Annotated in this window: 208 protein-coding genes, 7 tRNA genes and 4 pseudogenes (1 of these 219 running past the window's edge); 80 read left to right on the top strand and 139 right to left on the bottom strand. The window is 72.4% G+C overall.

Annotation, left to right across the window (positions count from 1 at the left end; all coding sequences use genetic code 11):
* The 4 genes from ACSU6M_RS06065 to ACSU6M_RS06080 all read right to left on the bottom strand — a co-directional run.
* Positions 1-409 carry the beginning of a carbohydrate ABC transporter permease gene (locus tag ACSU6M_RS06065; protein WP_437067709.1) on the bottom strand. Its footprint begins 548 nt before the window's first position, so only the first 409 of its 957 coding nucleotides appear in the window; it begins with the start codon at positions 407-409; its stop codon lies off the left edge, out of view.
* A 14-nt stretch (positions 410-423) separates the two neighbouring features.
* The gene (locus tag ACSU6M_RS06070; RefSeq protein WP_437067710.1) at positions 424-1,710 is read right to left on the bottom strand and encodes an ABC transporter substrate-binding protein; all 1,287 of its coding nucleotides are present in this window, start codon (positions 1,708-1,710) and stop codon (positions 424-426) included.
* A gap of 333 nt (positions 1,711-2,043) precedes the next feature.
* Positions 2,044-2,115: transfer RNA gene (locus ACSU6M_RS06075), tRNA-Val, on the bottom strand.
* 75 nt (positions 2,116-2,190) lie between these two features.
* Complete coding sequence (locus ACSU6M_RS06080; RefSeq protein WP_437067712.1) at positions 2,191-2,646, bottom strand: TIGR02611 family protein; 456 nt, start codon at positions 2,644-2,646, stop codon at positions 2,191-2,193.
* A gap of 191 nt (positions 2,647-2,837) precedes the next feature.
* Between ACSU6M_RS06080 and ACSU6M_RS06085 the strand changes: the two genes are divergently transcribed.
* Positions 2,838-3,251 carry an SsgA family sporulation/cell division regulator gene (locus tag ACSU6M_RS06085; RefSeq protein WP_004002642.1) on the top strand — a complete coding sequence of 138 codons (414 nt, stop codon included), beginning with the start codon at positions 2,838-2,840 and terminating at the stop codon, positions 3,249-3,251.
* Between the two features lie 265 nt (positions 3,252-3,516).
* Positions 3,517-4,074, top strand: a complete 558-nt coding sequence (locus tag ACSU6M_RS06090; RefSeq protein ID WP_437067713.1) for a CGNR zinc finger domain-containing protein — start codon at positions 3,517-3,519, stop codon at positions 4,072-4,074.
* A gap of 47 nt (positions 4,075-4,121) precedes the next feature.
* Here ACSU6M_RS06090 and ACSU6M_RS06095 read toward each other — a convergent pair whose 3' ends face one another.
* Positions 4,122-4,274, bottom strand: coding sequence for a hypothetical protein (locus ACSU6M_RS06095; protein ID WP_437067715.1), 153 nt, complete (start codon positions 4,272-4,274; stop codon positions 4,122-4,124).
* A gap of 117 nt (positions 4,275-4,391) precedes the next feature.
* Positions 4,392-4,805: a hypothetical protein gene (locus tag ACSU6M_RS06100; protein ID WP_437067716.1), complete on the bottom strand. Its 414-nt coding sequence runs from the start codon at positions 4,803-4,805 to the stop codon at positions 4,392-4,394.
* Positions 4,806-5,635: 830 nt separating this feature from the next.
* On the opposite strand from ACSU6M_RS06100, the gene ACSU6M_RS06105 reads away from it, so the two are divergent.
* Positions 5,636-6,142 carry a DsbA family protein gene (locus tag ACSU6M_RS06105; protein ID WP_437067717.1) on the top strand — a complete coding sequence of 169 codons (507 nt, stop codon included), beginning with the start codon at positions 5,636-5,638 and terminating at the stop codon, positions 6,140-6,142.
* Between the two features lie 12 nt (positions 6,143-6,154).
* On the opposite strand, the gene ACSU6M_RS06110 is transcribed toward ACSU6M_RS06105, so the two are convergent.
* From ACSU6M_RS06110 to ACSU6M_RS06120, 3 genes are all read right to left on the bottom strand, one after another.
* Entirely contained in the window at positions 6,155-6,979 is an 825-nt protein-coding gene (locus tag ACSU6M_RS06110) for a GNAT family N-acetyltransferase (RefSeq protein WP_437067718.1), read from the bottom strand.
* Positions 6,980-7,066: 87 nt separating this feature from the next.
* Positions 7,067-7,888, bottom strand: a complete 822-nt coding sequence (locus ACSU6M_RS06115; protein ID WP_437067720.1) for an aminotransferase class IV — start codon at positions 7,886-7,888, stop codon at positions 7,067-7,069.
* The gene (locus ACSU6M_RS06120) at positions 7,885-8,931 is read right to left on the bottom strand and encodes a chorismate-binding protein (protein ID WP_437067722.1); all 1,047 of its coding nucleotides are present in this window, start codon (positions 8,929-8,931) and stop codon (positions 7,885-7,887) included. Before ACSU6M_RS06120 ends, ACSU6M_RS06115 begins: the two co-directional genes overlap by 4 nt.
* Before the next feature lie 180 nt (positions 8,932-9,111).
* Here ACSU6M_RS06120 and ACSU6M_RS06125 point away from each other — a divergent pair.
* The 5 genes from ACSU6M_RS06125 (at position 9,112) to ACSU6M_RS06145 (ending at position 9,590) form a co-directional block, all read left to right on the top strand.
* A tRNA-Gly gene (locus tag ACSU6M_RS06125) sits at positions 9,112-9,184 on the top strand.
* 37 nt (positions 9,185-9,221) lie between these two features.
* Positions 9,222-9,295 (top strand) — tRNA-Cys (locus ACSU6M_RS06130).
* A gap of 1 nt (position 9,296) precedes the next feature.
* Positions 9,297-9,368: transfer RNA gene (locus ACSU6M_RS06135), tRNA-Val, on the top strand.
* A 44-nt stretch (positions 9,369-9,412) separates the two neighbouring features.
* Positions 9,413-9,484 (top strand) — tRNA-Val (locus ACSU6M_RS06140).
* Positions 9,485-9,518: 34 nt separating this feature from the next.
* Positions 9,519-9,590, top strand: a tRNA-Val gene (locus tag ACSU6M_RS06145).
* A gap of 53 nt (positions 9,591-9,643) precedes the next feature.
* On the opposite strand, the gene ACSU6M_RS06150 is transcribed toward ACSU6M_RS06145, so the two are convergent.
* The 3 genes from ACSU6M_RS06150 to ACSU6M_RS06160 form a co-directional block, all read right to left on the bottom strand.
* Positions 9,644-9,922 (bottom strand): zf-TFIIB domain-containing protein, encoded by a 279-nt coding sequence (locus ACSU6M_RS06150; RefSeq protein WP_437067723.1) that lies wholly within the window; start codon positions 9,920-9,922, stop codon positions 9,644-9,646.
* 7 nt (positions 9,923-9,929) lie between these two features.
* The gene (locus ACSU6M_RS06155) at positions 9,930-10,958 is read right to left on the bottom strand and encodes a phosphotransferase family protein (RefSeq protein WP_437067725.1); all 1,029 of its coding nucleotides are present in this window, start codon (positions 10,956-10,958) and stop codon (positions 9,930-9,932) included.
* A gap of 248 nt (positions 10,959-11,206) precedes the next feature.
* Complete coding sequence (locus tag ACSU6M_RS06160) at positions 11,207-11,407, bottom strand: hypothetical protein (RefSeq protein ID WP_437067726.1); 201 nt, start codon at positions 11,405-11,407, stop codon at positions 11,207-11,209.
* 589 nt (positions 11,408-11,996) lie between these two features.
* On the opposite strand from ACSU6M_RS06160, the gene ACSU6M_RS06165 reads away from it, so the two are divergent.
* Positions 11,997-13,424, top strand: a complete 1,428-nt coding sequence (locus ACSU6M_RS06165) for a protein kinase domain-containing protein (protein ID WP_437075020.1) — start codon at positions 11,997-11,999, stop codon at positions 13,422-13,424.
* Positions 13,425-13,427: 3 nt separating this feature from the next.
* Here ACSU6M_RS06165 and ACSU6M_RS06170 read toward each other — a convergent pair whose 3' ends face one another.
* The 9 genes from ACSU6M_RS06170 to ACSU6M_RS06210 form a co-directional block, all read right to left on the bottom strand.
* Positions 13,428-14,246 carry a TrmH family RNA methyltransferase gene (locus ACSU6M_RS06170; protein ID WP_437067727.1) on the bottom strand — a complete coding sequence of 273 codons (819 nt, stop codon included), beginning with the start codon at positions 14,244-14,246 and terminating at the stop codon, positions 13,428-13,430.
* Between the two features lie 54 nt (positions 14,247-14,300).
* Complete coding sequence (gene cobA / locus ACSU6M_RS06175) at positions 14,301-15,533, bottom strand: uroporphyrinogen-III C-methyltransferase (protein ID WP_437067729.1); 1,233 nt, start codon at positions 15,531-15,533, stop codon at positions 14,301-14,303.
* Between the two features lie 165 nt (positions 15,534-15,698).
* Positions 15,699-20,309, bottom strand: a complete 4,611-nt coding sequence (gene cobT, locus ACSU6M_RS06180) for a nicotinate-nucleotide--dimethylbenzimidazole phosphoribosyltransferase (protein WP_437067730.1) — start codon at positions 20,307-20,309, stop codon at positions 15,699-15,701.
* A 347-nt stretch (positions 20,310-20,656) separates the two neighbouring features.
* The gene (gene cbiE, locus ACSU6M_RS06185; protein WP_437067731.1) at positions 20,657-21,883 is read right to left on the bottom strand and encodes a precorrin-6y C5,15-methyltransferase (decarboxylating) subunit CbiE; all 1,227 of its coding nucleotides are present in this window, start codon (positions 21,881-21,883) and stop codon (positions 20,657-20,659) included.
* 110 nt (positions 21,884-21,993) lie between these two features.
* Positions 21,994-22,632, bottom strand: coding sequence for a GNAT family N-acetyltransferase (locus ACSU6M_RS06190; protein ID WP_437067733.1), 639 nt, complete (start codon positions 22,630-22,632; stop codon positions 21,994-21,996).
* A 172-nt stretch (positions 22,633-22,804) separates the two neighbouring features.
* On the bottom strand, positions 22,805-23,635 hold the full coding sequence (locus ACSU6M_RS06195; RefSeq protein WP_437067734.1) for a MetQ/NlpA family ABC transporter substrate-binding protein: 831 nt from the start codon (positions 23,633-23,635) through the stop codon (positions 22,805-22,807).
* A gap of 80 nt (positions 23,636-23,715) precedes the next feature.
* Positions 23,716-24,444 (bottom strand): methionine ABC transporter permease, encoded by a 729-nt coding sequence (locus ACSU6M_RS06200; protein ID WP_437067736.1) that lies wholly within the window; start codon positions 24,442-24,444, stop codon positions 23,716-23,718.
* Positions 24,441-25,475, bottom strand: a complete 1,035-nt coding sequence (locus ACSU6M_RS06205) for a methionine ABC transporter ATP-binding protein (protein WP_437067737.1) — start codon at positions 25,473-25,475, stop codon at positions 24,441-24,443. The genes ACSU6M_RS06200 and ACSU6M_RS06205 overlap by 4 nt, the downstream gene beginning before the upstream one ends.
* A 387-nt stretch (positions 25,476-25,862) precedes the next feature.
* Positions 25,863-26,519, bottom strand: coding sequence for an HAD-IA family hydrolase (locus tag ACSU6M_RS06210; protein ID WP_437067739.1), 657 nt, complete (start codon positions 26,517-26,519; stop codon positions 25,863-25,865).
* A 105-nt stretch (positions 26,520-26,624) separates the two neighbouring features.
* On the opposite strand from ACSU6M_RS06210, the gene ACSU6M_RS06215 reads away from it, so the two are divergent.
* Entirely contained in the window at positions 26,625-26,984 is a 360-nt protein-coding gene (locus tag ACSU6M_RS06215; protein ID WP_437067740.1) for a hypothetical protein, read from the top strand.
* A 1-nt stretch (position 26,985) separates the two neighbouring features.
* Positions 26,986-27,414, top strand: a complete 429-nt coding sequence (locus ACSU6M_RS06220; RefSeq protein WP_437067741.1) for a hypothetical protein — start codon at positions 26,986-26,988, stop codon at positions 27,412-27,414.
* Here the strand turns inward: ACSU6M_RS06220 and ACSU6M_RS06225 are convergent.
* From ACSU6M_RS06225 to ACSU6M_RS06235, 3 genes are all read right to left on the bottom strand, one after another.
* Positions 27,404-27,901, bottom strand: coding sequence for a GNAT family N-acetyltransferase (locus tag ACSU6M_RS06225; protein WP_437067742.1), 498 nt, complete (start codon positions 27,899-27,901; stop codon positions 27,404-27,406). The genes ACSU6M_RS06220 and ACSU6M_RS06225 overlap by 11 nt on opposite strands.
* Positions 27,902-27,944: 43 nt before the next feature.
* Positions 27,945-28,451 (bottom strand): sigma-70 family RNA polymerase sigma factor, encoded by a 507-nt coding sequence (locus tag ACSU6M_RS06230; protein ID WP_437067743.1) that lies wholly within the window; start codon positions 28,449-28,451, stop codon positions 27,945-27,947.
* Positions 28,452-28,554: 103 nt separating this feature from the next.
* Positions 28,555-29,721 (bottom strand): glycerophosphodiester phosphodiesterase, encoded by a 1,167-nt coding sequence (locus tag ACSU6M_RS06235; RefSeq protein ID WP_437067744.1) that lies wholly within the window; start codon positions 29,719-29,721, stop codon positions 28,555-28,557.
* Between the two features lie 313 nt (positions 29,722-30,034).
* Between ACSU6M_RS06235 and ACSU6M_RS06240 the strand changes: the two genes are divergently transcribed.
* On the top strand, positions 30,035-30,706 hold the full coding sequence (locus ACSU6M_RS06240; RefSeq protein WP_437067746.1) for a lysophospholipid acyltransferase family protein: 672 nt from the start codon (positions 30,035-30,037) through the stop codon (positions 30,704-30,706).
* Between the two features lie 109 nt (positions 30,707-30,815).
* Here ACSU6M_RS06240 and ACSU6M_RS06245 read toward each other — a convergent pair whose 3' ends face one another.
* The 4 genes from ACSU6M_RS06245 to argH form a co-directional block, all read right to left on the bottom strand.
* Entirely contained in the window at positions 30,816-32,339 is a 1,524-nt protein-coding gene (locus ACSU6M_RS06245; protein WP_437067747.1) for an MFS transporter, read from the bottom strand.
* Positions 32,336-32,887 (bottom strand): TetR/AcrR family transcriptional regulator, encoded by a 552-nt coding sequence (locus tag ACSU6M_RS06250; RefSeq protein ID WP_437067748.1) that lies wholly within the window; start codon positions 32,885-32,887, stop codon positions 32,336-32,338. The genes ACSU6M_RS06245 and ACSU6M_RS06250 overlap by 4 nt, the downstream gene beginning before the upstream one ends.
* A gap of 82 nt (positions 32,888-32,969) precedes the next feature.
* Entirely contained in the window at positions 32,970-33,941 is a 972-nt protein-coding gene (locus ACSU6M_RS06255; RefSeq protein ID WP_437067750.1) for an aldo/keto reductase, read from the bottom strand.
* A 168-nt stretch (positions 33,942-34,109) separates the two neighbouring features.
* Entirely contained in the window at positions 34,110-35,537 is a 1,428-nt protein-coding gene (argH, locus tag ACSU6M_RS06260) for an argininosuccinate lyase (RefSeq protein ID WP_437067751.1), read from the bottom strand.
* A gap of 120 nt (positions 35,538-35,657) precedes the next feature.
* Between argH and ACSU6M_RS06265 the strand changes: the two genes are divergently transcribed.
* The 4 genes and pseudogenes from ACSU6M_RS06265 (at position 35,658) to ACSU6M_RS06280 (ending at position 38,902) form a co-directional block, all read left to right on the top strand.
* Positions 35,658-36,242, top strand: coding sequence for a pyridoxamine 5'-phosphate oxidase family protein (locus tag ACSU6M_RS06265; RefSeq protein WP_437067752.1), 585 nt, complete (start codon positions 35,658-35,660; stop codon positions 36,240-36,242).
* Positions 36,243-36,320: 78 nt separating this feature from the next.
* Positions 36,321-37,703, top strand: coding sequence for a ferredoxin reductase family protein (locus ACSU6M_RS06270; RefSeq protein WP_437067753.1), 1,383 nt, complete (start codon positions 36,321-36,323; stop codon positions 37,701-37,703).
* 25 nt (positions 37,704-37,728) lie between these two features.
* Positions 37,729-38,148 (top strand): annotated as a pseudogene (locus ACSU6M_RS06275) (FMN-binding protein); the annotation flags it as partial.
* 28 nt (positions 38,149-38,176) lie between these two features.
* Positions 38,177-38,902: an FAD:protein FMN transferase gene (locus tag ACSU6M_RS06280; protein ID WP_437075022.1), complete on the top strand. Its 726-nt coding sequence runs from the start codon at positions 38,177-38,179 to the stop codon at positions 38,900-38,902.
* A gap of 106 nt (positions 38,903-39,008) precedes the next feature.
* Here ACSU6M_RS06280 and ACSU6M_RS06285 read toward each other — a convergent pair whose 3' ends face one another.
* Genes ACSU6M_RS06285 through argC form a run of 5 tightly spaced genes read right to left on the bottom strand, consistent with a single transcriptional unit; the run spans position 39,009 to position 43,827 of the window.
* Positions 39,009-39,548, bottom strand: coding sequence for an arginine repressor (locus ACSU6M_RS06285; RefSeq protein ID WP_437067754.1), 540 nt, complete (start codon positions 39,546-39,548; stop codon positions 39,009-39,011).
* 7 nt (positions 39,549-39,555) lie between these two features.
* Positions 39,556-40,752, bottom strand: coding sequence for an acetylornithine transaminase (locus ACSU6M_RS06290; RefSeq protein WP_437067756.1), 1,197 nt, complete (start codon positions 40,750-40,752; stop codon positions 39,556-39,558).
* Positions 40,749-41,654: an acetylglutamate kinase gene (gene argB, locus ACSU6M_RS06295; RefSeq protein WP_437067758.1), complete on the bottom strand. Its 906-nt coding sequence runs from the start codon at positions 41,652-41,654 to the stop codon at positions 40,749-40,751. Before argB ends, ACSU6M_RS06290 begins: the two co-directional genes overlap by 4 nt.
* Complete coding sequence (gene argJ, locus ACSU6M_RS06300) at positions 41,651-42,802, bottom strand: bifunctional glutamate N-acetyltransferase/amino-acid acetyltransferase ArgJ (RefSeq protein WP_437067760.1); 1,152 nt, start codon at positions 42,800-42,802, stop codon at positions 41,651-41,653. Before argJ ends, argB begins: the two co-directional genes overlap by 4 nt.
* The gene (gene argC, locus ACSU6M_RS06305) at positions 42,799-43,827 is read right to left on the bottom strand and encodes an N-acetyl-gamma-glutamyl-phosphate reductase (protein WP_437067761.1); all 1,029 of its coding nucleotides are present in this window, start codon (positions 43,825-43,827) and stop codon (positions 42,799-42,801) included. Before argC ends, argJ begins: the two co-directional genes overlap by 4 nt.
* A gap of 58 nt (positions 43,828-43,885) precedes the next feature.
* Between argC and ACSU6M_RS06310 the strand changes: the two genes are divergently transcribed.
* Entirely contained in the window at positions 43,886-44,227 is a 342-nt protein-coding gene (locus ACSU6M_RS06310; protein WP_437067763.1) for a hypothetical protein, read from the top strand.
* 82 nt (positions 44,228-44,309) lie between these two features.
* Here ACSU6M_RS06310 and ACSU6M_RS06315 read toward each other — a convergent pair whose 3' ends face one another.
* Entirely contained in the window at positions 44,310-46,823 is a 2,514-nt protein-coding gene (locus ACSU6M_RS06315; protein WP_437067764.1) for an alpha-L-arabinofuranosidase C-terminal domain-containing protein, read from the bottom strand.
* A gap of 151 nt (positions 46,824-46,974) precedes the next feature.
* Here ACSU6M_RS06315 and ACSU6M_RS06320 point away from each other — a divergent pair, with 151 nt between their 5' ends.
* Positions 46,975-47,430 carry a DUF6314 family protein gene (locus tag ACSU6M_RS06320; RefSeq protein WP_437067766.1) on the top strand — a complete coding sequence of 152 codons (456 nt, stop codon included), beginning with the start codon at positions 46,975-46,977 and terminating at the stop codon, positions 47,428-47,430.
* A gap of 216 nt (positions 47,431-47,646) precedes the next feature.
* Here ACSU6M_RS06320 and ACSU6M_RS06325 read toward each other — a convergent pair whose 3' ends face one another.
* The 3 genes from ACSU6M_RS06325 to ACSU6M_RS06335 form a co-directional block, all read right to left on the bottom strand.
* On the bottom strand, positions 47,647-48,228 hold the full coding sequence (locus ACSU6M_RS06325; protein ID WP_437067768.1) for a histidine phosphatase family protein: 582 nt from the start codon (positions 48,226-48,228) through the stop codon (positions 47,647-47,649).
* 73 nt (positions 48,229-48,301) lie between these two features.
* Positions 48,302-48,742: a GNAT family N-acetyltransferase gene (locus ACSU6M_RS06330; RefSeq protein WP_437067769.1), complete on the bottom strand. Its 441-nt coding sequence runs from the start codon at positions 48,740-48,742 to the stop codon at positions 48,302-48,304.
* Positions 48,743-49,272: 530 nt separating this feature from the next.
* The gene (locus ACSU6M_RS06335; RefSeq protein ID WP_437067771.1) at positions 49,273-50,916 is read right to left on the bottom strand and encodes a PLP-dependent aminotransferase family protein; all 1,644 of its coding nucleotides are present in this window, start codon (positions 50,914-50,916) and stop codon (positions 49,273-49,275) included.
* On the opposite strand from ACSU6M_RS06335, the gene ACSU6M_RS06340 reads away from it, so the two are divergent.
* Both ACSU6M_RS06340 and ACSU6M_RS06345 read left to right on the top strand, forming a co-directional pair.
* Positions 50,831-51,637, top strand: coding sequence for a DMT family transporter (locus ACSU6M_RS06340; protein ID WP_437075024.1), 807 nt, complete (start codon positions 50,831-50,833; stop codon positions 51,635-51,637). The two genes, ACSU6M_RS06335 and ACSU6M_RS06340, sit on opposite strands and share 86 nt — an antisense overlap.
* A 90-nt stretch (positions 51,638-51,727) precedes the next feature.
* Positions 51,728-51,928 carry a DUF1918 domain-containing protein gene (locus tag ACSU6M_RS06345; protein WP_437067772.1) on the top strand — a complete coding sequence of 67 codons (201 nt, stop codon included), beginning with the start codon at positions 51,728-51,730 and terminating at the stop codon, positions 51,926-51,928.
* A 25-nt stretch (positions 51,929-51,953) separates the two neighbouring features.
* Here the strand turns inward: ACSU6M_RS06345 and ACSU6M_RS06350 are convergent, their stop codons facing one another.
* On the bottom strand, positions 51,954-53,252 hold the full coding sequence (locus ACSU6M_RS06350; protein ID WP_437067774.1) for a glycoside hydrolase family 10 protein: 1,299 nt from the start codon (positions 53,250-53,252) through the stop codon (positions 51,954-51,956).
* 169 nt (positions 53,253-53,421) lie between these two features.
* On the opposite strand from ACSU6M_RS06350, the gene ACSU6M_RS06355 reads away from it, so the two are divergent.
* Positions 53,422-54,282 carry a 3-hydroxybutyryl-CoA dehydrogenase gene (locus ACSU6M_RS06355; RefSeq protein WP_437067776.1) on the top strand — a complete coding sequence of 287 codons (861 nt, stop codon included), beginning with the start codon at positions 53,422-53,424 and terminating at the stop codon, positions 54,280-54,282.
* A 183-nt stretch (positions 54,283-54,465) separates the two neighbouring features.
* The gene (locus tag ACSU6M_RS06360; RefSeq protein ID WP_437067778.1) at positions 54,466-54,723 is read left to right on the top strand and encodes a hypothetical protein; all 258 of its coding nucleotides are present in this window, start codon (positions 54,466-54,468) and stop codon (positions 54,721-54,723) included.
* On the opposite strand, the gene ACSU6M_RS06365 is transcribed toward ACSU6M_RS06360, so the two are convergent.
* From ACSU6M_RS06365 to infC, 10 genes are all read right to left on the bottom strand, one after another.
* The gene (locus ACSU6M_RS06365) at positions 54,720-55,277 is read right to left on the bottom strand and encodes an NUDIX hydrolase (protein ID WP_437067780.1); all 558 of its coding nucleotides are present in this window, start codon (positions 55,275-55,277) and stop codon (positions 54,720-54,722) included. The two genes, ACSU6M_RS06360 and ACSU6M_RS06365, sit on opposite strands and share 4 nt — an antisense overlap.
* Before the next feature lie 119 nt (positions 55,278-55,396).
* A complete protein-coding gene (locus ACSU6M_RS06370) occupies positions 55,397-56,737 on the bottom strand; it encodes a transcriptional regulator (RefSeq protein ID WP_437067782.1) in 1,341 nt (446 codons plus the stop codon).
* A gap of 255 nt (positions 56,738-56,992) precedes the next feature.
* Complete coding sequence (locus ACSU6M_RS06375; RefSeq protein WP_437067783.1) at positions 56,993-58,054, bottom strand: PP2C family protein-serine/threonine phosphatase; 1,062 nt, start codon at positions 58,052-58,054, stop codon at positions 56,993-56,995.
* Positions 58,055-58,265: 211 nt separating this feature from the next.
* A complete protein-coding gene (pheT, locus tag ACSU6M_RS06380) occupies positions 58,266-60,779 on the bottom strand; it encodes a phenylalanine--tRNA ligase subunit beta (protein ID WP_437067785.1) in 2,514 nt (837 codons plus the stop codon).
* Positions 60,779-61,900 carry a phenylalanine--tRNA ligase subunit alpha gene (gene pheS, locus ACSU6M_RS06385; protein WP_437067787.1) on the bottom strand — a complete coding sequence of 374 codons (1,122 nt, stop codon included), beginning with the start codon at positions 61,898-61,900 and terminating at the stop codon, positions 60,779-60,781. The genes pheT and pheS overlap by 1 nt, the downstream gene beginning before the upstream one ends.
* A gap of 135 nt (positions 61,901-62,035) precedes the next feature.
* Positions 62,036-63,238, bottom strand: a complete 1,203-nt coding sequence (locus ACSU6M_RS06390; RefSeq protein ID WP_437067788.1) for an ATP-binding protein — start codon at positions 63,236-63,238, stop codon at positions 62,036-62,038.
* A gap of 88 nt (positions 63,239-63,326) precedes the next feature.
* On the bottom strand, positions 63,327-64,175 hold the full coding sequence (locus ACSU6M_RS06395; protein ID WP_437067790.1) for a TrmH family RNA methyltransferase: 849 nt from the start codon (positions 64,173-64,175) through the stop codon (positions 63,327-63,329).
* Between the two features lie 93 nt (positions 64,176-64,268).
* Complete coding sequence (rplT, locus tag ACSU6M_RS06400; RefSeq protein WP_019325184.1) at positions 64,269-64,652, bottom strand: 50S ribosomal protein L20; 384 nt, start codon at positions 64,650-64,652, stop codon at positions 64,269-64,271.
* A 98-nt stretch (positions 64,653-64,750) separates the two neighbouring features.
* Positions 64,751-64,945 carry a 50S ribosomal protein L35 gene (gene rpmI, locus ACSU6M_RS06405; protein WP_004933563.1) on the bottom strand — a complete coding sequence of 65 codons (195 nt, stop codon included), beginning with the start codon at positions 64,943-64,945 and terminating at the stop codon, positions 64,751-64,753.
* Between the two features lie 134 nt (positions 64,946-65,079).
* Positions 65,080-65,733, bottom strand: a complete 654-nt coding sequence (infC, locus tag ACSU6M_RS06410) for a translation initiation factor IF-3 (RefSeq protein ID WP_437075025.1) — start codon at positions 65,731-65,733, stop codon at positions 65,080-65,082.
* A 362-nt stretch (positions 65,734-66,095) separates the two neighbouring features.
* On the opposite strand from infC, the gene ACSU6M_RS06415 reads away from it, so the two are divergent.
* The gene (locus tag ACSU6M_RS06415) at positions 66,096-66,452 is read left to right on the top strand and encodes a DUF1844 domain-containing protein (protein WP_437067792.1); all 357 of its coding nucleotides are present in this window, start codon (positions 66,096-66,098) and stop codon (positions 66,450-66,452) included.
* Positions 66,453-66,468: 16 nt separating this feature from the next.
* Here the strand turns inward: ACSU6M_RS06415 and ACSU6M_RS06420 are convergent, their stop codons facing one another.
* The 3 genes from ACSU6M_RS06420 to ACSU6M_RS06430 all read right to left on the bottom strand — a co-directional run bounded on the left by ACSU6M_RS06420 (position 66,469) and on the right by ACSU6M_RS06430 (position 69,812).
* Positions 66,469-67,197 (bottom strand): SseB family protein, encoded by a 729-nt coding sequence (locus ACSU6M_RS06420; protein WP_437067793.1) that lies wholly within the window; start codon positions 67,195-67,197, stop codon positions 66,469-66,471.
* A gap of 105 nt (positions 67,198-67,302) precedes the next feature.
* Complete coding sequence (gene mycP, locus ACSU6M_RS06425; RefSeq protein ID WP_437067795.1) at positions 67,303-68,472, bottom strand: type VII secretion-associated serine protease mycosin; 1,170 nt, start codon at positions 68,470-68,472, stop codon at positions 67,303-67,305.
* Complete coding sequence (locus ACSU6M_RS06430) at positions 68,469-69,812, bottom strand: hypothetical protein (protein WP_437067796.1); 1,344 nt, start codon at positions 69,810-69,812, stop codon at positions 68,469-68,471. The genes mycP and ACSU6M_RS06430 overlap by 4 nt, the downstream gene beginning before the upstream one ends.
* Before the next feature lie 193 nt (positions 69,813-70,005).
* Between ACSU6M_RS06430 and ACSU6M_RS06435 the strand changes: the two genes are divergently transcribed.
* On the top strand, positions 70,006-71,208 hold the full coding sequence (locus ACSU6M_RS06435; protein WP_437067798.1) for an amino acid deaminase/aldolase: 1,203 nt from the start codon (positions 70,006-70,008) through the stop codon (positions 71,206-71,208).
* 55 nt (positions 71,209-71,263) lie between these two features.
* On the opposite strand, the gene ACSU6M_RS06440 is transcribed toward ACSU6M_RS06435, so the two are convergent.
* The 4 genes from ACSU6M_RS06440 to ACSU6M_RS06455 all read right to left on the bottom strand — a co-directional run bounded on the left by ACSU6M_RS06440 (position 71,264) and on the right by ACSU6M_RS06455 (position 75,913).
* A complete protein-coding gene (locus tag ACSU6M_RS06440; protein WP_437075027.1) occupies positions 71,264-72,181 on the bottom strand; it encodes a DUF2510 domain-containing protein in 918 nt (305 codons plus the stop codon).
* Positions 72,182-72,362: 181 nt separating this feature from the next.
* Positions 72,363-73,145 (bottom strand): 3-oxoacyl-ACP reductase, encoded by a 783-nt coding sequence (locus ACSU6M_RS06445; RefSeq protein ID WP_437067799.1) that lies wholly within the window; start codon positions 73,143-73,145, stop codon positions 72,363-72,365.
* On the bottom strand, positions 73,142-74,509 hold the full coding sequence (locus ACSU6M_RS06450; protein ID WP_437067800.1) for an aldehyde dehydrogenase family protein: 1,368 nt from the start codon (positions 74,507-74,509) through the stop codon (positions 73,142-73,144). Before ACSU6M_RS06450 ends, ACSU6M_RS06445 begins: the two co-directional genes overlap by 4 nt.
* Before the next feature lie 45 nt (positions 74,510-74,554).
* Positions 74,555-75,913, bottom strand: coding sequence for a glutamine synthetase family protein (locus tag ACSU6M_RS06455; RefSeq protein ID WP_437067802.1), 1,359 nt, complete (start codon positions 75,911-75,913; stop codon positions 74,555-74,557).
* 93 nt (positions 75,914-76,006) lie between these two features.
* Here ACSU6M_RS06455 and ACSU6M_RS06460 point away from each other — a divergent pair, with 93 nt between their 5' ends.
* Entirely contained in the window at positions 76,007-76,747 is a 741-nt protein-coding gene (locus ACSU6M_RS06460) for a FadR/GntR family transcriptional regulator (RefSeq protein ID WP_437067803.1), read from the top strand.
* 151 nt (positions 76,748-76,898) lie between these two features.
* On the opposite strand, the gene ACSU6M_RS06465 is transcribed toward ACSU6M_RS06460, so the two are convergent.
* Both ACSU6M_RS06465 and ACSU6M_RS06470 read right to left on the bottom strand, forming a co-directional pair.
* A complete protein-coding gene (locus tag ACSU6M_RS06465; protein WP_437067805.1) occupies positions 76,899-77,858 on the bottom strand; it encodes an aminoglycoside phosphotransferase family protein in 960 nt (319 codons plus the stop codon).
* A 62-nt stretch (positions 77,859-77,920) separates the two neighbouring features.
* Positions 77,921-78,856: a LysR family transcriptional regulator gene (locus tag ACSU6M_RS06470; protein ID WP_437067806.1), complete on the bottom strand. Its 936-nt coding sequence runs from the start codon at positions 78,854-78,856 to the stop codon at positions 77,921-77,923.
* A gap of 70 nt (positions 78,857-78,926) precedes the next feature.
* On the opposite strand from ACSU6M_RS06470, the gene ACSU6M_RS06475 reads away from it, so the two are divergent.
* Positions 78,927-80,102 (top strand): TDT family transporter, encoded by a 1,176-nt coding sequence (locus ACSU6M_RS06475; protein WP_437067807.1) that lies wholly within the window; start codon positions 78,927-78,929, stop codon positions 80,100-80,102.
* Here ACSU6M_RS06475 and ACSU6M_RS06480 read toward each other — a convergent pair.
* From ACSU6M_RS06480 to ACSU6M_RS06495, 4 genes are all read right to left on the bottom strand, one after another.
* Positions 80,029-80,748: a helical backbone metal receptor gene (locus tag ACSU6M_RS06480; RefSeq protein ID WP_437067808.1), complete on the bottom strand. Its 720-nt coding sequence runs from the start codon at positions 80,746-80,748 to the stop codon at positions 80,029-80,031. The two genes, ACSU6M_RS06475 and ACSU6M_RS06480, sit on opposite strands and share 74 nt — an antisense overlap.
* Positions 80,748-81,311, bottom strand: a complete 564-nt coding sequence (locus ACSU6M_RS06485; RefSeq protein ID WP_437067809.1) for a helix-turn-helix domain-containing protein — start codon at positions 81,309-81,311, stop codon at positions 80,748-80,750. Before ACSU6M_RS06485 ends, ACSU6M_RS06480 begins: the two co-directional genes overlap by 1 nt.
* A gap of 408 nt (positions 81,312-81,719) precedes the next feature.
* A complete protein-coding gene (locus ACSU6M_RS06490) occupies positions 81,720-83,528 on the bottom strand; it encodes an ABC transporter permease/substrate binding protein (RefSeq protein ID WP_437067811.1) in 1,809 nt (602 codons plus the stop codon).
* Positions 83,521-84,579 (bottom strand): quaternary amine ABC transporter ATP-binding protein, encoded by a 1,059-nt coding sequence (locus ACSU6M_RS06495; RefSeq protein WP_437067812.1) that lies wholly within the window; start codon positions 84,577-84,579, stop codon positions 83,521-83,523. The genes ACSU6M_RS06490 and ACSU6M_RS06495 overlap by 8 nt, the downstream gene beginning before the upstream one ends.
* Positions 84,580-84,802: 223 nt before the next feature.
* On the opposite strand from ACSU6M_RS06495, the gene ACSU6M_RS06500 reads away from it, so the two are divergent.
* Together ACSU6M_RS06500 and ACSU6M_RS06505 are read left to right on the top strand one after the other, a co-directional pair.
* A complete protein-coding gene (locus ACSU6M_RS06500; RefSeq protein WP_437075028.1) occupies positions 84,803-85,732 on the top strand; it encodes a 5'-3' exonuclease in 930 nt (309 codons plus the stop codon).
* A gap of 98 nt (positions 85,733-85,830) precedes the next feature.
* Entirely contained in the window at positions 85,831-86,679 is an 849-nt protein-coding gene (locus tag ACSU6M_RS06505; RefSeq protein WP_437067814.1) for a siderophore-interacting protein, read from the top strand.
* Positions 86,680-86,815: 136 nt separating this feature from the next.
* On the opposite strand, the gene ACSU6M_RS06510 is transcribed toward ACSU6M_RS06505, so the two are convergent.
* Complete coding sequence (locus ACSU6M_RS06510; RefSeq protein ID WP_437067816.1) at positions 86,816-87,400, bottom strand: GNAT family N-acetyltransferase; 585 nt, start codon at positions 87,398-87,400, stop codon at positions 86,816-86,818.
* Positions 87,401-87,508: 108 nt separating this feature from the next.
* Here ACSU6M_RS06510 and ACSU6M_RS06515 point away from each other — a divergent pair, with 108 nt between their 5' ends.
* A complete protein-coding gene (locus ACSU6M_RS06515; RefSeq protein WP_437067817.1) occupies positions 87,509-88,459 on the top strand; it encodes an RluA family pseudouridine synthase in 951 nt (316 codons plus the stop codon).
* Here ACSU6M_RS06515 and ACSU6M_RS06520 read toward each other — a convergent pair.
* The 16 genes and pseudogenes from ACSU6M_RS06520 to ACSU6M_RS06595 all read right to left on the bottom strand — a co-directional run bounded on the left by ACSU6M_RS06520 (position 88,453) and on the right by ACSU6M_RS06595 (position 105,161).
* Positions 88,453-89,931: a cytochrome P450 gene (locus ACSU6M_RS06520; RefSeq protein WP_437067818.1), complete on the bottom strand. Its 1,479-nt coding sequence runs from the start codon at positions 89,929-89,931 to the stop codon at positions 88,453-88,455. The two genes, ACSU6M_RS06515 and ACSU6M_RS06520, sit on opposite strands and share 7 nt — an antisense overlap.
* A gap of 73 nt (positions 89,932-90,004) precedes the next feature.
* A complete protein-coding gene (locus ACSU6M_RS06525; RefSeq protein WP_437067820.1) occupies positions 90,005-90,625 on the bottom strand; it encodes a GTP-binding protein in 621 nt (206 codons plus the stop codon).
* A complete protein-coding gene (locus tag ACSU6M_RS06530) occupies positions 90,606-91,001 on the bottom strand; it encodes a DUF742 domain-containing protein (protein ID WP_437067821.1) in 396 nt (131 codons plus the stop codon). The genes ACSU6M_RS06525 and ACSU6M_RS06530 overlap by 20 nt, the downstream gene beginning before the upstream one ends.
* Positions 90,998-91,405, bottom strand: a complete 408-nt coding sequence (locus ACSU6M_RS06535) for a roadblock/LC7 domain-containing protein (protein ID WP_437067822.1) — start codon at positions 91,403-91,405, stop codon at positions 90,998-91,000. The genes ACSU6M_RS06530 and ACSU6M_RS06535 overlap by 4 nt, the downstream gene beginning before the upstream one ends.
* Entirely contained in the window at positions 91,402-93,045 is a 1,644-nt protein-coding gene (locus ACSU6M_RS06540) for a sensor histidine kinase (protein ID WP_437067823.1), read from the bottom strand. The genes ACSU6M_RS06535 and ACSU6M_RS06540 overlap by 4 nt, the downstream gene beginning before the upstream one ends.
* Positions 93,046-93,371: 326 nt before the next feature.
* Positions 93,372-96,179, bottom strand: coding sequence for a DEAD/DEAH box helicase (locus tag ACSU6M_RS06545; protein ID WP_437067824.1), 2,808 nt, complete (start codon positions 96,177-96,179; stop codon positions 93,372-93,374).
* A 199-nt stretch (positions 96,180-96,378) separates the two neighbouring features.
* Positions 96,379-97,326, bottom strand: a complete 948-nt coding sequence (gene tatC, locus ACSU6M_RS06550) for a twin-arginine translocase subunit TatC (protein WP_437067826.1) — start codon at positions 97,324-97,326, stop codon at positions 96,379-96,381.
* A 47-nt stretch (positions 97,327-97,373) separates the two neighbouring features.
* Positions 97,374-97,664 (bottom strand): Sec-independent protein translocase subunit TatA, encoded by a 291-nt coding sequence (tatA, locus tag ACSU6M_RS06555; protein WP_437067827.1) that lies wholly within the window; start codon positions 97,662-97,664, stop codon positions 97,374-97,376.
* Positions 97,665-97,946: 282 nt separating this feature from the next.
* Positions 97,947-98,141, bottom strand: coding sequence for a hypothetical protein (locus ACSU6M_RS06560; RefSeq protein WP_437067829.1), 195 nt, complete (start codon positions 98,139-98,141; stop codon positions 97,947-97,949).
* 23 nt (positions 98,142-98,164) lie between these two features.
* On the bottom strand, positions 98,165-98,455 hold the full coding sequence (locus tag ACSU6M_RS06565; RefSeq protein ID WP_437067831.1) for a hypothetical protein: 291 nt from the start codon (positions 98,453-98,455) through the stop codon (positions 98,165-98,167).
* A gap of 334 nt (positions 98,456-98,789) precedes the next feature.
* Positions 98,790-99,777, bottom strand: a pseudogene (locus ACSU6M_RS06570) (helix-turn-helix transcriptional regulator); the annotation flags it as partial.
* Positions 99,778-99,795: 18 nt separating this feature from the next.
* Positions 99,796-100,749 (bottom strand): helix-turn-helix transcriptional regulator, encoded by a 954-nt coding sequence (locus ACSU6M_RS06575; protein ID WP_437067833.1) that lies wholly within the window; start codon positions 100,747-100,749, stop codon positions 99,796-99,798.
* A 188-nt stretch (positions 100,750-100,937) separates the two neighbouring features.
* Positions 100,938-101,309: an FKBP-type peptidyl-prolyl cis-trans isomerase gene (locus tag ACSU6M_RS06580; RefSeq protein ID WP_437067835.1), complete on the bottom strand. Its 372-nt coding sequence runs from the start codon at positions 101,307-101,309 to the stop codon at positions 100,938-100,940.
* 88 nt (positions 101,310-101,397) lie between these two features.
* Complete coding sequence (locus ACSU6M_RS06585) at positions 101,398-102,402, bottom strand: FKBP-type peptidyl-prolyl cis-trans isomerase (protein ID WP_437067836.1); 1,005 nt, start codon at positions 102,400-102,402, stop codon at positions 101,398-101,400.
* Positions 102,403-102,530: 128 nt separating this feature from the next.
* Entirely contained in the window at positions 102,531-103,892 is a 1,362-nt protein-coding gene (pafA, locus tag ACSU6M_RS06590) for a Pup--protein ligase (RefSeq protein ID WP_437067837.1), read from the bottom strand.
* Between the two features lie 9 nt (positions 103,893-103,901).
* Entirely contained in the window at positions 103,902-105,161 is a 1,260-nt protein-coding gene (locus tag ACSU6M_RS06595; RefSeq protein ID WP_437067838.1) for an MFS transporter, read from the bottom strand.
* Between the two features lie 109 nt (positions 105,162-105,270).
* On the opposite strand from ACSU6M_RS06595, the gene ACSU6M_RS06600 reads away from it, so the two are divergent.
* Positions 105,271-106,287, top strand: coding sequence for a LacI family DNA-binding transcriptional regulator (locus ACSU6M_RS06600; RefSeq protein WP_437067840.1), 1,017 nt, complete (start codon positions 105,271-105,273; stop codon positions 106,285-106,287).
* Between the two features lie 59 nt (positions 106,288-106,346).
* Here ACSU6M_RS06600 and prcA read toward each other — a convergent pair whose 3' ends face one another.
* From prcA to arc, 6 genes and pseudogenes are all read right to left on the bottom strand, one after another.
* Entirely contained in the window at positions 106,347-107,099 is a 753-nt protein-coding gene (prcA, locus tag ACSU6M_RS06605; RefSeq protein ID WP_437067842.1) for a proteasome subunit alpha, read from the bottom strand.
* 59 nt (positions 107,100-107,158) lie between these two features.
* The gene (gene prcB, locus ACSU6M_RS06610; protein WP_437067844.1) at positions 107,159-108,004 is read right to left on the bottom strand and encodes a proteasome subunit beta; all 846 of its coding nucleotides are present in this window, start codon (positions 108,002-108,004) and stop codon (positions 107,159-107,161) included.
* Positions 107,956-108,156 (bottom strand): annotated as a pseudogene (locus ACSU6M_RS06615) (endonuclease domain-containing protein); the annotation flags it as partial. The gene prcB and the pseudogene ACSU6M_RS06615, both read right to left, overlap by 49 nt.
* Before the next feature lie 163 nt (positions 108,157-108,319).
* Positions 108,320-108,538: a ubiquitin-like protein Pup gene (locus ACSU6M_RS06620; protein ID WP_062154959.1), complete on the bottom strand. Its 219-nt coding sequence runs from the start codon at positions 108,536-108,538 to the stop codon at positions 108,320-108,322.
* Positions 108,539-108,737: 199 nt separating this feature from the next.
* Entirely contained in the window at positions 108,738-110,249 is a 1,512-nt protein-coding gene (gene dop, locus ACSU6M_RS06625) for a depupylase/deamidase Dop (protein WP_437067846.1), read from the bottom strand.
* 234 nt (positions 110,250-110,483) lie between these two features.
* Positions 110,484-112,250 (bottom strand): proteasome ATPase, encoded by a 1,767-nt coding sequence (gene arc / locus ACSU6M_RS06630; protein ID WP_437067848.1) that lies wholly within the window; start codon positions 112,248-112,250, stop codon positions 110,484-110,486.
* Positions 112,251-112,495: 245 nt separating this feature from the next.
* Here arc and ACSU6M_RS06635 point away from each other — a divergent pair, with 245 nt between their 5' ends.
* Entirely contained in the window at positions 112,496-112,801 is a 306-nt protein-coding gene (locus ACSU6M_RS06635; protein WP_437067850.1) for a ferredoxin, read from the top strand.
* Between the two features lie 57 nt (positions 112,802-112,858).
* On the opposite strand, the gene ACSU6M_RS06640 is transcribed toward ACSU6M_RS06635, so the two are convergent.
* From ACSU6M_RS06640 to ACSU6M_RS06650, 3 genes are all read right to left on the bottom strand, one after another.
* A complete protein-coding gene (locus ACSU6M_RS06640) occupies positions 112,859-113,434 on the bottom strand; it encodes a hypothetical protein (RefSeq protein ID WP_437067852.1) in 576 nt (191 codons plus the stop codon).
* Positions 113,435-113,649: 215 nt separating this feature from the next.
* Complete coding sequence (locus ACSU6M_RS06645) at positions 113,650-114,552, bottom strand: tRNA (adenine-N1)-methyltransferase (RefSeq protein ID WP_437067854.1); 903 nt, start codon at positions 114,550-114,552, stop codon at positions 113,650-113,652.
* Between the two features lie 38 nt (positions 114,553-114,590).
* Entirely contained in the window at positions 114,591-116,147 is a 1,557-nt protein-coding gene (locus ACSU6M_RS06650; protein WP_437067855.1) for a site-2 protease family protein, read from the bottom strand.
* A gap of 245 nt (positions 116,148-116,392) precedes the next feature.
* Between ACSU6M_RS06650 and ACSU6M_RS06655 the strand changes: the two genes are divergently transcribed.
* Positions 116,393-117,337 carry a RecB family exonuclease gene (locus ACSU6M_RS06655; RefSeq protein WP_437067857.1) on the top strand — a complete coding sequence of 315 codons (945 nt, stop codon included), beginning with the start codon at positions 116,393-116,395 and terminating at the stop codon, positions 117,335-117,337.
* Between the two features lie 14 nt (positions 117,338-117,351).
* Positions 117,352-118,026, top strand: coding sequence for a response regulator transcription factor (locus tag ACSU6M_RS06660; protein WP_356689794.1), 675 nt, complete (start codon positions 117,352-117,354; stop codon positions 118,024-118,026).
* A gap of 71 nt (positions 118,027-118,097) precedes the next feature.
* Here the strand turns inward: ACSU6M_RS06660 and ACSU6M_RS06665 are convergent, their stop codons facing one another.
* The 4 genes from ACSU6M_RS06665 to metH form a co-directional block, all read right to left on the bottom strand.
* Complete coding sequence (locus ACSU6M_RS06665) at positions 118,098-119,684, bottom strand: ABC transporter substrate-binding protein (protein WP_437067859.1); 1,587 nt, start codon at positions 119,682-119,684, stop codon at positions 118,098-118,100.
* A 74-nt stretch (positions 119,685-119,758) separates the two neighbouring features.
* The gene (locus tag ACSU6M_RS06670; RefSeq protein ID WP_437067861.1) at positions 119,759-121,363 is read right to left on the bottom strand and encodes an ABC transporter substrate-binding protein; all 1,605 of its coding nucleotides are present in this window, start codon (positions 121,361-121,363) and stop codon (positions 119,759-119,761) included.
* Between the two features lie 451 nt (positions 121,364-121,814).
* A complete protein-coding gene (locus ACSU6M_RS06675; protein WP_437067863.1) occupies positions 121,815-122,510 on the bottom strand; it encodes an HAD family hydrolase in 696 nt (231 codons plus the stop codon).
* Between the two features lie 201 nt (positions 122,511-122,711).
* Positions 122,712-126,224, bottom strand: a complete 3,513-nt coding sequence (gene metH, locus ACSU6M_RS06680; RefSeq protein ID WP_437067865.1) for a methionine synthase — start codon at positions 126,222-126,224, stop codon at positions 122,712-122,714.
* A 368-nt stretch (positions 126,225-126,592) separates the two neighbouring features.
* Between metH and ACSU6M_RS06685 the strand changes: the two genes are divergently transcribed.
* The 4 genes from ACSU6M_RS06685 (at position 126,593) to ACSU6M_RS06700 (ending at position 131,883) form a co-directional block, all read left to right on the top strand.
* Positions 126,593-127,357, top strand: coding sequence for an IclR family transcriptional regulator (locus ACSU6M_RS06685; protein WP_437067866.1), 765 nt, complete (start codon positions 126,593-126,595; stop codon positions 127,355-127,357).
* Between the two features lie 474 nt (positions 127,358-127,831).
* A complete protein-coding gene (locus tag ACSU6M_RS06690) occupies positions 127,832-128,626 on the top strand; it encodes an MIP/aquaporin family protein (RefSeq protein WP_437067868.1) in 795 nt (264 codons plus the stop codon).
* Between the two features lie 96 nt (positions 128,627-128,722).
* On the top strand, positions 128,723-130,258 hold the full coding sequence (glpK, locus tag ACSU6M_RS06695; RefSeq protein WP_437067869.1) for a glycerol kinase GlpK: 1,536 nt from the start codon (positions 128,723-128,725) through the stop codon (positions 130,256-130,258).
* A gap of 8 nt (positions 130,259-130,266) precedes the next feature.
* Complete coding sequence (locus ACSU6M_RS06700; protein ID WP_437067871.1) at positions 130,267-131,883, top strand: FAD-dependent oxidoreductase; 1,617 nt, start codon at positions 130,267-130,269, stop codon at positions 131,881-131,883.
* Positions 131,884-131,957: 74 nt separating this feature from the next.
* On the opposite strand, the gene ACSU6M_RS06705 is transcribed toward ACSU6M_RS06700, so the two are convergent.
* On the bottom strand, positions 131,958-132,842 hold the full coding sequence (locus ACSU6M_RS06705) for a TIGR03620 family F420-dependent LLM class oxidoreductase (protein ID WP_437067872.1): 885 nt from the start codon (positions 132,840-132,842) through the stop codon (positions 131,958-131,960).
* A 73-nt stretch (positions 132,843-132,915) separates the two neighbouring features.
* Positions 132,916-133,248 (bottom strand): ArsR/SmtB family transcription factor, encoded by a 333-nt coding sequence (locus ACSU6M_RS06710; RefSeq protein WP_437067874.1) that lies wholly within the window; start codon positions 133,246-133,248, stop codon positions 132,916-132,918.
* A 193-nt stretch (positions 133,249-133,441) separates the two neighbouring features.
* Here ACSU6M_RS06710 and ACSU6M_RS06715 point away from each other — a divergent pair, with 193 nt between their 5' ends.
* The gene (locus tag ACSU6M_RS06715) at positions 133,442-134,404 is read left to right on the top strand and encodes a PAC2 family protein (RefSeq protein WP_437067875.1); all 963 of its coding nucleotides are present in this window, start codon (positions 133,442-133,444) and stop codon (positions 134,402-134,404) included.
* Positions 134,405-134,485: 81 nt separating this feature from the next.
* Here the strand turns inward: ACSU6M_RS06715 and ACSU6M_RS06720 are convergent, their stop codons facing one another.
* The 5 genes from ACSU6M_RS06720 to ACSU6M_RS06740 form a co-directional block, all read right to left on the bottom strand.
* Positions 134,486-135,436 (bottom strand): SMP-30/gluconolactonase/LRE family protein, encoded by a 951-nt coding sequence (locus ACSU6M_RS06720; protein ID WP_437067876.1) that lies wholly within the window; start codon positions 135,434-135,436, stop codon positions 134,486-134,488.
* A 187-nt stretch (positions 135,437-135,623) separates the two neighbouring features.
* Complete coding sequence (mshC, locus tag ACSU6M_RS06725; protein WP_437067878.1) at positions 135,624-136,853, bottom strand: cysteine--1-D-myo-inosityl 2-amino-2-deoxy-alpha-D-glucopyranoside ligase; 1,230 nt, start codon at positions 136,851-136,853, stop codon at positions 135,624-135,626.
* A 92-nt stretch (positions 136,854-136,945) separates the two neighbouring features.
* A complete protein-coding gene (locus ACSU6M_RS06730) occupies positions 136,946-137,764 on the bottom strand; it encodes an SCO1664 family protein (RefSeq protein WP_437067879.1) in 819 nt (272 codons plus the stop codon).
* Positions 137,728-138,318, bottom strand: a complete 591-nt coding sequence (locus ACSU6M_RS06735) for a DUF3090 domain-containing protein (protein WP_437067881.1) — start codon at positions 138,316-138,318, stop codon at positions 137,728-137,730. The genes ACSU6M_RS06730 and ACSU6M_RS06735 overlap by 37 nt, the downstream gene beginning before the upstream one ends.
* 71 nt (positions 138,319-138,389) lie before the next feature.
* Positions 138,390-139,076: a histidine phosphatase family protein gene (locus tag ACSU6M_RS06740; RefSeq protein WP_437067883.1), complete on the bottom strand. Its 687-nt coding sequence runs from the start codon at positions 139,074-139,076 to the stop codon at positions 138,390-138,392.
* A gap of 62 nt (positions 139,077-139,138) precedes the next feature.
* Here ACSU6M_RS06740 and ACSU6M_RS06745 point away from each other — a divergent pair, with 62 nt between their 5' ends.
* Entirely contained in the window at positions 139,139-140,134 is a 996-nt protein-coding gene (locus ACSU6M_RS06745; protein ID WP_437075030.1) for a magnesium and cobalt transport protein CorA, read from the top strand.
* 10 nt (positions 140,135-140,144) lie between these two features.
* Here the strand turns inward: ACSU6M_RS06745 and ACSU6M_RS06750 are convergent, their stop codons facing one another.
* Both ACSU6M_RS06750 and ACSU6M_RS06755 read right to left on the bottom strand, forming a co-directional pair.
* The gene (locus tag ACSU6M_RS06750) at positions 140,145-140,933 is read right to left on the bottom strand and encodes a ferritin-like domain-containing protein (RefSeq protein ID WP_437067884.1); all 789 of its coding nucleotides are present in this window, start codon (positions 140,931-140,933) and stop codon (positions 140,145-140,147) included.
* A 256-nt stretch (positions 140,934-141,189) separates the two neighbouring features.
* Entirely contained in the window at positions 141,190-142,245 is a 1,056-nt protein-coding gene (locus ACSU6M_RS06755) for an LLM class F420-dependent oxidoreductase (protein ID WP_437067885.1), read from the bottom strand.
* A gap of 168 nt (positions 142,246-142,413) precedes the next feature.
* On the opposite strand from ACSU6M_RS06755, the gene ACSU6M_RS06760 reads away from it, so the two are divergent.
* Together ACSU6M_RS06760 and ACSU6M_RS06765 are read left to right on the top strand one after the other, a co-directional pair.
* Complete coding sequence (locus ACSU6M_RS06760; protein WP_437067886.1) at positions 142,414-143,400, top strand: aldo/keto reductase; 987 nt, start codon at positions 142,414-142,416, stop codon at positions 143,398-143,400.
* The gene (locus tag ACSU6M_RS06765) at positions 143,397-145,781 is read left to right on the top strand and encodes a helix-hairpin-helix domain-containing protein (RefSeq protein WP_437067888.1); all 2,385 of its coding nucleotides are present in this window, start codon (positions 143,397-143,399) and stop codon (positions 145,779-145,781) included. Before ACSU6M_RS06760 ends, ACSU6M_RS06765 begins: the two co-directional genes overlap by 4 nt.
* Positions 145,782-145,845: 64 nt before the next feature.
* On the opposite strand, the gene ACSU6M_RS06770 is transcribed toward ACSU6M_RS06765, so the two are convergent.
* Entirely contained in the window at positions 145,846-146,604 is a 759-nt protein-coding gene (locus tag ACSU6M_RS06770; protein ID WP_437067889.1) for a hypothetical protein, read from the bottom strand.
* A gap of 47 nt (positions 146,605-146,651) precedes the next feature.
* On the opposite strand from ACSU6M_RS06770, the gene ACSU6M_RS06775 reads away from it, so the two are divergent.
* Positions 146,652-146,840, top strand: a complete 189-nt coding sequence (locus tag ACSU6M_RS06775; RefSeq protein ID WP_437067891.1) for a DUF5703 family protein — start codon at positions 146,652-146,654, stop codon at positions 146,838-146,840.
* 74 nt (positions 146,841-146,914) lie between these two features.
* Here the strand turns inward: ACSU6M_RS06775 and ACSU6M_RS06780 are convergent, their stop codons facing one another.
* The 3 genes from ACSU6M_RS06780 to ACSU6M_RS06790 all read right to left on the bottom strand — a co-directional run bounded on the left by ACSU6M_RS06780 (position 146,915) and on the right by ACSU6M_RS06790 (position 149,573).
* Entirely contained in the window at positions 146,915-147,724 is an 810-nt protein-coding gene (locus tag ACSU6M_RS06780) for a chaplin family protein (protein WP_437067893.1), read from the bottom strand.
* Positions 147,725-147,853: 129 nt separating this feature from the next.
* Positions 147,854-148,087 carry a chaplin ChpH gene (chpH, locus tag ACSU6M_RS06785; RefSeq protein WP_437067894.1) on the bottom strand — a complete coding sequence of 78 codons (234 nt, stop codon included), beginning with the start codon at positions 148,085-148,087 and terminating at the stop codon, positions 147,854-147,856.
* 154 nt (positions 148,088-148,241) lie between these two features.
* Positions 148,242-149,573 (bottom strand): M20/M25/M40 family metallo-hydrolase, encoded by a 1,332-nt coding sequence (locus tag ACSU6M_RS06790; protein WP_437075032.1) that lies wholly within the window; start codon positions 149,571-149,573, stop codon positions 148,242-148,244.
* A gap of 202 nt (positions 149,574-149,775) precedes the next feature.
* Between ACSU6M_RS06790 and ACSU6M_RS06795 the strand changes: the two genes are divergently transcribed.
* A tRNA-Leu gene (locus ACSU6M_RS06795) sits at positions 149,776-149,863 on the top strand.
* A gap of 52 nt (positions 149,864-149,915) precedes the next feature.
* Complete coding sequence (locus tag ACSU6M_RS06800) at positions 149,916-150,290, top strand: YchJ family protein (RefSeq protein WP_437067896.1); 375 nt, start codon at positions 149,916-149,918, stop codon at positions 150,288-150,290.
* A gap of 25 nt (positions 150,291-150,315) precedes the next feature.
* Here ACSU6M_RS06800 and ACSU6M_RS06805 read toward each other — a convergent pair whose 3' ends face one another.
* Complete coding sequence (locus tag ACSU6M_RS06805) at positions 150,316-151,017, bottom strand: FadR/GntR family transcriptional regulator (protein ID WP_437067898.1); 702 nt, start codon at positions 151,015-151,017, stop codon at positions 150,316-150,318.
* A gap of 149 nt (positions 151,018-151,166) precedes the next feature.
* On the opposite strand from ACSU6M_RS06805, the gene ACSU6M_RS06810 reads away from it, so the two are divergent.
* Both ACSU6M_RS06810 and ACSU6M_RS06815 read left to right on the top strand, forming a co-directional pair.
* A complete protein-coding gene (locus tag ACSU6M_RS06810) occupies positions 151,167-151,685 on the top strand; it encodes a gluconokinase (protein ID WP_437067900.1) in 519 nt (172 codons plus the stop codon).
* Positions 151,686-151,778: 93 nt separating this feature from the next.
* Positions 151,779-153,176: a GntP family permease gene (locus ACSU6M_RS06815; protein WP_437067902.1), complete on the top strand. Its 1,398-nt coding sequence runs from the start codon at positions 151,779-151,781 to the stop codon at positions 153,174-153,176.
* A gap of 77 nt (positions 153,177-153,253) precedes the next feature.
* Here the strand turns inward: ACSU6M_RS06815 and ACSU6M_RS06820 are convergent, their stop codons facing one another.
* The 4 genes from ACSU6M_RS06820 to ACSU6M_RS06835 form a co-directional block, all read right to left on the bottom strand.
* Entirely contained in the window at positions 153,254-153,877 is a 624-nt protein-coding gene (locus ACSU6M_RS06820) for a cytochrome b/b6 domain-containing protein (RefSeq protein WP_437067904.1), read from the bottom strand.
* On the bottom strand, positions 153,861-154,595 hold the full coding sequence (locus tag ACSU6M_RS06825) for a molybdopterin-dependent oxidoreductase (RefSeq protein WP_437067905.1): 735 nt from the start codon (positions 154,593-154,595) through the stop codon (positions 153,861-153,863). The genes ACSU6M_RS06820 and ACSU6M_RS06825 overlap by 17 nt, the downstream gene beginning before the upstream one ends.
* 154 nt (positions 154,596-154,749) lie before the next feature.
* On the bottom strand, positions 154,750-156,312 hold the full coding sequence (locus ACSU6M_RS06830; RefSeq protein WP_437067906.1) for an APC family permease: 1,563 nt from the start codon (positions 156,310-156,312) through the stop codon (positions 154,750-154,752).
* A 97-nt stretch (positions 156,313-156,409) separates the two neighbouring features.
* Positions 156,410-157,360: a hypothetical protein gene (locus tag ACSU6M_RS06835; protein ID WP_437067907.1), complete on the bottom strand. Its 951-nt coding sequence runs from the start codon at positions 157,358-157,360 to the stop codon at positions 156,410-156,412.
* Between the two features lie 404 nt (positions 157,361-157,764).
* On the opposite strand from ACSU6M_RS06835, the gene ACSU6M_RS06840 reads away from it, so the two are divergent.
* The 7 genes from ACSU6M_RS06840 to ACSU6M_RS06870 all read left to right on the top strand — a co-directional run bounded on the left by ACSU6M_RS06840 (position 157,765) and on the right by ACSU6M_RS06870 (position 162,891).
* The gene (locus tag ACSU6M_RS06840) at positions 157,765-158,658 is read left to right on the top strand and encodes a DMT family transporter (RefSeq protein WP_437067908.1); all 894 of its coding nucleotides are present in this window, start codon (positions 157,765-157,767) and stop codon (positions 158,656-158,658) included.
* Between the two features lie 85 nt (positions 158,659-158,743).
* Entirely contained in the window at positions 158,744-159,247 is a 504-nt protein-coding gene (locus tag ACSU6M_RS06845; RefSeq protein ID WP_437067909.1) for an NUDIX hydrolase, read from the top strand.
* 10 nt (positions 159,248-159,257) lie between these two features.
* Positions 159,258-159,650, top strand: coding sequence for a YidH family protein (locus tag ACSU6M_RS06850; protein ID WP_437067910.1), 393 nt, complete (start codon positions 159,258-159,260; stop codon positions 159,648-159,650).
* Positions 159,647-159,970, top strand: a complete 324-nt coding sequence (locus ACSU6M_RS06855; RefSeq protein WP_437067911.1) for a DUF202 domain-containing protein — start codon at positions 159,647-159,649, stop codon at positions 159,968-159,970. Before ACSU6M_RS06850 ends, ACSU6M_RS06855 begins: the two co-directional genes overlap by 4 nt.
* 192 nt (positions 159,971-160,162) lie before the next feature.
* Positions 160,163-160,459 carry a hypothetical protein gene (locus ACSU6M_RS06860; RefSeq protein WP_437067913.1) on the top strand — a complete coding sequence of 99 codons (297 nt, stop codon included), beginning with the start codon at positions 160,163-160,165 and terminating at the stop codon, positions 160,457-160,459.
* A gap of 188 nt (positions 160,460-160,647) precedes the next feature.
* Complete coding sequence (locus tag ACSU6M_RS06865) at positions 160,648-161,670, top strand: phosphotransferase family protein (RefSeq protein WP_437067914.1); 1,023 nt, start codon at positions 160,648-160,650, stop codon at positions 161,668-161,670.
* Between the two features lie 6 nt (positions 161,671-161,676).
* On the top strand, positions 161,677-162,891 hold the full coding sequence (locus tag ACSU6M_RS06870; protein ID WP_437067915.1) for an acyl-CoA dehydrogenase: 1,215 nt from the start codon (positions 161,677-161,679) through the stop codon (positions 162,889-162,891).
* A 101-nt stretch (positions 162,892-162,992) separates the two neighbouring features.
* Here ACSU6M_RS06870 and ACSU6M_RS06875 read toward each other — a convergent pair whose 3' ends face one another.
* Positions 162,993-163,586: a TetR/AcrR family transcriptional regulator gene (locus tag ACSU6M_RS06875; protein WP_437067916.1), complete on the bottom strand. Its 594-nt coding sequence runs from the start codon at positions 163,584-163,586 to the stop codon at positions 162,993-162,995.
* 86 nt (positions 163,587-163,672) lie between these two features.
* Positions 163,673-164,437, bottom strand: a complete 765-nt coding sequence (locus ACSU6M_RS06880; RefSeq protein WP_437067917.1) for an SDR family oxidoreductase — start codon at positions 164,435-164,437, stop codon at positions 163,673-163,675.
* A 311-nt stretch (positions 164,438-164,748) separates the two neighbouring features.
* Here ACSU6M_RS06880 and ACSU6M_RS06885 point away from each other — a divergent pair, with 311 nt between their 5' ends.
* Complete coding sequence (locus tag ACSU6M_RS06885; protein WP_437067919.1) at positions 164,749-165,996, top strand: exo-beta-N-acetylmuramidase NamZ family protein; 1,248 nt, start codon at positions 164,749-164,751, stop codon at positions 165,994-165,996.
* A gap of 79 nt (positions 165,997-166,075) precedes the next feature.
* A complete protein-coding gene (locus ACSU6M_RS06890; protein WP_437067920.1) occupies positions 166,076-167,347 on the top strand; it encodes a serine-threonine protein kinase in 1,272 nt (423 codons plus the stop codon).
* 17 nt (positions 167,348-167,364) lie between these two features.
* Here the strand turns inward: ACSU6M_RS06890 and ACSU6M_RS06895 are convergent, their stop codons facing one another.
* A complete protein-coding gene (locus ACSU6M_RS06895; protein WP_437067922.1) occupies positions 167,365-170,151 on the bottom strand; it encodes a penicillin acylase family protein in 2,787 nt (928 codons plus the stop codon).
* A 258-nt stretch (positions 170,152-170,409) separates the two neighbouring features.
* Here ACSU6M_RS06895 and ACSU6M_RS06900 point away from each other — a divergent pair, with 258 nt between their 5' ends.
* Positions 170,410-171,015 (top strand): hypothetical protein, encoded by a 606-nt coding sequence (locus ACSU6M_RS06900; RefSeq protein WP_437067923.1) that lies wholly within the window; start codon positions 170,410-170,412, stop codon positions 171,013-171,015.
* 189 nt (positions 171,016-171,204) lie between these two features.
* Here the strand turns inward: ACSU6M_RS06900 and ACSU6M_RS06905 are convergent, their stop codons facing one another.
* Together ACSU6M_RS06905 and soxR are read right to left on the bottom strand one after the other, a co-directional pair.
* Positions 171,205-171,957, bottom strand: coding sequence for a hypothetical protein (locus tag ACSU6M_RS06905; protein WP_437067924.1), 753 nt, complete (start codon positions 171,955-171,957; stop codon positions 171,205-171,207).
* 291 nt (positions 171,958-172,248) lie between these two features.
* Positions 172,249-172,794: a redox-sensitive transcriptional activator SoxR gene (gene soxR, locus ACSU6M_RS06910; RefSeq protein WP_437067925.1), complete on the bottom strand. Its 546-nt coding sequence runs from the start codon at positions 172,792-172,794 to the stop codon at positions 172,249-172,251.
* A 122-nt stretch (positions 172,795-172,916) separates the two neighbouring features.
* Between soxR and ACSU6M_RS06915 the strand changes: the two genes are divergently transcribed.
* Positions 172,917-173,378 (top strand): MaoC family dehydratase, encoded by a 462-nt coding sequence (locus tag ACSU6M_RS06915; RefSeq protein ID WP_437067926.1) that lies wholly within the window; start codon positions 172,917-172,919, stop codon positions 173,376-173,378.
* Positions 173,379-173,448: 70 nt separating this feature from the next.
* Here ACSU6M_RS06915 and ACSU6M_RS06920 read toward each other — a convergent pair whose 3' ends face one another.
* The 3 genes from ACSU6M_RS06920 to ACSU6M_RS06930 all read right to left on the bottom strand — a co-directional run bounded on the left by ACSU6M_RS06920 (position 173,449) and on the right by ACSU6M_RS06930 (position 175,626).
* Positions 173,449-174,075 (bottom strand): TetR/AcrR family transcriptional regulator, encoded by a 627-nt coding sequence (locus ACSU6M_RS06920; protein WP_437067927.1) that lies wholly within the window; start codon positions 174,073-174,075, stop codon positions 173,449-173,451.
* Positions 174,076-174,169: 94 nt separating this feature from the next.
* Positions 174,170-174,415: a YiaA/YiaB family inner membrane protein gene (locus ACSU6M_RS06925; RefSeq protein ID WP_437067928.1), complete on the bottom strand. Its 246-nt coding sequence runs from the start codon at positions 174,413-174,415 to the stop codon at positions 174,170-174,172.
* A gap of 59 nt (positions 174,416-174,474) precedes the next feature.
* Entirely contained in the window at positions 174,475-175,626 is a 1,152-nt protein-coding gene (locus ACSU6M_RS06930) for an acyl-CoA dehydrogenase family protein (RefSeq protein WP_437067929.1), read from the bottom strand.
* Between the two features lie 115 nt (positions 175,627-175,741).
* Here ACSU6M_RS06930 and ACSU6M_RS06935 point away from each other — a divergent pair, with 115 nt between their 5' ends.
* From ACSU6M_RS06935 to ACSU6M_RS06945, 3 genes are read left to right on the top strand one after another with little or no spacing between them, the layout of a single operon-like run.
* Entirely contained in the window at positions 175,742-176,377 is a 636-nt protein-coding gene (locus ACSU6M_RS06935) for a TetR/AcrR family transcriptional regulator (RefSeq protein ID WP_437067931.1), read from the top strand.
* Positions 176,378-176,420: 43 nt separating this feature from the next.
* Positions 176,421-177,131 carry an ArsR/SmtB family transcription factor gene (locus tag ACSU6M_RS06940; RefSeq protein ID WP_437067933.1) on the top strand — a complete coding sequence of 237 codons (711 nt, stop codon included), beginning with the start codon at positions 176,421-176,423 and terminating at the stop codon, positions 177,129-177,131.
* On the top strand, positions 177,128-178,051 hold the full coding sequence (locus ACSU6M_RS06945) for a DMT family transporter (RefSeq protein WP_437067934.1): 924 nt from the start codon (positions 177,128-177,130) through the stop codon (positions 178,049-178,051). Before ACSU6M_RS06940 ends, ACSU6M_RS06945 begins: the two co-directional genes overlap by 4 nt.
* 41 nt (positions 178,052-178,092) lie before the next feature.
* On the opposite strand, the gene ACSU6M_RS06950 is transcribed toward ACSU6M_RS06945, so the two are convergent.
* The 9 genes from ACSU6M_RS06950 to ACSU6M_RS06990 form a co-directional block, all read right to left on the bottom strand.
* Entirely contained in the window at positions 178,093-179,175 is a 1,083-nt protein-coding gene (locus tag ACSU6M_RS06950; RefSeq protein ID WP_437067935.1) for a Zn-dependent alcohol dehydrogenase, read from the bottom strand.
* A gap of 14 nt (positions 179,176-179,189) precedes the next feature.
* Positions 179,190-180,578 (bottom strand): aldehyde dehydrogenase family protein, encoded by a 1,389-nt coding sequence (locus ACSU6M_RS06955; protein WP_437067937.1) that lies wholly within the window; start codon positions 180,576-180,578, stop codon positions 179,190-179,192.
* A gap of 299 nt (positions 180,579-180,877) precedes the next feature.
* A complete protein-coding gene (locus ACSU6M_RS06960) occupies positions 180,878-181,330 on the bottom strand; it encodes a DUF3574 domain-containing protein (RefSeq protein ID WP_437067938.1) in 453 nt (150 codons plus the stop codon).
* A gap of 106 nt (positions 181,331-181,436) precedes the next feature.
* A complete protein-coding gene (locus tag ACSU6M_RS06965) occupies positions 181,437-182,771 on the bottom strand; it encodes an ABC transporter ATP-binding protein (RefSeq protein ID WP_437067940.1) in 1,335 nt (444 codons plus the stop codon).
* Between the two features lie 402 nt (positions 182,772-183,173).
* Positions 183,174-184,388, bottom strand: coding sequence for an MFS transporter (locus ACSU6M_RS06970; protein WP_437075033.1), 1,215 nt, complete (start codon positions 184,386-184,388; stop codon positions 183,174-183,176).
* 21 nt (positions 184,389-184,409) lie between these two features.
* Positions 184,410-185,840: a CitMHS family transporter gene (locus ACSU6M_RS06975; protein WP_437067941.1), complete on the bottom strand. Its 1,431-nt coding sequence runs from the start codon at positions 185,838-185,840 to the stop codon at positions 184,410-184,412.
* Positions 185,841-185,980: 140 nt separating this feature from the next.
* Positions 185,981-188,209, bottom strand: a complete 2,229-nt coding sequence (locus ACSU6M_RS06980) for a molybdopterin oxidoreductase family protein (RefSeq protein WP_437067942.1) — start codon at positions 188,207-188,209, stop codon at positions 185,981-185,983.
* Positions 188,210-188,327: 118 nt separating this feature from the next.
* On the bottom strand, positions 188,328-188,948 hold the full coding sequence (locus ACSU6M_RS06985; protein ID WP_437067944.1) for a TetR family transcriptional regulator: 621 nt from the start codon (positions 188,946-188,948) through the stop codon (positions 188,328-188,330).
* Positions 188,945-189,550 (bottom strand): hypothetical protein, encoded by a 606-nt coding sequence (locus tag ACSU6M_RS06990; RefSeq protein ID WP_437067946.1) that lies wholly within the window; start codon positions 189,548-189,550, stop codon positions 188,945-188,947. Before ACSU6M_RS06990 ends, ACSU6M_RS06985 begins: the two co-directional genes overlap by 4 nt.
* 264 nt (positions 189,551-189,814) lie before the next feature.
* Here ACSU6M_RS06990 and hmgA point away from each other — a divergent pair, with 264 nt between their 5' ends.
* Genes hmgA through ACSU6M_RS07005 form a run of 3 tightly spaced genes read left to right on the top strand, consistent with a single transcriptional unit; the run spans position 189,815 to position 193,078 of the window.
* Entirely contained in the window at positions 189,815-191,128 is a 1,314-nt protein-coding gene (gene hmgA / locus ACSU6M_RS06995; protein ID WP_437067947.1) for a homogentisate 1,2-dioxygenase, read from the top strand.
* A 49-nt stretch (positions 191,129-191,177) separates the two neighbouring features.
* On the top strand, positions 191,178-191,927 hold the full coding sequence (locus ACSU6M_RS07000; RefSeq protein WP_437067948.1) for a GntR family transcriptional regulator: 750 nt from the start codon (positions 191,178-191,180) through the stop codon (positions 191,925-191,927).
* Positions 191,928-191,938: 11 nt separating this feature from the next.
* A complete protein-coding gene (locus tag ACSU6M_RS07005) occupies positions 191,939-193,078 on the top strand; it encodes a type ISP restriction/modification enzyme (protein WP_437067950.1) in 1,140 nt (379 codons plus the stop codon).
* Positions 193,079-193,136: 58 nt separating this feature from the next.
* Here the strand turns inward: ACSU6M_RS07005 and ACSU6M_RS07010 are convergent, their stop codons facing one another.
* Complete coding sequence (locus tag ACSU6M_RS07010; RefSeq protein ID WP_437067951.1) at positions 193,137-193,850, bottom strand: TetR/AcrR family transcriptional regulator; 714 nt, start codon at positions 193,848-193,850, stop codon at positions 193,137-193,139.
* Between the two features lie 63 nt (positions 193,851-193,913).
* Between ACSU6M_RS07010 and ACSU6M_RS07015 the strand changes: the two genes are divergently transcribed.
* The 3 genes from ACSU6M_RS07015 to ACSU6M_RS07025 are packed head-to-tail and all read left to right on the top strand — an operon-like array spanning position 193,914 to position 196,963.
* The gene (locus ACSU6M_RS07015) at positions 193,914-194,936 is read left to right on the top strand and encodes an ATP-binding cassette domain-containing protein (protein ID WP_437067953.1); all 1,023 of its coding nucleotides are present in this window, start codon (positions 193,914-193,916) and stop codon (positions 194,934-194,936) included.
* Positions 194,933-195,715, top strand: coding sequence for an ABC transporter permease (locus tag ACSU6M_RS07020; RefSeq protein WP_437067954.1), 783 nt, complete (start codon positions 194,933-194,935; stop codon positions 195,713-195,715). Before ACSU6M_RS07015 ends, ACSU6M_RS07020 begins: the two co-directional genes overlap by 4 nt.
* 21 nt (positions 195,716-195,736) lie before the next feature.
* A complete protein-coding gene (locus ACSU6M_RS07025) occupies positions 195,737-196,963 on the top strand; it encodes a CaiB/BaiF CoA transferase family protein (RefSeq protein WP_437067955.1) in 1,227 nt (408 codons plus the stop codon).
* Positions 196,964-197,047: 84 nt separating this feature from the next.
* Here the strand turns inward: ACSU6M_RS07025 and ACSU6M_RS07030 are convergent, their stop codons facing one another.
* The 3 genes from ACSU6M_RS07030 to ACSU6M_RS07040 all read right to left on the bottom strand — a co-directional run bounded on the left by ACSU6M_RS07030 (position 197,048) and on the right by ACSU6M_RS07040 (position 198,800).
* Complete coding sequence (locus ACSU6M_RS07030; RefSeq protein ID WP_437067956.1) at positions 197,048-197,314, bottom strand: hypothetical protein; 267 nt, start codon at positions 197,312-197,314, stop codon at positions 197,048-197,050.
* A gap of 128 nt (positions 197,315-197,442) precedes the next feature.
* Positions 197,443-198,261: an anti-sigma factor gene (locus ACSU6M_RS07035; RefSeq protein WP_437067958.1), complete on the bottom strand. Its 819-nt coding sequence runs from the start codon at positions 198,259-198,261 to the stop codon at positions 197,443-197,445.
* Positions 198,258-198,800 (bottom strand): sigma-70 family RNA polymerase sigma factor, encoded by a 543-nt coding sequence (locus tag ACSU6M_RS07040; protein ID WP_437067959.1) that lies wholly within the window; start codon positions 198,798-198,800, stop codon positions 198,258-198,260. Before ACSU6M_RS07040 ends, ACSU6M_RS07035 begins: the two co-directional genes overlap by 4 nt.
* A gap of 219 nt (positions 198,801-199,019) precedes the next feature.
* On the opposite strand from ACSU6M_RS07040, the gene ACSU6M_RS07045 reads away from it, so the two are divergent.
* The 4 genes from ACSU6M_RS07045 to ACSU6M_RS07060 all read left to right on the top strand — a co-directional run bounded on the left by ACSU6M_RS07045 (position 199,020) and on the right by ACSU6M_RS07060 (position 205,210).
* Complete coding sequence (locus tag ACSU6M_RS07045; RefSeq protein ID WP_437067961.1) at positions 199,020-200,552, top strand: DUF4331 domain-containing protein; 1,533 nt, start codon at positions 199,020-199,022, stop codon at positions 200,550-200,552.
* A 126-nt stretch (positions 200,553-200,678) separates the two neighbouring features.
* On the top strand, positions 200,679-201,908 hold the full coding sequence (locus ACSU6M_RS07050) for a tetratricopeptide repeat protein (RefSeq protein ID WP_437067963.1): 1,230 nt from the start codon (positions 200,679-200,681) through the stop codon (positions 201,906-201,908).
* The gene (locus ACSU6M_RS07055) at positions 201,905-203,539 is read left to right on the top strand and encodes a nickel transporter (RefSeq protein WP_437067964.1); all 1,635 of its coding nucleotides are present in this window, start codon (positions 201,905-201,907) and stop codon (positions 203,537-203,539) included. Before ACSU6M_RS07050 ends, ACSU6M_RS07055 begins: the two co-directional genes overlap by 4 nt.
* Positions 203,540-203,614: 75 nt before the next feature.
* Positions 203,615-205,210 (top strand): protein kinase domain-containing protein, encoded by a 1,596-nt coding sequence (locus ACSU6M_RS07060; RefSeq protein ID WP_437067966.1) that lies wholly within the window; start codon positions 203,615-203,617, stop codon positions 205,208-205,210.
* Positions 205,211-205,301: 91 nt separating this feature from the next.
* Here the strand turns inward: ACSU6M_RS07060 and ACSU6M_RS07065 are convergent, their stop codons facing one another.
* Positions 205,302-206,105, bottom strand: a complete 804-nt coding sequence (locus ACSU6M_RS07065) for an SGNH/GDSL hydrolase family protein (RefSeq protein WP_437067967.1) — start codon at positions 206,103-206,105, stop codon at positions 205,302-205,304.
* A gap of 280 nt (positions 206,106-206,385) precedes the next feature.
* Between ACSU6M_RS07065 and ACSU6M_RS07070 the strand changes: the two genes are divergently transcribed.
* The 4 genes from ACSU6M_RS07070 (at position 206,386) to ACSU6M_RS07085 (ending at position 210,197) form a co-directional block, all read left to right on the top strand.
* A complete protein-coding gene (locus ACSU6M_RS07070) occupies positions 206,386-207,594 on the top strand; it encodes a S8 family peptidase (protein ID WP_437067968.1) in 1,209 nt (402 codons plus the stop codon).
* Positions 207,595-207,764: 170 nt separating this feature from the next.
* Complete coding sequence (locus tag ACSU6M_RS07075; RefSeq protein WP_437067969.1) at positions 207,765-208,223, top strand: hypothetical protein; 459 nt, start codon at positions 207,765-207,767, stop codon at positions 208,221-208,223.
* Positions 208,224-208,333: 110 nt separating this feature from the next.
* On the top strand, positions 208,334-209,428 hold the full coding sequence (locus ACSU6M_RS07080) for a DUF5925 domain-containing protein (protein ID WP_437067971.1): 1,095 nt from the start codon (positions 208,334-208,336) through the stop codon (positions 209,426-209,428).
* Positions 209,429-209,444: 16 nt separating this feature from the next.
* Positions 209,445-210,197, top strand: a complete 753-nt coding sequence (locus tag ACSU6M_RS07085; protein WP_437067972.1) for a DUF72 domain-containing protein — start codon at positions 209,445-209,447, stop codon at positions 210,195-210,197.
* Positions 210,198-210,262: 65 nt separating this feature from the next.
* Here ACSU6M_RS07085 and ACSU6M_RS07090 read toward each other — a convergent pair whose 3' ends face one another.
* Positions 210,263-210,634 carry a GntR family transcriptional regulator gene (locus tag ACSU6M_RS07090; RefSeq protein WP_437067974.1) on the bottom strand — a complete coding sequence of 124 codons (372 nt, stop codon included), beginning with the start codon at positions 210,632-210,634 and terminating at the stop codon, positions 210,263-210,265.
* Positions 210,635-210,706: 72 nt separating this feature from the next.
* Between ACSU6M_RS07090 and ACSU6M_RS07095 the strand changes: the two genes are divergently transcribed.
* Entirely contained in the window at positions 210,707-211,636 is a 930-nt protein-coding gene (locus ACSU6M_RS07095) for an N-acetyltransferase family protein (RefSeq protein ID WP_437067975.1), read from the top strand.
* On the top strand, positions 211,617-212,120 hold the full coding sequence (locus ACSU6M_RS07100) for a DUF402 domain-containing protein (protein WP_437067977.1): 504 nt from the start codon (positions 211,617-211,619) through the stop codon (positions 212,118-212,120). Before ACSU6M_RS07095 ends, ACSU6M_RS07100 begins: the two co-directional genes overlap by 20 nt.
* A gap of 85 nt (positions 212,121-212,205) precedes the next feature.
* Here the strand turns inward: ACSU6M_RS07100 and ACSU6M_RS07105 are convergent, their stop codons facing one another.
* Entirely contained in the window at positions 212,206-212,820 is a 615-nt protein-coding gene (locus tag ACSU6M_RS07105; RefSeq protein ID WP_437067978.1) for a class I SAM-dependent methyltransferase, read from the bottom strand.
* 142 nt (positions 212,821-212,962) lie between these two features.
* On the opposite strand from ACSU6M_RS07105, the gene ACSU6M_RS07110 reads away from it, so the two are divergent.
* Positions 212,963-213,100 carry a hypothetical protein gene (locus ACSU6M_RS07110; protein WP_437067980.1) on the top strand — a complete coding sequence of 46 codons (138 nt, stop codon included), beginning with the start codon at positions 212,963-212,965 and terminating at the stop codon, positions 213,098-213,100.
* Positions 213,101-213,107: 7 nt separating this feature from the next.
* On the opposite strand, the gene ACSU6M_RS07115 is transcribed toward ACSU6M_RS07110, so the two are convergent.
* On the bottom strand, positions 213,108-213,557 hold the full coding sequence (locus tag ACSU6M_RS07115; protein WP_437067981.1) for a GNAT family N-acetyltransferase: 450 nt from the start codon (positions 213,555-213,557) through the stop codon (positions 213,108-213,110).
* A 143-nt stretch (positions 213,558-213,700) separates the two neighbouring features.
* On the opposite strand from ACSU6M_RS07115, the pseudogene ACSU6M_RS07120 reads away from it, so the two are divergent.
* Positions 213,701-214,689 (top strand): annotated as a pseudogene (locus ACSU6M_RS07120) (lytic polysaccharide monooxygenase).
* Between the two features lie 76 nt (positions 214,690-214,765).
* Here ACSU6M_RS07120 and ACSU6M_RS07125 read toward each other — a convergent pair.
* Positions 214,766-215,626, bottom strand: a complete 861-nt coding sequence (locus ACSU6M_RS07125) for an esterase/lipase family protein (RefSeq protein WP_437067983.1) — start codon at positions 215,624-215,626, stop codon at positions 214,766-214,768.
* Between the two features lie 181 nt (positions 215,627-215,807).
* Positions 215,808-216,254, bottom strand: a complete 447-nt coding sequence (locus ACSU6M_RS07130; protein ID WP_437067985.1) for a MarR family winged helix-turn-helix transcriptional regulator — start codon at positions 216,252-216,254, stop codon at positions 215,808-215,810.
* A gap of 86 nt (positions 216,255-216,340) precedes the next feature.
* Between ACSU6M_RS07130 and ACSU6M_RS07135 the strand changes: the two genes are divergently transcribed.
* Positions 216,341-216,715, top strand: coding sequence for a cupin domain-containing protein (locus ACSU6M_RS07135; protein WP_437067986.1), 375 nt, complete (start codon positions 216,341-216,343; stop codon positions 216,713-216,715).
* Between the two features lie 26 nt (positions 216,716-216,741).
* Here the strand turns inward: ACSU6M_RS07135 and ACSU6M_RS07140 are convergent, their stop codons facing one another.
* Together ACSU6M_RS07140 and ACSU6M_RS07145 are read right to left on the bottom strand one after the other, a co-directional pair.
* Positions 216,742-217,716, bottom strand: coding sequence for a DNA polymerase Y family protein (locus ACSU6M_RS07140; RefSeq protein ID WP_437067988.1), 975 nt, complete (start codon positions 217,714-217,716; stop codon positions 216,742-216,744).
* Positions 217,713-221,144, bottom strand: coding sequence for a DNA polymerase III subunit alpha (locus ACSU6M_RS07145; RefSeq protein ID WP_437067990.1), 3,432 nt, complete (start codon positions 221,142-221,144; stop codon positions 217,713-217,715). The genes ACSU6M_RS07140 and ACSU6M_RS07145 overlap by 4 nt, the downstream gene beginning before the upstream one ends.
* A 133-nt stretch (positions 221,145-221,277) precedes the next feature.
* On the opposite strand from ACSU6M_RS07145, the gene ACSU6M_RS07150 reads away from it, so the two are divergent.
* Complete coding sequence (locus ACSU6M_RS07150) at positions 221,278-222,303, top strand: DUF3533 domain-containing protein (protein WP_437067992.1); 1,026 nt, start codon at positions 221,278-221,280, stop codon at positions 222,301-222,303.
* A gap of 395 nt (positions 222,304-222,698) precedes the next feature.
* Here ACSU6M_RS07150 and ACSU6M_RS07155 read toward each other — a convergent pair whose 3' ends face one another.
* Positions 222,699-223,781 (bottom strand): S1 family peptidase, encoded by a 1,083-nt coding sequence (locus ACSU6M_RS07155; protein ID WP_437067993.1) that lies wholly within the window; start codon positions 223,779-223,781, stop codon positions 222,699-222,701.
* Positions 223,782-223,919 lie beyond the last annotated feature (138 nt).

Consider the following 223,919-nt stretch of genomic DNA (forward strand, 5'->3'; position numbering starts at 1 on the left):
CGCCGATCAGCGAGGGCATGTAGAACGCGGCCCGGTACAGGCCCTGGCCGCGCCGCTTCTGCGCGAGCAGCAGCGCCACGCCGAGCGCGAGCAGCAGCTTCAGCGGCGTGGCCACGACGACGTACTTCAGGGTGACCTCGACCGACTTCTGCCAGCGCGGGTCCTGGAACATCGTCGTGAAGTTGTCCAGCCCCACCCACTTCGGTGGCGTGAACAGGTTGTAGCTGGTGAACGCGTAGTACAGCGACGCGATCATCGGCCCCGCCGTGAGCAGCAGGAATCCCGCGATCCACGGCGACATGAAGAGATAGCCGGCGAGGTTCTCGCGGCGCCGCCCGCGCCGCCCCGCGGCGGGAGCGGCGGGCCGCTTCCCGGCCGGGCGCGCGGGCGCTTCCTTGACGAGCGTCATGGTGGTACGTCCCCTCAGCCCGCGAACGCGGCCTTGGCCTCGCTGAACAGCGCCTTGGCGGCGTCGGACGGCTTGGTCTTGCCCTGGGCGACCTCACCGCCGAGCCGCAGGAACGCCGCCTCGATGACGTCGGCCCCGGACGGGTGCGGGGTGATCTTCCCGAGCACGCCGGCGGCGGCGACCTCCTCCTCGTACGCCCGCACGCCCTTGTTGGTCTCGTCGGCGGGCGTGAACGCCTCGTACTGCTCGGTGGTGGCGAGGATGCCGCGGTCGTAGCCCATGATCTTGCCGACCTCGGGGTCATGGACCATGAAGTCGATGAACTGGGCGACCTCCTTGGGGTGCTCGGTCCCGGAGAAGGCGCTGAGCATCAGCGAGCCGAGGTACTGGCCGGTCTCCTTGCCGTCGGTGGTGGGGATCGGCGCGAGTCCGTAGTCCGACTCGCCCTCGCCCTCGTAGCGGATGGAGAAGTTGTCCCAGGTGAACTCGGACGCGGCGAGACCCGCCGAGAGCGCGGACTTGGGCTTGACCTGCTCGACCTTCTTCGGGTCGGCGACGAGCCCGGACCTGACGCGCTTGTAGCCGTCCTCCCACCACTGCGTCAGATCGTCCTCGGTGAAGCCGAGATCGGATTCGGTGAAGAATGCCTTGCCGTTCTGACGCAGATACAGGTCGTAGAGGTACATGATGCTGAAGTAGCCGGTGTCACCGGCGATCTTCAGCTTGTCCTGGATGGTCTGGAGCGCGGCGAAGTACTCGTCCCAGGTCCAGCCGAACTCCGGCTTCACGCCCGCTTTCTGAAAGGCCCTGCGGTCGATGACGAGGGCCATGGTGTTGGCACCGACGGGGATACCGATCTGCTTGCCGTCGACCTGACCGTTCGCCAGAACGCCGTTGCGGAAGTTCTCCAGCTTCAGATGACCCGCGTCCGCCTGGGACTTGAGGTCCATGAGAACGCCGCGCTTGTCGTACTTGCGCAGGAAGCCGACCGCATTCTGGAAAACGTCCGGCGGATTTCCACCGGATGCCTGGGTCTGGAACTTCTCCCAGAACGCCTCGTAGTCGGTGAATTCAGGCTTGATCTTGATCTTCGGGAACTTCTTCTCGAAGAGGGCGATCGTCTTCTTGATGGCGATGGTGCGCGGCTCGCCGCCCCACCACGCGTAACGGAGCGTCACCGTCCCGTCGGCGGAGGCGCCGCCACCGCCCCCGCATCCGGTCGTCGCGGCCAGCCCCAGGGCCGCCGCGGAAGCGCCGGCCACCTTCAGGATCGTGCGCCTCTCCATGTTGCCCGTGCCCACAGCGAACCCCTCCCCGCAGCATCGTCGCCGCTCATGAATCGTTTCAAGTAAGCGCTTGCCGGGACAAGTTACGAAGGGGCTCGGGGTGCGTCAATGATTCGGACAGGAATTTCTTGCGGCGGACCCCGGCGACCGGGAGGCCCCCTGACCGCTCCCGGGCGGCCACGTCCGGACAACACCGCAGGTGAGCGCATCACGTCCGACCGACCGAACACGAGATGGAGCCTCGCACGCGAAAAGCCCCCGGCCGAAACTGACCACCACCCACCCCCGCCGGACCGCACACGACAACGGCCCGCCTGCTTCATCAGCAGACGGGCCGTGGCCTCCGGGTGGGCGATACTGGGTTCGAACCAGTGACCTCTTCGGTGTGAACGAAGCGCTCTCCCACTGAGCTAATCGCCCGGGCGCAGGAAGAACATTACCCCATGTCAGGGGGTGCCTGTGACCACCCCCGGACCGCCCCGCGCCCGCCCGTGATCACTGGTTCTCGATCTCCCAGGGCATCACCAGGCCGAACTTCCACAGGTAGAAGCCCGCCAGGCCGGCCACGATCACCAGGCCCACGCTCGTGAGGATGATGTTGCGCCGCCGCACCTTCGGATCGAGGGCACGCTGGGCCGCCTCGGTCACCTTGCGCTTGGTCCAGCGCAGCACCAGCTGCGCCCACACGAACTCGGTCGCCCAGATCGCCATGCCGCCGAAGATCACGACCCAGCCGGGGCCCGGCAGCGGCAGCATGATGATGCCGGCCACCACGACCGCGAGGCCCACCACGAAGACGCCCACCTGCCAGCTCAGGTGCAGCACCCGCCGTGCCTTGATGAATTCCGGGGCCCTCGACCCGAGCCCCTGCTCGGCCTGCGCCCCGTCCGCCTTGGTTCCGTCAGTCGCCATGGCCACTGCCTCGCCCGGCTCGTCACTCCCCGTATTCATACAGCCAAACCCTACCGGACCGAATCCGGTCACTGTAATGGCGGTACCCCGCCAAGCCCCTCTCGGCCGGAAGAGTTACGTAAAGACATGCAAAACACGCAGAGGGGTTTACAACGGCACCGTAGGTGGCATGTCGATTTCGCCGACGTGCGAATCCCCGAGCGCACACTGAGCGAAAGGCCCTGGCGCTTATGAACACCACGGTCAGCTGCGAGCTGCACCTGCGCCTCGTTGTGTCGAGCGAGTCCTCCCTGCCTGTCCCCGCAGGCCTGCGGTACGACACGGCCGACCCCTACGCCGTGCACGCCACCTTCCACACCGGAGCCGAGGAGACCGTCGAGTGGGTGTTCGCCCGCGACCTCCTCGCCGAGGGCCTGCACCGGCCCACGGGAACCGGCGACGTCCGAGTCTGGCCGTCGCGCAGCCACGGTCAGGGCGTCGTGTGCATCGCCCTGAGCTCCCCGGAGGGCGAGGCCCTGCTCGAAGCCCCGGCGCGGGCCCTGGAGTCCTTCCTGAAGCGGACGGACGCCGCCGTGCCGCCCGGCACGGAGCACCGGCACTTCGACCTCGATCAGGAGCTCTCGCACATCCTGGCGGAGAGCTAACCGCGCCCCTCACAGACCGCCCGGCGCCGTCCACTCGGGGAGACGGCTCGGGCCAGGACAACCGCATACGGCACACACCGGCGTCACCACCGCGGTCCACCGCGGCGGCGACGCCGGTCGTCGTCATGGGGAACGCTCACGCTCCGGCACGCGTTGTACGGGCACCACGGGCGGCCACGAGCCCCTTTCGATGCGGCCGGGAGCCACTACCATCGGCCAGCATCGGCGGGCGCCCGCCCGACACCCAGGCCAGGGAGAGCGAAACGTGCTGATCACCCACGACACCCGGTGCGCCCTCGACACTGTGGTTGATCTGGTGAACACCGCACCGGAGGACGAAACGCCCGAGGGGCTGCCCGATGTGGCGACGCTCGAAGAGTTCGTGCGAAACCACAAAGTCAGTGACATCGGGACACTCTCCGAGTTCGACCTCGCGGCGGTGCGGAAGATCCGCGGCCGCTTCGCGGCGGTCTTCGCGTCGCCCGACGCCCGCACGGCCGCGGGCCTGATCAACGAACTCATCGCCGCCGCCGGCACCACCCCCCGTCTCACGGACCACGACGGCTACGACTGGCATGTCCACTACTTCGCCCCCGGCGCCTCCCTGGCCGACCACCTGGCCGCCGACTGCGGCATGGCCCTGGCGTTCTTCGTGGTCGCCGGCGAGCAGGAGCGCCTGCGCCGCTGCGAGGCCCCGGACTGCCGCCGCGCCTTCGTCGACCTCTCCCGCAACCGCTCCCGCCGCTACTGCGACAGCCGCACCTGCGGCAACCGCCTCCACGTCGCCGCGTACCGGGCCCGCCGCAAGGAGGCCGCGGGCTGATGCCGACGTGGTCCCCGGCGGGTGGCGCCGGGGAGCACGGGTACGGCTCACAGCAGCAGCAGGTCGTGCAGCGCCGCGATGAGCAGCAGACTCCCGATCACCGCAAGGAAGATCATCAGCGGTGGCTGGGATAGGGCGAAGAGGCAACCACGCGGCTCGTCCTGAGGCGGCGCGGTCTCGCTCTGTGTCGTGTCCAGCATCTCGCGGCGATGATGACGCAATCACCCCACCGGTCTACTTCAACACGCCCGAGCCAAGAGGTACTTAGCCGAAACCCGTGACACCCGCGGGCCCTGTCCGCTATAGCGTGGCTGCGGTCATATGCCGTGCTTCTTCAGGATCGCCTCGATATCACTGAAGTCGTCCGCGTCACCCCGCCCTCCGGACCGCGGCCCCGAGGCGGGCGGACGAGCCCCGAGCGAAGGCGCGGACGCCGCCGGCGCGACGGCCTCCCGGCGCTCCTTGCGTGTGCCGCCCCGACGCCGCTCCACCGCCCGCGTCGTCGCGAACAGCGCCCACGCCGCACCCAGCACGCCGAAGCCGGCCCACGCCGTCGGGCTGAACGCGGTGTCCGCGAGCCAGTCGACCAAGCCGGTCATCACCAGTCCCAGCGGTACCAGCGCGTACGCCGCGATGCGGGCTGCCGCCAGGAAGCGCCGGCGGTACGCGGTGACCGCGGCGATGCCGAGGCCGGCCGCGGCGACGGCGGAACACACGGTCTCGGCAATCATCCGGTCCTCCAGGCTCGGTCGACGGATCGTCCCCTCCATCGTGCACCTGCCGCCCCCGCCCAGGCCATGTCCCGACGAGGAGATCAGGGGTATCTCCGGGTCAGCGGTCCACCCCGCGGGTTCCGCCGTACGCGACTGCGGGTGGTACGTGGCTGGTCGCGCAGTTCCCCGCGCCCCTGACTACGTACACCTGCCCAGCGCCAGGAAGGACCGCCCACCCCCACCCGCAACGACAAGCCACACGCACCGTGGGCCCAACGGCGAGGAGCCGCCACAGCCGCGGGCCGATCAGCCGCCCACGACGAGAAGCTGCCACGCCCGTGGCCCGGTCAGCCGCCGACGGCGACGAGGCACCACCCACCGCGAGCGCAGGCCACCCGCCGACGGCGAGAAGCTGCCACAGCCGGTGGGCCCGGTAGCCGCCAACGGCGACGAGGCACCACCCACCACGGGCGCCGGCCAGCCGCCCACGGCGAGAAGCGGCCACAGCCGGTGGGCCCGGTCTGCCGCCGACGGCCACGAGGCACCACCCACCGCGGGCGGCAGTCAGCCGCCAACGGCGAGACGGCACCACGCACCGTGGGCCCGGCCAGCCGCCGACGGCGGGAAGGGGACGTGCCGGGGGGTGTCCGCCCGCAGCGGCCGGCGTCCGTCGGGCAGTCACCCTAAGTCCCAAGAGCACCGCCGGACCGAGGACGGACACCCCCCGGCGCGGCCCCGACCCACAACCCACCGCCATGCGCTACACAAGCCCCCACCGAACGCCGGCAGGCCGCCGCAGGCATCCAGCCGGGTTGGGCCCCCCACGGCCGAACTGGAAGACTGACCACATGAGCGACACCTCACCCCCCGTTCTCGACGTCTGGTGCGAACTGCAGTGCCCGGACTGCCGCACCGCCCTGGAGGACCTCCACGCCCTGCGCGCCCGTTACGGCGACCGCCTGGAGATCCGCCTGCGCCACTTCCCGCTGGAGAAGCACAAGCACTCCTTCGCCGCCGCCCAGGCCGCCGAGGAGGCCACCGAGCAGGGCCAGGGATGGCCGTACGTCGAGGCGGTCCTGGCCCGCGTGGAGGAACTGGACGCCGAGGGAGAGGCACTCCTCATCGACGTGGCCCGCGGACTCGGCCTGGACGCCGAGGAGTTCGACACCGCGTTGATCGACGGCCGGCACATCCTGATCGTCGACGCCGACCAGGCCGAGGGCAAGGCGATCGGCGTGACCGGCACGCCGACCTACGTCATCGACGGTCAGCGCCTGGACGGAGGCAAGAGCCAGGAAGGTCTGCGCGAGCGCATCGAGGAGATCGTGGACCGCCTGCTGGCGGCCGAGAGCTGAGCCGCCGCCCCCTCACAGCAACGGTTTGTACATCGCGTACCCCACCGGCCGGTACCCCAGCGACTCGTACAACCGCTCCGCCGGCGTGTTCCCCGCGAAGACGTTGAGACCGATGGTGCGCCTGCCCGCCGCCACGGCCTGCGCCTCGGCGAGCAGCATCAGGGCACGGCCGTGCCCGCGCCCCCGAAAGCGCTCGTCGGTCTCGACGTCGTAGACGTACGCCCGCTCCGCATCGAGCGCCAGCCACAGCGTGCCGACCGCGACGCCCTCGTGCTCCAGCACGCTGAGCAGGACGTCGGGCGTGTCCAGCCCCCGCGGCAGCAGCGCCGCGTGGTCGCGCCGCGCCTTCTGCCACGCCTCGTCCTCCGGAACGCCCCGGTCGATCCAGTTGCGGGCGTAGTCGGCCATCCCCTGCTCGTTCCAGGGCCCGAACTCCGCCTCGGTCATCGGCCGGGCCCTGCTGCCCTCGGGCAGGGCGGGAGCGACGGCGCCGAGCCGCTTCTCCAGGCCGCGGTTGCGCTGGACGTACCCGAGGTTCGTCACGAGGCGCAGCGCCGCTCCCGCGTCCGCGGGCACGTTGATCTCGATGCGGGCGCAGCCCCAGCCGCGGGCCACCTCCTCGGCGGCCAGCGCGGCCACCGTGCCCCGGCCGCGTCTGCGGTCCGGTTCCTCGATGCGCAGGTCACGGATCTGGGCGACGGACGGCCCGAACACGGGATGGGTGGCCAGGTGTATCGCGCCCACGGGGCGGCTGTTCACGCACACGTTGAAGTGGCGCGACAACGCCCCGTCGGCGGCACGCTGAAGCGGCTCGGTAGGCCGCAGGGTCGTGGTCATCACCGGTGTTCTACCCGGCTACGGCCGTAACGGCAGCCCTATTTCACCGTGGACGACGGCACTTCAGGGACGCCCCGCCCCGCCGCCTCACGGGTCGAGGTCGTCCCCCGCCCGCTCGTCGAAGACCCGCATCGCCTTCGCGGTCACCGGCCCGGGCGCCCCCGCCAGTTCCCGCCCGTCGACCCGCCGCACGGCCTGGACGTCCCGCAGGGTCGAGGTCAGGAAGACCTCCTCGGCCCGCTCCAGCACATCGAGGGGCAGGTCGGTCTCCTGGGCCCCGGTCCACTCCACCACCAGCTCGCGGGTGATCCCGGCGAGACAGCCGGAGGCGACCGGCGGCGTGTGGATCTCGCCGTCGAGGACGACGAAGACGTTGGACCCGGTGCCCTCGCAGAGCTGCCCCACGGTGTTGGCGAACAGCGCCTCGGAGGCGCCCTGCTCGTGCGCCCGGGCGAGGGCGACGACGTTCTCGGCGTAGGAGGTGGTCTTCAGACCGGTGAGCGCACCGCGCTCGTTGCGGGTCCAGGGGACGGTGATCACGGCGGTGGCGTCGGGCCGCCGCGTGGTCTCGCCGAGGGCCACGACGAGCGTCGGACCGTGCTCCCCGCGGTCGGAGCCGAGGGGCCCGTGGCCGCCGGTGTAGGTGATCCGCAGCCGGCCGAGCGGCATCGGATTGGCCTCGATGACCGCGGCGCAGGCGCGGCGCACCTCATCGAGGTCGGGGTCGGGCAGGCCGAGGCCGCGGGCGGAGCGGGTCAGCCGGCGCAGATGGCGGGTGAGCGCGAAGGGCCGGCCGTCCACCGCCTTCACGGTCTCGAAGACGCCGTCGCCGACGGTCAGCCCGTGGTCGAAGACGGACACCCGTGCGGACTCGATGTCCCGCAGCTCCCCGTCGAGCCAGATCTTCACTGCTGCAGCCCCTCTCCAGCGACCTCGTACGTCCCCGACGCTACCCCGAGCAGCCGGGACGCCTTGAGTTCGGTCTCCCGCCACTCCCCCTCGGGGTCCGACCCCCAGGTGATCCCGGCGCCGGTGCCGAAGCGCAGGGCGCCCGCCTCCCGGTCGATCCAGAAGGTACGGATGCCGACGGCGAGCTCCCCCGTGCCGCGGTCGGCGTCCACCCAGCCGATGCCGCCGCAGTAGGGGCCGCGGGGCGCGGTCTCCAGGCCCTCCAGGATCCGCAGGGCGCTGGACTTCGGCGCGCCGGTGACCGAGCCGGGCGGAAACGCGGCCCGAAGCAGCTCGGGCCAGCCCGCGCCCTCCCGCAGCTCGCCGCGGACCGTCGACACGAGGTGGACGAGCCCCGGATGCTTCTCGACGACGCACAGGTCGGGGACGGTGACACTCCCCGTCTCGCACACGCGCCCGATGTCGTTGCGGACGAGGTCCACGATCATGACGTTCTCGGCGTAGTCCTTCTCCAGGAGGTCCGCCTCCGTCCGCCCGGTGCCCTTGATCGGACCGGATTCGACGATCCGTCCGTCGCGGCGCAGGAAGAGCTCGGGGGACGCGGTGGCTATCTCGACGCCGTGCCCCGGCAGCCGGATCGTTCCCGCGTACGGCGCCGGGTTGCCGCGGGCCAGCAGCGCGGTCAGGGCGTCCACGTCGGCGCCGGGGGCGACGGGCGCGGACAGGACGCGGCAGAGGTTCGCCTGGTAGACCTCCCCGGCCGCGATGTGCTCGCGTATGCGGCGTACGCCCGCGGTGTAGGCGGCGTGGTCCAGCGAGGACGTCCAGTCGTCGGGGGCGGGTCCGCGCCAGGCTCCCGGCACCGGGGAGGGCACGGGTTCGCGGCGTACGTCGGCGAAGCGGGCGCAGGTCAGGCCGCCCTCGTAGTCGGCGCAGACGGCCCAGAAGCCGGTGGAGTCCAGTGCCTCGGGGTCGGCGGTGACATCGAGGAGGCCGGTGGCGACGCGGTCGCCGAAGCGGGCCAGGGGAGCGAGGTCGAGCACGCTGTCGAGTCTAGGGCGGGTGTCCTGCCGGGTGGCCCCGGTGTGACCTGCGCGGCGGCCCCTCGGGGGCGGTCGGGCGGGTGCAGCGCAGCACGCTGCGCAAACGCGTTTTTGTCCTGGCCCGGGAATCCGCTAAAGTTCAACACGTCGCCGGGACGCGGAAGCGGACCGAAACGACAAGCGGACGTAGCTCAGTTGGTAGAGCGCAACCTTGCCAAGGTTGAGGTCGCGAGTTCGAGCCTCGTCGTCCGCTCGAAGGAAGAGGGGGTTTCCCGATCCCCTACACTCCTGGTGGAGTGGCCGAGAGGCGAGGCAACGGCCTGCAAAGCCGTCTACACGGGTTCAAATCCCGTCTCCACCTCCAAGGACGATTAGCTCAGCGGGAGAGCGCTTCCCTGACACGGAAGAGGTCACTGGTTCAATCCCAGTATCGTCCACTGGGCCTTCTTCAAGGCCCTATGATCTTCTCGAAGATCATCCCGCGCGATTAGCTCAGCGGGAGAGCGCTTCCCTGACACGGAAGAGGTCACTGGTTCAATCCCAGTATCGCGCACGCAACGCCCCTGACCTGCTGGTCAGGATCCCGAGGACGATTAGCTCAGCGGGAGAGCGCTTCCCTGACACGGAAGAGGTCACTGGTTCAATCCCAGTATCGTCCACACACCGAAGCCCCTGGTCGCGAGACCGGGGGCTTCGTCGTGGTCGGTGCGGCTCAGCTGGAGAAGAGCATGCGGCCGAAGCTCTTGTGCCGGTGGTGACCGCCGTGGTGACCGCCGTGCGGGGCGCCCCAGGCGGGGGCCGGCGCGGGGTAGGGCTGCGGGGCGGCGGGCGGAGCCGGCGGGGCGGGCTGCGCCCACTGGGCCTCCAGGCGGGTCAGCGCCTCAAGCTCTCCGTAGTCGAGGAAGATCCCCCGGCAGTTGGAGCACTGCTCGATCTGGACGCCGTTGCGGTTGTAGGTGTGCATCGGCGCATGGCACTTCGGACACTGCATGGTCGGCTCAACTCCTCGCCGTTCGGTCCTGCTGCGTACGTCCCAGGACGTCGACTGTCTCCAGCACAGACTCTGTGCCGTGACGGCCGGTTGCACACTGCTTCGCGAAACCCGTCGTCAACTGCGGTGATACGGAACACATGCGCCGGCAGGCGTCGATCAGCGTCTCCTCCACCTCGTCGAGGTCACGGCCCGCCGCGACGGCCTTGGCGATCGCGAGGGCCGCGGTCTGCACGGTCAGGGCGCGGGCGGGCACGTCCAGGGCGGGCCAGGGGTCGCCGTCCGGCGGCACGGCCGGGCCGCCCGCCTCCCGGTAGGCGGTGAGGAAGCGGGTCCACTCCTCGGGCGGGAGCAGACCGCAGGCGTACCAGGCGGCGGGGCGGGCCAGGTCCCAGGCGGGGACGCCGGTGCCGAGGTCGTCGACGTCGATCAGGCGCCAGGGGCCGTCGGGGGCCGGGTGGCGCACCAGCTGGCCCAGGTGGAGGTCGCCGTGGCACAGGGTCGCCCGGTCCGGCATCGGGCCCTCGGCCCGCGCCCAGGCGGGCAGGTCGGCCCAGGCGCGCAGGACGGGCGCGGCGGCCGGGTGGTCCGGGGCGCCGGTGCGCAGCCTGGTCACGGCGCGGGCGGCCTTGGCCGGGCCGCGCATGGGCGGCAGGGCGGGGGGCGCCGGACTGCGGTGCAGCGCGGCGAGGAGAGCCGCCGCGGCCTCCCAGGGCGCGGCGTCCGGGTCGTCGGGGTCCACGGGGGTGCCGTAGGGCCAGAAGGTCACCAGGCGCCCGTGCAGCGGGACCGGGGCCGGGGTGAGCGGCGGCAGGAGCAGCCGGGGCAGGGCGGCGGCCGTGGCGAGGCGCGGGGCGAGGTCGGCGGGGGTGGTGCCGGGGGCGTGGGCCTTGGCGACCGTCGCGGCATGGCGTACGACGGTGGCGTCCGGGCGGTCGGCGAGGGTGACGCTCGCCGGGCAGGCGCAGCTCTCCGCGCGCGCGTGGGCGGCGCCACGGGCCTGCGCGGCGAGTTCGGACAACAGGTGTGCGGTCACGTCTCCCCCAGGTCGCTGATGGCGTGAGGGTACGCGAGCGCGCGCGGGTGGCCTCCGTCGTCCGTCCCGGCCGGATCTCCTCCGGTACGGCCGGAGGGCGGGAGGAGCCGGACGGTGTGCGGGAAGAGCAATGCCGGCGCAGCTCCCCAGCTGCGCCGGCATTTTTGCCGTCCGCCGCACCCCCGTCCCCACGGGGTTATGGGTGGATGTCCCCGCCCGGACCGCTCTTCCGGGCCTGGGGTCGCCGCTCAGCGCCCCAGCATCACACCCACGGACGACGCCTGTGTGGTCACTGTCTCCCAGCCGTCGAAGACGACGAGGAGCAGGACCGCCAGGGGAAGGGCCATGGCCGTGGCCACCAGCGGATGGCGGCGCCCGGTACGGCGGGGTGCGGCGTACGCCTTGGATCCCTGCCTGCGGAGCGCTGTCCGCGGAGCCGTGTGGGCCATGGTCCCTCTCCTGACCGTGCTCGGTTGTCGTTGGCAGCGGCGGGCGTCTGACCTCGGGGGACGAGTGCTGCACCCGCCGCTTGACCTCAAATCTAGGCGCGTGGCGGACTGCGGGCGTCATGCCCTCGTACCGATTGCCCGGCCTCCCGGAGGATGAGCTTCCCACCGGGATGTACTCCTCTGGTTGCAGACGTGGGCGCAGGTCTCGGGGTGTTCCCGGAAGGGGTGCCCGGTCTGTCCCGGGTTCTCCCGGCCGAGGGTGAGTTCGATCACTTCCGGCCCCCCTCGTCGTCCCGCCCGGTCCGCCCCGCCGCCCGGCCCGTCCGGCGGCACCTCCGCGCTGCGCTACGGGTCCCCGGTCCGCCCGGGCGTTCCCGCGCGGGCGCCCTTCGCTGCTCCAATCCCCTTCGGGTGACCGGGCGTTGGGATCATGGGCGGTTCGCGGCCGTGCGGTGCGTGGACGAGCTGACCGTTCTTCAAGTGTCCTGCGGGGCAACGGCAACGGATCCGACGGAGAGGGCGCGGCCTCTGCGCGGACACGGCCGTGGAAACGTAAGCTGTGCCACGTCACACGGACCGGGCAGCGGGGATGAACATGGCGATGATGCGCCTGAGGCGCGAGGACCCGCGCGTCGTCGGCTCGTTCAAGCTGCACCGGCGGCTCGGCGCGGGCGGTATGGGTGTGGTGTACCTGGGCTCCGACAAGAAGGGGCAGCGGGTCGCCCTGAAGGTGATCCGGCCCGATCTGGCGGAGGACCAGGAGTTCCGGTCGCGGTTCGCGCGCGAGGTGTCCGCGGCGCGGCGGATCAGGGGCGGGTGCACGGCCCGGCTGGTGGCGGCCGATCTGGAGGCCGAGCGGCCGTGGTTCGCCACGCAGTACGTGCCCGGCCCCTCGCTGCACGACAAGGTCGCCGAGGAGGGCGCGCTGAGCGCGGCGGACGTCGCCGCCGTCGGGGCGGCCCTGTCGGAGGGGCTGGTCGCGGTCCACGAGGCGGGTGTGGTGCACCGGGACCTGAAGCCGTCCAACATCCTGCTGTCCCCCAAGGGACCGCGGATCATCGACTTCGGCATCGCCTGGGCCACCGGCGCCTCCACGCTCACCCATGTCGGCACCGCCGTCGGCTCCCCCGGCTTCCTCGCGCCGGAGCAGGTGCGCGGGGCGGCGGTCACTCCGGCGACCGACGTGTTCTCGCTGGGCGCCACGCTCGCCTACGCCTGCACCGGTGACTCCCCCTTCGGGCAGGGCAGTTCGGAGGTGATGCTGTACCGGGTGGTGCACGAGGAGCCCCAGCTGCACGGCGTCCCCGACGCGCTCGCCCCGCTGGTGCGGGCCTGTCTGGCGAAGGACCCCGAGGAACGGCCCAGCACGCTCGACCTGTCGCTGCGGCTGAAGGAGATCGCGGCCCGCGAGGCGCAGGCCGCGCTCGACGGACGGCCGCCCGCCCCCCGCACGGCCTCGGCGGACCGGCCGACCGGGAGGCTCGCGGACAGCTATCCGGAGCAGCAGCGCGCCCCGCAGCGCCGCCCACGACCGCAGGGCACGCCCGCCCCCCGTCCCGCCAGGGGTGCCGCCGCCCCGGCGCGCGGGGCGACCGGCTCGCGGGGCGGGGGCGCCTCACGGGGCGGTACCGCGCCTCGGCCCGGTCAGGCACGGCCCACCCCCACGCCCCGGAGCACGCCCGCCGGCCGCAGCTCCACCCGCGGTGGCAGCGGCAGCCGTCCGGCGCCGCGCGGAGGCCGTCCGGCGCCCCGGACCACGGGCACCAAGCTGCGTCCCGCCAATCCGCGGCTGCTGCGGCAGCGGCTGTTCGTGTTCGTCGTCGTCACGCTGCTCGTGGCCCTGTGCATCGCCCTGGTGCAGGGCTGCCAGAGCTCGGCCCGCGGGATCGGCGAGGGCGGCGGCAGCGGTCCGCGGGAGCGGCAGGAGCAGGTGCGGCCGTCGTACTCGCCGCTGGACCCGGGCACCCCCATGGCACAGCGGTTCGAGGCGACGTTCGAGATGACCGAGCCCGAGTAGGCCCTACGCTCCCGGCCGGCCGGTGGCCACCGCGTAGAAGGCGACCGCGGCCGCCGCGCCGACGTTGAGCGAGTCGACGCCGTGGGACATGGGGATGCGCACCCATTCGTCGGCCGCGACCAGTGCCTGGGTGGACAGGCCGTCGCCCTCGGCGCCGAGCATCAGGGCGACTCGGTCCATGCGGTGCGGGGCGGCCTCGTCGAGGCTCCTGGCCTTCTCGTCGGGGGTGAGCGCGAGGAGCGTGAACCCGGCCTCGCGCACCGACTCCAGGTCCTTGGGCCAGGTGTCGAGACGGGCGTACGGCACGGAGAAGACCGCGCCCATGGAGACCTTCACGCTGCGGCGGTACAGCGGGTCGGCGCAGTCCGGGGAGAGCAGCACCGCGTCCATGCCGAGGGCGGCCGCCGAGCGGAAGATCGCGCCGATGTTGGTGTGGTCGTTGACCGACTCCATCACCACCACGCGGCGCGCGGTGCCCAGGAGTTCGGTCGCCGACGGGAGCGGCTTGCGCTGCATGGAGGCGAGCGCGCCGCGGTGCACGTGGTAGCCGGTGACCCGCTCGGCGAGCTCCGGGCTCACCGCGTACACGGGGGCCGGGAGCTCGTCGATGACGTCGCGCATGACGTCGACCCACTTCGCCGACAGCAGCATCGAGCGCATCTCGTACCCGGCGTCCTTGGCCCGGCGGATGACCTTCTCGCCCTCGGCGATGAACAGTCCCTCGGCGGGTTCGCGTCTGCGCCGCAGTTCGACGTCGGTCAGGCCCGTGTAGTCGCGCAGGCGGGGGTCGTCGGGGTCGTCAACGGTGATGAGATCGGCCACAGGGTGATACTGCCTTGTCGTACGAGCGCTGCCAACGGGTTGGGTTACCTCGGGTTACGCCGAGGTCGCCGGGCCGACCTTGACGACCTCGCCGATGACGATGACCGCCGGGGGCTTGACGTCCTCGGCCGTGACGGTCTCGGCGACGGTCGCGAGGGTGGCGTCCACCCGGCGCTGAGCGGCCGTGGTCCCCTCCTGGACGAGGGCGACCGGGGTGTCCGGGGACTTGCCGTGGGCGACCAGGGTCTCGGCGATCTTGCCGATCTTGTCGACGCCCATGAGGATCACCAGGGTGCCGGTGAGCCTGGCCAGGGACGGCCAGTCGACCAGGGAGCGCTCGTCGTCGGGGGCGACATGGCCGCTGACGACCGTGAACTCGTGGGCCACGCCCCGGTGCGTGACCGGGATGCCCGCCGCGCCCGGCACGGAGATCGAGCTGGAGATGCCCGGGACGACCGTGCAGGGGATGCCGGCCTCGGCGAGGGCGTGCAGCTCCTCCATGCCGCGGCCGAAGACATAGGGGTCGCCGCCCTTCAGCCGTACGACGGACTTGCCCTGCTTGGCGTGCTCGATCAGGGCGTTGTTGATGGCCTCCTGGGCCATGAAGCGGCCGTAGGGGATCTTCGCCGCGTCGATGACCTCGACGTGCGGCGGGAGTTCGGCGAGCAGGTCGCGCGGGCCGAGGCGGTCGGCGATGACGACGTCGGCCTCGGCGAGGAGGCGGCGGCCGCGCACGGTGATCAGGTCGGGGTCGCCGGGGCCACCGCCGACCAGGGCGACGCCGGGGGTGCGGGTGCGGTGGTGCGGGGCGACCAGGGTGCCGTCGCGCAGGCCCTCGACGACCGCGTCGCGGATGGCGGCGGTGTGGCGGGGGTCGCGGGACTTGGTGTCGGTCGTCAGGATCGCGACCGTGACGCCCTCGCTGTGGCCGGTGGCCGGGGTCCAGGCGGTCGCCGCCTCGGCGTCGTCGGAGCGCACGCACCACACGCGGTGCCGCTCGGCCTCGGCGGAGGCGCGGACGTTCGCCTCGGGGTCGCTGGTGGCGATCAGCGCGTACCAGGCGTCGGCGAGGTCGCCCTCCTCGTAGCGGCGCCGGTGCCAGGTGATCTCGCCCGCGTCCGCCATCGCCTCGACCGAGGGGGTCGCCTGCGGGGACACCAGGTGGACGGCCGCGCCCGCCGCGATCAGTGCGGGCAGGCGGCGCTGGGCGACCTGGCCGCCGCCGAGGACGACGACCTTGCGGCCGGTGAGGCGGAGACCTACCGGGTAGGCGGGGTTTTCGGCCATGAGGGACGGCTCCTCGTGCGGGCGGTGCGGTGGGCGCTACGGCGTCGGAGCGGCCCTGACGTGCGGATTTTATGGGGTGGGCGGGGCAGGCGGCAGGGGCGGTCCGTTGGGTGAACACCGGGGCGGCGAAGCCCCGGCCCATGGACCGCCCCGGCTGCGGGACGCCTACTTCTCAGTTACGCCCGCCGAGTCGAACGTCGCCACCTCGTGCATCGCGCGGGCCGTGCTCTGGACCAGCGGGAGGGCGAGGAGGGCGCCCGTGCCCTCGCCGAGGCGCAGGTCCAGGTCGACCAGCGGGCGCAGGCCCAGCTTGTTGAGGGCGGCCACATGGCCCGGCTCCGCGCTGCGGTGACCTGCGATGCAGGCCGCGAGGACCTCGGGGGCGATCGCGCGGGCCACCAGGGCGGCGGCCCCGGCGCTCACGCCGTCCAGGATGACCGGCGTCCGCAGGGAGGCGGCGCCCAGCATGAAGCCGACCAGCGCCGCGTGCTCGAAGCCGCCGATCGCGGCCAGGACGCCGACCGGGTCGGCCGGGTCGGGCCGGTGCAGCTCGATGGCCCGGCGGACGACCTCGGTCTTGCGGGCCAGCGTCTCGTCGTTGATGCCGGTGCCGCGGCCGGTCACCTCGGCCGGGTCGGTGTCGGTGTAGACGGAGATCAGGGCCGCGGACGCGGTGGTGTTGGCGATGCCCATCTCACCGGTGAGCAGCGCCTTGTTGCCGGCCGCCACCAGGTCGCGGGCGGTCTCGATGCCGACCTCGATGGCCTGCTTGGCCTCCTCGCGGGTCATCGCGGGACCGGTGGTCATGTCGGACGTACCGGCCCTGACCTTGCGGGGCAGCAGCCCCGGCGTGGCGGGCAGGTCACCGGCCACACCGACGTCGATGACACAGACCTCCGCGCCGACCTGGTTGGCGAAGGCGTTGCAGACCGCTCCCCCGCCGAGGAAGTTGGCCACCATCTGGGCGGTGACCTCCTGCGGCCAGGGGGTGACGCCCTGGGCGTGCACCCCGTGGTCGCCGGCGAAGATCGCGACGGCCGCGGGCTCCGGGATCGGCGGCGGACACTTGCGGGACAGGCCCGACAGCTGCGCGGAGATGATCTCCAGCATGCCGAGCGCGCCGGCCGGCTTGGTCATCCGCTTCTGCCGCTCCCACGCCTCGCCGAGCGCCTTGGCGTCCAGCGGGCGGATCTGGGCGACGGTCTCGGCGAGCAGGTCGTGCGGCTCCTCGCCGGGCAGCGCGCGACGGCCGTACGTCTCCTCGTGCACGACCCACGACAGCGGGCGGCGCTTGGACCAGCCGGCCTGCATCAGCTCGGGCTCGTCCGGGAACTCGTCGACGTACCCGACGCACAGGTAGGCGATGACCTCCAGGTGCTCGGGCAGGCCGAGGGCGCGGACCATCTCCCGCTCGTCGAAGAAACTGACCCAGCCGACGCCGAGGCCCTCCGCGCGGGCGGCGAGCCACAGGTTCTCCACCGCGAGCGCGGCGGAGTACGGCGCCATCTGCGGCTGGGTGTGCCGGCCGAGGGTGTGGCGGCCGCCGCGGGTCGGGTCGGCGGTGACGACGATGTTCACCGGGGTGTCGAGGATGGCCTCGATCTTCAGTTCCTTGAACTGCTTGGCCCGGCCCTTGGGCAGCGACTTGGCGTACGCGTCACGCTGCCGCATCGCCAGTTCGTGCATCGCCCGGCGCGTGTCGGCGGACCGGATGACCACGAAGTCCCAGGGCTGGGAGTGGCCGACGGACGGGGCGTGGTGGGCCGCCTCCAGCACCCGGAGCAGCACCTCGTGCGGGATGGGGTCGCTGCGGAAGCCGTTGCGGATGTCCCGGCGCTCCCGCATGACCTTCAGTACGGCCGCGCGCTCGGCCTCGTCGTAGGCGGGCGCGGCCGGACCGGTGGACCGGCGCGCCTCCGCCCCTGCGGCGGTGTCCTGCCCGGCCTCCCGCTCCTCCGGCTCGGCGCCCCGCGTCTCCAGGTCGTCCGCGTTCTGGGCGACCGCGGCGTCGCCGTCCGCGTCGCGCTGCGCGGGGACGGCGATCGGGTGCGGCGGGGTGGGGGCGAGGTGCGGGGCGGTCGGCACGGTGCCGCCCTCGACCGGCACGAACTCGCCGAGCGGCTGCTCGGGCGCCCCGTCCGCCGGCAGGGCGCCGGGGAGGGGGGTGCCGGGGGCGGAGGCCGAAGGGGCTTCGCCGGGGACCGTGGTCCGGGCGGCTTCGGCAGGGATGGCGGCGGCCGGAGCCTGGGCGGCCTCGGCGGAGGGTTCGGGGGCGGCCGGGGGCTCGGGCGCGGGGTGCGCGTCGGCCGGGGCCGGGGCCTGCGCGGGGGCCGGTACGTCGACGGGGGCCGCCTGCGCGACGGCGGTCGGAGGCGTCACCTCGGCCGCCGGGGCGGGGTGGGCGGCGGGTGCGCCGGACTCCGCGGGGGTGCCGGGGTGCGCTGCGGGCTCGCCGGCCGGCTGTCCGGGGGCGGGCTGGGCCATGGCGGTCGGCTCCGGCTGGGGGATCGACTGGGGGCCCGCGGGGGCGGCGAGCGCGTCCGGTACGGGGGCGGCGGGCGCCGGGGTGGTGTGCTCGGGGGTGGGTGCCGGGGCGGGTGCCGGGGCAGGGGCCTGCAGGGCGTCGGCCGGGGCGGCCTCGGCGGGGTGCGCCGGGGCCGGCTCGGTCGGGGCGATCGGCGCGGTCGGCTCGGTGCCGTCCGGGATCTGGGCCGCGGGTTCCACGGTGTGGGCGGCGGCCTGCGGCGGTACGGGCAGGGGGGTGCCGTCGGCGTCCACGGGCACGGCGGGCTGCGCAGCGGCCTCGGCCGGGGCGGCGGGGGTCGGGTGCGCCTCGGGGCTCGGGGCCTGGTGCTCGGTGGTGACAGCGGCGGGGACCGGCTCGGTCGCGGGCTGCGGGGTGGTGGGGGGTGTGGTCACGGGGGTGGCTCCGGCCGTCGGTTCGGCAATCGGCTGGGCGTCGGCGGTCGGCTGAGCCTCGACGGGGGGGTGGGGGGCGGCGGCGGGCTGGGCCTCGGGGGCGGGCTGCGCCTCGGAGGCGGGCTGGGCCTCGGGCGCGGGCTGGGCCTCGGGCGCCGGCTGGGCCTCCGGGGCGGCCTCGGTCGCCGTGACGGGCTGCGCCGCAAGGACCGGCTGTGCCGCGGAGGCAGCCTGCGCCTCCGTGGCCGCCTGCGGGTCGACTGCGGGCTGTTCCGGCTGGGGGGCCTCGGCGTCGGGCAGGGGCTGGTCGGTCACGGTCCCATGGAGGTCGGTGGTGGGCGTCGGGGCGTCCGGCGTCGGCTGCCCCTCCACGGCAGGCCGGCCGTCCGCGGTCGCCGGGTCCTCCACGGCGGCCTGGCCGTGGGCGGCCGGCTGCTCCGTGGTCAGGGCCTGGTCGTCCGTCGGCGCCACGGCGGTGGCGGTGCCGTCGGCCGCTTCGGTCGCCGGGGCGACCTGAACAGCACCGTCCGCGGGCTGGGTGACCTGAGCGGAAGCGTCCGCGGGCTGCGCGACCTGGGCGGAAGCGTCCGCGGGCTGCGGGGCCTCCTGGCCCTGAGCCTCCGCGGCCCCCTCCGCACCCGGCTGAGCGGCCTCGCCGGCGGCCTCCGGGGACTCCTCGCCGGACGCGGCGGTGTCGCCGGCCTGCGGGGCCGCCTCCGCGGTACCCACCGGGGCGTCACCCAGAACCGCGACAGGCTCCTCCGCGACCTGGACGGCACCCATGCCGCCCTCGACGGACCCGGCGACAGGGCTCTCCACCCCGGCGGCCTCGCCCGCGACGGCGTCCTCCGCCTGGGCGGGAACGGCCTCCTCGACGACGGCGTCCGCACCCGCCACGCCCTCGGGGGCACCCTGCGCGGCGGCATCGGCCACCTGCGCACCGGCGGGAACCTCCTGGCCCCCCTCGGACGCACCGGGCGCCTGAGAGGCACCGGCCGCCCCCTCGCTCACGTCGGCAGCGGGCACCCCCTCGCCGGCACCGGCGGCGTCCGCACCCGACGCACCCTCGGCGACACCGCCCGCGGCCACGCCCTCCGCGACCTCGGCGACCGGACCCGGCGCAACCTGGGCGACCGCCTCCGGGGCCGTCGCGGCGACCGCCTCCGTGGTGAGGCGGGCCACCGCGGCCTGGGCGGCGTCCACCGGCTCGCCCTGCGGACGACCGTCCGGGCCAACCGTTTCGGCAGCCGGGGCCGCGTGACCGACCTGGGCCGGAGCCGCGGCCGCCTGGCCCGCCGGGGCCGGGGCCGAGACCGCCTGACCCCCAGGGGCCGCCGCGGCAGGAGCCGCAGGAGCCGCAGGGGCGCCCCACGGCGCCGCGCTCTGCGGGACGCCCTGTGCCGGCACTTCGCGGGTCCGCGGGACGTCGAGGTACTCGGGACCGGAGGTGGGCGGCCCGGACTGGCGTACCGGCGCGCCCGCGGGGCCGCGGTCGGCCAGGGAGCGCACGGGGCTCGTGGAGGTGTCGGGGATCGGCGGGCCCAGGTGCAGGGGGCGGCGCGGCGCGGCGGGTCCGGTGTGCGGCAGGCGGACGCCGGTCAGGTCGACGGAGCCGCTGTCGCGGCCGCCCGTCTCGTGCGGGTCGGGCTCGTGCACGGCCTCGACGACCGGCTCGGGCACGGGCGGGGCCACCTCGTTGCCCCAGGCGCTCTGCGCGCCCGGCAGCAGCAGGTCCTCGTCCTCGGCGGGAGACTCGGCGAGGTAGGTGTACGCGCCGTGGTCGGGAACGCCCGGCTGTTCCACCATGCCTGCGTTCTCCGGCAGCCCCTCGCCCGGGACCTGGCCGGTGTCGGTCATGCGTACCCCTCGCCCATCGGTTAGTGCCTCTACGACCAGCTCACCCGGAACGGCGCACCGACCGCCCCGCAGTGAAGAACGAGCGTGCGTGTCCAGCGGCACGAACGACCCGCCCGGAAAAGGCGACAAAGCCATACGGTGGCATTGTCCCGGTCATTCCGCCGTCGCGACAGCTTGATCCGCAACGGTCCGCTGTGGACTGCGCCACGTTGCGCGTCCTCCGGCTTCTGCCGTACCACACTCACCCCAAAACGGGTGTGCTTTCCGGACATTGACCGACGAAGCGCCGGGCGACCGAGTGCGGTACGACGATCGGCCAGCCTACCGCGCGCGGTACGACAACAGGATCACGGGGAGCGGTCCTGGCGGTCCGGCAGAACCCCGCTGAGCAGGAACGCGACGCTCCGCTCCTTCTCCGTCCAGGCCCTGGTGTCCAGTTCGACGGACTGGAGCAGCGCGCACTCCACGTCGTACCCGTGTTCGGTCAGATCTCGGCCGAGGAGTTCGGCGGCGTCGCGGGTGGCGGCGTGGGTGACGATGCGCCGCGGGCGGCGGTCGGCGACCGCGGAGACGACGGCCGCTCCCCCGCCGCCGACCCGAACGACGTCGGGTTCGGGAAGGTTCTCCAGCACATGCGGGGCGGTGCCGTGCACGATCTGCATCTGGACCCCGAAGCGGCGCGCGGCGGCGTCGGTGCGCGCGCAGGCGTCGAGGGACCGGTCGACCGCGAGGACCGCGGCGCCCGCGCGGGCGGCCTCGGTGGCGAACGCGCCCGCTCCGCATCCGATGTCCCAGACGAGGTCACCGGTCCGCGGGCCCAGCCGTGCCAGTTGCGCGGCGCGCAGCAGGTCCGCCTCGCCCTCGCCCAGCTCACCGTCGTAGGCGCCGGCGGGCTGGGTCCAGCCGCGGGGCCCGGTGCCGGGGTCGCGTCCGGCGATCCAGCCGCCCTCCTCGGCGGCCGGGGAGCGCGCGGGTCCGCCGATGACGATGACGACGTTGGGGTCGCGCCAGGTGTGGTCGGGCGCCTTGTCGGAGGTGACGACGGTGACCTGCTCGCGGTCGGTGCCCAGTTCCTCGCAGATGACGAAGGTGCGGTGGACGCCCTGGAGGAGCAGGCCCAGTTCGGCGGGTCCGGCGCCGGGTGAGGTGAGGACGGCGACCTTGGTGTGGGCGCGGCAGACGTTCACCGCGCGGCGCAGGGTGCGCGGGTGTGCGACGACCACCTGGGCGTCGTCCCAGGGCATGCCGGCGCGGGCGAACGCGGAGGCGACCGAGGACACCGCGGGGACGACCTCGACCTCCAGGCCGAACTCGGGTGCGCGCAGGGTGCGTACGACGCCGAAGAAGCCGGGGTCGCCGTCGGCGAGGACCACGGCGGTGCCGCGGTGGGCGGCGATGCGGCGGGCGGCGAGGGCGACGCTGCCGAGCCGGATGCGCTCGGCGCCGGGGGGCACCTCGGGCAGGGTCAGGTGGTGGCCCGCGCCGGCCACCAGGGTGGCGGCGCCCAGTGCCGCGCGTGCCGCCGCGGTCAGCGGCGAACCGTCCCAGCCGATCACCGTGACCCGGTCGGCCATCGTCGTCAGTCTCCAGGGGTCGTCGTCGCAGGTCGTCGTGGGGTCGGCCCGCGGGGGCGGGCTTGGTGAGCGTACCCGGTCGGGCTGTGGGGGGCGCCTGCCGCCGCCGGTCAGTTCCAGTCGGCGTAGGACGTGAATCCGTCGGTGTCGGCGAGCTGCTCGGCGGTGCCCTCCAGGTCCTCCGGGAGCAGGCTCCAGACGATGAAGTCGGTGCGTACGTCGGTCCAGGTGCCGTCGTCGGCGCGGACGTGCGCTATGCAGGCGTTGCGCAGCACGCCCTCGCTGATGCAGCCGATCTTCTGGGCGACCTGCTGGGAGGCGGTGTTGTCGGCGGCGGTGCGCAGCTCGATGCGCTCGAACTTCTGGTCGCCGAAGAGCCACTGGGCGGTGGCCAGCGCGGCCTCGGAGGCATAGCCCTCGCCGCGGGCCCAGGGGGCGATGATGTACGACAGCTCGGTGGAGCGGACGTGCCAGTTGGTCTTGCCGAGCTGGACGATGCCGACCAGGCGCTGGGTGAGGAACTCGGTGACGGCGAGGTCGAGTCCGCGTCCGGCCTCCCGTTCGGCGGGGGCGTACTCGGTGATCCAGGTGCGGGCGCCGTCCTCGGTGAAGGGCTGGGGGACGTCGGTCCAGGCCGCGACCTGTTCGTCGTTCATCATCTCGGCGAGCGCCGGGACGTCGTCCTCGTCGAGGGGACGCAGCACCAACCGCTCCGTGCTGATGGAGATGTTGGGGAAGGTGCTCGTCATGCGCCGCTCCGTAGCCGTGGAAAGCCGTCGAGAAAGCTGAGGTCCTGCTGAACTGCCCAGCATGCAGCATGAAAGCACTGAACCGCACCCGGGGTCCCCTCGGTTCGCGCAGGCGTTCGCGCAGAGGGGACACCAGGTGCGGTGAGCGCCCGCTGACAGGGCGTCAGCGGTTTCAGAAGGAGGCGATGACCGAGCCGGCGTACTTGTCCTCGATGAACTTCTTGACCTCGGGGGAGGTCAGGAGCTTCGCGAGCTTCTTGACGCGCGGGTCGTTCTCGTTGCCCTCCTTGACGGCGATGAAGTTGCCGTACGGGTTGTTCTCGGCGGACTCCAGGACGAGGGCGTCCTCGGCGGGCTTGAGGTCGGACTCGATGGCGTAGTTACCGTTGACGACCGCGGCGTCCACGTCCTTGAGGGAGCGCGGGGTCATTGCGGCCTCCAGCTCCTTGAACTTGAGGTTCTTGGGGTTCTTGACGATGTCCGCGGGGGTCGCCTCGTTGCCCACGCCGTCCTTGAGGGTGATCAGGCCGTTGTCGGCGAGCAGCTTCAGGGCGCGCGCCTCGTTCACGGTGTCGTTGGGGACGGCGATGGTGGCACCGCTCTTGAGGGCGTCGGCGCTCTTGACCTTCTCGGAGTACAGGCCGAGCGGCTCCAGGTGGACCGTGACGACGGGCACGATGTGGGTGCCGTTCTTCTTGTTGAAGTCGTCGAGGTACGGCTGGTTCTGGAAGTAGTTGGCGCCGACGGAGCCGTCCTCCGTGGCCGTGTTCGGGGTGACGTAGTCGGTGAACTCCTTGACCTCCAGGTCGAGGCCCGCCTTCTTCGCCAGGTTGTCCTTGACGAAGGTGAGGATCTCGGCGTGGGGGACCGGGCTCGCGGCGACGACCAGGGGGCCGTCGGTGTCGGCGCCGGCGGAGTCCTTCTCGGAGCCGCAGGCGGTGAGCCCGAAGGTGAGGGCTCCGGCGGCGAGGACGGCGGTGGTGATCTTGGCGGTGTTACGCACGAAAAGTGCCTTTCCTTGGGTGGTGCGACCCCGTCTTGGGTGAACGGGGAGTCTGGGACGGACGCGCTCGCAGGGCGCGCTCAGGCGGCCTTGCCGACCTCGGGCTCCTTCGCCTTGAGCAGGCGGAGCCTCGGGGCCGGGCCGGAGCGGGCGCCGCGGCGGTGCAGGGAGCGGGCGGCGTAGTCGCCGGCGAACTGGATGAGGGAGATGACCACGGCGAGGATCGCCACGGTGACCCACATCAGGCCGGTCTCGAAGCGCTGGTAGCCGTAGCGGACGGCGAGGTCGCCGAGGCCGCCGCCGCCGACGGTGCCGGCCATGGCGGAGTAGCCGATGAGGGCGATGACCGTGGTCGTGGTGGAGGCGATCAGGGACGGCAGTGCCTCGGGCACGAGCACCTTGCGGACGATGGTCCAGGTGTTGCCGCCCATCGACTGCACGGCCTCGACCAGCCCGCCGTCCACTTCGCGGACGGCCGTCTCGACCAGCCGGGCGAAGAACGGGATGCCGCCGATGGCCAGCGGCACGATCGCGGCCTCGCTGCCGATGGTGGTGCCGGTGATCCAGCGGGTGAAGTCCATCAGCGCCACCATCAGGATGATGAACGGCATCGAGCGGCCGACGTTCACGACCTGCCCGATCACCTTGTTCACCACGGTGTTCTGGAGCAGTCCGCCCTTGTCGGTGAGGACGAGCAGGATGCCGAGGGGCAGTCCGCCGAGCACCGCGATCAGGGTGGACCAGCCGACCATGACCAGCGTCTCGCTACACGCCTGCTCCAGCAGGGGCTGCATCTCCGACCAGGTCACTGGGCACCGTCCTTCACCAGCAGGGGCGTCTCGCCCAGTACGTCGATCTGCAGGCCCTGTTCGCGCAGGAAGCCGATGGGCACCACGTTGTCCTCGTAGCGGCCGGGCAGTTCGATGCGCATCCGGCCGACCTGGAGGCCGCCGACGGTGTCGATGGCCGCGCCGAGGATGGAGATGTCGATGTTGTAGGTGCGGGCCAGCTGGGAGATGACCGGCTGGGTCGCGCTCTCGCCGTGGAAGGTGACGTCCAGGACCGTGCGGTCCTCGCCGGTGGCGTCGCCGCCGACGGGGAAGAGCGCGGAGGCGAGCTGGGAGCCGGGGGTGGCGAGCAGTTCGCCGACCGTGCCGGACTCCACGATCCGGCCGCGCTCCATCAGGGCGGCGGAGTCGCAGATCTGCTTGACGACGTCCATCTCGTGCGTGATGAGCAGGACGGTCAGGCCCAGCTGCCGGTTGAGGTCGCGCAGCAGCTGGAGGATGGAGCGGGTGGTCTCGGGGTCGAGCGCGCTGGTGGCCTCGTCGGACAGCAGCACCTTGGGGTCGCCGGCCAGGGCGCGGGCGATGCCGACGCGCTGCTTCTGGCCGCCGGAGAGCTGGGCCGGGTAGGCCCCCGCCTTGTCGGCGAGGCCGACGAGGTCGAGCAGTTCGAGCGCCTTGCGGGAGCGCTCCTTGCCCGTCCTGCCCAGGATCTCCAGGGGCAGCTCGACGTTGTCCTGCACGGTCCTGGAGGACAGCAGGTTGAAGTGCTGGAACACCATGCCGATGCGGCTGCGCGCCTGCCGCAGCTCCTTGCCCGCGCGCGGACCGCGGCCGGCGAGGGCGGTGAGGTCCTGGCCGGCGACGGTGACCGTGCCGGAGGTGGGGCGCTCCAGGAGGTTGACGCAGCGGATGAGGGAGGACTTGCCGGCGCCGGACTGGCCGATGACGCCGTACACCTCCCCTTCGCGGACGTGAAGATCGACGCCGTCGAGGGCGGTGACCTCACGGCCTCGGGAACGGTAGACCTTGGTCAGGCCCGTTGTGGTGATCACTGGGGTTTCCGTCACTGTCGAGTGCACGGCGCAGGGATGCGCGCCGGGCACGTGGCATACATGGTCGGGAACAGCCGGATCGCGGCACGGTTCTCGCGAGCGCGGTGGAACCGGGGAGAAACTGTGCGCGGGGGCGTGCTCGTCCCTGCACTTCGAAGGTGCGGGAGGCGAGCGGCACTCGCTTCGGGGCGCGAGGCTCAGCTGGTGCGGGGGCCCTCTAGAAGGCGCACATTCGACACATACAGCGAGCACCGGGCGTCATGGTCGCCTCGGTCGCAAGGATGCGGGTGCTCGTCGTGGTCATGCGATCAGTAAAGCAGACGGACACTCCTGACCGGCCCCGGCTGTCCGGATGCTGGACAGCCGTGGACGGCACCGGCGGGATTCTCAATCGCGTACGGCGCGTACGGAGATCTCCACGCCCCCGTCGGTGACCAGTGCCGACAAGGCCGACAGGTCCCCGACCACGAGGTCGGCATCGAGCTGTCCGGCGCGGTGGGTTGTGGCCAACGCCACGGTCCGCATCCCGGCGGCGCGGCCCGCGGCGAGTCCGGCGGGGGCGTCCTCGAAGACGACGCAGTCCGCCGGGTCGACCCCGAGCTGCCGGGCGGCCAGCAGATACGGCTCGGGGTCGGGCTTGCCGCGGGTGACCTCGTCGGCGGTGATCAGCGTCTTGGGCCGGATGCCGACGGCGTCCAGGCGGGCCTCGGCGAGGCGGCGGGTGGCGCTGGTGACGACGGCCCAGCGGTCGGCGGGGAGGGCGTCCAGGAAGGCGCGGGTGCCGGGCAGCAGGGCGACGCCACCGGGTACGTCGTCCACCTCCAGCTGCTCGATCCGGGCGACCGCCTGCGGCACGACCTCGGCGGGCAGCAGGTCGGCGGCTGTCTCGGCGGCGGTGCGGCCGTGCAGCGCGACTCTCGCGAGGTCCTCGGCGGCGATGCCGTACTCCCCCGCCCAGCGCGCCCAGCAGCGGTCCACCGAGGCGAGGCTGGAGACCAGGGTGCCGTCGTTGTCGAAGAGCAGGGCGCGCGCGTGGATCGTCATGGTCCCGACCCTACGCCGAGTGGTCTAGACCCCTTCGTGCCGGTGGGGCCCCGCGCCCGCGAACCCCGTGCCGGGCGCCCGACACGCCCGTAATAAGGTCACTGCATGCTTGATGCCCTGACGCTGGTGACCTCGGTCGCCGCGCTGCTCCTCGCCGCCTGGTGCGGCTGGGCGGCCTACCGTGATCAGCCGACCAAGGACTGGCACTTCATCGGTATGGCCGTGGTCACGCTGCTGGTGCTGATCCAGCTCGTGATCGGGATCGTGCAGCTGGCGCGCGGGGAGAAGCCGGCGCAGGGCACGACGATCTTCGTGGCGTATCTGCTGGGCGCGTTCGCGTGCGTGCCGGCGGCGGGCCTGATGTCGCTGGGCGAGCGCAGCCGCTGGGGGTCCGTCACGGTGGCCGCGGCCGGTGTGGTCCTCGCCGTGCTCGAGGTGCGGCTCTACGACATCTGGGGAGGCTGAGATGGCGGCGGTGCGGGACGAGGAGCCGACGCGGCTGATCAGCGGGCCGGGGCTGCTCCTTGTGTGGCTGTACGGCGTGATGGTGGTCGGGGCGGTGTCGCGGTCCGCATACCAGATCGCGACCGAGTTCGACCGGGCGCCGCTCGCCTACACGCTGTCGGCGATCGCCGGGCTGGTCTACGGGTTCATCACGTACACGCTGGTGCGGGGCGGGGAGACGGCCCGCAAGGCGGCGCTGGTGTGCTGCGCGGCGGAGCTGGCGGGGGTGCTGACGGTCGGCACGTGGACGCTGGCCGATCCGTCAGCGTTCCCGGACGCGACGGTGTGGTCGGACTACGGCATGGGGTACCTGTTCATCCCCGTTCTGCTGCCGCTGTCCGCCGTGTTCTGGCTGCGGAAGGCGCGGACGCGCAAGGCGCCTACGCCGTAGCCGCGTAGGAAGCCGCTTCCTTCTCCAGGACGACCATCGGTACGCCGTCCTTGCCCTGTTCCGTCCCCACGGCCACGTAGCCCACGCGGCGGTACAGGCGCAGGCCGCCCTCGCTGCGGTGGCCCGCGCTGAGGCGGAAGGTCGTGGCGCCGTGCCGCTGGGCCAGGGCCGTCTCCGCGGCGCGCAGCAGCCGCGCGCCGATGCCGTGGCCCTGGAGGCGGGGGTGGACGCAGAGCTTGCCGATGGCGGCGGCGCCGTCCTCGGTGACGCGGCCGTGGACCGAGCCGACGACCTCCTCGCCCAGCCGGGCGACGTGGACGCAGTCGCCGGCCACCTCCTGGCGGACGGAGTCCAGGCTCTGCACGAGCGGGTCGATGCGGTAGTTGCCGTACAGCGCGGCCTCGCTCTGGAAGCACAGGTACTGCAGCCTGAAGATCTGCTCGGCGTCCTGGTCGGTCGCCTCGGAGATGGTCACGCTCATGCCCATGTGTGCACGCCTCCCGCTCACCTGTTGCCTGTCTCCCTCACTCCTATCCCCGCGCTCCCCCCGCCGCAACCTCCGGTGTGAGCAAACGACGCAGACATCCCAGACATCTGGAGCGTTCCGGTCCGAGGCTGCCCTGTGAGATACCCAACTCGCCCGCGATCTCCCGGTAGGTGAGGTCCCTCGGGGAGAGCAGGGCGGTCAGCAGCCGGGGGCACCGGCCGGGCAGGCGGCGCACCGCGTCCCGCAGGGCCCGGCGCCGGGCGGCGGTGATGACGTGTTGCTCGGGGTCGCGGGCGGCGTGGTCCACCGGCTCGATGCCGTACGGCCGTTCGAAGGCGGTGGTACGGCGGCTGCGGCGGGCCTCGGCCCGCACCGCGGCGCGCAGCCAGCGCTCCGGGTCGTGCGGCGGGCCGTCCGCGTCGAGCCGTTCCAGCAGGCGCAGCCAGACCGCCTGTTCCAGATCGCCCGGCTCGGTCCCGGTGGCGTGGGCCTCGGCCGACGCCTCCGCGGCGAGCAGCGGGCGCAGGGCGGTGAGCATGTCGTGTGTCATATGCGGCACGACGCGGCCGTCCGGGCGAGCAGTTGCCCGGACGGCCGGTGGTTCACCTTCAGGAGGGCGCGGGGGCTGCCGGGTTGACGGGCCGCACCGCGGGTCAGGCGTTGCGGAACTCCTCGCGGGCGAGCAGACCGGTGTCCGGGTGGTCGGTGAACACACCGTCGATGCCGGTGGCGAAGTAGGCCCGGTAGGCGCCGAACACATCGCCGTAGGCGTCGGCCTCGGTGCCCTTGCGGAAGTCGGCCGGGAGGAACGGGTTCTCGTTGCGCAGCGTCCAGGGGTGCAGGACGAGGCCGACCTTGTGGGCGTCAGCGACCAGCGTGGTCGGCGAGGTGAGCCTGCCGCTCGCGTCCTTCGGGATGATCAGGTCCAGGGTGGGGCCGATGCCCTGGGCGTAGGAGGCGATCTCCCGCAGGCCGGCCGGCGTGACCAGGTCGGCGACGGTGCGCGGGTCGCCGGTCTCGACGAAGTCCCAGGGCCGGGTCGTGGGGCCGGAGAGCAGGACGACGAGGTTGTTGTCGACGAGCTTGTTCAGGCGCTGGATGCTGGTCGGCTCGAAGGACTGCAGGATCACCGGCGAGGTGCGGCGGTCCTTGCCGTGGCGGTGCAGCAGCTTGGCGACCCGCTCCTCCAGGCCGAGGCCCAGCCCCCGGAAGTAGGTGGGGTGCTTGAGCTCGGGGTAGATCCACACCTGCTTGCCGCGCCTGCGGGTCTGCTCGTCCTGCCAGCGCAGCACCTCCTCGAAGGTGGGGATCTCCCAGCGGCCGTCGTAGAGGGTGTTGTGCGGGCGGTTGGCCGGGATGCGCTCGGTGGCGCGCAGGGTCTTCAGCTCGGCGAGCGTGAAGTCCTCGGTGAACCAGCCGGTGACGGAGGCGCCGTCGAGCGACTTGGTCCGCTTGCGGTCCGCGAACTCGGGGCGGCTCGCCACGTCCGTCGTGCCGCCGATCTCCGGCTCGTGGCGGCAGACCAGGTGGCCGTCCTTGGTGGGCACCAGGTCGCCGGCCTCGACGATGTCGGCGCCCATGTCGAGGGCGAGCTGATAGGCGGCCAGGGTGTGCTCGGGGCGGTAGCCGCTGGCGCCCCGGTGGCCGATGATCGTCGGCTTCGGCAGGCTCCTGAGGCCGCCCGCGTGCCCGGACGGTCCGGGAGACCCGGCCGCCCTCGCCGTGCCGGACAGGCCCAGGACCCCGGCGCCGAGCACGGCGGCGCCGAGGAGCGCCCGCCGTCCGGTGCCCTGCGGCTCGTTCGGCTCCTGCGTTCCCATGGGCTGCCTCCTTGGCGTCGTGGCTCGTGCGTGCGGGCCGATCGTAGGGGCGTGGACATGACCGAAGGGAGACCTCGGCTCGAACACATGGATGACACCGAATGTCGTACAGGAGGACGAACATGACGTGCCGTCGGACGGGTTACCCGTATCCGTCGAGGCGATGCCGCAGGTAAACGCGGGTCAACTCTGTGTAAGACCTCGGTGAACCCGATGTGCGCAACCCCCGTGGCCGCGAGTATCGTCCTCACCTGCACAGACTCATACAGTTTCGCCGTCGCCGCGCGACGTTCCCTCGACACCGGAGGACCCGTTGTCCCGCTTCGCCCTCATCAAGGCAGTGCTCGGACCGATCATGCGCCTGATGTTCCGCCCCAGGGTGGAGGGCGTGGAGAACATCCCGGCCGAGGGGCCGGTCATCCTCGCCGGCAACCACCTCACCTTCATCGACTCGATGATCCTGCCGCTGGTCTGCGACCGTCAGGTCTTCTTCATCGGCAAGGACGAGTACGTCACCGGCAAGGGGCTCAAGGGCCGGCTGATGGCCTGGTTCTTCACCGGGGTCGGCATGATCCCGGTCGACCGGGACGGCGGCAAGGGCGGGGTCGCGGCGCTGATGACCGGGCGCCGGGTGCTGGAGGAGGGCAAGGTCTTCGGGATCTACCCCGAGGGCACCCGGTCGCCCGACGGGCGGCTGTACCGGGGGCGTACCGGTATCGCGCGGCTCACGCTGATGACCGGGGCGCCGGTGGTTCCGTTCGCGATGATCGGCACCGACAAGATCCAGCCGGGGGGCGCGGGGATTCCGCGTCCGTCGCGGGTGACCGTGCGGTTCGGTGAGGCGATGGAGTTCTCCCGCTACGACGGGATGGACCGGGACCGGTATGTGCTGCGGGCGGTCACCGATTCGGTGATGGCCGAGGTCATGCAGCTGTCGGGGCAGGAGTACGTGGACATGTACGCCACGAAGGCCAAGGCCGCGTAGGGCTCCGCCTGGCAGCGCAGGGTTCCGCCGACCGCCGTAGGAGGTTGCGGTCCACGGCGGCCGGCGGCTCGTTCGCGGCTCAGTTCCCCGCGCCCCTGGGTGGCTCCCCTTACCCCGCGTTCTCCAGCTTCTGGCCCCTCAGCATGAACCAGGCCGCCACCGACGCGGTCAGCAGGACCGCCGCTCCGACGCCTGCCGCGGTGGTCAGGCCGTCCACGAAGGACTGGCGGGCCGCGTCAAGCAGGGCCTCTGCTGTGTGCGGTGGCAGGGCTGCCGCCGACTCCACCGCGCTGCCCAGCGACTCGTGGGCCTCGGCCGGAGTGCCCGGCGGGGTCGGGAAGCCCCGGTAGACACCGGTGACGATGGAGCCCAGCAGGGCGATGCCCAGGGCCGCGCCGAGTTCGTACGCCGTCTCCGAGACCGCGGAGGCGGCGCCGGCCTGTTCCTTCGGTACGGAGGACAGGATGACGTCGGCGGTCACCGTGAAGGAGAAGCCGGCGCCGACACCGACGACCAGCAGGGCGGCGCCCAGGATCGGGTAGCCGGTGGACTGGCCCAGCACGGTGAGGGAGGCGAGGGCGAGGCCCACGGCCGCCAGCCCGCCGGAGACGACCGCGCGGACCGAGAAGCGGCGCGCGGCCCGGCCGGCGATCAGTCCGGCCGTCACCGCGCCGATCGCGGCGGGCAGTTCGGCGAGGCCCGCCTCCAGGGGCGCCCGGCCCTGGACGAGCTGCAGGTACTGGGACAGGAAGAACACCAGGCCGGACAGGCCGAGGATGGTCAGCAGGTCGGCCAGGACGGCGCCGCTGAAGCCGCGGTGGGCGAACAGCCGCATGTCCAGCAGCGGGGCCGGGAGGCGCAGCTGGCGGCGGACGAAGCCGTACAGCGCGGCCGCGCCCAGGGCGCCCACGGCCAGCGGCTCCCAGGCCAGACCGTGCGAGGCGGCCTCCTTCACGGCGTAGACCACGGCGATCATGCCGACCAGGGACAGCAGCACGCTGGAAAGGTCCCAGGGACCGGGCTCCGGGTTGCGCGACTCGGGCAGCATCTTGATGCCGACGAGGACGAGGACCGCCATGACCGGCAGGTTGATCAGGAAGACCGAGCCCCACCAGAAGTGCTCGAGCAGGAAGCCGCCCGCGATCGGGCCGACGGCGGTACCGGCGGAGGCGGTGGCGCCCCAGATGCCGACGGCGAGGCTGCGCTCGCGCGGGTCGTGGAAGAGGTTGCGGATCAGGGCGAGGGTGGCCGGCATCAGCGTGGCGCCGGCGACACCGAGGAGCGCACGGGCCGCGATCATCAGCTCGGGGGTCGTCGCATAGGCGTTGAGCACGGATATCGCGCCGAACGCGGTGGCGCCGATCAGCAGGATGCGCTTGCGGCCGATGCGGTCGCCGAGGCTGCCCATGGAGACCAGCAGACCGGCGATGACGAAGGAGTAGACGTCACCGATCCACAGCAGCTGGTTGCCGGTGGGGTTCAGATCCTCGCTGATGTACGGGGTGGCGAGACCGAGGACCGTCGCGTCGACGGCCACCAGCAGCACGGCGAGCACGAGCACGGACAGCGCGAGCCAGCGGCCCGGGCGCTTCACCGCCTCGGTCGTCGTCGCCGGCTGCAGGGTGCTGGTCATGATTCCTCTCTTCGTATCGCGCCGCCGAGCAGCAGCTCGACGACCATGAACGGGAAGTCGTTGCGGGCGACCTTGCCGTCCGTCACCGCCCACGCCCCGGCCGCGATCAGGCCGTAGAGCGCCTCGGTGAGCCAGGTGGGGCTGAGGTCGATGCGGAACTCGCCGCTGTCCTGGCCGCGGCGGAACAGCGCGGCGATCCGGGCGTCGAGCCGGGCCCAGCCCTCGTTCTGGCCGTCCCCTTCGAACAGCTGGTTCTCGCTGTAGAGGAAGGACAGCAGTCCGGTCGCGGGCTCCATCTCGCGGACCAGGCGCCGTACGGCGTCGCTCGCGGGGCCCTCGTCCAGGCGGGCCGCGTCCAGGGCGGCCTCGCACTCGGCGATGCCGAGCGATTCCAGGGCCCGCACCAGCGCGTCCCGGCCCGCGAAGTGGCGGTGCAGGGTGGCCCGGCTGATCCCGGCCGCTTTGGCCACCTCGTCCATGGTGGCGGTGGACTTGCGGGTCAGCAGGGCTGCGGCGCTGCGCAGTACGTGGTCTCGATCGACGGCCATGAGACAACCATAGCCCATGTGAGACGACTTTGTCTCACGATGGGCGTGCGTGACTCACGCGGGGCCGGGCGGGAGGGTGGGATCAGTGCCAGGGCAGCTGCCCGCGGCGGTCCCAGTAGGCGACCGGGTCCTCGGCCAGCGCGGCGAGACGGGCGAGCTGGTCCTCGTCGAGGTCCACGACGGGCGCGTGCAGGTTGGAGGCGAGCTGGAGGGTGGTCGCGGCGCCGGAGAGGACCACACCGGCCCAGGGCAGGCGCAGGACGCAGGCGAGGGCTACGGCGTCGCAGCCGAGGGAGACCTCCTGGGCCACCGCCTTCAGCGCGTCCGGTGCGTAGGGGTCGGCGAGGCGGCCGTTGGCCATGCCCTCCTTGACGATCACCGTCAGTCCGGCGTCGTGCGCCTCGGCGAGGGCGGGGCCGGCCGAGGGCTCCAGGAGGTTGTACGTCGACTGGACGGTACGGAAGAGGGGTTCGCCGTCGACCGTCACGGCGAGCGCGGCACGGATCGCGTCCGCCTGGGCGGGGCCGCTGGTGGAGAAGCCGACGGAGACGCCCTGGGCCGCGGCCTCGGCGAGCGCGGCGTGCAGGGCCTTGTCGGTGAGGGCGGGGCTGTCGGGGGTGACCGAGTGGATCTGGTAGAGGTCGAGCCGGTCGCCGAGCAGGGCGTCGGTCTCGGCGCGCTGACGTTCGTAGGTGGCGAGGCTGTGGTCCTTGACCTCGTGTTTCTCGGCGTCGGTGGACCAGTCGGCGGTGTAGGTGTAGCCCCATTTGCTGCCGATGACCACGTCGTCCACCTCGGGGTGGGCGTTCAGCCAGGCGCCGAGGAATTCCTCGGCGCGGCCGTAGGAGCGGGCGGCGTCGAAGTAGCGGACGCCCTGGGCGTAGGCGGCGTCGAGGAGTTCGTGGGTGCGGGCCTTCAGTGCCTCGACCGTGCGGTTCTCTCCGAGGTCCTTCTCCCTGCCCAGGTTGATGTAGCCCGGGCGGCCCACCGCGGCCAGGCCCAGGCCGATGTGGCAGGTGGGGGTGGTGGCCTTGGCGAGGCGGGCGAAGGGCATCGCGGGCTCCGTTCTCGGTCGGCTCCGGTGGGGCGCAGTGACCAACGTAACCCGCGATGACCGTTTGTGATCGCCCAAGGAGTCAGGGCCTGCCGTGCGTCGGCGACCGCGGGTGCGGTGTGGTTGTTCGCGCAGTTCCCCGCGCCCCTTGGCGGCGCCGCCCTTCCCTCAGTTCTTTGCTGAAGCCCACTCGTGCTGGGCCTTCACGTCCGTCTTCAGTTCCGCCAGCTGGACGGCCACCGCGCTCGGCGCCGTGCCGCCCCTGCCGTTGCGGGAGGCCAGGGCGCCGGGGACGTTCAGGACCGTGCGGACCTCCGGGGTCAGGTGCTCGGAGATCTTGGCGAACTGTTCGTCCGTCAGGTCGTCCAGTTCCTTGCCCTCGGACTCGGCGACCTTGACGCACTCGCCGGCGACCTCGTGGGCGACGCGGAAGGGGACGCCCTGCTTGACCAGCCACTCGGCGATGTCGGTGGCGAGGGAGAAGCCGGCGGGGGCCAGTTCCTCCATGCGCTCGCGGTGGACGGTGAGGGTGGCCATCATGCCGGTGAAGGCGGGGAGCAGGACCTCCAGCTGGTCGATGGAGTCGAAGACCGGCTCCTTGTCCTCCTGGAGGTCGCGGTTGTACGCGAGCGGGAGCGCCTTGAGGGTCGCCATCAGGCCGGTCAGGTTGCCGATGAGGCGGCCGGACTTGCCGCGGGCGAGCTCGGCGATGTCGGGGTTCTTCTTCTGCGGCATGATCGACGAGCCCGTGGAGAAGGCGTCGTGCAGGGTCACGAAGGAGAACTCCTTCGTGTTCCAGATGATGATCTCCTCGGCGATCCGGGAGACGTTCACGCCGATCATCGCCGTGATGAAGGCGAACTCGGCGACGAAGTCGCGGGAGGCCGTGCCGTCGATGGAGTTGGCGGCGCTGCCCCCCTCGAAGCCGAGGTCCTTCGCCACGGCCTCGGGGTCCAGGCCGAGGGAGGAGCCCGCGAGGGCGCCCGAGCCGTACGGGGAGACGGCCGTACGGGCGTCCCACTGGCGCAGCCGCTCGGCGTCCCGCGACAGCGCCTGGACATGGGCGAGGACATGGTGCGCGAACAGCACGGGCTGGGCGTGCTGGAGGTGGGTGCGGCCGGGCATCGCCACGTCCGGGTGGGCCTCGGCGAGGCCGATCAGGGCGTCCTGGAGGTCGGCGATCAGACCGGCGATGACGCGGGCGTGGTCCCGCAGGTACATCCGGAACAGCGTGGCCACCTGGTCGTTCCTGGACCGGCCCGCGCGCAGCTTGCCGCCGAGGTCCGGGCCGAGGCGCTCCAGCAGGCCGCGCTCCAGGGCGGTGTGGACGTCCTCGTCGGCGATGGTGCCGGTGAAGGAGCCGTCGGCGACGTCCGCCTCCAGCTGGTCGAGCCCGGCGATCATGCGCTGGAGCTCGTCCTCGGTGAGGAGACCCGCCTGGTGCAGCACCCGCGCGTGGGCGCGGGAACCGGCGATGTCGTAGGGGGCGAGCCGCCAGTCGAAGTGGACGGACGCGGACAGTTTCGCCAGGGCCTCGGCGGGGCCGTCGGCGAAACGGCCGCCCCAGAGCCGTACGTCACCGCTGTTGCTGCTCACTGCGCTGCTCCTCGGAAGACACCGTTGTTATGCATGAGTATGCAGACCTCTGCATGATTCGTCAAAGCGGATCGCGGTATTCATGGGAGCCATGATCGTGAGGCATGGCAATATTTAGACATGGGAAAGACTTATGAGCGCATAGACGGGCGGCTCCGCACCTTCATCGAGGAGCAGCCGATCTTCTTCACCGCGACCGCGCCGCTCGCCGGGGACGGCACGATCAACCTCTCTCCCAAGGGACTCAAGGGCTCCTGGGCCGTGCTCGACGAACTCACCGTGGCCTACCTGGACTTCGCGGGCTCCAACGCGGAGACGGTCGCGCATCTGCGGGAGAACGGCCGGATCACCCTGATGTGGTGCGCGTTCCAGGGACCGCCGAACATCGTGCGGGTGCATGGCCGCGGCGAGCCGGTGTTCCGTGACGACCCGCGCTTCACCGACCTGCTCGCCCGCTTCCCCGGCATCGACCCCTCCGCCCACGGTCTGCGCTCGATCATCGTGGTGACGGCGGAGCTCGTCCGGGACACCTGCGGATACGCGGTGCCCTTCATGACGTACGACGAGGACCGGGATCTGCACGCCCGCCGGTTCGCTCGGGAGGACGACGCCTCGCTGGGGGCGTACTTCGCGAAGAAGGAGCACATCGCCTCCAGCATCGACGGGCTGCCGGGGCTGCCCCTGCCGCTGCCGCCCCTGCCGTAGGGCGGGGCTGAACGGACCGGCCGCGCGCTGCGTACCTGTGGGCCGAGGGAAGACAGGAGTCCCCGTCCCGGAGGAACAGTGACCACCACTCTCGCCGGCGGCCGCGCGGCCCGTCGCCAGACGATGCGCCGGATCCGTCCGCGCCGCTCCCCCGCCGTCCCGCTCCTGCTCGCCGTGTGGGCGGGGGCCGCCGGGGTGCTGTGGATGTGGTGGGAGAACACCCCCGCGATCGGGGACCGGGCGGAACGGATCGTGCACGCCGGGCGGATCACCGGGCTGCTCGCCGGATATCTGATGGCGCTGGTGGTGCTCCAGATGGCCCGGGTCCCCGCGCTGGAGCGCCGGGTGGGATCCGACCGGGTCGCGCGCTGGCACGCCATGAGCGGGCGGTACACGCTCTGCCTGGTCCTCGCCCATGTCTTCCTCGTCATGTGGGGGTACGCCCTCCAGGCCGGGCTGGGACTCGGTGACATCGTCCGGCAGACGGTGGACTCGGTCACCGGGTTGCCGGAGATGGGCAAGGCCGCCGTGGGCACCGCTCTGCTGCTGCTCGTCGGGCTCGTCTCGATCGGCGGGGTGCGGCGCCGCATGCCGTACGACACCTGGTACCACGTGCACCTGATGACGTATGCGGCGGTGTTCCTGACGTTCTGGCACCAGATCGCCGTCGGCAACGACTTCGCGGTGCAGCCCGCCGCCGAGACCGCCTGGACCGGGCTGTACGCGGCCGTCACCGCGCTGCTGCTGTGGTACCGCGTCGTCACGCCGCTCCGGTTGAACCTGCGGCACCGGCTGCGGGTCGAGGCGGTGATCGAGGAGACGCCGGGGATCGTGTCGGTGCTGATCGGCGGGCGCAGACTGCACCGGATGGGCGCGCAGGCGGGGCAGTTCTTCCGCTGGCGGTTTCTCGCGCCGGGCCTGCGGTTCAGCTCCCACCCGTACTCGCTGTCGGCGGCGCCCCGGCCCGACATGCTGCGCATCACCGTCAAGGCGATCGGCGACCACAGCTCCCGGCTGCGCGACCTCGCCCCCGGCACCCGGGTGTGGGCCGAGGGCCCCTACGGGGCGCTGACCGCCCAGCGGCGCAGCCGCGGCAAGGTGCTGCTGGTGGCGGGCGGGGTGGGGATCACCCCGATGCGGGCGCTGTTCGAGACGCTGCCCGGCGCGGCCGGTGACATCACCCTGCTCTACCGGGCCACCAGCACCCAGGATCTGGCGCTGTGGGGCGAGCTGGCGGCCATCGCCGACGAGCGGGGCGCCCGGCTGATGTACGCGGTCAACAGCCCGGACGGCGAACGCCCCGACATCTCCGCGGAGTCCCTGCGGCACAAGATTCCGGACATCGAGCGCCACGACGTGTTCCTGTGCGGGCCGCCCGGCTTCGCCCGGTCGGTCTACGAGGCCCTGCGCGGCGCGGGCGTCCCGGCCCGCCGCATCCACCACGAGTCCTTCGCGATGTGACCAGTCAGCGGGAGTTGCGCAACCGATGAAGAAGAACCACCCCGTCCGGCGTACCGTCCTCACCGTCGCCGCCACCGTCTCCGGCATCGTGCTGCTGCTGTCCCTCAAGCCCGCCTCCGGCCCGGCGGCCGCCCCCGCGCCCCCTCCCCCGGCCGCGGCGGGCCAGGAGGCGGGCGCCACGACGGTCACCGGCGACGCCGTCGGCACCCAGTACGGTCCCGTCCAGGTCCGCCTCACCGTCCGCGACGGCAGGATCGTCCGGGCCGAGGCCGTCCGGGCGCCCAGCGGCGGCCGCAGCTCCGAGATCAGCCGCGACGCCGTGCCGCGCCTGGACCGGGCCGCCGTCGCGGCGCAGAGCGCCCGCATCGACGCCGTGTCCGGCGCGACGTACACCAGCGAGGGCTACCGGCGGTCCCTGCAGTCGGCGCTGGACCGGGCCGGTGCCTGAACCCGTACGCCGCAGCGAGGAGATCATGGGGACGGTCTTCTCCTTCGACGTCCGCGGCGGTCCGGCCGAGGCCGTCGACGCGGCGGTCGCCGAACTGCGGCGGCTGGAGGAGCTGTTCAGCACCTATCGCGACGACAGCGAGGTGTCGCGGCTGGCACGCGGGGAGCTGACGGTCGCCGGCTGCGATCCGGTGGTGGCCGAGGTGCTGGAGCTGGCCGCCGTGGCGGAACGGCTCAGCGACGGCTGGTTCAGCGCGTACTACGCCGGGCGCGTGGACCCCACGGGCATCGTCAAGGGCTGGGCGGTCGAGCGGGCGGCACGGGCGCTGCTGGCCGCGGGTGCGCAGGGGGTGAGCGTCAACGGCGGCGGGGATGTGCAGCTTCTCGGGGCGCCTGCCGCGGGGCGGCCCTGGCGGGTGGGGGTGGCCGATCCGCTGAGGCCCGGCGGACTGGCGGCGGTGATCTCCTCCGCGGGCGCGGCCGAACTGGCGGTCGCCACGTCCGGGACCGCCGAGCGGGGCGTGCACGTCCTCGACCCCCGGACCCGCCGGCCGGCGGTGACGGACCTGCTCGGGGTGACGGTGGTGGCCCCGTCCCTGACCTGGGCGGACTGCTGGGCGACGGCGGCCTTCGCGATGGGGTCGCGCGCCGGCCTGGCGTGGCTGGAGTCGCTGCCGGGGGTGGACGGCCTGTTGATCACGGCAGGCGATGAGGTGAGATGCACAGAGGGCCTGGCCTCCTGGCTGGGGTGAGTGCACGCCGCCGGGGGCGCGGGGCCGTATCGATGTGCGGCTCCGCCGCCGGGGCGCGACCAGCCCCACACCACCCCGCACCCGGCGACGGGACCGGAGGACCCCTTCAGTGGCCGTTCTGAGCCAGCCGCAGCAGGTGGTCGGCGAGCGCCTGCCCCCCGCTCGGCTCCCGGCTGATCAGCAGCAGCGTGTCGTCACCCGCGATCGTCCCGAGGATGTCGTGCAGCTCGGCCTGGTCGATGGCCGAGGCCAGGAACTGGGCGGCACCGGGCGGCGTACGCAGAACCACGAGGTTCGCCGAGGCTTCCGCGGAGATCAGCAGCTCCTGCGAGAGCCGCCGCATCCGCTCCTCCTTCGCCGACTCCCCGAGCGGGGCGCGCGGCGTACGGAACCCCCCTTCGCTGGGCACGGCGTAGATCAGCTCACCGTCGGTGTTGCGGATCTTCACCGCGTTCAGCTCGTCGAGATCGCGGGACAGCGTCGCCTGGGTGACGGTCAGTCCGTCGTCCGCGAGCAGCTTCGCCAGCTGGCTCTGCGACCGCACCGGCTGCCGGTTGAGGATGTCCACGATCCGGCGGTGGCGGGCGGTGCGGGTCTGCGGTACGGCGGGCCCGGAGGTCTGCTCGTGGTCCTGCGCCTGGCTCATCGTCGTCTCATTCTCCGGCTCGTCCGTCCCCGTCGACTGCGTCAAGGATGCCGGGCAGGGCCTGAAGAAGCGCTTCCACTTCCTCGTCGCCGATGGTCAGCGGTGGCATGAGCCGTACGACATCGGGGGCGGGCGCGTTCAGCAGGAATCCGGCGTCCTGGGCCGCCTGCTGCACCTTCGGCGCGAGCGGCCCGGTGAGCACGATACCCAGGAGGAGGCCGGCGCCCCGGACATGGGAGACCAGCGGGTGGCCGAGCGCTTCGATTCCCTCCCGCAGCTTCTCGCCCTGCCGCTTGACGTTCTCCAGCAGCCCGTCGTTCGCGATGGTGTCGAGTACGGCGAGACCGGCGGCGCAGGCGACGGGGTTGCCGCCGAACGTGGTGCCGTGGTGGCCCGGCTGGAACAGCTCCGCGGCCCGGCCGAAGGCGACGGTCGCGCCGAGCGGCAGTCCGCCGCCGAGCTGCTTGGCGAGGGTGACGACATCGGGCAGGACGCCCTCGTGGGCCTGGTACGCGAACCAGTGGCCGGTGCGGCCGATGCCGGTCTGCACCTCGTCGAGGACGAGCAGCGCTCCGGAGGCGGCGGTGATCGCGCGGGCGGCCTTGAGGTAGCCGGGCGGCGGGACGACGACGCCGAGCTCGCCCTGGATCGGCTCGATGATCACCATGGCGGTGTCCTCGGTGACGGCGGCGGCCAGGGCCTGGGCGTCGCCGAAGGGCACATGGGTGACATCGCCGGGCAGCGGCAGGAACGGCTCCCGCTTGCCGGGCTGTCCGGTGAGCGCGAGGGCGCCCAGGGTGCGCCCGTGGAAGCCGCCCTGGGTGGCGACGACATGGGTCCGCCCGGTGAGCCGGCCGATCTTGAAGGCGGCCTCGTTGGCCTCGGCGCCGGAGTTGCAGAAGAAGACCTTGCCGTCGCGGCCGAAGTGCGTCAGCAGCCGTTCGGCCAGGGCGAGGGTCGGCTCGGCCATGAAGAAGTTGGAGATGTGGCCGAGGGACGCGATCTGCGCGCTCACCGCCTCGACGACCGCCGGGTGGGCGTGGCCGAGCGCGTTGGTGGCGATGCCACCGACGAAGTCGAGGTACGGCCGGCCGTCGGCGTCCCAGACCTTCATGCCCTCACCGCGCACCAGGGGCAGCCGCGGGGTGCCGTAGTTGTTCATGAGCGCGCCCTGCCACCGCGCGGTCATCTCCTCGTTGCTCACGACTCCCCCTGTGCGTCCTGGTCGGGCACGACCATGGTGCCGATGCCCTCGTCGGTGAAGATCTCCAGCAGGATCGAGTGCTGGACCCGGCCGTCGATGACGCGGGCGGTGTTCACGCCGTTGCGTACGGCGTGCAGACAGCCCTCCATCTTCGGGACCATGCCGGAGGACAGCTCCGGCAGCAGCTTCTCCAGCTGGGTGGCGGTGAGGCGGCTGATCACCTCGTCGCTGTTCGGCCAGTCCTCGTACAGGCCCTCGACGTCGGTGAGGACCATGAGGGTCTCGGCGCCCAGGGCGGCGGCGAGTGCGGCGGCCGCCGTGTCGGCGTTGACGTTGTAGACATGGCCGTCGTCCTGGCTGCGGGCGATCGACGACACGACCGGGATACGGCCGTCCGCGAGCAGCGCCTCGATCGCGCCGGTGTCGATGGCGGTGATCTCGCCGACCCGGCCGATGTCGATCTGCTCGCCGTCGATCTCGGGCTGGTGCTTGGTTGCGGTGATGGTGTGCGCGTCCTCGCCGGTGAGGCCGACGGCCAGCGGGCCGTGCTGGTTGAGCAGGCCGACCAGTTCGCGCTGCACCTGTCCGGCGAGGACCATGCGGACGACGTCCATGGCGTCCTCGGTGGTGACGCGCAGGCCCGCCTTGAACTCGCTGACGATGCCGTGCTTGTCGAGGGCGGCGCTGATCTGCGGGCCGCCGCCGTGCACGACGACGGGCTTGAGGCCGGCGTGCCGCAGGAAGACGACGTCCTGGGCGAAGGCGGCCTTCAGCTCCTCGTTCACCATGGCGTTGCCGCCGAACTTGATGACGACGACCTTGCCGTGGTGGCGGGTCAGCCAGGGCAGCGCCTCGACGAGGATCTGGGCCTTCGGCAGGGCGGTGTGCTTGCGAGTGCTCATGAGGAGTAGGCGCTGTTCTCGTGGACGTAGTCGGCGGTGAGGTCGTTGGTCCAGATGGTGGCGGTCTCGGAGCCCGCGGCGAGGTCGGCGACGATGTGCACCTCGCGGTAGCGCATGTCGACCTTCTCGCGGTCCTCGCCGACGCCGCCGTTCTTGCACACCCAGACGCCGTTGATGGCGACGTTCAGCCGGTCGGGCTCGAAGGCGGCCTTCGTGGTGCCGATCGCCGAGAGGACACGGCCCCAGTTGGGGTCCTCGCCGTGGATGGCGCACTTGAGGAGGTTGTTGCGGGCGATGGACCGGCCGACCTCGACGGCGTCGTCCTCGGTGGCCGCGTTGATCACCTCGACCTTGATGTCCTTGCTGGCGCCCTCGGCGTCGCGGATCAGCTGCTGGCCGAGGTCGTCGCAGACCTGCCGTACGGCCTCGGCGAACTCGGCGAAGTCGGGGGTGATGCCCGAGGCGCCGGACGCCATGAGCAGGACGGTGTCGTTGGTGGACATGCAGCCGTCGGAGTCGACCCGGTCGAACGTGACCTTGGTGGCCGCGCGCAGGGCCTGGTCCAGGGCCGCGCCGTCCAGGTCGGCGTCGGTGGTGAGGACGACCAGCATGGTGGCGAGGCCGGGGGCGAGCATGCCCGCGCCCTTGGCCATGCCGCCGACGGTCCAGCCGTCCTTGGTGACGACCGAGGTCTTGTGCACGGTGTCGGTGGTCTTGATGGCGATGGCCGCCTTCTCGCCGCCGTGCTCGGACAGCTGGGCGGCGGCGGTCTCGACGCCGGGGAGCAGCTTGTCCATGGGGAGCAGCACGCCGATCAGGCCGGTGGAGCAGACGGCGACCTCACCGGCGCCGATGTCCAGCACCTCGGCCACCTTCTCGGCGGTGGCGTGGGTGTCCTGGAAGCCCTTCGGCCCCGTACAGGCGTTGGCGCCGCCCGAGTTGAGGACGACGGCGGTCAGCTCGCCGGTCTTCAGCACCTGCTCCGACCACAGCACCGGCGCGGCCTTCACACGGTTGGAGGTGAAGACGCCCGCGGCGGCGCGGCGCGGCCCGGTGTTGACCACGAGGGCCAGGTCCGGGTTGCCGTTCTCCTTGATCCCGGCGGCGATGCCCGCCGCCGTGAATCCCTTGGCTGCCGTGACGCTCACGGTGCGACTCCGATCGTGGAAAGCCCGGTGGTCTCCGCGAGACCCAGGGCGATGTTCATGCTCTGGACGGCACCGCCGGCGGTGCCCTTGGTCAGGTTGTCGATCGCGCTGATCGCGATGATGCGGCCCGCCCCGGCGTCGTACGCGACCTGCACCTGAACGGCGTTGGAACCGTAGACGGACGCCGTGGCCGGCCACTGGCCCTCGGGCAGCAGGTGCACGAACGGCTCGTCGGCGTACGCCTTCTCGTAGGCGGCGCGCACGGACTCGGCGGTGACGCCGGGCTTCGCCTTGGCGGAGCAGGTGGCGAGGATGCCGCGGGGCATCGGGGCGAGGGTGGGGGTGAAGGAGACGCTCACGGTCCGGCCGGCCACCGCGCTGAGGTTCTGGCTCATCTCGGGGGTGTGCCGGTGGCCGCCGCCGACGCCGTACGGCGTCATGGAGCCCATGACCTCGCTGCCCAGCAGATGCGGCTTGGGCGCCTTGCCCGCGCCGGACGTACCGGACGCGGCGACGATCACGGCCTCGGGCTCGGCGAGGTCGGCGGCGTAGGCCGGGAACAGGGCGAGCGAGACCGAGGTGGGGTAGCAACCGGGCACCGCGATGCGCTTGGACCCCTCCAGCGCGGCGCGGGCGCCCGGAAGTTCGGGGAGGCCGTAGGGCCAGGTGCCGGCGTGCGGGGAGCCGTAGAACTTCTCCCAGTCGGCGGCGTCCTTCAGCCGGAAGTCGGCGCCCATGTCGACGACCAGGACGTCCGGGCCGAGCTGCTCGGCGACGGCGGCGGACTGGCCGTGCGGCAGCGCGAGGAACACCACGTCGTGCCCGGCGAGCACGTCGGCGGTGGTCTCCTCCAGCACCCGGTCGGCCAGCGGCAGCAGATGCGGCTGCAGCGCGCCGAGCCGCTGCCCGGCGTTCGAGTTCGCCGTCAGCGCGCCGATCTCCACCTCGGGATGGGCCAGGAGCAGGCGCAGCAGCTCACCGCCCGCGTACCCGCTCGCTCCGGCCACTGCCGCTCGTACCGTCATGGAACCCTCCTCCTGGATGGCATGACTATACGTTTCCCTGCACGTTTATGCAATCGCCTTGTGCGGCGTCCGGTGGCGGGGCCTCGGTGCGGTCGGGTTCGATCTCGGGGAGCTCGACTGGGGAGGCTGCGCCGAGGAGCGCGGCCGGGCGAAGGACTTCGTGCTGGGGGTCGTCGATCTGGCCGCGCGGCGGCACCGCTGGGACGAGCTCGGCTACGAGCCGCCGTACGCGCAGACGTATCTGCGCCGGTTCCGGGAGATCGTCGCCGCCTTCGACCCGGCCGACGCGCGGCCGGTGCCGGGCGGGCTGCCCGCCGAGGGCGCCGCCGCCTGCTGCGTGCGGCACCGGGTGCTCAGCGCGCTGCCGCTGTGGGAGGGGTGCGTGTTCTGTCACCGGTGACGGCACAGGGGCCCGTTCGAAGAGCGCGGGGAGGACGCGCGTGCGGGCCGCCGCGGAGGGGGTGCGGCGGCCCGCGGTCGGGTCAGTCCCGGTCGATCCTCAGGAACGTGACCGAGTTCGCCGGGAAGGTGTACGTGAACTCCTCCGCGACCCCGGAGAAGGTCGAGGTCACCGGCGCGACGGGGGTGTCCGACTCGGTGTTCACGTCGTCCGGCTCGGCGGCCAGCGTGGTCACCCGGGCCCGCGAGGAGACGTCGTCGCGGCCGAGGTCGACGGTCGTGCGGGCGGGCGTGGACTGGGCGTTGACGACCTTGACGATCAGGTCGCCGGTGCGCTCGTCCTCGGTGACGACCTGGCGGAACGGCTCGGCCGGCTTGTCGTCGGTGAAGCTGCCCCACAGGGCGCCGTCGAGGTAGAGGCTCACCTGGCGGCCGCGCACCTCGACCTCGATGTCGTAGGTGCGGCCGGTCTCGATGGAGCCGGGCTTGGACAGCAGCGTCGACTTGGCGCCGTCCACGGCCTGCTCGACGGCGGACTGGGTGTTGTTCCAGCCGCCCAGGTTCCACCAGTAGTAGTTGCCGGTGTCCTTCACGCCGAAGGCGACGAGGAAGCCCTCCTTGCCGGACTTCTTGGTGGCCCTCACCTTCAGGTCGTAGTCCCGCCAGGCCGGGTCCCCGGCCGTGACCAGGGTGTTCTCGGCGGCCTCGTCGGTCTGGACGTAGGCGCCGTTCTGGACGCTCCAGCTGCCGCTGCCGCTGTGCGCCCACTGCGAGGCGTCACCGGAGAAGTCGTCGCCGAACAGCGCCCTGCCGTCCGCCGAGGTCACCGTCACATCGTCGTACGCCGCGCTGGTGGCCCAGGTGGAGAGGCCGATCGCGCCGGTGATCGGGCCGCTGACGTCCGGGGTGCCGGTCGCGGTGGAGGGGACGACGCGGTCGCCGACGTTGTTCATGAACAGCTTCTGGACCTCGTAGCTCGCGGAGTTCCAGGAGGCGTGGTTGTTGAACCAGATCATGTCCGGGCGCCACTGGACGTAGTCCTCGTTGGCGAGCAGCGGGGCGTAGCTGGCGAGCTTGACGACGTCCGCGTTGCGCTCCAGGCCGGTCATGAACGCGGCTTCGGCGAGGGCGTTCTTGAAGGCGTTGCCCTGGGAGGCGTACTCGCCGAGGAAGACCTTGGGGCCCTGGCGGTCGTAGCCGTCGTAGCGGTCGTTGTTCTGCAGGAACCACTGGGGGCTGTTGTAGTAGTGCTCGTCGACCATGTCGACGTTCGCCTCGCGGTTCAGCTTCCAGAGGCTGTCGAAGGTGGCGCCGGTGTCGTCGGGGCCGGAGTTGGAGATGACGGTGATCTCCGGGTGCTTCGCCTCGATGGCGGCGCGGAACCTCTGGAAGTGGGCGAAGAACTGGGCGGGCAGGTTCTCCTCGTTGCCGACGCCTATGTGGGTGAGGTGGAAGGGCTTGGGGTGGCCCATCCGGGCCCGCACCTTGCCCCAGGTCGAGGTCGCCGGGCCGTTGGCGAACTCGATGAGGTCCAGGGTGTCCTGGATGTGCCGCCGCAGGAGGGCCTCGTCGTTCGTGGCGCGGTTCTGGCCGCAGCCGGTGACCAGGGCCGGCACGACGGGCAGGGGCATCGCGCCGATGTCCTCGGCGAAGCGGAAGTACTCGTAGTAGCCGAGGCCGTAGGACTGGTTGTAGCCCCAGAAGTTGGCGTTGGTGGCACGCTGCTCGACCGGGCCGACGGTGTCCTTCCACTGGTAGCTGCGCCTGCGCTGCCAGCCGGATGCCTCGCTGTAGTCCTGCATGGAGCCGGTGTTGACCAGGCAGCCGCCGGGGAAGCGGACGAAGCCGGGCTTGAGGGCCGCGATCTTCTCGGCGAGGTCCTTGCGCAGGCCGTTGGGCTGGTTCTTGTACGTCTCCCGCGGGAACAGGGAGACCATGTCCAGGGCGGCGGCGCCCGACGAGGTCACGGCGAGGCGGCCGCGGGAGCTGGTGCGGGCCGCGGTGAAGGTGGCGGTGTACTTCCTCCAGCCGCCGGAGACGGCCACCTGGCGGGCCGTCGTGAGCGGGCCGGCGGCGTCCCGGAGGGCGACGGTGAGGGTGGTGCCGGCCTCGGCCCGCGCCCAGACCGAGAAGTCGTACCGCTTGCCCTGCTCGACCCGGACGCCGGTGTTGTAGCCGGCGTTCGTGACGGTGGAACCGGCGCCCAGGGAGAGGTAGTTGCGGTTGCGCTCGTTCAGCCGGCCGGTGTCGTCGACGACCCGGGCCGTGCCGTCCACCGCCCAGGAGGTGAGCGGGGTGTAGGAGCCGTTGTCGGCGGTGGAGTACTCGAAGGAGCGGTTCTGCACGAGCTCGGCGTACAGGCCGCCGTCGGCGGCGCGGTTGATGTCCTCGAAGAAGACGCCGTACATCGTGTCGTCGATCGTCGCGCCCCGGGCGTCGGGGTTCACCGTGATCCGGTAGTCGGTGACCGCCTCGGCGTGCGCGGGGGCGGGGACGGCGACGGCGGTGGCCGCCAGGACGGCACCGGCGGTGAGACCGAATCTCCGGCGGATCCGGGGGGTGCGGGGTGTGCGGGTGGTGCGGGTGGTGCGTGACATGGATACTCCGCGGCTCTGCGCCCCCTTGCTGGGGCGATTCTGTCGTTCGAAATATCGGACATTGATCAGCAATTCGAACGGCAAGATAGGGAGGGGGCGATGAGGCGTCAATGGGTCGCGCAACGACGACCGGGACGGAGGGCGGGGCGAGATGGTCGAGTTCCGGCCAGTGCCCGATGTGCTCGCCTATCTGGCGGGCAGCTGGGAGGTGGCGCGGGTGGTGCGCGATCTCGCGGACGGCACCGAGGGCACCTTCCGCGGGACCACCGCTTTCACGCCACTGGACGGCGGGGGGCTGCTGCACCGGGAGGCGGGTGGGTTCACCTGGCGCGGGGTCACCCGGCCCGCCGAGCGGACCCTGCGGTTCCTGCCGGGCGCGGAGACCGGCACGGCGGACGTACGGTTCGCCGACGGGCGGCCCTTCCACGACCTGGACCTGAGGTCGGGGCGGCATGTCACCGACCACCCCTGCTCGGCCGACCTCTACCGCGGCGAGTTCACCGTCGCGGACGCCGACCGCTGGCGGACGGTGTGGCGGGTGGGCGGCCCTGCCAAGGATCTGCTGCTGGTCACGGACTACACCCGTCGGGCGCCCAAGGGCGCCTAGGCCGTGTCCGCAAAGTCCCGTCGTCCGCCCGGAGGGCGGGCCCCGCGGCGTCTGGTGCGTGCTCTCGGCGTGCCGGGTGGAAGCCCTCGTACTGGACGTACTTGGGCTTTCTCCCGGTGCGGCGAGAGCGCGTGCCAGGCGTCGCGGGGCAGGCTGGACTTTGCGGACACGGCCTAGGGCCTGTCTTCCGGACCGTGCCGGCGTCGAAGCAGGGCGCTAGGCCGCCGCGGCCATGTCGAAGCGCAGGTTCCAGCGGCCTCGGTGGCCGGCGAGCGTGGTCGTGGACAGGGGGCGGACGTCGAGGTTCCAGTAGGTCGCGGGCGGCGCCTTCAGGGCGTAGACCAGGGCGGCGCGGATCACCGAGGGCTCGGCCACGGCGACGATCCGGCAGCCGTCCTCGACGGGGCGGGTGTCCAGCCAGCCGCCGACGCGGGAGATGAACGCCAGCAGCGACTCCCCGCCGTGCGGGGTGCAGCGCGGGTCGGCGAGCCAGGCGTCCACCGCGCCCGGCTCACGAGCCATCGCCTCGGCCAGGGTCAGCCCGTTCCAGCGGCCCATGTCGCAGTCGCGCAGGGCGAGCTGGACCAGCGGCGCGTAGCCGAGGGCGTCACCGGTCGCGCGGCTGCGCGGGGTGGGCGAGCAGTAGCGCAGGTCGGCGGCGGCGAGCGGCAGCAGACCGCCGGCCACGTGCTGGACCTCGTCCCAGCCCGCCTGGTCCAGCGGCCGGTCGTCCTGGAAGCGCTCCGCGAGCAGCGCCGAGCTGCGCGCGGCCGCGACAAAGGTGACCCGAAGTGCCATGCGGGGATGGTGAGCCCGGAGACTGCGCAGGTCAAGAGGTGTTACCTCCGAGTTGTCCCGGGCGCGCCCGGTTTCACCCGCCGAATTCGAGCGCCATCCACTGCTCCGGCCGCTCCAGCGGCGCGAACCCGGCCTTGGCGTACATCCCCTGGGCGTCGTGCGTGGCGAGCAGGATGCGGCGCACTCCGTGCGGCCGCAGCTCTTCGCGTACGGCCCCGGCGAGCGCCGTTCCGATGCCCTTGCCGCGCGCCGACGGGTCCACGTACACATCGCACAGCCAGGCGAAGGTGGTCCGATCGGTGATGACCCGGGCGTAGGCGACCTGGTCCCCCGAAACCATGTCGTACACCCCGAAGTTGAGCGACCCCGCGATCGCCCGGTCCTGCTTCTCGCGGGACCGTCCGAGCGCCCAGTACGTGTCGGTGGACAGCCACCGGTGCACGCGCTCGGCGTCGATGCGGCCGGGGTCGGTGGAGATCTCGTAGCCGTCGGGGAGGCCGGTGGTGTCGGTCATGCGGGGATCCTCACAGGGGGGTGTGGCTGCGGTCGAACGGGTTTCTGTGCGGGGGCGGTTCGGCGCGCGATGAGTACCCACTGCGGCGGGAACGGCTCACAGCCGTCGCGGCGGGAGCGGTCCGCCGCCGCTGCGGCGGGAGCGGTCCGTCGCCGTCACCGCGGGGGGCTGTCGCCGCCACCGTCGGGAGGTCTGTCGCCGCCACCGCGGGGGTCTGTCGCCGCTGGCCCGCGGGGGTCCGCAGCTGGCACCGCGGGGGGGGGGCGGTCCCTCGCCGTCGCAAGGGCCCCTCGCCGTCGCGGAGGCCCCTCGCCGTCGCGGGGGGCGGTCCCTCGCCATCGCGGGGGGCGGGTCCCTCACCGTCACGGGGGTGGGCGGTCCCTCGCCAGCGCGCGGGGCAGGTCCCTCGCCGTCACGGGGGGCAGGTCCCTCGCCAGCGCGCGCGGGGGGTCCCTCGCCGTCGGGGGGCGTCCGCAGCCGTCGCCGCGGGTGCGGCCCTCGCCCGCTTCGCCCGCGGTCCGTCGACGGCCTCAGCGCGGGAGCAGTTCCTCGCAGGCCGCCCTCAGTCGTCGTACGCCCTCGGCGATCTCGCCCGTGCCGGCGACCGCGGCGAAGCTGAGGCGGAGGTGGCCGGCGGGGGGCTCGGCGCAGAAGTAGGGGCGGCCGGGGGTGAGGGCGACGCCGGCGCGGGCACCGGCGGCGGGGAGGGCCGACTCGTCGAGGCCGTCGGGCAGGCGGACCCAGAGCTGGTAGCCGCCGGAGGGGATGTGCGGCAGCTCCAGTGCCGGCAGCTCCCGCCGCAGGGCCGAGACCATCGCGTCACGGCGGGCGCGCAGCTGTCCGCCGAGGGCGCGCAGATGGCGGGGCCAGGCCGGGGAGCCGACCAGCTCCAGGGCCGCCTCCTGGAGCGGCCGGGGCACGAAGAAGGTGTCCACGACCTGGATGGCCCGCAGCCGCTCCAGCACCGGCCCGCGGGCGACCAGCGCGCTGACCCGGAAGCTCGGGGAGGTGGCCTTGGTGAGCGAGCCGACGTGCACGACCACCCCGTCGGGGTCGTCGGCGATCAGCGGGCGCGGCAGCACCCCGGCGTCCTCGTGCGCGAGCCGCCGGACGAAGTCGTCCTCGACGACGAAGGCACCGGCCTCCCGCGCGATGCGCAGCACCTCGCCGCGCCGCTCGGGGGCGAGGACGGCGCCGGTGGGGTTCTGGAACAGCGGCTGGCAGACGAAGACGCGGGCGCCGGTGGCCTTGAAGGCGTCCGCCAGCAGTGGGGGACGGACCCCGTCGGCGTCGACCGGGACGGGGACCGGGCGCAGTCCGGCCGCGCGGGCGATGGCCAGCATGCCGGGGTAGGTCGGGGACTCGACCAGGACGGGTGCGCCGGGCGGGGCCACCGCGCGCAGGGCGGTGGTGAGCGCCGACTGGCCGCCGGCGGTGACGAGCACCTCGGCGGCGCTGACGGTGTCGCCGAGGCCGCGCGCGAACCACTCGCGCAGTTCGGGCAGCCCCTCCAGCGGCGGGCGCCCCCACGCACCGGGGCGGCGCCCGGCGCGGGACAGCGCCGCGGCCATCGCCTTCTCCGGTTGGAGTGACGGGTGCAGATAGCCGCCGTTGAACTCGATCACGCCGGGCGGCGGGGCGGCGAGCGAGACGGTCACCCCGGAGGCGTCCACGGTGCGCGGTACGAGGTCGGCGGCGCCGTCGGCGCTGAGGGCGACCTCCTGCCAGGAGGTGTCCCCGGCCGCGACGGGCGTCCGGCGCGGCTGCGCCCGGAACGCCCCGGCGCCGGGCCGGGTCACCACCAGCCCCTCCGCGGCGAGCTGGGCCAGTGCCCGCGACACGGTCACCGGGCTGACCCGGAACCGCTCGACGAGAGCCCGGCTGGAGGGCAGCTTCTCACCCGGAGAGTAGCGGTTGAGCTCGCTCCGCAGGCTGTTCGCCAGTTCACCGACACTGCTACGCTCATGCATGAGAGCACAGAGTAGCGCTATCGCCCCGACTCGGATAGCAGTCGACGCCCCCGAGGCCCCCCAGCGGTCCGCCTCCTTCGGCATCGCGCAGGCCGCCCTCGGTGTCACCGCCTTCTCGCTGACCTTCCCCGCCACCGCCTGGGGCCTGGAGGGCTTCGGCCCCTGGTCACTGGTCGCGGTGCGCAGTGTCCTGGCCGCGCTCATCGCGGGCGGCTGTCTGCTCGCCCTGCGGGTGCCGCTGCCCGCGCGGGCGCACTGGGCCGGGCTCGCGGTCGTCGGGGGCGGAGTCGTCGTCGGGTTCCCGCTGCTGACCACGCTGGCGCTGCAGACCTCCACCACCGCGCACGCGGCCGTGGTGGTCGGGCTGCTGCCGCTGACCACCGCCGCGCTGTCCGCGCTGCGCATGGGCAACCGTCCCTCACGGACCTTCTGGCTGGCGGCGCTCGCCGGCGCGGCCGCGGTCGTGGCGTTTACCGTGCAGCAGAGCGGCGGCGCCCTCACCGGCGCCGACCTGTATCTCTTCGCCGCGCTGCTGGTGTGCGCGGCCGGCTACACCGAGGGCGGCCGGCTGGCCCGCGTGATGCCGGGCTGGCAGGTCATCGGCTGGGCGCTGGTGCTGTGCGCGCCGCTCGGCGCGATCGGGGCGGCGGTGGCGCTGTCGCAGGAGCCGGTGCAGCTCACCGGGCACAGCGTCGCCGGACTGCTGTGGGTCGCGGCGGGCTCGCAGTTCCTCGGTCTGGTGGTCTGGTACCGGGGCATGGCGGTCATCGGCATCCCCAAGGCGAGCCAGTTGCAGTTGGCCCAGCCGCTGCTCACACTGGTGTGGTCGGTGCTGCTGCTGGGCGAGCACCTGACCGTGGCCGCCCCGCTGACGGCCGCGGCGGTGCTGGTGTGCATCGCCGTCACCCAACGGGCGCGCGGCTGAGCGGACCGTACGACCCGCTTCGTCCGCGCGTCCGACGCCGTGGACCCAGGGCCACGGACCGCTGCTCCGCACAGGGTGAGGAGGCCCCAGATGCGTGCAACCGTGGGCGACCAGCTTGTCCAGCACGGCAGGGTGGTCGGACAGCACGACAAGGTCGGCGAGATCGTCGAAGTGATGGGCCAGCAGGGCAATCCCCCCTACCGCGTCCGCTTCGAGGACGGTCACGAGGGCATCTGCTCGCCGGGCCCCGACACGGAGATCCGGCACAAGAACCCGATGCCCGGAGAGTGACCCGCCGGGCACCGGCCGGGCCGACTCAGCGCGGGGGCACCGCGGGTCCCGTGTAGTGGTCGGCGATCACCCGCGCCATCGCCCCGCTGCGGTCGACGGCGACCTCCGTGGCCGAGAAGAAGACGTGCCCGCGCACCTCGGCGTGGTCCTTGGCCAGGGTGAGGTGCCGGGACAGCTCCGCCGGGTCCTGCCAGGGCTCCGGCTGCTCCGGGTTCCCCGCCTTGTACAGCGCCTCCCCCACATAGAGCCGGGTTCCGGTGCCGCGGGCGACCTCCGCCCACCAGGGCACCAGGTCGGCGTAGTCGGCGGAGCCGTGGCCGATGTTCCAGTACAGCTGCGGGCAGATGTAGTCGACCCAGTTCTCGCGGACCCAGCGCCGGGTGTCCGCGTAGAGGTCGTCGTACGCCTGGAGGGCCCGGGTGGGCGAGCCGAGCGGGTCGGTGCCGCGGTTGCGCCAGACGCCGAAGGGGCTGATGCCGAAGCCGGCGGTGGGCCGGACCTTCTTGATCCGGGTCGCCATGCCGTGCACCAGACGGTCGATGTTGTCGCGCCGCCAGTCGGCACGGCTTGCGAAGGCGCCGCCGTGGGCGTCGAAGGCGCGGTCGTCGTCGAAGGTCTGGCCGGCGACGGGATAGGGGTAGAAGTAGTCGTCGAAGTGGACCGCGTCGACCGGGTAGCGGCGGACGGCGTCGAGCATGGCGGTCTGCACGAAGGTGCGGACCTCGGGCAGGCCGGGGTTGTAGTACAGCTTGCCGCCGTAGGGGACGACCCAGTCGGGATGGCGGCGGGCCGGGTGGGAGGCCGTGAGCCTGGTGGGGTCGGTGTGGAGGGCGACCCGCAGCGGGTTGCACCAGGCGTGCAGTTCCAGGCCGCGCGCGTGGGCCTCCCGCACGGCCGTGCCCAACGGGTCCCAGCCGGGGTCGCGGCCCTGCACGCCGGTCAGGCACTGCGACCAGGGCTCGTAGGGGGAGGGCCACAGGGCGTCGGCGGCGGGCCGCACCTGGAAGATCACCGTGTTCAGGCGCTGCTCCGCGGCCCGGTCCAGGAGTGCGAGCAGTTCGGCGCGCTGCCGGGCGGCGGACAGCCCCGGCCGGGACGGCCAGTCCCGGTTGCCGATGGTCGCCAGCCACATGCCCCGCATCTCGGCGGCCGCCCGCGGCCGCGGTGACCGGCCCCGCGCACCGCCCGTCGCCGCGGACCGCGCCCCCGCCCCGGCCGCACCGGGGGCCGCCTCTTCCGCACCGGGGGCCGCCCCGGCCTCGCCGGCCGTCAGCAGCGTCGACAGGGCCGCCGTCGCGAACGCGCGCCGTGACATACGCCCCATGGGCACACACCCCCTACGCCTCAGATCCGCTCGGGTACGGATCGTCCCGGCGGCCAGCATGCCCGACCCCGGCGATCGATCATCGATACTTGGGGGTAACGTGCCACGAACGGAGCAGGGGCGGGGACACCGCCGGCCTGCCACAGCCACAAGCAGCGAAAGGGACGATGTGACAGACATCGAGCGCGTCGGAGTGGTGGGCTGCGGTCAGATGGGCGCGGGCATCGCCGAGGTGTGCGCCCGCGCGGGACTGGACGTCAAGGTCGCCGAGACCACCGGCGAGGCCCTGGAGATCGGCCGCACCCGGCTGTTCAACTCCCTGGCGAAGGCGGCCGAGCGCGGCAAGATCACGGAGGAGGAGCGGGACGCCACCATGGCGCGCCTGTCCTTCACCACCGACCTGGGCGAGTTCGCCGACCGCGATCTGGTGATCGAGGCCGTCGTGGAGAACGAGCAGGTCAAGACCGAGATCTTCCAGGTCCTCGACCAGGTCGTGACCCGCCCGGACGCCATCCTGGCCTCCAACACCTCCTCCATCCCGCTGGTGAAGCTGGCGGTCGCCACCTCGCGGCCCGACCAGGTCGTCGGCATCCACTTCTTCAACCCGGCCCCGGTGCAGAAGCTCGTCGAGCTGATCCCGGCGCTCACCACCTCCGAGGGCACCCTGGGGCGCGCCCAGCTGTTCGCCGAGAAGATGCTGGGCAAGCACGCCATCCGCGCCCAGGACCGCTCCGGCTTCGTGGTGAACGCGCTGCTCGTGCCGTATCTGCTGTCGGCGATCCGGATGTTCGAGTCGGGCATCGCCAGCCGTGAGGACATCGACAACGGCATGGAGTTCGGCTGCGCCCACCCCATGGGCCCGCTGAAGCTGTCCGACCTGATCGGTCTGGACACCATCGTCTCGATCGCGGACTCGATGTACGCCGAGTACAAGGAGCCGCTGTACGCCGCTCCCCCGCTGCTCCAGCGCATGGTCGACGCGGGCCGCCTCGGCCGTAAGACCGGCTCGGGCTTCTACACGTACGCCTGACCACGCTCGGTGACCGAAACGGGCCCGGCACTCTTCGGAGCGCCGGGCCCGCGGCATTCGCACACCGTGTGCGCGCCGGGCACGCATATGCCCCTCGCACACGCTTACCAGCCGTCCACCAGGCGAGTTGACTCTTGATGCGCATGCAAGGGATGTGCACCGACTACGGAAAGGAGCGGACACGTGACCGCCGATCCCGAGCATCCCGTGGTCCATGGGGAACTCGCAGAGTTACGACGCCGGCTCGATGTGGCCTACGCCAGGGTCGAGGGCGGGCTGACCCTGCTCACCCACCGCACCGAGGAGACCGCCAAGGAACTGGACGAGCTGCACTCGCGGCTCACCACGCTGGAGCACGCCCGCTGGCCGCTGCCCTCCCTCGCGGCGGTCACGGCCCTGGGCGCGCTCGTCGTGGCGATCTGGCAGGCGCTGGGGCGCTAGCCCTCCGCCAGGGGGCGGACGTCCTGCCCCAGCCTCAGGTGGTGCAATAACAGCAGTGCGGCCGCCATGTTGGCGGCCGGGACCTCGCCGCGGGCGACCATGTCCGGGACGAGTTTGAGCGGGACCCATTCCCTGCGGTCCGACTCGAAGTCGTCCACGGGGTGACCGATGTACTCGCCCTCGTCGGCCCAGTAGATGTGGTGCCGGGCGTCGGTGAGCCCGTTGGACGGCTCCACGCTCATCAGGTGGCGCAGGGGTCCCGGCCGCCAGCCGGTCTCCTCCTCCAGTTCCCGGGCCGCGGCCCGGGCGATGTCCTCGCCGTCCTCGACGACGCCCGCGGCCAGTTCCCACCCCCAGCTGTCGGTGATGAAGCGGTGGCGCCACAACAGGAGGACCTCATTGGCCTCGTTGACCACCGTGGCCACGGCGACGGGCCGCAGCCGGATCAGGAAGTGGTCGAGATGCCGGCCGTCCGGCAACGCGACATCCGCCAGATTGACGCTGAACCAGCGGTTTGAGTACACAACTTGTTCGTTCTGTTTCGTCCACTGCACGGTTCTGCCACCTTCCGCCGAGTAAGTGGCAATATCGCAGCAGGAGCGGTCCGGCAGCAGGCACAGGGACGAGCGTTCGCAGCGCGGCAGGGCGCACGGGGGCGAGCGGGAGCAGAGATCTACAGCGGTACGCGCAGGGCCCCGTCGATGAGTTCGGCGGCCTCCGACGTGCCCGCGCAGCCGCTGCTCACCAGGTGCTCGCGCACCGCGCGGAGTCTGTCGCGCAGCCGCTGCGACTCCATGCCCCGCGCCTGCTCGGCCATCTGCACCGCGGTGACCACCGCCTTGTCGGCGTTGCCCTGGCGCAGCTCGATCGTGCTCAGCATGGCGAGGCGGTGCACCCGGCCCCGGTCGTGCGCGGGGTTGTCCACCGCCGCCGCCGCGTGCTCGGCGGCCGCCTGGAGCTCACCGAGGCTCAGCAGCGCCTCCGCCACCTGGACGTTGACCAGGCCCGGCTGGACATAGCCGGTCTCGTCGGGCTCGTGACCGCGCCGGATCCGTTCGGCGGCCGCCTCCGCACGCCGGATGCAGGACAGCGCGCTCGTGCCGTCACCGAGGTGCGCGTACGCCTTCGCCTGCATCGCGTACAGGTCGGAGGCGAGGGCCGGCGTGATCTGCCTGCCCGCGGCGCGCAGCGCGGCCTCCGCGAAGGCGACGGCCTGCCGGTGCTCGCGCATGAACAGCGACTGGTTCACCAGCAGCGCGATCACATACGCGCCGAGTCCCCGGTCCCCGCTGGCCTTGGCGAGCCGGAGCGCCTGGTGGAAGTAGCGCTGGGCGAGGCCGTGCGCGTCCGAGTCGTACGCGCAGATCCCGGCGATCGCCACCAACCCGCCGGTCGCCCGGTGCAGTTGACGGCCCGTGGCGTCGGTGTAGCTGCCGCGCAGCAGCGGGGCCGCCTCGGCGTTCAGGAAGCCGACGATCCGGCTGCGGGTCGCCACCCCGCCGGCCTTGCGGTACATCTGCTCGTAGTGCGTACGGGCCGCCCGCAGCATCTCCAGGTCGGCCGGGGTGACCCGGTGCCGGCCGCCGCGCGAGACGTCCACGTCCTCGGGCGGGTTCTCCCACTCCCACACCGGCATCACCGCGGGCGTCCCGGTGACGGCGGGGGCGCCCAGGATGTGCGGGCGCTGCTGCTCGTCGGAGCGCCACAGGGCGGTGGCCCGCTCCACGAACCCCGACAGCGAGCCGGAGTGCGCGGAGGCGGGCCGGCCGGGGACGCCGAGTCCGATGTCGTCGAGGGTGACGGGGCGGTGCAGCCGGACCGCGAGCACCTCGCAGATCAGATCGGGGACCTGGCCGCGCGGGCGCTGGCCCTTCAGCCAGCGGGCCACGGCGGTGTGCTCGTAGCGCAGCGTCAGGCCGCGGGCGCGCCCGGCCTGGTTGACGTGCGCGGCCAGCCCGGCGTGCGAGATCCCCGCCTCGTCCAGGATCGCGTCGAGCAGTGTGTTGGGCTGCATGGGTGCCCCCCGGTCGGCTCGGTGCCGACAGCGTAGTGGGTTCGACTTCACACGGGGTGTGAACGGAGTGCGCGAATCCGCAGGGTGTGCGCGCTGTTGCGGAGAGTTTCCGGCCGGTTGACTGGGGTGCCTCGCAAGAGGCCGGCCGGGCCGCCGGCTCCCCCTCGTACAGTGCGGCGGCCCGCTTTCCGCCGTCCGCCCAGCCGCCTGCCCGACACTCCGTGGCTCGGCGGACGGCGACGCCGGCCCGCGGGACTACCGGTGGTTCGTCGGCTGGCGGTGCGTGGTCGCCTCCCGCACCGCGCCCCGCGCTTCCGGCGACGTGCACGGGGAGCCTGTGCGGTCGTTGCGCAGGACCAGCAGGGCGATGTCGTCCGTGGTCCTTCCGCCGGTGTGGTGCCTCAGGGAACGCAGGAGCGTGTGCAGGATCGCCTGGGGGCAGTTGCCGAGCAGGTCCGCCAGGGCTGCGCGCAGGTCGAAGAACCGGCCGTGGCCGTCGCGGGCGTCCTCCGCGCCGTCGGTGTAGAGGACCAGGGAGTGGCCCGGCAGGAGGGGCGCGCAGGGCAGCGGCGGGAGTTCCGGGGGCAGGGGGAAGGGGCCCAGGGGTGGCAGCGGGTCCGACCTGGACAGCGGGATGACGGCGTGCGCGGTGAGGCGGTACGGCCATGGGTGGCCGCAGTTGAGGGCGAGGAGCTCGCCGTCCCGGTGGATCTCCAGGAGCAGTAAGGTGACGAACTCCTCGGCGACCGGGCTGTCGGGGGGCGCGCCCGACGACGGGTGCTCGGCCCGTGCCCGTTCCCGCAGGTGCCGGGCCAGCGCGCGCTCCAAGCGGTGCAGCACCCGGCCGAGGTCGGGTTCGTCGTGGGCGGCCTCGCGGAAGCTGCCGAGCAGGGCGGCCACGGTTCCGATCGCGGCGATGCCATGGCCGCGGACGTCGCCCATGACCGCCCGTACGCCGTACTCGGTGGCGACGACCTCGTACAGGTCACCGCCCACGGTGGCGCCGCGGTCGGCGGAGAGCTGAGCGGCGGCGGTGTTCAGCCCGTCGATCCTCGGCGGCAGGGGCCTGAGCAGGGCGCTCTGCGCGGCCCGGGCGATCCGCCGCACCTGGCGCAGCTCACGCAGCAGGGCCTGCCGGACGTGGAGTATCAGCCCGGTGCCGACGGCGAAGAACACGGCACTGGTGGCGATCCGTGCCAGAAGCCCGTGCTGCTGCTCCAGTGGGCAGCAGAGCTTGTAGGTGATCGCCACGGCGCCCCACACCGTGGGCGGCCCCAGCACCCGGGCCCCGCGCAGCGGCCGCCTGATGCGGATCATGTCGTTGGCCCCCCCTCCAGGCCCTGACAGCACAGATCGACCGGCCCCGAAAGGCCGGTCCGATTCTGTCGACGTCATGGCTCAGAAGGGCCATTCACCCAGTTTTGTCACTCATATGAGTGACGTGACCTCTGGGTGGCGGGGGTGTGGGGAACCGCGCGACCCGCCAGGCGCTCCGCGCACCCGGCAGACCGCGCGGCCCCCACGGCGATCAGCCGCGCAGAACGGCCCCGGTCCGCTCCCCCGCGAGGGCCACCGCGGCATCGCGGGCCGCCGACGCCTCGTCCACCGTCAGCGTCCGGTCACCGGCGCGGAAGCGGAGCGCGTACGCGAGGGACTTGCGCCCCTCACCGAGCTGCTCGGCGTTCTCGTACACGTCGAACAGCCGAATGGCCTCCAGCAGGGGACCCGCACCCTCGCGCAGCGCGGCCTCGACCTCGGCGGCCGGCACCGGCTTGTCGACGACGAGCGCGACATCCTGCGTGGCGACGGGGAACGTGGAGATGCCGGGCGCCTGCGGCACCCCGTCCCCGACCCGCTCCAGCGCGTCCAGGTCCAGCTCCATCGCACACGTCCGCGCGGGCAGACCGAACGCCTTCACCACACGCGGGTGCAGCTCACCGGCGTGACCGACGACGACCTCGGCACCGTCGAGCACGACCGCGAACTCGGCGCAGCGGCCCGGGTGCCACGGCCCGTACGCGCCCTTGCGGACGATGAGCTCGGCACCGGCCTCACGCGCCACCAGGCGCCCCGCCTCGATCGCGTCGGCCCAGTCGGCCGGGCGGCCCTTGCCCCACCAGCCGGCCTGCTCACGGGCGCCCGCGAGCACGGCGGCGACATGGCGCGGCTGCTCGGGCAGCGCGGCGTCGAGCGCGGCGATCTCCGCGTCCGTGGGACGGCGGTCGACCGGCAGATGACCGGCCGCGCGCTGCTCCCGGCGCGGCTGGAACACCAGCCCCGTCTCGAACAGGGCCAGGTCGTGCGAGCCCCGGCCGTCGTTGCGCCGCAGCGCACCGAGCAGGCCCGGCAGCAGCGACGTGCGGAGGGCGGGCTCCTCGTCGTTGAGCGGGTTGACCAGCTTCACGACGCGGCGGGCCGGGTCGTCGGCGTCCAGACCGAGCTGGTCGAAGACCTGCTCGCCGACGAACGGGTAGTTCGGCGCCTCGACGTAGCCGGCCCCGGCGAGGGCGCGGCCGACGCGGCGGTGCAGCCGCTGGCGGTGGGTGAGGCCGCGGCCGGACGGCGGCTTGGGCAGCGTGGAGGGCAGGTTCTCGTAGCCCTCCAGACGGATGACCTCCTCCGCCAGGTCGTTCTTCTCCATCAGGTCGGGCCGCCAGGACGGGACGGTGACGATCAGCTCGTCCTGCCCGTAGACGTCGCAGCCGATCTCCTGCAGGCGGCGGACCACGGTCTCGCGGCCGTAGTGCACGCCCGCCACCTTGTCCGGGTGGTCGGCCGGGAGGGCGATGGTGTGCGGCGCGGACGGGGCGAGCACCTCGGTGACGCCCGCGTCGGCGGTGCCGCCGGCGAGGAGGACCAGCAGGTCGACCGTGCGCTGGGCGGCGGCCGCCGCGGCGGCCGGGTCGACGCCGCGCTCGAAGCGCCGGGACGCCTCGGAGGACAGCTTGTGCCGGCGGGCGGTACGGGCGATGGCGACCGCGTCGAAGTGCGCGGCCTCGATCACCACGTCGGTGGTGGCGTTCTCCAGGTCGTCGTGGTCGGCGATCTCGGTGTTGGCGCCGCCCATGACACCGGCGAGGCCGATGGGCCCGCGCTCGTCCGTGATGACCAGGTCCTCGGCGTGCAGCTTCCGCTCGACGCCGTCGAGGGTGACGATCTTCTCGCCCTCGGCCGCGCGGCGTACTCCGATGGCGCCCTGGACCAGCTTGCGGTCGTAGGCGTGCAGCGGCTGGCCGAGCTCCATCATCACGTAGTTGGTGACGTCGACGGCGAGCGAGATCGGGCGCATGCCGACCTTCTGCAGCCGGCGCTGGAGCCAGATCGGGGAGCGCGCCTCGGGGGTGAGGCCGGAGACGGTCCGGGCGGTGAAGCGGTCGCAGCCGGCCGGGTCGGTGACCTGGACCGGGTAGCCGTAGGCGTTCGGGGCCGGTACGTCGAGCAGGGCCGGGTCGCGCAGCGGCAGACCGTAGGCGATGGCGGCCTCGCGGGCGACGCCGCGGATGGACAGGCAGTCGCCGCGGTTGGCGGTGACGGCGATGTCCAGCACCTCGTCGACCAGCTCGAGGAGCTCGACGGCGTCCTTGCCGACCTCGGTCTCCGGCGGCAGCACGATGATGCCCTTGGTGCCGTCGTCGCCCATGTTCAGCTCGTCGCTGGAGCAGATCATGCCGCGGGACATCCGGCCGTACGTCTTGCGCTCGGCGATCTGGAAGTCGCCGGGCAGCACGGCGCCGGGGAGGGCCACGACGACCTTGTCGCCGACCTGGAAGTTGCGGGCGCCGCAGATGATCTCCTGGGGCTCGCCGGTGCCGTTGGCCTGGCCGACGTCGACGGTGCAGAAGCGGATGGGCTTCTTGAACTCCGTCAGCTCCTCGATGGTGAGCACCTGGCCGACGGCCAGGGGGCCCTTGAGGTCGTGGCCGAGCTGCTCGACCGTCTCGACCTCCAGACCGGCCGAAATGAGCTTGGCCTGGACGTCACGGCCGGTCTCGGTGGCCGGCAGGTCGACGTACTCCCGCAGCCAAGAAAGCGGGACCCGCATCAGATCTCCATCCCGAAGGGCCGGGTGAACCGGATGTCACCCTCGACCATGTCTCGCATGTCTTCGACGTTGTGGCGGAACATCAGCATCCGCTCGATGCCGAACCCGAAGGCGAAGCCGCTGTACTTCTCCGGGTCGACGCCGCAGGCGGCCAGCACCCGCGGGTTGACCATGCCGCAGCCGCCGAGCTCGATCCAGCCCTCGGAGGAGCAGGTGCGGCAGGGGCGGTCGGGGTTGCCGACGGACTCGCCGCGGCAGACGTAGCACACCATGTCCATCTCGGCGGACGGCTCGGTGAACGGGAAGAAGTTCGGCCGCAGCCGGGTCTTCATGCCCTCGCCGAACAGCGACTGGACCATGTGGTCCAGGGTGCCCTTGAGGTCCGCCATGGTCAGGCCCTCGTCCACGGCCAGCAGCTCGACCTGGTGGAAGACCGGGGTGTGGGTGGCGTCCAGCTCGTCGGTGCGGTAGACGCGGCCGGGGCAGATCACATAGACCGGCAGCTCGCGGTCGAGCAGGGAGCGGATCTGCACGGGCGAGGTGTGGGTGCGCAGCACGACACCGGAGTCGGCGGTGCCGTCCGGGCCCTCGACGAAGAAGGTGTCGGCCTCACCGCGCGCCGGGTGGTCCGGGCCGATGTTCAGGGCGTCGAAGTTGAACCACTCGGCCTCGACCTGGGGGCCCTCGGCGACCTCGTAGCCCATGGCCACGAAGATGTCCTCGATGCGCTCCGAGAGCGTGGTGAGCGGGTGGCGGGCGCCGGCCGGGACACGGTCGTACGGCAGCGTGACGTCGACGTCCTCCTCGACGAGCACGCGCGCGTCGCGCTCCGCCTCCAGCTCGGCCTGACGGGCGGCGAGGCCCTTGTTGACGGCGCCGCGGGCCTGGCCGACCAGCTTTCCGGCGGCGGCCTTGGCGTGCGGGGGCAGGGCGCCGATCTCGCGGTTGGCGAGGGCCAGCGGGGAGGTGCCGCCGGTGTGGGCGACCTTCGCCTCCTGGAGCGCGTCGAGGGAGTCCGCGGCGGCGAAGGCGGCGAGCGCCTCGTCCCGCATGCGCTCGATCTCTTCCGGTTTCAACGCCTCGACCTCGACAGGGTCGTACGACTTATTGGGTGCCGACATCTCTTCCCGTGCTTCCGATTGGCTGGCTGGAGGTCCCCGTACACCGACTCATGGACTGTGCGTCACGGTTTTCGGGACACAAAGGTGCCAAAGGCCGAGTCTAACGGGGTGAGGGTGTACGGATGCGCCCGTGGGTCACTGGGCGAGATACGCCGGTGCCGCCACGGGCAACGTAAATCGGAACTCGGCGCCGCCTGCGGGGGCGCGGCCGACGGTGATGGTGCCGCCGTGGGCCTCGACGATGCCCTTGACGATATAGAGCCCGAGCCCGGTGCCGCCGCGCTTGCTGCCCCGCCAGAAGCGGGTGAAGACGCGGTTCATGGATTCCTCCGGGATGCCGGGACCTTCGTCGCCCACGGTGACCGATGTGCCGGTGTCCTCTCCCTCGCGGGGGGACGGGGCCGGCCTGACGTCGATCGTGACAGTTCCCTCGCCGTGCCGCACCGCATTTTCCAGGAGGTTGCCGAGCACCTGGTCGATCTTGTCGGGGTCGGCCCACAGGTCGGGCAGCGGCTGCTCGACGCGGAGCAGGAACCGGTCGGCGGGCTGGCCCGCGGCGACGTATGCCTGGATGTGCCGGCCGACGGCGGCACCGATGTCGACGGGCTGCCGGCGCACCTCCAGCCGACCGGAGTCGATCCGCGAGATGTCCAGCAGCTCGGCGATGAGCCGGGTGACGCGGTCCGCGTCGGCGTCCACCGTCTCCAGCATCAGCCGCTTCTGGTCGTCGGTGAACCGCTCCCACTTGGCGAGCAGGGTGGCGGTGAAGCCCTTGACGGACGTCAGCGGCGAGCGCAGTTCATGGGCGACGGTGGCGATCAGCTCGGCATGGCTGCGCTCGGTGCGGCGGCGGGCCTCGGTGTCCCGGAGGGTGACCACGACCCGGCGGACGGGTCCGGTGGGCTCGCCGCGCACATAGCGGGCCGAGACCAGCACCTCGCGGCCGCCGGGCAGCAGCAGGTTCCGCTCCGGCTGCCGGGCCCGTATGGCGAGCCCCCCGTAGGGGTCGGTGATCTGCCACCACCTGCGGCCCTCGAGGTCCTCCAGCGGCAGTGCCTTGTCCAGCCGCTGTCCGAGGGCGTCGGCGGCGGGGACGGCGGTGATGCGCTCGGCGGCGGCGTTGAAGCAGATCACCCGGCCCTGCTCGTCCGCGACGACGAGCCCGTCGGGCAGGTCGTCCGGGCCGATGCCGAGCCCGGCGAGATCCCCGTCGCCGGGAGCGCGCGGGCCGGTCCGCGCGGGACGCGGGTCCGGGACGGCGGGGGCGTCTCGGCGTGGCTCGGGAGGGCGGCTCGCGTCTCCCGAACCCGGTGCGGCGCTGCCCGTGCCGACGCTCATATCCCCGTATCCCACCTCTCAGACGGCCTGGGGTGCCTCCCCGCTCGACGAGAGAGCTTGGGGGAGGGCCCCCGGGCAGGTCACCCTACTAGCTCTCGGTGACGGAGCGGCAGCCGCCGGCCGCACGCTGTGCACGGGCCGAGGCGTAGAGACATACGGCGGCGGCGGTCGCGAGGTTCAGCGACTCGGCGCGGCCGTGGATCGGGACGCGGACCACCGCGTCGGCGAGGGCGCGGGTCTCCTCCGGCAGGCCCCATGCCTCGTTGCCGAAGATCCAGGCCGACGGCCCGCCCATGGCGCCCTTGTCCAGCTCCTCGTCGAGGTCGCGGTCCCCGGCGCCGTCCGCGGCGAGGATCCTGACCCCCGCCTCCTTCAGTCCGGCGACCGCCCGTTCGACGGGGACACCGACGGCGACCGGCAGATGGAACAGGGAGCCGACGGAGGCGCGTACCGCCTTGGGGTTGTACAGGTCCACGGACGCGTCCGTGAGGATCACCGCCTCCGCGCCGGCCGCGTCGGCGCAGCGCAGCACCGTGCCCGCGTTACCGGGGTCGCGGACGTGGGCGAGGACGGCCACCAGCTGCGGGCGGGCCCGCAGGATGTCCTCGAAGGGCGTGTCCAGGAACCGGCAGACCCCGACCAGGCCCTGCGGCGTGACGGTGGTGGAGATGTCGGCGATGACCTCTTCGGAGGCGAGGTGGATCCGGGCGCCGGCCTCCCGCGCCTCCCCCACGATGTCCGCGTACCGTTCGGCGGCCTCGACGGTCGCGAACAGCTCCACCAGGTTGTCCCCGTACGCCGCCGCCTCCCGCACCGCCTGCGGCCCCTCGGCGAGGAACAGCCGCTCCTTCCCCCGGAAGTTCCGCTTGGCGAGCCGCCGCGCGGCGGACACGCGGGGCGAGCGGGGGGAGATCAGCTCGGGGCTGGCAGGGGACATCCGGTTCACCTTCACCTCTTTCAACAGCAACGGACCCGCAGGCGTGAAGCCCACGGGTCCGTCCAGTCACGTCGGCTCAACGCCGGCGCGTCGTCACGCAGCCTTGGGAGCGTTGACGTCGCTCGGCAGCGCCTTCTGGGCGACCTCGACCAGCGCGGCGAACGCACCGGCGTCGTTGACGGCCAGCTCCGCGAGGATCTTGCGGTCCACCTCGATGTTGGCGGCCTTCAGACCCTGGATGAAGCGGTTGTAGGTGATGCCGTTGGCGCGGGCAGCGGCGTTGATGCGCTGGATCCACAGCTGACGGAAGTCGCCCTTGCGCTTCTTGCGGTCGTTGTAGTTGTAGACCAGCGAGTGGGTGACCTGCTCCTTGGCCTTGCGGTACAGGCGCGAACGCTGACCGCGGTAGCCGGAGGCCTGCTCGAGGATCGCCCGGCGCTTCTTGTGGGCGTTGACTGCCCGCTTGACGCGTGCCACTTTTTAACTCCTTGTAGCGGGGTCGTGGGGGTCCTCACACGACCCGGAAATCGATTGGGTCCCGGTGTCTCGGTGGATCAGGCGCTGGGCGCCCGACCTCACTTGCCGAGAAGCTTCTTGATCTTCGCGGCGTCGCCCGGGGCCATCTCGGCGTTGCCGGTGAGGCGACGCGTCACGCGGGACGACTTGTGCTCGAGCAGGTGGCGCTTGCCGGCGCGCTCACGGAGCACCTTGCCGGAGCCGGTGACCTTGAAGCGCTTGCTGGCACCGCTGTGCGACTTGTTCTTCGGCATAGCGCCGTTCTCTCCTCGTCGGTGGCGCTCCGGTGCCCGGTCCGAGAACCGGGCACGGGGGGAGCGTCGCTCTTGTATCGGTTACGTCCTGGGACGGGTGTCCCGGGCGGTTCCCGGGACGGTCGTCCCCGGGGTCACGCCTCGGCGGAAGCCTCGGCAGGTGCCTCGGCGTTCACAGCGCCCGCGTCGGCGGCGTTCTGCGAGCGGCCGGGGTTGGCCTTCGCTTCGGCCTTGCGGGCCTCCTGCGCCTGGCGGGCCTCGGCCATTGCCTCGGTCTTCTTCTTGTGCGGACCGAGGACCATGATCATGTTGCGGCCGTCCTGCTTCGGGTTCGACTCCACGAACCCGAGGTCGGCCACGTCCTCCGCGAGGCGCTGCAGCAGTCGGTAGCCCAGCTCGGGCCGGGACTGCTCGCGACCACGGAACATGATCGTGATCTTGACCTTGTCGCCCTGCTTGAGGAACCGGACGACGTGACCCTTCTTGGTGTCATAGTCGTGCGGGTCGATCTTCGGCCGGAGCTTCATCTCCTTGATGACCGTGTGCGCCTGGTTCTTGCGCGCCTCACGGGCCTTCATGGCCGACTCGTACTTGAACTTCCCGTAGTCCATGAGCTTGCACACGGGCGGACGGGCGTTCGCCGCGACCTCGACCAGGTCGAGGTCGTACTCCTGGGCAAGCTCCAGTGCCTTCGCGAGCGGCACGATGCCGACCTGCTCGCCACTGGGACCGACAAGTCGCACCTCGGGAACGCGAATCCGGTCGTTGATGCGGGGCTCGGCGCTGATGGATCCTCCTCGGTAGCACCACGCGACGGTCTGGCTTGAGCGCCGCGATACGTGTGTTTTCGTTAGACCTAACCGCGCCGAAGCACAAAAAATGCCCCGGACGATCACAGGCGGGGCTCCAACGGCAACCGGAGCACCGCCGCGATGACCGCGGGGCGCGATTTCGGGCGACTCCATCGTCCGTACGGAACGATGGCGGCCGCCTGACCGGGTGACCCGCCGTCCCGGAGGGCGGTCAGGTGGGAGATCGGAGCCTCCACTTGTGGGCTGCACACGTATGTGTCCAGCCGGTCGTTACACAAGGTTAGCAGCAACCTCGGGGTGGTGCGAACCGGCCTGCACCGGGGCCTATCGTGAGAGGCATGAGTGAGACCTCTCCAGACACGCCCGCCTACGACGAGATGACCCGCGACATCGCGGAGGTGCCGGCGGTCGAGGTGATCGTGACGGTCGCCGTCAACCTGATGAGCGCCGCCGCGGTGAAGCTCGGCCTGACCGAGGAGGGCGACAAGTACAAGGACCTGGACGAGGCCCGCAAGCTGGTCACCGCCCTCGCCGGTCTGCTGGACGCCAGCACGACCGAGATCAGCTCCTTCCACGCCGCCCCGCTGCGGGACGGCCTGAAGTCCCTCCAGCTCGCCTTCCGTGAGGCGTCGATCGTCCCGGACGAGCCGGGCCAGGGACCGGGCGAGAAGTACACCGGCCCGGTCTACGGCTAGACCGGTCGCCGTCGGTTCATCCGCGTACGTACAGGGGCTCGCCCGGAGGCGTGACCTCGGCCGGCAGTACCGCCAGGTCGAGGCCGCGCACCAGGCGGGCCCTCAGCGTCTCGTCGGCGGCGAGGCGCTGGGCCACCGCGCGGGCGGCCTCGGCCGGGGGTACGGCCGGGTCCAGGACCAGGGCGAGGGTGCCGTCGGCCTGGCCGGGGCCGAGGTGGGCGCGCAGGACGGCGGGCTCGGCGGCGACGGCCCTGCGTACGGCCTCCGCGACGGCCGGGTCGGTCAGCGGGTCGGTGCTGGTGCGGCCCTCGGCGAGGGCGAGCAGGGCGCGCCCGGTCAGCTCGAAGGGCACCGGCCCGGCCAGGTCCAGGACGACCGTGTCGGCCTTCTCGTGGGCGGCCGCCTGGAGCGCCTGGTGCAGGGGCACGGCGACGGGGCGGGCCTCGGGGTCCCAGCGGGCCAGCGACTCCGTCGAGGTGAAGGCGGGGAGCGCGGTGCGGTCGCCGGCCTTCAGGGTGGGGACGGCCATGTCGCTGGTCTTCTCGCGGCGCAGGCCGTTCTCGTCCTCCTCGACCTCGCCGAGCACGGCGACGACCGGGACGAGGAGTCTGGCGCCCTTGAGGGCCTCCAGTACGGGGCCGACGGCGCCGCGGTCCTCGGCCCAGGCGGCGAGGGCGGTGGCGAGGCGGGGGTCGGCGGAGCCGTCGTCGTCCCGGAAGCCGGGGTCGGGGATGTTCTTGTTCACGTCCCTGACCTTATCGGGGGATCGGTTCCCGCCTTCTCGCCGTAGGGGTCCATGCGGTCCGGCGTGGGCGGGCGGTGTGGCGTGTCGCGCAGTTCCCCCGCGCCCCTAGGGGGTCTCCCGCCGGCCGCGCCACAGAACTACCGCCACCACCAGCAGGACGGCCCCCACGCCGCCCGCCAGGGGGCCCGCCCAGTCCGCCGGGCCGTTGTCCGGCTCGGCCTTGTCCGGGCCGTCGCCGAAGTATGTCTCGCCGCTCGCCGCCGCGGTCAGGCCCTCCGGCTCCAGCTCGGCGGCTGCCTCGATCGCGGCGGCCGGGTCGACGAAGCCGTAGCCGCGGGAGTCGTCGCGGCCGCCCTCGGGGGCGTTGCGGGCGGTGTCCTCCAGCAGCCGCTTGATCTGGGCCGGGGTGAGGCCGGGATGGGCGGACTTGACCAGGGCCACGGCTCCGGAGACGAAGGCGGCGGCCGCGCTGGTGCCCCAGCCCTCGTAGTACTTGCGGTCGGGGTCGGCGATGACGACGTCGACGCCGGGGGCGCTGACCGTGGCGTACCAGCGGCGGGTCGAGAAGGAGGCGCGGGTGCCGAACTTGTCGACGGCGGTCGCGGCGATGACGCCGGGGTAGGCGGCCGGGTAGGAGATGTGGTCGCCCTTCTCGCCGCCGTTGCCGGCGGAGGCGACGACGACGGAGCCCTTCTTCAGGGCGTACTGGACGGCCTCGTCCTCGGCGGGTTCGGGGTGGGCGGACTTGGAGTCGTCGCCCAGGGAGAGGTTGATGACGTCGGCGCCCTGGTCGGCGGCCCAGCGGATGCCGTCGGCGAGGGCGTTGCCGCGGGTCTTGCGGGCCTTGCCGCGGGCGGGGTCGCCGTCCTCCAGGATCACGCGCACCGGGAGGATCTTGGCGGCGGGCGCGATGCCGAGGACGCCGTCGGCGCCGTCCTGGCCGTGTCCGTGGCCGGCGATGATGCCGGCCATGGCGGTGCCGTGCCGGGCCCAGGCGCGGTCGCCCCTGCGGGCGCCGAAGCCGACCATGTCCTTGGCCCGGAGGACGTTCCCGACGAGGTCGGGGTGGCTCGCGTCGACGCCGGTGTCGAGGACGGCGACGGTGATGCCCTCGCCCTTGGTGGTCCGCCATGCCTCGTCGGTGTGCATCGCTTCGAGCGCCCACTGCTGGGCCCGGATGGCGTCCGCGTGCGCGGCGGTGGGCGGCAGCAGGGCGAGGGAGGCGGCGAGGAGGCTGCCGAGGAGTGCGGTCCTGGCGGTCGTACGGCGGATCATGACGGCTGCTCCGTGGCCGTGGCGGCGTGTTTGCGCAGGGAGCGCTCGATGCGGTCGGCGAGGCCCTTCGCCTCGTGGCCGAGGCCGGCCTGGGCGGGGGCGGAGGTGGCGCCGGTGCGGGTGGCCTCGGCGGCGGGCTGGGGTTCGTCGACGACCCGGGCGTCGGCCCAGCCGGAGACGGCGTAGACGACGACGGGGGCGTCGGTGAGCACCGACAGGGTCCAGGAGGCGCGCTGCTCGGGGCCGAAGCCCGCGGCGGGGGTGCCCTCGGCCGCGTACGGGCGGGGCATCAGGTCGGGGCGCTCGTCCAGGCCCTGGCCGGTGAACCGCCGGTCCAGGGAGCGCATGGCGGGGGCGTCGGCGCGGGTGAACAGCAGGCCGACGGTGGTGACATGGCTGCGGGTGGCGTCGGTGTAGGTGGCGCGCAGCAGGCGCTTGCAGCCGACGGGGGCGAGTGCCTTGCGCAGCAGCGGGTCGAAGGCGTCGGCGCAGCCGGCGTCCGGGGCGACGGCGATCCGGGTCCAGGTGCGGTCGGCTCCGCCGGGGCCGGCGCCGCTGCCCTGGACGGTGGGCGGGAAGAGCCGGTCGACGGGCATGTTGTGCCAGAGGTCGCCGGCGGCGGTGAAGGCGTTGCGCTCGCGTTCCTCGGCGGAGTCGCCGACGAGCCAACTGCCGGTGGCGGCACCGCCGATGAGTCCGAGGCCGAGGACGACGCAGGCGGCCGCGGTGACGGTGCGGGCGCGGCCGCGGGGTGCGCGGGCGCGGTCGTCGTACATCTCCGGCTGCCCGAAGGTCACGACCGGCCGCCCGGTGGGGGCGCTCCAGGAGTACGCCTGGTCCGGGTCGGGTCCCGGGGCCGGGTCGTGGGGGTGCGGGGTGGGGGGCATGGGCGGGGCGATCACGGGGTCTGGGTCGGGGTCCGGGGGCGTGGAGGCGGGCGCGTGCGCGTCGGTTCCGGGCGCGGGGGGTCCGGGCGGGACAGGGCGCAGCCGGGTGGTGGTCTCCTCGGGGGCCTCCTGCGGCGCCGCTGCCGTGCCGGGCGGCGCGTCCGGGAACCGCGCGGAGGCGGGCGGCGGGGGCGGGGCGGTCCGTGTGCCGGCGGGCCCGTCGGTACGGGGCTCGCGGTGCGGGCGCGCGGCGGGCCTCGGGGTGCGGGGGGCCTCGGGCTGCGGGGTGGGGGCGCGGTGTTCGCGGTGTTCGCGGTGTTCGCGGTGTTCGCGGTGTTCGCGGTCGCCACCGGGGGTGGGGGGCGGCGGGGCCGTGGGGCGCGGGGGTGCGGGCGGCTTCGGCGGGGTCGTGGGGCGCGGGGGTACGGGGGCGCGTTGCGCTTCCGTGCTCATGCACCCCCCGTTTCCGTCTGCCGTGCCGGCGTCTCCTCGCGCGTGCCGGTGTTCCCTCGTGCGTACCGGCGCCCGTGCGTGCGCGTCACTCTACGGGTTGCCCGGGCCCTTGGGGGAACCGGTCCACGAGCCGGAGGCATCTGCCCGGATCGTCCCCCTACCCTGCGGTAATCCTGTCTGGCAGGCTGCGTTCATGACTGCGCGCGCCGCCGACCGGGCCCGTTACGACCGGGCCACCGCCCATCTCGACGCACCCGTCGCGATCGTGGATCTGGAGGCATTCGACGCCAACGCGGACGACCTGCTGCGCCGGGCCGGCGGGAAGCCGGTGCGGGTGGCCAGCAAGTCCGTGCGCTGCCGGGCCCTGCTGGAGCGGGTCCTGGCCAGGGACGGTTTCGCGGGGATCATGTCGTACACCCTCGCCGAGTCGCTGTGGCTGGCCCGTTCCGGCTTCGACGACGTGCTGCTGGCCTACCCGTCGGCCGACCGGGCCGGTTTCGCGGAGCTGACGGCGGATCCGAAGCTCGCCGCGGCGGTCACGGTGATGGTGGACGACGTGGCGCAGCTCGATCTGATCGAGGCGGCGCGCGGCGACGGACGTGAAGTGGTCAGGGTGTGCCTGGAGTTGGACACGTCCCTGAGACTGCTCGGCGGACGGGTGCGGGTCGGCGCGCTGCGCTCACCGCTGCACTCCCCCGCGCAACTGGCCGATCTGGCACGGGCGGTGGCCCGGCGGCCGGGTTTCCGGGTCGTGGGGATCATGGCGTACGAGGGGCATGTGGCGGGGGTCGGTGACGCGGTGGCGGGACGGCCGCTGCGGTCGCGGGCGATCCGGCTGATGCAGGCCGCGGCCCGGCGTGAGCTGGCCGAGCGGCGGGCGGCGGCGGTGCGGGCGGTGCGCGCGGTGGTGCCGGACCTGGAGTTCGTCAACGGCGGCGGCACGGGCAGTGTGCAGCACACGGCGGCGGAGGACGCGGTCACGGAGATAGCGGCCGGGTCGGGGCTGTACGTGCCGCGGCTGTTCGACAACTACACGTCGTTCAGCGGGCGTCCGGCCGCGCTGTTCGCCCAGCCGGTCGTGCGGCGGCCCGGCGTGGGGGTGGTGACCGTCCTCGGGGGCGGGTATCCGGCGTCCGGCGCGGCGGGGCGGGACCGGCTGCCGGTGCCGTATCTGCCGGAGGGGCTGCGCTACGACCCCCAGGAGGGCGCCGGCGAGGTGCAGACCCCGCTGCTGGGCTCGCCGGCCGACGATCTGCTGGTCGGCGACAAGGTGTGGTTCCGGCACGCGAAGGCCGGTGAACTGTGCGAGCGGTTCGAGGTGTTGCACCTGGTGGAGGGGGACCGGGTGACGGGGACGGTGCCGACGTACCGGGGTGAGGGCCGGACGTTCCTCTAGGGGGCGTCGCGTCGATCGGCCCGGCATGATCGGCGAGACACCCCCCGGCGCGGTCTCATTCGCTCGGCCCCACGCTGGTGCCCACTCCCCCGCCGGTGTCCGCGTCGCCGACGGGCCGGATGCCGTCGGTGATCATGTCCATGTCGGAGAGGGGCGGGCCGTCCGGGCCGGCGTCGAAGGCGAAGCGGACGACGACGGGCGAGCCGACGCCGACGCTGGAGGGGAAGGCGAGCGACTGGACGTAGCCGCCGGGGCCCTCGGCGGTCCGTACGCGCCAGCGCACGTAGTACCCGGCGCGGCCCGCCACGGCGACCGGGCCGGCGGCGATCTGCCGGTGGGACTCGATGCCGCCGTAGGGCCGCTTCTCGATGCGGTTGCGGCCGTAGAAGTCCTCGGCGGCCTCGGAGATGTCGGCCTTCGCCAGCTGCTCGGGGGTCTCGCCGTCCGCGCTGACCGTGCGGGAGCTGACGCGTCCGTGCAGGCAGATGCCCCAGTCGCCGGGGCAGTCGTAGGTGCCGTCGGTGGTCATCACGAGGGTGTTGTCGGTGACGTACTCGGGCGGGATCCAGCCCTCGGGCAGCGGGAAGGTGATGCCGTTGAGCCGGTCCACGACGACGGACGGGTCCTCGGCGACGGGTTCCGTCTCCTCGGCGGTCGCCGTCGGCGAGGGCGGCTCGGTCGTGGTCGGGGCGGCGGTGAAGTAGGTGGTGGGCGGGGGCTCGGCCGGGGTGTCGTCGCCGTCCCCGCCGAGCACGACCGCGCCGACGGTGACCGCCGCGACCAGGACGGCCCCGGCCACGGTCAGGGCGACGGCCCTGGCCCGCCCGGACGCCCCGCCGGAGGGCGCGGGGACCTGCGCCGGCAGCGCCACGGTCTCGGGCGTGCGCCGGTGCTCGGTCCAGGCCGCGCCGTCCCACCAGCGCTGCAGATGCGGGGCGTGCGGGTCGGGGTACCAGCCGGGCGGGGGTGTCATGCTCACACGGGCACTCTAGGCGGAGGGCGGCGGCGGGGTGACACCGGCACTACAGCGCGCGACACAGGGGGCGTCCCGCCGATCAGGCGGGGCTCCCGGCCCCCAGGACGTGTCCCGCCGATCAGAGGGGGCTCCCGGCCCCAGGGCGTGTGCCCCGCCGATCGTGCCGGGCTCCCGGCCCCTAGAGCGGAGTGACGTACGCCCCCGAGATCCCTCCGTCCACCAGGAAGTCGGTGGCGTTGACGAAGGAGGAGTCGTCGCTGGCCAGGAAGGCCACCGCGGCGGCGATCTCCTCGGCCTCGGCGAAGCGGCCGAGCGGGATGTGCACCAGACGCCGGGCGGCGCGCTCGGGGTCCTTGGCGAACAGCTCCCTCAGCAGCGGGGTGTTGACCGGGCCGGGGCACAGGGCGTTGACCCGGATCCCCTCGCGGGCGAACTGCACGCCCAGCTCGCGGGACATGGCGAGCACCCCGCCCTTGGAGGCCGTGTACGAGATCTGCGAGGTCGCCGCGCCCATCCGCGCCACGAACGACGCGGTGTTGATGATGGAGCCTTTGCCCTGGCGTCGCATATAGGGCAGCGCGGCCTTGCAGCACAGGTAGACGGAGGTGAGGTTGACCTCCTGGACGCGCTTCCATGCCTCCAGGCCGGTCTCCAGGATGGAGTCGTCGTCGGGCGGGGAGATCCCGGCGTTGTTGAAGGCGATGTCGACGCTGCCGTAGGTGTCGTACGCCGCCTTGAACAGCGCCTCGACCTGCTCCGGGTCGGTGACGTCGACCTTCACGAACAGCCCGCCGACCTCCTCGGCGGCCGCCTTGCCGCGGGCCTCGTCGATGTCGCCGCAGACGACGTGCGCGCCCTCGGAGGCCAGGCGGCGGGCGGTGGCGAGTCCGATGCCGCTGCCGGCTCCGGTGATGACGGCGGTACGGCCGACCAGGCGGCGGCAGACAGGGGTGTCGGTCACTGTGCGGGGCCCTCCGTGCTGATGAAGACGTTCTTGGTCTCGGTGAAGGCGGTCAGGGCGTCCGGACCCAGCTCGCGTCCCACGCCGGACTGCTTGAAGCCGCCGAACGGGGTCCAGTAGCGGACGCTGGAGTGGGAGTTGACGGACAGGTTGCCGGCGCGCACGGCCCCGGCGACGCGCAGGGCGCGGCCGACGTCCCGGGTCCACAGCGACCCGGACAGGCCGTACGGGGTGTCGTTGGCGAGGCGGATCGCGTCCTCCTCGTCGGTGAACGGCAGCAGGACGGCGACGGGGCCGAAGATCTCCTCGCGGGCGGCGGCGGAGTCGGGGCGTTCGCCGGTGAGCACGGTCGGCGGGAACCAGAAGCCGGGGCCGTCGGGGGCGGTGCCGCGCAGGGCTGGGGCGTCCTCGGGGACGTAGGACCGTACGCGATCGAGCTGCTGCCGGGAGATCAGCGGGCCCATCTGGGTCTTCTCGTCGGCCGGGTCGCCCACCACGACCGCCGCGAGCGCGTCGGCCAGCAGCTCGCGTACCTCGTCGTAGACGGACTCCTGGACGAGGATGCGGGTGCGGGCGCAGCAGTCCTGGCCGGAGTTGTCGAGGAAGGAGAAGGGGTCGACGGCGGCCTTGAGGTCGGCGTCGGCGAAGACGATGTTGGGGCTCTTGCCGCCGAGTTCCAGGGTGACGCGCTTGAGCAGGGCCGAGCCCTTCGCCAGGACCTGCCTGCCCACGGCCGTGGACCCCGTGAAGACGATCTTCGCAACGCCCGGGTGCTCGACGAGGGCGTTCCCCGCGACGGGGCCCCGGCCGGGCAGCACCTGGAACAGACCCTCGGGGAGCCCGGCCTCCAGGGCCAGCTCGCCCAGGCGCAGGGCGGTCAGCGGGGTGGTCTCGGCGGGCTTGAGCAGCACCGCGTTGCCGGCCGCGAGGGCGGGGGCGGTGCCCCAGGCCGCGATGGGCAGGGGGAAGTTCCAGGGCGCGATGACGCCCACCACGCCGAGCGGTTCGAGGATCGTGACGTCCAGCCCGCCCGCGACCGGGATCTGGCGGCCGGTCAGCCGCTCCACTCCCCCGGCCGCGTACTCCAGCAGGTCCCGGACGTTGCCCGCCTCCCAGCGGGCGTTGCCGACGGTGTGCCCGGCCTCGCGGACCTCCAGCCGGGCGAGCTCCTCGATGTGGGCGTCGACGACGGCCGCGAAGCGGCGCAGCAGCCGGGCGCGGTCGCCGGGGGCGAGGGCGGCCCACGCCCACTGCGCCTTCGTGGCGCGTACGACGGCCCGGTCCACGTCGGCCGCGTCGGCGGCGGGGACGGTGGCGACGACCTCTTCGGTGGCGGGATTGAGTACCTGGAGCTGGTCGGACAAGGGGTGCCCTTTCACGGACGTACGGCGAAGCGGCTCACTTGCGTCTCACATGCGCTCGAAGGACCGGCGCAGTTCCCAGTCGGTGACCGCGGCGTCGAAGGCCGCGAGCTCGACGCGCGCCATGTTGAGGTAGTGCGCGACGACCTCGTCGCCGAAGGCGGCCTTGGCGATCGGGCTGTTCTCCCACAGCTCGGCGGCCTCGCGCAGCGTCGTGGGGACGTGCTCGTAGTCGCCGGTGTAGGCGTTGCCCGCGCAGGGTTCGGGCAGCTCCAGCTTCTGCTCGACGCCGTACAGCCCGGCCGCGACCAGTCCGGCGACGGCCAGGTGCGGGTTGACGTCGCCGCCGGGGAGGCGGTTCTCGAAGCGCAGGGAGCGGCCGTGGCCGACGACCCTGAGCGCGCAGGTGCGGTTGTCGTGGCCCCAGGCGACGGCGGTGGGGGCGAAGGAGCCGGGCTGGAACCGCTTGTAGGAGTTGATGTTGGGGGCGTAGAGGAGGGAGAAGTCGCGCAGGGCGGCGAGCTGCCCGGCGAGGAAGTGGCGCATGACGTCGGACATCCCCTCGGGCCCGGCCATCACATTCGTCCCGTCGGCATCCGTCAGGGAGAGGTGGATGTGGCAGGAGTTGCCCTCGCGCTCGTTGTACTTGGCCATGAAGGTGAGCGACACGCCCTCCTGCGCGGCGATCTCCTTGGCGCCGGTCTTGTAGATCGCGTGCTGGTCGCAGGTGACCAGGGCCTCGGCGTAGCGGAAGGCGATCTCGTGCTGGCCGGGGTTGCACTCGCCCTTGGCGGACTCGACGGTGAGGCCGGCGCCGGCCATGTCGTTGCGCAGGCGGCGCAGCAGGGGCTCGACGCGGCCGGTGCCGAGGATGGAGTAGTCGACGTTGTACTGGTTGGCCGGGGTCAGGCCGCGGTAGTTCGCGTCCCATGCCTGCTCGTAGGTGTCCTTGAAGACGATGAACTCCAGCTCGGTGCCGACCTGGGCGCTCCAGCCGTGCTCGGCCAGCCGCTCCAGCTGGCGGCGCAGGATCTGGCGGGGCGCGGCGACGACCGGGCTGCCGTCCTCCCAGGCGAGGTCGGCGATCAGCATCGCCGTACCGGCGTTCCAGGGGACGCGGCGCAGGGTGGCGAGGTCGGGGCGCATGGCGAAGTCGCCGTAGCCGCGGTCCCAGGAGGACATGGCGTAGCCGTCGACGGTGTTCATGTCGGCGTCGACCGCGAGGAGGTAGTTGCAGCCCTCGGTGCCGTGGTGCAGGACCTCGTCGAGGAAGAAGCGCGCCGCGAACCGCTTGCCCTGGAGGCGGCCCTGCATGTCGGGGAAGGCCAGGACGACGGTGTCGATCTCGCCGGCGGCGACGAGGGTGTGCAGCTCCTCGACGCTCAGCGGCGGTGTGCGGTCTGCCACGGGACGGCCTCCTCAGGCTTCCTCGTTCTCCTCGACCAGCCGGAGCCATAAGGTATTGCCGGGAACCTTTGCTTGGGAAGGGGGCACGGCGAGATGCCGGAACGGACGGCGCAGGAGGGGGACGCGGCGGACCGTCTCACGCCCGTGCTGCGGCCCGTGCGGGCGGGCAACGGGTTCGAGGAGGCGCTGGAGCAGATCCTCCAGGTCCTGCGGCTCGGGCTGGTCCCGGCCGGTGACCGGCTGCCGGCGGAGCGGGAGCTGGCGGAGCGGCTGGGGGTCAGCCGGGTGACGCTGCGCGAGGTGCTGAAGGTGCTTCAGGACCAGGGGCTGGTGGAGGCGCGGCGCGGGCGGTACGGCGGGACGTTCGTGCTGCCGCGCACCGACGCCCCGGACGCGGCCGAGCTGCGGCGCCGGGTCTCCGGCGTGGACGTGGAGGACGTGCTGCGCTTCCGGGAGGTCCTGGAGGTGGGCGCGGCCGGGCTGTGCGCGGCGCACGGGCTGACGGACGAGCAGGAGGCGCGGCTGCGGGAGGCGCTGGACCGCACGCGGGACGCGCCGCTCGACGCGTACCGGCGCGCGGACACGCTGCTGCACCTCACGCTGGCCGAGCTGTCCGGCTCCCCCACGCTGACCGCCCAGTACGCGGCCGTGCGGGCCACGGTGAACGACCTGCTCGACTGCATCCCGCTGCTGGTGCGCAACCTGGAGCACTCCCAGCGGCAGCACACCGCGCTGGTGGAGGCGGTGCTGGACCGGGACGCGGACGCGGCACGGGAGATCATGCGGGAGCACTGCGCGGGGACGGCGGCACTGCTGAGGGGGTTCCTCATGTGAAGGGGTTCCTCATGTGAAGGGGTTCCTCAGGTGAGGGGGCGGGGGCCTGCCCGCGAGGGCCCGCCCGCGGGGGTCCGCCGCGAGGGCTCTCGGTCTCTCCCCGGCCGTGAAGTCCTGGGTAAAGGAATCCATGCAGTCCATTGGGGCCTGGTCACAGCGGCAGGCGGGTCCTGAGCCAGTTCAGCGCGGCCTCGCCCTGCGCCCGCTGGAAGGCGCGCAGGGTGGGGATGCCGGGCGGCGCGGGCAGCAGGGAGTGCCGCAGGAAGTAGCCGGCGAGGGCCGCGAGGGCGGCGGTGACGGCGTCCGGGTCGGCGGCCGCGCCCAGCTCGTGCCGGGTGAAGAGCTCCTGCGGGTCCGGTCCCCGCTGCGCGCGCACGCACGGCAGCATGACGAGGAGGTCGAACCAGGGGGCGGCGCGCAGGACGTGCGGCCAGTCGACGAACACGACCCGGTCGTCCTCGGTGAGCAGCATGTTGTCGGCGCGCAGATCGCCGTGGGCGAGGGTGCCGCCGGTGACCGCCTCCCGCCAGGGCGCGGCCAGTTCGGCGAGGCGGTCCAGGCGGGCGGCGGTCCAGGGGCCGAGGCGGTCGGCGACATCGCCCTCGGCGCCGTCGCGCAGGTCCTGCCAGCCGGCGAAGGTGCGGGTGAGGGCCTCCTCGGCGCGCCGGGCGTCCAGCGGGGCCGGGGTGAGGGTGCGGGACAGCCGCGCCACGGCGTCCAGCACGCGCCGCAGCTCCGGCTCCCGCCAGGGCACGTGCGGCTGACGCCCCGGCACGTCCTCGAAGACCAGGGCGACCCAGGTGCCGTCGTCGTACGTGCTCAGCAGCCGCGGCGCGGGCACCTCCGGCGGCAGCGCGGCGGCGTGCCGGGCCTCGGCGCGGTGCAGGGCGGGGCTGTGCGGGTTGGTCCGCGCGCTGACCGCCTTCACGAACGCCCGCCGCCCGTCCGCGCCGCGCACCCGCGCGGCCACGCCGGGCGAGAAGCCGCCGGACTGGGTGACGGCGTGTGTCACGGGTCCCCCGATCACGTCCGCGACGGCGTCCCGCACCGGCTCGGGCAGCGCGTGCCAGGGGATGCGGGTGCCGGCGGCGGGCGGGGCGGGGAGCGTCATGGACGCCATGGTGCGGGTCGCGGGGCGCGGGGAGCCACGGGTTTTCGGGGGCTCCCGGCCCCCTATCCCCGCGTCAGCGACAGCAGATCGCGTGCCGGGCCGGTCGGCCGGTGTCCCGTCGGCCACACGGCACGCAGCGAGCGTTCCAGCGTCACCCCGTCGAGCGGGACGCGGACCAGGCGGCGCATGGCCAGTTCCTCGCCGACGGCGAGCTCGGAGAGGACGGCGGGGCCGGCGCCGCCCACCGCCGCCGCCTTCACCGCCGTGGTGGAGGACAGCTCGATCAGGGGGCGGGCGAGACCGCCGAGGGCCGCGTCGAGGACCTGGCGGGTGCCGGAGCCCTTCTCCCGCAGGATCAACGGCGTGGCCGCGAGCTCGTCCGCCCCGAGCGGGCGCCGGCGGCGGGCCCAGGGGTGTCCGGGAGCGGTGACCACGATCAGGTGGTCGTGGGCGATCACCGTCGCGTCGAGGCCGGCCGGCACGGTCAGCCCCTCCACGAACCCCAGATCGGCCTCGTCCGCCAGCAGCCGCTCCGCCACCGCCGCCGAGTTGCCCGCGAGCAGCGACACCGCCGTGTCCGGCCGCTGGGCGCGCAGCGCGAGCAGCCAGCCCGGCAGCAGATACTCGGCGATCGTCATGCTCGCCGCGACCCGCAGCCGCGAGTCCCGGCGGTCCCGCAGCGCCTGCGTCCCCGCGTCGAACGCCTCCGCCGCCTCCACCACGCGCCGGGCCCAGTCGGTCACCAGCGCGCCCGCGTCCGTGAGCCGCGACCCGCGCGGGGAGCGGTCGACCAGCGCGACGCCCAGCTGCCGCTCCATGGAGCGGATACGGCTGCTCGCGGCGGGCTGGGTGATGCCGACCTCGCGGGCCGCCGCGCCGAGGCTGCCCAGCCGGGCGACGGCCAGCAGCAGCTCCAACGCGCCCAGATCCGGCACCCGGTGCGCCAGCGACCCCGCGCCCGGCCGTATGTCCCCGCCCCGCCCTTCGATGCTGCTCATAACTCCACCTTATGCCCTCATAGAGACATACTCCCTGGTGGTGGGCGTTCGGCGGGGAGACGGTGGTGTCATGGTCACCGCCGCCCAGCCCCTGTCCCACCGCCGCCCCGCACCGCCGGTACCCCACAGCGCCCCGCCCCGCCGCCGCGCCGCCGCCGTCCGTCATCTGGGCCCCAACTGGTACGCCACGGTCATGGGCACCGCCGTCCTCGCGACCGCGCTGCCCCCGCACACCCCCGGCGGGACCGCCGTGCGCGCCGCGCTGTGGGCGCTCTCCCTCGCCTTGCTGACCGCTCTGCTCGCCGCCCGCGCCCTGCACTGGCTGCACCACCGCGACCAGGCCCGCGCCCACCTCCTCGACCCGGCGACGGCCCCCTTCTACGGCTGCCTGGCCATGGCCCTGCTGTCCGTCGGCGGCGGCGCGCTGACCGCGGGGCAGGTCTGGATCGGCCCGCGTGCGGCGCTCGCGCTCGACGCCGTGCTGTTCGCCACCGGTACGGCCGTGGGGCTGGCGGCGGCCGTGGCCGTCCCGTATCTGATGGCGGTACGCCACAAGGTGACCGCGGATCAGGCCACGCCCGTGTGGCTGCTGCCGCTGGTGGCGCCGATGGTGTCGGCGGCGCAGGGTCCGCTGCTGGTGCCGCATCTGCCGCCGGGACAGGCGCGGGAGACGCTGCTGTTCGCGTGCTTCGCGCTGTTCGGGCTGAGTCTGCTGGGCACGCTGCTGATGCTGCCGCTGGTGTTCGCCCGGCTGGTCACCGGCGGTCCGCTGCCGCTCGCGCTGACCCCGACGCTGTTCCTGGTGCTGGGCCCGCTGGGCCAGTCCACCACCGCCGTCGGCCACTTCGCCGATGTCGCGCCGGGTGCGGTGCCCGCCCCGTACGCCGAGGGCTTCGGCGTCCTCGGGGTGCTCTACGGCGTGCCGGTGATGGGTTTCGCGCTGCTGTGGCTGGGGCTGGCCGCGGTGCATGTGGGGCGGGCGCGGCGGCACGGGATGGGGTTCGCGATGACCTGGTGGGCGTTCACCTTCCCCGTGGGCACCTGTGTCACGGGCGCGGCGTCGCTGGCCCGGCACACCGGGCTGTTCGCCTTCGACGCGCTCGCCTGGACGCTGTACGCACTGCTGGCCGCCGCCTTCGTCGCGGCCGCCGCCGGCACCGTACGCGGACTGCTCAGCGGAGAGCTGCTCGCAGCGCCTCGCCCAGCACCCGCGGCGCCTCGGCCAGCGACGGCCCGTACCAGGTGAGGTGCCGCCCGTCGACGAGCGCGCAGGGCAGCCCCGAAAACGCCTCGGGGCCGTCGTCGGCGGTGAAGCGGTAGGGCTCGTCGGGGAGTACGACCAGATCGGGGGCCGCGGCCCGCAGCTCCTCCAGCGGGATGCGCGGGTAGCGGTCCGCGTGCCCGGCGTAGAGGTGGTCGACGCCGAGGCGGGCCAGGACGTCGCCCGCGAAGGTGTCGCGGCCCAGCACCATCCAGGGCCGCCGCCAGACGGGCACCACGGCGGTCGTACGGCGGTCCGGCACGCGGGGCCGCTCCCAGGCGGCCTCGGCCGCGTCCAGCCAGCGCGGCCGAGTGGCCGCCCCGCAGGCGCGCAGCACCCGCTCCAGCTCCCGGAAGGCCCCCGGCACGTCCCGTACCTCGGTCACCAGCACCTCGACGCCGGCGGCCCGCAGGGCGGTCAGGTCGGGTGCGCGGTTCTCCTCCTCGTTGGCGATCACGAGGTCGGGGCCGAGCGCGAGGATCGTGTCGAGGCGGGGGTTCTTGGTGCCGCCCACCCGCGTGACGTCCAGGTCCGCCGGACGGGCGCACCAGTCGGTGGCGCCGACCAGCACACCGGGCAGGGTCTCGGCGACGGCCTCGGTCAGGGACGGCACGAGGGAGACGACGCGCACTACCGCAGCCGGTCCTCGGCCTCGATGTGCTCGGCGACGGCGACCACGACGACCCGTGTCTCGGGCACGGTGGCCCGCCAGCGGTGCCGCACCCCTCCGGTCAGGTAGAGGGTGTCGCCGCGGCCCAGGCGGTAGGCGCGGCCCTCGGCCTCGATCTCCACGCCGCCGTCGGCGACGTACATCAACTGGTCGTTGCGGTACTGGATCTCCCGGCCCGCCTCGTGGCCGCCGGTGAACTCCGAGGCGTGCATCTGGTGGTGTCCGCGCACCAGGGACCGCGTCCGCGGGTCGGGGTGCGGCTCGCCGTCCTCGGCGCGCACGACATCGACGCTGCACGCCGGGTCGGCGGCGGCGAGGAGTTCGACGGCCGTGGTGCGCAGGGCGTCGGCGAGCTTCTCCAGGGAGCCGGTGCTGGGCCGGGCCCGGTCGTTCTCGATCTGGCTCAGGAAGGGCACCGAGAGGCCGCTGCGTTCGGCCACGACGGCGAGGGTGAGCTCCAGGGCACGACGGCGTCGCCGCACGGCCGCGCCCACGCGCAGGGGCTGCTCTTTGTGGTCGCCCATCGCTCCGGCTCCCTCCTTCGCTCGTCGGTCGGGTCGGTCAGGTTCCTCTGTGGGGTTCTCTGCACCCTACGCATGTTCGGCAAACCGTTTCATGCGGCCGCCGCATCGACGACACATTGTCCGAGGTCGTACCTCACACTTCACGCCAGTCCACACGGGTGTGACGCCTTCAATGCTCAGGGGTCCCCGCATGTTCCCGGGTGCCCTGCGACGCGCTGCGTCGAACTCCGGGCCGCTCACGACCGGTTCACAGGCCCGGACGTGGCTCTGCGTGGTTGGCCGGATCCGTACGGTGGCGGGCCGGGTGCGAAAGAGTCGGCCGAGCCCGAAAAGTGAGGGACGGGCCGCCGTACGCACGCAAGTCGTACAGGCGGCCCGCCCCTCGGTCAGGCGTCCGGGTCCGTCAGGTCACCCGGCCGCCCGGCTGTGGGCCCCGGTGACCGGCGCCCACCGGTCGACCAGTCCGGGGTTGTCCTCGAGCCAGCCGCGCACGGCGTCCTGCTCCTTGCCCTTGCCCGCCTTCTGGATGCGCGACTCCAGGCCGGTGAGCTGCTTCTCGGTCATCGAGAAGTCCTTCAGCCAGCGCCCGACCTCGGGGTGGTCGGCGGCGAAGCCGTCGCGGGCCAGGGTGTGCACGCCGTCGCCCGCGCCCCAGGCGCCCTTGGGGTCCTTGAGCTTCTTCAGGTCGTAGTCGCTGTACGCCCAGTGCGGCGACCAGAGCGTCACGACGACGGGCTTCTTCTTGGCGTACGCCCGCTTCAGCTCGGCCAGCATCGCCGGGGTCGAGCCGTCGACGACGTCGTAGGAGCCCTCCAGGCCGTACTCCTTGAGGACCTTGTCCTTGAGCAGGCCCATCATCCCGGCGCTGGGCTCGATGCCGACGATCTTCCCGCCGAAGTCGGCGGAGTGCTTCTTGAGGTCGGCGAGCGAGTCGACGTCCTTCATGTACGAGGGGACGGTCAGCTCCAGGGAGGTGGGGCCGTACCACCTGCCGAGGTCGTCGAGCTGCTTGCCGTACTTCTTCCAGTACTCGGCGTGGGTGACCGGCAGCCAGGAGTCGGTCTGGAAGTCGATCTGGCCGGTGGCGAGGCCCGTGTAGAGGGGGCCGGCGGCGTACTGGGTGGTGGTGACCTCGAAGCCGCGGCGCTCCAGCAGCTCCTTCCACAGGTACGTGGAGGCGATGCCCTCGTCCCAGGGGATGTAGCCGATGGTGATCTCGCGGCCCTGGCCGACGTCGTCCGGGGACGCCTCGGCGGTGCCGGCGCTCCTGCCGAAGACGTTCATGCCGCCCGCCACGAGGGCGAGCACGACGACGCCGATCACGGCGACGGCCGGACGGGGGCGGTACGTCAGCGGAGTGCGGCGGGCCTTGGCGGCGGCGCGGCGGCCCAGCGGCGACAGCTGCGTGCCGAGGGCGCCGGTGACGCGGTCCAGGTAGATGGCGAGGACGACGATGCCGAGGCCCGCCTCGAAGCCGAGGCCGATGTCGAGCTGGCCGATGGCCTCGTTGACGGCGCCGCCGAGGCCGCCGGTGCCGACCATGCCGGCGATGACGACCATCGACAGGCCCAGCATGATCACCTGGTTGACGCCCGCCATGATGGTCGGCAGGGCGAGCGGCAGCTGGACCCGCAGCAGGGTGTCGCGCGGGGTGGTGCCGAATGCCTCGGCGGCCTCCACCAGCTCCGCGTCGACCTGGCGGATGCCCAGCTCGGTCATGCGCACACCGGGGGCCAGCGCGAAGATCAGGGTGGCGACGACACCGGCGGGCACGCCCATGCCGAAGAACAGGATCGCCGGGATCAGCAGCACCATCGACGGCATGGTCTGGAGCAGGTCCAGCACCGGCCTCAGGGTCGCGCTGACGGTCCTGGAGCGGGCCGCCCAGATGCCCAGCGGGATCGCGATCACCAGGGCGATCAGGGTGGCGACCAGCACCAGGGACAGCGTCGACATCGCCTGGTCCCACAGGTCGAGCGAGTCGATCAGCGCGAACCCGGCGAAGGACAACACGCCCGCCCCGAGGCCGCGCAGCCACCAGGCGAGCACCGCGAGGATGCCCGCGAGCAGCAGGGGCTCGGGCGCGGTCAGGACGGCGTCGAAACCGTCGTACATGCCCTCGACGACCGCCTTCACGGCGTCGAAGAGCCAGGACAGATGCGTGACGAGCCAGTCGACGCCGGAGTCGACCCAGTCACCGAGATGCAGCCTAGGCACGGGCGGTCACCTCGCAGACGGCTTCGGCGGTGTCCCCGTCCGCCAGGGCGGCGACCAGGCGCTGGCGCGGTACGACGCCGACGACGGCGCCCGCGTCCAGGACGGCCACCGGGTGCGGCACGCGCGCGCTGATCGCGCACAGCTCGGCGAAGGGGGTGTCCGGGGTCGCCGTCGCGCAGCCGCAGTCCGCCTCGTCGCCGCGCGGCTCGGTGTCCATGACGGCGGCGGCGGTCAGGACGCGGGAGCGGTCGACGTCCTTGATGAAGGAGGCGACGTAGTCGTTCGCCGGGCGCAGCAGGATGTCCTCGGCGGTGCCGTTCTGGACGATCCGGCCGTCGCGCATGACGGCGATGCGGTCGCCCAGGCGCATGGCCTCGTTGAGGTCGTGGGTGATGAAGACGATGGTCTTCCTCAGGGTGCGCTGGAGGGTGAGCAGCTGGTCCTGCATGTCACGGCGGATCAGCGGGTCCAGGGCGCTGAAGGACTCGTCCATCAGCAGCAGGTCGGCGTCGGTGGCCAGGGCGCGGGCCAGGCCCACGCGCTGCTGCATGCCGCCGGACAGCTCGTCGGGCCAGGACTTCTCCCAGCCCGCCAGCCCGCACAGCTCCAGTGCCTCGGCGGCGCGCTTCTCGCGCTCGGCGCGCGGCACGCCCTGCACGGCGAGGCCGTAGGCGGCGTTGTCGAGCACACTGCGGTGCGGGAACAGCGCGAAGTGCTGGAAGACCATGCTGATCTTCCGGGCGCGGACCTCGCGCAGCTCGCGGGCGCTCAGCGCGGTCAGGTCCTGGCCGTCGACGCGGACCTGTCCGGCGCTCGGCTCCAGCAGGCCGTTGAGCATGCGCAGCAGGGTGGACTTGCCGGAGCCGGACAGGCCCATGACGACGAAGATGCGGCCCTCGTCCACGGTGAAGGAGGCGTCGATGACGGCGGCGGTGGTGCCGTCGGCCCGCAGTTCCTCCCGGTCGGCTCCCTTGCGGAGCCGGTCGACCGCGACGTCCGGTCGTCTGCCGAACACCTTGTAGAGATGATCGGCCTCTAGCCTGGCTGACACGCGAACCTTCTTGTCTCGGGGGCAGGGCAGAGGAAGCCGCCGGCCCCGAGGGGATGCGGGGCCGGCGGCGCTCCGGGGCGGCGCCTGCCCGGCGGGGCGTGGCGCAAACGCCCACGTGAGGCAGCTCACTGCGCAACGTGTTTCGCATGATGGCGCTGTGCCGGTGCCGGACGGGCTCGCCGCGGCAGCAGCCGAGAAGTGACTGTCAGTGCCGTACGGCATGATGCGAGGCGTGACCGGACGACTGATGCTGCTCGACACCGCCTCGCTCTACTTCCGCGCCTACTTCGGGGTCCCGGAGTCCGTGAAGGCCCCGGACGGCACGCCGGTGAACGCCGTGCGCGGGCTGCTGGAGTTCATCGACCGCCTCGTGCGCGACCACCGGCCGGACGAGCTGGTGGCCTGCATGGACGCCGACTGGCGGCCGCAGTGGCGGGTCGATCTGATCCCCTCGTACAAGGCGCACCGCGTCGCCGAGGAGCACGAGGTCGGTCCGGACGAGGAAGTGGTGCCGGACACCCTGTCGCCGCAGGTGCCGGTGATCGAGGCGGTGCTGGACGCGATCGGGATCGCGCGGGTGGGCGTCGCCGGTTACGAGGCGGACGACGTGATCGGCACCTTCACCGCGCGCGCCGAGGGCCCGGTCGACATCGTCACCGGCGACCGCGACCTGTACCAGCTGGTCGACGACGCGCGCGGGGTGCGCGTGCTCTACCCGCTCAAGGGCGTCGGCATGCTCCAGCTCACCGACGAGGCGGTGCTGCGCGAGAAGTACGGGGTGGACGGCCCCGGCTACGCGGACCTGGCCCTGCTGCGCGGCGACCCCAGCGACGGTCTGCCCGGTGTGCCCGGCATCGGCGAGAAGACGGCGGCGAAGCTGCTGGCCGAGTTCGGCGACCTGGCCGGGATCCTGGCCGCGGTGGACGACCCGAAGGCCAGGCTCACGCCCACGCAGCGCAAGCGGCTCGGGGAGGCCCGGCCCTACCTCGCCGTGGCGCCGACGGTGGTGCGGGTCGCGGACGACGTGCCCCTGCCGGAGGTGGCGACCGCTCTGCCGAGGGCCCCGCGCGACCCGGAGGCGGTGGCGGAGCTGGGGGCGCGCTGGGGGCTGGGCAATTCCCTGCACCGGCTGCTGCTGACCTTGGGCGGCTGACGGTTTCTGGGGCTCATGTGGGCACTCGTTCCGCGCGCATGCCATGAGGGTAGTGCTAACTTAGGTATGCCTAAGCACGGGAACGCAGGGAGGCCGCCATGGCACTACGTCCGGCCCGCAGCGCGCGGAAGCCGCACTCCGCGCAGGTCGTCCGCACCGAGCGGCTCACCCCGCACATGCAGCGCGTGGTGCTGGGCGGCGACGGGCTGGCCGACTTCTCGGCGGGCACCCACACCGACCACTACGTGAAGCTGCTGTTCCCGCCCGCCGAGGGCATCAGCTACCCGGAGCCCTTCGACCTGGAGCGGATTCGCGCCGCGTTCCCGCGCGAACAGTGGCCGGTGACCCGGACGTACACGGTGCGGGCCTGGGACCCCCGGGCACGCGAGCTAACCCTGGACTTCGTCGTTCACGGCGACGAGGGGCTGGCCGGACCCTGGGCGACCCGCGCCCGGCCCGGCGACACCGTCCGCTTCCTGGGCCCCGGCGGCGCCTACGCGCCCGATCCGCGCGCCGACTGGCATCTGCTGGCCGGTGACGAGAGCGCGCTGCCCGCCATCGCGGCCGCCCTGGAGGCGCTGCCCGAGGGGGCCGACGTCCGCGCGTTCGTCGAGGTGTCGGGGCCCGAGGAGCAGCTGAAGATCGACTCCGCCGCGGAGATCGTGTGGCTGCACCGTGGCGGCCGGCGCGTCGGTGAGGCGCTGGTCGAAGCCGTCCAGGCACTGGAGTGGCCGCAGGGCCGCGTGCACGCCTTCGTCCACGGCGAGGCGGGCTGCGTGAAGGAGCTGCGGCGTCTGCTGCGCGTCGAGCGCCAGATCCCGCGCGAGGACCTCTCCATCTCCGGCTACTGGCGCCTCGGCCACGACGAGGACGGCTGGCAGGCGTCCAAGCGGGAGTGGAACGCCCGCATCGAGGCGGAGCAGGAGGCGGCGGCACCGGCGGCGTGACGCGGGCCGAGCGGGCGGCGTCAGGTGTCACAGGCAGGCGTGACGCGGGCCAAGCGGGCGGCGTCACGGCCAGGGCGATAGCGGGGCTCGGCAGTGCTGCCGTCAGGACACCGCCGCCCTGACCCGCGGTGGATCGTCAGTCGCCCCGCACGCGCGCGTGCAGATGCACGTCGTACCAGCCGTCGGCGTACAGCAGCGCGCTGCGCTTGGTGCCCTCGAGCGCGAAACCGCACTTGGCGGCGACGCGGCAGGAGCCGTCGTTGCCGACGCCATGGGTCAGTTCCAGGCGGTGGAAGCCGGTCTCGTCCAGGGCCCAGCGGGCCAGCGCGGACGTCGCACGGGCGGCGACGCCCTTCCCGCGGGCCTCGGGGACCGTCCAGTAGCCGATCTCGCCGACGCCGTCGACCAGGTCGATGTGGTGCACCGCCACCCGGCCGAGCAGCCGGTCGTCGTCCCCGGCGTCCACGACGGCCCACTGCGCGCTGCGCTCACCGGCCCACTCCCCCCGCCACTCCTCGATCCAGCCGCGCGCCTCGTCCTCGGAGTCGGAGGCCCGCAGATGCCAGCGGTGCATCAGCGGATCCTGGAAGGCGGCGTGGACCGCGGGGGCGTCCGACTCCCGCCAGGGGCGCAGCAGCAGCCCGTCGCCGGTGGGGATCACGGGTTGCGGGCCGCCCGCGAGGGTTCCGGCCGCAAGCACGGGGCTGGTCAGATAGGGCATGATCCGCATCCTGCCAACGGATCGCGGCGGCCCCAACGAGTTTTACGACCCCCACGGGTTTTCCGGCCCCGGCGGCCCGACCCCCGCGCCGACGTAGGCTTGCCTGCGATGAGCCGACGCACCCCTCCCCCGCCCTCCCCGCTCCCGCAGCGCGACGGAGTGGATCCGGTACGGGTGCGGCTGCCCGGCGCGGGCACCTGGGCGACCGTCGGCGAGCACCTGGTGGAGCGGCTGTCGGGCGCGGGCCCCGGCGTGGTGGCGCGGATGCTGGACGCGGGCCTGGTCGTCGGCGCGGACGGACGCCCGGTTCCGGCGGACGCGGCCTATGTGCCCGGCATGTACGTGTGGTTCCACCGCGACCTGCCCGCCGAGGAGCCGGTGCCCTTCCCGGTGGAGGTCGTGTACCGCGACGCGCACATCGTCGTCGCCGACAAGCCGCACTTCCTCGCCACCACCCCGCGCGGCTCGCACGTCACCGAGACCGCCCTGGCCCGCCTCCGCCGCGAGCTGGGCCTGCCCACGCTGAGCGCCGCGCACCGCCTGGACCGGCTCACGGCCGGCCTGGTGCTGTTCACGGTGCGCCCCGAGGAACGCGGCGCCTACCAGACGCTGTTCCGCGACCGCCGGGTCCGCAAGGAGTACGAGGCCGTCGCCCCGTACGACCCCGCACTCGCCCTGCCCCGCACCGTACGCAGCCGGATCGTGAAGGAGCGCGGGGTGCTCACCGCCTACGAGGTCGAGGGCGAGCCCAACGCGGTCAGCCACATCGAGCTGGCCGAACACCGGGGCGCCGGGCCCGCCCGGTACCGGCTGACCCCGCAGACCGGACAGACCCATCAGCTGCGCGTCCATATGACCGCGCTCGGCGTTCCCATCCTCGGCGACCCGCTCTACCCCGAACCGCTGCCTCCGGTAGCGCCCGGCGACTTCCGGCGCCCGCTGCAACTCCTCGCGCGGGTCCTGGAGTTCACCGACCCGGTCACCGGCGTCGCCCACCGCTTCGTCAGCGAGCGCCGGCTCGCGGCGTGGACCTCGTACTCCGACTGGGCCGGTCAGTAGCCCCGCCACCACCGCAGGAACCGCTGCCACGCGCCGGGACGGCCGGCCGGGGCCGGTGTCGGGGCGTCCGCGGGAACCGCCGGCTGGGCCTCGGGCTGGACGGGCGGCGTCGGCTGAGGGGCGGGCGTGCTGATCTGCCACGCCTGCCGGGGCGGCGGAACGGGCCGGATCGACGGCTTCTCCCGCACGTCCTGCTGCGCCTTGGGGGCGAACTGCACCGGCAGCGCCACCAGATGCCGTGACGCGATGGACTCGGTCCAGCGCAGCTCGTCCTCGTCGCAGTCGAGCTCCACGTCCGGCAGCCGCATCAGCAGCGCGTCCACACCGACGTCGGCGATGGCACGGCCGATGTCCTGGCCGGGGCATTCGTGCGGCCCGCCGCCGAAGGAGAGGTGCGAGCGGTTGCCCTGCATGTTGACCGAAAGGTCGGGCCGCACCCTCGGGTCCACGTTGCCCGGCGCGGGCGCGAACAGCAGCCCGTCACCGCGCCGGATGCGCTGGCCGCCCAACTCGGTGTCCTGCTTGGCGAAGTAGCCGAACACCGTGCTGAACGGCGGCTCGTCCCACAGCGACTGCTCGACCGCCTCGGGCACGGTCATCTGTCCGCCGTTGAGCTGCGCCCGGAAACGCGGGTCGATCAGCACCATCAGCAGCGCGTTGGACAGCAGGTTGACGGTGGCCTCGTAGGCCGCGTAGAGGACCACCCGCAGGTGCTCGCGGACCTCGTCGTCGGTCAGCGCCGCCGGGTGGTTGATGAGATGGCTGGTGAAGTCGTCCTCGGGCTGTGCCCGGCGGCGGGCGGTGAGCCGGCCGAGGGCGTCCATGACGTAGGCGTTGCTGGCGATGGCGGTCTCGGTGCCCTTGAGGGCGTCGCGGGCGGACTGCACCAGCCGGTCGTTGTACTCGTCGGGCATGCCGAGGACCTCGCACATCACGGCCATCGGCAGGTGCTCGGCGAACTGGCCGACCAGATCGGCGCTGCCCTCCTCGCAGAAGCGGTTGACCAGCCGCTGGGTGTAGCGGTTGATGTGCCGGCGCAGGCCCCGGTGGTCGATGGTGGACATGGCGCCGGTGACCGCGCCGCGCAGCCGCAGATGCTCGTCGCCCTCGGCGTGCGAGCAGATGGGCTGCCAGGCGATGTGCGGCATCAGCGGGTGGTCCGGTTTGACCATGCCCTCGATCAGCGGGGTCCAGATGCGGCTGTCCCGGGTGAACTGCGAGGGGGTGCGCACCATGTGCAGGTTCTCGGTGTGGCCGAGGACCACCCAGATCGGTACGTCGTCGTGGAGCAGCGCGGGTGCCACGGGGCCGTGCTCGGCCCGCAGCTTCTCGTACAGCGCGCCGAGGTCCTGCGCCTCGGGGCCGTAGAGCCGGTGCAGGCCGCCGGGGCCGGTGCCGTGCGCGGGGCAGCCGGGGGGCGGGGCGAGGGTCGGGGCGTCCGTTCCGGTCGGTGAGTGGGGTTCAGGCGTCACTGGTCAGGCTCCGAAACTGAGGATCCGGGGGGCAGGGAGAAGCGGTGGGTGAGGGGTGCCGCGGGGCGCGGCGTCAGGTGAGCGCGCCGGTCATGGCGAGGGACTGCAGGAAGCGCACCAGGGTGACCAGGGCGTCCCGGCTGGAGGCGCGGCGGCGCGCGTCGATCTCCATGATCGGGATGTCCTCGGTCAGATCCAGGGCGGTGCGCAGTTCCTCCAGCGGGTAGCGGGGGGCGTCCGGGAAGGAGTTGACGGCGACCACGAACGGCACTCCGCGCTCCTCCAGTCGCCCTATGACGTCGAAGCTGACCTCGAGCCTGCGGGTGTCGACCAGCACGACCGCCCCGAGCGCCCCCTCGAAGAGCCCGTTCCACAGGAACCAGAAGCGCTCCTGGCCGGGGGTGCCGAAGAGGTAGAGGACCAGTTGGTCGCTGATGCTGATGCGGCCGAAGTCCATGGCCACGGTGGTGGCGGTCTTGGTCTCGGAGCCGTAGTTGTCGTCGACCCCGACGCCGGCCTGCGTCATGGTCTCCTCGGTGGTCAGCGGTCTGATCTCGCTGACCGAGCCGACCATCGTCGTCTTTCCGACGCCGAAGCCGCCCACGATCACGATCTTCGCCGCGGCCTGGGCCGTGTGCGGCAGATGATCCTCGGTGCGTGGGCCGGGAATGGTGTCAGAGCTTTTGAAGTCCATGCATCACCGCTTCGAGCAGGGAACGGTCAGGGAGCGCCTGGCGGACGACGGGGGCGCGCGCCGTGACCAGTTCGGCCGCCAGCATCTCGGTGAGCAGGACGGTCACCGCGCTGCACGGCAGACTGAGGTAGGCCGACAGCTCGGCCACGGACAGCGGGGCGGCGCACAACCGCAGGACCGCCGCCTGTTCCGGTGTGGTCGAGGGCGACGGCTCGGCGCGCGCCACGATTAACGTGACCAGGTCCATCTCCGCGCGGACGCCGTCGGTGCCGCCGATGACGAAGAGCCGTTCGGGGTTGGGGCGCTCGCCCTCCTGGCCGGAGGGCGGAGCGGGCTGTTCCAGGGGGGTGCGCCGCTGGCGTTGCGGAGGCGTCATACGGTCTGCCCGTTGCGCCGGGGAGGACTCGTCAGATGTGCGCCGATGCGCACGACGAGGTCGCGCATATGAGCGCTCATCGTGCCGGGTTCGCAGATCATGTCGGCGAGTACGGCGAGGTAGGCGTTGGCGCCGGCGGCCATCATGTAGAAGTAGCCGCGGTCCATCTCGATGAGGACCATGTTCATCTCCCCCTCGCTGGTGGGGATCTCCTGGGCGACCGCGTTCGCCAGGCTCTGCAGGCCCGCGCAGGCCGCGGCCACGCGGTCGGCGGTGTCGGGGTCGCCGCCGTGCCGGGCGATGCGCAGTCCGTCGGCCGAGAGCACCACGATCATGGCGATGCCCGGTACGCCGTCGGCGAGCTCCTTGAGCATCCAGTCGAAGTTCGCTCGCTGCTGGATCACTTCAGATCCCCCTCGTCGTCGGCCTCGCTGCGGGCCGAGTCCTCGATCAGATGGGTGTATGCGGTGGGGTTGCGGGTGAAGGCGGTGGGGTGTTCACCGGGCGGGGCGACCTTCTTCAGGCCCTCCCAGAAGGCCTCGAAGGCCAGGCCGGGGGCGGGCCGGTCGGGCTTCGCCCTGGGCGGCTCGGACTCCTTGCGGATCTCGGCCTCGAGGTCGGCCCACTGGGGTCCGGGGTCGCGGCCCTCGCGGATGGCGCGCTCGGCGGCGTACTGCTCGGCGATCCGCTGGCTGAGCGGGACCTTGACCCGGCTGCGGCGCTGCGGCAGACCGCCCGCGGTCCATTCGGTGACCTCCGGGACCTCGTCCTCCATGGAGACGGTGGCCGGGATGCGGGGGCTGGTGGGGCGGCGCTTCTTGGGCGGGCGCTTGGGGCCTTCGAGGGCGTCGACCGTGTGGGGCAGGGCGGTGGCGCCGATGCCGTGGGCGAGTCCGACGCCGGGCTCGGTGGTCATCATGTCGCTGGGCACGATCAGGACGGCGCGGACACCGCCGTACGCCGAATTGCGCAGCGACACCTGCATGTTGAACTGCGTGCACAGGCGACCGACGACCGCGAGGCCGAGACGCGGGCTCTCGCCGAGCTCCTGGAGGTCGACGCCGGCCTTGGCGCGCTCCAGCATGCCCTCGGCGCGGGCGCGGGCCTCCTCGCTGAGGCTGACGCCGGCGTCCTCGATCTCGATGGCGACGCCGGTCTGCACCTCGAAGGCGGTGACGTGGACCTTGGTCTGCGGCGGGGAGTAGCGGGTGGCGTTGTCGAGCAGCTCGGCGCAGGCGTGGATGACCGGTTCGACCGCGGTGCCCTTGATGTTGACCTTGGCGATGTTGTCCAGCGAGATGCGCCGGTACTCCAGGATCCGGGACATCGCGCCGCGCAGCACGCTGTAGAGGGCGACGGGCTTGGGCCACTGGCGGCCGGGCCGGCCGCCGCCGAGGACGCCGATGGAGTCGGCGAGGCGGCCGATCAGGGCGTTGCCGTGGTCGATGCGCAGCAGGTCGTCGAAGACCTCGGGGTTGCGGCCGTGGTCCTCCTCCATCTCGCGCAGTTCCGCGGCCTGCTGGTGGATGATCGCCTGGACGCGGCGGGCGACGCTGACGAAGGAGCGCTGGGCGGAGTCGCGCAGGGCTTCCTCGTGGTCGACGATGCGCAGCATGTGCAGGATCAGGTCGCGCTCGGGCTCGGACAGCTCCCGGTAGGAGGGGTCGATCAGGCCCAGGTCGCGCATCACCTCTCCGGGCGAATTGCCGATGCGCAGCCGGTGGATGGCGGCGGGCACGATCTCGCGGCCGAGCCGGACCATGCGCTCGTCGTTGGCGGCCAGACGCCGTTCCAGATACGCGCTGTGACGGGCGTGCTCGGCGCGCAGGTCGCGCAGCTCGCGACTGCGGCGCATGACTTCGGCGCCCGTGAGGATCACCAGCAGGGTGGCGATGCCACCGCACACGGCGACCGCGTTCTGCGCCGGCTGCGCGACGAGTGCCACGGCGGCGCCGGTCGCCGCGGCCATGACTATCGCCGGGAGCAACAGCACGCGGACGAAGGGGAGTTCGCGGCGTACGGGTGGGGTCTGGACACTCACCATGTGGGCCCTCGTCAGGGAAACTATCGGGATCAAAGGCATGTTCGGGAACAAGCGCACGAATTCATCTCAACTCAGCGCGCTGCGGGCGAGCTTAGTCCGACCGGATCATCGCCGTGTCATATTCGGCAAGCGCCTGAAATGACCCCCGCAACAGGAGTACGCTCAGCCCCATTTGCACGCTGCGACCACAGTCACACACGGAGCGTAGCGGAGTACAGGCATACGAAAACTACTCACCGTAACGAGTGAACCTGCCCAGGAAAAAGGGCGGGGCGGGCAACCACGCGCTCACCCGCGCACGGTCACCCGCCCCGCCCGAAGGACGATCAGCCCACCGACGAGTAGGCGACGACTCCCCGCAGCAACTCCTCGACCGCCTTGCGCGCGGCCTTCGGCACGGTCGACCCCTCCGGCGGAGCCGCCGCCTGGATCTGCCCCAGCACGTCGATGACCTGCTTGCACCAGCGCACGAAGTCACCGGCCGGCATCTCCGCCTCGCGCAGCACCTCGTCGAGCCCCTTGCCGGAGGCCCACATGTACGCGGCCCACGCGAACCCGAGGTCCGGCTCGCGCTGTCCGACCCCCTCGGTCTGGCTGATCCGGAACTCCTCCTCCAGCGCGTCCAGGCGGCCCCAGATCCGCACCATCTCGCCCAGCGCGGCCTTGGCCTTGCCGGACGGCAGCTTCGGCGCGAGCGCGTCGTCCCCGACCCGGGCCTCGTACACCAGCGCCGAGACACAGGCGGCGAGCTCCGCCGGGTTCAGCCCCTCCCAGACCCTGGCGCGCAGGCACTCGCTGGCCAGCAGATCGAGCTCGCCGTACAGACGGGCGAGCCGCCGGCCGTGCTCGGTGACCTCGTCGGCACGCAGGTAGTCCAGCTCGGTCAGCAGCGCCACGATCCGGTCGAAGGTCCGCGCGATGGTGTTCGTACGGCCCTCGATGCGCCGCTCCAGCTGCGAGGTGTCCCGCAGCAGCCGGTAGTACCGCTCGGCCCAGCGGGCGTGGTCCTCACGGTCGTTGCAGCCGTGGCAGGGGTGGGCGCGCAGCGCGGCCCGCAGCCGGGCGATCTCGCGGTCGTCGGCCGCCTGCGAGCGCCGCTTGCGGTGACGCTCGGGCTCGATGTGGGCGGCCTTGCTGCGCAGCGCGCTCGCCAGGTCCCGACGGGACTGCGGAGAGCGCGGGTTGAAGGACTTGGGGATCCGCATCCGCTCCAACGGCTCCACCGGCACGGGGAAGTCGATGGACGCCAGCCGCTTCACCTGCCGCTCGGCGGTCAGCACCAGCGGACGCGGCCCGTCGTGATGGTCGAACCCCCGGTGGCCGTTGGACCGCCCCGCGGGCAGCCCCGGGTCGAGGACCAGCGCCAGGCCCGCGTACTTGCCGGTCGGCACATGGATGACGTCGCCCGGCTTGAGCCGCTCCAGGGCGACCGCGGCCTCCGCGCGCCGCTGCTGCGCGCCCTGGCGGGCCAGCTCGGTCTCGCGGTCCTTCAGCTCGCGCCTGAGACGCGCGTACTCCTCGAAGTCGCCGAGGTGGCAGGTCATCGACTCCTTGTAGCCCGCCAGGCCCTCCTCGTTGCGCTGCACCTGCCGGGAGATCCCGACGACCGACTTGTCGGCCTGGAACTGCGCGAAGGAGGTCTCCAGCAGCTCGCGCGAGCGGTGGCGCCCGAACTGCTCGACCAGGTTGACCGCCATGTTGTACGACGGCTTGAAGCTGGAGCGCAGCGGATAGGTGCGGGTGCCCGCGAGGCCCGCGAGCTGCTCGGGGTTCATCCCGCGCTGCCACAGCACCACCGCGTGGCCCTCGACGTCGATGCCGCGCCGGCCCGCCCGGCCGGTGAGCTGGGTGTACTCGCCCGGCGTGATGTCGGCGTGCTGCTCGCCGTTCCACTTGACCAGCTTCTCCAGCACCACGGACCGCGCGGGCATGTTGATGCCCAGCGCGAGGGTCTCGGTGGCGAAGACGGCCTTGACCAGGCCGCGCACGAACAGCTCCTCGACGACCTCCTTGAAGGTCGGCAGCATGCCCGCGTGGTGGGCGGCGATACCGCGCTCCAGGCCCTCCAGCCACTCGTAGTAACCGAGGACGTGCAGATCCTCGGTGGGGATGGAGGCGGTGCGCTCCTCGACCAGGGACCGCACCTGTTCCCTCGCCTCTTCGTCGTTCAGCCGCAGCCCCGCGTACAGGCACTGCTGGACGGCGGCCTCGCAGGCGGCGCGGCTGAAGATGAAGGTGATGGCGGGGAGCAGTCCCTCGGCGTCGAGGCGCTCGATGACCTCGGGGCGGCTCGGCGTCCAGATCCGGGAGCGCTGGCGCCGCTCCCGCTCCCGGTCGGCCTCGCGCATGGCACGACCGCGCCGGCGGTCCGGGTAGGAGGGCCGGCTGGCCTCCATGCGGGCCATCCGCGTCAGGTCGGGGTTGACGGCCTTGCGGTGGCCCTCGCCCTCCTCGAACAGGTCGTACATCCGGCGCCCGGCGAGCACGTGCTGGAACAGGGGCACGGGCCGGTGCTCGGAGACGATCACCTCGGTGTCGCCGCGGACGGTGTCCAGCCAGTCGCCGAACTCCTCGGCGTTGGACACGGTCGCGGACAGTGACACCAGGGTCACCGACTCGGGGAGGTGGATGATCACCTCTTCCCATACGGCGCCCCGGAAGCGGTCGGAGAGGTAGTGCACCTCGTCCATGACCACATAGCCGAGGCCCAGGAGCGTCTGGGAACCGGAGTACAGCATGTTCCGCAGGACCTCGGTGGTCATGACGACCACCGGGGCGTCGGAGTTGACGCTGTTGTCGCCGGTGAGCAGGCCGACCTTCTGTGTGCCGTAGCGACGGCACAGGTCGTTGTACTTCTGGTTCGACAGCGCCTTGATGGGTGTCGTGTAGAAGCACTTCTTGCCCTGTTGCAGGGCGAGGTGGACGGCGAACTCGCCCACGATCGTCTTGCCCGAGCCCGTCGGCGCGGCGACCAGGACGCCCTTGCCCGCTTCGAGTGCCTGGCATGCCTCTATCTGGAAGGGGTCGAGGCCGAAGTCGTACATCTCGCGGAAGGAGGCGAGCGCGGTGGCCTGCTCGGCAGCGCGCTGACGGGCTGCCGCGTACCGCTGGGCCGGTGAGAGGTCCTCTGTCATCGTGCTTTCGAGCGTACCGTTCCGCACTGACAACAGGACGATCTTTATCTCGGACCCGCCCCGAGATCGGATGATCATCCCAGCTCAAGGGGTGTGGGGCCCGCGATACGCGAAGCGGCCGGCGGCGCCGTGGGGCGCCCCGGCCGCGGACCGCGGTGGGAGGTCGACGTGGGCGACCCCGCGGGGTGCCCAGAGGTGCTCAGGTCACGTCGTCGTAGCCGTTGACCCGGTCCGTGCTCGGCTGCTCGGGCAGGGCCCGGCTCGCGGTGACGGGCTCGACCGCGCCGACCTCCTCGGGCGTGAGGTCCAGCTCGGACGCCTCGTCGGGGTCGGGCTCCAGGGCCTCGCGGCGGGCGCGGCGCCGGTCGTTGATGAGCGAGACGGCCGTGGCACCGAAGTAGAGCACCCAGATCGGTCCGGCGAGGGCCAGCATCGACAGCGGGTCGGTGCTGGGCGTGGCGATGGCCGCGAAGACGGTGATGCCCAGGATCATGCCGCGCCACCAGCCGAGCATGCGCTTGCCCGTGATCGCCCCGGTGAAGTTCAGCATCACCAGCAGCAGCGGCAGCTCGAAGGAGAGGCCGAAGACGATGACCATGCGCGTGACGAGGTCGAGGAGGTCGTCCAGCGGCAGCAGGTTGTCGACACCGAACGGCGTGAACTCGATCAGGACGTTCGCGGTGGTCGGCAGCACCCAGTAGGCGAAGTAGGCGCCGGCGAAGAAGAGCGGGACGCCCGTTCCGACGAACGCGTACGCGTACTTCTTCTCGTGCCGGTGCAGACCGGGCGCGACGAACGCCCACAGCTGGTAGAGCCACACCGGCGAGGCGAGGACGACACCGGCCATGAGGGACACCTTCAGGGCGAGGGTGAAGGGTCCGAGGAGGCCGTTGATCGTGATCTCGGCGCACGGGCTGTCGCCGCTGCGCTTCGCCAGCTCGGTGAACGAGTCGGGGCATCCGACCGAGTCCAGGACCGGCTTGGTGAAGAAGTCGATGATGTCTTGGTAGAAGAAGGCAGCCAGGATCGTGACGACGATGATGGCCAGCACTGCCTTCGCGAGCCGGTTGCGGAGCTCACGCAGGTGTTCCGCGAGGGGCATCCGCCCCTCGGGGTCCTTCTCCTTGTTGCGGGCAGGCTTCAGCAACCCACGTTCCCATCTCCTACGGCGGGCCGGAGGTCACCGGCCCTGCGTCAGCGCTTGGTCGTGTCCGTCGGCTCGTTGACCGGCCGGGAGCTGGACACGTCGCCGGGCGCGGCCTGGATGACGCGCTGAGCGGGAGCCTGGTCGTCGCCGGGGTTCGGCGGGTCGGCGGGAGCGGCGGCCTTGCCGTCCTCCTTCATCGCCTTGGCCTCGCTCTTGAGGATGCGGGCGGACTTGCCGAGCGAGCGAGCCATGTCCGGAAGCTTCTTGGCGCCGAACAGCAGCAGGATGATGACGAGAATCAGAGTGATCTCGAGCGGGCCGATCTTTCCGCCGAACATATGCTTTACCTTCTCACCGAGGCGAATTGATGGGACACTGTCCGACCGGCCGGACAGGTGTCCGAACGATCGTGCCGCCTGCGATCGTAACGCCCGGGGGTGAACCTCAGGCAATCCCCGTGCGTACTCCCTGTTTCGCGGTCCGGGCCTCGATCAGCGGGCCGCGACCAGCAGCGTACCCGGCGCAACGGGCAAGTCGACAGGGCGAAGCCGCTCAGAACGCGCCGGGCGCGGGGCCTCACGGGTGACGTCGAGCACCCCTCGACCGACGCCGCACAGCCCTCACAGCGTGTCGGCCGCGCGGGCCGCGCTCACCGTCGCGCGCTCCAGGTCCTCGGCCGCTCTGCCGATGCGCCGAGCCGACTCCGTGACCTGTCTGCCCAGGCGCTGCGCCTCGAGGAACACCCGCACGGCGAACACGCCGAGGACGGCGAGACCCAGGAAACCCACAGCAACCGCGAACATCGGCCAGAACATGACGCCGAGCCTAGACGGTCCCGCTACGTGGAGTGCAGCCGCAGGGTGCGCACGCCGCCGCCGGTGAGCAGTTCCACGATCCGCTCCCCCGCGGGCTTGCGCACCGAGGCCCCGCAGTCGGGGCAGGTGAAGGAGTAGAACGTGGTGCGGCTGGAGGCGCCGATGGCCAGGCGCAGCGCACCGGCGCCCAGCTCGAAGCGGCCCCGGCAGTCCGGGCAGCCCGCCCGGAACACCACGGGCGCCACACTTCTCATCCCGGCGAACGCGGAGGCCACCGACATGCCCCGAACCCCAAACGACTCCGACTCGCTCAAAGCTCCTGCTCCTGCCTGCCGTAGGACCCACCGGAACCCATGGCCGGGGCACCGGGACCCATGACCGGCGCACCGGTCGCGCCGGAACCCACGGCCGAGCCACCCTGCGCACCGACACCGCCGCGGGCCGAGCCGGCATCACCGACGCCCTGGACCGAGCTCTCCGCGCCGACACCGTGGGCGGAGCCGGCGCCGCCGACACCCTGGACCGAGCCCTCCCCGCCGACGCCCCGGACCGAGCCCGTGCCGGCGGGACCCGGCGCCGAGTCCTCCTCGCCGGCGCCTCCGACCGACGCGTCCTGCGCGTCCTGTGCGTCCTGCGCGTCCTGTGCGTCCGCCTCCAGCCCGTCGTACGCCGCGAGTGCCTCGCGGGCCGCCCGGCGGGCGCTGTCGGCCAGCTCGCGGGGCGCGACGATGCGGCCGTCGGCGCCGAGGCGCAGGGCGAGGCGCTTGAGGGAGGCCGGGTCGGGGGTGCGCAGGGTGATGCGCAGTCCGCCGTCGGGCAGCTCCTCGGCGCTGTCGTGCGGGTAGTACTCGGCGACCCAGCGTCCGCCGGGCCCCACCTCGATGACGACCTCGGGGTCCTCCGCGGCGGGCTGCACCAGGGCCTCGGACAGGTCGCGCAGCTCGATCTCCGGCGGCGCGGACGGCTCGTCGAGGATGCGGATCTCGGCGACCCGGTCGAGCCGGAAGGTGCGGCGCGCCTCGGAGCGCCGGCACCACGCCTCGACATAGGTGTGGCCGACGCTGACCAGGCGGATCGGGTCGATCTCGCGCTCGGTGACCTCGTCGCGGGCCGGTGAGTAGTAGCGGATCCACAGCCGGCGCCGCTCGGAGATGGCCCGGTCGACGTCGGCGAAGACACCGCCCTCGGACTCGAAGGTGACCGAGAGGCGGGAGCTGGCTCCGGCCGCCTCGCCGGCCGCGGTCTCCACCTTGGCGGTGGCCCGTAGCAGTGCCTGCCGGTCGCTCTCGCGCAGCCCCGGCAGGGTCGCCACGGCCCGCGCGGCCACCAGCAGCGCGGTCGCCTCGTCGGCGGCGAGCCTGAGCGGTTCGGCGGCCTCCGCGCCGAGCGCGGCCGGGTTGTGCCACCAGATGCGCTCGCCGTCGGTGTCGATGTCGAGCAGGTCACCGCCGCGGAAGCTGGTGCCGCACATCGGCAGCACGTCGAGGTCGGAGACCAGCTCGTCCTCGGTGATGCCGAAGGCGCGGGCGACGTCCTCCACGCGCGCGCCGGGGCGCTCGCGCAGATACGTCACCAGCGACAGCATCCGCCGGGTCTGGTCGATGGCGTTCGTGGGCCTGACCGGTTTGCCTGCCACGTTCTTGCCCGCTCCCCCTCAGCCCTTGGCCACGGCACGCAGCCGGTCCACCACGTCGGCCCGCAGCTCGGCGGGCTCCAGCACCACCACATCGGGCCCGAACTCCACCAGCCAGGCGTCCAGCCCGTGGCCGTACGGAATCTCCAACTCGTCCCAGCCGTCACCGAGTTCCCGCACCGCGGTGGCCTTCGCCCGAAGGGGGTAACCGGCGTCCTGACGCAGCCGGATCCGCGCGGTGCGGTCGGCGGTCTCGCCGGCCCAGCTCGCGACGGTCTCACGGACGGTGACGACGTCCGGCACGGGCGCGGTGAACGCCCCGCTGCGGCTGCGCACCTTGCCGGTGATCCGCGACAGCCTGAAGACCCGCTCGGCGCCCCGGTCGCGGTCGAAGCCGGCGAGGTACCAGTGCCCGCGCCAGCACTCCAGCGCCCATGGCTCGACCTGACGGGTCTCGGGGTGGGCGGCGGTGGCCTTGCGGTAGTCGAAGACGACGGGGCGGCGGTCGCGGCAGGCCAGCATCAGCGGCTCGAAGGCCGCCTCGTGCACGGGGATCCGCGGCTCCAGCGCGCCGTGCGCCTCATAGGGGTCGACGTCCTCGGGCAGGCCCGCGGCCCGCAGCTTCTGCAGGGCTCCGCTGGCGGCTCCGGCGAGCCGGGCCTGCTGCCACACCTTGGCGGCGAGTCCGAGGGCCGCGGCCTCCTCGGCGTCCAGGGTGATCGGGGGCAGCCGGTTGGAGTCGCGGCGGGCGAGGTAGCCGACCTCGCCGTCGATGTTCTCGACGGTCTCGATCACCAGGCCCAGCTCGCGCAGGTCGTCCTTGTCCCGCTCGAACATGCGGTTGAAGGAGTCGTCGCTGCCCGCCTCCAGATAGGCCTCGATGGAGTCCCGCAGCTCACGCTTGCTGAGCGGCCGCCGCGTCCCGAGCAGACACAACGCCAGGTTCATCAGCCGCTCGGCCTTGGCAATGGCCATCGACGCCCTTCGCCTTCCCTATGGTGCTTCCGACCGATGACCGTACCGCTCCGTGGTGCCCTGGCAAAAGCCGAGGGCCCATGCCCGGACAGGCATGGACCCCAGGTGATCGGATCCGGTCGGATCGGGCGCACACGTCGTACGACGATCGCACCGCGACCGAACCCGTCAGAACTCCGGTACGACGATCAGACCCCGAGCAGGTCGACCACGAAGATCAGCGTCTCACCGGGCTTGATGGCCGGGGTCGGGCTCTGGTTGCCGTAGGCGAGGTGGGCCGGAATGGTCAGCTGGCGACGGCCGCCGACCTTCATGCCCTGCACACCCAGGTCCCAGCCCTTGATCACACGGCCGCCACCCAGCGGGAAGCGGAACGGGGTGCCGCGGTTCCAGCTGGCGTCGAACTCCTCACCCGTGCTGAAAGCGACACCGACGTAGTGCACGGTGACGGTCTGACCCGCCTGCGCGACCTCGCCGTCGCCCTCCCAGATGTCCTTGATCTCCAGGTCCGCCGGGGGCTCGCCGCCCGGGAAGTCGATCTCGGGCTTGTCGATGTTCACGTAACTAGCTCCTGCATGTGTACGAAAAAGGCAACGCGCACAGTCTTTCATCCCCCCGCGCCGAGCGCCCGCGAGCGGGGCGGCGGCGTCACATCTTGGCGAGGATGTCCACCGTGAACACCAGCGTGGCGCCCTTCTCGATGCCGCTGCCCTGCGGCGGGTTGTCGCCGTAACCCAGGTCCGGCGGGATGACGATCAGCACGCGGCTGCCGACCTTCTTCCCGGTCAGCCCCTGCGACCAGCCCTTGACCACCTGCTGCAGCCCGAAGGACGTCAGCGACTCGCGGCTGTACGTCGAGTCGAACTCCTTGCCGTTCGACCACTGCACGCCCTTGTACTGCACCAGCACGCTGTCCTCGGCCCCCACCTCGGCGCCGGCGCCCTCGATGACGTAGTTCGCCACCAGCTTCTTCGGCGGGTCCGTCTTCGGCACCTCGATCGAGGGCGCCTTGCCGTCGGTGTTCGTGCCGGCCTTGGGCAGGTCCACGTTGTCCTGCGCCACCTCGGTGCCCTTGGCGGAGCTCCTGGCGTTGAACGTGTCCTGCACATCCACCACGAACACCAGCGTGTCCGTGCCCTTGATGCCCGCCTGAGCGTTGCCCTGCTTGCCGTAACCCCAGGTCGGCGGCACGGCCATCTCCACCCGGCTGCCGGTCTTCTTGCCCGCCAGGGCATAGCGCCAGCCGTCGATGATGCTGCCCTGCGCGAGCTGGATCACCAGCGGCGTCTTACGGTCGTAGGAGTTGTCGAACACCTTCGCGGTGTCCCAGACCTGGCCGAGATAGTGCGCCTGGATGTAGTCGTTCTCCGCGACGGTCTTCCCGGCGCCCGCGATCACCGTCTTCACCGCGATCTGCTCCGCCGGCTTCCCGCTGCCCTTGGCCACGGTCGGCTTCTGGTCGAACTTCACCCCCGCCGTGATCGCCGGCAGGGGGCCGTCCACGATCTTGGGCGACGGGGTGGAGTACTGGCTCTTGTCCGTCGGCGACGCACTGTCGCTGGCCTTGCCGGAGTCGGCCTTCTCGTCGCCGCAGGCGGCGAGCGTGACCAGTCCGGCGGGAACGGCGGCAAGGATGAGGGAACGTCGGCGCACGGTGGGGGCCTCGTAATCGGTCGATCTTGTCGGTGGACGTGCGCGCAACTCTACGGCGTGAGAAGGGCGCCGTACGGGAAACGTACGGCGCCCGTGTTGCGTTCCGGCACCGCGCCGGAACTTCTGCCTCACATCCCGGCGATCAGCTTCTCCACCCGGTCGTCCACCGAACGGAACGGGTCCTTGCACAACACCGTCCGCTGCGCCTGGTCGTTGAGCTTCAGATGCACCCAGTCGACCGTGAAATCACGGCGCTGCTCCTGCGCCCTGCGGATGAAATCACCGCGCAGCCGCGCCCGAGTGGTCTGCGGCGGGACCGACTTGCCCTCGAAGATCTTCAAGTCGTTGCAGATCCGGGCGGCTTGGCCCTTCTTCTCCAGCAGGTAGTACAGGCCACGACGACGGTGGATGTCGTGGTAGGCGAGGTCTATCTGCGCCACGCGCGGATGCGACATCGTCATGTTGTTCTTGGCCCGGTAGCGCTCGATGAGCTTGTACTTCATCACCCAGTCGATCTCGGTGGCGATCCGGTCGAGGTCCTCCGTCTCGATCGCCTCCAGAGCCCGGCCCCACAGCTCCAGCACCTGCTCCACCGTGCCGGTGCGGATGCCGCGCCGCTCGCAGAAGTCCACGGCCTTCTCGTAGTACTCGCGCTGCACCTCCAGCGCGGACGCCTCCCGGCCGCTGGCCAGGCGCACCTTGCGCCGACCGGTGATGTCGTGGCTGACCTCGCGGATCGCCCGGATCGGGTTCTCCAGGGTCAGATCGCGCATCACGGTGCCCGCCTCGATCATGCGCAGCACCAGGTCGGTCGCCCCGACCTTCAGCAGCATCGTCGTCTCCGACATGTTGGAGTCGCCGACGATGACATGCAGCCGGCGGTAACGCTCCGCGTCCGCGTGCGGTTCGTCCCGCGTGTTGATGATGGGCCGGGAACGCGTCGTCGCCGAGGAGACGCCCTCCCAGATGTGCTCGGCCCGCTGACTGACGCAGTACACCGCACCGCGCGGGGTCTGGAGCACCTTCCCCGCACCGCACAGCAGCTGCCTCGTCACCAGGAACGGGATGAGGATGTCCGCGAGCCGCGAGAACTCCCCGTGCCGGGCCACGAGATAGTTCTCGTGGCACCCGTAGGAGTTGCCCGCCGAGTCGGTGTTGTTCTTGAAGAGGTAGACGTCGCCCGCGATTCCCTCCTCGTGCAGGCGTCGTTCCGCGTCCACCAGGAGTCCTTCGAGAATGCGCTCGCCGGCCTTGTCGTGGGTGACCAGTTCGATCACGTTGTCACATTCGGGTGTCGCGTATTCCGGATGTGACCCCACGTCGAGATAGAGGCGGGCGCCGTTCCGCAGAAAGACATTGCTGCTACGGCCCCATGACACGACACGGCGGAAGAGGTACCGCGCCACCTCGTCAGGCGACAGACGGCGCTGTCCCCTGAACGTGCACGTGACGCCGTACTCGTTCTCCAGCCCGAAAATGCGGCGGTCCATGACTGAACATTACGCCCGATCCCCTGAACTGAAACGGGGTTCGACGGCACGATTTGGATCATTTTCCGATGAAGCCGCAACGACCGCACCCCGGGCAGGAGCTGCGAGGACCCGCCCGGTGGCCACCAGCACGAGCAGCGACACCGCCCCGGCCGCGCTCGGCACCGCGAAGCCCCACAGCGCGCCGCCCTCCTCGACGACCGGCCCCGTCAGGCCCGTTCCCACCGACGCGCCCACGGTGAACGTGGTCACCAGCCAGGAGAACGCCTCGGTCACCGTGCCGCTCGGCGCGTGCCGGTCCACGATCACGAAGGCGCAGGCGATGGCCGGGGCCAGGAACACCCCGGCGAGCGCCGTCAGCCCCGTCATGGCCACCGCGCCCGGCATCAGCATCAGCGGCAGGTAACACACCGCCAGGAACGCCACCAGCACTCGCAGTCGCCGCTCCGGCGCGCCGGCCCACTGCCGCGCCCCGTACACGCTGCCGCCCACCAGCGCGCCCAGCCCCAGCGCCGCCATCAGCCAGCCGTACACCGCGTCACCGCCGTGCTCGTCGGCGTACGGGACCGCCGCCACCGTGATGGAGCCCAGCGCCATCCCGATGAACAGGAACGCGGCCAGCAGCGCCACCAGGCCCGGCGAGCGCAGCGCGCCCAGCCAGTGCGCCTCCCGCGGCGCCGAGCGCCACGCGCGCGAGGGCGCCGAGACCACCACGGACAGCGCCCCGAGCACGCCCACGGCGTTCAGCACGAGCAGCGCGGCCTGCTCGGACCACACCGAGACGCACAGCGTCACCAGCAGCGGTCCGACCGTGAACATGACCTCCTGGGCCACCGCGTCCATCGCGTACGCCGTGTGCACCTGCTCCTCCCGGCGCAGCACGCTCGGCCACAGCGCCCGCAGCCCGCCCTCCAGAGGCGGCGTGAACAGACCGGCGAGGGCCACCGCGGCGTACGACAGCCCCAGCAGATCGGGGCCGGTGAACGCGAACGCCGTCATCGCCAGGGCCGACAGCAGCGCCGCGGGCAGCTGCACCCGGGGCTGCCCGTGCAGGTCCACCAGGCGCCCCAGGACGGGCTGGCCCACCGCGTTCGCCACGCCGTAGACCGCGGCCAGCGCGCCGGCGAGGCTGTAGGAGCCGCCCTCGGCGCGTACGAACAGCACGATCGCGATCGCCGCCGTGGCGTTCGGCAGCCGCCCCACCAGCGTCCCGACCAGCAGCCGGGCGGCGTGCTTCGCTCGGAGGATCTCCAGGTATCCCGCGGCCATGATCCGCCCTTCCGGCCCAAGTTTTACGTATAACGTCCTCCGTCATACGTACCATGTGCGCTGTTCACCAGTCCAGGCGAACGACCGGACCCAAGGAGGCAGGCCCACGGTGGCACACGGCCGTACACGCCCCACCAGCCGGGACGTCGCCCACGCCGCGGGCGTCTCCCAGGCGGCCGTCTCGCTGGTCCTCGGCGACAAATGGCGCGGCCGCGTCTCCGAGGCGACCGCCGAACGCGTACGCCGGGCCGCCCAGGACCTCGGCTACCGGCCCAACCTCGCCGCCCGCAACCTCCGCCTCGGCCGCACCCGCACGGTGCTCCTCGTCGTCCCCGCCCTGACCACCGAGTTCTTCGCCGGCGTCTACACCGGAGCCGCCCGCGTCGCCGCCGCGCACGGCTTCGGCGTGGTCCTCTACCCCTCCCCCGAGGGCATCGGCCCCGCCCGCGACCCCTTCGCCTCCGCCCAGGCCGCCCTCGACGGCGTCATCGCCTCCTCCATGGCCGCCGACGCCCTCACCGCCATCCGCGGCGACCAGCTGCCCCTCGTCATGCTCGACAGCGACCCCCGCGGCAGCCACGGCGCCGCCACCGTCAACCTCGACATCACCGACGGTGTCCGCCAGGTCGCCGACCACCTGCTCGCCCTCGGCCACCGTGACCTCCTGCACCTCGCCGCCGATGTGCCCTCCTGGACCTTCGAGATCCGCGCCCGGGAGCTGGCCGAACGGCTCGCCGCGGTGCCGGGCACCAGCCTGCGCACCGCCCGCAGCCCCCTCGCCATCGACGCCGCCCGCACCGCCGCCGAAGCCGCCCTCACCGCCCCCGGCCCCCGGCCCACCGCCGTCATCTGCGACGACGACCTCCTGGCCGCCGGCACCTACAAGGCCGCCCGCCGCCTCGGCCTGCGCATCCCCGACGACCTCTCCGTCACCGGCATCGACGACCTCGGTCTGGCCACCGCCATCGACCCCGAGCTCACCACCGTCCGCCTGGACGCCGAGCTCTTCGGCGAACGCGGCATGCACGCCCTCCTCGCCGTCCTGGAGGGCCGCACACCCGCACGGGGCGACATCCCCGTGGAACTCGTCGTACGGGCCTCCACGGCGCCCCCACCGGCCCCTTGAGACGCCGGACGCCCCGCACCGAAGGGGGTGCGGGGCGTCCGGACGAGGCGTGCGGGCGGTCAGCTCTCCTCGGAGGAGCCCTCCTCCTCGGACGCTTCACCCGCCGCCGACGCGTCCTGCTCCAGCAGCCGCGCCAGCTGACGGCCCTGGATCCGCTTGAACTTGCGCTTCTGCGGCCGTGTACGGTCCAGCACCGCCACCTCGAGCCGCTCCGCGGGGATCTCCCGCTGCGAACCGTTCGACTCGCGCGACAGCGCCTGCACCGCCAGCTTGAGCGCCTCGGCGAGCGTCATACCGTCCTGGTGACGCTGGTCCAGATAGCTGCCGATCAGCTCGGCGTTGCCGCCGACCGCCACCGAACCGTGCTCGTCCACGATCGAGCCGTCGTGCGGCAGCCGGTAGATCTGGTCGCCCTCCGGCGTCTCGCCCACCTCGGCGACCACCAGCTCCACCTCGTACGGCTTCTCGCCCGCACTGGAGAAGATCGTGCCCAGCGTCTGCGCGTAGACGTTGGCGAGGCCGCGAGCCGTCACGTCCTCCCGGTCATAGGTGTAACCGCGCAGGTCGGCGTAGCGCACACCGCCGATCCGCAGATTCTCGTACTCGTTGTACTTACCGGCGGCCGCGAAGCCGATCCGGTCGTAGATCTCGCTGAACTTGTGCAGCGCGCGGGACGGGTTCTCGCCGACGAACACGATGCCGTCGGCGTACTGCAGCACGACCAGGCTGCGGCCCCGGGCGATGCCCTTGCGGGCGTACTCCGCCCGGTCGGCCATGGCCTGCTGAGGTGAGACATAGAACGGCGTCGACACCGGTTATCCGTCCCTTTCTGTCGAAATCACTGGATCACCTTGCAACAAGCGGCAGCCCGCTACAGCAGCGCCGCCCGCGGACCGTCCGGCTGCTCCAGCCGGCGCTCCAGCACCGAGCGCGCGATCTGCGAGGCCTCGTCCTCGGAGAGCCGGCGGAAACCGTCCTCGGTGATCACGGTGATGATCGGGTAGATCCGGCGGGCGACATCGGGACCACCGGTCGCCGAGTCGTCGTCGGCCGCGTCGTACAGGGCCTGCACCACCAGGGTCGTGGCCTGGTCCTCGGTCAGGTCGTCACGGAACAACTTCTTCATCGCGCCCCGGGCGAAGATCGAGCCCGAGCCGGTGGCGGCGTAACCCTGCTCCTCGGAACGGCCGCCCGTCACGTCGTAGGAGAAGATCCGGCCCTTCTCGCGGTCCACGTCGTACCCGGCGAAGAGGGGCACCACGGCCAGCCCCTGCATCGCCATGCCGAGATTCGACCGGATCATGGTGGAGAGGCGGTTGGCCTTGCCCTCCAGCGACAGCTGGGCGCCCTCGACCTTCTCGAAGTGCTCCAGCTCCAGCTGGAACAGCTTCACCATCTCCACGGCGAGACCGGCGGTGCCGGCGATGCCGACGGCCGAGTACTCGTCCGCCGGGAACACCTTCTCGATGTCCCGCTGAGCGATGACGTTGCCCATCGTGGCCCGCCGGTCACCGGCCAGCACGACGCCCCCGGGGAAGGTCACGGCGACGATCGTCGTCCCGTGCGGCGCCTCGATCACACCCTTCGTCGGCGGCAGTTGCCGGTTCCCCGGCAGCAGCTCCGGCTGGTGCTCGGAGAGGAAGTCCATGAAGGAGGAGGATCCAGGCGTCAGGAAGGCAGCTGGTAGACGCCCGGTGCTACGAGTGTTGGCTTCCACGCGTTTCCTTCCAGGTAGTCGGCAGCTCGGTTCATCGTGTCGGGGTCGTCCCTCAACAGGCCGAGGCCGGAATTGCAGTTGAAGCACAGTACGCCACGGACCCTACCCGTCTTGCGGCAGTGATCCACATGCGTCGCGGGAGCCCACGTGCAGACACGGCGGACGCCGTCCCGAGGCATGCTCGGTACTCGTGATCGCCTCCTGGCCGGTCACGCCGCGTGCGGTCTGGGCCCACCCCGCCGCACGCGGCGCTTCAGTTCCGATGCGCCGGCCACCACTCCACCCCACCCGCCTTCGAATCGAAGGCGATGCGGCTTACTGGCCACCCTTTTGCACGAAGCTTCGCACGAAGTCCTCGGCGTTCTCCTCGAGTACGTCGTCGATCTCGTCCAGGACGGAGTCGACGTCGTCGCTCAGCTTCTCGTGGCGCTCCTTGAGGTCCTCCGAAGCCTGCGCTTCCGCGGCCTGCTCCTCGACCTCTTCGGTGGAGCGCGTGGCCTTCTGCTGGCCGCCGCCGGTGTCCTTGGTTGCCATATCCCTCACCCCGCTCTGTTGCCCGACATGGTCGACAGGTCGGCTTTCCTGCCGATCGGTGGTGATCAGACCCTACAAGCCGGGTCCGACATCGGCCCCGCAGTTCGTACAACGTGCGGGGGCCATCGTGATGATTCCCGGACGCCGGGGTTTCCACCCCGGCGCCCGAGCCGGTCCGTAGTGGTGTTCGAGTACCCGTTCAGCCGCCCGAGAGCACCCTGACCAGGTCTTCCGCGGTGCGGCAGCGGTCGAGGAGCTCCTTGACGTGATTTCGCGTTCCGCGTAGCGGTTCGAGGGTTGGGACGCGCTGCAGGGAGTCGCGGCCGGGGAGGTCGAAGATGACCGAGTCCCAGGAGGCCGCGGCGACGTCGTCGGCGTACTGCTCCAGGCAGCGGCCGCGGAAGTAGGCGCGGGTGTCCTCCGGGGGCTTGGACTTGGCCCGCTCGACGTCCTGCTCGTCCAGGAGGCGCTTCATGCGGCCGCGGGCCACCAGACGGTTGTAGAGGCCCTTCTCGGCGCGTACGTCGGCGTACTGGAGGTCGACGAGGTGCAGGCGGGCGGCGTCCCAGTCGAGGCTGTCGCGGCGGCGGTAGCCCTCCATGAGCTCGCGCTTGGCGACCCAGTCGAGCTCGCCGGCGAGGCTCATGGGGTCGTTCTCCAGGCGGGTGAGGGTGTCCTCCCAGCGGGCCAGGACGTCCTTGGTCTGCTCGTCCGCGTCCGCGCCGAAGCGCTCCTCGACGTACTTGCGGGAGAGCTCGAAGTACTCCATCTGGAGTTGTACGGCGGTGAGGGTGCGGCCGCTGCGCAGGGTGACCAGGCGCTTGAGGCTCGGGTCGTGGCTGACCTGGTGGAGGGTGCGTACGGGCTGGTCGACGGCCAGGTCCACGGCGATGAAGCCGTCCTCGATCATCGACAGGACCAGGGCGGTCGTGCCCAGTTTCAGATAGGTCGAGATCTCGGAGAGGTTGGCGTCGCCGATGATCACGTGCAGGCGGCGGTACTTCTCCGCGTCGGCGTGGGGTTCGTCGCGGGTGTTGATGATGGGGCGTTTGAGGGTGGTCTCCAGGCCGACCTCGACCTCGAAGTAGTCGGCGCGCTGGCTGAGCTGGAAGCCGTGCTCATGGCCGTCCTGGCCGATGCCCACGCGGCCGGCGCCGGCGAAGACCTGGCGGGAGACGAAGAAGGGCGTGAGGTGGCGCACGATGTCCGAGAAGGGGGTCTCCCGCTTCATCAGGTAGTTCTCGTGCGTGCCGTAGGAGGCGCCCTTGTTGTCGGTGTTGTTCTTGTAGAGGTGGATGGGCTGGGCGCCGGGGAGCGCGGCGGCGCGTTCGGCGGCCTCGGCCATGATCCGCTCGCCGGCCTTGTCCCAGAGGACGGCGTCGCGGGGGTTGGTGACCTCGGGTGCGCTGTATTCGGGGTGGGCGTGGTCGACGTAGAGCCGGGCGCCGTTGGTGAGGATGACGTTGGCCAGGCCGATGTCCTCGTCGGTGAGCTGGCTGGCGTCGGCGGCCTCGCGGGCGAGGTCGAAGCCTCGCGCGTCGCGGAGCGGGTTCTCCTCCTCGAAGTCCCAGCGGGCCCGGCGGGCCCGGTGCATCGCCGCCGCGTAGGCGTTGACGATCTGGGACGAGGTGAGCATGGCATTGGCGTTGGGGTGGCCGGGGACGGAGATGCCGTACTCCGTCTCGATGCCCATTACTCGCCGTACGGTCATGCGGCCCTCCTTGCCCGGCGGCGTCCTCGGTCGTGGGCGCCGCTCAGATACCGCTGGCGCTGGGTTGCGTGTGCGGTGCCCGTCCCCGCACTGCGCGACTCGGCGGTACCGAAGAGCCTAGAACGGCTCTGCGCTGGTGTGGAGATCATTTGCGTCATTGCCTCGATGCGGCGGCGCCAGGAAAACAGTCGGCTGCGGGTACCCGGTGGAGGGCACCCGCAGCCGCCCTGCTCTTTACAGGTACTGTCCGGTGTTGGCCACCGTGTCGATGGACCGTCCGGTGTCGGCGCCCTGCTTTCCGGTGATGAGGGTGCGGATGTAGACGATCCGCTCGCCCTTCTTTCCGGAGATGCGGGCCCAGTCGTCGGGGTTGGTGGTGTTGGGAAGGTCCTCGTTCTCCTTGAACTCGTCCACGCATGCCTGGAGCAGGTGGGAGACGCGGAGGCCCTTCTGGTTGTGTTCGAGGAAGTCCTTGATCGCCATCTTCTTGGCGCGGCCCACGATGTTCTCGATCATGGCGCCGGAATTGAAGTCCTTGAAGTACAGGACTTCCTTGTCACCATTGGCGTAGGTCACCTCGAGGAAGCGGTTCTCCTCGGATTCGGCGTACATGTGTTCCACGGCCGTCTGGATCATGGCCTGGACGCACGCGCTCTTGTCGCTGCCGTGCTCCCGCAGATCCTCCGCGTGCAGCGGAAGGCGCTCGGTGAGGTACTTGCCGAAGATGTCCTTGGCGGCCTCGGCGTCCGGGCGCTCGATCTTGATCTTGACGTCGAGGCGGCCGGGGCGCAGGATCGCCGGGTCGATCATGTCCTCGCGGTTGGAGGCGCCGATCACGACCACGTTCTGCAGGCCCTCCACGCCGTCGATCTCGGCGAGCAGCTGCGGGACGATGGTGTTCTCCACGTCCGAGCTGACGCCGGAGCCTCGGGTGCGGAAGAGGGACTCCATCTCGTCGAAGAAGACGATGACGGGGGTGCCCTCGGACGCCTTCTCGCGGGCTCGCTGGAAGACGAGGCGGATCTGGCGCTCGGTCTCACCGACGTACTTGTTGAGGAGCTCGGGGCCCTTGATGTTCAGGAAGAAGCTCTTGCCGGCGGCCTGGCCGGTGACCTCGGCGACCTTCTTGGCCAGCGAGTTGGCGACGGCCTTGGCGATGAGTGTCTTGCCGCATCCGGGGGGTCCGTACAGCAGGACGCCCTTGGGCGGCCGCAGTTCGTGCTCCTTGAAGAGGTCGGGGTACAGGTAGGGCAGTTCGACCGCGTCGCGGATGGCTTCGATCTGGTTGCCGAGGCCGCCGATCTGCTCGTAGCCGATGTCGGGGACCTCTTCGAGGACGAGTTCCTCGACCTCGCTCTTGGGAACGACCTCGTAGACGTAGCCGGAGCGGGGTTCGAGCAGCAGGGCGTCGCCGGGGCGGATGGTGACGTCCAGCAGCGGCTCGGCGAGCCGTACCACCCGTTCCTCGTCGGTGTGCCCGAGCACCAGGGCGCGTTCGCCGTCCTCAAGGATCTCCTTGAGGGTGACGATGTCCCCGACGCGCTCGAACTCCATGGCTTCGACCACGTTGAGCGCTTCGTTGAGCATGACTTCCTGGCCGCGCCTGAGGTCGTCGAGTTCGACGCTCGGGCTGACGTTGACGCGCAGTTTGCGGCCGCCGGTGAAGATGTCGGCGGTGCCGTCCTCGTTGGCCTGCAGGAAGACTCCGAAGCCGGCCGGCGGCTGGGCGAGCCGGTCGACTTCCTCCTTGAGGGCCACGATCTGGTCGCGGGCCTCGCGGAGCGTGTTGGCGAGACGTTCGTTCTGGGCGGACACGCCGGCCAGGTTGGTCTGCAGCTCGACGATCCGCTCTTCGAGAATCCTCGTGTGTCGCGGAGAGTCGGCGAGCTTGCGTCGCAGGACGGCGATCTCCTGCTCAAGGTAGGCGATCTGCCCGGCCGGGTCTTCGGACCCTCGTCCCGGGCGGATGCCGCGGTTCATGTCGTCGTCGTGGGCTGCCACGGTCCTCACCTCCTCCAAGGGGAGCTGGACGCTTCCAGACCCTACCTGGGTGGGTGTCGATTGAAACCCCTAGATCACAAAGACTGTCGGGGTGTGTCCGATCTTCACCCTTGCGCTCTCCCTCACGCCAGGGGAATACCCACCGAACACGGAGGGGAAGCGGGCACAGGTAGGGTCAAGGTGTTCAACACCCGTCAGGGCCTGGAAGGTTCCCCAAAGGCCCGGCGAACGAAACGGCAGGAGAGATGACCGTGCAGCAGGACGCCGCAGTCGCCGGCGAGGCGCTGGAGGTCTGGATCGATCAGGATCTGTGCACCGGCGACGGCATCTGTGTGCAGTACGCGCCGGAGGTCTTCGAGCTGGACATCGACGGTCTGGCGTATGTGAAGAGCCCGCAGGACGAGCTGCTGCAGGAGCAGGGGGCGAGCACGCCGGTGCCGCTGCCGCTGCTCACGGACGTGGTGGACTCGGCGAAGGAGTGTCCGGGCGAGTGCATCCATGTGCGGCGCGTTTCGGACAAGGTCGAGGTGTACGGTCCCGACGCCGAGTGACCGCACACCTACGGTTCGTTACGACAGTCTGATTTCTCACACCATGGGTATCCGGTGTCACACGCTGCGCGCCTCGGAGGGTGTCGAGCGGACGAATGTTCCGTTGTCCCACTGCCACTTCGCGCGCTCGGTGACGTCGGGGCAGCAGGTGGGCACGTCGGGCGAGGAGTAGCCGAGCAGGTCGGCCCGGACGGCGCTGGCGCGCACGGCGAGGCCGGTGACCTTCTGACGCTCCTCGGGATCGACAAGCGTGGCGACCACGCGCGCGTGTGCGTCGCCGGTGCCCTGGGTGAGGACGTAGACGCCGTCGGGCGGGGTGCTCATGCCGGCGTCGCAGTGGGCGACGGCGACCGTCTCCGGGCGGCCGTCCCCGTCCAGGTCGCCGGTCGCCTTCTTGGCGACGACGATCTTCACCGGGCCGCATTCCAGGGGGAACTCGACGCCGGTGGTGGCGGGCGGTGCCGCGGCCGGGGCGGACTTGGGGGCGGTGCCGGGTGCCTGTGCGGCGGTCGCCGAGTCGGGCTGGACGACGGAGGAGAGGGCGACGACACCGGCGAGGGCGGTCGCGGTGGCGAGCCAGTGGATCGGGTTGGTGTGCGTGTGTGCCAGTTCCGGGACGGCGGATTGCTGCACTAGGAGCGTCTCCTGTGAGGGCTGTGCCGGTGGGGGGGTGGCCAGCATGGTGCCACACGTCACAGTGCGGGGGAACGGCGGGGGTGCGGGTTGTGCGCGGGGGCTGCGGGGGCCGGGAGGTGTGGGGTCAACGACGAAGCGCCGTGGTGGAGTTCCCGTCGGGATCGGGGAACTCCGCCACGGCGCGGCGTCGTTGGACGCGGTGAGCGACCGGGTCAGCGGCCGAGGCCGCCGTCGGCGTTGGGGCCGGAGTAGTCCTCGCCGTAGGCGCCCTTGGCGGGGCGTCGGCGGCGCATGGGCGGCTCGACGCCGTCGGCGAGGCGGCGGGCGGTGAGGAGGAAGCCGGTGTGGCCGATCATCCGGTGGTCCGGGCGGACGGCGAGGCCCTCGATGTGCCAGTTGCGGATCATCGTCTCCCAGGCGGTCGGCTCGTTGAAGCAGCCGATCTCCCGGATGGACTCGACGGTCCGGGCGAGCTGGGTGGTGGTCGCCACGTAGCAGCACAGGATGCCGCCGGGGACGAGGGCCTTGGAGACGGCCTCCAGGCACTCCCAGGGGGCGAGCATGTCGAGGATGACGCGGTCGACGTCGGTGTCGGACAGGTTGTCCTGGAGGTCGCCGACGGTGAGCTGCCAGGCGGGGTGCGGGCCGCCGAAGTAGCGCTCCACGTTCTGCTTGGCGATCTCGGCGAAGTCCTCGCGGCGCTCGTAGGAGTGCAGCATGCCCTGGTCGCCGATGGCGCGCAGCAGGAAGCTGCTGAGCGATCCGGAGCCGACGCCGGCCTCGACGACGCGCGCGCCGGTGAAGATGTCGGCGAAGGCGAGGATCTGCCCCGCGTCCTTCGGGTAGACGACGGCTGCCCCTCGGGGCATGGACAGGACGTAGTCGGGGAGCAGGGGGCGCAGCGCGAGGTAGGCGACGTTTCCGGTGGTGCGGACAACGCTGCCCTCGGGAGCGCCGATCAGCTCGTCGTGCGGGAAGCTCCCCTTGTGGGTGTGGAAGTTCTTCCCGGCCTCGAGCGTGAACGTGTAGTGGCGGCCCTTGGGGTCGGTCAGCTGTACCTGGTCCCCGACCTTGAAGGGCCCGCGCCTGCGGGCGGCACCGGTCGGTTCGGACATGTGACCAGCCTACCGGCCTTTGCGGGGGCCGCCGACCACTAGGAGGGGCGGGCCATCGCCTTCACGAAGGCGCGCTCGACGTCGGCGGCGGACAGGACGCCGTAGATCTCGCCGGTCTCCTCGACCACGAGGTACTCGGTGGCGGGGGTGGCGCGCAGGGCGTCCAGCAGGTCTTCTCCGGCGAGCTCGGCGGAGACGCGCATGCCGTCGGTGAGGTCCTGGGCGAGGCCGCTGACGGGCACCCAGGGGCGGCGGTGCTCGGGGACGCCGACGATGGCGGCCTCGCGGACCAGGGACAGGGGGGTGCCGTCGCCGTCGACGACGACCAGGGCGCGGGCGCCGGCGGCGTTGGCGCGGCGCAGGGCCTCGGACAGGGGGGTGTCGGCCTGGACGGGGACGGCGCGGCGGGTGAGGGTGCGGGCGCGCAGTTCGGGGAGGTGTTCGCGCAGTCGGGCGACGCGCAGGCTGTTGCCGGCGCCGGTCCAGATGATGGCGGCGAGGATGGCGGCGAGCAGGGCGTCCATGACGGTGTCCATGCCGACGTTGTCGACGGCGTCGGAGCCGAGGGCGCCGGACTGGGTGAGCAGCGGCAGGCCGATCAGGACGCAGACGGCGAGGGCGCGGCCGACCCAGGCGGCGGCGACGGTGCCGCTCATGGGCTTGCCGGTGATCTTCCAGACGACGGCGCGGAGCATGCGGCCGCCGTCCAGGGGGAGGCCGGGCAGGAGGTTGAAGGCGGCGACGATGAGGTTGGAGATCATCAGGCCGGCCAGCAGGACGCCGGGGACGGAGCCGGGTTCGACGGCGAGCATCGCGGCGTAGAAGACGCCCGCGAGGACGAGGGAGAGCAGCGGTCCGACGAAGGCCAGCACGAATTCCCGGCCGGGGGTCTCGGCCTCCTTCTCGATCTCGGAGACGCCGCCGAAGAACTGGAGCTGGATGCGGCGGACCGGGAGGGCGAAGCGGAGCGCGGCGATGGTGTGGGCGAGTTCGTGGACGAGGACGGAGCCGTAGAAGGCGACGGCGAAGAAGAGGGAGACGAGGTAGCGGGCGGCGCCGAGTTCGGGGAGCACGCGGTCGAGCTGGCCGCCGAAGACCCAGGTGATCAGGGCGGCGACCAGGAACCAGCTGGGGGCGACGTAGACGGGGACGCCGAAGGGGCGGCCCATGAGGAGGCCGCCTCGGGGGTCCCGCTGCGGGCGCCCCTTGCCGGGGGTGCCGTCGGTGTGGGCGAGGGTGCGGTGGCCGGGGTCGGCGGGTGCGGTGCCGGGGCCGGCGGCCGGGGGCTCGGTGGAGCTGGGGGCCGCTGGGGAGTCGCTCTTGGTGAGGTCCGGTTCGCCGTGCGGGGTGCGGGGGGCTTCCTGGTGCGGGCCGTGGGGGCTGGTCGCGCCGTTCCCCGCGCCCTTTTCGGCGGCGTTGTCGGCAGGCTCGGCGCCAGGGGTCCGGTCGGACGCGGGTTCCGGCGAGGGGGCGTCGGTGCGTGGCGGGTCGGCGGGGGGTGTGGGTGTGGTGGGCGGGGTCGTGTGGGCTGGCTTGGGCTCGGCCGGGTGTTTCTCGTCCGGCCGCGGCTGGCCGCTCCCGCCGCTGTGGTCCACGGTGTCCCCTCGTTCGGTGCGTCTTCCGCGCCTGCCGGGCGGAAGGGTCTCGGGTCGATGGTATGCGGCCGGGGCGGCGCGCTCCGCCCCGGCACCCTCGGTCGTCCGGTCCGTCCGGGGCGGGCCTCACGCGTCCCCTGCGGCCGCCCCGGTCACTCCGTTTCCCTACCCAGTCGTGCCGTCGTCTCCCCCGTCTCCCACGGGGAATGCGTGACTGTCGGTGGTGGGCCGTAAGGTCTTGGGGCATGGAGACCAGCACCGAGAGCGCAGCCGAGGCCGTGACGACGCCGGCCGGGGAGCCCGTGGGCTCTGTCCCGGCCGTGGCCGCCATAGCGCCGGCCTCGCTGTCGCCCTCGCGGGCCAGTGACTTCATGCAGTGTCCGCTGCTGTACCGGTTCCGGGTGATCGACCGGCTGCCGGAGAAGCCGAGTGAGGCGGCGACCAGGGGCACCTTGGTGCACGCGGTGCTGGAGCGGCTGTTCGACGCCCCGGCGGTGGAGCGGACGGCGCCGCGGGCGAAGTCGTTGATCCCCGGTCAGTGGGAGCGGTTGCGGGAGAGCCGCCCGGAGGTCGTGGAGCTGTTCGCGGACGATCCGCAGGGCGAGCGGCTGGCGCGGTGGCTCGGGGAGGCCGAGCAGCTGGTCGAGCGGTGGTTCTCGCTGGAGGATCCGACGCGGCTGGAGCCGGCCGAGCGTGAGCTGTTCGTCGAGGCGGAGCTGGAGTCGGGGCTGCGGCTGCGCGGGATCATCGACCGGGTCGACGTGGCGCCGACGGGCGAGGTGCGGATCGTCGACTACAAGACGGGCAAGGCGCCCCGCCCGGAGTACGCGGAGGGCGCGCTGTTCCAGATGAAGTTCTACGCGCTGGTCGTGTGGCGGCTGAAGCGGGTGGTCCCGCGCCGTCTGCAGCTGGTGTATCTCGGCAGTGGTGACGTGCTGACGTATGACCCGGTCCTCGCCGATCTGGAGCGGGTGGAGCGCAAGCTGCTGGCGCTGTGGGACGCGATCCGGCAGGCGACGGAGACCGGTGACTGGCGGCCGCGGCCGACGAAGCTGTGCGGCTGGTGCGATCACCAGGCGCACTGTCCGGAGTTCGGCGGCACTCCCCCGCCGTATCCGCTGCCGCTCAAGTCGCCGGTGAGGGCGGCCGAGTCGGCCGTGGGCGAGCAGGGCAGAATGGGGCCGGACTAGCGAAGGAGACTTACGTGGCCATCCGTGTCCTACTGGTCGACGACCAGCCGCTGCTGCGTACGGGCTTCCGGATGATTCTGGAGGCGGAGCAGGACATCGCGGTCGTCGGCGAGGCCGGGGACGGCCTCCAGGCGCTCGACCAGGTGCGGGCTCTGCAGCCCGATGTGGTGCTGATGGACATCCGCATGCCGCGGATGGACGGTGTGGAGGCGACCCGGCAGATCACCGGGCCCGGGCGGGACGGCCCGGCGAAGGTGTTGGTGCTGACGACCTTCGATCTCGACGAGTACGTGGTGGAGGCGCTGCGGGCGGGCGCCAGCGGGTTCCTGCTGAAGGACGCCCCGGCGAACGAGCTGGTGCAGGCGATCCGGGTGGTGGCCGCCGGTGAGGCGATGCTGGCGCCGAGCATCACGCGCCGGCTGCTGGACAAGTACGCCACGCATCTGCCGTCGGGCGACGAGCCGGTGCCGGACACCCTGCACACGCTGACCGAGCGTGAGGTGGAGGTGCTGAAGCTGGTGGCGCGCGGGCTGTCGAACGCGGAGATCGCCGCGGATCTGTTCGTGAGCGAGACGACGGTCAAGACGCATGTGGGCCATGTGCTGACCAAGCTGGGGCTGCGCGACCGGGTGCAGGCGGCGGTGTACGCGTACGAGAGCGGGCTGGTGCGGCCGGGCGCCCAGCAGTAGCGGGAGCAGTGTGAACGCCGAAGGGCGCCCTCCCGCGGGAGGGCGCCCTTCGTGTCGTACGGACCGGTCCGTCAGACCTTGCTCTTGCTGATCTCCCAGAAGCGGAAGACGGTGGAGGCGTCCAGGCAGTACTCCAGGCCGTAGACACCGTCGGCGACGACGGCGTACTGCTTGGCCTGCCAGACGGGCAGGACGGGGATCTCGTCGGCGACGATCTGCTGCAGCTCGTCGAAGTCGTTCTCGGTGGCGCTGCGGTTGCTCTCGCCCGCGGTGCGCGGGATGAGCGTGTGGGTGATCGTCTTGTTGGAGTAGTTGTTGCCGAGGACGTTGCCCTCGCCGAAGAAGGGGCCGGTGAAGTTGTCGGCGTCCGGGTAGTCGGGCACCCAGCCCTTGACGTAGACGCCGTACTTGCCGGCGGCTATGTCCTTCTCGTACTGGTCGAACGGGACGGACTTGACGTCGGCGTCGAACAGGCCGCTGTCGTTGAGCTGCTGGGCGATCGCCTTGAGCTCCTGGTCGGTGGCGGGGCCGTAGCGGGACGGCGTGGACCACAGGGTGAGCTGCACCTTGTCGGTGATGCCGCCGTCGCGCAGCGCCTTCTCGGCGAGTTCCTTGGAGGGGCGGGCGCCGTAGGTGTCGAAGAAGGCGGTGTTGTGGCCGTCGATGCCCGCCGGGATGATCGAGTACAGCGGGGTGGCGGTGCCCTCGTAGACGTCGCGGATGAGGGCGTCGCGGTCGAGCAGGTAGGCGATGGCCTTGCGCACGGGGAGCTTTCCGGCGACCGGGTCGTCCATGTTGAAGACCAGGTGCTGGACCTCGGCGCTGGTGCCCTCGACGACCTCGATGCCGGTGCCGTCGGACTTGGCCTCGATGTCGGCGATGTCGGCGGCGCTCAGACCTCGGTAGGCGATGTCGACCTCGCCGTCCTGGAGGGCCTTCTTCAGGGCGGTCTGGTCGCCGTGGAAGAACTTGAGGGTGACACCGGAGTTCTGGACCTCGGCGGAGCCCTGGTAGTTCTCGTTGACGGAGAACACGGCCTCGCCGTCGCTGAAGGACTCCAGCTCGTAGGGGCCGGAGCCGCTGGCCTTGCCGTCCTCGCGCAGGCCGTCGGCGTCGTACTCGCGGTGGTTGACGATGGAGCCGGCACCCGAGGCGATCTTGCTGGGGAAGGTGGCGTCCGGGACCTTCAGCTTGAAGACGACGGTCTTGTCGTCCGGCGTCTCGACCTTGTCCAGCATGGGGAACATGATCGCGGGACCGGCGTCGTCGTTGATCTTCATCATGCGGTCGAAGGAGAACTTGACGTCCTTCGACGTGAGCGGGTCGCCGTTGCTGAACTTCAGGCCGTCCTTGAGGGTGCACTCGTAGACGGTGGCCTGGGAGTCGGAGAAGCCGCACTGCTTCGCGGCCTCCGGCTCGGGCACGGTGCTGCCCTTGGGGAAGCTGAGCAGGGACTGGAAGACGTTGTTGAACAGCAGCCAGGAGCCGGGGTCGTAACCCGACGCCGGGTCCGTGGCGAGGACGTCGTCGGACATCCCCATGACCACGTCGGAGCCGCTGCCGCCGGAGTCGCCGGATTCCGTGCCGCAGCCGGTCAGCAGGCCGGAGGCCAGCCCTGCCACGAGGGGCAGGACCGGCCACTGGTTGCGCATGTTCACGTGCGTGTGCCTTGTCGTCGTTCTCGGAAATGGCCCGGGGCGCCGTCCCGGGCCCCCCGGAGGACGCGGAGACGTCAGCCGCTCACACCGCGGCCGAGCTCCCAGAGCTGAAGGGTGGAGGAGGAGTTGAGCGCGTACGCGGTGCCGGTGATGTCGTCACGGGCGGCGATGTACTGCTTGCCCTGCCACAGCGGGAGCACGGGCACGTCCTCGGCGACGATGTCCTGGATCTCGGTCAGGCTCGCCTCCGCGGAGCCCCGGTCGGCCTCACGGCGGGACTCGGGGATGAGGGTGTTGCGGATCGTGCTGTTGGCGTACGGGGACTTCAGGAAGTTGTCCTCGTCGAGGAACGGCGCGATGTAGTTGTCGGCGTCGGGGAAGTCGGGGAACCAGCCCATGCCCCACACCTCGTAGGAGCCCTTGCGCTGGGCGGGGACGAAGCTGTCCCAGGGGGTGCCCTCGATGGTGACGTCGAACAGGCCGCTGTCGTTGAGCTGCTTCTGCAGCACCTCGAACTCCCGCTTGGTGGCGGCACCGTAGTGGTCGGTGGTGTAGTGCAGGGTCACCTTGACCGGAGTGTCGACGTCCGCCCTGGACAGCAGGTTCTCGGCCTTGGCGGCGCTGGGGTCGCCGTAGCGGTTGAAGAACGAGTTGGAGTGGCCGGTGATGGTGGCCGGGACCAGCGAGTACAGGGGCTCGGCCTGGGAGCCGTAGACCTTGGAGACCAGCTCGCTGCGGTTGATGACCTGGGCCATGGCCTGGCGTACGGCCTTGTCCTTGACGCTGGGGGCCTCGGTGTTGAAGGCGAGGTAGCGGATCTCCAGGCCGGGCATGTCGAGCAGTTCGATGTTCTCGCCCGGGTCGACGGTGAGCTTCTGGATCTGCTCCGGCGTCAGGGTGCGGCTCATGACGTCGACATCGCCCTCGGAGAGGGCGGCGGACATGGCCTCGTCGTCCTTGAAGGAGTGGATCTCGACCTTGTCGTTGTTCACCTTCAGCGCGCCCTGGTACTCGGCGTTCCTGGTGAACACGGCCCTGACCATCTCGTTGTTCTCGACCTCGGCCTTGAGGGTGTACGGGCCGGAGCCGCTCACCTCGAAGCCCTCGCGCAGCTTGCCCTTGTCGTAGTCGGCGGGGTTGACGATGCCCGCGACGGGGGTCGACAGCTTGTACGGGAAGGTGGCGTCGGCGGTCTTGAGGTGGAAGACGACCTCGCTGTCGCCGCGCGCCTCGACGGTGTCGATGGTGGACAGCAGGGCGTACACCTCGGAGTCCGCCTCGATGGCCAGCGCGCGGTCGATGGAGTACTTGACGTCCTTGGCGGTCACCGGGGTGCCGTCGGCGAACTTCAGGCCCTCGCGCAGCTTGCAGACGTAGCGCTCGTTGCCGGTGTCGGTGAAGGTGCAGCTCTCGGCGGCCTCGGGGACGGGCTCGCCCTCGCCGCGCGGCTGGATCATCAGGGTCTGCACGGTCTGGCGCAGGATGTTCCAGCTGCCGACGTCATAGGCGTAGGCCGGGTCCAGGGGCGCGGGAGCGTCCTTGGTGGCGATGAACCGGTCGGTGGTGCCGACGGCGATCGCGCCGCCCCCCTCGCCCTCGCCGTCGGACCCGCCGCAGGCGGCGAGTACCGGCGCGAGCAGGCCGATGACGGCCGGCAGCACCAAGGTCTTGCGGTTCATGCTGGGGTTTCTCCACTGCTGTCAGGTCCGTGTATCACGCAAGCGGGGGTGGTGCCGCGAGATCGCACGGTGAGGGGGTGATGTTCTCGCGACGAGATTAATGGGCGCCCGCTCGGGGGTTCGCGGCCACCGGAGTTGAGATTCCATCACGCTGTGAAACCGGGCGTGGACACACCGAAAACCCGACAGTGGAAGGTTTGGTGCACGGTCCCCCCAATCCGGACACAAAGGCAACCCCGCGTTCCGGAAAAAAGGGGGGAACGCACAGGATGACATCGCTGTCGAGAGGCTTTGACGTGGTGAACGTCACATCGCCAACCGCGTTCACACCGGCCGGAATTCAGCCACCCGACCTGTTCGATTTCTTCCGCACCCGCATGCGAAGGACGCCGGTCAATTCGACGGCGAATCAGCTTCGGACTCAGGGTGAACGGTCAGTGCATTGCTGTCGTCAGATCACCATGAGGCCACGCAGAAAAGCCAGGTCGACCTCTTCGAGCGAGTTCACCACGGTGCGCCGGGCGGCCGGGGAGATGGGGGCGACGGAGGGCACCGCCACCACATGGCAGCCGGCCGCCTCGGCGGCGGCGACCCCGGTCGCGGTGTCCTCGACGACCGCGCATCTGGCCGGATCCACGCCCAGCCCGGCGGCCGCGAACAGATACGGGTCGGGGTGCGGCTTGGTGCGCGGCACCTCGTCACCGGCGACGGTCAGCCGGAAGTGCTGCGGGCCGAGGGAGGTGAGCACCCGGTCGATGATGCGCCGGTGGGAGGCGGAGACCAGTGCCGTGGGGATCTCGTGCGCGGCCAGCTCGCCCAGCAGCCGGGCGGCCCCGGGCATCAGGGGCAGGGTCCGGGAGATGCGGTCCTCGAAGCCCTCGTTGAGCAGCACGGTCAGTTCCGCGAGGGTGATGTCCGCGCCGGTGGCCTCGATCAGGAACCCCGCGCTGCGGCTCATGGGGCCGCCGACCACGACATGGCGCCAGGACTCGTCGAGGGTGTGGCCGAGAGCGGCGAACACCTCCACCTCGACGTCCCACCAGAAGCCCTCGGTGTCCACCAGGGTGCCGTCCATGTCGAGGAGTACGGCCTGCAGGGCTGAGCCCTCGGCCGTACGGGTGCCGAGTGCGGGGACCGTCGTGGTCATCCGGCGTACCTCCTTGAGGGACGAGCAGGCCGGTTCCCGTGCGGGGAACCGGCCTGCGTGGACCGACCAGTGTACGTCTCACAGAGCGCGAGCGCCTTGTTTAAAAGGCGTGGTCGGGGGCACTCCACCGATACGCCGGGGGCGGCTGTGGCGTGCCTGGACACCGCCTGCACCGGGCCTCCGGAGGGCCCGGAGAGAGGGTCAGCGGGCGTTGAAGTACTTCGCCTCCGGGTGGTGGATGACGATCGCGTCCGTGGACTGCTCCGGGTGCAGCTGGAACTCCTCGGACAGCTTCACACCGATGCGCTCGGGCTCCAGCAGCTCGGCGATCTTGGCGCGGTCCTCCAGGTCGGGGCAGGCCCCGTAGCCCAGGGAGAAGCGGGCACCGCGGTACTTCAGCGCGAACATGTCCTCGATGTCGGCCGGGTCCTCCCCGCCGAAGCCGAGCTCGGCGCGCACGCGCGCGTGCCAGTACTCGGCGAGCGCCTCGGCGAGCTGCACGGACAGGCCGTGCAGTTCGAGGTAGTCCCGGTAGGAGTTGGACTCGAACAGCCGCGCGGTCTCCTCGCCGATGCGGGAGCCGACGGTGACGACCTGGAGTCCGACGACGTCCGTCTCCCCGGACTCCTCCGGGCGGAAGAAGTCGGCCAGGCACAGCCGCCGACCGCGCCGCTGGCGGGGGAAGGTGAAGCGGGTGCGCTCGTTGCCCTGCTCGTCCAGGATGATCAGGTCGTCGTCCTTGGACACGCACGGGAAGTAGCCGTAGACGACGGCCGCTTCCAGAAGGTTCTCGGTCTGGAGCCGGTCCAGCAGACCGCGCAGCCGGGGACGTCCCTCGGTCTCGACGAGCTCCTCGTACGTCGGGCCGTCGCCGGTACGGGCCTGCTTCAGTCCCCACTGGCCCTTGAACAGCGCGCCCTCGTCCAGCCAGGACGCGTACTCCTTGAGCTGGATGCCCTTGACCACACGGGTGCCCCAGAACGGCGGCGTGGGCACCGGGTTGTCGGTGGCCACGTCCGAGCGGACGTGCCCCTCCTCCGGCCGCTCCTCGACCACGGTGGCGGCAGCCCGCACCCGGCGTTGCTTGAGTTCGGGCAGCTTGGCGCCGGGCACGCCGCGCTTGACGCCGATCAGCGCGTCCATCAGCCGCAGACCCTCGAAAGCGTCCCGCGCGTAACGGACCTCGCCCTCGTAGATCTCGTGCAGATCCTGCTCGACGTAGGCACGAGTCAGCGCCGCACCACCCAGGATCACCGGATAAGTGGCCGCCAGACCGCGGGCGTTGAGCTCCTCCAGGTTCTCCTTCATGATCACCGTGGACTTCACCAGCAGCCCCGACATACCGATCACATCGGCCCTGTGCTCCTCGGCCGCGTCCAGGATCGCCGACACCGGCTGCTTGATCCCCAGGTTGACCACGTTGTAGCCGTTGTTCGACAGGATGATGTCGACCAGGTTCTTACCGATGTCGTGCACATCACCACGCACCGTGGCCAGCACGATCGTGCCCTTGCCCGCCTCGTCCGTCTTCTCCATGTGCGGCTCAAGGTAGGCGACAGCCGTCTTCATCACCTCGGCCGACTGCAGCACGAACGGCAGCTGCATCTGCCCCGACCCGAACAGCTCACCGACGACCTTCATACCGTCCAGCAGCGTCTCGTTGACGATGTCCAACGCCGACCGCTCGGCGAGGGCGTCATCGAGATCGGCCTCCAGACCATTGCGCTCACCATCGATGATCCGCCGCTTGAGGCGTTCCTCCAGCGGCAGCGCCGCCAGCTCCTCGGCCTTGCCCGCCTTCAACGACTTCGCCGTGGCCCCCTCGAACAGGGCCATCAGCTTCTGCAGCGGGTCATAACCCTCGGCACGCCGGTCGTAGATCAGATCCAGCGCGGTGGTCACCTGTTCCTCGTCGAACCGGGCGATCGGCAGGATCTTCGAGGCGTGCACGATCGCCGAGTCCAGCCCCGCCTTGACACACTCGTCCAGGAACACGGAGTTCAGCAGGATCCGCGCGGCCGGGTTCAGACCGAAGGAGATGTTCGACAGACCCAGCGTCGTCTGCACCTGAGGGTGGCGGCGCTTGAGCTCACGGATCGCCTCGATCGTGGCGATACCGTCCCCGCGCGACTCCTCCTGACCCGTGCAGATGGTGAACGTCAGACAGTCGATGAGAATGTCCGACTCCTGGATACCCCAGTTCCCCGTCAGATCGGCGATCAGCCGCTCGGCGATCTCCACCTTCTTCTCGACCGTACGGGCCTGGCCCTCCTCGTCGATCGTCAGCGCGATCAACGCCGCCCCGTGCTCCTGCGCCAGGCGGGTCACCCGCGCGAACCGGGACTCGGGACCGTCCCCGTCCTCGTAGTTCACCGAGTTGATCACCGCACGGCCGCCCAGCTTCTGCAGACCCGCCTCGATCACATCGACCTCGGTGGAGTCCAGCACGATCGGCAGCGTGGAGGCAGTGGCGAACCGGCCCGCCAGCTCCTCCATGTCGGCCACACCGTCCCGGCCGACATAGTCCACGCACAGATCCAGCATGTGCGCGCCCTCACGGATCTGCTCGCGCGCCATCTCCACACAGTCGTCCCAGCGGCCCTCCAGCATGGCCTCACGGAACTTCTTCGACCCGTTCGCGTTCGTCCGCTCACCGATCGCCAGATACGACGTGTCCTGACGGAAGGGAACCGTCTGGTAGAGGGAGGCCGCGCCGGGCTCGGGGCGAGGGCTGCGCTCGACCGGGGTCAGGTCGCGGACGCGCTCGACGACCTGGCGCAGGTGCTCGGGCGTGGTGCCGCAGCAGCCGCCGACCAGGGAGAGCCCGTAGTCGCGGACGAAGTTCTCCTGCGCGTCGGCGAGCTCCGGCGCGGTCAGCGGGTAGTGGGCGCCGTCGGCGGTGAGGACCGGCAGGCCGGCGTTGGGCATGCAGGACAGCGGGATGCGGGCGTGCCGGGCGAGGTAGCGCAGGTGCTCGCTCATCTCGGCGGGGCCGGTGGCGCAGTTGAGGCCGATCATGTCGATGCCCAGCGGCTCCAGGGCCGTCAGGGCGGCGCCGATCTCGGAGCCGAGGAGCATGGTGCCGGTGGTCTCCACCGTCACGGAGACGATCAGCGGCACGTCGTAGCCGGCGACCTGCATGGCGCGGCGGGCCGCGATCACCGATGCCTTGGTCTGCAGGAGGTCCTGCGTCGTCTCCACCAGCAGGGCGTCGGCGCCGCCGGCGAGGAGGCCCTCGGCGTTCTTCTGGTAGGCGTCGCGGATCGCGGTGAAGGTGGTGTGGCCGAGGGTCGGCAGCTTGGTGCCGGGGCCCATGGAGCCGAGGACCCAGCGCTGCTGTCCGGTGCGCGCGGTGAAGTCGTCGGCGGTCTCGCGGGCGATGCGGGCGCCGGCCTCGGACAGCTCCTCGATGCGGTCGGCGATGTCGTACTCGCCGAGGGCGCTGAGGTTGGCGCCGAAGGTGTTGGTCTCCACGCAGTCCACGCCGGCGGCGAAGTACGCCTCGTGGACGGAGCGCACGATGTCGGGGCGGGTGACGTTCAGGACCTCGTTACAGCCCTCCAGCTGCTGGAAGTCCTCCAGGGTCGGGTCCTGGGCCTGGAGCATGGTGCCCATGGCTCCGTCGGCCACCACCACACGGGTGGCGAGCGCCTGGCGGAGCGCGGACGCACGGGTCCGGCTGTCGGCGGAAGGGGTCGGCGGCACAGAGGCCATGAAGGGCTCCCTCGGGTGCGACGGCTGTCGGCTTTGCGCCCCTGGGGTCCCGACAGGTCGGGCCTCAGCGGTGAAGCCCATGGGGGCTCCCCGATGTGGGCGCACGCCGTCAGCGTAGCCGGGAGCCTGGGCCTGTGGTCAGGGGCGTCCACCACCCGGACGAGCCGGTGCCGGGGCGGCGGGGTGGGCCGGGTGGGTGACGGGCCGGGGGCGTGTGGCCCACCATGTGGCGACCGGATGTCGTCGGACCATTAGCGGAGGGTCGGCATGGACCGGTAGTGTTCGACATTGCCGAACGGTGGACAGTGTCGAACAGCGACAGACAGCGTCACGGTTCGACGGTCGAAGGGGACGGAGGCAGGACGGCGATGGCACGGAACATCCAGTCGCTGGAGCGGGCGGCGGCGATGCTGCGCCTGCTCGCGGGCGGCGAGCGGCGGCTGGGCCTGTCGGACATCGCCTCCGCCCTGGGCCTCGCCAAGGGGACCGCGCACGGGATCCTGCGCACCCTCCAGCAAGAGGGGTTCGTGGAGCAGGACGAGGCATCGGGCCGCTATCAGCTGGGCGCGGAGCTGCTGCGGCTGGGCACCACCTATCTGGACGTGCACGAGCTGCGCGCGCGGGCACTGGTCTGGACGGACGACCTGGCCCGCTCCAGCGGGGAGAGCGTGTACCTGGGGGTCCTGCATCAGCAGGGCGTGCTGATCGTGCACCACGTCTTCCGGCCCGACGACAGCCGGCAGGTGCTGGAGATCGGCGCGATGCAGCCGCTGCACTCCACGGCGCTGGGCAAGGTGCTGTCGGCGTACGACCCGGTGGCGCACAGCGAGGCACTGGAGGCGGACCGCAAGGCGTTCACGGACCGTACGGTGTGCGATCTGGACGCCTTCGAGCGGATCCTCGACGTCACGCGCGCGCGTGGCTACGCGGCCGACGTGGAGGAGACCTGGGAGGGCGTGGCGTCCATCGCGGCGCCCATCCACGACCGGCGGCGCATGCCCGTGGGTGCCGTCGGCATCACGGGCGCGGTGGAGCGGCTGGCACGGGACGGCGAGCTGCGGCACGAGCTGATCGCGGCCGTGCGCGACTGCGCCCGCGCGGTGTCGCGGGATCTGGGCGCCGGGCGGTTCTGACCGCCGTACGCGCCGGGTCGTGCCTACGGCCGTGCACGCCGGGCGGCCCTGACCGCCGTACGCGCCGGGCCGCGCCTACGGCCGTGCACGCAGGGCGGCCCTGGCCGCCGTATGCGCCGGGCGGTTCCGACCGCCGTACCCAAGGACTTTCGTGACCGGGATGCCGTACGGCGTCCCGGTCCTCGGTGTGCCCGCGAGCGGTCCGCGGCCGAAGCCGTACAGGTCGGGACGCATCACCCATAGGCGGAGTCGATCAATAACGATCGTGCATTCGATAACAGAAGTCTTGACGGGTGCCTGACGCCGCAGCAAGACTCCCGTCCATCGGTCGGCATTGTCGAACACCTACCGGCAATACACGCTAGAGTGTGACAACGCCAAGGGACCGGCACAGCTCTCACCCCCTGAGGGCGCAGGAACCCCGAAGGGACTCGGGATTCTGCTTCCCCTGGACGAAGGACAAAGGAGTCGCGGGTGTCCAGCTCCGACATCTTCATCGGCGAGACCATCGGTACCGCCATACTCATCCTGCTCGGCGGTGGCGTCTGCGCCGCCGTGACGCTGAAGGCCTCCAAGGCCCGCAACGCCGGCTGGCTCGCCATCACCTTCGGGTGGGGTTTCGCCGTGCTGACTGCGGTCTACACCTCGGCGCCGCTGTCCGGCGCGCACCTCAACCCGGCGGTCACGCTCGCCCTCGCGATCAAGGACAACGTCTGGGACAACGTCGCCACCTACTGGGGCGGCCAGCTGCTCGGCGCCATGATCGGCGCGACCCTGGTCTGGGTCGCCTACTACGGCCAGTTCCACGCGCACCTCACCGACAAGGAGATCGTCGGCGGTCCGGGTGCGCAGGCCACCGCCACCAAGGCCGTCGAGGCGCAGGAGAAGGGCGCGGGCCCGGTCCTGGGCGTCTTCTCCACCGGCCCGGAGATCCGCAACGCGGTGCAGAACCTGGCCACCGAGATCATCGGCACGATCGTGCTGGTGCTCGCCGTCCTCACGCAGGGCCTGAACGACAACGGCAACGGCCTCGGCATCCTGGGCGCCCTGATCACCGCCCTGGTGGTCGTCGGCATCGGTCTGTCGCTCGGCGGTCCGACCGGCTACGCCATCAACCCGGCCCGTGACCTCGGCCCGCGTATCGTGCACGCCCTCCTCCCCCTGCCCAACAAGGGCGGCTCCGACTGGGGCTACGCCTGGGTCCCCGTCGTCGGTCCGCTGATCGGCGCGGCGATCGCCGCAGGCATCTACAAGGCCGCGTTCGCTTAAAGAGCCGGGCTTCTTGGTAAAGCAACCCGAGCATCCGAGCCGTCACGCACGCGCCGTACGTACAGCCCCGTAACCAAGGACTTCCAGGAGCACACGATGACCGACGCCCACGCCGGCCCCTTCATCGCCGCCATCGACCAGGGCACGACCTCCAGCCGCTGCATCGTCTTCGACCGGGACGGCCGTATCGTCTCCGTCGACCAGAAGGAGCACGAGCAGATCTTCCCCAAGCCGGGCTGGGTCGAGCACAACGCCACGGAGATCTGGACCAACGTCCAGGAGGTCGTCGCCGGAGCCATCGCGAAGGCCGGGATCACCCGCGACGACATCAAGGCCATCGGCATCACCAACCAGCGCGAGACGACCGTGCTGTGGGACAAGAACACCGGTGAGCCCGTCCACAACGCCATCGTCTGGCAGGACACCCGCACCGACGCCCTGTGCAAGGAACTCGGCCGCAACGTCGGCCAGGACCGCTTCCGCCGCGAGACCGGCCTGCCGCTGGCCTCCTACTTCGCCGGTCCCAAGGCCCGCTGGCTGCTGGACAACGTCGAGGGCCTGCGCGAGCGCGCCGAGGCCGGCGACATCCTCTTCGGCACCATGGACACCTGGGTCATCTGGAACCTGACCGGTGGTGTCGACGGTGGCAAGCACTACACCGACGTCACCAACGCCTCCCGCACCATGCTGATGAACCTCCACACGCTGGAGTGGGACGAGAAGATCGCCGAGTCCATCGGTGTGCCGCTGGCGATGCTGCCGGAGATCCGCTCCTCCGCCGAGGTCTACGGCGAGATCACCGGCGGCAGCCTGGGCGAGCTGCTCGGCGGTGTCCCGGTCGCCTCCGCGCTCGGCGACCAGCAGGCGGCGCTGTTCGGCCAGACCTGCTTCTCCGAGGGCGAGGCGAAGTCGACGTACGGCACCGGCACGTTCATGCTGATGAACACCGGCGAGAAGATCATCAACTCGTACAGCGGGCTGCTGACCACCGTCGGCTACCGCATCGGCGACGAGGCGCCGGTCTACGCCCTGGAGGGCTCGATCGCCGTCACCGGTTCGCTGGTGCAGTGGATGCGCGACCAGATGGGCCTGATCTCCACCGCCGCCGAGATCGAGACGCTCGCGCTCACGGTCGAGGACAACGGTGGCGCCTACTTCGTGCCGGCCTTCTCCGGCCTGTTCGCCCCCTACTGGCGCTCCGACGCCCGCGGTGTCATCGCCGGTCTGACCCGGTACGTCACCAAGGCGCACCTGGCGCGCGCGGTGCTGGAGGCGACGGCCTGGCAGACCCGTGAGATCACCGACGCCATGACGAAGGACTCCGGCGTCGAGCTGTCGGCCCTGAAGGTCGACGGCGGCATGACCTCCAACAACCTGCTGATGCAGACGCTCTCGGACTTCCTGGACGCCCCCGTGGTGCGCCCGATGGTCGCCGAGACCACCTGCCTCGGCGCCGCCTACGCCGCCGGTCTCGCCGTCGGCTTCTGGACCAGCACCGACGACCTGCGTGCCAACTGGCGCCGGGCCGCCGAGTGGACCCCCCGCATGGACGCGGAGACCCGCGACCGTGAGTACAAGAACTGGCTCAAGGCCGTCGAGCGGACCATGGGCTGGCTCGAGGACGAGGAGTAAGAAACCCCATGACCACGCAGTCCACCCTGCAGTCCGTCCCTGCCCTGGGCACGCACCCGGCGTCCGGCTCGAACCCGAGCCGCGCCGAGACCCGGGAGCAGCTCTCCAAGGCGTCGTACGACCTTCTCGTCATCGGCGGCGGCATCCTGGGCATCTCCACGGCCTGGCACGCCGCGCAGTCCGGCCTCAGGGTGGCTCTGGTCGACGCCGGCGACTGGGCCGGCGCCACCTCCTCCGCCTCCTCCAAGCTGCTCCACGGCGGTCTGCGCTACCTGCAGACCGGCGCGGTGAAGCTGGTGGCGGAGAACCACTTCGAGCGCCGTGCGGTCTCCCGTCAGGTGGCCCCCCACCTGGCGAACCCGCTGACCTTCTACCTCCCCGTGTACAAGGGCGGTCCGCACGGTGCCGCGAAGCTCGGCGCGGGCGTCTTCGCCTACTCGATGCTCTCCGCGTTCGGTGACGGTGTCGGCCACCTGCTCTCCCCCGCCAAGGCGGCGGCGGACGTGCCGGAGCTGCGCACCGAGAACCTGAAGGCCGTGGCCGTGTACGGCGACGACCAGATGAACGACGCGCGGATGGCGCTGATGACGGTCCGCGCGGCCACCGAGGCGGGCGCGGTCGTCCTCAACCACGCCGAGGTGACCGGTCTGCGCTTCACCAAGGGCCGGGTGACCGGTGCCGAGCTGCGCGACCGCCTCTCCGGCGACGAGTTCGGTGTGAACGCCCGTCTGGTGCTGAACGCGACCGGCCCCTGGGTCGACCACCTGCGCCGCATGGAGGACCCGAATGCCGCGCCGTCGATCCGCCTGTCGAAGGGCGCGCATCTGGTCCTGAAGCGCACCTCCCCGTGGAAGGCCGCGCTCGCCACGCCGATCGACAAGTACCGCATCACCTTCGCCCTCCCCTGGGAGGACATGCTGCTGCTCGGCACGACCGACGAGGAGTACGAGGGCGACCCGGGCGAGGTCGCGGTCGACGACAAGGACATATCCCAGATCCTCGACGAGGCCGCGTTCTCCATCCGCGACCAGCAGCTGAACCGCGATCTGATCACCTACGCGTTCGCCGGTCTGCGGGTGCTGCCGGGCGGCCCCGGCGACACCGCGAAGGCCAAGCGCGAGACGGTGGTGACCGAGGGCAGGGGCGGCATGCTGTCGGTCGCGGGCGGCAAGTGGACGACGTTCCGCCACATCGGCCGCACGGTGATGCAGAAGCTGGAGTCCCTGCCGGGCCACCCGCTGGGCGAGGACTTCGAGCCGATCTCCTCGCTGCCGAAGAAGCTGCCGCTGCCGGGTGTCGCCAACCCGCGCGCGGTCGCCCACCGCCTGCTGGTCGACGGCCCGGCGCCGGGCCCGCGCATGGCCGCGGACACCGCCAGGCACCTGGCCACGCACTACGGTTCGCTGGCCTTCGACATCGCCCGGCTGGCCAACGACAACCCCGAGCTCGCCGAGCGCGTCCACCCCGACGCCCCCGAGATCTGGGCCCAGGTCGTCTGGGCCCGTGACCACGAGTGGGCCGAGACCGCGGACGACGTCCTGCGCCGCCGCACCACCCTGACGATCCGCGGCCTCGCCACGGACGAGGTGCGGGCCAGGGTCCAGGACCTGCTCGACAAGAAGTAGGACCGATCAAGGATCGACGGCCGGACGGTCCTACGACATGGAAGGGGCGGCTCCCCGCACAGGAGCCGCCCCTTTCACACGCCCAGCAGCACCTCGCCCAGGCGGCGCCAGGACGGCAGCGAGGAGCCGCCGGGCGGGGTGCCGATGACCTGGACGGCCACATGGTCGGCGCCTGCCTCCAGGTGGCCGTGGAGCTTGGCGGCGACGGATTCGGGGGTGCCCCAGAAGACGAGGTCGTCGACGAGGCGGTCGCTGCCGCCGCCGCTGCGGTCGTCCTCGGTGTAGCCGAGCCTGCGGAACTTGGCGAGGTTGTACGGGGTGTCGAGGTAGGGCGTCAGATGCTCGCGGGCGATCGCGCGGGCGGTGCCGGCGTCGGTCTCCAGCAGCACGGCGTGCTCGACGCCGAGGAAGGCGTCGGGGCCGAGGAGGTCGCGGGCCTCAGCGGTGTGGGCCACGCTGACGTGGTAGGTGTGGGCGCCTGCGGTGCGGTCGCGGGCGAGTTCGAGCATCTTGGGGCCGTAGGCGGCCAGCAGGCGCCGTACCGGGGACTTCGGGGCGGCGGTGGGGGCCGGCTGGAGCGCGTCCATGGCGTCCAGGTAGGCGGCCATGGCGGCCAGGGGCCTCACGCCGGGGCGGGGTGTGCCGCCGAAGCCGAGGCCGAGGACGTGCCGGTCGGGGTGGGCGTCGGCCAGCAGCAGCGCGCCGCCCTGGGCGGTGCGGGCCTCGCGGGCCCAGATCTGGGCGATGCCGTTGACCACGTGCAGACGGTCGGTGGCGGCCAGCAGCTGTCCGGCGAGGGTCAGCGCCTCGCGGCCGCCCACCTCGGGGAACCAGACGGCCCGCCAGCCGAGTTCCTCCAGCTCGCGTGCCGACTCGCGGATCCGCGCGAGGGGTTGGTGCTCGAAGTCGAAGGTGTAGATACCGAAGGTGCCGAGGTCCAGTCCGTCGATCATCGCCATGGATCGAAATATCGCAGATTCTCGATATGATGCGCAAGCATGATGAAATCCCGTGTCGTGCAGGGGAGTTGCGCTACAGCGTCCGGCCGAGGGCCGCGATCAGCTCGACGATGCGCTGCTCGTCGCGCTTGTAGTGGGTCCACTTGCCCACGCGTGTGGCCCGCACCAGACCGGCCCGCTGGAGTTCGGCCAGATACGCGGAGACGGTGGACTGGGCCAGACCGGCCTTCTCCTGGATGTGGCTCACGCACACACCGACCTCGGCGGGGTCGGCGACGGCCCGGTCCAGCGGGAAGTGCCGCTCGGGCTCGCGCAGCCAGGCCAGCAGCTGCAGCCGCACCGGGTTGGACAGCGCCCGCAGCGCACCGACCAGCTCGGGATCGGGTGTGGTCGCAGGGTCCGCCATGGGTCCGGAGTATAGGTCGCGGCCCCGGCGAGGCGATTCGGCCTTGGAGATCCTGTGATCGTCGTGGGGTGTTCGTGGGTGGCGAACGGGGCAGTGATCCGTTCACTCCCCTGTGCAAGGGGGCTGCGGGCGCCCCCGCCGCACGCCGTAAGGTTGGGACGTCAAGCGAGGGCACGTCGGAAGGAGGCGCTGGGTGATCGAGCTCGAGGGGGTTCCCGAGCTGATCGACCCGGTCATGGTGGCCGCGTTCGAGGGCTGGAACGATGCCGGCGACGCCGCCTCCACCGCGGTCGCGCATCTGGAGAGGGAGTGGAAGGGCGAGGTGTTCGCGGCGCTGGACGCCGAGGACTACTACGACTTCCAGGTGAACCGCCCCACGGTGTTCATGGACGGCGGCGTGCGCAAGATCACGTGGCCGACGACAAGGTTGTCGGTGGTCCGCGTCGGCGGCGAGAAGCCGCGCGATCTGGTGCTGGTGCGGGGCATCGAACCGTCCATGCGCTGGCGCTCGTTCTGCAACGAACTGCTCGGTTTCGCGCACGAGCTGGGCGTGGAGCTGGTGGTCATCCTGGGCGCCCTGCTCGGTGACACCCCGCACACCCGGCCGGTCCCGATCAGCGGCACCACGTCCGACCCGGACCTGGCCCGCCGGATGGACCTGGAGGAGACCAAGTACGAGGGCCCGACGGGCATCGTCGGCGTCCTCCAGGAGGCGTGCACCCACGCCGGTGTGCCCGCGGTGTCGCTGTGGGCGGCCGTACCGCACTACGTCTCGCAGCCGCCGAACCCCAAGGCGACGCTGGCGCTGCTGAACCGCCTGGAGGACCTGATCGACGTGCGCATCCCGCTGGGCGAGCTGCCCGAGGACGCGCGCGCCTGGCAGGTCGGCGTGGACCAGCTGGCCGCGGAGGACAGCGAGGTCGCCGAGTATGTGCAGACGCTGGAGGAGGCCCGGGACACCGCGGAGCTGCCGGAGGCGTCGGGCGAGGCGATCGCCCGCGAGTTCGAGCGGTATCTGCGGCGCCGGGACGGCGGCGGCACGGCGGGCGGGCACGCGGACGGCGACGGCACCCCGTACCGCAAGGACTCCGGGGCGCGGCCGCCGAAGCCGCCGAAGCCGGGCGGCACGGACGACGGGGACGCGTCGGAGGACTGAACGAAACAGAGGGGGCGGTGCACCGGGCACCGGGCCAAGCGGAAGGGGCGGTGCACCGGGCACCGCCCCTTCTGTCCTGTGTCACACCTGGTCCACCGCCACCACGTCGTAGTCGGTGTCGGGGGTCGGCGTCACATCGAAGCGGGCGTTGGGCAGATAGAGGCGGTCGCCCCAGGCCGCGGCCGTCGTCGGGATGCGGAAGAGCCGCTCGTCCTCGATGCGGGTGATCAGGGTGCCGCGGGTGCCGGCCTCGTCCAGCCGGAACACGTCGATCGCGTTCTGCCGCTGCTGCACGGCGTAGAGGATGCGGCCGAGCAGCAGCAGGCCGTCGCCGTGGGGCAGCAGCGCGCCGCCGAGGTCGACCGCGCGGGCGATGCCGGTGCGCGGGTCGACCCGCATCAGGGTGCCGCCCCCGGCGAAGGCGTTCACCACGAGCAGGGCGCTGCCGTCGGGGGTGCGTTCGATGCCGTTGGCGGTGAAGTCCGGGCCCTGCTCCCAGTCCCCGCCGAGCGGCACGGGCCGGGCCTGCCCAGGGGCGTTGCGGGCGTCCAGGGCCAGCCGGTACATGCGGGGCTGGAAGGAGTCGGTGAACCAGGCGGCTCCCGGCGTGAGGACGACGTCGTTGACGAAGGTGCCGCCCACGGGCACGATCCGCTCGACCTCGCCGGTGCGGGCGTGGACCGTGCGCAGCTCGCCGCTGGGGCCGCCGGCCAGGAAGAGCCGGCCGTGGCGGTCGCTCTTGAGGCCGACCGTGGGGTGGCCGGTGCCGAGTCCGGTACGGATGACGGTGCCGCGGCCCGTGGGGAGGTGGATCCGGTAGAGGTCGCCCTGCCCGAGGGAGCCGCAGTAGGCGTACGGGCCGGGGCCGATGGCGATGCCCTCGGGCCGCCAGCCGTTCGGCAGCGGTATCCGCTCGGGCCAGGGGTGCCGGGGTGTGCCGGCGGCGTGGGCGGTGCCGCCGGCGAGCGCGGTGGCCGACAGGGCCGCGGCGGCGGTGAGCAGGTGCCGGCGGGTGGGATGCGCTAAGGCCATGGTGCTTCCTCGTGCCGAGGGACCGGTCGGGGACCGGTCGCGTGGTCGTCAGGGGCTTTCACCCCATCACAGGACCGGCGTCCGCACAGCCCCATCGGCCATGACTGTTCGTCACCGCAGCGATGACGAAAGGCGCTTCCTCCCCTGGCCTGCGGGAGAAAGCGCCCTTCCTGACGTGCGCGGGGAACTACAGGGCCACGCCCAGCAGCGCGTCCACCGCGCGCGAGACCACGCCGGGTGCGCCGATGTCGGTGCCGCCCTCGGACTCCTGGCGGGCGACCCAGCGGTCGACGGCGGCGAGCGCGGCCGGGGCGTCGAGGTCGTCGGCCAGGGCCTCGCGGATCTCCTCGACCAGGGCCTCGGCGGGTGGGCCGTCGGGGCGGGAGACCGCGGCGCGCCAGCGGCCGAGCCGGTCGAGGGCGTCCTTCAGGACCTGGTCGGTCCACTCCCAGTCGGCGCGGTAGTGGTGGGCGAGGAGGGTCAGCCGGATGGCGGCCGGGTCGACGCCGTCGCGGCGCAGCTGGGAGACGAAGACCAGGTTGCCCTTGGACTTCGACATCTTCTCGCCGTGCAGGGCGACCATGCCGGCGTGGACGTACGCCTTGGCCATGGGGAACTCGCCGGTGAGCACCTGGGCGTGCGAGGCTCCCATCTCGTGGTGCGGGAAGGCGAGGTCGGAGCCGCCGCCCTGGACGTCGAAGCCCATGCCGAGGTGGTCGAGGGCGATGGCGACGCACTCGATGTGCCAGCCGGGGCGGCCGGGGCCGAGGGAGGCGCCGTCCCAGCTGGGCTCGCCCTCGCGGGCGGCCATCCACAGCATCGGGTCGAGCGGGTTCTTCTTGCCGGGCCGCTCGGGGTCGCCGCCGCGCTCGGCGGACAGCAGCCGCATGGCGGCGGCGTCGAGGTGCGAGACCTGCCCGAAGTGCGGGTCGGACTCGACGGAGAAGTAGATGTCGCCGTCGAGCTCGTAGGCGGCGCCCATGTCCCGCAGCCGCTCGACGAGCGGCACGATGCCGGGTATGGCCTCGACGGCGCCTATGTAGTGCTGCGGCGGCAGCATCCGCAGGGCGGTCATGTCCTCGCGGAAGAGGGCCGTCTCCTTCTCGGCGAGGGCGACCCAGTCGATGTCGTCGCGCTTGGCCCGCTCCAGGAGCGGATCGTCGACGTCGGTGACGTTCTGGACGTAGTGAACCTGCCGCTTGGTGTCCAGCCAGACGCGCTGGACGAGGTCGAACGCGTTGTAGGTCGCCGCGTGCCCCATGTGGGTGGCGTCGTACGGCGTGATGCCGCAGACGTAGAGGCGGGCGACGGGACCGGGCTCAAGGGTGACGAGCCCACCGGTCGCGGTGTCGTGGATCCTCAGGTCGCGGCCCTGACCAGGCAGGGCGGGGACCTCGGAAGCGGGCCAGGCATGCATGCATCGAGCCTAACCGGACTGTAGTTCCGGATACGAACCGGAGGACGACGGTTGGCCGGGAAGGCGCTCTTGTGCCTCTGCCCGCGATGTGCTCATACCGGCGGCCAGGGGATGGCCGGCCAGTCCCCGCCGGGTTCGGGGTGGGTGCCGCCGGCGAGGAGGGCGTCCACGCGCGCGCGGGTGGCGTCGATCTCGGCGGGGGTGATCAGCCCGGTGAGGCGTACGGCGAGGGGGGCGCCGGGCGCGAGGGAGTCCTTGAGCCCCTTCAGGACCGTCACGGCCTCCTCGGGCAGCGGCTCCCCCGCCCAGCCCCACAGCAGGGTGCGCAGCTTGTTCTCGACGTGGAAGCAGACGCCGTGGTCGATGCCGTAGAGCCGGCCGTCGGCGGTGGGCAGCAGATGGCCGCCCTTGCGGTCGGCGTTGTTGATCACCGCGTCCAGCACGGCGAGCCGACGCAGCCGCGCGTCGTCGGCGTGCACCAGCAGCGCGGTGCGGCCCTGGCCCACCTCGGCGAAGCCGATGGCCTTCCAGCCGGGCTCGGGTTCCTCGCCGTCGACGAGGGCGAGCAGTTCGGCCTCGGCGGTCGCCTCGATCCACAGCTGGACCATGCCCTCGCCGTACGGGCCGTCGCGCAGCACGGTGGGCGGGATCAGGTGCCAGCCGGTGGCCTCGGAGACCTCGTAGGCGGCCACCTCGCGGCGGGCGAGGTCGCCGTCGGGGAAGTCCCACAGGGGGCGTTCCCCGGCGATCGGCTTGTAGATGCAGGCGGTCTCCCGCCCTTCGTGGGCCAGGGTGCAGTACAGCGCCGCGTTGGATGCCTCGCGCAGGCGTCCGCGTACGGTCAGCTCGCCGCGGGCGAGCAGCTCCGCCGGTGTCATGCTCCGCGGCGGTATCCGTTCTGGCGCGGACATACGTGTCCTTCCGGGTCGAGCGGCAGGCTGCACAGCGGGCAGGGCGGCCGGCCGGCGTTGACGACGTCCAGGGCGCGCTTGGCGAAGGCGCGGGCCTGCGCCCCGGTGAGTCTGACCCGGAGCATCGGGGGCCCGTTCTCCTCGTCCTGGAGGAGTCTCTCCTCGGCCTCGGCGAGGTCCTCCTCGGAGTCGGCGTCGAGCTCCACGAGGGCCTGCGCCTCGACGATCATGCGCTGCTCCTCGCCGTCCCAGGCGAGGGCCATGGTGCCGACCCGGAACTCCTCCTCGATGGGGGTGTCGAGGGGGGCGGTGTCGGCGATCTCCGCGGGGGCGACGGCCGGCACGGCGGCGCTTCCGCCGCTGCGGCGCACGACCTCGTCGAGCAGCTCGTCCATGCGCTCGGCGAGCGCTGCGACCTGGGTCTTCTCCAGAGCCACACTGGTCACCCGGGAGCCGGCGGTGGCCTGGAGGAAGAAGGTACGGCGCCCGGGCAGTCCGACCGTACCGGCCACGAAGCGGTCCGGGGGGTCGTAGAGGAACACCTGACGGGACACGTCCAGCTCCAAGAATCGTGGTTGTCGGTCGCGGTCCTACCGTGACCGCTTCACCCTACTGCGGCCGACGATCACGGTGCGCCCGCACCGCCCCCGACCGTCGCCTGGTCGCCCGGCGGTTCCTCGCGCGGGACGAGGGAGGCGAAGTCGCCGGTGTCGCCGAGGCGGACGAGGAACGGTCGCAGCCGGGTGTAACGGATCGCCGTGATGGAACACGGTTCGACGGAGATCCGCTGGAAGAGGTCGAGATGAAGTCCGAGAGCGTCGGCGACGAGGGACTTGATGATGTCGCCGTGGGAGCACATGAGGTAGACGGCGTCGGAGCCGTGGTCGCGTTCCACGCGCGCGTTCCACTCGCGTACCGCCTCGGCGGCGCGGTGCTGCATGGCGCGCATGGACTCGCCGCCGGGGAAGGCGGCCGCGGTGGGGTGCGCCTGGACGACCTCCATGAGGGGCTCGTCCTTGAGCTCGGCGAGTTTGCGGCCGGACCAGTCGCCGTAGTGGCACTCGCCGATGCGGTCGTCGGTGTGGGGGGTGAGGTGGGGGCGGGCGTCGAGCAGCGGCCGGATCGTCTCCTGGCAGCGCTGCAGGGGGCTGGTGACGATCTCGTGGAGGGGCAGTTCGGCGAGGCGTCCGGGCAGGGCGGCGGCCTGCTCTCGGCCGCGCTCGTCGAGGGCGACGCCGGGCGTCCAGCCGGCGAGCAGTCCCTCGGTGTTGGCGGTGGAGCGTCCGTGCCGGACCAGGAGGAGGGTGGGCATGCCGCCCAGGGTAGGCATACGAACGGGTGCGGTGGCGGGCGGACGAAGGGAGAATGCGCAGCGTGATCGTCGACTGCGCCATCTATCGCGACGGGCGGCGGGCCGAGGGCCCGTCCGACCTGTCGGACGCGCTGACGGAGGCGCGGGCGGCGGGCGGGTTCGTGTGGATCGGTCTGCACGAGCCGTCGCCGCAGGAGTTCGACCTGGTCAGCGAGGAGTTCGCGCTGCATCCGCTGGCGGTCGAGGACGCCTTGAAGGCGCATCAGCGGCCGAAGCTGGAGGTGTACGAGGACTCGCTGTTCCTGGTCCTGAAGCCGGTGGTCTACGAGCCGAAGAGCGACACCGTCTCCTCCGGCGAGGTGATGATCTTCCTTGGGGACGGTTTCGTGGTGACCGTGCGGCACGGCGGGGGCTCGCCGCTGGCGGCGGTGCGGCGCCGGCTGGAGGACGAGCCGGAGATGCTGGCCAAGGGGCCCACGGCGGTGCTGTACGCGGTCACCGACGCGACCGTGGACCACTATCTGGAGGTCGCGGACGAGCTGCAGACGGACCTGGAGGAGCTGGAGGCGGAGGTGTTCTCGCCGGAGCGCGGGGGGTCGCGGCACACGGCGTCGCGGATCTACACCTTCAAGCGGCAGGTGCTGGAGTTCCGCCGGGCGACCGGGCCGCTGGCGCTGCCGCTGACCAAGCTGGCGGGCACGGGGGCGTTCGGGCTCGCGGTGCCGTTCGTGAACAGCAAGGCGCAGCCGTACTTCCAGGACGTGAGCGACCACCTCACGCGCGTGAACGAGTCGGTGGAGGGCCTGGACCGGCTGGTGTCGGACATTCTCTCGGCGCATCTGGCGCAGACGAGCGTCCGGCAGAACGACGACATGCGGAAGATCTCCGCGTGGGCGGCCATGGCCGCGGTCCCCACGATGCTGGCGGGGATCTACGGCATGAACTTCGACCACATGCCCGAGCTGCACTGGGAGTGGTCGTATCCGGCGCTGATCGTGCTCATGGCCGCCCTGGAGGTGCTGCTGTACCGGCTGTTCAAGAGCCGGGGGTGGCTGTAGGTCCCCCGGTTCAGGCGAACTCGGGTGCGGCGTCGGCCGGTCCGCCGAGGGCGTCGCGGCGCTCGGGCGTCTCCAGCGTGACCATCCGGCGCCAGCCCGCGACCCGCTCCCAGGCGTAGACGGCGTGGATGCCGGCGGCGAGCACGGCCGACTTGGCCCGGGACCAGCCGAGGATGCGGCCCATGTGGGCCATGACGGCGAGGCTGACGTCGCGGTAGATGCGGATCTCGGCGAGCGCGGACTCGCGCAGGGTGCGCTGGATGGCACGGCCGTGGCCGGCGCGGGCGAAGCGCAGCAGTTCCTCGTGGCAGTAGGCGAGGTGGTTGTCCTCGTCGGCCGAGATCATCCTGACCGCGCGGCCGATGTCGGGGTGGTCGGCGAAGTGCTTGCGCAGCAGGTCCATCTGCTCGGAGGCGCGCTGTTCGGTGACGCGGCTGTGGGAGAGGTAGACGACGATGTCCTGCACGGTGAGCGGTTCGTCGCCCTTGAGCTTGTCGTGGGCGAGGCCGATGCCGTTCTTCTCCAGGAGCATCGTGTAGTCGGTCTCGGGGGGTACGGGGACGGGGCGCAGGCCGCGCTTCTTCAGCAGGGCGTTGAAGATCCGGCCGTGCTTGTCCTCGTCGGCGCCGTGCCGGGTGATCTTGGGGGCGAGGTCGCGTTCGCTCGCCGGGACGAGGGCGGCGATCCTGGCGTTCTCCCAGCCTCCCTGCGACTCGCCGCTGGCGGCGATGGAGCAGAACAGCCGGAACGACTCGTCGTGGTCGAGGATCTCCTGGAAGAGACTCTTGGCCGAAAGCATCTGAGGCACCTCTCCGCTCTCTGCTGGGTGCGCGGGGTTCCGCAGTCGCAGGTATCCGCAGAGAACGAGTCAAATGGGCCGTCAGGGGTGCTGCAACACCTGTGTCGGACAACTCCGCCGAAAGAAGGACGCGCCCGGTCGCGCCGGAGGCGTAACCCGCGCCCGGTCCCGCGCGTTGTTCTGCACGACGGCCGTGGCGGGGAAGACCCCCGAGCCCCCACCACGGCCGCTGAAATCCCCCTCCCGTTCCTGGGCGCTACGCCAGTCCGGCGCGCTCCAGCGCCTCGACGCCCGCGCGCAGGGAGGCGAGGCGGTCGTCCAGGGTGAAGCCCGCGGGGGCGAGGGTGAGGGTGGTGACGCCGGCGGCCGCGTAGGCCCTCATCCGGTCGGCGATGCGGTCGACGGAGCCGAGCAGCGTGGTCCGGTCGATCAGCTCGTGCGGTACGGCGGCCGCGGCGCCCTGCTTGTCGCCGGAGAGGTACTTGTCCTGGATCTCGGCGGCGGCCTGCTCGTAGCCCATGCGCCGGGCGAGCTGGTTGTAGAAGTTCTGCTTGCGGCTGCCCATGCCGCCGACGTAGAGGGCCGTGTAGGGGCGGAAGGCGTCGGCGAGCGCGGGCACGTCCTTGTCCTCGCCGACGGCGAGGGGCAGCGTCGGGCAGACGTCGAAGCCGTCGAGGGTCTTGCCGGCCTTCTCGCGTCCGGCGCGCAGATGGCGGATCGCGGTCTCCTCCAGGTGGTCGGCGGAGGGGAAGATCAGCAGGGCGCCGTCGGCGATCTCGCCGGTCTGCTCCAGGTTCTTGGGGCCGATCGCGGCGATGTAGAGCGGGATGTGCTCGCGCTGCGGGTGCACGGTCAGCTTGATCGGCTTGCCGGGGCCGCCGGGCAGCGGCAGCGTCCAGTGCTCGCCCTCGTACGACAGCCGCTCGCGGGTCATGGCCTTGCGGACGATCTCGACGTACTCGCGGGTGCGGGCCAGCGGCTTGTCGAACTTGACGCCGTACCAGCCCTCGGAGACCTGCGGTCCGGAGACGCCGAGGCCGAGGCGGAAGCGGCCGCCGGACAGGGAGTCGAGGGTGGCGGCGGTCATCGCGGTCATCGCGGGCTGGCGGGCCGGGATCTGGAAGATGGCCGAGCCGACGTCGATCCGCTCGGTCTGCGCGGCGACCCAGGTGAGCACGGTGGCGGCGTCCGAGCCGTATGCCTCGGCGGCCCAGCAGACGGCGTAGCCGAGGCGGTCGGCCTCCTGGGCGACGGCGAGGTTGTCGGCGTCCATTCCGGCACCCCAGTAGCCGAGGTTGATCCCGAGCTGCATGCCAGATCCCCTTACTGATCAGTAACGTCCGTGTGCCGGAGACACTAGCGGACCGGTGCCCACCGGGGCAGGGGTGCGCCACGACCGCCGGGGCGCCGCCGCGATCGCCGGGGACCGGTTGTCCACAGGCACCCACGCGACAGGTTCTGGCCAGTAATCTCGGCGTTCATGGAGCAGAGGCATCTCGGCCGCACCGGCCTGCGTGTGTCCCGTATCGGTCTCGGCACCCTGACCTGGGGCAGGGACACCGACGAGCATGACGCGGCGGACCTCTTGAAGACGTTCTGGGAGGCGGGCGGGACCCTCGTCGACACCGCGGACGTGTACGGCGACGGGGAGGCGGAGTACCTGCTCGGGCGCCTCATAGAAGGGCTGGTGCCGCGCCGGGATCTGGTGATCTCCACCAAGGCGGGCAGCGTGCCGGATCCGGACCGGCGGTTCGACGGCTCCCGCGGTCATCTGCTCGCCGCGCTGGACGCCTCGCTCGCCCGGCTCGGCACGGACTACGTCGACGTGTGGCACGTCCACGCCTACGACCCCTCCACCCCGCTGGAGGAGACCCTCCAGGCCCTCGACCTCGCGGTCGCCAGCGGACGCGCGCGCTACGCGGGCGTGTCCAACTTCTGCGGCTGGCAGCTCGCCAAGGCGGCGACCTGGCAGCTGGCGGCGCCGGGGGCGCGGACCCGGCTGGCCAGTACGCAGATGGAGTACTCCCTGCTCCAGCGCGGAGTGGAGCGCGAGGTGCTGCCGGCCGCGCTGGACCTGGGCATCGGGCTGCTGCCCTCCTCGCCGCTCGGGCGCGGGGTGCTCACCGGCAAGTACCGGGGCGAGGCCGTGCCGCCGGACTCGCGGGGGGCCTCGGAGCATCTGGCCCCGTTCGTCGAGCCGTATCTCGACGACACCGCGAGCCGGATCGTGGACGCGGTGAGCACGGCGGCGGACGGGCTCGCGGTGACCCCGCTCCAGGTGGCCCTGGCGTGGGTGCGGGACCGGCCCGGAGTGGCCGCGCCGATCGTCGGCGCGCGCAACGCGCAGCAGCTCACGGCGGCGTTGTCAGTGGAGGCGCTTAGTCTTCCTGACGAGATCTGCCGGGCGCTGGACGATGTGTCGGCGCCCGTGCACCGCTATCCCGATCACGACTGGAGCACGCTGTGAGCACGGAGCCGGAGACCACCGAGGACACCGCGCCGGAGACGCCATCCGCCGCGGCGGCGGGGGCCGAGGTGGCTGCGGAGGTCTCGGACACGGCCGAGGACGGTGCCGAGGCGGCCGCCGAGGGCGCGGGGAGCGCGTCCGGGGAGGCCGCGGGCGAGGCCGGTGAGCCCGTCGGAGAGGCGGCCGAAGGGGACGGCATGGCCGGGGAGACCGCGGGCGAGGCCGGTGAGCCCGTCGGAGAGGCGGCCGAGGGGGACGGCGTGGCCGGGGACGGCGTGGAAGGGCCGTCCGCCGACGGCGTCTCCGCGGGGGACGGTTCTGTCGGTGAGGGCGCGGGGCAGCTGTCCGAGGCAGAGGCCGAGCTGGCGGCGCAGCGGCTGGAGCGGGAGCGGATCGAGCGGCGGAAGCAGGCCAGGCAGGGGCCGGTCGACGCGGGGGCGAAGCTGAGCGGCAAGGCGGCCGATCTGCTCGCCGCCGTGCGCGCGGTGGAGAGCGGCGCCAAGCCCCCGGCCGGGGTGTTCGGCGAGCCCGAGCCGCCGCGTCGGCCCGCGGTGCCCGAACCGGTACGGCGACCGCAGCCGGTGCCCGCCCCGCCCGAGCCCGCGGCGGCGGCGCCCGCGGCGGAGACGGTCGAGGGCGTGCGGGGCGTCCTGCGCGAGGGCGGGGCGCCGCAGGCGCTGGCCGTCCAGGTCGCGGCAGTGCTCGGGGAGGCCGCCCAGGAGTCGCTGCGCGCGGACCCCTGGCAGTTGCTGCGGGTCGCCGGGGTGCGGCCGGAGCAGGCCGACGGGTTCGCCCGCGCGCTGCTCGGCGCAAAGTGCGGGCCGGACGACGAGCGGCGCGGCCGGGCGCTGACGGGCTGGCTGCTGGAGCAGGCCGCGCTCGCCGGGCACACCGCCCTGGAGCTGCCCGCCCTGACCGCGGCGCTGGCCCAGCGGGGCGTGCCCGATCCGGACGCGGCCGTGCAGAGCGCCCTCGCGGAGGGCGAGGCCCTGGCCTTCCAGGACGCCCTGGACGAGCCCGGCGCCGCCCCGGCCGAGGTCGAGGAGGGCGACGAGGAGAACCGCCCGGTGCGGGTGCTCGTCGGCCTGGAGCGGTACGCGCTCGCGGAGGAGAGCCTTGCCGACGGGCTGGCGCGGCTGATCAACTCCGCGCCGAAGCAGGACGGTTCGGCCGAGGCGTGGGAGGAGGCCGCCGCGGCGGCGCGGGGCTCCGCCGCCGAGCTGATCCGCGCGGTGGCGGGGCACGCGCTGGTGCTGCACACCGGCGGCGAGGCGTCCCGCGCCGAACCGGCGGTCCTGCTGCGCGCGGCCCACGGGCTGGGCCTGCGCGCCTGGGCGGCCACCCACAGCCCCGTCGGCCGCGCCCGCTTCGCCGCACTGCTGGAGGCCGCCGGAGCCGAGGGCTCTCGCCCCGCTCCCGACGGTCCCGGTGTCTGCACGCTCGCCGGGCTGCTGTCCGGCGGCGAGGGACCGGGCCGGGACGCGGACGGGGCGTTGGATCTGGATCTGCTCGTCGTGCTCGACGCGCCGCAGCTGGACGTGGAGACGGCGGCGCTGCTGACCGAGTCGCTGCCGGACGGGGCCCGTCTGGTGCTGGCCGGTGATCCGGGCGTGCTGTGGTCCGCGGGGCCGGGGCGGGTGTTCGCCGATCTGCTGGGCGCCCGGGTCTGCCCGCAGGTCGCCTCGCGCCGCCCCGACCCGGGCCCGCTGGGCGAGTTGGTGTCGGGCATCGGCATCGGTGAGCTGAATCAGGTCGAGGCGCCCGGCAAGGAGATCGTCATCGTGCCGGTGCGGGACGCGGGCGAGGCCGTGCACCGCACGGTGCAGCTGGTCGCGGACTCCGTGCCGCGCGCGATCGGCGTGCCCGCCGAGCAGACGGTGGTGATCACGCCGGGCCATGGCGGCGCCGCGGGCACCCGTGCGCTCAACGCCGCGCTCAAGGAACGGCTCAACCCCGGCCCCGGCCGGTTCGGCGGCTTCGACCCCGGCGACCGGGTCGCCTACTCCCCCGTGCCGGGCCGCACCCTGCCGGGTCACGTCGTCAAGGCCGACGCCGACGGGCTGCATCTGTCCTGTGCGGGCGAGGCGGTCGTCGTGCCGAGGGAGCGGGTGGAGCAGACCGTGCGGCACGGCTGGGCGCTGACCGCGCACCAGGCGGTCGGCGGCCGCTGGCCCGCGGCGGTCGTGGTGCTGCCCGGCGACGCCGCGCAGGCCCTGAACCGGCCGTGGGTGTACACGGCGTTCGGCCGGGCCGAGCGTCATCTGTCCGTGGTCCACGGCGTGGAGCAGGCCCTCCCCCGCGCGGTCGCCGAGGTGCCGGCCAAGCCGCGCACGACCCGGCTGCCGGTGCTCCTGGCCACCCAGGCGGCGGCGCGGGACTGAGACCCGCCGCACACCTGACGACGGCGGCGGTCACGGGGCCGAGCGATCCCCGCGACCGCCGCTGTCAGCGTTCGGCGTCCAGCCGCTCCAACTCCTCGTCGGCGTCATAGTCGTAGTCGCCGACCTCGTCGACCTCGTCCACGTCGTCGATGTCCTCGATCTCGTCGGCCCCGTCCTCCAGGTCCTCGACCTCGTCGAGCACCTCGTCGTCGGGATCGTCGTCCTCGGACTCGTCGTCGAAGACGGCGCTGACGTCGAAGCGGCAGATCACCCGCTGCGGGTCGACGTGGTCGAACGGCGTCTCCAGCCACTCCCCCGGCTCGGCCGGCTCGTCGGCGGCGGTCAGCCAGAGGGTGGAGTCGCCCTCCTCCAGGCCGAACTCCTTGTGCCGGCTGGCGATCTCGTCGGGTTCGTACTCGCCGAACAGGATGCTCAGCGCGCCCGGCACCGTGCCCGCGGCCTCCGCGTCGTCGTGGTCCGCCGCCTCGACCCGCTCGGCCTGGGCCAGCAGCCGCTGCGGCTCCACCACGGCGTAGTCGCGGCGGATCAGCACGCTCAGGGCGTTCGGCTCCTCGGGGCCCTTGTAGGGCGGTGCGGAGTCGGCGCCGGGGATCTCGAAGGGCGTGACCTCGTCGTAGCGGTCGTAGAGCAGTTCGTCGTACACCTCTGCGGCCGCGGCCAGCTGGTTGAACGCCTCGTAGACGGCCGGGTCCTCGTCCCCCGACCGGCGTTCGACCGCGGCCAGGTGGCGGTCGAGCGCGGTCTTGACCGCCTCGGCGGCGGCGCGTACCTCGGCAGCGGTGGGCTGCGCAGCATCAGACATAGTGCAGACGCTATCCGTACCTGGCCCCAGCCCGCACAATAGATGCGATGCCGGAATACGAATTTGTCGACGTGTACGTGCCGCGCGGGGTCTCCCGCAAGGAGGCGGCACGTCTGCTGACGGACCATGCCGAGTACGGACACTGGGAGTTGTACCGCCTGAGCCTGATGCGCGACGGCAGCCGCAGGGTGCGGTTGCGGCGGCGGATCATCCGCCAGGTTCGCGCCACCTGGTGAGCGGAAAAAGGCGGAAACGGAGCGGGCCCCGCATCACGCGGGGCCCGCTCCGTCTGTGAGAGATGTGATGTGTGTTACGCCGACCTGCGCGCCCTGCGGTAGAGGACGGCGCCGCCGAGCACGGCTCCGGCCCCCAGCGCGGCGGCCGCGCCGACGGGCAGTTCGCTGCCGGTGGAGGCCAGCTGGTCGAGCCCCCGGGGCTGCTGCGGAACCGAGTGGGCCGCAGGCTGGTTGACGGTCGGCCGGCCGTCCGGGGTGCGGTCGCCGGGGACCGTCGGGCGCTCGCCGGAGGCCGGCGGCTGTTCGCCGGTCGACGGCGGGGCCGGCGGCACATTGCGGTCGACGGGCGGGTGGGACGTGCCCGGGCCGGGCGGCGTGCCGTACCCGTCGTCGGGCGGCGTGCCGTAACCGCCGTCGTCCTGCGGCGGGGTGTGCGCGTTGCCGCAGTCGTTGCCGAACGCCGGGTTGCCGACGCCGACGACGTTCACGCTGTTGCCGCAGGCGTTGACCGGCGCGTCGACGGGCGCCTGGACGTGGTTGCCGGAGCCGACGCCCGGCGAGTCACCGGTGCTGCCCTCGGCGCCGGAGCCGCCGGACTGCGATCCGCCGCCGGAGCCGCCGGAGCCGCCGCCGGACGGGCCGCTGTTGTTGGTGCACGAGTTGCCGTACGCCGGGTTCAGCGCGCCGACGACGCTGACGGTGTTGCCGCAGACGTTGACCGGCACGCTGACCGGTGCCTGCGCCGAGTTGCCCGACGCCACGCCGGGCGAGTCGGACGCGGAGCCGCTCGCCCCGGAGGCGGCGTGCGCCTGCGCGCCCGCGGCGGCGATCACGCCGGTGGCCGCCGCCACGGTCAGGAGGCCCTTGCGGGTGGCCTGTCGCATATACGGATCCCTGCCTTTCGTGAAAGACGCTTTCGTGAAAAAGACGCGGCAAAGACCGGTCGGCCCCGGAGCGCATGGCGCGCGCTCCGGGGCCGACGGGGGTGTGGGACGCCCCTCAGCAGGTGGGCGTCAGTCGTTGACGCAGGTGTTGCCGAAGGCGGGGTTCAGCAGGCCGATCACGTTGACCGTGTTGCCGCAGACGTTCACCGGGATGTGCACCGGCACCTGAACGACATTGCCGGACGCGACACCCGGGGAGTGCACGGCGGCACCCTGGGCACCCGCGTCGGCAACGGCCAGGCCCGCGCCCGCGAGAACCAGCCCACCAGTGGCAGCCGCAGCAGCGACGACCTTCTTGATCATTATTCCTCCTTGTTGGCAATGCGATCCCAACCTCGGATCGCAACACCAGTAACGAGAAGGGCTGATTAGGGCTACGACCTGATGAGTGCGTTCACTCTTCCCGGTCATCTCCGCACGCGCGGCCGAATACTGAAGTGTCGTTTCAGTGGGCGATTCAGGACGCGTCGAGGAACCGGTCGAGCACCCGTACGCCGAACTTCAGCCCCTCCACCGGCACCCGCTCGTCCACGCCGTGGAACATCCCGGCGAAGTCCAGCTCCGGCGGCAGCTGCAGCGGCGCGAAGCCGAAGCAGCGGATGCCGAGGTCGTCGAAGGACTTGGCGTCGGTGCCGCCGGAGAGCATGTACGGCACGGCGCGCGCGATGGGGTCCTCGGCGCTCAGCGCGGTCTGCATGGCGTCGACGAGCTTGCCGTCGAAGTCGGTCTCCAGCGCCTTGTCGCCGTGCACGTCCTCGCGCCGCACGCGCGGGCCGAGGATGCGGTCGAGGTCGGCGAGGAACTCCTCCTCGTAGCCGGGCAGGAAGCGGCCGTCGACGTGCGCGGTGGCCTGGCCGGGGATGACGTTGACCTTGTAGCCGGCGCCGAGCATGGTCGGGGCGGCCGAGTTCCTGAGCGTGGCGCCGATCATCTTGGCGATGCCGCCGAGCTTGGCGAGGGTCTCGTCCATGTTCTCGGGGTCCAGCTCGGTGCCGAGCGCGTCGGAGAGTTCGTCCAGGAAGGACCGTACGGTCTTGGTGACCCGTACCGGCCACGTGTGGCGGCCGAGGCGGCCGACGGCCTCGCACAGCTCGGTGATGGCGTTGTCGTCGTTGGTCATCGAGCCGTGCCCGGCGGTGCCGTCCACGGTGAGCCGCATCCAGTGCATGCCCTTCTGGGCGGTCTCGACCAGGTAGAGCCGCAGCTTCTCGTTGACGGTGAAGGAGAAGCCGCCGACCTCGCCGATCGCCTCGGTGACGCCCTCGAACAGGTCGGGGTGCTTGTCGACGAGGTAGCGGGCGCCGTACGTGCCGCCCGCCTCCTCGTCGGCGAGGAAGGCGAGGACGATGTCGCGCGGGGGCTTGCGGCCGCTGCGCAGCCGGTCGCGGACGACCGCCAGGGTCATCGCGTCCATGTCCTTCATGTCGACGGCCCCGCGCCCCCACACGCACCCGTCGGCGATCTCGCCGGAGAACGGGTGGTGGGTCCAGTCGTCGGCGTTGGCCGGTACGACGTCGGTGTGGCCGTGGATGAGCAGGGCCGGCCGGGAGGGGTCCTCGCCCTCGATCCGGGCGACCGTGGAGGCGCGCCCCTTGTGGGACTCGATGATCTTCGGTTCGAGGCCGACCTCGGCGAGCTTCTCGGCGACGTACTCCGCCGCCGCGCGCTCACCCGGCCCGGAGTGGTCGCCGTAGTTGCTGGTGTCGATCCGGATCAGCTCGCGGCAGAGGTCGACGACCTCGTCCTCGCCGGTGACGCCGCCGGCCTTGCCCGTCTGGCTCACGCTGATTCCTCCCGCTGTCGCCGCTGGTGGTCCCCCTCATCCTCCCCCTCCCCCGGCGGCTCCCCAAGACCGGTCCCGGCCCGACACACGCCGTTCACGCGACGGGGACCCGTGAGCGCGCTCACTCCCGCCTGTGATCGGCCACCCCCGAAAGCCTGGTAATGTTTACGTCGTCGCCGCGGGGGAAACCCCGCACGACAGACACCTTGTCCGGGTGGCGGAATGGCAGACGCGCTAGCTTGAGGTGCTAGTGCCCTTTATCGGGCGTGGGGGTTCAAGTCCCCCCTCGGACACCAGCTGAGACCCCTGTCGATCAGGGGTCTTCTGCTTTTGCGGAGGATTTCGGCCATGACGGTGCGCGCCTGTCCGTGCGGGCTGCCCGAGTCGTACGACGCCTGCTGCGGCCGCTTCCACAGCGGTGCCGCGGCGGCGCCGACCGCCGAGGCGCTGATGCGCTCGCGCTACTGCGCCTTCGTCCGGCAGGACGCGGGCTATCTGCTGCGGACCTGGCATCCGCGGACGCGGCCCGGGCGGCTCGACCTCGATCCGGGGATGCGGTGGACCGGCCTGGAGATCCTGGGAACCGAAGCGGGCTCGGCCTTCCACACCACCGGGACGGTGACCTTCCGGGCGTCGTACCGGGGTGGCTCGCTGCATGAGCGCAGCCGGTTCGAGCGGGTCGACGGGGCGTGGGTGTACCTCGACGGCGACTTCCTCGACTGAGTCGGGCGAGGCCCCGACCGAGGGGTCAGGGCGCCAGGATGTCCAGTTCCTGGAGGGCGCCGACGGTGATCTCGCGGGTGAGTTCCTCCGCGCGGTCGGCGTCCCGTTCGCGTACGGCCTCGGCGAGCTGGACGTGGAGGGTGACGGCCGCGGGGTCGGGGTCCTCGAACATCACCTCGTGATGGGTGCGGCCGGCCAGGACCTCGGCGACGACGTCCCCGAGCCGGGCGAACATCTCGTTGCCGGAGGCGCTGAGGATCACGCGGTGGAAGGCCACGTCGTGGATCAGATAGCCCTCCAGCTGATGGCCGCGTGAGTGGGCGACCATCCCGAGGGCGCACTCGGTGAGTTCGGCGCACTGCTGTGCCGTGGCGTTGACGGCGGCCAGGCGCGCGGCGACGGGTTCCACGGCGGAGCGCAGGACCGTGAGCGAGCGCAGCTGGCGCGGGCGGTCGGCGCCGGCCAGACGCCAGCGGATGACCTGCGGGTCGTAGACGTTCCACTCGCACTCGGGGAGCACGGTCACACCCACCCGGCGGCGGGACTCCACCAGGTGCATCGACTCCAGGACGCGGACCGCCTCGCGCATCACCGAGCGGGAGACGTCGAAGCGCTGGGCCAGCTCGTCGGTGCGCAGCACGCTGCCCGGCGGGTAGTCGCCCGCGGTGATCTCGGGGCCGAGGGTGTCCAGTACACGGCCGTGCAGCCCGCGGCCCGGTGTGGTCATGCACACAGGGTACGAGGCCCGCTACGGGAACAAAAAGTCAGACTTATTTGTCACAGCGTCTTGAATTCGTCGTACCTATTAGGTTTCAGTAGGGCGACGTCAGACGTCGGAAGTCGACGTCTCGTGTCGAGGAAGACAGCGAGGCAGTGATGCGTACCCCCCACGTCGTCGTGGTGATGGGCGTCGCCGGAACGGGCAAGACCACGATCGGTCCCCTGCTCGCCGCCCGGCTCGGCGTCCCCTATGCCGAGGGCGACGACTTCCACCCGCAGGCCAACATCGACAAGATGTCGGCCGGTGTCCCGCTCGACGACGACGACAGGTGGCCCTGGCTCGACGCCATCGGCGCCTGGGCCCACGGCCGGGCCGGGCTCGGCGGGGTGGTCAGCAGCTCCGCGCTGAAGCGGTCCTACCGCGACCGGCTCAGGGCGGCCGCCCCCGGTGTCGTGTTCGTGCACCTCACGGGCGACCGGGCGCTGATCGAGGAGCGCATGGCGCAGCGCAAGGGCCACTTCATGCCGACCGCGCTGCTCGACTCGCAGTTCGCCACGCTCCAGCCCCTGGAGGCGGACGAGGCCGGTGTCGCCGTCGACGTCTCCGGCAGCCCCGAGGAGATCACCGAGCGGGCCGTCCGGGCGCTGAGCGCGCTCGCCGACCCGGCGCCGTAAGTCACAGGCCCCTTCCGCGTCCGTAGGTCCCCCGACGTTCTACGTCCCCCGTAATACCCCTCCCCCGTCCCCGTATCTGCAAGGGAAGTTCCCGTGACCAGACTCAGCGTCGAGATGCTGGCAGCGGACCCTGTCGAGCCGATCACCTCGGCCGGTCATGGCCAGCTGGGCATCGCGGTCCTGGCGGGTATCGCCGTCATCGTCCTGCTCATCACCAAGTTCAAGCTCCATGCGTTCCTCGCGCTGACCGTCGGGTCGCTCGCGCTGGGCGCGTTCGCCGGGGCGCCGCTCGACAAGGCGATCGCCAGCTTCACCACGGGGCTCGGCTCGACGGTCGCCGGTGTGGGTGTGCTGATCGCTCTGGGCGCGATCCTGGGCAAGCTGCTGGCCGACTCCGGAGGCGCCGACCAGATCGTCGACACGATCCTGGCGAGGGCGAGCGGGCGGTCGATGCCGTGGGCGATGGTGCTGATCGCCTCGGTGATCGGTCTGCCGCTGTTCTTCGAGGTCGGTGTGGTGCTGCTGATCCCGGTCGTGCTGATGGTCGCCAAGCGCGGCAACTACTCGCTGATGCGCATCGGTATCCCGGCGCTGGCCGGTCTGTCGGTGATGCACGGTCTGGTGCCGCCGCACCCCGGTCCGCTGGTCGCGATCGACGCGGTGCAGGCCAACCTCGGGGTCACGCTGGCGCTCGGTGTGCTGGTCGCCATCCCGACCGTGATCATCGCCGGTCCGCTGTTCTCCCGGTTCGCCGCGCGCTGGGTGGACGTCCCGGCGCCGGACGGCATGCTGCCGCAGCGGCCGTCCGAGGACCTGGACAAGCGCCCCGGCTTCGGGGCGACGCTGGCGACCATCCTGCTGCCGGTCGTGCTGATGCTGTCCAAGGCGCTGGTGGACATCGTGGTGGACGACCCCGAGAAGACGGTGCAACGGGTCTTCGACGTCGTCGGCTCGCCGCTGATCGCGCTGCTCGCCGCGGTGCTCGTCGGTTTCTTCACGCTGGGCCGGCCCGCCGGGTTCGGCAAGGAGCGGCTGTCGCAGGCGGTGGAGAAGGGTCTCGCGCCCATCGCGGGCATCCTGCTGATCGTCGGCGCGGGCGGCGGCTTCAAGCAGACGCTGATCGACTCCGGTGTCGGCCAGATGGTCCTGGAGATCTCCGAGGACTGGTCCATCCCGGCGCTGCTGCTGGCCTGGCTGATCGCCGTGGCGATCCGGCTGGCCACCGGCTCGGCGACGGTGGCGACCGTCTCCGCGGCCGGTCTGGTCGCCCCGCTCGCGGCCGACATGTCGACGACCCACGCGGCCCTGCTGGTCCTCGCCATCGGCGCCGGCTCCCTCTTCTTCAGCCATGTCAACGACGCCGGCTTCTGGCTGGTGAAGGAGTACTTCGGCCTGAAGGTCGGGCAGACCATCAAGACCTGGTCGCTGATGGAGACGATCATCTCCGTGGTCGCCGGTGGTGTGGTGCTGCTGCTGTCGCTGGTCATCTAGCGGCGGTCGGACAGCGGCCCCGGCGGAGAAGCCGCCGGACCTCCCGTCGGGGGTCCGGCGGCCTTCTCATGCCCCGGTCACGGCCGCCACAGCGGATGCTCGCGCTCCGCCCACGCACGGCTCACCGACCCCGTGCGCAGGCCGCGGCGCGCCTCCGGGTCGGCGAGCGCCATGCCGATGTGCCCGGCGAGGACGACGCCCATGGTGAGGGCGAGCCAGTCGTGGACGAAGGTCGCGCCGGTGCGCCAGCGCAGGGGCGTGAGGTCGGTGAACCACATCAGCAGACCGGTGCCGAGCATCACCAGGGTGGCGCCGGCGATCCAGGCGGCGTAGATCTTCTGCCCGGCGTTGAACTTGCCCGCCGGGCGCGCGGCGGGCCGTCGGTCGCGGCGCAGGACGGCGCGCAGCCAGGTGCGGTCGTGCGGGCCGAAGCGGTCGAGGTGGCGCAGGTCGGCGCGCAGGGCGCGGGAGGCGAGGCCGACGAGGACGGGCAGCGGCAGGGCGAGGCCGGTCCACTCGTGGACGCGGACCACCAGGTCGCGGCGGCCGACGAGCTGGGCGAGCTCGGGGAGGTAGAGGCAGGCCGCGGTCAGCACGCAGGCGCCCATCAGCACGGCGGTCGTGCGGTGCACCCAGCGGGCGGCGGGGGTGAAGCGCGGGAGCCTCGAGGACGGGGGGCGCGGCTCAGGTCGTGGGCTCATCGTCCCGTCCGTTCGAGCGGCCGACCCAGGCGTCGATGTCGTAGCCCCGCCTCTCCCAGTAGCCGGGGCGCACGTCCTCGGTGAGCGTGATGCCGGACAGCCACTTGGCGGACTTGTAGAAGTACATGGGGGCCACGTAGAGGCGGACCGGACCGCCGTGGCTGTGGCCCAGGTCCTCGTCCCGCAGGCGCAGGGCGACCAGGACGTCGGCGCGGCGGGCCTGCTCCAGGGTGAGGCTCTCGCTGTACGCGCCGTCGAAGCAGGTGAAGCGCACGGCCCTGGCCTGTGGGCGCACTCCCGCGGCGTCCAGCAGCCGGGACAGGCGCACGCCCTCGAAGGGGGTCTCGGGGACCCGCCAGCCGGTGACGCACTGCACATCGCGCACCAGCCGGGTCTGGGGCATGGCCCGCAGGTCGGCGAGGGTGAGGGTGGTGGGGCGGTCGACCAGGCCGTCGACGGTGAGGCGGTAGTCCCGGGCGGTCCTGCGGGGTACGGAGGTGACGACCGAGTAGTAGCGGAAGCCGCCGCCGTTGGGGAGCAGCCGGGTCAGGCCGGTGGGGTCCTTGTCGGCCGCGTGGCCGAGGAAGGATTCCAGGCCGCGTTGGAGCGGGGGCGCGGCGGCGACGCCGAGGGCGCCCAGGCCGAGGGTGCCGAGCAGGAGACGGCGGCCGAGCGGCCTGCCGTGCGGTTCCTCGTCTTCGGGACGGTCGGGGTTCACGTCCTCATTCGAGCACCCGCGCCTGCGGGGGACCAGGGATGCGCGGGTGCCCGTCAGAGTTCCGTAATCCGCATTCCCGCGCCGGCCCTCGGCGTCGCGGGTCCGTCGGCGCCCGCCCGGCTTCCGGGCCGGGGCGCCGCGGGGACGGCGGGTCCTAGTCGGCGGACTTGGCCGCCTTCTCCAGCTGGAACGCCTCGTTGCCCAGGCCGATGCGGGCGTGGGCCTCGGGGGCGCGGGAGCGCAGGAGCAGGCCGTGGGCGAGGCCGGCGACGAGGGCGAGGCCGATGATGCCGGGCAGCACCCAGCTGAGGGAGGAGCCGGGGCCGGCGCCGACCAGGACGTCCACGTCCTTGATCGTGTAGACGGCGATCACCAGCAGGGCGAGGCCCGCCACGGCCGACGCGGCGAGGCGCCATGCCTGGGCGCCCGCGGCGCCGCGGCGGACGAAGAAGACGACGACGGAGAACGAGGCCGTGGCCATCAGCAGGATCACGCCGAGCGCGCCGATGTTGCCGCCCCAGGTGAACAGCTGGAGGACGGGTGCGGTGGGGTCGCCGGTCGGCTTGTCGTCGGCGATCGCGAAGCCCGCGACGACCAGGACGGAGATCACCGTCTGGAGCAGGGAGCCGGTGCCGGGGGCGCCGCTGCTGCCGGTGGTGCGGCCGAAGGCGGCCGGGAGCAGGCCCTCGCGGCCCATGGCGAAGGCGTAGCGGGCGACGACGTTGTGGAAGCTGAGCAGCGCGGCGAACATGCCGGTCACGAACAGGACGTGCATGACATCGGTGAAGGTGCCGCCGAGCCGGGACTCGCTGAGGAAGAACAGCAGGCCCGCGCTCTGTTCCTGGGCGGTGGGCACGATCTTGTCGGGGCCGGCGGCGACGGTCAGCGCCCACGAGCTCAGGGCGAAGAAGACGGCGACGAAGCCGACGGCGAGGAACATCACCCGCGGCACGAGGATGTGCGGGCGGCTGGTCTCCTCGGCGTAGACGGGGGCCTGCTCGAAGCCGGTGAAGGCGGCGATGCAGAAGCACAGGGCAGTGCCGACGCCCGCGCCGGTGAGGGTGTCGGGGTTGAACGCCTCCAGCGACAGGCCCTGCGCGCCGGGGTCGGCGACCGCGGCGACGTCGAAGATCACGACCAGGGCGAGCTCGATGAGCAGGAGGACGCCGAGCAGCCGGGCGTTGACGTCGATCTTCAGCCAGCCGAGGGCGCCGACGACCAGGACCGCCAGCAGTGCCGGTATCCACCAGGCCACCTCGACCTCGGCGTAGGTGGCGAGCAGGCCGGAGACCTCGAAGCCGAAGATGCCGTAGATGCCGACCTGGAGGGCGCTGTAGGCGACCAGGGCGACGAAGGAGGCGCCCGCGCCCGCGGTGCCGCCGAGGCCGCGGGAGATGTAGGCGTAGAAGGCGCCGGCGTTGTGGACGTGCCGGCTCATCTCGGCGTAGCCGACGCTGAAGAGGACCAGGGTCACGCCGAGGACGACGAAGAGCAGCGGCTGGCCGACGATGCCCATCACCGCGAATGCCGTGGGCATGACACCCGCGACCACCATGAGGGGGGCGGTGGCCGCGAGGACGGACAGCAGCAGGCCGCTGGTGCCGAGGCGGCCGGCGCGCAGGGCGCGTTCCTGGCCCTTGAAGGTGCTGATGCCCTCGCCGGGGGCGGCGCCCGGGGTGGTGCCGGAGGTGGTGGTTCTCGAACTGCCCGTTGTCATCGGGGGTGCGTCCTTTCGGGACCGGGGGACTGTTCGGGGGGCCGGGCCGTGGGGGTGTCCGGGGTGGTGCGGGGTGGATCTGAGTGGATCGGGTGGTTCAGCCCGTGCCGAGCGCGGTGGCGCGCGCGGCGTGGAAGGCGGCGTGCGGGTCACGGTCGGGGTACGACCAGGGCTGGGGCGTGCTGTGCTCGCCGATGCGCAGGAACAGGGCGGCGGCCTCGGCGCCCCGGCCCTCGCAGTACTTGGCGTGGGCGAGGAAGTTGAGGTCGATCAGGCGGCGCGGGTGGTCCTCGTGCTCCCACTCCAGCCACCAGTCGAACGCGGCCTTCATCACCTGGCGGGCGCGGCGGCCGACCCAGTGGCCCGAGGCGGCCGGGTCGGGGCTCTCGTGGCCCGCGGCGGCCAGCACGCGGTAGCGCTCGGCGTGCGCCACGACCGGCAGGATCGCCAGCGGGGAGTCGGCCGGCGCCTGCTCGACGGCCCAGTTGGCGAAGTCGTAGACCTCGTGCAGCGGGTCGGGTCCGTCCTCGGCGCGGGCCTCGGCGAGCCGGGCGACCATCAGGTGGTGGGCGTGGTGGTGCTCGGCGTGCCGATGGCGGACCTCGTCGAAGAGGCGGGCCGCGTCCTGGTCACCGCCCTGGTCGCGCTCCAGCATCAGCAGACCGAGCCAGGGGGTGGGGTCGGCGGGCGCGAGCGCGGCGGCGGCCCGGCACGCGTCACGGGCGTGGTCGGGCTTCTCCTTGCCGTGCAACGCGCGCTGCACCAGGGACAGCGCGAGCAGGACGGCGGCGTCCGCGGACTCGGGCTCGGCGAGCCGCCACTCGCGGGCCCAGGCGGCGGTGTACTTCTCCAGCGCGAGCACGGTGATCCGGTGTCCCCGGCGGTCCCAGTCGTCGCCGGTACGGGCCAGCAGGGAGCGCACGGCCTGCCACCGGCCCTGGGACAGCGCGGCGCGCGCGGCAACGAGGTCGGTGTCGTCGAGTGCCGCGTCGAAGGTCTGGGAAGCACGCTTGCGGGCGCGGCCCAGGGGTGGCGGGGGTGGTGACACCGAGGGGACTTCCTCAGACGGACGGTGCGGAATGTCAAGGCGGTCGTGCGGGGTGTCGGCCTGGTCATCGGCCGATCACACACAGCCAACCCGGAGCCGGTGGTCATCGTCAAGTGGCCACCGGTACGTGACACGCGTCAACTGATGCAACCAGAGGGACAGTTGTGACATCCGAGACTTCCGGGTGAGGATGATTCCGCCCCATTCGAGGGGTCGGAGTGTGACGTACGCCATAGCGCGGCATGGTTCCGCCCCTGACCATGAGTCGTACGTTCATGCCGCCGCCGGAGCCTCGTCGGGCCCGGCCGGGCCCCCGTGGACGGCGCCCGCCCCGGTTCCCGCCGGTCCCTCCGGGCGCTCCTGGAAGCACTCCGGCTTCCGGGGACCCTACCGAGGTACTGCGCGTGTCGGTTCTGGTTCTGCTTCTCGCCGTCGGTGCCGCCTGCTGTCTGGGGTTCGGGTTCGTCCTCCAGCAGAACGCGGCCCAGCACGCGCCGCGCGGTGACTTCCTCTCCCCGCGGCTGCTGCTCGACCTGATGCGGGTGCCGCGCTGGCTGGCCGGCATCGCACTGATGATCGTCGGCATGGGCCTGGGCGCCGCCGCCCTCGGCCAGGGCGAGATCTCCCTCGTCGAGCCGCTGCTGGCGACCAACCTGCTCTTCGCCCTCGCCCTGTCCCGCCGGCAGACCCGGCAGCCCCTGGGCCGCCAGGGCTGGGCCGGCCTGGCGCTGCTCGCGGGCGGCGTCACCGCGTTCATCGTCGCCGGGGAGCCGCGCGGCGGCACGGCCGTCGCCGACCCGCTGCGCCCCTGGCTGATCATCGGCGCGATGACCGGCCTCGCCCTGCTGCTCACCGCGTACGCCAAGCGCAGCCGCCTCGGCGCGGCCCCGACCCTGCTCGCCCTCGCCGCCGGGCTCCTCTACGGCGTCCAGGACGCCCTCACCCGCGTCAGCGGGGAGCGCTTCTCGGCCGGCGGCTTCGCCGAGCTGCTGACCGGCTGGCAGCCGTACGCCGTCCTGGCGCTCGGCGTCACCGGGCTGCTCCTGGTCCAGAGCGCGTTCGAGACCGCGTCCCTGCGCGCCTCCCTGCCCGCGCTCACCGCCGCCCAGCCGCTCGCCGGCATCATCTGCGGCGTCGGCTTCCTCGGCGACCGCCTCCGCACCGACACGGGCGCCGTCGCCTGGCAGGCCACCGCCCTGACGGCCGTGGTGATGGGCATCGTCCTGCTGGGCATGCACCCGGCGATGCCCAAGGGAGTGACGGCGGCACCGGCACGGGTGGCCGTGCGGACCAGCTGACGCAGACACCGGTGAGGCGGGCCACCGGGGGAACCCAGGGGAACCCTGGGCGCCACACAGACCCCCGTCTGCTTGGATGCCCCCCATGAGCGCAGACGAGATCCTCGACGTAGTCGACGAGAACGACCAGGTCATCGGCCGGCTCCCCCGCCGCGAGGTCTACGCCGGCGGGCTCCGCCACCGCTGCGTCTTCATCCAGGCCAGGGACGCGCACGACCGCGTCTTCGTCCACCGCCGCACCTCGGACAAGCTGGTCTACCCCTCCCTCTACGACATGTTCGTCGGCGGAGTCGTGGGCGCCGGCGAGTCCTACGACGACGCGGCCCTGCGGGAGGCCGAGGAGGAACTCGGCGTGACCGGCCTGCCGAAGCCGCGGTTCCTCTTCAAGTTCCTCTACGACGACGGGCGCGGCCACAGCTGGTGGTCGGCCGTCTACGAGGTCCGCTGCGACCTGCCGGTGCACCCGCAGCCCGAGGAGGTCGCCTGGCACACCTTCCTCACGGACGACGAACTGCGCGCACGGCTGCCGGAGTGGGAATGGGTCCCGGACGGCCTCGCGGCGTACGAGCGGCTCATCGCCCACCACTAAGGTCGGCTGTGTGATCGAACTCGTGCGCAACGTCCGGATGTGGTTCGCACCCGAGCGGATCCGCGCGGAGGGCGACACCCCCGACTACCGCTTCTCGCTGGCCAACGAACGCACCTTCCTCGCCTGGCTGCGCACCGCCCTCGCCCTGATCGGCGGCGGTTTCGCGGTGGACCAGTTCCTGCCGGACCTGCGCTGGGGCTGGCGCGTCGGACTGGCGCTGGCGCTCCTCGGGGCCGGGGTGCTGTGCTCGCTGCGGGCGGTGAACCACTGGGTGCGCTGCGAGCGGGCGATGCGGCGGGGCGAGGACCTGCCGGCCTCCCGCTTCCCGGCGCTGCTGAGCCTGGTCGTGGCGGTCGTGGCGCTGGCGATGGTGGTCGTGGTGCTCGTCGGGTGGGAGGGGTGAGCGGGCCGCCCGTCGCCGAGCGGGACCCGGGGTTGCAGCCCGAGCGGACCCGGCTGGCGTGGCGGCGTACGACGCTGGCGTCCACCGTCGCCGCCGTGCTCGCCGTACGGACGGCGCTGCACGGTGGCGTCCCGGCGTCCGCCGCCCTCGCCTGCGCCCTGTGCGGTCTGCTGTGGCTGGGCTTCCTGCTGGTCGCCCACCGCCGCATCCGCGCCCTGTCGGCTCCCGGCCGCCCCCGGACACTGACCTCCCCCCAGGCCGCGGCCGCGACGCTGTGCGTGGTGGGGCTGGCGGTGTGCGGGGCGGCGCTGGTGATCTAGACGGGGGCTGTGGGCGCGGGAGCGCTGGGGGCCGGGGTTCCGGGCGCCGGGGCGGGGTTCCGGGCGCGCGGGTTCCGGGCGCGCGGGTTCTGGGCGCCCGTCTTCTGGACACCCGGTCTCCAGAAGACGGGCACACAACCGAGCCGCCCGATATGCTCCCGTTTGCCCACCCCCAACCCGAAGGTCGGCAGCATGACCACCCCACACCAGGAACACGCCAGCCACGCCCACACCCACGGCCAGGACTGCGGCCACACGCCGGTCCCGCACGGCGACCACGTCGACTACGCCCACAACGGCCACCTCCACCGCGAGCACGGCGGCCACTGGGACGAATGCGAAGCGGCCGGCCACACCCCCCACGAGGGCCACGACCACCGGCACGGCGAGGACTGCGGCCACGCCAGCGTCCTGCACGGCGACCACGTCGACTATCTGCACGACGGCCACCGCCACGCCGCCCACGACGGCCACTGGGACGACCACTGAACCGGTTCCGACCGCCGTGGACCGGCCCCTGACCGGCCGAAAAGCACCTCCGGACGGCTCCTCGCGCTACTGCGCCGGGAGCCGTCGGCCTATCGTGGTTCCCATCACGTTCGCTCCCCGCACTGGACGGCATACCGACCGGTCGGCATGATGAGTGCCGTCCCGTTCACACGCACGTAGGAGCGACGATGGCTGCCGACCACCCGCCTGGACTCGACCTGGACCGGCTGCGCGGTCTGCTGGAGCGCGAGCGGCCCGGGCTCGCGCGGGGCCCTCTGACCGGCCGGCTGATCGAGGGCGGACGGTCGAACCTGACCTACGAGGTCTCGGACGGCTCCTCGAAGTGGGTCGTACGCCGCCCCCCGCTCGGCCATGTGCTGGCCACCGCGCACGACATGAAGCGCGAGCACCGCGTGATCAGCGCGCTGCACCCGACGGACGTGCCGGTGCCCGCCCCGGTGCTGCTGTGCGAGGACGAGGAGGTGCTGGGGGCGCCGTTCTACGTCATGGAGTTCGTGCCCGGCACTCCGTACCGCACCGCCGAGCAGCTGGCCCCGCTGGGCCCCGAGCGCACCCGCGGCGCGGTGCTGGCCCTGGTGGACACGCTGGTGGAGCTGCACTCGGTGGACCCCGAGGCGGTGGGCCTCGGTGACTTCGGGCGGCCCGAGGGCTTCCTGGACCGTCAGCTGCGCCGCTGGGGCAAGCAGCTGGACGCCTCCCGCAACCGCGACCTGGCCGGCATCGACGAGCTGCACGCCGCGCTCGGCCGGGCGCTGCCCGTCTCCCCCGCGGCGACCGTCGTGCACGGCGACTACCGGCTGGACAACGTCCTGATCGGCGACGACGACCGGATCAGGGCGATCCTCGACTGGGAGATGTCGACCCTCGGCGACCCGCTGACCGACCTCGGGCTGCTGGTGATGTACAGCGAGCCGCTGGGGCTGCCCGACTCGCCGGTCAGCACCACCGCCACCGCCGCCGGGCACCCCTCCCCCGCCGAGCTGATCGAGCGGTACGCCGCCCGCTCGGGGCGGGACGTCTCCGCGGTCTCCTGGTACACGGCGTTCGCCTGGTTCAAACTCGCCGTGATCCTGGAGGGCATCCACTACCGCTACACGCTGGGCCAGACGGTCGGCCGCGGCTTCGACCGCATCGGCGATCTGGTGCCGGTCTTCATCCAGCACGGTCTGACCACTCTTCAGGAAGGCTGACGGGACATGGACTTCGCGTTCGACGGGCGCACCCAGGAGCTGCGCGCCAAGCTGCTCGCCTTCATGGACGAGTACGTCTACCCGGCCGAGGCGGTCGCGGAGGAGCAGCGTGCCGCGCTGGCCTCGCCGTGGGACACCCCGGCCGTGGTCGAGGAGCTGAAGGCCGAGGCCCGCCGGCAGGGCCTGTGGAACCTGTTCCTGCCGGACAGCGAGTACGGCGCCGGGCTCACCAACCTCCAGTACGCCCCGCTGGCCGAGATCACCGGCCGCTCCCCGCAGCTGGCGCCGACCGCGCTGAACTGCGCGGCGCCGGACACCGGCAACATGGAGGTGCTGCACCAGTTCGGCGACGAGCGGCAGAAGAAGCAGTGGCTGGAGCCGCTGCTGGCGGGTGAGATCCGCTCCGCGTTCGCGATGACCGAGCCGGAGGTGGCCTCCTCGGACGCCACCAACATCACCACGCACATCGAGCGGGACGGCGACGAGTACGTCATCACCGGCCGCAAGTGGTACATCTCCGGCGCGATGAACCCGGACTGCCAGATCTTCATCGTGATGGGCAAGACGGACCCGGACGGCGAGGACATCCGCCGCCAGCAGTCCATGGTGCTCGTGCCGCGCGACACCCCCGGAGTCACGGTGAAGCGGGCCATGCAGGTGTTCGGGTACGAGGACCACTACCACGGCGGTCACGCCGAGGTGGTCTTCGACCACGCGCGCGTGCCGGTGACAAACCTGATCGGCGAGGAGGGCGGCGGCTTCGCCATCGCCCAGGCCCGGCTCGGGCCGGGGCGCATCCATCACTGCATGCGGCTGATCGGCATGGCCGAGCGGGCGATCGAGCTGATGTGCAGGCGGGCGGTGTCCCGTACGGCGTTCGGCAGGCCGCTGGCCCAGCAGGGCGTGGTGCAGAACTGGATCGCCGACGCCCGGGTGAGCGTGGAGCAGCTGCGGCTGCTGGTGCTGAAGACGGCCTGGCTGATGGACACCGTGGGCAACAAGGGCGCCCACACCGAGATCCAGGCCATCAAGATCGCCACTCCGCGCGCGGTGGTGGACATCATCGACCGGGCGATCCAGCTGCACGGGGCGGGCGGGGTCAGCCAGGACTTCCCGCTGGCGGAGCTGTACGCGGCGGCCCGGACGCTGATGCTGGCGGACGGCCCGGACGAGGTGCACCAGCGGTCGCTGGCGCGGCGGGAGCTGAAGAAGTACCTGTGACGGCATGGGTAAGGGGCGGCCACCCATAGTGGCCGCCCCTTACCCGTGCGCCGTCACGCGTGCGCCCGCACCCGTGCGCCGGTACCCCCGCGTCCGTGCCGCTACGGGCGCAGGGCGCGCAGCAGCAGGTCGGCGAGGTGGTCGGCGACCTCCTGGGGGGTCATCGGGCCGTCGGGGCGGTACCAGGTCGACAGGTGGTGGACGGAGCCGAAGTGGTAGTCCACCACCAGGTCGGCCGGGGTCGCCCTGGAGAACACGCCCGCCTCCTGGCCCTCCTCGATGAGGGCGCGGAAGCGTTCGTGGTAGCGGCGGCGCTCGGCGCGGACCTGCTTGTTCTTCTCCGGGCTGAGGTGGTGCATGGAGCGGAAGAAGATCGACGCGTCGTCGAGGTTCTCGATGGTGGTGACGACGACGTCGGCCGCCGCGTCCCGCAGGCGCTGGTCGACCGGCGCATCGGCGTTCGCGAAGGCGTCCAGGCGTTCCTGCTGGAGGCGCAGCACGCGCGCGTAGACCTCGTGCAGGAGGTCGTCCTTGGAGCCGAAGTAGTGGTAGAGCGCGCCCTTGGTGACCCCGGCCGCCTCCACGATCTCCTGCACGGAGGTGCGGTCGTAGCCCTGCTCGGCGAAGAGTCGGGTGGCGGCGGCCAGGAGCCGCTGCGGCACAGGCGTACCGTCCCCGTCCGTCGTCCTGGCCACTGCTGCCACCTGCCTTTCCGTTCGTGTGCCTCCCGGTCGTGGGCCGTGGGAGGCGATTCCTGACGGGAGATCTTCCCACGGACCGCTCAGGCGCCGGACTCCCATGTGCGCTGGACCCGGTTCATACCGCCCAGCCAGCGGTCCGGGTCGGTGGCGCGGGCCTGGTAGTAGGCGGCCACCTCGGGGTGCGGCAGGATCAGGAAGCGGTTGTCCTCGATGCCCTTGAACAACGCGTCGGCCACGTCGTCCGGTGCGATCGCGGTGGGGACGAGGACCAGGTCGCCGGCGCTGCCGGTGGCGTCGAGCATGTCGGTGCGCACGCCCTGGGGGCAGATGGCGTGGACCTTCACACCGCGGTGGCGGTACGTGAGCGACAGCCACTCGGCGAAGGCGTAGGCGCCGTGCTTGGTGACGCTGTAGGGGGCGGCGCCGATCATGGTGAGCAGGCCGGCGGCGGAGACGGTGGAGACGAAGCGGCCGTGGCCGCGCTCCAGCCACTCCGGGAGCAGGGCGCGGGCCGCGCGGACGTGGGCCATGACGTTCACGTCCCAGGCGAGCGCCCACACGTCCTCGTCGGCGGCCTCCGAACCGCCCGAGGCGACGCCGGCGTTGGCGCAGTACACGTCGATGCCGCCGCCGAGCGCGTCGCGGGCGGCCTCCACGATGGCGGAGGCGTCGCCGGGCACCGCGATGCCGCCGATCTCCGCGGCGACCGCCTCGGCCTTGGCCGCGTCGAGGTCGTTCACGGCGACGCGGGCGCCTTCGGCGGCGAAGCGGCGGGCGAGGGCGGCGCCGATGCCGCCTCCGGCTCCGGTGACGACGACTCGGGCGTCTTGCAGGGCTTCCACCATCGGTCTCCTTCGGGCGCGGGCGTCTGCGACGGCTTGCCGGGGTGCCAGACTAACCGGTCGGTATGTGGAGAGGAAGGGGTGTCCTGTTCGTCGCCGGGTGCGGCCCGGTGGTGGGTTGCTCGCGCACCTCAACTACGTGCACTTGTCCTACCTCAGCGGCGCGGGGAACTGCGCGACGAGCAACCCATGACCCGCACCCCGCAACGAAACCCCCTCACCCGGACGCTCCCGGTCGGCCTTGTTCCCCAGGGGACCGCCCCGCGCTAGCGTCTCGTGGGCATGACACCCGCCCGCACCCCGGAGGTCACCGCATGAAGCTGTCCAGACGAAGCCTGCTCGCCACGACGGCCGCCGTCGCCGCGTCGGCGGCACCCGCGGCAGCGGCTCCCACGTCACCCCCCGGCGGGGGCCGGCGCCTGCGGACCGGGTTCGAGCGGCTGGCCGCGGACGGGTACGCCCTGCTGGACGGCCAGAAGGTCGGCGTCGTCACCAACCCGACCGGCGTCACGCGCGACGCGCGGCACATCGTCGACGTCATGCACGCCGACGACCGGGTGAACCTCACCGCCGTCTTCGGCCCCGAGCACGGCTTCCGCGGCACCGCGCAGGCGGGCGGCTCCGAGGGCCGCTACGACGACCCCGCGACGGGACTGCCGGTCTACGACACCTACCTCAAGAGCGGTCAGCCGCTGGCGGACATCTTCACCGCCTCCGGGGTGGACACGGTCGTCTTCGACATCCAGGACGTCGGTGCCCGCTTCTACACGTACATCTGGACTCTCTACGACTGCATGGACGCGTCCCGCCTCGCGGGGAAGCGGTTCGTCGTGCTCGACCGGCCCAACCCCGTCACCGGGCGGTCCGCCGAAGGGCCGGTGCTGCACAAGGAGTTCGCGACGTTCATCGGCCGGCAGCCCATCTCGCAGGCCCACGGGATGACGGTGGCCGAGCTGGCACTGCTGTTCAACGGGGAATTCCTGACCGCCCCGGTGCCGCTGGAGACGGTGGAGATGACCGGCTGGCGGCGGTCGGAGTTCCACGACGCCTCCGGGCTGCCCTGGGTGCCGCCGAGCCCCAACATGCCCACGCCCGACACCGCGCTGGTGTACTCCGGGACCTGTCTCTTCGAGGGCACCAACCTCTCCGAGGGCCGCGGCACCACCCGCCCCTTCGAACTTCTCGGCGCGGAGGGCCTGGACGGGCGCTGGGCGGCCGCGGCGAACGAACTCGGGTTGCCGGGCGTGCGGTTCAGGGAGGCGTACTTCGCGCCCACCTTCTCCAAGTTCCAGGGCAGGACCGTCGGCGGCGTGCAGATCCACGTCCACGACCGCGCCGCGTACGACCCGGTGCGCACCGGCATCGCCCTGCTGGTGACGGCGAAGCGGACCTGGAGCGGCTTCGCCTGGCGCGCCGACAACTGGATCGACAAGCTCACCGGCTCCACCTGGGTGCGCACCGCGATCAATGCGGGGGCCGACGCCGACGAGGTGGTGGCGGGCTGGCAGGAGGAGCTGGCGGCGTTCCGGCGGACGCGGCAGGAGTATCTGCTGTACCGGTGACGTGACGTATGGCCAAGCGGCCCCGTCGGCAGGACGATGCGCCACACCGTGCGTGGTCCGCGGGACGAGGGGGTTCGGCATGGCAGACACGGCGATGAGCGTCACGCCCTACTGGGAGCTGACCTTCGACGCGGACGGGGACCCCGACCCGCGTCGCCGGGACCGGTTCCTCGGCGAGGTGGCCCGGCGCGGGGTGCGCGAGCTGGTGGTCTTCGCGCACGGCTGGAACAGCGACCGGTCGACCTCGACCCGGCTGTACAGCCGCTTCTTCGAGCCGTTCCCGGCGCTCGCGCCGGGTGCCGCGCTGGGCTACGCGGGGGTGGTGTGGCCGTCGATGCGGTTCTCCGACGAGCCGATCCCCGACTTCCCGCGCACCCTGGCGGCGGAGCGGCCGGCGCTGGACAAGGACACCCGGCGCGCCCTGGTGGAGACGTTCCCCGGACGCGCCACGGTCGTCGACGAGCTGGCGCGGCTGCTGGACGCGCAGCCCCGCAGCGAGGCGGCGCTGGAGGAGTTCGGGCGGCTGGCGCGGCTGCTGGCCGAGGACGCGGCGGCGCAGGGGTTCGCCGCGGACACCGGCGCCGAAGGTGAGCCCGCGTTGTTCGCGGCGCCCGTCGCCGAGGTGTGCGAGGACTTCGCGCGGGCGCTGGCCCCCGAGGCGGAGTCCTTCTCGTTCCCCGACCCGTGGGACGGGGCGCACGAGGTGCTGCGGCAGGCGGCGTACCACGCGATGAAACGGCGGTCGGGAAAGGTCGGCGAGCGGGGGCTCGGCCGGGTGCTCGCCCGGCTCGCCGCGACCGCTCCCGAGGTGCGGGTCCATCTGGTCGGGCACAGTTTCGGCGCCCGGCTGGTGGCGTTCGCGCTGCGCGGGCTGCCGGACGGGGTGCGGCCGGTGAAGTCCGTGACCCTGCTCCAAGGGGCCTTCTCCCACTACGCGTTCGCGCCGGCGCTGCCGCACGACCCGCGCGCGGCCGGTGTGCTGCACGGCCTGCAGCGGCGGATCGACGGCCCGCTGGTGTGCTGCCACTCGCGGCACGACACGGCCCTGCGCACGTTCTATCCGCTGGCCTCGCGGATGGCGGGCGACGACCGCGGCGTCGCCGCCGGCTTCGGCATCGGCTCGCTCGGCCGCAGGTGGGGCGCGCTGGGCTACGGCGGGATCCAGGCCGTGCCGGGCACGCGCGCGTGCCCGCTGCGGGACGCGGCGGCGGGCCGGATCCCCGCCTCCGGGTGCGTGAACGTCGACGTGGCGTCCGTGGTGCGGCGCGGTGGGCCGCCGGCCGGGGCGCACAGCGACATCGTGCACCGGGAGCTGGCGCAGGTGGTGACGGCGGCGGGCCGCATCGGATGACGGCCCGCCGCCTGCGCTCACCTGTGCGAGGTGAACTCCACGACCTGCTGGTACGTCGGCCGGTTCTGCCAGCCGATCCGGTCGTGTCTGATGCCGCCCAGCGTGCGGTGGACGATCGCGTCGGCGCACCACTGGTCGCCCGCCGCGCAGCTGTCGTCGCCGGGGTAGACCTGGGCGGCCGTACGGCCCGCCGCCTCCTTGAGGGTGGTCAGCAGGACGTCCCGGCAGGCGGTGAGGCTGCCGCCGCCGCAGTACGCGCGGGCCAGCGGGCCGCGCACCGGCTCGCCGAGCACCGCCCTGATGTCCTTGTCGACATAGCTCCACCACCCGTACTGGAAGGCGCTGCCGGCGTGGGCGCCGGTCGGGCCGTGGGAGGCGGACGGTGACTCGTCGACGGGGAGGTTCGCGGTCAGGGCGGTGTACAGGCCGCTGCCGAGTCCGGGTTCGAACTCGGCCCTGACCAGCAGCGGCCACCAGGCGTCCAGGATGCGGATCGCGTCCGCGTGGGCGTACGCCCGTGACCCCGCGGACGTCTCCGCACGCCGGCCGCCCGCCGCCAGCCACGCCTGGAGCTTGGACACGGCGGCCGCGGCCGTCGGGTCGCTCACCGGCGCGCTCGTGACCACCTTCAGCAGGTCCGGTACCACGCCCTCGGCCCGCAGATCGGTCAGGCCGGCCTCGGCCATCGCCTTCACCAGGGCGGTACGGGTCACCCCGCCCGCGGCGACCAGCCGTCCCACCCGGTCGTCGAGGAGGTTCCCGCGATGGACGGAGCCCTCTCCCCAGGGCGCGGCGGCGTAGTCGGCGGCCTGCTTGTTGTTCCAGGAGATGTAGTAGTCCTGGTCGACCGAGTGCGGGTGGGCGGACGGTGGTGTGTAGTCGGCCGCGTTGGTCGCGGGGTTCCAGTTCCGCCATTCGTAGGGCTGCCGCGCCCACACCGGGAAGTCGGCGTCCACGTCCTGCGCGCGCACCGGGTTGTCACCGCTGTTGTAGTACGCGGTGTGCTCGGAGTCGGCGTAGAACCAGTTGAAGGTGTAGTTGATGCGCTCCACCGCGCTGCGGAAGGACGCGGGATCTTTCACATGGCCCGGATCGTTGAGCATCTGGAAGCCGATGACGGAGTCGACCTCGCGCAGGAAGGAGGAGCGCAGGGTGGTGTAGGCGACTTTCCTGCCGTCCACGGTCGCGCGGTACTCGACCGGGCCGTACGCGGTGCGCCAGGCCCGCATGGTGTACGAACCGGCGGGGGTCGGGTCGGCGGTGGTGGGTTTCCAGGCGTTCTTGCGCTCGACCTTCTCCATCGGGGTGCAGACGCCCCGGAGGAGGTAGTGGAAGTCGTCCCGGCACAGCTCGACGGCGTAGGTGTCGATGACGTCCTGGCCCGAGGTGGTGGCGCTCCAGGCGTAGTCCTGGCCGCGGCCCAGTTCGACGTACATGCTCAGGCCCGCGAAGGAGGCGCCGCGGGCGCTCAGGCCGGGGCCCTGGATCTCCTGGAGCATCAGCAGCTGGGGCGCGAAGTAGCCGGTCTGGGGGCCGAACACCGCGATGGGGTGACCGCTCGCCGTGTGCTCGCCGCTGACGACGAGGGCGTTGGACATCCCGCGCCGGGCGGAGCTCACGGCCGCCTTCGCGGCGGCCTCGGAGGTGCTGCCGGCCGCCGCCGTGGCTGCGCTGCCGGTGCGGTCGTACACCAGGGGCTCACGGACCAGTGAGCCGGCGTCGGGCAGGGCGAGGCCCTGCGGGGTCGCGGGCCGGCCGGCGTAGGGGAAACTGCCGGTGCGCTGGGTGAGGACCGCCTCGGGGTCGTTCCTCATCCGGAACGACTCCCACACCCTGGTGCCCTCGGCGACGCCGTAGCGCTGCTGCGCGGCCAGCAGGGACAGGGCGTTGTGCACCTCGCCGCCGCCTCCGGAGCCGAACAGGGCGCCGATGACGGAGGCCAGGGCGACCAGGTCGGCGGGGGTGAAGTGCTCGATGGTGCCGGCGTTGGTGACCGAGTCCTTGTGTCCGGTCAGGACGTACTCGCCGGGGAAGTAGCGGCCGCTGTCGGAGGCGTCGATATAGGCGTTGATGCCGTCGATGTAGGCGTTCACGTCGGCGAGGGCCTGCCGGCCGCGTGCGCCGCCGCGGGCGGCGGCACCCTCGATCTGCGCCTGGAGTTCGGCCTCGGTGTAGGGGGCGTTGCGCCAGAACTGCTGCTCCAGGCCCTGGTTGGCGGGGGCGCCGCCCGCGAAGGAGGTCAGCCGGCCGCGTCCGACGTGCCGGAAGACGTCCATCAGCCACAGCCGGTCCTCGGCCGCCGCGTACCCGGCGCCGAACTCGGTCCCGTAGCGGGTGGTGCCGGTGATGTGCGGCACCCCGGTCTTCTTGTCGCGCACGATCGTGACGTCGGTGCGTCCGGCGGGGCGGACCGTGGAGGCGACCTGGTCGGCGGGGACGCCGAAGGAGGCGTCGCTGAAGAAGGTGCTGAGCGTGGCCTCGGTGAGGGCGGGGTAGCCGGTGGCGAGTGCGGCGTAGGGGCCCAGTTGGTCCGCGGAGTGGGCGGGCTTGGTACCGAATGCCTGGTTGAGGAGGATCTGGGCCAGGGTGGCGTTGCCGTTCTGGCCGGGCGGCAGGATGTCCGAGCACCGGGCGCCGCAGTGGTCGGCGACGGCCGCCGGGGCGGGGGGTGCGGCCGCCGCCGGGGAGAGCGGGGACAAAAGTCCGGCGATGAGGGCGCATACGGACGCCGTCTTCAGGAACTCGGGGGTCGCGCGGGGAGTTCTCATTCTGTCGAGCAGGTTGCGTGGGGTGAGCCGTGGCATGGCTGCTCCTACCGACGGGATGGGGCCGTGCGTTACCGGCGGTTATCCCCGGGTTCGAAGATGAACATGCGTCAGATTTCCGAGCCGGTCGGAGCCGGACGGGGGGTCGGGATTGCGTCAAGGCGGAGCCGGAGCGGCATCCGAGGGGAGCCGAATCGTGTATCGACACGTCTATTCGGAGACGTGCGTACGACGGCCCCGTACGACGACGCCGAAGTGACCGAAGTGCGGATACAGGTGTGACGGAGGTGCAGGGCGATGGCCGGTTTCCGGAGTCTCGCGAGACAGGTACGTGATCCGCGGTGCGATCTGGCGCTACGGCGTTATTCGCTGCGCAAGTGCCTGGAGCGGTTCGCCCCCTACGGGCACAGAGCGACCTGGGACCATCTGTGCTCCCGGGCCGGTTTCGGCCCGGAGGACAGGTCCCCGGATCCGGCGCGGCTGGTGGCCGCGCTGGAGGAGCTGGAGGAGGCGCGGGCGGTGTGGCTCGCCTATGAGGTCGAGTTCGCCGAGCGCCGCAAGAAGGAGAAGCACGACGGGCTGCGCAGGCCGAGCAGTGTGGACGACTGGCACCGGATGACCTGGGGCGGCTTCGGCGTCGCCTGGTGCGACGATCCCCGGGTCCATCCCCGTGAGCCGCTGGCCGAGGTGCTGCGGCGGCTCATCGCGGCGCTGGAGCGCGAGCCGGGGGTGAGCTGCCCGGTGTGCGACGGGGAGCGCCTGGTCTGGAAGTACGAGCTGGCCCACGAGCCTTCGTCCGGGCCGGTCTGTGTGGAGTGCGGGATCCTCGTGCCGCGGCCGGTGCTGACGCCGGAGGCGCTGGCGGGGGCGCGGCTGGAACAGCGGCTGCTGATCTCGGCCTGACGGGGGCGCGTGCCCGGGCACGGGCTTTTCGGGGGTACGGGCTTGCGGGGGACGCGGGTCGCGCGGGCACGGGGGACGCGGGGCTCGTGGCGGCTGGGTCACGGTGACGAGGGGCTCGGCGACATGAGTCACGGGGACCTGGACTCGGGGGCACGGGGACGGGGCCGGGCACGGAGCGAGGTGACGCCGTCAGGGCGCGGGGGCCCGTCCGTCACGGCGTGTGGGGGTGCGCTGGGGATGCCGCACCCCCGTTCTGCCGGGGCGGGCCGGGGTGAGCAGCTCGGCGCGGGCGGCGAGGCCGGTCGCGCCCTGGGCGCGGAGTCGGGCGGCGCCGGGGCCGGACAGCCAGGCGCGCAGCTCGGCCAGACCGCGCTCGGCGGTCTCGTCGTACCACCAGCGGAACGGCGTGGTGTCGCCGAGCAGTGCGCGCAGCCATACGCCGGCGCAGTGGGCGAGGTGGGCGTCGGGGACGGTGCCGTGGGGCCAGGCGCCGAGGAAGGGCCTCACGGTCCGGGCGATCGTGACGCAGGTGTCGAAGATGTCCTCGACGGCGTACGGGGGTTCGGGCGTCGTGACGGCGTCCTGCCACCAGGCGTGCAGGAACGCCTCGACGGCGGCGGACTGCTCGGCCGGCCAGGACCGCCAGTCCACGCGGGCCAGACCGTGCCCGGAGTGGGCGATGGCCTCCAGCGTGCCGTCGGCCAGGGCCCGCGCTCCCTGCGGGAGGAGGCGGCGCATGACGGTCACATGGTCGTCGAAGTGCCCAGGCGCCTCGTACAGGAACATGCTCAGCGCGTCGGGCGGCAGCGCGACGGACGGGGTGCGCAGATACTCGGTCTCGCGTCCGTGGCAGTAACCGCACCCGGACTCCTCCGGGTTGGCGAAGCCACCGAAGACCGCGTCGATTCCGTCCAGGGCCCGGACGAGGGCGGGTGACGTCATGGGCGTACGTCCCGTCAGGACTCCGCGCACGGCACCGGGCCGGCCGAAGATCGCGACGCTACCAGGGCCACGGGGGCGCTGCCAGCGGGGCGGTCCACGGGGCGTACGGGGCCGCCCCCGAAGGCGGCCGGCCAGGACTGGACTCCGGCCGGCCAGGACTCCGGGGGTACGGACCACGCCATTCGCGGAGGCGCGTCACCACCGACGACCCGTGGCCGAGGAAGGTCCGTCGTCGGCGCCCCCGGCGGGCATAAGGGTGTGGCCGGTGCGGGGGTGGGGTGCGACGGAGTGCTAGCAGCACTGGTCCGGTTCCAGGGGCGCGGTGCAGGGGTCCGGGTCGGGCTCGCGCGGGGCGGGCGGGCGCCGGGGGGCGTCCTTGGGTGGGCGTTCGGACATCAGGCGGGAGCCGGCGAGGCGGGCGCCGAAGGCGTCGTCGGGGTTGGAGAGGGCGCAGGTGTCCAGGGAGAGGCAGCCGCAGCCGATGCAGTCGGTGAGGTGGTCGCGCAGCCGGTTGAGCTGCTTGATGCGCTCGTCCAGCTCGGAGCGCCACGCCTCGGAGAGGCGGGCCCAGTCCTCGCGGGTGGGAGTGCGTTCCTCGGGGAGTTCGGCGAGGGCGTCCCTGATCGTGGCCAGCGGGATGCCGACGCGCTGTGCGGCCCGGACGAAGGCGACGCGGCGCAGGGCGTCACGGCTGTAGCGGCGCTGGTTGCCGGATGTGCGGCGGCTGCTGATCAGGCCCTTGGACTCGTAGAAGTGCAGGGCGGAGACGGCCGCGCCGCTGCGCGCGGAGAGCTGGCCGACCGTGAGCTCGTGGATCTTCTCTGGAATCTGGGGCACTCATCGAACCCTACAGAGGCCGGTGGGCGGACGGTCCGTTGACAGGGGGCCCGGACCCGACCATGCTAAGCAGTTGCTTAGACAGGGTGACCGTGCGAGACGCAGGGAAGGTCGGGACGAACATGGCGGAGCCGAGGATCTTCACGTCGGTGGACGAGCTCAAGGCGGCGGTGGGCGAGCAGCTGGGGTACACCGACTGGCTGGAGATCGACCAGAAGCGGATCGACCAGTTCGCCGAGGCCACCGGCGACCACCAGTGGATCCACGTCGACCCGGAGAGGGCCGCGGCGGGGCCGTTCGGCACCACCATCGCGCACGGCTATCTGACCCTGTCGCTGCTGCCGCTGTTCGGCCCGCAGCTGATCGGCGTCGAGGGCGTGAAGATGGGCGTCAACTACGGCACCAACAAGGTCCGTTTCCCCGCGCCCGTGCCGGTGGGCTCCCGGCTGCGCGCCACCGCGACGATCAGCGGCGTGAAGGACGTCCCCGGCGGTGTGCAGGTGACCACCGCGTTCGTGGTGGAGCGCGAGGGCGGCGACAAGCCGGTGTGCGTGGCCGAGTCGGTGGCCCGCTACTACCTCTGACCGCCCCTGCCTCCGACCGCCGGACCCGCCACCTCCGGCAGCCCGGGGCCGCGGCCCGCCGGGGGCCGGGCTACTTGCCCGCGCCCACCATCCGCAGCACGAGGTCGGCGTAGAGCGCGCCGACCTCGTCGGGGGTGCGCGGGCCGTCCACGTTGAACCAGCGGGCCACGTCGATGCACAGGGAGAGCACGGCGAGGGTGGTGCCCTGCACGTCGATCACGTCGAACTCGCCGGAGGCCACGCCGTCCTCGATGATCCCGCGCACCTCGCCGTCGACCTGGCGGCGCAGTGCGAGGATCTCGGCGCGGGCGTCGGGGCCGAGCGAGTCGAGCTCGTACTGGACGACCCGGGCGGTCGTTCGGCCGCCGGCGTGCCAGCGGACGAAGGAGCTGACGGCGTCGGCGAGCCGCTCGGTGGCGGTGCCCTCGCGGGCGGACGCGGCGCGCAGGATCTCCAGGGCCTTCTCGTGGCCGATGCGGCTGATCCGGTGGAGCAGCTCTTCCTTGGTCTTGTAGTGGATGTAGAGCGCGGCCGGGCTCATGCCCGCGCGGCCGGCGATGTCGCGGGTGGTCGTGGCGTGGTACCCACGCTCGGCGAAGGCTTCCACCGCGGCCACGAGCAGTCGCCGGGCCGCGTCGGGCGTGACCTCGTCCCACGCCTGCGGCTCGCCGCCGGTCGTCTCCTCCGCCGTACTCATCGCTTTCTCGCCCCTCTCGCTCACAGGGGCACCACCATACCCCCGCGGGTGAGCGGCCGCTTAGAGCAGGCGCCGGCGGCTGCTCCGAACGGTGTCAGAGGCGTTCCAGGGGGTGGTAGGAGGGGCGCCCCGCCTCCTGCCGGTCGCGGATGACCTTGGCCAGGGTGAAGGCGGAGGTGACGAGGTAGAGCACGGCGATCGCCAGGAAGGCGCGGACCCAGGCGTCGGCCTCCAGCTGGTAGATGCCGATGGCGGTGGCGGCCATGGCGACGGCGAAGGACGCGACGGCCTGACCGTAGAAGGCGGCGGTGTTCTGCGACTTGTCCGGTGACTCACTCATGGGCACAAGCATCGGCGGACGCGGATCCCGCCGCATCCGCACGGATACTCAGGCGGTACTCAGAACGCCGAAACCCCCGTCAGCGCACGGCCGATGAGCAGCTTCTGGATCTGGCTGGTGCCCTCGTAGAGGGTCATCACCCGCGCGTCGCGCAGGAGTTTGCCGACCGGGTACTCGTCGATGTAGCCGTAACCGCCGAAGACCTGAAGGGCGTTGTTGGCGGCGCGGACGGCGGCCTCGGAGGCGAACAGCTTGGCCTTGGAGGACTCCACGGCGAACGGCTGCCCGCGGTCGACGAGGTCGGCGACCCGCCAGGTCAGCAGGCGGGCGGCGTCGACGTCGAGGGCGATGTCGCTGAGCAGTTCCTGGACGAGCTGGTGGTGGGCGATGGGCCGGCCGAACTGCTCGCGCTCGCCGGCGTGGCGCACCGCCGCGTCCAGGGCGGCCTGGGCGATGCCGACGCAGCCGGCCGCCACCGACATCCGGCCCTTGGCGAGGGCGGACATGGCGACGGAGAAGCCCTTGCCCTCCTCGCCGAGCAGGGCGCAGGCGGGCACCCGCACGTCCTCGAGGACCAGTTCGGCGGTGGCCTGCCCGCGCAGGCCGAGCTTGCCGTGGATCGGACGGCGGGTCAGTCCGGGCGTGTCCGCGGGGATCAGGAAGGCGGAGACGCCCTTGTGGCCGGGGGCGTCGGTGGAGCGGGCGAAGAGCAGGACGACGTCGGCCCAGGTGCCGTTGGTGATGAACATCTTGGTGCCGCTGATGACGTAGTCGCCGCCGTCGCGGACCGCGCGGGTGGTCAGGTTCCCCGCGTCGGAGCCGGTGCCCGGCTCGGTGAGGCCGAAGCAGCCGATGGACGCGCCGGAGGTCAGCCCCGGCAGCCAGCGCCGCTTCTGCTCCTCGCTCCCCCACGCCGCGATCGTCTTGGCGACCAGGCCGAGGGAGACGGAGACGATGCCGCGCACGGAGGAGTCGCCGCGGCCGAGTTCCTCGGTGACCAGGCAGTACGCGAGGTGGTCGCCGCCGGAGCCGCCGTACTCCTCGTCGATCGTCAGGCCCAGGAAGCCGACCTCGCCGAGCTTCTTCACGATGCCGCGGTCGACCTCCTCCGCGCGGTCCCAGGCGGTGACGTGCGGGGCGATCTCGCGCTCCACGAAGTCCCGGGCCAGCCGCCGGACGGCGGTCTGCTCCTCGCTGAGCTCCAGGTTCATGCCGAGTCACCCCACAGAGAACGGACAGGACGAAGGCCGGACACGGACGGATCTTGAATGCCGTACGTTTAAATTAGCACTGCTAGTTTCCGGTCGCAGCCCTACTATGTGCGCCATGGCCCGACCGCGCAAGCCCCTGCTGAGCACCGACCGCATCGTGGAAGCGGCCCGGGAACTCGTCGACGCGGAGGGCCTGGCGGCCGTCTCCACGCGCCGGCTCGCCGCGGAACTGGGGGTGAGCGGGCCGTCCCTCTACAACCACTTCCGGACCAAGGACGAGATCCTGGAGGCCGTCGCCGACTCGGTGAGCGCCCAGGTCGATCTGTCGATGTTCGAGGACGGACGGGACTGGCGGACCGCGCTGCACGACTGGGCCGTCTCCTACCGGGCCGCACTGCGCGACCACCCGAACATCGTCCCCGTCCTCGCCCGCGGCCCCGGCCGCCGGCCCGCCGCGCTGCGGCTCGCCGACGCGGTCTACGGGGCGATGGTCGAGGCCGGGTGGCCACCGCCGCAGGCCACGTCCATCGGCGCGCTGATGCGGTACTTCATCATGGGGTCCGCGCTGGGGTCCTTCGCAGGCGGCTTCGTGGACGACGCGAGTGCGTACGATCCCGCCGACTATCCGCATCTGGGGCAGGCGCATCTGCTCTCCGAGCTCCAGGAGAAGATCGACGAACGGGCCTTCGAGACCGGGCTGACCGCGTTGCTGGACGGGCTGGAGCGGCAGTACGAGCAGGTGGGCGGCTGATATTTCGGCGGGGACCGAAGCGTTCGTGGCCCATGCTGGGCCCATGAGCACGAGAGATCCCGTGGCGGCCGGGCTGGCCGCCCTCGCCTCGCTGTTCGCCGACGAGACACGGGCCGCCTGCCTGCTGGCACTGCTGGACGGGCGGGCCTGGACGGCCGGTGAGCTGGCGCGGCACGCGGGCGTCGCCGCGTCCACGGTGAGCGAGCACCTGGGCAGGCTGGTCGCCGGCGGGCTGCTGACGGAGGAGCGGCAGGGCCGGCACCGGTATGTGCGGCTGGCCTCGGCCGAGACCGCGCAGCTGGTGGAGGACCTCGCCGCGCGGGTGGACGCCGGGGCGAAGGCCCGGCCGCGGAATCTGCGCGAGGCAGGCGCCGGTTCGGCCATGGCCCGCGGCCGCACCTGCTACGACCACTTCGCCGGGCGCCTCGGCATCACGCTCACCGACGCGTTCACCTCCCGCGGACTGCTCGACCAGGACGCCGGGTTCGCGCTCACCGACGCCGGGCTGGCGTGGTTCGGCGCGGCCGGCATCGCCCTGGACCGGGGCGGGCGGCGGCCGCTGGCGCGGGGGTGCCTGGACTGGACGGAGCGTCGGCCCCACCTCGCCGGGGCGGCCGGGGCGGCGCTGTGCCGGCACGCGCTGGCGGCGGGGTGGTGCGTGCGGATCGGGTCCGCGCGCGCCGTGACAGTGACCGACGAGGGGGAGCGGGCGTTCGGCGACCTGCTCGGAGTGGAAAGCGGGATCCTCAGGTGAACCGACCGCGTCGTACCGACCTTCTGGCGGCCGGGGCCGCGTGCGTCACCGTGGTGCTGTGGGCGTCCGCCTTCGTGTCCATCCGCAGTGCGGGGGCCGCCTACTCGCCGGGCGCCCTGGCGCTCGGGCGGCTGCTCGCCGGGGCGCTCGTCCTCGGGGTCCTGTGCGCCGTACGGCGGGAGGGGCTGCCGCCCCGGAGCGCCTGGCGGGGCATCGCCCTGTCCGGGGTGCTGTGGTTCGGGCTGTACATGGTCCTGCTCAACTGGGGCGAGCAGCAGGTGGACGCCGGGACCGCCGCGCTCGTGGTGAACATCGGGCCGATCCTCATCGCCCTGCTGGCCTCCCGCGTGCTCGGGGACGCGGTGCCGCCGCGGCTGGTCGCGGGGATGGCGGTGTCGTTCGCCGGGGCGGCGGCCGTGGGGCTGTCGATGTCGGGGGACGGCGGGTCCTCGGTGCTCGGGGTGGTGCTGTGCCTGCTCGCGGCGGTCGGGTACGCCGGCGGTGTGGTCGCGCAGAAGCCGGCGCTGGGCCGGGCGAGTGCGCTGCAGGTGACGACGTTCGGATGTGCCACCGGGGCGGTGCTGTGTCTGCCGTTCGCGGGACAGCTGGTGCGGGAGGCGGGCGAGGCGCCCGCGGGGGCCACCCTCAACATGGTCTATCTGGGCGTGTTCCCGACCGCGCTCGCCTTCACCACCTGGGCCTACGCCCTGGCCCGGACGAGCGCCGGGAAGATGGGGGCGACCACGTACGCCGTGCCCGCGCTGGTGGTCGTGATGTCGTGGGTGGCGCTCGGCGAGGTGCCGGGGATGCTCACACTGGCGGGCGGGGCGCTGTGTCTGGCGGGCGTGGCGGTGTCGCGCTCCCGGCCGCGGGCCGCGGCACGCCGGCCGCGGCCCCGGCGTGCCGACGTCTCGGCGTGAACGCGCTCCGCCGGCAAGCCCCTTGACGGGTGGCAGGGCCGTCAGAAGACGACCAGGGCCCGTCCGCCCTTGCCGGCCAGCATGTTCTCGAAGGCCGCCGGGATGCCGTCCAGGGCGATCCGTTCGGTGACCAGGGAGGCGAGGTCCAGTCGGCCCGCGCGGGCGTGCTCGGCGAGGACCGGCAGGTCGCGGGCGGGGTCGGTGTTGCCGTAGACGCAGCCGGAGAGGGTGCGGCCCCAGTGGAAGATCTCCAGGGCGTTGAAGGTGACCTGCTGGTCCTTGCCGCCGATGCCGACGACGGTGGTGCGGCCGCCGCGCCGGGTGGACTCCCAGGCGGCCCGGATGGTCACCGCACGGCCCACGCACTCGACGGCCACGTCGACGCCCTGCTTGCCGGTGAGGGCGCGGATCTCGCGCGGGGTGTCCTCGGAGGCGACGACGTAGTCGGTGGCTCCCGCGGTGCGGGCCAGCTCCTCCTTGGCCGGGGAGACGTCGACGGCGACGATCCGCGACGCGCCCGCGATCCGGGCGGCCTGCAGGGCGGCCAGGCCCACTCCCCCGACGCCGAACACGGCGACCGTCTCGCCCTCGCGGACGCGGGCGGAGTGGTGGACGGCGCCGTAGCCGGTGAGCACCGCGCAGCCGAGGAGGGCGGCGTCGGTGAGGGGGATTCCCGCGGGGGCGGGCAGGGCGCAGGCGGCGGAGACGACGGTCTCCTCGGCGAACGCGGCGACGTTCAGACCGGGGTGCAGGTCGGTGCCGTCGGCGGTGCGGGCGTAGACGTCGGCCACGCCGGTCAGGGCGTGGGCGCACAGCCAGACCTCACCGAGCGAGCAGGCGTGGCAACGGCCGCAGGAGGGCGCCCAGTTGAGGACGACGTCGTCGCCGGGGGCGACATGGGTGACGCCCTCGCCCACGGCGACGACCGTGCCGGCACCCTCGTGGCCGAGGACGGCGGGGACGGGGACGCGCATGGTGCCGTTGGACAGCGACAGGTCGGAGTGGCAGACACCGGCGGCGGCGAGACGGACGCGGACCTGGCCGGGGCCGGGGTCGGGCAGGTCGATGCCGGTGATCTCCAGCGGGGCACCGATGGCGGGCAGTACAGCGGCACGGACGGCCATGACGGGCAACTCTCCTAGAACTGGAGGGACTTGGTCTGCAGGTACTCGGCGAGGCCGTGCGTGCCGAGCTCGCGGCCGACGCCCGACTGCTTGTAACCGCCGAAGGGGGCGAGGGGGTTGAAGCGGCCGCCGTTGATGTCGACCTGGCCGGTGTCCATCCGGCGGGCGAAGGCGACCGCCTCGGCCTCGTCGCCGGCCCACACGGCACCGGCGAGGCCGTAGACCGTGCCGTTGGCGATGCGCAGGGCCTCCTCCTCGTCCTCGTAGCGGAGGATCGACAGGACCGGGCCGAAGATCTCCTCCTGGGCGACGGTCATGTCCGGGGTCACGTCGGCGAAGACGGTGGGGCTGACGTAGTACCCCTGCTCGCGCGGCGGTTCGGAGCCGCCGGCGACCAGGCGGGCGCCCTCGGCCACGCCCTGGTCGATGTAGCCGCGTACCCGTTCCCGCTGCTTGGCGTTGACCAGCGGGCCGATGCGGTCGCCGTACTTGGCGGCGGCCGCCGCGGCGAGCTCGACGGCCTCGTCGTAGCGGGAGGTGTGCACGAGCATGCGGGTCCAGGCGCTGCACGTCTGGCCGGAGTTGGCCATCACGTTGGCGACGCCGACGTTCACGGCCTTGGCGAGGTCGGCGCTCGGCAGGATCACGTTGGCGGACTTGCCGCCGAGCTCCAGGGCGACGCGCTTGACGGCGCCGCCCGCGAGGGCGCCGATGCGCCGGCCCACGGCCGTGGAGCCGGTGAAGGAGACCAGGTCGACGTCCGGGTGCTCGGCGAGGGCCTGCCCCGCGACCGGGCCGAGGCCGGTGACGAGGTTGAACACCCCCGCGGGGACGCCCGCCTCGTGGCACGCCTCGGCGAAGAGCTGGGCGGTCAGCGGGGTGTCCTCGGCGGGCTTGAGGACGATCGTGCAGCCCGCCGCGAGGGCGGGGGCGACCTTGGCGACGATCTGGTGGAGGGGGTAGTTCCAGGGGGTGATCGCGGCGACCACGCCGACGGGCTCGCTGTAGACGGTGGAGTTGCCGACCTTCTCCACGAAGGCGTACGTCCCCGCCAGCTCGACGTAGGAGCTCGCGACCGCGAGCGGGGCGCCCACGTGCACGTTCTGCGAGAAGGCCAGGGGCGAGCCGAGCTCGGTGGTGACCGTCTCGGCGATCTCGTCCTTGCGTGCCACCAGCGCGTCCCGCAGGGCGGCGAGCCGCTCGGCGCGGGCGGCGGGGGGCGTGGCCGCCCAGCCGGGCAGGGCGGCGCGGGCGGCCCGCACGGCGGCGTCCACGTCCTCGGCCGTGCCCGCGGGGACCTTGGCGACGATCTGCTCGTCCGCCGGGTTCACCACGTCGATCACACCCTGGCCCGCGGCGGGGCGCCAGGCGCCGTCGATGTACATGCCGTCCTGGGCCTTCATGGCCTACCTCCCGAGATCACGGCGACGTCCGCCAGCCAAACTAGCGGCGATAGTTTTTCCGCGCCAGAGGCATCCCGGCCGAGAGGCTACGCGAGGGGGCGCCGGGAGAGGGGGGCGAGCGGGTGTGAGGTTGGCCCCGCGGGGGGTGTGAGCTGGGCCCTGCGGGGCGGGAGCTGGGGCCTTCGGGGGTACGAGGCTGGGGCCTTCGGGGGTGCGAGCTGGGGCCTTCGGGGGTACGAGCTGGGGCCTTCGGGGGCGCGAGCTGGGGCCGGGGCCCCCTCCCCCGGCGAGCGCCCCCGTCAGAAGTCCGCCCGTACCCTCTCGTCCACGCGTCCCACCGACTCCTGGCCGAACGCCTTCTCATAGGCGCGGCGGATCTCCTCGATCCTGCGGTCGTTCTCGGCGGTCCGCTCGACCGGATACAGCAGGGTCAGCTCGTAGGACCGCTCCTTCTGGATGCGGCCGCCGGCGTCGCGCCACTGGCCGCGGCCGGTCTGGACCGTCAGTCCGTCGGGGAAGTCCGGGGTCACCTCCTTGTCGACGAAGGCGGTGAACTGCCGGTCGGTGACGGCCGGGCCGCCGTCGGCCCGCTCGGTGCCGAACAGCAGCCGGGTCTCGGTGTACGGCTCACCGCGCACCGGCATCGGGGCGGTGGTGTCGGCGAGCGCGGCGTAGGCGGTCGGCGCGGCCGCGGTGAGGAGGGCGCCGGCCACGAGGACGCCGACGCGGGTGCGGGTGAGATGCAGGGTCATGGGCTCCTGCCTAGCCGCCCCCGCTGCCGCCCGGGTGCCGCCCCGCTCAAGCGTCACTCGTACGCGGCGGTACGGGACCCCCGTGGCGCGGCCGGCGGCGTACCGCTCACTCCTCCAGGTCCGGCAGCCGGGCCGGGGCCGGGCAGACGCGTTCGCCGTTCTCGTCGAAGACGAAGAGATGGGCGAGGTCGACCAGGAGCGGCACCTGCATGCCGTGGCGGAGATGGAGGTCGGGGGTGGTGCGGACGATGAGGTCGCCGGGGATGCGGCCCTGGGGTGCGGCGGGTTCCGGCTCCGGGTCCGCGGGGCGGTCCAGGACCACGACGGGGCCGGCCCGCAGCGCGCCCGCCCGCTCGCGGAGCCGGTCGAGGACCGTGCCGGACTCGCGGCGGCGCCGGGGGCGGCGGACCGGGCGCGGGGCCTCCAGTTCGGGGACGACCGCGGGGCGGGAGCCGGTGTTGACGTGCACGAGCATCTCGTGGCCCTGGAACTCCACGTGCTCCACCAGGCCGATCAGCGGCACCTCGCCGGGCCGGGCGGCCGACGGGTCGGCCAGGCGCAGGGCCTCCGAACGCAGGCCGACGATGACCTCGCGGCCCTGCTGGACGCGGAGCATCTGGTGGTCCAGGGAGAGGGGTTCGGGCAGCCGCAGGTACTGCTTGCCGAGGGCGATGGTCATCGCCCCGCCGATCGGCGCCCGTACGAGGCCGCGCAGCAGGTTGATGCGCGGGGTGCCGATGAAGGCGGCGACGAAGACGTTGCGGGGCAGCGCGTAGACCTCGCGGGGCGTGCCGACCTGCTGGAGGACGCCGCCGCGCAGGACGGCGACCCGGTCGCCGAGCGACATGGCCTCGGACTGGTCGTGGGTGACGTAGACCGTGGTGGTGCGCAACTCGCGGGTGAGGCGGGCGATCTCGGCGCGCAGGTGGTTGCGGAGCTTGGCGTCGAGGTTGGACAGGGGCTCGTCCATCAGGAAGGCGGAGGGGTGGCGGGCGACCGCGCGGCCCATCGCGACGCGCTGGCGTTCGCCGCCCGAGAGCTGGCGGGGGAAGCGGTCCAGGAGGTCCTCGATGCCGAGCATGCGGGCGGTGGCGTCCACGCGCGGGCGCGGGTCCGCGCCCGGGGCCTCGATGCGCAGCGGGAAGCCGATGTTGTCGCGGCTGGTCATGTTCGGGTAGAGGGCGAAGTTCTGGAAGACCATCGCCATGTCCCGGCCGCCCGGCGGCAGGTCGTTGGCGTACTCGCCGTCCAGCAGCAGCTGCCCCTCGTCGATCTCCTCCAGACCGGCGATCATGCGCAGCACCGTCGACTTGCCGCAGCCGGACGGGCCGAGCAGGACGAGGAACTCGCCGGGGGCGATGTCCAGTGTCAGCCGGTCCACCACGAGGGTGCCCCTGGTGTAGCTCTTGCTGACGTCGTGCAGAGAGATGGCGCGTGACATGAGAGGCCCCCGAGGGCTCATAAGGGCGCTGGTGCTCCACGGACTTGACGCGCCTCGCGTGGTCGCGAGCCGCCTGTGGGTCACGGAAGCTAACGGAAGGTGTGCGGCCGCGGTAGGGGAATGACCGGTTCCGGCACCTTCGTCCAGCAGGTGAGACGGCCGGCCTCGGAGCGGGGGATTCCAGCGCGGGTCGGTCACCTCAGCGCGGGGAATCCAGCGCGGCTCAGCCCTCTCAGCGCCGGGTAGTCCGCCGCCGCTCGGCCCTCTCCGCGCCGGGGAGTCGACGCCGTTCGGCCCGCTCAGCGCCGGGATATCCCCTGCCGGGGTCGGTCACTACAGCGCCGGGAAATCCGCCGCGGCTCGGCCACCACAGCGCCGGGGAATCCGCCGCCGCCAGGCCCCTCACCGCTGGGAGATCCGCCGCCGCTCCGCCGCCCCCGTGGCCGCCGTCTCCGGCTTCGCCGGGGCGCGCAGGGCGACGCCCGACGAGAGCAGCAGCAGCCCGCCCAGCATCACGAAGGGCGCCGCCACGCCCGCGGCTCCGGCGATCAGGCCGGCCGCGGCGGGCGCGGCGACCTGGCCGAGGCGGTTGCCGGTCAGCCGCAGGGCGAGGGCGGTGGAGCGGGCGCCGTCGGGGGCGGCCTGCACGACCGTCGTCATCGACAGCGGCTGTCCCACGCCGAGGCAGAAGCCGAGGACGGCCAGCATCACGGCCAGCGCCCACACCGGCACCGGCAGCGCGACGGCCGCGCACAGCAGGGCCGCCAGCAGACACGTCACCATCAGCAGCGCCCTGCGGCCCAGCAGCCGAAGCAGCGGGGTGAGCACCAGGCGGCAGGCGATCGTGGCCGCCGCGCGCAGGCTGAGCAGCAGGCCGACGACCGAGGGGGCGATGCCGCGGTGCTCGCCGACGACGGGGAGGTAGGCGGTGAGGATGTCGGTCGCGGAGAGCACGGACAGGCTGATCAGGATGCCGGCCGGTACGCCCCTGGCGCGCAGGATGCGATGGACGGGGACGGACTGCGCGGTTCGGGACCTGGGCCTCGTACCGCGGTGTTCGACGCGCCACAGGGACGTGCACGCGACCGCCGCGCCCGCGCCCGCGACGAGCAGGGCCGTCGCGCTGGTGCCCGCCCGGTCGCCGCCGCCGATCAGCGCGCCGGCCGCGATCGGGCCGATCAGCTGGCCGAGGGAGGCGCCGATGGTGAAGTGGCCGAAGTTGCGGTCCTGTTCGTGCGGGGCGGACTGCCGGGCGACCAGGGACTGGGCGCCGATGACGAAGGACAGGTGGCCGAGGCCCATGACCCCGCTCCAGACGGCCATCGTCCACAGGGAGCCGGCCAGTCCGCTGAGCGCGCAGCCGCCGGCGATGAGGACCACGCCGACCGGCAGCAGCGGGGCGCAGCGGCCGTGGTCGGTACGGCGGCCCAGCGGGACCGCGGCGAACAGCGGCAGCAGGGCGTAGACCCCGGCGATGACCCCGACCGCCGTCTCGTCCGCGCCGAGCGCCAGGGCCCGGTAGGACACGGCGGGCCGGGCCATCGACACCGCCCCCTGCGCGAAGCCGAAGGCGATGACGAGGCGGAGCAGCCAGCCGCGGTTCCCACCGGGCCTCACGACGACGTCCTCCATGGAAGGTCAGATGATGCCGAAGAGCATTCCGGCGGCGAGGATCACCAGACAGGTGGCGGCCGCCCACTTGACCACGAACCGGGTGTGGTCGCCGAACTCCACCTTCGCCATGCCGACCAGGACGTAGACGGCCGGGACCAGCGGGCTGGACATGTGCAGCGGCTGGCCGACGAGGGAGGCGCGGGCCATCTCCAGCGGGCTCACACCGTGCGCGGCACCCGCCTCGGCGAGGACCGGCAGGACGCCGAAGTAGAAGCCGTCGTTGGACATGAAGTAGGTCAGCGGCAGGCTCAGCAGACCGGTGACGAGGGTCATGTGCGGGCCCATGCCCTCGGGGATGACGTCGACCATCCACGTGGCCATGTGGTCGACCATGCCGGTGCCCTGGAGGACGCCGGTGAAGACGGCGGCGGCGAAGACCATGCCGGAGACGTTGAGGACGTTGTCGGCGTGGGCGGCGAGGCGGGCCTTCTGATCGGGGATCCGGGGGAAGTTGACGGTGAGCGCGAGGGCGGCGCCGAGCAGGAACAGCACCGGGATCGGCAGCCACTCCATGATCATGGCGGTGAGCAGGGTGAGCGTGAGCAGCGCGTTGAACCACAGCAGCTTGGGGCGCAGGGTGGGGCGGTCGGGGTCCAGGCCCTTGAAGTCGTCGTCCTCGTCGGAGGAGCCCTCGGAGGCGTCCGCACCGGAACCCGCCGCGCCGGTACGCGCCTTGGCCTCACCGGCACCCGCCGCGCCGGTACGCGCCTTGGCCTCACCGGCACCCGAGCCCGCGCCCACCAGGACCGTCTCCTCCTCCAGCACCTCCTCCAGCGTCAGCACCCCGAGCCGCTTGCGCTCGCGCAGGCCGAGGACGTACGAGAGGCCGATGACGAAGAGCAGGCCGACGGCGAGCGCCGGGATCATCGGGACGAAGATGTCGCTGGCGTCGAGCTTGAGCGCGGTGGCCGCGCGGGCGGTGGGGCCGCCCCAGGGCAGGGTGTTCATCACGCCGTTGGCCATGGCGGCGACACCGGTCATGACGACCAGGCTCATCTTCAGGCGCTTGTACAGCGGATACATCGCCGAGACGGTGATCATGAAGGTGGTGGAGCCGTCGCCGTCCAGGGAGACGATCGCGGCGAGCAGGGCCGTACCGACGACGATCCGCATCGGGTCGGCCTTGGCGAACTTCAGGATGGCCCGCACGATCGGGTCGAAGAGGCCGACGTCGATCATCACGCCGAAGTAGACGATCGCGAACATGAGCATCGCGGCGGTGGGCGCGAGGCTGGAGACGCCGTCGATGACGTAGTCGCCCAGCTCGGCGCCCTTGCCGACGAACACGCAGAAGAGCGCGGGGATCAGCACGAGCGCCGCGATGGGCGACATCTTCTTCAGCATGATCAGGACCAGGAAGGTCGCGATCATGGCGAAGCCGAGGATGGTCAGCATGAGTGGATACCTAACGTTCGCCCTTGAACATCCCACCAGGGCCGGCGGTGCGAGCGACGTTAGGTCCCGTCAAACGGGGTTAACAAGATGTTGACGTGCGAGCAATAAGCGCAAAACTGCTGGTCACAGCTTTGTGCAGTTCACGGGGACGCCAGGGGCGCCACCTGGACCGGCACTCCGTTGAGGACCGCGTTGCCCGACAGCGGGTCGAGCAGGCTGCCGTCGAGGAGCTGGTTGACGTTGACGCCGGGGTCCTTGGCGGCGTGGCCGAGCCGGGTGCCGGGGCGGTCGTGGCCCCAGCCGTGCGGCAGGCTGACCACGCCTCGGCGCACGGCGTCGGTGACCTCCACGGGGACCGTCACCTCTCCCCCGGCGCCCTTGACGCGTACGGCCGCCCCGTCCCGGACGCCGAGCCGTTCGGCGTCCTGCGGGTGGAGGTGGAGGGTGCAGCGGTTGGAGCCGCCGGTGAGCGCGGGGATGTTGTGCATCCAGCTGTTGTTGGAGCGCAGATGGCGGCGGCCGACCAGCAGCAGTCCGTCGGGGCGTTCGGCCATGGCCCGCTTCAGACGGGGCAGGTCGGCGGCGATCGGTTCCGGCAGCAGTTCGATCCGGCCGCTGACCGTCTTCAGCGGCTGCGGGAGCCGGGGCCGCAGGGGGCCGAGGTCGATGCCGTGCGGGTGGGCGAGCAGCTTCTCCAGCGTCAGTCCGTCCGGTCGTACGCCGAACCCGTCGCCGTAGGGGCCGAGGCGCAGCATCATGTCGAGCCGGCGCTCGGGGCCGGTGTCGCCGGTGAGTTCCGCGGCGAGCTCCTTCGGGTCGCGGCCGTGCACGGGCGAGTGGGGTTCGCGGACCGCCTTGCCGAGGGTCTGGTCGATGACCATCGCGTCCACGGCCGAGGGGTCGGCGCCGTGCATGCCGGTCGCGGCGAGGGTCAGCCGGGCGAGGATCTCGGTCTCCGCCATGCGGCCGTCCTCCAGGGGCACGGCGGGGCGGGTGTAGCGGACCTGGTTGCGCACGGCGAGGGTGTTGAAGGCGAAGTCGTGGTGCGGGCTCTGGGAGGGCGGGGGCGGGGGCAGGACGACGTGGGCGTGGCGGGAGGTCTCGTTGAGGTAGGGGTCGACGCTGACCATGAAGTCCAGGGAGTCCAGGGCCTTGTCGAGGCGGTCGCCGTCGGGTGCGGAGAGCACCGGGTTCGCGCCGACCACGATCAGCGCGCGGACCGGCTCACCGTCCTCGGTGGCGGTGTCGATCTCCTCGGCGAGTGCGGAGAGCGGCAACTCGCCCTTGGCCTCGGGGTGTTTGCTCACCCGTGAGTGCCAGCGGCCGAGCGTGAAGCCGCGGCCGGGTCCGGCGGGTCGGGGTGTCCTGTCGGTGGCGGCCTGCGGGAACAGGGCGCCGCCGGGGCGGTCGAGGTTGCCGGTGAGGATGTTGAGGACGTCCACGAGCCAGCTGGCCAGGGTGCCGTGGGCGACCGTGCAGCTGCCGATGCGGGCGTAGACGGCGGCGGTGGGGGCGGCGGCGAGCTCGCGGGCCAGGGTGCGGATCGTCCCGGCGTCCACGTCGCAGGCCCCGGCGACGGCCTCGGGGGTGAAGTCCTCCAGCGCCGCGCGGAGTTCGTCGATCCCCTGGGCGTGGGGCGTCGGGTCCGTGAGGTCTTCTTCGAACAGCACCTGCGCCATGGCCGCGAGCAGCAGGGCGTCCGTGCCGGGCCGCACGGCGATGTGCCGGTCGGCGAGGCGGGCGGTGCGGGTGCGGCGGGGGTCGACGACGGTGAGGGTGCCGCCGCGGGCCTTGAGCGCCTTGAGCTTGCCGGGGAAGTCGGGGGCGGTGCACAGACTGCCGTTGGACTCCAGCGGGTTGGCGCCGATGAGCAGCAGGTGGTCGGTGTGGTCCAGGTCGGGTACGGGGATGGCGTTGGCGTCGCCGTAGAGGAGGCCGCTGGAGACGTGCTTGGGCATCTGGTCGACCGTGGAGGCGGTGAACAGGCTGCGGGTGCCGAGCGCGGCGAGCAGGACGGGCGGGTAGAGGGCGCCGGCCATGGTGTGCACATTGGGGTTGCCGAGCACGACACCGACGCAGTGCGGTCCGTGCCGCTCCACGACCGGGCGCAGTCCGGCGGCGACCGCGTCGAACGCCTCCTCCCAGGTGGCCTCGACGAGTTCGCCGTCCCGGCGCACCAGCGGGCTGCGCAGCCGGTCGGGGTCGCCGTCGACGGCGCCGAAGGAGGCGCCCTTGGGGCAGATGAAGCCACGGCTGAAGACGTCCTCGCGGTCGCCGCGGGCCCCGGTGACCCGGGTGCCGTCGATCGTGAGGGTCAGCCCGCAGGTGGCCTCGCACAGGGGGCAGATTCGCAGGGCGGTGCGGGACACGGGTCCTCCCGGAGGGTCGCGGCGGCGGTGACGCACGGGCTCGCCCGAGCATACCGACCGGTAGGCATGGAGGGGAGGGGTTGCCTGTCGCCTCGATGAGGCTCCGGCCGGCCTCCGATCAGTCGAGCACGCGCCCGAGGTACAGATGCAGCAGCTCCCGCATCTCCCCGAGGATCCGCCGGTCCCCCTCCGGGTCCACCCGGAACGCCAGATGCACCAGCGTGTCCGCGGTCTCGACGGCGATCAGGAAGCTGCGCCGCATGTCCTCGTCCGGCCGGCGGGCGAGATACGCGGCGAGCAGTTCGGTGAGGCGCTCGGCGACCCGGTGGTTGGGTTCGGCGTCGCGGGAGCCGACCGGGATCTGGTTGCCGAAGTCGACGAGCGAGAAGCCGGGTGCGGTGCGCTTCATGGCGAGGTACTCGTCGAGTACGACGTCCATGGCCGCGCGCCAGTCCCCGCCGCCCGCGCTGTCCTTCAGGCGCTCGCGGACCCGCTCGGTGTAGCGCTCCAGGTTGCGCTGGGCGAGGGCGTCGGCCATCGCCCGTTTGTTGCCGAAGAAGCGGTAGACCGAGCCGATGGGCACACCGGCGCGCAGCGCCACCGCGCGGGTGCTCAGGGCGTCGTAGCCGACCTCGTCGAGGAGGTCGGCGCAGGCGTCCAGGATCCTGGTCAGGCGTTCGGCGCTGCGCCGCTGCACGGGGGCGCGGCGGAGCGAGGTCGCGTGGGGCACGGGCTTCATGATGCCCTTCCGCCGGGGTCGGGTGAACCACGCCCCTGGGTACGGACGGAACCGGGGTCACGGCTCACGCCGGACCCGGTGGCCCGCCGCTCCGCCGCCTCCTCCCCCGACGCCGTGATGTCCGCCGTGCGCTCCACCGGCTCGCCGTCCACCGCCCACACCGTGCCGTCGTCGGCGTAGAGCCGGGCGGTGACCTGGTGGGTGCCGCGCGTCATCAGGCCGGCGGCGAGGCGGTGGGCCGGATCGCGCAGCTCGGCGACGGGCCTGCCGTCCAGATAGAGGCGCGCGAAGCCGCGTCCGGGGGCCGCCCGCTCCGGCGTACCGGGCGGTGAGAAGCGGAAGTTGCGCAGCGCCAGGCGTACGTCCCAGCCCGCCCCTTCGGCGTCCGGCTGCACCTCGATGCGGACCTCGGGGGCGTTCTCCTCGTCCACCTCGCGATAGGGCTGCCCCTGATCGTCCCGGTCCTCCAGGACCTGCCCCACCGGCGACGGCGAGTCGCCGTTCTTGTCCTCACCTGCCCCACTGCTCCCGCAGCCCGCGGATCCGGTCAGCAGCAGGACACAGACCGCGAGCGCGGCGAGGGATCTCCGCGTCCACGACATGGTCGCGAGCCTAGAACACGGGTCCGACACCTCGAATCCCCCTGGAGTCTGGTTCCGGTCATCCCCACAGAGGACGACGGGCCGCCCGAGGACACCCGTGGGAGGACGCCGACGAGATCGCGCTCCCCTCTTGCGCCGACCCTCTCCCAATCCTACGGTGAAGCATAGGAATCAGTGGCACCCCCACTTCACGCACCCCACTTCATCAGTCGCACCCCCACTTCATCAGTCGCACCCCACTTCAGACGGCAGGGAGCAGTAGGCATGAGCGCGGACGCGCGGAAGACCGCCGAAGGGCTGACGTACCTCTCCGGTTTCGGCAACGAGCACAGCTCGCAGGCCGTGCCGGGCGCCCTGCCCGAGGGCCGCAACTCGCCGCAGCGAGCCCCCCTCGGCCTGTACGCCGAGCAGCTCAGCGGCACGGCGTTCACCGAGCCCAGGGCGCACAACCGCCGCTCGTGGCTGTACCGCATCCGCCCCTCGGCCGCGCACCCGGCGTTCACCCGCACCGGCAACGGCACCCTGCGCACCGGCCCGTTCACCCAGACCGTCCCGGACCCCAACCGGCTGCGCTGGGACCCGCTCCCGGAGCCCCCCGAGGGCACCGACTTCCTGGCGGGCCTGTGGACCCTGGGCGGCAACGGCGACGCGACCCAGCGCGCCGGCATGGCCGTGCACCTCTACCACGCCAACGCCTCCATGGACCGCGTCTTCAGCGACGCCGACGGCGAGCTGCTGATCGTGCCCGAGCGCGGCGGGCTGCTGCTGCGCACGGAGTTCGGCCTGCTGCACGCCGAGCCCGGCCATGTCGCCCTGATCCCGCGCGGGGTCCGCTTCCGCGTGGAGCTGCTGGACGAGTCCGCGCGCGGGTACGTCTGCGAGAACTACGGCGCCGCCTTCCGCCTGCCCGACCTCGGTCCGATCGGCGCCAACGGCCTCGCCAATCCGCGGGACTTCAAGGCGCCCGTCGCCGCCTACGAGGACGTCGAGGGGCCGGTGGAGGTGGTGAACAAGTTCTGCGGCAACCTCTGGAGGGCGACGTACGAGCACTCACCGCTGGACGTCGTCGCCTGGCACGGCAACTACGTCCCGTACGTGTACGACCTGCGCCGCTTCAATGTGCTCGGCACGATCTCCTACGACCACCCGGACCCGTCGATCTTCACGGTGCTGACCTCGCCGTCGGACACGCCGGGCCTCGCGGGCGTGGACTTCGTGGTCTTCGCGCCGCGCTGGCTGGTGGGCGAGGACACCTTCCGGCCGCCGTACTTCCACCGCAATGTGATGAGCGAGTACATGGGCCTGATCGAGGGCGCCTACGACGCCAAGGCCGGCGGGTTCGTGCCGGGCGGCGGCTCGCTGCACAACATGATGTCGGCGCACGGCCCGGACCGGGAGACGTTCGACAAGGCGAGCGCGGCCGAGCTGAAGCCGCACAAGGTGGACGACGGTCTGGCGTTCATGTTCGAGACCCGCTGGCCGGTGACGCTCACCCCGCACGCGGCCCGCGCCGAGCACCTCCAGGAGCGCTACGACGACGTCTGGCAGGGCCTGGAGCGGCACTTCCGCCCGATGTGACGGCCGGACAGGTTGCACTGAAGATTCCCGAAAGGGTACGGATGGCCCCGTGACCTCCTTCGCCCCGGACTCGATCGTCCTCAACCGCAAGCTGCCGCTCTGGTACCAGGTGTCACAGTCGCTGCGTGCGTCCATACTCGGCCGGTCGCCGCAGGACCCGCTGCGGCTGCCCACCGAGGAGCAGCTGGCCGGGCACTACGGCGTGAGCGTGCTGACCATGCGGCAGGCGCTGAAGGAGCTGGAGGACGAGGGGCTGATCAGCCGGCACCGGCGGCGGGGCACGTTCATCGAGCCGGACGTCAGGCGGGGCGCTCCGGTACGGCTGCTGGGCTCGGTCGACGCGATCGTGGCCCAGCAGTCCGGCATGGCCACCGAGCTGCTCGACCAGGGCCGGGCCGCCCCGCCCGCCGAACTCGCCGAGCACTTCCCGGACCTCGCCGAGGTGGCGACGTACCACCGTCTGCGCAGCGACGAGAAGACCGGCGAGCCGACCAACCACGCCCGCAACTGGGTACGCCCCGAACTCGCCGACCGCATCGACCCCGCCGACCTGGTGCGCTGGCCGATGACCAAGGTGCTGCGGGACGTCGTCAAGGCGGACATCAGCCGCATCACGGACACCGTGGAGGCCCGTCTGGCCGACCCGGAGACGGCCCGCCTGCTCGACGTCCCCCTGCTGAGCCCGATCCTGCACTACACGGGCGTCACCTACGACCAGCAGGGCCGCGTCCTGGACGTGGCCGTCATCCACTACCGGGGCGACCGCTTCTCGTTCACGGTCACGCTTGAGGCCCACTGAGCCGTCGTACGATGCCGGGCGTGACGTACGACGACGCTCCGCTGCTCGCGGACCTCATGCCGTGGTCCGTCGCACCGCCCCGACTGGGCCGTGCCTGGCCCGTGGCGCCCGATCCCGCCTCACTGAAGGCCCGCTGGGCGGCGCTGGTGAAGGCGGAGGGCGCGGACCGCGAGGCGCTGTTCGGCCCCACCCGTTCCCGCACCCTGCACACGCCCGTCGGGCAACTGCCCGGACAGCGCGGCGGCACGGAGAAGCTGGTGCGCGCCTCGGGCCCCTGCCCGGAGCCGGTACGGGTCCTGTGCGCCCCCTTCGACGAGCAGTGGCTGATCCCCGACCACCGCCTCATCGACGCGGCCCGCCCCGAGCTGTGGCGGGTGGCGGACGGGCACCAGGTGTTCCTGGTCGAGACGCCGGACTCCCCCTTCCTGCCGGCCACCTCCCTGTTCCCGCTGGTCCGCACCGGCCGCGTCCGCCCGCTGTACCGCCGCCCGGGCGCCACGGAACCCAACCTGGCCCCCGGCCTCCTGGCCGCCCTCGGACATACCTCCGACCCACTGGACTTCCTGGCCTGGACCCTCGCCGCGGCCCGCCCCGACCTCACCGTCCCCCTCACCCGGGACCCCGAACTGTGGTCCCGCGGTGTCCGGCTGGGCCACCGCATCCTCTGGCTCCTGCGCCGCGACGGCGACCGCCCCAGACTCCCCGGCGGCCGCCGCCCCTACGTCCGCGCCCCGCTCCCCGCCCGCCCCGCCGCCCTCCGCTACGACCCCGAGGAGGAGACCCTCCACCTCGGCGAGGGCCGTATCTCCCCCGTCCCGGCCGGGGCATGGGACTTCGAGGTGCAGGGGGTCCGGGTCCTGGAGCAGTGGTTCACCACGAGGACGGCCGGCCCGGAGCCCGGCACGCTGGAGGCGATCCGTCCGACGACGTGGCCCCAGACGTGGACCTCCGAACTCCTGGAGCTGATCACGGTGTTGGCCCTGCTGGCGGAACTGCGCCCGCAGCGGGAGGAGTTGAAGGTGACGGACCGGATCACGACGGCAGAGCTCCGAGCGGCCGGCATCCTCCCCGCGCCCCCGGCGGCCCGCAGGCCCGCCTCGGTCCTGGACCATCAGGAGGAGGGTCCGGAGGGCCAGTTCACGCTCCTGTGACCCCCGAAGGGGTTCCGCGCGCCCGGCCGCGCACGGCCCGCGCCCGGCGGACGGCCCCTCACTCCCGCGGCGCGAACGCGTCCAGCACCCGGTGGAGCGCCACCTCGAACACGGCCTCAAGATCGATCGGCCCCGGATCCTCCGCGAACGCCGCCGCCATCCGCGGATACGCCCCACTCGCCAGCCGCCCCGCGAGATAGGCCATCCGCACCGCGTTCTCCTCGTCCTCCGACCAGGGCAGGGACCGCGACCGCTCGCCCGTGGCCAGCTCATTGGCGACATACGTCGTCACCGTCCCGGTGAGCATGCCGACGAGCTGCATCTTCATGCCGTAGGTCATCTCCAGCGGATCCAGGCAGGCCAGGCAGTGCTCCAGATACCGCAGCGCGTGGGGGCTGAACCCGTACACGGGTGACATCAGCCGCGGCAGCCAGGGATGCCGCCGCATCAGCTCGCGCGTCTGACGGCCCACCCGCAGCATGTCCGCGCGCCAGTCCCCGCTCGGCTCCCACAGCTCGTGCTCACCGCTGACCGCGTCGACCATCAGCTCGTACAGGTCCTCCTTGCGGGGGACGTAGTTATACAGCGACATCGTGCCGCAGCCCAGCTCGGCGGCGACCCGCCGCATGGACACCGCGTCCAGCCCCTCCGCGTCGGCGATCCGCACGGCCGCCGCCGCGATGTCGGCGCGGGTATGGGCCGGCTTCGGCCCCCGGCCGGTCCGCTCGGGACGGGCCCAGATCACTTCGGGTACGGCCGCTCGGCCCGCCATCGATCATCACCTCGCCCACCATCGTAGTTACGTACACCGTACGTAGTGCGCTATGGTCGGCGCATGACTACTACGTACGCTGTACTTAGTGAGGGTCTGGAGAAGCGGTTCGGCGAGGTGCGCGCCCTGCGCGGCCTCGATCTCGCCGTCCCCGCGGGCACGGTCTGCGGTGTGCTCGGCCCGAACGGGGCGGGCAAGACGACGGCCGTGCGGGTGCTGACGACACTGCTGCGGCCGGACGCCGGGTCGGCCCGGATCGCGGGGCACGACCTCGTCCGGGAGGCGGCGGCCGTACGCCGGGCCATCGGTGTCACCGGGCAGTACGCGACCGTCGACGGCGATCTGACCGGCCGGCAGAATTTGCGGCTGTTCGCCCGGCTGCACCGGGTGCGGAACCCGGCCGGGCGCGCCGCCGAACTGCTCGACCGCTTCGGCCTGGCCGAGGCCGCCGACCGCCCCGCCGCCACCTGGTCGGGCGGTATGCGCCGCCGCCTCGACCTCGCGGCGAGCCTGATCCGCCGCCCGCAGGTCCTCTTTCTCGACGAGCCGACGACCGGCCTGGACCCGGCCGGCCGGGGCGAGATCTGGAACGCCGTCCGCGAGCTGAGCGAAGAGGGCACGACGATCCTGCTGACCACCCAGTACCTGGAGGAGGCCGACCGACTCGCCGACGACATCGCCCTGGTGGACCGCGGCCGGGTCGCGCACACGGGTTCGCCCCGCCACCTCAAGGCGCTGATCGGCTCCTACGCGCAGGCGGTCGTCGCCGACCCCGGCGCCCTGGCCGAGGCCGCGGGTGTCCTGGACCGGCTGACCGGCGGCGAACCGACGCTCGACCCCGCCCACGGCACCGTCGGCGCGGTCAGCCGCGACAGCACGCTCACCCTCCCCCGCCTGGTCCGCGAACTCGACGCGGCGGGCGTGCCGTTGCTCGACGCGAGCCTGAGACCGCCCACGCTCGACGAGGTGTTCCTGCGCCTGACCGGGGACAGCCTCGCCGGGGACGGCCTCACCGGGGACAGCCTCACCGGGGACAGTCCCGCCGGGGGCAGTCTCGCCGGGGACGACAAGGAGATCGCGGCATGAGCGCCCTCGCGTACGACGGCACGGCCATGCTGAGCCGGCAGCTGATGCGGATCCGGAACAACCCGGCGCTGGTGGTCCTCACCCAGACCATGCCGATCACGATGCTGCTCTTCTTCGGCTACGTCTTCGGCAGCGCGCTGGCGATGCCCGGCGCCGAGTACCGCTCCTTCCTGGTGCCCGGCCTGCTGGTGGCGACCGCCGCCAACGGGATCATGACCGGCATGTTCCAGGCCGCCCAGGACGTCCACCGGGGCGTGACCGACCGGCTGCGCACCCTGCCGGTGAGCCGGGCCGCGGTGCCGCTCGGGCAGGCGGTGGCCGACCTCTTGGTCACGGCGGCGGGGACCGTGCCGTTCCTGCTGGTGGGGCTCGCGGTGGGCTGGCGAGTGGAGGGCTCGGCGGGCGCGGCGGCCGGCGCGGTGGCGCTCCTGCTGCTGTTCCGGTTCGCCTGCACCTGGGTCGGCATCCATCTGGGGCTGCTGTCCCGGAGCGAGGAGGCGGCCGGCCAGCTCGGCAGCGCGACCTTCATGCTGCCGCTGCTGTCCAACGCGTACATCCCCACGGACGGCCTGCCGGGCTGGCTGCGCACGCTCGCCGAGTGGAACCCGATCAGCGCGGTCACCACGGCCCTGCGGGACCTGTTCGGCAACGCGCCCGTCCCGGAGGGGGCCGCCTGGCCCGTGGCGCATCCGGTGGCCGGTTCACTGGCCTGGTGCGCGGTGCTGATCGGGGTGTTCGCGCCACTGGCGGTACGCCGGTACGCGCACCCCCGTGCATGACAAACCGGTGGGCCGGAGGTGATGATCCACCCCATGGACCCCGTGGATCCCAAGGACCAGCAGCCCCTGCCCCTGGAGGGCATCACCGTCGTCGCCGTCGAACAGGCCGTCGCGGCCCCGTTCGCCACCCGTCAGCTCGCCGACCTCGGCGCGCGGGTGATCAAGGTGGAGCGGGTCGACGGCGGTGACTTCGCCCGCGGCTACGACACCGCCGCACGTGGCCTGGCCTCGCACTTCGTGTGGTGCAACCGGGGCAAGGAGTCGGTCGCGCTGGACCTGAAGGACCCGCGGGGCCTGGCCGTCGTACGGCGGCTGATCGCGGACGCGGACGTGTTCGTGCAGAACCTCGCCCAGGGCGCGGCGGCCCGGCTCGGCCTGGACGCGGCCACCCTGTGCGCGGCGCACCCGCGGCTGGTCGCCGTGGACATCTCGGGCTACGGGGCGACGGGGCCGTACGCCGGCAAGCGGGCCTACGACATGCTGGTGCAGTGCGAGGCGGGGCTGGTGTCGGTGACCGGGACGCCGGAGCAGCCGGTGAAGGCGGGCATCCCGGCGGCCGACATCGCGGCGGCGATGTACGCCTTCTCGGGAGTGCTGGCCGCGCTGGTGCGGCGCGGCACGACCGGGCGGGGCGGGCCGGTGGAGGTGTCGATGCTGGACGCGCTCGCGGAGTGGATGGGCCATCCGCTGCACCACGCGATGCACGGCGGCACTCCCCCGGCGCGCACCGGCCTCGGGCACGCCGTCATCGCCCCGTACGACGCCTACGCCACGGCCGACGGCGGGCGGGTGCTGCTGTCGGTGCAGAACGACCGGGAGTGGCGGCGGCTGGCCGAACAGATCATCGGGCGGCCCGAGTTGGGCACGGACCCGGACTTCGCCACCAACGCGGCACGGGTGGTGAACCGGGAGCGCACCGACGCCCATGTGGCGAAGGCGCTGGGGGCGCTGACCGCCGACTCGGCGCTGGAGCGGCTGGAGGCGGCGGGGATCGCCTGCGCACGGCTGAGGGACGTGGCGGAGGTGGCGGAGCATCCGCAGCTGGCGGCGCGGGGGCGGTGGCGTGAGGTGGGTTCGCCGGTGGGCCCGCTGCGGGCGTTGCTGCCGCCGGTCACGCTGCCGGGTGGGGGCGAGGCGCGGATGGGGGACGTGCCCGCGCTCGGGCAGCACACCGGGGCGGTGCTGCGGGCCGTGGGGATGACGGACGAGGAGATCGCAGCGCTGCGCCGGGACGGTGTGGCGGCCTGACCGCGACCCCGGGGAGCGGCCCCGGGGGACGCCGGTGACGGCGGGCGGACCTGGCGGCCCAGGTGCCCGGTGGCCCGAGGCCGTCTAGTGGCCGCCGAACAGCGAGCGGCGCAGGCGGCGCAGCGGTGCGAACAGCGAGACGCGGCGCACGCGCGCACCCCGGCCGCTGTGACGCGCGGTGGTGTCACGCGCGGTCAGCTCACGCATCAGCGAGGTCGCCTCGGCCGTCTTCTGCTGCGGAACGGCGGGACCCGCCAGCACCGCGAGATGGCGGTCGAGCCGCGAGCTGGTCGCGCTGCTCCCGCAGGTGATCGCAGGGACCCTCGCCCTGCGCACAGTTATCTGTTCCATGTCACTCCCCACCCGTACGAGTCCACCCGGCCCACGGGCAGGGTAACCCTATCGCCCCGTCGGGGCACTCGTGTATCACGGTCCCAGGATTCACCTTCCCCGTAAGGGCGTTGACGATGCCTCGGCGGTCACTCTCCGAATCCAACCGATTCCAGGGCGAGTTGGACAACCGGCTGACCAGTAGGCTGTGGTGATCCTCCGTCGGGTTCGACGGTTACAGCGAGTGAGGTCGAGGACCTCTCAAGACCGGTCGCGACCAAGGGCGTGTCGCCCTCGAACAGGCCCAGGGAGCGGGGCCGCGCATCGGGGCGCATGAGCCACAGCTGGTGCACGCGGTCGCCCGGCGGCTCGCCGTACCCGCCGAGCGTCACCACCGCGCGCCCCGCCGATACGGAGGCGATCACTCCGATACTGCGGCCGCCGGCGTCCCGTGCGGTGGCCGTGCGCACGTCGGGCGCGGCGAGAACGTGGGCGATCTCACGTGCCCGGTCGCGCTCCGCGTCGAGCCGGCCCTGGGTGCGGTCGGCCTGGACGGCGAACAGCGCGGCGACGACGAGCGCCGCGGCCGCCGTGACGGTGGCGAACGGCACCAGCAGGGGGCGCGGCCGGGGCGCACGGGTGCGCGTCGGCGGCGGCTGGGTCCCCCACACGTGAGCGGGCAGCCGCCGGGTCCGCTCCTGAAGGGCTCGTGCGCCGGCTTCCTGCGGTGTGGTCCGTACGGCGGCCAGGACCCGGTCGCGCAGGGCCGCGGGCGGCGGCACGGCGGCCGACCAGGCGAGCCGCACGGCGTCCTCGGTCAGGGCCCGCACCTCGGCCGGGCAGCGGCCGCAGCGCGCCAGATGCCTCTCGAACCGGCGGCGCTCGTCCGCGTCGAGGGCGTCCAGGGCGTAGGGAGCGGCCAGGGAGTGCGGGTCCCCGCGGCGCGACAGACGGCCGAACAGGCTCATGCCGCACCTCCCAGGCAGTCCCGCAGCCGGGTCAGACCGTCACGCATCCGGGTCTTGACCGTGCCCAGCGGCAGCTTCAGCCGCTCGGCCACCTCGCGGTAGGTGTAGCCGTCGTAGTAGGCGAGGGTGACGGACTGGCGCTGCAGTGCCGTCAGCCGGTCCAGACAGCGGCGCACCCACTCGCGCTCCAGACCGGCCTCCACCTCCTCGGCGACCTGGTCGAAGGCGGGCCCGCCCGACCGCAGGGCCTCGCGCTGCTCGCGTTCACCGGCCGCGCGGGCGCTGCGCACCCGGTCGACGGCACGGCGGTGGGCGAGGGTGAGCACCCAGGCGAGGGCGCTGCCGCGGCCGGGGTCGAACCGGGCGGCCGAGCGCCACAGTTCCAGCAGCACCTCCTGGGCCACCTCCTCGGACTGGGCGGGATCCCGCACCACCCGCCGCACCAGCCCGAACACCGGCCCGGCGACCAGCCCGTACAGCTCCTCGAACGCCCGCTGGTCGCCTCTCGCGACGCGCAGCAGCAGTTCGTCCGCCGCCATCCCCCGCACCCCCTCCCGCCGGCCGCACCGGCCCCGTCCCGTCACACCAGGCATCCCCACGCGCGCACCTCCGCAGGGAGTTACGGATCGGGACGCCGAAAACGCGGGTCGGGGAGGGAGAAGACGGCTGCCGAAGATTTTTTCCGCTCCGGCCAATCCGGTCCGCCCCACGCTCCGAATCCCCGGACATCAGCCCAGTCGGCACGGAGGACGGACGGCATGACATCACTCTCCAGCAGCGGGTCGCGGCGCAGGTCGGTCGCGGCCCTCATCAGTGGGGCGCTGGCCGCCGGGGGGCTCGCAGCCGCCGGCGCGACCGCGCTGGAGCCGGGGGCGGCGGCCGCCTCCAGCCACCGGGAGGCCCCGCTGATCTCGGGACAGCCGCAGTACGACAACACGGACGTGTACGCGTTCGTCAGCCCGGACAGGCCGGACACGACGACCATCATCGCCAACTGGGTGCCGTTCGAGGAACCCGCCGGTGGCCCCCACTTCTTCCCGTTCGCCGAGGACGCCCAGTACGACCTCCACATCGACAACGACGGCGACGCGCAGGGCGATCTGCTCTACCGCTTCACCTTCGCCACCCACGTCAAGAACAAGCGCACCTTCCTCTACAACACCGGCCCGGTCGACAGCCTCAAGGACCCGGACCTCAACATCACCCAGACCTACGACCTGGAGCTGCTGCGCCTGAAGAAGCAGCACCTGGTGTCCCGTACGAAGATCGCCGACGATGTGCCGGTCGCCCCGTCCAACGTCGGCAAGGCGTCCATGCCGGACTACGCCGGGCTGCGCGCGCAGGCCGTGCACAAGCTGGCGGGCGGTTCCACGGTGTTCGCGGGCCAGGCGGACGACCCCTTCTTCCTGGACCTGCGGGTCTTCGACCTGCTGTACGGAGGGAACCTCTCCGAGGTCGGCAACGACACGCTCAAGGGCTACAACGTCAACTCCGTCGCCCTCCAGGTGCCGCACCACATGATCCGGCAGTCCGCGCACCAGCCGGTCGTGGGCATCTGGTCGACGACCCAGCGCAAGAACGCGCAAGGGCACTTCGTCCAGGTCTCGCGGCTCGGCAGCCCGCTCGTCAACGAGGTCGTCAACCCGGTCGGCGACAAGGACACGTTCAACGCGAGCGCGCCCTGGAACGACGGGCAGTTCCTGAAGAACGTCACCCACCCCGAGCTGCCGAAGCTCATCGAGGCGATCTACAGGATCAAGGCGCCAGCCGAGCCGCGGGCCGACCTCGTCGACGTCTTCCTCAAGGGCGTCAAGGACCTCAACCAGCCGCCGCACGTGCGTCCCGCGGAGATGCTGCGCCTCAACACGTCGGTTCCGCCGACGCCCCGCCCCAAGCGGCTCGGGGTGCTCGACGGCGACAAGGCCGGCTTCCCCAACGGGCGGCGGCTGACCGATGACGTGATCGACGCGTCGCTCCAGGTCGTGGAGGGCGAACTGCTGGGCGCCAAGAGCGACTTGGGGGACGCGGTCGACAAGAACGACAAGGCGTTCGAGAAGGCGTTCCCGTATGTGGCGCTGCCCACGGAGGGTTCGCGCGGGCCGCTGGCCAAGGGAGTCGCGGGCGGGGCGGATGTGCGCAGTCAGCTCGGGGACGCGCTCCGGCCCGCGGGAGTGGACGCGGCGGACGACAGGACGCTGATCGCCGCGTCCGCCGGTGCCGGGGCGGTCGGAGTGCTGCTGGTCGGTGGCGGGTTGCTGTGGTGGCGGCGGATGCGGGGGCGGGCGTACTGAGCGCCGTTTCGCATGGGGTCGTGGGCCGGCTGCGGCTGGTCGCGCCCGCGCGACGGAGCCGCCTCTCGGTACGGCCCCGCGCCCCCAGGGAACCGCACATCCCCCAGATGACAGAGGAGAGGGGCCTTGTCCCTGCGTACGCACACCCTCCGGCTCGTACTCTGTGCCGTCCTGCTGGCCGTCGCCCTCACCGCCGGGTCCGTCGCTCTGGGCGACACCGGCGGCCCGGCTCGGCGGGAGGACCCCGCTCGCTGGGCGGCGGTCGCCATGGCTCATGTCGAGCAGGCCAGGACCGACGGTGACCCGGCGCACTATCCGAAGGCGGAGCGGGCGCTGAAGCGGTCCTTGGCCCTGGCTCCCGGCAACGATCAGGCGATCGCCGGACGGGCCGCGCTCGCCGCCGCCCGGCACGACTTCGGGTCGGCGCTCGCCGATGCGGAGCGGGCGCTGAAGGGCAATCCCTACAACGAGCGGGCGCTGTGCACCCGTATCGACGCGCTCGTCGAGCTCGGGCGGTACGACGAGGCCGCGCGGGCCGCCGAGGTGGCCGACGAACGGCGGCCGGGCGTACCGGTGTTCACGCGGTTCGCGTATGTGCGCGAGCTGCGGGGTGATGTGCGGACCGCTCGGCGGGTGCTGGAGCAGGCGCTCGCCGGGGCGGCCACCCGCGGTGACGTCGCGTACGTCGCCACCCAGCTCGGCCGACTGGCCTGGGAGCAGGGGCAGTACGGGCTCGCGCTGCGGCACTTCGGGCGGGCGCTGGCCGCCGACGGCGATTATGTGCCGGCGCTGGAGGGGCGGGCCCGGGCGAAGGCGGCGAGCGGCGACCGGGCGGCCGCGGTCAGGGAGCTGGAGGCGCTTGTCGCGCGGGCGCCGCTGCCCGGGCCGCTGGTGGCGCTGGGCGAGCTGCACGAGGCGCGGGGCGACAGGGCGAGGGCGCGTGAGCAGTACGCCCTGGTGGACGCCTGGGCCGGGCTCGCCCGCGCGGGCGGGGTGGGTGCCGACCTGGACATCGCCCTCGCCGGGGCCGACCACGGCGACCGGGCCGCCGCGCTGCGGGCCGCCCGCGCCGAGTGGTCCCGCCGCCGTACCGTGCACACAGCGGACGCTCTCGCCTGGGCGCTGCACGTCAACGGCCGTGACGCCGAGGCCCTGCCGTACGCGCGCCGGGCCACGGCCACCGGGTACCGCAGCGCGGCCCTGCTCTTCCACCGGGGGATGATCGAGCTGGCCACCGGCCACCGGGCCGAGGCCCGCGCGTGGCTGGCGGCGGCTGTGGAGCTCAACCCCGGCTTCTCGCTGCTCGGTGCCCGGACGGCCCGTGCGGCGCTGGAGACGCTGGAGGCCGCCGCGTGACCGCCCGTCGCCTGCTCGCCGGTTCCGCCGCCGTCCTCACCGCGGCCTGCGCCCTCGTCCTCGGGCCGGTCGCCGGCACGCACGCGCATCCCCTCGGCAACTTCACCGTCAACCGCTACGACGGTCTGGTCGCCGCCCCCGGCGAGCTGCGCGTCAGGCATGTCGAGGACCTCGCCGAGATCCCGGCGACACAGGCCCGGCCCCGGATCGAGCGGTCGGGTCTGGCCGGGTGGGCCCGGGAGCGCTGCGGGGCGGCGGCGCGGGACAGCGAGGTGGCGGTGGACGGGCGCCGGGTCGCCGTCACGGTCACGTCGAGCCGGGCGCGCGTGCTGCCCGGTCAGGCGGGGCTCGACACCCTGCGGGTGGAGTGCGGGCTCAGGGCACCGCTGCCGCGGGGCGAGAGCGTGGCCGTCGGGTTCCGGGCGGCGGGCGCGTCGGCCGGGCCGGGGTGGCGGGAGGTGACCGCGCGGGGCGACCGTATGACGCTCACCGCGTCGGACGTGCCGCGCACATCGGTCTCGGGCGAACTGACCGCCTACCCCGAGGAGTCGCTGTCCTCGCCGGCCGGCACCGCGACCGCGTCCCTGTCGGTGCGGCCGGGCGGCCCGGCCCTGGCGGAGGACCGGCGGGAGGCTCCCGGCGCCGCGGTACTGCCGCGTGGCGCCGACCGCTTCACCCAGGCCCTTGAGGCGCTGGTCGCCCGCCGCGGCCTCACCCTCGGCTTCGCCGCGCTCGCCCTCTGCGCGGCCGTGGGCCTGGGCGCCCTGCACGCGCTCGCGCCCGGCCACGGCAAGACGCTGATGGCGGCCACCGCGGCGGCCCACGGCGGCCGGGCCCGCATGCGCGACGTGCTGCCGCTCGCCGCGTCGGTCACCGTCACCCACACCCTCGGTGTGGTCGCCCTCGGCCTCCTCGTCACCGCCGGCTCCGCCGCCACGCCGTCGGTCATCGGCTGGCTGGGCCTGGCGAGCGGGGCGCTGGTGGCGGGGGCGGGCCTGAGCCTCGTACGACGGGCGTGGCGAGCGCGGGTGCACCGGCGGATTCCCCAGGAGGTTCCGGAGCGCGTCCCCGTCCTGGCGGGGGCACACCCGCACGAGCACACGCACCACCAAGAGCCCGCTCACCACGGCGGGCAGGCTCACCACGACGGGCAGGCTCACCACCACGCGCACGATCACCACCACGGGCCCGCTCACCACCATGGGCCCGCTCACCACCGCGCGCACGCTGACCACCACACGCACACTCATCTGCACCACGGCGTCAGCCACTCTCACCCCACCGCCCCCACCCTCCGCGGCACCCTCCTCCTGGGTTTCGCCGGCGGGCTCGTGCCCAGCCCCTCCGCGGTGGTCGTGCTGGTCGGCGCGGCGGCGCTGGGGCACGCGTGGTTCGGGCTGCTGCTGGTCGTCGCCTACGGGGCGGGGCTGGCGCTGACGCTCACCGCGGCGGGGTTCGCGGTCGTGCGGCTCGGCGGGCGGGCCGTGAGCGCGTTCGAGCGACGGCCGCGGTGGGCGGCGCACCCGTGGGCGAGGGCGGCCCGCGGCACGCTCCCCCTGGCGTCCGCCGGGGCCGTCGTGCTGCTCGGTGCCGGAATGCTGCTCAAGGGGGCGGCATCGGCATTCGGCTGAGCTACTTTTGGGGAGAAATCAGACGGGACCTGATCGGACGGGACATGGCTCCCGCGACTGCGATAGGGGGTGCCCGTGTCGACGTCACCCGGCGGTGAGCGTGTGCTCGCGGGCCGCTACCGGCTGCTGTCCCCGCTCGGCGAGGGCGGGATGGGTACGGTGTGGCGGGCCCGTGACGAGGTGCTGCGGCGCGAGGTCGCCGTCAAGGAGGTGCGCGCGCCCGCCGGTCTGCCCGCCGCCGATGTGCAGCGGCTGTACGCCCGGCTGGAGCGGGAGGCGTGGGCGGCGGCCCGGGTGGCGCACCGCAATGTGGTGACGGTGTACGACGTGGCGAGCGACGAGGGCCGCCCGTGGATCGTGATGGAGCTGGTCCGGGGCATCACGCTCGCCGAACTCCTGGACGCCGAGGGCCCGTTGGAGCCGCGGCGGGCGGCGGCGATCGGTGCGGAGGTGCTGTCCGCGCTGCGGGCCGCGCACGAGGCGGGGGTGCTGCACCGGGATGTGAAGCCGGGCAATGTGCTGCTGGCGAACGACGGGCGGGTGGTGCTGACCGACTTCGGGATCGCCATGGTCGAGGGCAGTTCGGCGCTGACCATGACCGGGGAGGTCGTCGGCTCGCCGGAGTTCCTGGCGCCGGAGCGGGCGCTGGGCCGCACTCCGGGGCCGGCGTCGGACCTGTGGTCGCTGGGCGTGCTGCTGTACGCGTCGGTCGAGGGCGTCTCCCCGTTCCGCCAGGACACGCCGATCGGCACGCTGCGGGCGATCGTGGACGACGAGCTGCCGCCGCCGCGCCGGGCCGGTGCCCTGGGACCGGTCATCGAGGGGCTGCTGCGCAAGGATCCGGCGCAGCGGCTGCCGGCGGAGCAGGCGGAGCGGGAGCTGCGGATCGTGGGCGCGGGAGGCAGTCCGCGCGCGGACACCGTGCGCGCGGCCCCGTACGCACCGCCGGTGCCCCCGCGGGAGGAGACGCCGACGCCGGTGCACCCGGTCGCGGCCGGTACGGCGGCGACCCCGGCCGAGGAACCGCCCCGGAGCGGCCGGCGTGCCGCCGTGGTGCTCGTCGCGGGCCTGCTGCTGCTGGCGCTGGCGCTCGCGGGGCTGACGTACGCCCTGCTGAACCGGGAGGACGGCGACGGGACCGCCGGGGGCGGCGGCGCGCCGAGCCGTACGGCGTCGGAGGTCTCGCCGACGCCGAGCGGGACGGGTGAGCCGACCCCGACCGAGGAGGAGCCGTCGCCCACGCCGAGCCGGAGCAGTGCGAGCCCGTCGGGCACCCCGTCGCCGCAGTCGGTGCACGCGACCGTCGCGGGAGTGCGGACGGACTACACGGGCACCTGTCCGCCGGAACGGGCGCAGGCGCCCTCGTTCACGGCGACGTTCACGGTGGGGCGGCTGCCGGCGCGGGTGGAGTACCGCTGGGTGACGGCGGACGGCGAGGTCATGGACGGCGGCTGGCAGACGCTGTCGCTGCCGGAGGGCGGCCCGCGGTCCGGTCAGGACACGGTGATCGTGACGACCGAGGCGCGGGAGGGGACGTACCGCGGCGAGTTGGGCGTGCAGGTGCGGGAGCCGGTGCGGATGCGGTCCGAGACGGTGGCGTTCTCGGTGACGTGTGCGCGGGAGGAGACCCCGACGGGCGGGGCCTCCCCTTCCGCGACGCCTTCCGAGTGATGACGGTCCACCCTTACGAGCGAGGGCGGTCCCTCACTGCTGACACCCTGCGGGTGACGCCGGCCGCTCGCGTGTGACGTGCCGCGTCCGGTCAGTCGTTGCTGTTCAGGACCGGCAGATAGCCGCCCGACTGGCCGGGGGCGGTCGGGTGGTAGGACTCGCCGATGTTGAACCAGTTGACGCTGTGCAGCCAGGAGCTGCCGGAGCAGATCTCATGGCCGGTGAAGGTGGGGCGCACGTCGCCGAAGACGAACCCGTGGGCGGCGGCGCGCCGGGCGATGGCGCTGTTCAGATGGTCGGAGGCGCCGTTGATGGCGGCGCGCTTGGTCTCGGACAGGCCGAGGCAGCTGGTGCCGAGCTTGTAGAAGCGGGGGTAGCCGAGGACGACGACCCGTGCAGAGGGGGCACGGGTGCTGATCGCGTTGTAGACGTTGTCGAGTTTGCCGGGGAGCGTCGTGTCGACGTACGCCTTGGCGGTGTTGATGCGGTCGATGCAGGCGCTGTCGGACTGGAGCACACAGGTCGTCATGACGTCGGCGAAACCGGCGTCGTTGCCGCCGACGCTGATGGAGACCAGGCCGGTGGAGGAGTTGAGCGGGCCGAGCTGGCCGGCGAGGACGTCGTCGGTGCGGGCGCCCGAGCAGGCCGTGAAGCTGAAAGAGGACGGGGAGTTGGCGGCGGCCCACAGGTAGGGGTAGGCCCTCGTGCTGCGCTTGCAGTCGCCGCTGGAGCTGATGTAGCTGCCCGCGCCGACGCCGGAGGAGTAGGAGTCGCCGAGCGCCACGTAGGAGACGGCGGCGGTCTCGGCGGCCTGTGCCGCGGCGGACCCGGTGAGGGCGCTGCCGGCGGCCAGGAGGACCGAGCTGACGAAGACGACAAGTCGGGAACGTCTCATGGAACCTCCCTTTAGCAGGATCTCTGCTGTGACTGTCGTAGCAACTACGCGTGTTGACGGGAAGTGTCCATGCCAAGAAATGTGATGCCTTTTCAGTAGCACCGCATCCCGTTCACCTCCCGTTCGATTACGTGGGCATGTCATCTTTGTTGACTGATCATCAACTCCCTTGATCCGACCGGGTGGTTCACCCAGGCTGGATCCGCGCGAACAACCGCGCATCCCCCACAGGCGCGCTCCCCACCCGGGCGCGCGCCGCCCAGAGGAGGACTCCCTCGTCATGGCACAACTGCGGAGCAACAAGGTCCGGCTCGCCGCGATCACCGGGGTGGCGACCGCCGCCCTCGTCGGCGGACTGACCGCCCTCCCGGCCCAGGCCGCCCCCGCCGAGGGCCGCGTGCTGGCGGCCGGCTCCCCCACGGCCGTCAAGGACAGCTACATCGTCACCCTGAAGAAGGGTGCGGGCCTCAAGGCGTCCTCGGCCGACGGCAAGGACCTGATCAAGCGTTACGGCGGCACGATCAAGCGGACGTTCGGCGCCGCCCTCAACGGCTACGCCGCCACCCTCTCCGCCACCGAGGCCCGGCGGCTGGCCGCCGACCCGTCCGTGGCCTCGGTGGAGCAGGACCAGGTCGTGAAGGTCGCCGACACCACGCAGTCGAACGCCCCCTGGGGCCTGGACCGCGTCGACCAGACCTCGCTGCCGCTGTCCGGCACCTACACCTACCCCGACAGCGCGGGCACCGGCGTCACGGCGTACGTCATCGACACCGGCGTACGCATCACCCACTCCCAGCTCAGCGGGCGGGCCTCCTACGGCTACGACGCCGTCGACGGCGACACCACCGCCGCCGACGGCAACGGCCACGGCACCCATGTGGCCACCACGATCGCGGGCTCCACGTACGGCGTCGCCAAGAAGGCGAGAATCGTCGCCGTACGGGTGCTGAACAACAGCGGCTCGGGCACCACCGCGGGAGTCGTCGCCGGCATCGACTGGGTGACCCGCAACCACAGCGGCCCCTCCGTGGCCAACATGTCGCTGGGCGGCGGCGCGTCCACCGCGATCGACACGGCCGTACGCAACTCCATAGCCAGCGGCGTCACCTACGCGGTCGCGGCCGGCAACAGCAACGCCAACGCCTCCTCCTACTCCCCGGCCAGAGTCGGTGAGGCCATCACGGTCGGCGCCACCACCAGCACGGACGCCCGCGCGAGCTACTCCAACTACGGCTCCGCGCTGGACCTGTTCGCCCCCGGCTCCTCCATCACGGCGGGCTGGCACACCTCCGACACCGCCACCAACACCATCTCCGGCACCTCGATGGCCACCCCGCACGTCGCGGGCGCGGCGGCCGTCTACCTCGCCGGGCACACCTCGGCCACCCCGGCCCAGGTCGCCTCGGCGCTGGTGAACGGATCCACCACCGGAAAGGTGACCAGCGCCGGCACCGGCTCGCCCAACCGGCTGCTGAAGATCGTCCCGTGACCCTGAGCAAGCCACGGTGACCTGCGTGTTCCCCGGGGGCCCCACTCCCTCCGGGGAACACGCGTTTGCTCCGGGGAGGTCCGCTCGGCACGTTCTCGCCGTCTTGACGCCCGTGGCGGGCTGCGCGACATTGAAGCCCGGCATCCGGCGCTTCGGGGGGAAACGTCGCCATGCGGATCATTCATGAGCACTCGGAGGAAAACCGGCGTGAGGCAGGCTGCCGGACCGCGGCGGCGGACGACGCCGAGCGGGCGGGGACCGGGCCGGGGAGGGACCTGGTCGCGCTGCTCGCGGGTGCCGCCACGGCCGCCGCCGGGGCCGGAGCGCTGCTCGCACTGGGCGACCCCGGTTCGCCGCTGCGCGGCCCGCTCGCCCTGTTCTTCCTTCTCGCCGCACCGGCCACGGCCATCGCCGTCGTCCTGCCCGGGACCGATCCGCTGGGCCGGGTGATCGCCGCGCTCGGCGGTGCGATCGTCCTCGACCTGCTGGTGGTCCAGGGCCTGCTGGCACTGCGTCAGTGGTCGGTACGCGGCGGGATCGTGACCGTCGCCGCGATCAGTCTCCTGCTGCTGCTGACGGTGCCCCTGCGGCGTCTGCGGGAGCACGGGGCGCGCGGACGGGACGTATGACGCCGCCGGGCCCGCGTTCCGCCCGAGTCGCTCCGTCGGCGGCAGCGGCGGGGCGCGACCCGAAGGGGAAACCGGGTGCACACCGGGCACTTGTGGCGGATCATGGCGGCATGTCAGCTCACCCGCAGGACGCCCTGCCGATCCGGCTCAACGTCGACGACTCCGACTCCCCGTCCGACGTCGTCGACGCGCTGTTCCTCGGCCGTTTCGCGACGGGCGAGCAGCCGTACTCGCACGCGGCCAACATCGACCGCGTGCGCGCGGGCGCGACCCTGCTGCCCGCGGGCGCCCGGGTGCTGCGCGTGGCCCGCGACGACGACCGCAGCGCCACCCTCGCCGAGGGCGACGGCTGGACACTGCTGGTCTCCCGCTGGAACCGCGGCGCCGATGTCACGGTCACCGCGACCAGCGCCGAACTCGCCGCCGAGATCCTGGACCGGGCCACCGACGGCGCGGCCGACGAGCCCGAACCCCAGCCGGAGAACGTGACGATGGGGTTCTGGTACGTCTCCCCCCGCCGCGGCCCGCACCGCACCACCCGGCAGATCTCCGCGGGCACCTGGGAGGAGGTCCGCCCCAACTACACGGCCCCGGTGGCGGATGCGATGGACCGCCTGATGAAGACGACCCCGGAGGACATCGCGGGCCGCCTCCTGCTGCTGCACGGCCCGCCCGGCACCGGCAAGACCTCCGCGCTGCGCACGCTGGCCCGGTCCTGGCGGGACTGGTGCCAGGTGGACTGCGTCCTCGACCCCGAGCGGCTGTTCTCCGACGTCGGCTACCTCATGGACATCGCGATCGGCGAGGACGACTCCACCGGCAAGGGCCGCTGGCGGCTGCTGCTCCTGGAGGACTGCGACGAGCTGATCCGCGGCGAGGCCAAGCACACGGCGGGCCAGGCCCTGTCCCGGCTGCTCAATCTCACCGACGGTCTGCTCGGCCAGGGGCGCAACGTCCTGGTCGGCGTCACCACCAACGAGGACCTGGAGCGCCTGCACCCCGCCGTCGTCCGGCCCGGCCGCTGCCTCGCCCGCATCGAGGTGGGGAAGCTGACCCGCGAGGAGGCCGTGGGCTGGCTCGGCACCGAGGAGGGCGTGGCCCGCGACGGGGCGACCCTGGCCGAGCTCTACGCCCTGCGCCGGGGCACCTCGCCGACCTCGCTGCCGGAGCCACGGGGCGATGCGGACGCGGGACTGTACCTCTGAGTGCTTTGATGGGGGTATGACCCTGTACGTCGGCACCTCGGGCTGGCAGTACAAGGACTGGCGCGGCGTCCTGTACCCGGCCGGCCTGCCCCTGCGGCTGTGGCTGGAGGAGTACACCGCCCACTTCGCCACCGTCGAGCTCAACAACGCCTTCTACCGTCTGCCGTCCCGCGAGAACTTCGAGGCGTGGCGCGACCGGGTCGCCCCGGACTTCGTCGTCGCGGTGAAGGCCAGCCGCTACCTCACCCACATCAAGCGCCTGAAGGACCCCGCGGAGCCGGTGGAGCGCCTGATGACCCACGCCGAGGGGCTCGGGCCCCGGCTCGGCCCGGTCCTCCTCCAGCTCCCGCCCACCCTCAAGGCCGACCCCGGCCTCCTGGACGCCTGCCTGGCCCGCTTCCCGTCCTCGACCCGCGTCGCCGTCGAACCGCGCCACGACTCCTGGTGGACACCCGAGGTCCGCGCCGTCCTGGAGTCCCGAGGCGCCGCCCTGTGCTGGGCCGACGTCCGCGCCCGCCCCGTCGCCCCCCTGTGGCGTACGACGGACTGGGGCTACGTCCGCTTCCACCAGGGCCGCGCGAAGGACTGGCCCCGCTACGGCCGCCAGTCCCTCACGACCTGGGCCGAGCGCATCGCGGCCACCTGGACGCCCGCGCAGGACGTGTACGCGTACTTCAACAACGACCCGAACGCGGCGGCGGTGAAGGACGCGAAGGTCTTCGCCAGCGCGGCGGAATCCCTGGGCCTGACGCCGACCCGCACCCCGTGACCGCCTTCCGTCGGTCGCGGTCGGCCCTTCCCGCCACGACGGCGACCGGCGGTGCCGGACCCCGCTCAGCGCCCGTAGACGGCGCGTACCGCGTCCCGCGCCGCGGCCAGCGCCTCCTCGGGCGACGCCCCCAGCCGGCGGGCCAGCTCCGCATAGGCCCGCCCCTGGGACGCCAGCTCCCGCTCCACGGCCGAGCCCGCGGCGGCGACATACGTGCCGTTGCGCCCCCGCGTCTCCACGACGCCGTCCCCCTCCAGCACCCGGTACGCCTTGGCGACCGTGTTCACCGCCAGCCCCAGCGACTCCGCCAGCCCCCGTACCGTCGGCAGCCGGTACCCCACCGGCAGCGCCCCGGACCGCGCCTGCTCGGAGATCTGCGCCCGCACCTGCTCGTACGGCGGTACGCCACTGTCGTCGAGGTGGATCTGCAAGCTCACAGCCCGATTGTCCCGCAGCCCCCGCGAAAATGAGCGGCACGAGGACACCCCGCGCCCGTAACGTGCGGCCCCATGACAGTCATCGTGCGCGAGATCCGCCCCGACGCCCCGGCAGACCTCGACGGCTTCACCGCCGTCCGGCACAGCGCCCTCCCGTTCTATCTGATCACCGCGGACTCCCTCGCCCACGACCTGACCCGCTCCCACCCCGACGCCCACTACCGGGCCCTCGTCGCGGAGCAGGACGGCGAGATCATCGGCACGGCCGAGGTCGGCCTCGCCTACGACGCCCCGGAACCGGGCCAGGGCTACGCCCATGTGTACGTCCACCCGGACCGCACCGGACGCGGCGCCGGCACCCTGCTGGTCCGCACGGCCGAGGAGTACCTGGCCGGCGTGGGCGCGACCCGGTCGTACACCTGGGTCCTGGACGAGCCCGGCAACCGGGCCTTCGCCGAGCGGCACGGCTACCGCGCCGGCCGCTCCGCGCACTTCCTGCGCCTGGACCTGGCGCACGGCACCCTGCCGCCGCTCCAGGACCCGCCGCCCGGCGTCGAGCTGCGCACGGGCGCCGACTTCGCGGACGACCCGCGCCCGCTGTTCGCGCTGGACGCGGAGGCCACCGAGGACGAACCGGGCGACGTGGGCGCCGAGTTGGCGGACTACGAGGCGTGGCTGGAGGAGATCTGGCGGCATCCGCTGAACGACCTGGAGCTGACGGTCGTCGCGGTCGCCGACGGCCGCCCCGCCGCCTTCTCCGCGGCCCGCACCGACGGCGCCGGCCGCTACGGCAGCGCCATGACCGGCACGGCCCGCGCCCACCGCGGCCGCGGCCTGGCCAAACTCGCCAAGAACCACTCCCTGCACCGGGCGCGCGCCGCCGGGTACTCGGAGGCGTTCACGGGCAACGACACCGGCAACGGGCCGATGCTGGCGATCAACAAGTGGTTCGGATACGACGTGTGCGCGACGGAGGTGCGGTATGTCCGCGAACTGGGCTGAGGCGGCCCCCGAGGTGGACGTGGTCCTCGTCAAGGCGGGCCGGACGAAGATCCGGTACCGGGCCGCGCTGCTGGCGGACGACGGCACCCGGATCGCCGTGCGCGCCCCCTGGGCGGGCGAGGGCGTACGGGACTTCGGCTTCGTGCGCTTCGAGCCCGGCGACGTCTTCACCGAGTACTACTGGCGGGACCGCTGGTACTCGGTGAAGGAGGTCCGCGATGCGCGCGGGGCCCTGAAGGGCTGGTACTGCGACATCACGCGCCCGGCCGTGCTCTCCGGCGGCGAACTGGTCGTGGAGGACCTCGACCTGGACCTGTGGCGGTCGGCCGACGGCAGCGATGTCCGCCGTCTGGACGAGGACGAGTTCGCCGAGAGCGGCCTGGCCGAACGGGACCCGGAGGCGGCGGCCGCGGCGGTGGCCGCGCTCGACGCGCTGGAGGTGTCCGCCACCGCCGAGGGCGGGCTGGAGTCGCTGCTGGCCTGAGGCACGTACGGCCGAGTCGCTGGCCGCCTGAGGCGCGTACGGCCACGGTCGCTGGCCGGCCTGAGCCACGTACGGCCAGGGTCGGTCACACCACCGCCACCACCGCGTACCGCTCGTCCGTCACCGCCTTCCCCCACAGCACCGCGTCCTGCGACAGCCGCTCCACGCGGACCCGCGCGGCGAGCGGGGCGAGGAGGGCGGTGAGCCGGCCGGCGGGGATGCCGACCGGTGCGAGGGTGCCCCAGACGCCCTCCACCAGCACCATCCGGCCGCCCGGCCGCAGCAGCCCCCGCCAGTGGCGCAGGGCGCGGCCGGGGTCGGGCAGGGCCCACAGGACGTGCCGGACGAGCAGCACGTCGTAGAGCCGCTGTCCGACCGGGGGTGCTGCCGCGTCACCGTGCAGGAACAGCGCGTCACGTCCGGCGAGTTTGGCGCGGGCCCGCTCGACCATGGCCGGGGAGGCGTCGACACCGGTCACCCGATGTCCCTGCTCGGCGGCGAGCAGCGACAGGCTGCCGGTGCCGCAGCCGAGGTCGAGCAGGTCGCAGGGGCCGGGCGGCAGCCAGTCGCGCAGCCGTCCGGCCCAGGCCCGGCGCACCTCGGGGTCGCGCAGGCCGTGGTCGGGTTCGTCGTCGAAAGAGGCCGCCTCGGCGTCCCAGTCCACACGCGCCGCGCTCGCGCGGTCACCGACATCGCTCATGACCCCAGCCTGACAGCCGCCACTGACAATGCGGATGGTGACGGGCACCACTGACAGAAGCGGTCACGATGGGGAACTCTCGCCAAAAGCGTCTACCTCCGTGAGAACGCGGGAACCCGGTAGATCGCTCAAGGAGGCAGCCATGCGCCGTGAGACCGTGCAGAAGCCCCTGAAGAAGACGGACGCCCGTCGGATCCGCGAGGAGGCCGAGGAACGGCCCGGTGGGCGACCGGAGATACGAAAAGACATCGCACGCGTGTGGTGGCCGGAGGCGCCGTGAGACCCGGTCAGTCCAGACGCTTGCGGTAGTGGATGCGGTCGTAGGGCCCGTCCACGCGCCGCTCCACGACCTCGTATCCGTACCTGGGATAGATCTTCTGGTTCTCCCACATCATCGCGTTGGTGTAGAGCCTGACCTCGGGCAGGCCCAGCGCACGCGCGCGTGCGTCGACGAACCGCAGCAGCCGTCCCCCCACGCCCCGTCCATGGGCGTCGGGGTGGACGGCGATGCTGTCGAGGAACAGATGGTCCTCGCAGACGTCCAGCACGACGAGCCCGACGACCGGCTCCCCCGTGACGAACACCCGCCCCGCGGCCACGTCCGCCGCGTGGTCGGCCTCCATGGGCTGCGGCACCACTCCGATGCGCTCGATGTAGGGGTGGTAGGCGGCGTCGGTGACGGCCTTCACGGCCGGTGCGTCGGCGGCCGCGGCGGGCCGGATCTCGTCGTGCGTCATGGCCGGAACGCTACCGACCTGATCGCAGTCTGAGCACGCCCTTAACGGCACCATAAGGATCTCCGTCAGCGGCCGTACGCAGGCGTTTTCACGGTTTCCTGGGGTCAGCTTCCGCTTGCCGCCCCCTGTTGAGGAGACCGCCGATGCCCGCACGCCTGAAGGCCGCCGCCACCGTCACGGCCCTCGGTCTGGCCCCGTTCGCCCTGACCGCGCTGTCCGCCGCGCCCGCGGCCGCGCACGGTTCCATGGGGGACCCGGTCAGCCGGGTCGTCCAGTGCTACGCGGAGGGACCGGAGAGCCCGGAATCGGCCGCGTGCGAGGCGGCCGTGGCCGCGGGCGGCACGCAGGCGCTCTACGACTGGAACGGCATCCGCATCGGCGACGCGGCCGGCCGCCACCGGGAGCTGATCCCCGACGGCAGGCTGTGCAGCGCGAACGCCGAGCAGTTCAAGGGTCTCGACCTGGCCCGCGCCGACTGGCCGGCCACGAGCGTGAGCGACGGGTCGTACACCTTCAAGTACCGGGTGACGGCCCCGCACCGAGGCACCTTCACGGTGTATCTGACGAAAGCCGGTTACGACCCGGCGAAGCCGCTGGCCTGGGATGACCTGGACCTGGAGCATCCGGTGGCGACGGCGACCGATCCGGCGGCGTCGAACGGCTTCTACACGTTCTCCGGCACGCTCCCGGAGCGCTCGGGCCGCCATGTCCTGTACGCGGTGTGGCAGCGCTCGGACAGCCCGGAGGCGTTCTACTCCTGCTCGGACGTCGACTTCGGCGGCGACCGGGCGCCGGCCAAACCCGCGCCGAGCGCCCCCGCGGAACCCGCGCCGAGCGCCTCCGCGCCTTCCGAGGAGCAGATCGAGGCCGGCGCGAGAAGTCGACCGTGGAGAACCACGGCCATGGTGACGACGACGCGCACACCTCGGCCGAGCCGGTCGCCGCGCGGGACGACTCCTCGGCCAACCGCCCCAAGGCGGCCGCCGCCGGACAGAACCTCGCCGAGACCGGCGGCGGGGCACGGACGGCGTACGTCGCGATGGGAGGCGCGGCCACCCTGGCACTGGGCTCGGCGGTGCTGTTCGCCACGGCTCGCCGGCGCACCGCGGGCGGCGGTCGGCACGGCCGCTGACCGGGAGGACTCCGGGACCTGACCGGCGGCTCAGGCCGGTCAGGTCCCGGTGGACGCCGGTGCGCCGGACGGCTCGTCAGCTGAAGACCGACGCGCAGGTGGTCGGGGTGGCGTGCGCCGGGTCGAGCGCGTTGGCCACCTCGTGGAAGGCGATCCGGTCGATCAGCCCGATCGCCAGGTGCTCGGACAGGTCGAGCGCGCACAGGTTCTGCAGCAGCACATTGCGTACGTTCGGCCCTTCCAGCCAGCCGCTGCTGTACGGCGTGACGACCTGGTCGTACTTGGTGGCGATGACGGTGTAGCGGACGCCCGGCACGGTGTCGCCGCCCTGGTTGAGCTTGGTGAGGAACGCGGACCCGGCGATCTGGTCGGCGAGGCCCGGAGTGGCCGTGGACAGCAGGTCCTCGGCGCCGGGGAAGTACGGCAGCAGCTTGGTCAGGCCGTTCAGGGTGGTGCCGTGGTTGTCGGGGGCGATGCCGATCAGGGCGTTCACCTCGGCGGCCCCGCCCAGGAACTTCAGGTAGTAACGGGGCATCATGCCGCCCTGCGAGTGCCCGACGAGGTCGGCCTCGGCGGCGCCGGTGGCGGCGAGCACCCGGTCGACGAACGCGTCGAGCTGCTCGGCCGACTTGTCGACGGGTCCGAGCCCGTGGAAGAAGGGGACGCCGGGCAACTGGCCGTAGTCCAGGGAGAAGACGCAGTAGCCGCGCTTGGTGAGATAGGGCGCCAGGCCGAGCCAGTTGTCGACGGAGTTGCCGAACGTGCCGTGGACCAGCACGACAGGGCGGGGATGGGCGGCCGACGGCTTGCAGGTCCAGTCGTTCCAACCGCTCGACGGGGAGTCGGCGTGCGCGGCCGTCGCGCCGGGAACGACGGCGACCGCGGCGGCCAGTACCAGTGCGGAGAGGGATCTGAGCAGGCGTTTCCAGGGCAGCATCGGGTGATCTCCTTGCGGCTCAAGGGAGTGGGGACTGCCGAACGCCCTGTGATCCGGATCACGGGATGCTGTTCACTGGTCAAGTTACGAACGAGTAGCCGCGGAGGGAAGTTACGCGTCAGTAAAAACTTCCAGTGCTAACCAACCTCGACCGCCGCTCCAGCGCCGGGAGACGACAGCACTACCAGGCGGGCCGCACAGGCCCTCCGGGCGCGATCCGCAGCAGCCGGGCGGTCAGCCCCCGCACCTCGGCCTCCCCCAGCACCTCGCCCCACCCGCGCACCACCTCGGCGGCCGCCTCCTCCGCCGCCCGCGTGCACGCCCACCCCAGCTCCGTCAGGACGACCAACCGCGCCCGCGCATCCAGGGGATGCGGCCGCCGCTCGGCGTACCCCTTGCGCACGATCTCCTCGACCAGCTGGCTGGCGGCCTGCTTGGTGACCCCGAGATGGGCCGCGAGCTCGGTCACGGTCGCCCCGTCGGGTGCGAGCCGGGCGAACGCGAAACCGTGCGCCGGCCGCACCCCCTCGAACCCGCGGGCCACGACCCCGTCGTGGATGCGTTGCGTGAGCTCGCCCGCGACGGCGAGCAGGGCGGCCGTGAGAGTCAGCGCTTCGGAGTTCTGCACCCCGGCATTGAAACACCCTTGACGAGACGGTCAAGCAGCTTGACCATATAGTCAACCTACTTGACCATCTGCACCTCGGAGGCCCCGTGCCCGTCATCCGCTCGTCCGACGCCACCACCCACGAGATCCACGGCGCCCGCTTCGTCTCGTACGCCAACCCCCGCACCGGCAGCAGGGAACTCTGCGCCTGGCGCGGCGAGATCCCAGCCGGCACCAAGGCCCCGGCTCACACCGTCAGCCGCGAGGAGATCCTCCTGCTGCTGATCGGCGAGCTGCGGGTCACCCTCGACGACGTCACCGACCACCTCACCGCGGGAGACACCCTGATCATCAACCCGGGCGCCACCCTGACCGTGGAGAACCCGACCGCCCACACGGCGATCACCTGGGTCACGACATCGGTGGGCCTGGAGGCGCACACGAGCGACGGCACCCGCATCACGCCCCCCTGGGCCAACTGACCTGGCGGGGCGTGCCGGCCGTACGGCTACGCCGCCAAAGACCCCGGAATCACAGCCCTGGGCCCGAACTTGGCCCGGGCCCGGTCGGCGACCTCCTCGATCCTCCGCACCTTCTCGTCCACCGGGTCGAACAGGAGCTGGTGCGAGGCCGTCTCCGCCCCCGCCAGCCCCTCCGCCCGCAGCACCACCACCCGCACCCGGGCCCGCTGAAGACCGAGCGCCTCGTACATGCCGTACGCCGTCCGGGTCAGCTCCGCCGAATGCGCGGTCGCCTCCTTCAGCGTCCGGCTCCGCGTGGTGGCCGACCGGTCGGCGTACCGCACGGTGAGGGTCAGGGTGCGGCACACCTTGCCGACCGCCCGCAGCCGCGCACCGAGCTCCTCCGCGGCCGACAGCAGAGCCCGCCGATGCCGCTCGGGATCGACCTCGTCCCGCGAGAAAGGCCGCTCCGCGACGAGGGACCGGGAGACGGCGTTCGGCACGACCCGACCCCGGTCCACCCCGTTCGCCTTCTCGTGCAGCTCGCGCCCCGCCTTCGCCCCGACCAGCCGCTGGAGCGTGGACAGGGGCGCGGCGGCGACCCGCCCGAGGGTGTCCAGGCCGTACTCGCCCAGGGTGCGGGCGGTCGACGGGCCGACCCCCGGCAACGCGGCCACGGGCTGACCGGCGAGGAACTCCCGGACGCCCTCCTCCCCCTCGGGCACCGCACACGTCACCCCCGGCCGGGCCCCGCGCAGCGCCATGCGGGCCAGCATCGGGCCGGGCCCGGCGCCGATCACGCAGTCGACGCCGTGCAGCGCGAGGGCCCGCACCCGGATCACCGAGGCCAGTTCGACGGCGCTGCGCCCGAAGTACCGTTCGGCGCCGCTCAGATCGGCCAGCGCCCCGTCGGGCGGCAGCGCCTCGACGACCGGCGTGAACTCCTCGAGCAGCCCGAGCAGACCGGGCAGGGCCGCCTCGTACATCGGCGGCAGCCGGAAACGTACGCAGAGGATGGTCATCCCGCACTCCCAGGGCTCTGGTGCCACAACTTCCTTGCCGCGGAAGGCCCTTGTGGGGCCTCCTGCCCCGCGGGCCGCAGATCGGCCCACGGATGCAGCTCGTATCCGGTCGGCAGACGGATGCGCCGCCCACCGGTCGGGTCCCCCTCCCCCGCCTCCGCAACCGGCTCCGCCAGCCGGGCCGCGACCTCGTCGAGGCCGCCCTCGGCCCGCAGTTCGACCAGCTCGGCGAGGTTCCAGGCGGCGGCGCCCACCACACTGAGGCTGCGCGGTCCGCGCCGCTGCACCACGCCCCGTACCAGCAGCAGCCACGAATGGAAGACGGTGTGGGCGCACGCGTCGTGCGAGTCGTCGAAGAAGGCGAGGTCGACCAGGCCCGTCCCGTCGTCCAGCGTCGTGAAGATGACCCGCTTGCCGGACCGGATCGGCGGTGTCTGGGTGGCCGCCTTGGCGCCCGCGACCAGCACGGTCTCGCCGTGCCGCGCCTCCCGCAGCCGGCGTGCGCTGACCACGCCCAGCTCCCCGAGGAACTCCCGGTGCTCGTCCATGAGATGGCGCGAGGCGTCCATGGACAGCACCCCCAGCTCGGCACTGAGCTTCTCGGCGTCCGACAGATCGGGCAGCCCCGCGGAGGCCGTCTTGCGCCCGCCGGTCAGCGGGAGCTGCCCCCCGCCGCCCCCGCGCGCCCCTCGGTGCAGCTCGGTCAGGTGCAGCTGAAGATCACGCCGGTTGGCGCCGAACGCGTCCAACGCCCCCACCTGGGCGAGCCGCCCGGCCACCGGACGGCTCGGCCGGGCCCGCTCCCAGAAGTCCAGCAGCGAGGCGTAGGGCTGCCCGTCGGCGATCCGCGCCGCCTCGGCCTCGCTGATGCCGTGCACATCGGAGAGGGAGAGCCGCAGTCCCCAGGAACCGGACACCAGTTCGATCCGATGGGCGACACCCGACCGGTTCACGTCCAACGGCAGCACCGGCACCCCGCGCCGCCGCGCGTCCGCCAGCAGCAGCCGCTTCGGATACATGCCGGGGTCATGCGTGAGCAGCCCGGCGTAGAAGGCGGCCGGGTGATGCGCCTTCAGCCAGGCCGACTGATAGGTGGGCACGGCGAAGGCGACCGCATGGGCCTTGCAGAACCCGTACGACCCGAATGCCTCGACGATCTCCCATGTCCGCTGAATCGTTTCTGCGTCGTACCCCCGAGCCGCCGCGTGCTGCGCGAACCACACCTTGATCCGCCCCTGCGACTCGGCGTCGGACAGCCCGCGCCGCACCCGGTCGGCCTCTCCCCGCCCGCAGCCGGTCATGATCGCCACGATGTCGATGATCTGCTCGTGGAAGACCACGACCCCGTAGGTGTCCCGCAGCGGCTCCTCCAGGTCCGGATGCGGACAACGCACCGGCGCCCGCCCGTGCCGGGCCTCGATGAACGGCCGCACCATGTCGGCGGCGACGGGCCCCGGACGGAAGAGGGAGATGTCCACCACGAGGTCATGGAAAGTGGAGGGCTGCAGCCGCCCCACCAGATCCCGCTGCCCCGGCGACTCGATCTGGAAGCACCCGAGCGTCTCGGTGGACCGGATGAGCCGGTAGGTCGCCGGGTCCCCCTCCGGCAGCGCGTCCAGATCGACCCGCTCCCCGGTCACCCGTTCCACCTCCGCCACCGCGTGCGCCATCGCCGACTGCATCCGCACCCCCAGCACATCCAGCTTGAGCAGTCCGAGGTCCTCCACGTCGTCCTTGTCGAACTGCGACATGGGGAACCCCTCCCCACTGGTGGGCATGACCGGCGTACGCGACAGCAGCGAGCCGTCGGAGAGCAGCACCCCGCACGGATGCATGGCGACACCGCGCGGCAGGGCGTCGAGCGCCTCGACCAGCTCCCACAACCTCCCGTGACGCTCCCGCTCCCCCGCGAGCTGCTTGAGCTCGGGCAGCTCTTCCAGCGCCGCACGGGCATCGCGGGCCCGAATGTGCGGGAACGACTTGGCGATCCGGTCGATGTCGGCGGGATCCATGGACAGCGCGGCCCCCACGTCCCGGATCGCGTGCCGCACCCGATACGTCTCCGGCATGGCGACCGTGGCCACCCGCTCGGTCCCGAACCGCCCGATGATCGCCCGGTAGACCTCAAGCCGCCGAGCGGACTCCACATCGATGTCGATATCCGGCAGAACGAGCCGCTCCTTGGACAGGAAACGCTCCATGAGCAGCCCGTGCTCGACCGGATCGGCGTGCGCGATGCCCAGCAGATGATTGACCAGAGAACCGGCACCGGACCCCCGAGCGGCCACCCGGATCCCCATGTCCCGTACGTCATCGACTACTTGAGCGACCGTCAGGAAATAAGAGGCGAACCCATGATGGGCGATGATGTCCAGCTCATGGTGCATCCGCTCCCAGTAGGAACGACGGCCGGCATAACCGTGCCGCACCATGCCCGCCACCGCCCGCGAGGCGAGCGCCCGCTGGGCGGTACGACGCCCCGCACCGACCAGATGCGGCTCCGGAAAATGCACGGTCCCCATCCCGAGGTGCTCCTCGGGATCGACCAGGCACTCGGCGGCCACGGCCTGCGTCTGCTCCACCAGCCGATGCGCGAGATCCCGCCGGAACCCCGCGGCCTCCACGATCCGCTCGGCCACCCCCAGCATGGCCCCGGCGTCCTTCAGCCACGCCTCCCCCGAGTCCAGCCCCTTGCCCGGATCGATCGGCACCAGCCGCCGGGCGGCGTCCAGCACATCGGCGACCGGCCCCTGTCCCGGATCGGCGTACCGCACGGCATTGCTGAGCACGGGCGGGACACCCTGCTCGGCGGCGAAGCCCACGGTACGGGCGGCCAGCCGCAGAGACCCGGCCCCCGTCCCCTGGCGCCCATGCCACACGGCCTCCAGCCGCAGCGCGTCCCCGTACACCTCACGCCAGGGAGCGAGCAGCGCGGCCGCCCGGTCCGGACGCCCGGCGGCAAGGGCACGGCCCACATCGGAATCGGGCCCGAGCAGCACGGTCAGCCCGTCGGCGTGGTTGTCGGCCCAGGTCAGCAAGGGGGTCTCCGGGGACGCATGGGCGGCGGTGACGAGCCGGCACAGATCGGCCCACCCCCGGGCACCGTCCCGGGCGAGAAACAGGACACGCGGCGCCGACTCGTCGACGAAGGCACCCCCACGCACCGGCGTACGCCGCCGCCGTACGGCCTCGTCGCGACGCACCACGTCCGGCCGCGCGACGGCCAGATCGACGCCGAACAACGGACGGATGCCCGCCTTGGCACAGCTCTTGGCGAACCGGACAGCACCGGCAAGAGTGTCGCGATCGGTCAGCGCGAGGGCGTCCATCCCCCGCTCCGAGGCACGCTCGGCCAGCCGCTCCGGATGCGAGGCCCCGTACCGCAGCGAGAACCCGGAGACGGTGTGCAGATGCGTGAACCCCGGCATCCGCACCTCCCACTCTCGAACACCCGTTCCAACCTGCTCACCCCCACCATAGACCAAAACCCGAACACATGTACGACAACCGTTCGGCCGCCTCCCACCTGCGCAAACGCCCCCCACCCCAGACCGTGGGGACATGACACAGAGCACCCTCTCCGAGGTGAAGGACGCCGTCACTCCACGGGCCACGCTGCTGGTGATCGGCGTCATCGCCCTCCAGCTGCTGTTCATCGCCTCCTACGTGGGCGCCCTGCACGACCCCAAGCCGAAGGACGTCCCCTTCGGCGTGGTGGCACCCCCCGCCGCGGCCGAACAGGCGGTCACCCGCCTGGACGACCTCCCCGGCTCCCCCCTGGACCCCCGCACGGTCCCCGACGCGGCGACGGCCCGCGAGCAGATCAGAAACCGCGACATCGACGGCGCGCTGATCCTCGACCCGGCCGGCACCACCGACACCCTCCTGGTCGCCTCCGGCGGCGGCACCGTCCTCGCCACCGCGCTGGAGACGCTCACCACCACCCTGGAGCGGACCCAGGGCCGCACCCTGCGCACCCAGGACGTGGCCCCCGCCTCACCCCAGGACTTCGACGGCCTCTCCTCCTTCTACCTGGTCGTCGGCTGGTGCGTCGGCGGCTACCTCTGCGCCTCGATCCTCGCCATCAGCGCCGGCGCCCGCCCCGCCAACCCCACCCGAGCCGCGATCCGCCTCACCGCCATGGCCCTCGTCTCGATCATCGGCGGCCTCGGCGGCGCCGTCATCGTCGGCCCCATCCTCGACGCCCTTCCCGGCAGCGTCGTCTCCCTCTGGTGGCTCGGCGCCCTCATCACCTTCGCCGTCGGCGCCGCCACCCTCGCCCTCCAAGGCATCTTCGGCGTCATCGGCATCGGCCTGGCGATCCTCCTCGTCGTCATCGCCGGCAACCCCAGCGCGGGCGGCGCCTTCCCCCTCCCCATGCTTCCCCCCTTCTGGCAGGCCATCGGCCCGGCCCTGCCCCCGGGCGCCGGCACCTGGGCCGCCCGCTCCCTCGCCTACTTCGACGGCAACGACACGACCCCCTCCCTCCTGGTCCTGTCCGCGTGGGCCCTGGCCGGCATCGCCATCACCCTCCTCGGGGCGACCCTGCGAAGACGGAGAGAGGCGCCCTCCCAGCGGGCGGCCTGATCGCCGTACACGACGACAGGCCGTCACGGGCTGGCCGCGCCCCTTGGGGACATGCAGTCGCCCACGGCGAGAAGCCACCAAGCACGGTGGGCGTCGGAAAGCCGCCGACGGCGGGAAGGGGACGTGCCGGGGGGTGTCCGCCCGCAGCGGCCGGCGTCCATCTCCAGTCACCCTAAGTCCCAAGAGCACCGCCGGACCGAGGACGGACACCCCCCGGCGCGGCCCCGACCCACAACCCACCGCCATGCGCTACACAAGCCCCCACCGAACGCGAGCAGGCCGCCGCAGGCATCCACCCACCCACCCGCACCCGAACACGAAGCCCGCAGGCCCCCGCACACAAAAGTCCCGCCCCTCACGCACGGGGCGGGACTTCACCGGAACGAACAGACGGATCAGCCGATCTGCGCCCCCGTAGCCGACAACGCCTCGGTCACCGGCTGGAAGAACGTCTCCCCACCGGAGGTGCAGTCACCGCTGCCACCCGACGTGAGCCCGATCGCCTTGTCCCCGGAGAACAACGACCCACCGCTGTCCCCGGGCTCGGCGCACACGTCGGTCTGGATCAGCCCGTTGACGATGTCACCGTTGCCGTAGTTCACCGTGGCGTCCAGCCCCGTGACCTTGCCGGAGTGCACCTGCGTGGTCGAACCGCTGCGGGTGACCTCCATGCCGACGGTCGCCTCGGCCGCCCCGCCGATCGCCTGCGTCGAGCCGTTGTAGAGGTTCACCTCACTCGGATGGTCCACCTCGGCCGTGTACTTGACCAGCCCGTAGTCGTCACCGGGGAAGCTGGACACCTCGTTCTCCCCGATCACGTTCCCGGACGAGTCCGACCACGTGGTGATCCCCTCCGTGCAGTGCCCGGCGGTCAGGAAGTACGGCTCCCCGCCCTTGACCACGTTGAACCCGAGCGAGCAACGGCCGCTGCCGTCGGTGATGGCGTCACCACCGGCGATGAAGGGCTTGAACTCCCCCTTCGTCCGCTGGAGTTCGACGGTCCCTCCCAGCCCCTCCACGACCTCGGAGAGCTTCGCCCACTCGGCGTCGGAGACCGTCCGGTCGGCGGTGACGACGACCTTGTTGGCCGTCGGGTCGGTCACCCAGGCGGTACCCGGAATGGTCGCGTCCTGCTTCAGCGTGGCACGCGCGCTCTTCAGCTCGGCGAGGGAGTTCTCGACGATGCGCGCCTTGGCTCCGGCCTCCTCGACGACCTGCGCGGCAGCCTCGTCGAGAACGTTCACCACGAGGTTCTTCGCCTGCGCGTCGTAGTACGTTCCCGCCGCGTCGGCGCCGAGGTCCTGGCCGAGCAGCGAGGCGAGCTTTCCGGCCGCGGGCGCGGAGAGGGTCTTCAGCTCCACGCTGTCCGTGCTCTCACTCGCGTTCGCACTCTGGAAGGTGACACCCGCGGCCACCAGCGCGGCGATACCCGCGCCCGCCACGGCGGCCCGCCGCCTGGGTATGCGTCGGTGCTTCAACTCACGTCCTCCTGTGGGGGGTCGATTCCGCAGGCTATGGGGGCCTGTCGGAACCGGAAGGCTTGGTTGACGGGCGCCTACTCTTCCGAACCCCACAGGGAGCACACAAGGTCGACTTCAGGACGCGCGTACGCCAAC

The sequence above is a fragment of the Streptomyces sp. enrichment culture genome, assembly GCF_964272895.1.
In the GTDB taxonomy this organism is placed as follows: Bacteria; Actinomycetota; Actinomycetes; order Streptomycetales; family Streptomycetaceae; genus Streptomyces.

Bases quoted from the DNA above. Each gene is read 5' to 3' on its own strand.
- ACSU6M_RS06080 (WP_437067712.1), bottom strand. From the start codon at position 2,646: ATGAATACGGGGAGTGACGAGCCGGGCGAGGCAGTGGCCATGGCGACT.
- ACSU6M_RS06085 (WP_004002642.1), top strand. From the start codon at position 2,838: ATGAACACCACGGTCAGCTGCGAGCTGCACCTGCGCCTCGTTGTGTCG.
- ACSU6M_RS06095 (WP_437067715.1), bottom strand. From the start codon at position 4,274: ATGCTGGACACGACACAGAGCGAGACCGCGCCGCCTCAGGACGAGCCG.
- ACSU6M_RS06100 (WP_437067716.1), bottom strand. From the start codon at position 4,805: ATGATTGCCGAGACCGTGTGTTCCGCCGTCGCCGCGGCCGGCCTCGGC.
- ACSU6M_RS06105 (WP_437067717.1), top strand. From the start codon at position 5,636: ATGAGCGACACCTCACCCCCCGTTCTCGACGTCTGGTGCGAACTGCAG.
- ACSU6M_RS06110 (WP_437067718.1), bottom strand. From the start codon at position 6,979: ATGACCACGACCCTGCGGCCTACCGAGCCGCTTCAGCGTGCCGCCGAC.
- ACSU6M_RS06150 (WP_437067723.1), bottom strand. From the start codon at position 9,922: ATGCAGTGTCCGAAGTGCCATGCGCCGATGCACACCTACAACCGCAAC.
- ACSU6M_RS06160 (WP_437067726.1), bottom strand. From the start codon at position 11,407: ATGGCCCACACGGCTCCGCGGACAGCGCTCCGCAGGCAGGGATCCAAG.
- ACSU6M_RS06165 (WP_437075020.1), top strand. From the start codon at position 11,997: ATGAACATGGCGATGATGCGCCTGAGGCGCGAGGACCCGCGCGTCGTC.
- cobA (WP_437067729.1), bottom strand. From the start codon at position 15,533: ATGGCCGAAAACCCCGCCTACCCGGTAGGTCTCCGCCTCACCGGCCGC.
- cobT (WP_437067730.1), bottom strand. From the start codon at position 20,309: ATGACCGACACCGGCCAGGTCCCGGGCGAGGGGCTGCCGGAGAACGCA.
- cbiE (WP_437067731.1), bottom strand. From the start codon at position 21,883: ATGGCCGACCGGGTCACGGTGATCGGCTGGGACGGTTCGCCGCTGACC.
- ACSU6M_RS06190 (WP_437067733.1), bottom strand. From the start codon at position 22,632: ATGACGAGCACCTTCCCCAACATCTCCATCAGCACGGAGCGGTTGGTG.
- ACSU6M_RS06210 (WP_437067739.1), bottom strand. From the start codon at position 26,519: ATGACGATCCACGCGCGCGCCCTGCTCTTCGACAACGACGGCACCCTG.
- ACSU6M_RS06215 (WP_437067740.1), top strand. From the start codon at position 26,625: ATGCTTGATGCCCTGACGCTGGTGACCTCGGTCGCCGCGCTGCTCCTC.
- ACSU6M_RS06220 (WP_437067741.1), top strand. From the start codon at position 26,986: ATGGCGGCGGTGCGGGACGAGGAGCCGACGCGGCTGATCAGCGGGCCG.
- ACSU6M_RS06225 (WP_437067742.1), bottom strand. From the start codon at position 27,901: ATGGGCATGAGCGTGACCATCTCCGAGGCGACCGACCAGGACGCCGAG.
- ACSU6M_RS06230 (WP_437067743.1), bottom strand. From the start codon at position 28,451: ATGACACACGACATGCTCACCGCCCTGCGCCCGCTGCTCGCCGCGGAG.
- ACSU6M_RS06235 (WP_437067744.1), bottom strand. From the start codon at position 29,721: ATGGGAACGCAGGAGCCGAACGAGCCGCAGGGCACCGGACGGCGGGCG.
- ACSU6M_RS06245 (WP_437067747.1), bottom strand. From the start codon at position 32,339: ATGACCAGCACCCTGCAGCCGGCGACGACGACCGAGGCGGTGAAGCGC.
- ACSU6M_RS06250 (WP_437067748.1), bottom strand. From the start codon at position 32,887: ATGGCCGTCGATCGAGACCACGTACTGCGCAGCGCCGCAGCCCTGCTG.
- ACSU6M_RS06255 (WP_437067750.1), bottom strand. From the start codon at position 33,941: ATGCCCTTCGCCCGCCTCGCCAAGGCCACCACCCCCACCTGCCACATC.
- ACSU6M_RS06265 (WP_437067752.1), top strand. From the start codon at position 35,658: ATGGGAAAGACTTATGAGCGCATAGACGGGCGGCTCCGCACCTTCATC.
- ACSU6M_RS06280 (WP_437075022.1), top strand. From the start codon at position 38,177: ATGGGGACGGTCTTCTCCTTCGACGTCCGCGGCGGTCCGGCCGAGGCC.
- ACSU6M_RS06285 (WP_437067754.1), bottom strand. From the start codon at position 39,548: ATGAGCCAGGCGCAGGACCACGAGCAGACCTCCGGGCCCGCCGTACCG.
- argB (WP_437067758.1), bottom strand. From the start codon at position 41,654: ATGAGCACTCGCAAGCACACCGCCCTGCCGAAGGCCCAGATCCTCGTC.
- argC (WP_437067761.1), bottom strand. From the start codon at position 43,827: ATGACGGTACGAGCGGCAGTGGCCGGAGCGAGCGGGTACGCGGGCGGT.
- ACSU6M_RS06315 (WP_437067764.1), bottom strand. From the start codon at position 46,823: ATGTCACGCACCACCCGCACCACCCGCACACCCCGCACCCCCCGGATC.
- ACSU6M_RS06320 (WP_437067766.1), top strand. From the start codon at position 46,975: ATGGTCGAGTTCCGGCCAGTGCCCGATGTGCTCGCCTATCTGGCGGGC.
- ACSU6M_RS06325 (WP_437067768.1), bottom strand. From the start codon at position 48,228: ATGGCACTTCGGGTCACCTTTGTCGCGGCCGCGCGCAGCTCGGCGCTG.
- ACSU6M_RS06330 (WP_437067769.1), bottom strand. From the start codon at position 48,742: ATGACCGACACCACCGGCCTCCCCGACGGCTACGAGATCTCCACCGAC.
- ACSU6M_RS06335 (WP_437067771.1), bottom strand. From the start codon at position 50,916: ATGAGCGCGGCCAGGACACTGCGCACCGCGACCAGTGACCAGGGGCCG.
- ACSU6M_RS06345 (WP_437067772.1), top strand. From the start codon at position 51,728: ATGCGTGCAACCGTGGGCGACCAGCTTGTCCAGCACGGCAGGGTGGTC.
- ACSU6M_RS06350 (WP_437067774.1), bottom strand. From the start codon at position 53,252: ATGGGGCGTATGTCACGGCGCGCGTTCGCGACGGCGGCCCTGTCGACG.
- ACSU6M_RS06370 (WP_437067782.1), bottom strand. From the start codon at position 56,737: ATGCAGCCCAACACACTGCTCGACGCGATCCTGGACGAGGCGGGGATC.
- ACSU6M_RS06375 (WP_437067783.1), bottom strand. From the start codon at position 58,054: ATGATCCGCATCAGGCGGCCGCTGCGCGGGGCCCGGGTGCTGGGGCCG.
- pheT (WP_437067785.1), bottom strand. From the start codon at position 60,779: ATGCGGGTCCCGCTTTCTTGGCTGCGGGAGTACGTCGACCTGCCGGCC.
- pheS (WP_437067787.1), bottom strand. From the start codon at position 61,900: ATGTCGGCACCCAATAAGTCGTACGACCCTGTCGAGGTCGAGGCGTTG.
- ACSU6M_RS06390 (WP_437067788.1), bottom strand. From the start codon at position 63,238: ATGAGCGTCGGCACGGGCAGCGCCGCACCGGGTTCGGGAGACGCGAGC.
- ACSU6M_RS06395 (WP_437067790.1), bottom strand. From the start codon at position 64,175: ATGTCCCCTGCCAGCCCCGAGCTGATCTCCCCCCGCTCGCCCCGCGTG.
- rpmI (WP_004933563.1), bottom strand. From the start codon at position 64,945: ATGCCGAAGAACAAGTCGCACAGCGGTGCCAGCAAGCGCTTCAAGGTC.
- ACSU6M_RS06415 (WP_437067792.1), top strand. From the start codon at position 66,096: ATGAGTGAGACCTCTCCAGACACGCCCGCCTACGACGAGATGACCCGC.
- mycP (WP_437067795.1), bottom strand. From the start codon at position 68,472: ATGATCCGCCGTACGACCGCCAGGACCGCACTCCTCGGCAGCCTCCTC.
- ACSU6M_RS06430 (WP_437067796.1), bottom strand. From the start codon at position 69,812: ATGAGCACGGAAGCGCAACGCGCCCCCGTACCCCCGCGCCCCACGACC.
- ACSU6M_RS06435 (WP_437067798.1), top strand. From the start codon at position 70,006: ATGACTGCGCGCGCCGCCGACCGGGCCCGTTACGACCGGGCCACCGCC.
- ACSU6M_RS06440 (WP_437075027.1), bottom strand. From the start codon at position 72,181: ATGACACCCCCGCCCGGCTGGTACCCCGACCCGCACGCCCCGCATCTG.
- ACSU6M_RS06460 (WP_437067803.1), top strand. From the start codon at position 76,007: ATGCCGGAACGGACGGCGCAGGAGGGGGACGCGGCGGACCGTCTCACG.
- ACSU6M_RS06465 (WP_437067805.1), bottom strand. From the start codon at position 77,858: ATGACGCTCCCCGCCCCGCCCGCCGCCGGCACCCGCATCCCCTGGCAC.
- ACSU6M_RS06470 (WP_437067806.1), bottom strand. From the start codon at position 78,856: ATGAGCAGCATCGAAGGGCGGGGCGGGGACATACGGCCGGGCGCGGGG.
- ACSU6M_RS06475 (WP_437067807.1), top strand. From the start codon at position 78,927: ATGGTCACCGCCGCCCAGCCCCTGTCCCACCGCCGCCCCGCACCGCCG.
- ACSU6M_RS06485 (WP_437067809.1), bottom strand. From the start codon at position 81,311: ATGGGCGACCACAAAGAGCAGCCCCTGCGCGTGGGCGCGGCCGTGCGG.
- ACSU6M_RS06500 (WP_437075028.1), top strand. From the start codon at position 84,803: ATGCGAGGCGTGACCGGACGACTGATGCTGCTCGACACCGCCTCGCTC.
- ACSU6M_RS06505 (WP_437067814.1), top strand. From the start codon at position 85,831: ATGGCACTACGTCCGGCCCGCAGCGCGCGGAAGCCGCACTCCGCGCAG.
- ACSU6M_RS06510 (WP_437067816.1), bottom strand. From the start codon at position 87,400: ATGCCCTATCTGACCAGCCCCGTGCTTGCGGCCGGAACCCTCGCGGGC.
- ACSU6M_RS06515 (WP_437067817.1), top strand. From the start codon at position 87,509: ATGAGCCGACGCACCCCTCCCCCGCCCTCCCCGCTCCCGCAGCGCGAC.
- ACSU6M_RS06525 (WP_437067820.1), bottom strand. From the start codon at position 90,625: ATGGACTTCAAAAGCTCTGACACCATTCCCGGCCCACGCACCGAGGAT.
- ACSU6M_RS06530 (WP_437067821.1), bottom strand. From the start codon at position 91,001: ATGACGCCTCCGCAACGCCAGCGGCGCACCCCCCTGGAACAGCCCGCT.
- ACSU6M_RS06540 (WP_437067823.1), bottom strand. From the start codon at position 93,045: ATGGTGAGTGTCCAGACCCCACCCGTACGCCGCGAACTCCCCTTCGTC.
- ACSU6M_RS06545 (WP_437067824.1), bottom strand. From the start codon at position 96,179: ATGACAGAGGACCTCTCACCGGCCCAGCGGTACGCGGCAGCCCGTCAG.
- tatA (WP_437067827.1), bottom strand. From the start codon at position 97,664: ATGTTCGGCGGAAAGATCGGCCCGCTCGAGATCACTCTGATTCTCGTC.
- ACSU6M_RS06560 (WP_437067829.1), bottom strand. From the start codon at position 98,141: ATGTTCTGGCCGATGTTCGCGGTTGCTGTGGGTTTCCTGGGTCTCGCC.
- ACSU6M_RS06575 (WP_437067833.1), bottom strand. From the start codon at position 100,749: ATGGCCATTGCCAAGGCCGAGCGGCTGATGAACCTGGCGTTGTGTCTG.
- pafA (WP_437067837.1), bottom strand. From the start codon at position 103,892: ATGGACCGCCGCATTTTCGGGCTGGAGAACGAGTACGGCGTCACGTGC.
- ACSU6M_RS06595 (WP_437067838.1), bottom strand. From the start codon at position 105,161: ATGGCCGCGGGATACCTGGAGATCCTCCGAGCGAAGCACGCCGCCCGG.
- ACSU6M_RS06620 (WP_062154959.1), bottom strand. From the start codon at position 108,538: ATGGCAACCAAGGACACCGGCGGCGGCCAGCAGAAGGCCACGCGCTCC.
- dop (WP_437067846.1), bottom strand. From the start codon at position 110,249: ATGACCGTACGGCGAGTAATGGGCATCGAGACGGAGTACGGCATCTCC.
- ACSU6M_RS06635 (WP_437067850.1), top strand. From the start codon at position 112,496: ATGACCGTGCAGCAGGACGCCGCAGTCGCCGGCGAGGCGCTGGAGGTC.
- ACSU6M_RS06645 (WP_437067854.1), bottom strand. From the start codon at position 114,552: ATGTCCGAACCGACCGGTGCCGCCCGCAGGCGCGGGCCCTTCAAGGTC.
- ACSU6M_RS06655 (WP_437067857.1), top strand. From the start codon at position 116,393: ATGGAGACCAGCACCGAGAGCGCAGCCGAGGCCGTGACGACGCCGGCC.
- ACSU6M_RS06670 (WP_437067861.1), bottom strand. From the start codon at position 121,363: ATGAACCGCAAGACCTTGGTGCTGCCGGCCGTCATCGGCCTGCTCGCG.
- ACSU6M_RS06675 (WP_437067863.1), bottom strand. From the start codon at position 122,510: ATGACCACGACGGTCCCCGCACTCGGCACCCGTACGGCCGAGGGCTCA.
- metH (WP_437067865.1), bottom strand. From the start codon at position 126,224: ATGGCCTCTGTGCCGCCGACCCCTTCCGCCGACAGCCGGACCCGTGCG.
- ACSU6M_RS06685 (WP_437067866.1), top strand. From the start codon at position 126,593: ATGGCACGGAACATCCAGTCGCTGGAGCGGGCGGCGGCGATGCTGCGC.
- glpK (WP_437067869.1), top strand. From the start codon at position 128,723: ATGACCGACGCCCACGCCGGCCCCTTCATCGCCGCCATCGACCAGGGC.
- ACSU6M_RS06700 (WP_437067871.1), top strand. From the start codon at position 130,267: ATGACCACGCAGTCCACCCTGCAGTCCGTCCCTGCCCTGGGCACGCAC.
- ACSU6M_RS06705 (WP_437067872.1), bottom strand. From the start codon at position 132,842: ATGGCGATGATCGACGGACTGGACCTCGGCACCTTCGGTATCTACACC.
- ACSU6M_RS06710 (WP_437067874.1), bottom strand. From the start codon at position 133,248: ATGGCGGACCCTGCGACCACACCCGATCCCGAGCTGGTCGGTGCGCTG.
- ACSU6M_RS06720 (WP_437067876.1), bottom strand. From the start codon at position 135,436: ATGGCCTTAGCGCATCCCACCCGCCGGCACCTGCTCACCGCCGCCGCG.
- mshC (WP_437067878.1), bottom strand. From the start codon at position 136,853: ATGCATGCCTGGCCCGCTTCCGAGGTCCCCGCCCTGCCTGGTCAGGGC.
- ACSU6M_RS06730 (WP_437067879.1), bottom strand. From the start codon at position 137,764: ATGTCCGCGCCAGAACGGATACCGCCGCGGAGCATGACACCGGCGGAG.
- ACSU6M_RS06740 (WP_437067883.1), bottom strand. From the start codon at position 139,076: ATGCCCACCCTCCTCCTGGTCCGGCACGGACGCTCCACCGCCAACACC.
- ACSU6M_RS06750 (WP_437067884.1), bottom strand. From the start codon at position 140,933: ATGCTTTCGGCCAAGAGTCTCTTCCAGGAGATCCTCGACCACGACGAG.
- ACSU6M_RS06755 (WP_437067885.1), bottom strand. From the start codon at position 142,245: ATGCAGCTCGGGATCAACCTCGGCTACTGGGGTGCCGGAATGGACGCC.
- ACSU6M_RS06760 (WP_437067886.1), top strand. From the start codon at position 142,414: ATGGAGCAGAGGCATCTCGGCCGCACCGGCCTGCGTGTGTCCCGTATC.
- ACSU6M_RS06770 (WP_437067889.1), bottom strand. From the start codon at position 146,604: ATGTCTGATGCTGCGCAGCCCACCGCTGCCGAGGTACGCGCCGCCGCC.
- ACSU6M_RS06775 (WP_437067891.1), top strand. From the start codon at position 146,652: ATGCCGGAATACGAATTTGTCGACGTGTACGTGCCGCGCGGGGTCTCC.
- ACSU6M_RS06780 (WP_437067893.1), bottom strand. From the start codon at position 147,724: ATGCGACAGGCCACCCGCAAGGGCCTCCTGACCGTGGCGGCGGCCACC.
- chpH (WP_437067894.1), bottom strand. From the start codon at position 148,087: ATGATCAAGAAGGTCGTCGCTGCTGCGGCTGCCACTGGTGGGCTGGTT.
- ACSU6M_RS06800 (WP_437067896.1), top strand. From the start codon at position 149,916: ATGACGGTGCGCGCCTGTCCGTGCGGGCTGCCCGAGTCGTACGACGCC.
- ACSU6M_RS06805 (WP_437067898.1), bottom strand. From the start codon at position 151,017: ATGACCACACCGGGCCGCGGGCTGCACGGCCGTGTACTGGACACCCTC.
- ACSU6M_RS06810 (WP_437067900.1), top strand. From the start codon at position 151,167: ATGCGTACCCCCCACGTCGTCGTGGTGATGGGCGTCGCCGGAACGGGC.
- ACSU6M_RS06820 (WP_437067904.1), bottom strand. From the start codon at position 153,877: ATGAGCCCACGACCTGAGCCGCGCCCCCCGTCCTCGAGGCTCCCGCGC.
- ACSU6M_RS06830 (WP_437067906.1), bottom strand. From the start codon at position 156,312: ATGACAACGGGCAGTTCGAGAACCACCACCTCCGGCACCACCCCGGGC.
- ACSU6M_RS06845 (WP_437067909.1), top strand. From the start codon at position 158,744: ATGAGCGCAGACGAGATCCTCGACGTAGTCGACGAGAACGACCAGGTC.
- ACSU6M_RS06860 (WP_437067913.1), top strand. From the start codon at position 160,163: ATGACCACCCCACACCAGGAACACGCCAGCCACGCCCACACCCACGGC.
- ACSU6M_RS06865 (WP_437067914.1), top strand. From the start codon at position 160,648: ATGGCTGCCGACCACCCGCCTGGACTCGACCTGGACCGGCTGCGCGGT.
- ACSU6M_RS06870 (WP_437067915.1), top strand. From the start codon at position 161,677: ATGGACTTCGCGTTCGACGGGCGCACCCAGGAGCTGCGCGCCAAGCTG.
- ACSU6M_RS06880 (WP_437067917.1), bottom strand. From the start codon at position 164,437: ATGGTGGAAGCCCTGCAAGACGCCCGAGTCGTCGTCACCGGAGCCGGA.
- ACSU6M_RS06885 (WP_437067919.1), top strand. From the start codon at position 164,749: ATGAAGCTGTCCAGACGAAGCCTGCTCGCCACGACGGCCGCCGTCGCC.
- ACSU6M_RS06890 (WP_437067920.1), top strand. From the start codon at position 166,076: ATGGCAGACACGGCGATGAGCGTCACGCCCTACTGGGAGCTGACCTTC.
- ACSU6M_RS06895 (WP_437067922.1), bottom strand. From the start codon at position 170,151: ATGCCACGGCTCACCCCACGCAACCTGCTCGACAGAATGAGAACTCCC.
- ACSU6M_RS06900 (WP_437067923.1), top strand. From the start codon at position 170,410: ATGGCCGGTTTCCGGAGTCTCGCGAGACAGGTACGTGATCCGCGGTGC.
- ACSU6M_RS06905 (WP_437067924.1), bottom strand. From the start codon at position 171,957: ATGACGTCACCCGCCCTCGTCCGGGCCCTGGACGGAATCGACGCGGTC.
- ACSU6M_RS06915 (WP_437067926.1), top strand. From the start codon at position 172,917: ATGGCGGAGCCGAGGATCTTCACGTCGGTGGACGAGCTCAAGGCGGCG.
- ACSU6M_RS06920 (WP_437067927.1), bottom strand. From the start codon at position 174,075: ATGAGTACGGCGGAGGAGACGACCGGCGGCGAGCCGCAGGCGTGGGAC.
- ACSU6M_RS06925 (WP_437067928.1), bottom strand. From the start codon at position 174,415: ATGAGTGAGTCACCGGACAAGTCGCAGAACACCGCCGCCTTCTACGGT.
- ACSU6M_RS06930 (WP_437067929.1), bottom strand. From the start codon at position 175,626: ATGAACCTGGAGCTCAGCGAGGAGCAGACCGCCGTCCGGCGGCTGGCC.
- ACSU6M_RS06935 (WP_437067931.1), top strand. From the start codon at position 175,742: ATGGCCCGACCGCGCAAGCCCCTGCTGAGCACCGACCGCATCGTGGAA.
- ACSU6M_RS06940 (WP_437067933.1), top strand. From the start codon at position 176,421: ATGAGCACGAGAGATCCCGTGGCGGCCGGGCTGGCCGCCCTCGCCTCG.
- ACSU6M_RS06950 (WP_437067935.1), bottom strand. From the start codon at position 179,175: ATGGCCGTCCGTGCCGCTGTACTGCCCGCCATCGGTGCCCCGCTGGAG.
- ACSU6M_RS06955 (WP_437067937.1), bottom strand. From the start codon at position 180,578: ATGAAGGCCCAGGACGGCATGTACATCGACGGCGCCTGGCGCCCCGCC.
- ACSU6M_RS06960 (WP_437067938.1), bottom strand. From the start codon at position 181,330: ATGACCCTGCATCTCACCCGCACCCGCGTCGGCGTCCTCGTGGCCGGC.
- ACSU6M_RS06965 (WP_437067940.1), bottom strand. From the start codon at position 182,771: ATGTCACGCGCCATCTCTCTGCACGACGTCAGCAAGAGCTACACCAGG.
- ACSU6M_RS06975 (WP_437067941.1), bottom strand. From the start codon at position 185,840: ATGCTGACCATCCTCGGCTTCGCCATGATCGCGACCTTCCTGGTCCTG.
- ACSU6M_RS06985 (WP_437067944.1), bottom strand. From the start codon at position 188,948: ATGAAGCCCGTGCCCCACGCGACCTCGCTCCGCCGCGCCCCCGTGCAG.
- ACSU6M_RS06990 (WP_437067946.1), bottom strand. From the start codon at position 189,550: ATGTCGTGGACGCGGAGATCCCTCGCCGCGCTCGCGGTCTGTGTCCTG.
- hmgA (WP_437067947.1), top strand. From the start codon at position 189,815: ATGAGCGCGGACGCGCGGAAGACCGCCGAAGGGCTGACGTACCTCTCC.
- ACSU6M_RS07005 (WP_437067950.1), top strand. From the start codon at position 191,939: ATGCCGGGCGTGACGTACGACGACGCTCCGCTGCTCGCGGACCTCATG.
- ACSU6M_RS07010 (WP_437067951.1), bottom strand. From the start codon at position 193,850: ATGGCGGGCCGAGCGGCCGTACCCGAAGTGATCTGGGCCCGTCCCGAG.
- ACSU6M_RS07015 (WP_437067953.1), top strand. From the start codon at position 193,914: ATGACTACTACGTACGCTGTACTTAGTGAGGGTCTGGAGAAGCGGTTC.
- ACSU6M_RS07020 (WP_437067954.1), top strand. From the start codon at position 194,933: ATGAGCGCCCTCGCGTACGACGGCACGGCCATGCTGAGCCGGCAGCTG.
- ACSU6M_RS07025 (WP_437067955.1), top strand. From the start codon at position 195,737: ATGATCCACCCCATGGACCCCGTGGATCCCAAGGACCAGCAGCCCCTG.
- ACSU6M_RS07030 (WP_437067956.1), bottom strand. From the start codon at position 197,314: ATGGAACAGATAACTGTGCGCAGGGCGAGGGTCCCTGCGATCACCTGC.
- ACSU6M_RS07035 (WP_437067958.1), bottom strand. From the start codon at position 198,261: ATGAGCCTGTTCGGCCGTCTGTCGCGCCGCGGGGACCCGCACTCCCTG.
- ACSU6M_RS07040 (WP_437067959.1), bottom strand. From the start codon at position 198,800: ATGGCGGCGGACGAACTGCTGCTGCGCGTCGCGAGAGGCGACCAGCGG.
- ACSU6M_RS07045 (WP_437067961.1), top strand. From the start codon at position 199,020: ATGACATCACTCTCCAGCAGCGGGTCGCGGCGCAGGTCGGTCGCGGCC.
- ACSU6M_RS07065 (WP_437067967.1), bottom strand. From the start codon at position 206,105: ATGAGACGTTCCCGACTTGTCGTCTTCGTCAGCTCGGTCCTCCTGGCC.
- ACSU6M_RS07070 (WP_437067968.1), top strand. From the start codon at position 206,386: ATGGCACAACTGCGGAGCAACAAGGTCCGGCTCGCCGCGATCACCGGG.
- ACSU6M_RS07075 (WP_437067969.1), top strand. From the start codon at position 207,765: ATGCGGATCATTCATGAGCACTCGGAGGAAAACCGGCGTGAGGCAGGC.
- ACSU6M_RS07080 (WP_437067971.1), top strand. From the start codon at position 208,334: ATGTCAGCTCACCCGCAGGACGCCCTGCCGATCCGGCTCAACGTCGAC.
- ACSU6M_RS07085 (WP_437067972.1), top strand. From the start codon at position 209,445: ATGACCCTGTACGTCGGCACCTCGGGCTGGCAGTACAAGGACTGGCGC.
- ACSU6M_RS07095 (WP_437067975.1), top strand. From the start codon at position 210,707: ATGACAGTCATCGTGCGCGAGATCCGCCCCGACGCCCCGGCAGACCTC.
- ACSU6M_RS07100 (WP_437067977.1), top strand. From the start codon at position 211,617: ATGTCCGCGAACTGGGCTGAGGCGGCCCCCGAGGTGGACGTGGTCCTC.
- ACSU6M_RS07105 (WP_437067978.1), bottom strand. From the start codon at position 212,820: ATGAGCGATGTCGGTGACCGCGCGAGCGCGGCGCGTGTGGACTGGGAC.
- ACSU6M_RS07110 (WP_437067980.1), top strand. From the start codon at position 212,963: ATGCGCCGTGAGACCGTGCAGAAGCCCCTGAAGAAGACGGACGCCCGT.
- ACSU6M_RS07115 (WP_437067981.1), bottom strand. From the start codon at position 213,557: ATGACGCACGACGAGATCCGGCCCGCCGCGGCCGCCGACGCACCGGCC.
- ACSU6M_RS07125 (WP_437067983.1), bottom strand. From the start codon at position 215,626: ATGCTGCCCTGGAAACGCCTGCTCAGATCCCTCTCCGCACTGGTACTG.
- ACSU6M_RS07140 (WP_437067988.1), bottom strand. From the start codon at position 217,716: ATGACCATCCTCTGCGTACGTTTCCGGCTGCCGCCGATGTACGAGGCG.
- ACSU6M_RS07145 (WP_437067990.1), bottom strand. From the start codon at position 221,144: ATGCCGGGGTTCACGCATCTGCACACCGTCTCCGGGTTCTCGCTGCGG.
- ACSU6M_RS07150 (WP_437067992.1), top strand. From the start codon at position 221,278: ATGACACAGAGCACCCTCTCCGAGGTGAAGGACGCCGTCACTCCACGG.